General features: G+C 53.6%; 188 protein-coding genes, 5 tRNA genes, 3 rRNA genes and 1 riboswitch (2 of these 197 running past the window's edge). Of the genes, 78 read left to right on the forward strand and 118 right to left on the reverse strand.

What is annotated here, in order from left to right; translation table 11 throughout:
• The 3 genes from metH to ACMGGR_RS20115 form a co-directional block, all read right to left on the reverse strand.
• Window positions 1-921, reverse strand: partial view of a methionine synthase gene (gene metH / locus ACMGGR_RS20105; RefSeq protein ID WP_414147712.1) — the start only. 2,760 nt of this gene lie to the left of the window's left edge; only the first 921 of its 3,681 coding nucleotides appear in the window; its start codon is at window positions 919-921; its stop codon lies beyond the left edge, outside the window.
• A 205-nt stretch (window positions 922-1,126) separates the two neighbouring features.
• Complete coding sequence (metA, locus tag ACMGGR_RS20110) at window positions 1,127-2,056, reverse strand: homoserine O-acetyltransferase MetA (protein WP_246762365.1); 930 nt, start codon at window positions 2,054-2,056, stop codon at window positions 1,127-1,129.
• Window positions 2,057-2,161: 105 nt separating this feature from the next.
• Entirely contained in the window at window positions 2,162-3,013 is an 852-nt protein-coding gene (locus ACMGGR_RS20115; protein ID WP_414147713.1) for a LysR family transcriptional regulator, read from the reverse strand.
• Window positions 3,014-3,175: 162 nt separating this feature from the next.
• Here ACMGGR_RS20115 and ACMGGR_RS20120 point away from each other — a divergent pair, with 162 nt between their 5' ends.
• Genes ACMGGR_RS20120 through ACMGGR_RS20130 form a run of 3 tightly spaced genes read left to right on the forward strand, consistent with a single transcriptional unit; the run spans window position 3,176 to window position 6,955 of the window.
• Window positions 3,176-4,381, forward strand: a complete 1,206-nt coding sequence (locus ACMGGR_RS20120; RefSeq protein ID WP_414147714.1) for a M20 family metallopeptidase — start codon at window positions 3,176-3,178, stop codon at window positions 4,379-4,381.
• Entirely contained in the window at window positions 4,381-5,181 is an 801-nt protein-coding gene (locus ACMGGR_RS20125) for a transporter substrate-binding domain-containing protein (RefSeq protein WP_414147715.1), read from the forward strand. The genes ACMGGR_RS20120 and ACMGGR_RS20125 overlap by 1 nt, the downstream gene beginning before the upstream one ends.
• A gap of 46 nt (window positions 5,182-5,227) precedes the next feature.
• A complete protein-coding gene (locus ACMGGR_RS20130; RefSeq protein ID WP_414147716.1) occupies window positions 5,228-6,955 on the forward strand; it encodes a M28 family peptidase in 1,728 nt (575 codons plus the stop codon).
• A 112-nt stretch (window positions 6,956-7,067) separates the two neighbouring features.
• Here the strand turns inward: ACMGGR_RS20130 and rrf are convergent.
• From rrf to ACMGGR_RS20150, 4 genes are all read right to left on the reverse strand, one after another.
• Window positions 7,068-7,183, reverse strand: a 5S ribosomal RNA gene (gene rrf / locus ACMGGR_RS20135).
• Window positions 7,184-7,286: 103 nt separating this feature from the next.
• A 23S ribosomal RNA gene (locus ACMGGR_RS20140) occupies window positions 7,287-10,188 on the reverse strand.
• Between the two features lie 218 nt (window positions 10,189-10,406).
• A tRNA-Glu gene (locus ACMGGR_RS20145) sits at window positions 10,407-10,481 on the reverse strand.
• 174 nt (window positions 10,482-10,655) lie between these two features.
• Window positions 10,656-12,197: ribosomal RNA gene (locus ACMGGR_RS20150) — 16S ribosomal RNA — on the reverse strand.
• The 16S, 23S and 5S rRNA genes sit together here with 1 tRNA gene alongside, the layout of an rRNA operon.
• A gap of 629 nt (window positions 12,198-12,826) precedes the next feature.
• Between ACMGGR_RS20150 and purH the strand changes: the two genes are divergently transcribed.
• Both purH and purD read left to right on the forward strand, forming a co-directional pair.
• Window positions 12,827-14,416 (forward strand): bifunctional phosphoribosylaminoimidazolecarboxamide formyltransferase/IMP cyclohydrolase, encoded by a 1,590-nt coding sequence (purH, locus tag ACMGGR_RS20155; protein ID WP_414147717.1) that lies wholly within the window; start codon window positions 12,827-12,829, stop codon window positions 14,414-14,416.
• A gap of 15 nt (window positions 14,417-14,431) precedes the next feature.
• Entirely contained in the window at window positions 14,432-15,712 is a 1,281-nt protein-coding gene (gene purD, locus ACMGGR_RS20160) for a phosphoribosylamine--glycine ligase (RefSeq protein ID WP_246760133.1), read from the forward strand.
• 82 nt (window positions 15,713-15,794) lie between these two features.
• On the opposite strand, the gene ACMGGR_RS20165 is transcribed toward purD, so the two are convergent.
• The 6 genes from ACMGGR_RS20165 to nudC all read right to left on the reverse strand — a co-directional run bounded on the left by ACMGGR_RS20165 (window position 15,795) and on the right by nudC (window position 20,209).
• A complete protein-coding gene (locus tag ACMGGR_RS20165) occupies window positions 15,795-16,448 on the reverse strand; it encodes a DUF1481 domain-containing protein (protein WP_414147718.1) in 654 nt (217 codons plus the stop codon).
• A gap of 92 nt (window positions 16,449-16,540) precedes the next feature.
• Window positions 16,541-16,813 carry a nucleoid-associated protein HU-alpha gene (gene hupA / locus ACMGGR_RS20170; protein WP_017803060.1) on the reverse strand — a complete coding sequence of 91 codons (273 nt, stop codon included), beginning with the start codon at window positions 16,811-16,813 and terminating at the stop codon, window positions 16,541-16,543.
• Between the two features lie 188 nt (window positions 16,814-17,001).
• Window positions 17,002-17,592, reverse strand: a complete 591-nt coding sequence (locus tag ACMGGR_RS20175; protein WP_414147719.1) for a YjaG family protein — start codon at window positions 17,590-17,592, stop codon at window positions 17,002-17,004.
• 65 nt (window positions 17,593-17,657) lie between these two features.
• Window positions 17,658-18,326, reverse strand: a complete 669-nt coding sequence (nfi, locus tag ACMGGR_RS20180) for a deoxyribonuclease V (protein ID WP_246760136.1) — start codon at window positions 18,324-18,326, stop codon at window positions 17,658-17,660.
• A 2-nt stretch (window positions 18,327-18,328) separates the two neighbouring features.
• Complete coding sequence (gene hemE / locus ACMGGR_RS20185; RefSeq protein ID WP_246760137.1) at window positions 18,329-19,396, reverse strand: uroporphyrinogen decarboxylase; 1,068 nt, start codon at window positions 19,394-19,396, stop codon at window positions 18,329-18,331.
• A gap of 39 nt (window positions 19,397-19,435) precedes the next feature.
• Window positions 19,436-20,209, reverse strand: coding sequence for an NAD(+) diphosphatase (nudC, locus tag ACMGGR_RS20190; protein ID WP_246760138.1), 774 nt, complete (start codon window positions 20,207-20,209; stop codon window positions 19,436-19,438).
• Window positions 20,210-20,282: 73 nt separating this feature from the next.
• Between nudC and rsd the strand changes: the two genes are divergently transcribed.
• From rsd to thiH, 7 genes are all read left to right on the forward strand, one after another.
• Window positions 20,283-20,786, forward strand: a complete 504-nt coding sequence (rsd, locus tag ACMGGR_RS20195) for a sigma D regulator (RefSeq protein ID WP_246760139.1) — start codon at window positions 20,283-20,285, stop codon at window positions 20,784-20,786.
• Between the two features lie 93 nt (window positions 20,787-20,879).
• Window positions 20,880-20,980: riboswitch (TPP riboswitch) on the forward strand.
• A 76-nt stretch (window positions 20,981-21,056) separates the two neighbouring features.
• Window positions 21,057-22,982, forward strand: a complete 1,926-nt coding sequence (gene thiC / locus ACMGGR_RS20200; RefSeq protein ID WP_414147720.1) for a phosphomethylpyrimidine synthase ThiC — start codon at window positions 21,057-21,059, stop codon at window positions 22,980-22,982.
• Entirely contained in the window at window positions 22,979-23,620 is a 642-nt protein-coding gene (gene thiE, locus ACMGGR_RS20205) for a thiamine phosphate synthase (protein WP_414147721.1), read from the forward strand. Before thiC ends, thiE begins: the two co-directional genes overlap by 4 nt.
• A complete protein-coding gene (locus tag ACMGGR_RS20210; RefSeq protein WP_414147722.1) occupies window positions 23,613-24,374 on the forward strand; it encodes a HesA/MoeB/ThiF family protein in 762 nt (253 codons plus the stop codon). Before thiE ends, ACMGGR_RS20210 begins: the two co-directional genes overlap by 8 nt.
• On the forward strand, window positions 24,358-24,558 hold the full coding sequence (thiS, locus tag ACMGGR_RS20215) for a sulfur carrier protein ThiS (RefSeq protein WP_414147723.1): 201 nt from the start codon (window positions 24,358-24,360) through the stop codon (window positions 24,556-24,558). Before ACMGGR_RS20210 ends, thiS begins: the two co-directional genes overlap by 17 nt.
• A 2-nt stretch (window positions 24,559-24,560) precedes the next feature.
• The gene (locus ACMGGR_RS20220; protein WP_414147724.1) at window positions 24,561-25,337 is read left to right on the forward strand and encodes a thiazole synthase; all 777 of its coding nucleotides are present in this window, start codon (window positions 24,561-24,563) and stop codon (window positions 25,335-25,337) included.
• Entirely contained in the window at window positions 25,334-26,464 is a 1,131-nt protein-coding gene (gene thiH / locus ACMGGR_RS20225; RefSeq protein WP_246760145.1) for a 2-iminoacetate synthase ThiH, read from the forward strand. Before ACMGGR_RS20220 ends, thiH begins: the two co-directional genes overlap by 4 nt.
• On the opposite strand, the gene ACMGGR_RS20230 is transcribed toward thiH, so the two are convergent.
• Window positions 26,457-27,485, reverse strand: a complete 1,029-nt coding sequence (locus tag ACMGGR_RS20230) for a glycosyltransferase family 32 protein (RefSeq protein ID WP_246760146.1) — start codon at window positions 27,483-27,485, stop codon at window positions 26,457-26,459. The genes thiH and ACMGGR_RS20230 overlap by 8 nt on opposite strands.
• Before the next feature lie 423 nt (window positions 27,486-27,908).
• Window positions 27,909-29,348 carry a PLP-dependent aminotransferase family protein gene (locus ACMGGR_RS20235; protein WP_414147725.1) on the reverse strand — a complete coding sequence of 480 codons (1,440 nt, stop codon included), beginning with the start codon at window positions 29,346-29,348 and terminating at the stop codon, window positions 27,909-27,911.
• A 167-nt stretch (window positions 29,349-29,515) separates the two neighbouring features.
• On the opposite strand from ACMGGR_RS20235, the gene ACMGGR_RS20240 reads away from it, so the two are divergent.
• Entirely contained in the window at window positions 29,516-29,707 is a 192-nt protein-coding gene (locus ACMGGR_RS20240; RefSeq protein WP_246760148.1) for a DUF1127 domain-containing protein, read from the forward strand.
• A 474-nt stretch (window positions 29,708-30,181) separates the two neighbouring features.
• Window positions 30,182-30,307, forward strand: coding sequence for a hypothetical protein (locus ACMGGR_RS20245; RefSeq protein WP_281434603.1), 126 nt, complete (start codon window positions 30,182-30,184; stop codon window positions 30,305-30,307).
• 143 nt (window positions 30,308-30,450) lie between these two features.
• Here ACMGGR_RS20245 and rpoC read toward each other — a convergent pair whose 3' ends face one another.
• From rpoC to ACMGGR_RS20310, 13 genes are all read right to left on the reverse strand, one after another.
• Window positions 30,451-34,671 carry a DNA-directed RNA polymerase subunit beta' gene (gene rpoC / locus ACMGGR_RS20250; RefSeq protein ID WP_414147726.1) on the reverse strand — a complete coding sequence of 1,407 codons (4,221 nt, stop codon included), beginning with the start codon at window positions 34,669-34,671 and terminating at the stop codon, window positions 30,451-30,453.
• Window positions 34,672-34,807: 136 nt separating this feature from the next.
• On the reverse strand, window positions 34,808-38,836 hold the full coding sequence (gene rpoB / locus ACMGGR_RS20255) for a DNA-directed RNA polymerase subunit beta (RefSeq protein ID WP_246760150.1): 4,029 nt from the start codon (window positions 38,834-38,836) through the stop codon (window positions 34,808-34,810).
• A gap of 321 nt (window positions 38,837-39,157) precedes the next feature.
• The gene (gene rplL / locus ACMGGR_RS20260) at window positions 39,158-39,523 is read right to left on the reverse strand and encodes a 50S ribosomal protein L7/L12 (RefSeq protein WP_034898574.1); all 366 of its coding nucleotides are present in this window, start codon (window positions 39,521-39,523) and stop codon (window positions 39,158-39,160) included.
• Between the two features lie 60 nt (window positions 39,524-39,583).
• A complete protein-coding gene (gene rplJ, locus ACMGGR_RS20265; RefSeq protein WP_246760152.1) occupies window positions 39,584-40,081 on the reverse strand; it encodes a 50S ribosomal protein L10 in 498 nt (165 codons plus the stop codon).
• 297 nt (window positions 40,082-40,378) lie between these two features.
• Window positions 40,379-41,083: a 50S ribosomal protein L1 gene (rplA, locus tag ACMGGR_RS20270; RefSeq protein WP_246760153.1), complete on the reverse strand. Its 705-nt coding sequence runs from the start codon at window positions 41,081-41,083 to the stop codon at window positions 40,379-40,381.
• Window positions 41,084-41,086: 3 nt separating this feature from the next.
• Window positions 41,087-41,515 carry a 50S ribosomal protein L11 gene (gene rplK, locus ACMGGR_RS20275; RefSeq protein ID WP_034828899.1) on the reverse strand — a complete coding sequence of 143 codons (429 nt, stop codon included), beginning with the start codon at window positions 41,513-41,515 and terminating at the stop codon, window positions 41,087-41,089.
• Between the two features lie 170 nt (window positions 41,516-41,685).
• Entirely contained in the window at window positions 41,686-42,231 is a 546-nt protein-coding gene (gene nusG / locus ACMGGR_RS20280; protein WP_024966040.1) for a transcription termination/antitermination protein NusG, read from the reverse strand.
• Between the two features lies 1 nt (window position 42,232).
• Window positions 42,233-42,616 carry a preprotein translocase subunit SecE gene (gene secE, locus ACMGGR_RS20285; protein ID WP_246760154.1) on the reverse strand — a complete coding sequence of 128 codons (384 nt, stop codon included), beginning with the start codon at window positions 42,614-42,616 and terminating at the stop codon, window positions 42,233-42,235.
• Between the two features lie 229 nt (window positions 42,617-42,845).
• Complete coding sequence (gene tuf / locus ACMGGR_RS20290) at window positions 42,846-44,030, reverse strand: elongation factor Tu (protein ID WP_147193965.1); 1,185 nt, start codon at window positions 44,028-44,030, stop codon at window positions 42,846-42,848.
• A 113-nt stretch (window positions 44,031-44,143) separates the two neighbouring features.
• Window positions 44,144-44,219 (reverse strand) — tRNA-Thr (locus tag ACMGGR_RS20295).
• Between the two features lie 6 nt (window positions 44,220-44,225).
• Window positions 44,226-44,300 (reverse strand) — tRNA-Gly (locus ACMGGR_RS20300).
• A 288-nt stretch (window positions 44,301-44,588) separates the two neighbouring features.
• Window positions 44,589-44,673, reverse strand: a tRNA-Tyr gene (locus ACMGGR_RS20305).
• Window positions 44,674-44,685: 12 nt separating this feature from the next.
• Window positions 44,686-44,761: transfer RNA gene (locus ACMGGR_RS20310), tRNA-Thr, on the reverse strand.
• A gap of 452 nt (window positions 44,762-45,213) precedes the next feature.
• Here ACMGGR_RS20310 and coaA point away from each other — a divergent pair.
• Complete coding sequence (gene coaA / locus ACMGGR_RS20315; protein WP_246760155.1) at window positions 45,214-46,167, forward strand: type I pantothenate kinase; 954 nt, start codon at window positions 45,214-45,216, stop codon at window positions 46,165-46,167.
• Window positions 46,168-46,231: 64 nt separating this feature from the next.
• On the opposite strand, the gene ACMGGR_RS20320 is transcribed toward coaA, so the two are convergent.
• Complete coding sequence (locus ACMGGR_RS20320) at window positions 46,232-47,128, reverse strand: alpha/beta hydrolase (RefSeq protein WP_246760156.1); 897 nt, start codon at window positions 47,126-47,128, stop codon at window positions 46,232-46,234.
• Between the two features lie 76 nt (window positions 47,129-47,204).
• On the opposite strand from ACMGGR_RS20320, the gene ACMGGR_RS20325 reads away from it, so the two are divergent.
• Window positions 47,205-47,378 (forward strand): hypothetical protein, encoded by a 174-nt coding sequence (locus ACMGGR_RS20325; RefSeq protein ID WP_246760157.1) that lies wholly within the window; start codon window positions 47,205-47,207, stop codon window positions 47,376-47,378.
• On the opposite strand, the gene ACMGGR_RS20330 is transcribed toward ACMGGR_RS20325, so the two are convergent.
• From ACMGGR_RS20330 to ACMGGR_RS20340, 3 genes are all read right to left on the reverse strand, one after another.
• Complete coding sequence (locus ACMGGR_RS20330) at window positions 47,372-47,878, reverse strand: TIGR00645 family protein (protein WP_246760158.1); 507 nt, start codon at window positions 47,876-47,878, stop codon at window positions 47,372-47,374. The two genes, ACMGGR_RS20325 and ACMGGR_RS20330, sit on opposite strands and share 7 nt — an antisense overlap.
• A 95-nt stretch (window positions 47,879-47,973) precedes the next feature.
• Complete coding sequence (locus ACMGGR_RS20335; protein ID WP_246760159.1) at window positions 47,974-48,201, reverse strand: hypothetical protein; 228 nt, start codon at window positions 48,199-48,201, stop codon at window positions 47,974-47,976.
• A gap of 29 nt (window positions 48,202-48,230) precedes the next feature.
• Window positions 48,231-48,563, reverse strand: coding sequence for a helix-turn-helix domain-containing protein (locus ACMGGR_RS20340; RefSeq protein WP_246760160.1), 333 nt, complete (start codon window positions 48,561-48,563; stop codon window positions 48,231-48,233).
• Window positions 48,564-48,773: 210 nt separating this feature from the next.
• Here ACMGGR_RS20340 and ACMGGR_RS20345 point away from each other — a divergent pair, with 210 nt between their 5' ends.
• From ACMGGR_RS20345 to ACMGGR_RS20355, 3 genes are all read left to right on the forward strand, one after another.
• Window positions 48,774-49,673 carry a LysR family transcriptional regulator gene (locus tag ACMGGR_RS20345; RefSeq protein ID WP_414147727.1) on the forward strand — a complete coding sequence of 300 codons (900 nt, stop codon included), beginning with the start codon at window positions 48,774-48,776 and terminating at the stop codon, window positions 49,671-49,673.
• A gap of 316 nt (window positions 49,674-49,989) precedes the next feature.
• A complete protein-coding gene (locus ACMGGR_RS20350) occupies window positions 49,990-51,363 on the forward strand; it encodes an MFS transporter (protein WP_246760162.1) in 1,374 nt (457 codons plus the stop codon).
• Window positions 51,364-51,461: 98 nt separating this feature from the next.
• Complete coding sequence (locus tag ACMGGR_RS20355) at window positions 51,462-52,589, forward strand: GNAT family N-acetyltransferase (protein ID WP_414147728.1); 1,128 nt, start codon at window positions 51,462-51,464, stop codon at window positions 52,587-52,589.
• Between the two features lie 67 nt (window positions 52,590-52,656).
• On the opposite strand, the gene ACMGGR_RS20360 is transcribed toward ACMGGR_RS20355, so the two are convergent.
• Window positions 52,657-54,489 carry an ABC transporter ATP-binding protein gene (locus tag ACMGGR_RS20360; RefSeq protein ID WP_246760164.1) on the reverse strand — a complete coding sequence of 611 codons (1,833 nt, stop codon included), beginning with the start codon at window positions 54,487-54,489 and terminating at the stop codon, window positions 52,657-52,659.
• Between the two features lie 223 nt (window positions 54,490-54,712).
• Here ACMGGR_RS20360 and ACMGGR_RS20365 point away from each other — a divergent pair, with 223 nt between their 5' ends.
• Both ACMGGR_RS20365 and ACMGGR_RS20370 read left to right on the forward strand, forming a co-directional pair.
• Entirely contained in the window at window positions 54,713-55,624 is a 912-nt protein-coding gene (locus tag ACMGGR_RS20365; protein ID WP_246760165.1) for a LysR family transcriptional regulator, read from the forward strand.
• Window positions 55,625-55,743: 119 nt separating this feature from the next.
• Window positions 55,744-56,349 carry an alpha/beta hydrolase gene (locus ACMGGR_RS20370; protein WP_414147729.1) on the forward strand — a complete coding sequence of 202 codons (606 nt, stop codon included), beginning with the start codon at window positions 55,744-55,746 and terminating at the stop codon, window positions 56,347-56,349.
• On the opposite strand, the gene ACMGGR_RS20375 is transcribed toward ACMGGR_RS20370, so the two are convergent.
• From ACMGGR_RS20375 to tssH, 21 genes are all read right to left on the reverse strand, one after another.
• On the reverse strand, window positions 56,324-56,851 hold the full coding sequence (locus ACMGGR_RS20375) for a GNAT family N-acetyltransferase (RefSeq protein ID WP_246760167.1): 528 nt from the start codon (window positions 56,849-56,851) through the stop codon (window positions 56,324-56,326). The two genes, ACMGGR_RS20370 and ACMGGR_RS20375, sit on opposite strands and share 26 nt — an antisense overlap.
• 166 nt (window positions 56,852-57,017) lie before the next feature.
• On the reverse strand, window positions 57,018-57,413 hold the full coding sequence (locus ACMGGR_RS20380; protein ID WP_246760168.1) for a polyketide cyclase: 396 nt from the start codon (window positions 57,411-57,413) through the stop codon (window positions 57,018-57,020).
• A gap of 74 nt (window positions 57,414-57,487) precedes the next feature.
• Window positions 57,488-57,985: a type VI secretion system baseplate subunit TssE gene (locus ACMGGR_RS20385; RefSeq protein ID WP_414147730.1), complete on the reverse strand. Its 498-nt coding sequence runs from the start codon at window positions 57,983-57,985 to the stop codon at window positions 57,488-57,490.
• A gap of 2 nt (window positions 57,986-57,987) precedes the next feature.
• Window positions 57,988-58,785, reverse strand: a complete 798-nt coding sequence (locus tag ACMGGR_RS20390) for a type VI secretion system accessory protein TagJ (RefSeq protein WP_414147731.1) — start codon at window positions 58,783-58,785, stop codon at window positions 57,988-57,990.
• Between the two features lie 19 nt (window positions 58,786-58,804).
• The gene (locus tag ACMGGR_RS20395) at window positions 58,805-59,644 is read right to left on the reverse strand and encodes a TagK domain-containing protein (protein WP_414147732.1); all 840 of its coding nucleotides are present in this window, start codon (window positions 59,642-59,644) and stop codon (window positions 58,805-58,807) included.
• Window positions 59,645-59,647: 3 nt separating this feature from the next.
• On the reverse strand, window positions 59,648-59,914 hold the full coding sequence (locus ACMGGR_RS20400) for a PAAR domain-containing protein (RefSeq protein WP_246760172.1): 267 nt from the start codon (window positions 59,912-59,914) through the stop codon (window positions 59,648-59,650).
• Between the two features lie 53 nt (window positions 59,915-59,967).
• A complete protein-coding gene (locus ACMGGR_RS20405) occupies window positions 59,968-62,280 on the reverse strand; it encodes a type VI secretion system Vgr family protein (protein ID WP_414149005.1) in 2,313 nt (770 codons plus the stop codon).
• Window positions 62,281-62,367: 87 nt separating this feature from the next.
• Window positions 62,368-63,006 carry a hypothetical protein gene (locus ACMGGR_RS20410; protein WP_414147733.1) on the reverse strand — a complete coding sequence of 213 codons (639 nt, stop codon included), beginning with the start codon at window positions 63,004-63,006 and terminating at the stop codon, window positions 62,368-62,370.
• Window positions 63,007-63,030: 24 nt separating this feature from the next.
• Window positions 63,031-64,005 carry a type VI secretion IcmF C-terminal domain-containing protein gene (locus ACMGGR_RS20415; protein WP_414147734.1) on the reverse strand — a complete coding sequence of 325 codons (975 nt, stop codon included), beginning with the start codon at window positions 64,003-64,005 and terminating at the stop codon, window positions 63,031-63,033.
• Window positions 63,915-66,848, reverse strand: coding sequence for a type VI secretion system membrane subunit TssM (gene tssM, locus ACMGGR_RS20420; RefSeq protein WP_414147735.1), 2,934 nt, complete (start codon window positions 66,846-66,848; stop codon window positions 63,915-63,917). Before tssM ends, ACMGGR_RS20415 begins: the two co-directional genes overlap by 91 nt.
• A 10-nt stretch (window positions 66,849-66,858) precedes the next feature.
• Window positions 66,859-68,211, reverse strand: a complete 1,353-nt coding sequence (gene tssL, locus ACMGGR_RS20425; protein ID WP_414147736.1) for a type VI secretion system protein TssL, long form — start codon at window positions 68,209-68,211, stop codon at window positions 66,859-66,861.
• Window positions 68,211-69,557, reverse strand: coding sequence for a type VI secretion system baseplate subunit TssK (tssK, locus tag ACMGGR_RS20430; RefSeq protein ID WP_246760175.1), 1,347 nt, complete (start codon window positions 69,555-69,557; stop codon window positions 68,211-68,213). The genes tssL and tssK overlap by 1 nt, the downstream gene beginning before the upstream one ends.
• A 3-nt stretch (window positions 69,558-69,560) precedes the next feature.
• Entirely contained in the window at window positions 69,561-70,085 is a 525-nt protein-coding gene (gene tssJ / locus ACMGGR_RS20435) for a type VI secretion system lipoprotein TssJ (RefSeq protein ID WP_246760176.1), read from the reverse strand.
• Between the two features lie 112 nt (window positions 70,086-70,197).
• Complete coding sequence (locus ACMGGR_RS20440; protein WP_246760177.1) at window positions 70,198-70,683, reverse strand: Hcp family type VI secretion system effector; 486 nt, start codon at window positions 70,681-70,683, stop codon at window positions 70,198-70,200.
• 148 nt (window positions 70,684-70,831) lie between these two features.
• Window positions 70,832-72,319: a type VI secretion system contractile sheath large subunit gene (tssC, locus tag ACMGGR_RS20445; protein ID WP_414147737.1), complete on the reverse strand. Its 1,488-nt coding sequence runs from the start codon at window positions 72,317-72,319 to the stop codon at window positions 70,832-70,834.
• Between the two features lie 17 nt (window positions 72,320-72,336).
• Window positions 72,337-72,870, reverse strand: a complete 534-nt coding sequence (gene tssB / locus ACMGGR_RS20450) for a type VI secretion system contractile sheath small subunit (protein ID WP_414147738.1) — start codon at window positions 72,868-72,870, stop codon at window positions 72,337-72,339.
• 118 nt (window positions 72,871-72,988) lie between these two features.
• The gene (locus ACMGGR_RS20455) at window positions 72,989-73,549 is read right to left on the reverse strand and encodes a fimbrial protein (RefSeq protein WP_414147739.1); all 561 of its coding nucleotides are present in this window, start codon (window positions 73,547-73,549) and stop codon (window positions 72,989-72,991) included.
• Window positions 73,537-76,059 (reverse strand): fimbria/pilus outer membrane usher protein, encoded by a 2,523-nt coding sequence (locus ACMGGR_RS20460; RefSeq protein WP_414147740.1) that lies wholly within the window; start codon window positions 76,057-76,059, stop codon window positions 73,537-73,539. Before ACMGGR_RS20460 ends, ACMGGR_RS20455 begins: the two co-directional genes overlap by 13 nt.
• A 167-nt stretch (window positions 76,060-76,226) precedes the next feature.
• Complete coding sequence (locus ACMGGR_RS20465) at window positions 76,227-76,970, reverse strand: fimbria/pilus periplasmic chaperone (RefSeq protein ID WP_246760182.1); 744 nt, start codon at window positions 76,968-76,970, stop codon at window positions 76,227-76,229.
• Window positions 76,971-77,102: 132 nt separating this feature from the next.
• Window positions 77,103-77,645 (reverse strand): fimbrial protein, encoded by a 543-nt coding sequence (locus tag ACMGGR_RS20470; protein WP_414147741.1) that lies wholly within the window; start codon window positions 77,643-77,645, stop codon window positions 77,103-77,105.
• An 88-nt stretch (window positions 77,646-77,733) separates the two neighbouring features.
• Complete coding sequence (gene tssH, locus ACMGGR_RS20475) at window positions 77,734-80,499, reverse strand: type VI secretion system ATPase TssH (RefSeq protein WP_414149006.1); 2,766 nt, start codon at window positions 80,497-80,499, stop codon at window positions 77,734-77,736.
• 397 nt (window positions 80,500-80,896) lie between these two features.
• Here tssH and tssF point away from each other — a divergent pair, with 397 nt between their 5' ends.
• From tssF to ACMGGR_RS20505, 6 genes are read left to right on the forward strand one after another with little or no spacing between them, the layout of a single operon-like run.
• Window positions 80,897-82,774, forward strand: a complete 1,878-nt coding sequence (tssF, locus tag ACMGGR_RS20480) for a type VI secretion system baseplate subunit TssF (RefSeq protein ID WP_414147742.1) — start codon at window positions 80,897-80,899, stop codon at window positions 82,772-82,774.
• Window positions 82,771-83,793 (forward strand): type VI secretion system baseplate subunit TssG, encoded by a 1,023-nt coding sequence (tssG, locus tag ACMGGR_RS20485; protein WP_246760356.1) that lies wholly within the window; start codon window positions 82,771-82,773, stop codon window positions 83,791-83,793. The genes tssF and tssG overlap by 4 nt, the downstream gene beginning before the upstream one ends.
• 56 nt (window positions 83,794-83,849) lie before the next feature.
• Window positions 83,850-84,872 (forward strand): ImpA family type VI secretion system protein, encoded by a 1,023-nt coding sequence (locus ACMGGR_RS20490; protein ID WP_414149007.1) that lies wholly within the window; start codon window positions 83,850-83,852, stop codon window positions 84,870-84,872.
• A 2-nt stretch (window positions 84,873-84,874) separates the two neighbouring features.
• Window positions 84,875-85,864, forward strand: a complete 990-nt coding sequence (locus ACMGGR_RS20495) for a fimbrial protein (protein WP_246760187.1) — start codon at window positions 84,875-84,877, stop codon at window positions 85,862-85,864.
• An 18-nt stretch (window positions 85,865-85,882) separates the two neighbouring features.
• Window positions 85,883-87,205 (forward strand): GlcNAc-transferase family protein, encoded by a 1,323-nt coding sequence (locus tag ACMGGR_RS20500; protein WP_414147743.1) that lies wholly within the window; start codon window positions 85,883-85,885, stop codon window positions 87,203-87,205.
• On the forward strand, window positions 87,175-87,819 hold the full coding sequence (locus ACMGGR_RS20505; RefSeq protein ID WP_246760188.1) for a hypothetical protein: 645 nt from the start codon (window positions 87,175-87,177) through the stop codon (window positions 87,817-87,819). Before ACMGGR_RS20500 ends, ACMGGR_RS20505 begins: the two co-directional genes overlap by 31 nt.
• Window positions 87,820-87,981: 162 nt before the next feature.
• On the opposite strand, the gene ACMGGR_RS20510 is transcribed toward ACMGGR_RS20505, so the two are convergent.
• A complete protein-coding gene (locus tag ACMGGR_RS20510) occupies window positions 87,982-88,296 on the reverse strand; it encodes a hypothetical protein (protein WP_414147744.1) in 315 nt (104 codons plus the stop codon).
• A 21-nt stretch (window positions 88,297-88,317) separates the two neighbouring features.
• Here ACMGGR_RS20510 and ACMGGR_RS20515 point away from each other — a divergent pair, with 21 nt between their 5' ends.
• A complete protein-coding gene (locus ACMGGR_RS20515; protein ID WP_414147745.1) occupies window positions 88,318-89,232 on the forward strand; it encodes an OmpA family protein in 915 nt (304 codons plus the stop codon).
• 17 nt (window positions 89,233-89,249) lie between these two features.
• The gene (locus ACMGGR_RS20520; protein ID WP_246760190.1) at window positions 89,250-89,726 is read left to right on the forward strand and encodes a DcrB-related protein; all 477 of its coding nucleotides are present in this window, start codon (window positions 89,250-89,252) and stop codon (window positions 89,724-89,726) included.
• A gap of 197 nt (window positions 89,727-89,923) precedes the next feature.
• On the opposite strand, the gene ACMGGR_RS20525 is transcribed toward ACMGGR_RS20520, so the two are convergent.
• On the reverse strand, window positions 89,924-90,520 hold the full coding sequence (locus ACMGGR_RS20525) for a helix-turn-helix transcriptional regulator (RefSeq protein WP_414147746.1): 597 nt from the start codon (window positions 90,518-90,520) through the stop codon (window positions 89,924-89,926).
• Window positions 90,521-91,500: 980 nt separating this feature from the next.
• Here ACMGGR_RS20525 and ACMGGR_RS20530 point away from each other — a divergent pair.
• Together ACMGGR_RS20530 and ACMGGR_RS20535 are read left to right on the forward strand one after the other, a co-directional pair.
• Window positions 91,501-93,609, forward strand: coding sequence for a TonB-dependent receptor (locus ACMGGR_RS20530; protein WP_414147747.1), 2,109 nt, complete (start codon window positions 91,501-91,503; stop codon window positions 93,607-93,609).
• Window positions 93,610-93,619: 10 nt separating this feature from the next.
• Window positions 93,620-94,633 carry an ABC transporter substrate-binding protein gene (locus ACMGGR_RS20535; RefSeq protein WP_414147748.1) on the forward strand — a complete coding sequence of 338 codons (1,014 nt, stop codon included), beginning with the start codon at window positions 93,620-93,622 and terminating at the stop codon, window positions 94,631-94,633.
• A gap of 545 nt (window positions 94,634-95,178) precedes the next feature.
• On the opposite strand, the gene ACMGGR_RS20540 is transcribed toward ACMGGR_RS20535, so the two are convergent.
• Window positions 95,179-96,183 (reverse strand): alpha/beta fold hydrolase, encoded by a 1,005-nt coding sequence (locus tag ACMGGR_RS20540; protein WP_414147749.1) that lies wholly within the window; start codon window positions 96,181-96,183, stop codon window positions 95,179-95,181.
• A gap of 370 nt (window positions 96,184-96,553) precedes the next feature.
• Window positions 96,554-97,570 carry an alcohol dehydrogenase AdhP gene (gene adhP / locus ACMGGR_RS20545; protein ID WP_246760194.1) on the reverse strand — a complete coding sequence of 339 codons (1,017 nt, stop codon included), beginning with the start codon at window positions 97,568-97,570 and terminating at the stop codon, window positions 96,554-96,556.
• Between the two features lie 311 nt (window positions 97,571-97,881).
• Between adhP and ACMGGR_RS20550 the strand changes: the two genes are divergently transcribed.
• The 7 genes from ACMGGR_RS20550 to ACMGGR_RS20580 all read left to right on the forward strand — a co-directional run bounded on the left by ACMGGR_RS20550 (window position 97,882) and on the right by ACMGGR_RS20580 (window position 104,515).
• A complete protein-coding gene (locus ACMGGR_RS20550; RefSeq protein WP_414147750.1) occupies window positions 97,882-99,474 on the forward strand; it encodes an MFS transporter in 1,593 nt (530 codons plus the stop codon).
• 28 nt (window positions 99,475-99,502) lie between these two features.
• Window positions 99,503-100,642, forward strand: coding sequence for a glycoside hydrolase family 88/105 protein (locus ACMGGR_RS20555; RefSeq protein ID WP_414147751.1), 1,140 nt, complete (start codon window positions 99,503-99,505; stop codon window positions 100,640-100,642).
• A 14-nt stretch (window positions 100,643-100,656) separates the two neighbouring features.
• Window positions 100,657-101,418: a 2-dehydro-3-deoxy-D-gluconate 5-dehydrogenase KduD gene (gene kduD, locus ACMGGR_RS20560; RefSeq protein ID WP_246760197.1), complete on the forward strand. Its 762-nt coding sequence runs from the start codon at window positions 100,657-100,659 to the stop codon at window positions 101,416-101,418.
• 41 nt (window positions 101,419-101,459) lie between these two features.
• A complete protein-coding gene (locus ACMGGR_RS20565; RefSeq protein ID WP_414147752.1) occupies window positions 101,460-102,101 on the forward strand; it encodes an RpiB/LacA/LacB family sugar-phosphate isomerase in 642 nt (213 codons plus the stop codon).
• A 360-nt stretch (window positions 102,102-102,461) separates the two neighbouring features.
• A complete protein-coding gene (locus tag ACMGGR_RS20570; protein ID WP_246760199.1) occupies window positions 102,462-102,917 on the forward strand; it encodes an SgcJ/EcaC family oxidoreductase in 456 nt (151 codons plus the stop codon).
• 241 nt (window positions 102,918-103,158) lie between these two features.
• Window positions 103,159-104,010 (forward strand): UilS family quorum-quenching N-acyl-homoserine lactonase, encoded by an 852-nt coding sequence (gene uilS / locus ACMGGR_RS20575; protein WP_414147753.1) that lies wholly within the window; start codon window positions 103,159-103,161, stop codon window positions 104,008-104,010.
• Window positions 104,011-104,161: 151 nt separating this feature from the next.
• Window positions 104,162-104,515, forward strand: coding sequence for a hypothetical protein (locus ACMGGR_RS20580; protein ID WP_246760201.1), 354 nt, complete (start codon window positions 104,162-104,164; stop codon window positions 104,513-104,515).
• 317 nt (window positions 104,516-104,832) lie between these two features.
• Here ACMGGR_RS20580 and azuC read toward each other — a convergent pair whose 3' ends face one another.
• Window positions 104,833-104,910, reverse strand: a complete 78-nt coding sequence (gene azuC / locus ACMGGR_RS20585; protein WP_414149008.1) for a stress response protein AzuC — start codon at window positions 104,908-104,910, stop codon at window positions 104,833-104,835.
• A gap of 151 nt (window positions 104,911-105,061) precedes the next feature.
• The gene (gene mntP / locus ACMGGR_RS20590; protein WP_246760202.1) at window positions 105,062-105,628 is read right to left on the reverse strand and encodes a manganese efflux pump MntP; all 567 of its coding nucleotides are present in this window, start codon (window positions 105,626-105,628) and stop codon (window positions 105,062-105,064) included.
• A gap of 338 nt (window positions 105,629-105,966) precedes the next feature.
• On the opposite strand from mntP, the gene ACMGGR_RS20595 reads away from it, so the two are divergent.
• Complete coding sequence (locus ACMGGR_RS20595; RefSeq protein ID WP_414147754.1) at window positions 105,967-106,209, forward strand: DUF1158 family protein; 243 nt, start codon at window positions 105,967-105,969, stop codon at window positions 106,207-106,209.
• A gap of 48 nt (window positions 106,210-106,257) precedes the next feature.
• Here ACMGGR_RS20595 and mgtA read toward each other — a convergent pair whose 3' ends face one another.
• Window positions 106,258-108,951 (reverse strand): magnesium-translocating P-type ATPase, encoded by a 2,694-nt coding sequence (mgtA, locus tag ACMGGR_RS20600; RefSeq protein ID WP_414149009.1) that lies wholly within the window; start codon window positions 108,949-108,951, stop codon window positions 106,258-106,260.
• A gap of 567 nt (window positions 108,952-109,518) precedes the next feature.
• Between mgtA and ACMGGR_RS20605 the strand changes: the two genes are divergently transcribed.
• Window positions 109,519-110,967: an alpha/beta hydrolase gene (locus tag ACMGGR_RS20605; protein ID WP_246760205.1), complete on the forward strand. Its 1,449-nt coding sequence runs from the start codon at window positions 109,519-109,521 to the stop codon at window positions 110,965-110,967.
• Window positions 110,968-111,114: 147 nt separating this feature from the next.
• On the opposite strand, the gene ACMGGR_RS20610 is transcribed toward ACMGGR_RS20605, so the two are convergent.
• Together ACMGGR_RS20610 and ACMGGR_RS20615 are read right to left on the reverse strand one after the other, a co-directional pair.
• Window positions 111,115-111,474, reverse strand: coding sequence for an efflux RND transporter permease subunit (locus ACMGGR_RS20610; RefSeq protein WP_414147755.1), 360 nt, complete (start codon window positions 111,472-111,474; stop codon window positions 111,115-111,117).
• Between the two features lie 109 nt (window positions 111,475-111,583).
• On the reverse strand, window positions 111,584-111,742 hold the full coding sequence (locus ACMGGR_RS20615; RefSeq protein ID WP_246760207.1) for a hypothetical protein: 159 nt from the start codon (window positions 111,740-111,742) through the stop codon (window positions 111,584-111,586).
• 160 nt (window positions 111,743-111,902) lie between these two features.
• On the opposite strand from ACMGGR_RS20615, the gene ACMGGR_RS20620 reads away from it, so the two are divergent.
• A complete protein-coding gene (locus tag ACMGGR_RS20620) occupies window positions 111,903-113,231 on the forward strand; it encodes an MFS transporter (RefSeq protein WP_246760208.1) in 1,329 nt (442 codons plus the stop codon).
• Window positions 113,232-113,556: 325 nt separating this feature from the next.
• Here the strand turns inward: ACMGGR_RS20620 and ACMGGR_RS20625 are convergent, their stop codons facing one another.
• Both ACMGGR_RS20625 and pdeH read right to left on the reverse strand, forming a co-directional pair.
• Window positions 113,557-115,617 (reverse strand): AsmA family protein, encoded by a 2,061-nt coding sequence (locus tag ACMGGR_RS20625; RefSeq protein WP_246760209.1) that lies wholly within the window; start codon window positions 115,615-115,617, stop codon window positions 113,557-113,559.
• A gap of 60 nt (window positions 115,618-115,677) precedes the next feature.
• On the reverse strand, window positions 115,678-116,451 hold the full coding sequence (gene pdeH / locus ACMGGR_RS20630; protein WP_246760210.1) for a cyclic-guanylate-specific phosphodiesterase: 774 nt from the start codon (window positions 116,449-116,451) through the stop codon (window positions 115,678-115,680).
• 206 nt (window positions 116,452-116,657) lie between these two features.
• On the opposite strand from pdeH, the gene ACMGGR_RS20635 reads away from it, so the two are divergent.
• On the forward strand, window positions 116,658-117,584 hold the full coding sequence (locus ACMGGR_RS20635) for a sugar kinase (RefSeq protein WP_246760211.1): 927 nt from the start codon (window positions 116,658-116,660) through the stop codon (window positions 117,582-117,584).
• Between the two features lie 128 nt (window positions 117,585-117,712).
• On the opposite strand, the gene ACMGGR_RS20640 is transcribed toward ACMGGR_RS20635, so the two are convergent.
• Window positions 117,713-118,642 carry an Rpn family recombination-promoting nuclease/putative transposase gene (locus tag ACMGGR_RS20640; protein WP_246760212.1) on the reverse strand — a complete coding sequence of 310 codons (930 nt, stop codon included), beginning with the start codon at window positions 118,640-118,642 and terminating at the stop codon, window positions 117,713-117,715.
• A gap of 671 nt (window positions 118,643-119,313) precedes the next feature.
• On the opposite strand from ACMGGR_RS20640, the gene ACMGGR_RS20645 reads away from it, so the two are divergent.
• Window positions 119,314-120,189: an alpha/beta hydrolase gene (locus tag ACMGGR_RS20645; protein WP_246760213.1), complete on the forward strand. Its 876-nt coding sequence runs from the start codon at window positions 119,314-119,316 to the stop codon at window positions 120,187-120,189.
• 89 nt (window positions 120,190-120,278) lie between these two features.
• Here the strand turns inward: ACMGGR_RS20645 and ACMGGR_RS20650 are convergent, their stop codons facing one another.
• The 8 genes from ACMGGR_RS20650 to bcsR form a co-directional block, all read right to left on the reverse strand.
• Window positions 120,279-121,772, reverse strand: a complete 1,494-nt coding sequence (locus ACMGGR_RS20650; protein ID WP_246760214.1) for a M16 family metallopeptidase — start codon at window positions 121,770-121,772, stop codon at window positions 120,279-120,281.
• A gap of 233 nt (window positions 121,773-122,005) precedes the next feature.
• On the reverse strand, window positions 122,006-123,292 hold the full coding sequence (locus ACMGGR_RS20655; RefSeq protein WP_246760215.1) for a dicarboxylate/amino acid:cation symporter: 1,287 nt from the start codon (window positions 123,290-123,292) through the stop codon (window positions 122,006-122,008).
• A 555-nt stretch (window positions 123,293-123,847) separates the two neighbouring features.
• Window positions 123,848-125,836 (reverse strand): biofilm formation regulator HmsP, encoded by a 1,989-nt coding sequence (gene hmsP / locus ACMGGR_RS20660; RefSeq protein ID WP_414147756.1) that lies wholly within the window; start codon window positions 125,834-125,836, stop codon window positions 123,848-123,850.
• Between the two features lie 154 nt (window positions 125,837-125,990).
• Window positions 125,991-129,440, reverse strand: coding sequence for a cellulose synthase complex outer membrane protein BcsC (gene bcsC, locus ACMGGR_RS20665; RefSeq protein ID WP_414149010.1), 3,450 nt, complete (start codon window positions 129,438-129,440; stop codon window positions 125,991-125,993).
• A gap of 17 nt (window positions 129,441-129,457) precedes the next feature.
• On the reverse strand, window positions 129,458-131,803 hold the full coding sequence (gene bcsB, locus ACMGGR_RS20670) for a cellulose biosynthesis cyclic di-GMP-binding regulatory protein BcsB (RefSeq protein ID WP_414149011.1): 2,346 nt from the start codon (window positions 131,801-131,803) through the stop codon (window positions 129,458-129,460).
• A 287-nt stretch (window positions 131,804-132,090) separates the two neighbouring features.
• Entirely contained in the window at window positions 132,091-134,685 is a 2,595-nt protein-coding gene (bcsA, locus tag ACMGGR_RS20675) for a UDP-forming cellulose synthase catalytic subunit (protein WP_246760218.1), read from the reverse strand.
• Entirely contained in the window at window positions 134,682-135,410 is a 729-nt protein-coding gene (gene bcsQ, locus ACMGGR_RS20680; RefSeq protein ID WP_246760219.1) for a cellulose biosynthesis protein BcsQ, read from the reverse strand. The genes bcsA (ACMGGR_RS20675) and bcsQ (ACMGGR_RS20680) overlap by 4 nt, the downstream gene beginning before the upstream one ends.
• Window positions 135,410-135,604, reverse strand: coding sequence for a cellulose biosynthesis protein BcsR (gene bcsR / locus ACMGGR_RS20685; RefSeq protein WP_246760220.1), 195 nt, complete (start codon window positions 135,602-135,604; stop codon window positions 135,410-135,412). The genes bcsQ (ACMGGR_RS20680) and bcsR overlap by 1 nt, the downstream gene beginning before the upstream one ends.
• A 175-nt stretch (window positions 135,605-135,779) precedes the next feature.
• Between bcsR and bcsE the strand changes: the two genes are divergently transcribed.
• Genes bcsE through bcsG form a run of 3 tightly spaced genes read left to right on the forward strand, consistent with a single transcriptional unit; the run spans window position 135,780 to window position 139,146 of the window.
• Window positions 135,780-137,318: a cellulose biosynthesis protein BcsE gene (gene bcsE, locus ACMGGR_RS20690; protein WP_246760221.1), complete on the forward strand. Its 1,539-nt coding sequence runs from the start codon at window positions 135,780-135,782 to the stop codon at window positions 137,316-137,318.
• A complete protein-coding gene (gene bcsF, locus ACMGGR_RS20695) occupies window positions 137,315-137,500 on the forward strand; it encodes a cellulose biosynthesis protein BcsF (RefSeq protein WP_246760222.1) in 186 nt (61 codons plus the stop codon). The genes bcsE and bcsF overlap by 4 nt, the downstream gene beginning before the upstream one ends.
• Window positions 137,497-139,146 carry a cellulose biosynthesis protein BcsG gene (bcsG, locus tag ACMGGR_RS20700; protein WP_414147757.1) on the forward strand — a complete coding sequence of 550 codons (1,650 nt, stop codon included), beginning with the start codon at window positions 137,497-137,499 and terminating at the stop codon, window positions 139,144-139,146. Before bcsF ends, bcsG begins: the two co-directional genes overlap by 4 nt.
• Window positions 139,147-139,323: 177 nt before the next feature.
• Here bcsG and ACMGGR_RS20705 read toward each other — a convergent pair whose 3' ends face one another.
• From ACMGGR_RS20705 to ACMGGR_RS20785, 17 genes are all read right to left on the reverse strand, one after another.
• Window positions 139,324-140,835, reverse strand: coding sequence for a phospholipase effector Tle1 domain-containing protein (locus ACMGGR_RS20705; RefSeq protein WP_414147758.1), 1,512 nt, complete (start codon window positions 140,833-140,835; stop codon window positions 139,324-139,326).
• 239 nt (window positions 140,836-141,074) lie between these two features.
• A complete protein-coding gene (locus ACMGGR_RS20710) occupies window positions 141,075-142,073 on the reverse strand; it encodes a glycosyl hydrolase family 8 (RefSeq protein ID WP_414147759.1) in 999 nt (332 codons plus the stop codon).
• Between the two features lie 11 nt (window positions 142,074-142,084).
• Window positions 142,085-142,552 carry a cellulose biosynthesis protein BcsD gene (gene bcsD / locus ACMGGR_RS20715; protein WP_246760226.1) on the reverse strand — a complete coding sequence of 156 codons (468 nt, stop codon included), beginning with the start codon at window positions 142,550-142,552 and terminating at the stop codon, window positions 142,085-142,087.
• On the reverse strand, window positions 142,552-146,337 hold the full coding sequence (locus ACMGGR_RS20720; protein WP_414147760.1) for a cellulose synthase subunit BcsC-related outer membrane protein: 3,786 nt from the start codon (window positions 146,335-146,337) through the stop codon (window positions 142,552-142,554). The genes bcsD and ACMGGR_RS20720 overlap by 1 nt, the downstream gene beginning before the upstream one ends.
• 2 nt (window positions 146,338-146,339) lie before the next feature.
• Entirely contained in the window at window positions 146,340-148,688 is a 2,349-nt protein-coding gene (gene bcsB / locus ACMGGR_RS20725; RefSeq protein ID WP_414147761.1) for a cellulose biosynthesis cyclic di-GMP-binding regulatory protein BcsB, read from the reverse strand.
• A complete protein-coding gene (gene bcsA / locus ACMGGR_RS20730; RefSeq protein WP_246760229.1) occupies window positions 148,685-150,781 on the reverse strand; it encodes a UDP-forming cellulose synthase catalytic subunit in 2,097 nt (698 codons plus the stop codon). Before bcsA (ACMGGR_RS20730) ends, bcsB (ACMGGR_RS20725) begins: the two co-directional genes overlap by 4 nt.
• An 86-nt stretch (window positions 150,782-150,867) precedes the next feature.
• A complete protein-coding gene (gene bcsQ / locus ACMGGR_RS20735) occupies window positions 150,868-151,662 on the reverse strand; it encodes a cellulose biosynthesis protein BcsQ (RefSeq protein WP_246760230.1) in 795 nt (264 codons plus the stop codon).
• Window positions 151,653-152,597: a cellulose biosynthesis protein BcsO gene (gene bcsO, locus ACMGGR_RS20740; protein WP_414147762.1), complete on the reverse strand. Its 945-nt coding sequence runs from the start codon at window positions 152,595-152,597 to the stop codon at window positions 151,653-151,655. Before bcsO ends, bcsQ (ACMGGR_RS20735) begins: the two co-directional genes overlap by 10 nt.
• A gap of 758 nt (window positions 152,598-153,355) precedes the next feature.
• On the reverse strand, window positions 153,356-154,357 hold the full coding sequence (gene dppF / locus ACMGGR_RS20745; RefSeq protein ID WP_246760232.1) for a dipeptide ABC transporter ATP-binding subunit DppF: 1,002 nt from the start codon (window positions 154,355-154,357) through the stop codon (window positions 153,356-153,358).
• Window positions 154,344-155,333 (reverse strand): dipeptide ABC transporter ATP-binding protein, encoded by a 990-nt coding sequence (dppD, locus tag ACMGGR_RS20750; protein WP_414147763.1) that lies wholly within the window; start codon window positions 155,331-155,333, stop codon window positions 154,344-154,346. Before dppD ends, dppF begins: the two co-directional genes overlap by 14 nt.
• A gap of 9 nt (window positions 155,334-155,342) precedes the next feature.
• Window positions 155,343-156,245: a dipeptide ABC transporter permease DppC gene (gene dppC, locus ACMGGR_RS20755; protein WP_246760234.1), complete on the reverse strand. Its 903-nt coding sequence runs from the start codon at window positions 156,243-156,245 to the stop codon at window positions 155,343-155,345.
• 8 nt (window positions 156,246-156,253) lie between these two features.
• A complete protein-coding gene (gene dppB, locus ACMGGR_RS20760) occupies window positions 156,254-157,273 on the reverse strand; it encodes a dipeptide ABC transporter permease DppB (RefSeq protein ID WP_246760235.1) in 1,020 nt (339 codons plus the stop codon).
• Between the two features lie 186 nt (window positions 157,274-157,459).
• Complete coding sequence (gene dppA / locus ACMGGR_RS20765) at window positions 157,460-159,067, reverse strand: dipeptide ABC transporter periplasmic-binding protein DppA (protein WP_246760236.1); 1,608 nt, start codon at window positions 159,065-159,067, stop codon at window positions 157,460-157,462.
• 731 nt (window positions 159,068-159,798) lie between these two features.
• The gene (locus tag ACMGGR_RS20770; RefSeq protein WP_246760237.1) at window positions 159,799-160,128 is read right to left on the reverse strand and encodes an SMR family transporter; all 330 of its coding nucleotides are present in this window, start codon (window positions 160,126-160,128) and stop codon (window positions 159,799-159,801) included.
• A 186-nt stretch (window positions 160,129-160,314) separates the two neighbouring features.
• Window positions 160,315-162,012, reverse strand: coding sequence for a kdo(2)-lipid A phosphoethanolamine 7''-transferase (eptB, locus tag ACMGGR_RS20775; protein WP_246760238.1), 1,698 nt, complete (start codon window positions 162,010-162,012; stop codon window positions 160,315-160,317).
• Window positions 162,013-162,363: 351 nt separating this feature from the next.
• Window positions 162,364-162,792, reverse strand: a complete 429-nt coding sequence (locus ACMGGR_RS20780) for an organic hydroperoxide resistance protein (RefSeq protein WP_414147764.1) — start codon at window positions 162,790-162,792, stop codon at window positions 162,364-162,366.
• Window positions 162,793-162,909: 117 nt separating this feature from the next.
• Entirely contained in the window at window positions 162,910-163,368 is a 459-nt protein-coding gene (locus ACMGGR_RS20785) for a MarR family winged helix-turn-helix transcriptional regulator (protein WP_246760240.1), read from the reverse strand.
• A gap of 63 nt (window positions 163,369-163,431) precedes the next feature.
• Here ACMGGR_RS20785 and ACMGGR_RS20790 point away from each other — a divergent pair, with 63 nt between their 5' ends.
• Entirely contained in the window at window positions 163,432-164,022 is a 591-nt protein-coding gene (locus tag ACMGGR_RS20790; RefSeq protein ID WP_414147765.1) for an HD domain-containing protein, read from the forward strand.
• 134 nt (window positions 164,023-164,156) lie between these two features.
• Entirely contained in the window at window positions 164,157-164,783 is a 627-nt protein-coding gene (locus ACMGGR_RS20795; protein ID WP_246760242.1) for a hypothetical protein, read from the forward strand.
• 84 nt (window positions 164,784-164,867) lie between these two features.
• On the opposite strand, the gene ACMGGR_RS20800 is transcribed toward ACMGGR_RS20795, so the two are convergent.
• Both ACMGGR_RS20800 and ACMGGR_RS20805 read right to left on the reverse strand, forming a co-directional pair.
• A complete protein-coding gene (locus ACMGGR_RS20800; protein WP_246760243.1) occupies window positions 164,868-165,380 on the reverse strand; it encodes an RcnB family protein in 513 nt (170 codons plus the stop codon).
• A 132-nt stretch (window positions 165,381-165,512) separates the two neighbouring features.
• Window positions 165,513-165,983, reverse strand: coding sequence for an Lrp/AsnC family transcriptional regulator (locus tag ACMGGR_RS20805; protein WP_246760244.1), 471 nt, complete (start codon window positions 165,981-165,983; stop codon window positions 165,513-165,515).
• A 272-nt stretch (window positions 165,984-166,255) separates the two neighbouring features.
• On the opposite strand from ACMGGR_RS20805, the gene ACMGGR_RS20810 reads away from it, so the two are divergent.
• Window positions 166,256-166,675: a DUF2000 domain-containing protein gene (locus ACMGGR_RS20810; protein WP_414147766.1), complete on the forward strand. Its 420-nt coding sequence runs from the start codon at window positions 166,256-166,258 to the stop codon at window positions 166,673-166,675.
• Between the two features lie 116 nt (window positions 166,676-166,791).
• Here ACMGGR_RS20810 and ACMGGR_RS20815 read toward each other — a convergent pair whose 3' ends face one another.
• The 4 genes from ACMGGR_RS20815 to ACMGGR_RS20830 form a co-directional block, all read right to left on the reverse strand.
• The gene (locus ACMGGR_RS20815; RefSeq protein WP_414147767.1) at window positions 166,792-168,021 is read right to left on the reverse strand and encodes a hypothetical protein; all 1,230 of its coding nucleotides are present in this window, start codon (window positions 168,019-168,021) and stop codon (window positions 166,792-166,794) included.
• Window positions 168,021-170,447, reverse strand: coding sequence for a TcfC E-set like domain-containing protein (locus ACMGGR_RS20820; RefSeq protein ID WP_414147768.1), 2,427 nt, complete (start codon window positions 170,445-170,447; stop codon window positions 168,021-168,023). The genes ACMGGR_RS20815 and ACMGGR_RS20820 overlap by 1 nt, the downstream gene beginning before the upstream one ends.
• A gap of 58 nt (window positions 170,448-170,505) precedes the next feature.
• On the reverse strand, window positions 170,506-171,033 hold the full coding sequence (locus ACMGGR_RS20825; RefSeq protein ID WP_246760248.1) for a CS1 type fimbrial major subunit: 528 nt from the start codon (window positions 171,031-171,033) through the stop codon (window positions 170,506-170,508).
• A 65-nt stretch (window positions 171,034-171,098) separates the two neighbouring features.
• Window positions 171,099-171,806, reverse strand: coding sequence for a hypothetical protein (locus ACMGGR_RS20830; RefSeq protein WP_414147769.1), 708 nt, complete (start codon window positions 171,804-171,806; stop codon window positions 171,099-171,101).
• A gap of 843 nt (window positions 171,807-172,649) precedes the next feature.
• Between ACMGGR_RS20830 and ACMGGR_RS20835 the strand changes: the two genes are divergently transcribed.
• Entirely contained in the window at window positions 172,650-173,192 is a 543-nt protein-coding gene (locus ACMGGR_RS20835; protein ID WP_414147770.1) for an isochorismatase family protein, read from the forward strand.
• A 26-nt stretch (window positions 173,193-173,218) separates the two neighbouring features.
• Window positions 173,219-174,139, forward strand: coding sequence for a GlxA family transcriptional regulator (locus ACMGGR_RS20840; protein WP_414147771.1), 921 nt, complete (start codon window positions 173,219-173,221; stop codon window positions 174,137-174,139).
• A gap of 113 nt (window positions 174,140-174,252) precedes the next feature.
• Here the strand turns inward: ACMGGR_RS20840 and ACMGGR_RS20845 are convergent, their stop codons facing one another.
• On the reverse strand, window positions 174,253-175,248 hold the full coding sequence (locus ACMGGR_RS20845; protein WP_414147772.1) for an acyltransferase: 996 nt from the start codon (window positions 175,246-175,248) through the stop codon (window positions 174,253-174,255).
• A 254-nt stretch (window positions 175,249-175,502) separates the two neighbouring features.
• Here ACMGGR_RS20845 and glyQ point away from each other — a divergent pair, with 254 nt between their 5' ends.
• Together glyQ and glyS are read left to right on the forward strand one after the other, a co-directional pair.
• Complete coding sequence (gene glyQ, locus ACMGGR_RS20850) at window positions 175,503-176,411, forward strand: glycine--tRNA ligase subunit alpha (protein WP_246760253.1); 909 nt, start codon at window positions 175,503-175,505, stop codon at window positions 176,409-176,411.
• A gap of 9 nt (window positions 176,412-176,420) precedes the next feature.
• On the forward strand, window positions 176,421-178,490 hold the full coding sequence (glyS, locus tag ACMGGR_RS20855; protein WP_414147773.1) for a glycine--tRNA ligase subunit beta: 2,070 nt from the start codon (window positions 176,421-176,423) through the stop codon (window positions 178,488-178,490).
• 128 nt (window positions 178,491-178,618) lie between these two features.
• Here glyS and ACMGGR_RS20860 read toward each other — a convergent pair whose 3' ends face one another.
• From ACMGGR_RS20860 to ACMGGR_RS20870, 3 genes are all read right to left on the reverse strand, one after another.
• A complete protein-coding gene (locus ACMGGR_RS20860; protein WP_414147774.1) occupies window positions 178,619-179,197 on the reverse strand; it encodes a hypothetical protein in 579 nt (192 codons plus the stop codon).
• Between the two features lie 273 nt (window positions 179,198-179,470).
• Window positions 179,471-180,517 carry an NAD(P)-dependent alcohol dehydrogenase gene (locus tag ACMGGR_RS20865; protein ID WP_414147775.1) on the reverse strand — a complete coding sequence of 349 codons (1,047 nt, stop codon included), beginning with the start codon at window positions 180,515-180,517 and terminating at the stop codon, window positions 179,471-179,473.
• A gap of 131 nt (window positions 180,518-180,648) precedes the next feature.
• Window positions 180,649-180,942, reverse strand: a complete 294-nt coding sequence (locus ACMGGR_RS20870) for an HTH-type transcriptional regulator (protein ID WP_246760257.1) — start codon at window positions 180,940-180,942, stop codon at window positions 180,649-180,651.
• Window positions 180,943-181,073: 131 nt separating this feature from the next.
• Here ACMGGR_RS20870 and ACMGGR_RS20875 point away from each other — a divergent pair, with 131 nt between their 5' ends.
• Window positions 181,074-181,286: a hypothetical protein gene (locus tag ACMGGR_RS20875; RefSeq protein ID WP_246760258.1), complete on the forward strand. Its 213-nt coding sequence runs from the start codon at window positions 181,074-181,076 to the stop codon at window positions 181,284-181,286.
• 9 nt (window positions 181,287-181,295) lie between these two features.
• Here the strand turns inward: ACMGGR_RS20875 and ACMGGR_RS20880 are convergent, their stop codons facing one another.
• The 6 genes from ACMGGR_RS20880 to ACMGGR_RS20905 all read right to left on the reverse strand — a co-directional run bounded on the left by ACMGGR_RS20880 (window position 181,296) and on the right by ACMGGR_RS20905 (window position 187,198).
• Window positions 181,296-182,066 (reverse strand): hypothetical protein, encoded by a 771-nt coding sequence (locus ACMGGR_RS20880; RefSeq protein ID WP_414147776.1) that lies wholly within the window; start codon window positions 182,064-182,066, stop codon window positions 181,296-181,298.
• Window positions 182,067-182,189: 123 nt separating this feature from the next.
• Complete coding sequence (locus tag ACMGGR_RS20885) at window positions 182,190-182,699, reverse strand: hypothetical protein (protein ID WP_414147777.1); 510 nt, start codon at window positions 182,697-182,699, stop codon at window positions 182,190-182,192.
• Window positions 182,700-182,752: 53 nt separating this feature from the next.
• The gene (locus ACMGGR_RS20890) at window positions 182,753-182,965 is read right to left on the reverse strand and encodes a hypothetical protein (protein WP_246760261.1); all 213 of its coding nucleotides are present in this window, start codon (window positions 182,963-182,965) and stop codon (window positions 182,753-182,755) included.
• Between the two features lie 314 nt (window positions 182,966-183,279).
• On the reverse strand, window positions 183,280-185,865 hold the full coding sequence (locus ACMGGR_RS20895; protein WP_414147778.1) for a fimbria/pilus outer membrane usher protein: 2,586 nt from the start codon (window positions 185,863-185,865) through the stop codon (window positions 183,280-183,282).
• A 29-nt stretch (window positions 185,866-185,894) separates the two neighbouring features.
• Window positions 185,895-186,593, reverse strand: coding sequence for a fimbria/pilus periplasmic chaperone (locus tag ACMGGR_RS20900; protein WP_414147779.1), 699 nt, complete (start codon window positions 186,591-186,593; stop codon window positions 185,895-185,897).
• 53 nt (window positions 186,594-186,646) lie between these two features.
• Window positions 186,647-187,198 (reverse strand): fimbrial protein, encoded by a 552-nt coding sequence (locus ACMGGR_RS20905; RefSeq protein WP_246760264.1) that lies wholly within the window; start codon window positions 187,196-187,198, stop codon window positions 186,647-186,649.
• A gap of 912 nt (window positions 187,199-188,110) precedes the next feature.
• On the opposite strand from ACMGGR_RS20905, the gene ACMGGR_RS20910 reads away from it, so the two are divergent.
• The 5 genes from ACMGGR_RS20910 to ACMGGR_RS20930 all read left to right on the forward strand — a co-directional run bounded on the left by ACMGGR_RS20910 (window position 188,111) and on the right by ACMGGR_RS20930 (window position 193,483).
• Window positions 188,111-188,827, forward strand: coding sequence for a DUF3053 domain-containing protein (locus ACMGGR_RS20910; RefSeq protein ID WP_246760265.1), 717 nt, complete (start codon window positions 188,111-188,113; stop codon window positions 188,825-188,827).
• Window positions 188,828-189,247: 420 nt separating this feature from the next.
• A complete protein-coding gene (locus tag ACMGGR_RS20915; protein WP_414147780.1) occupies window positions 189,248-191,173 on the forward strand; it encodes a PTS mannitol transporter subunit IICBA in 1,926 nt (641 codons plus the stop codon).
• A 92-nt stretch (window positions 191,174-191,265) separates the two neighbouring features.
• Entirely contained in the window at window positions 191,266-192,417 is a 1,152-nt protein-coding gene (gene mtlD, locus ACMGGR_RS20920; RefSeq protein ID WP_414147781.1) for a mannitol-1-phosphate 5-dehydrogenase, read from the forward strand.
• Window positions 192,418-192,509: 92 nt separating this feature from the next.
• Window positions 192,510-193,049: an MltR family transcriptional regulator gene (locus ACMGGR_RS20925; RefSeq protein ID WP_281434605.1), complete on the forward strand. Its 540-nt coding sequence runs from the start codon at window positions 192,510-192,512 to the stop codon at window positions 193,047-193,049.
• Between the two features lie 71 nt (window positions 193,050-193,120).
• Window positions 193,121-193,483 (forward strand): YibL family ribosome-associated protein, encoded by a 363-nt coding sequence (locus tag ACMGGR_RS20930; RefSeq protein WP_246760268.1) that lies wholly within the window; start codon window positions 193,121-193,123, stop codon window positions 193,481-193,483.
• Window positions 193,484-193,770: 287 nt separating this feature from the next.
• On the opposite strand, the gene ACMGGR_RS20935 is transcribed toward ACMGGR_RS20930, so the two are convergent.
• From ACMGGR_RS20935 to ACMGGR_RS20960, 6 genes are all read right to left on the reverse strand, one after another.
• Entirely contained in the window at window positions 193,771-196,230 is a 2,460-nt protein-coding gene (locus tag ACMGGR_RS20935) for an autotransporter outer membrane beta-barrel domain-containing protein (protein WP_414147782.1), read from the reverse strand.
• A 496-nt stretch (window positions 196,231-196,726) separates the two neighbouring features.
• Window positions 196,727-197,788, reverse strand: a complete 1,062-nt coding sequence (locus tag ACMGGR_RS20940; RefSeq protein WP_414147783.1) for a sugar ABC transporter substrate-binding protein — start codon at window positions 197,786-197,788, stop codon at window positions 196,727-196,729.
• A gap of 8 nt (window positions 197,789-197,796) precedes the next feature.
• Entirely contained in the window at window positions 197,797-198,792 is a 996-nt protein-coding gene (locus ACMGGR_RS20945) for an ABC transporter permease (RefSeq protein WP_246760271.1), read from the reverse strand.
• Complete coding sequence (locus ACMGGR_RS20950) at window positions 198,789-200,294, reverse strand: sugar ABC transporter ATP-binding protein (RefSeq protein WP_414147784.1); 1,506 nt, start codon at window positions 200,292-200,294, stop codon at window positions 198,789-198,791. Before ACMGGR_RS20950 ends, ACMGGR_RS20945 begins: the two co-directional genes overlap by 4 nt.
• A 344-nt stretch (window positions 200,295-200,638) precedes the next feature.
• Window positions 200,639-201,256 carry a superoxide dismutase [Mn] gene (gene sodA / locus ACMGGR_RS20955; protein WP_246760273.1) on the reverse strand — a complete coding sequence of 206 codons (618 nt, stop codon included), beginning with the start codon at window positions 201,254-201,256 and terminating at the stop codon, window positions 200,639-200,641.
• 240 nt (window positions 201,257-201,496) lie between these two features.
• The gene (locus tag ACMGGR_RS20960; RefSeq protein WP_414147785.1) at window positions 201,497-202,522 is read right to left on the reverse strand and encodes a LacI family DNA-binding transcriptional regulator; all 1,026 of its coding nucleotides are present in this window, start codon (window positions 202,520-202,522) and stop codon (window positions 201,497-201,499) included.
• 225 nt (window positions 202,523-202,747) lie between these two features.
• On the opposite strand from ACMGGR_RS20960, the gene ACMGGR_RS20965 reads away from it, so the two are divergent.
• The 4 genes from ACMGGR_RS20965 to alsE are packed head-to-tail and all read left to right on the forward strand — an operon-like array spanning window position 202,748 to window position 205,469.
• Window positions 202,748-203,209 (forward strand): PTS sugar transporter subunit IIA, encoded by a 462-nt coding sequence (locus tag ACMGGR_RS20965; protein WP_414147786.1) that lies wholly within the window; start codon window positions 202,748-202,750, stop codon window positions 203,207-203,209.
• Window positions 203,206-203,472 carry a PTS sugar transporter subunit IIB gene (locus ACMGGR_RS20970; protein ID WP_246760276.1) on the forward strand — a complete coding sequence of 89 codons (267 nt, stop codon included), beginning with the start codon at window positions 203,206-203,208 and terminating at the stop codon, window positions 203,470-203,472. The genes ACMGGR_RS20965 and ACMGGR_RS20970 overlap by 4 nt, the downstream gene beginning before the upstream one ends.
• 30 nt (window positions 203,473-203,502) lie before the next feature.
• Window positions 203,503-204,765, forward strand: a complete 1,263-nt coding sequence (locus ACMGGR_RS20975) for a PTS ascorbate transporter subunit IIC (RefSeq protein WP_246760277.1) — start codon at window positions 203,503-203,505, stop codon at window positions 204,763-204,765.
• Window positions 204,766-204,788: 23 nt separating this feature from the next.
• A complete protein-coding gene (alsE, locus tag ACMGGR_RS20980) occupies window positions 204,789-205,469 on the forward strand; it encodes a D-allulose 6-phosphate 3-epimerase (protein WP_414147787.1) in 681 nt (226 codons plus the stop codon).
• Window positions 205,470-205,499: 30 nt separating this feature from the next.
• Here alsE and ACMGGR_RS20985 read toward each other — a convergent pair whose 3' ends face one another.
• The gene (locus tag ACMGGR_RS20985) at window positions 205,500-206,840 is read right to left on the reverse strand and encodes an aspartate aminotransferase family protein (RefSeq protein WP_414147788.1); all 1,341 of its coding nucleotides are present in this window, start codon (window positions 206,838-206,840) and stop codon (window positions 205,500-205,502) included.
• Between the two features lie 197 nt (window positions 206,841-207,037).
• Here ACMGGR_RS20985 and ACMGGR_RS20990 point away from each other — a divergent pair, with 197 nt between their 5' ends.
• Window positions 207,038-207,814 (forward strand): DeoR/GlpR family DNA-binding transcription regulator, encoded by a 777-nt coding sequence (locus ACMGGR_RS20990; RefSeq protein ID WP_414147789.1) that lies wholly within the window; start codon window positions 207,038-207,040, stop codon window positions 207,812-207,814.
• Here the strand turns inward: ACMGGR_RS20990 and fdhD are convergent.
• The gene (fdhD, locus tag ACMGGR_RS20995; protein WP_246760281.1) at window positions 207,811-208,623 is read right to left on the reverse strand and encodes a formate dehydrogenase accessory sulfurtransferase FdhD; all 813 of its coding nucleotides are present in this window, start codon (window positions 208,621-208,623) and stop codon (window positions 207,811-207,813) included. The two genes, ACMGGR_RS20990 and fdhD, sit on opposite strands and share 4 nt — an antisense overlap.
• Before the next feature lie 242 nt (window positions 208,624-208,865).
• On the opposite strand from fdhD, the gene fdhE reads away from it, so the two are divergent.
• From fdhE to torA, 4 genes are all read left to right on the forward strand, one after another.
• Window positions 208,866-209,789, forward strand: coding sequence for a formate dehydrogenase accessory protein FdhE (gene fdhE / locus ACMGGR_RS21000; protein ID WP_414147790.1), 924 nt, complete (start codon window positions 208,866-208,868; stop codon window positions 209,787-209,789).
• Between the two features lie 51 nt (window positions 209,790-209,840).
• A complete protein-coding gene (locus ACMGGR_RS21005) occupies window positions 209,841-210,449 on the forward strand; it encodes a glutathione S-transferase (RefSeq protein WP_246760283.1) in 609 nt (202 codons plus the stop codon).
• 168 nt (window positions 210,450-210,617) lie between these two features.
• Window positions 210,618-211,772 (forward strand): NapC/NirT family cytochrome c, encoded by a 1,155-nt coding sequence (locus tag ACMGGR_RS21010; protein WP_414147791.1) that lies wholly within the window; start codon window positions 210,618-210,620, stop codon window positions 211,770-211,772.
• On the forward strand, window positions 211,762-214,230 hold the full coding sequence (gene torA / locus ACMGGR_RS21015) for a trimethylamine-N-oxide reductase TorA (RefSeq protein ID WP_414147792.1): 2,469 nt from the start codon (window positions 211,762-211,764) through the stop codon (window positions 214,228-214,230). Before ACMGGR_RS21010 ends, torA begins: the two co-directional genes overlap by 11 nt.
• 42 nt (window positions 214,231-214,272) lie before the next feature.
• Here torA and ACMGGR_RS21020 read toward each other — a convergent pair whose 3' ends face one another.
• Window positions 214,273-216,213, reverse strand: coding sequence for an autotransporter outer membrane beta-barrel domain-containing protein (locus ACMGGR_RS21020; protein WP_414149012.1), 1,941 nt, complete (start codon window positions 216,211-216,213; stop codon window positions 214,273-214,275).
• Between the two features lie 199 nt (window positions 216,214-216,412).
• Here ACMGGR_RS21020 and ACMGGR_RS21025 point away from each other — a divergent pair, with 199 nt between their 5' ends.
• From ACMGGR_RS21025 to ACMGGR_RS21060, 8 genes are all read left to right on the forward strand, one after another.
• Window positions 216,413-216,976 (forward strand): DNA-3-methyladenine glycosylase I, encoded by a 564-nt coding sequence (locus ACMGGR_RS21025; protein ID WP_414147793.1) that lies wholly within the window; start codon window positions 216,413-216,415, stop codon window positions 216,974-216,976.
• A 107-nt stretch (window positions 216,977-217,083) separates the two neighbouring features.
• Entirely contained in the window at window positions 217,084-217,746 is a 663-nt protein-coding gene (locus ACMGGR_RS21030; protein ID WP_246760288.1) for an OmpA family lipoprotein, read from the forward strand.
• A 311-nt stretch (window positions 217,747-218,057) separates the two neighbouring features.
• A complete protein-coding gene (locus tag ACMGGR_RS21035; RefSeq protein WP_414147794.1) occupies window positions 218,058-219,080 on the forward strand; it encodes a LacI family DNA-binding transcriptional regulator in 1,023 nt (340 codons plus the stop codon).
• A gap of 176 nt (window positions 219,081-219,256) precedes the next feature.
• Window positions 219,257-220,006: a sugar phosphate isomerase/epimerase family protein gene (locus ACMGGR_RS21040; protein ID WP_414147795.1), complete on the forward strand. Its 750-nt coding sequence runs from the start codon at window positions 219,257-219,259 to the stop codon at window positions 220,004-220,006.
• A gap of 3 nt (window positions 220,007-220,009) precedes the next feature.
• A complete protein-coding gene (locus ACMGGR_RS21045) occupies window positions 220,010-220,963 on the forward strand; it encodes a sugar kinase (RefSeq protein ID WP_246760291.1) in 954 nt (317 codons plus the stop codon).
• Between the two features lie 137 nt (window positions 220,964-221,100).
• On the forward strand, window positions 221,101-222,384 hold the full coding sequence (locus tag ACMGGR_RS21050; protein ID WP_246760292.1) for an MFS transporter: 1,284 nt from the start codon (window positions 221,101-221,103) through the stop codon (window positions 222,382-222,384).
• Window positions 222,385-222,431: 47 nt separating this feature from the next.
• Entirely contained in the window at window positions 222,432-223,406 is a 975-nt protein-coding gene (ghrB, locus tag ACMGGR_RS21055) for a glyoxylate/hydroxypyruvate reductase GhrB (protein WP_246760293.1), read from the forward strand.
• 592 nt (window positions 223,407-223,998) lie between these two features.
• Entirely contained in the window at window positions 223,999-226,758 is a 2,760-nt protein-coding gene (locus ACMGGR_RS21060; RefSeq protein ID WP_414147796.1) for an inverse autotransporter beta domain-containing protein, read from the forward strand.
• A 151-nt stretch (window positions 226,759-226,909) separates the two neighbouring features.
• Here the strand turns inward: ACMGGR_RS21060 and ACMGGR_RS21065 are convergent, their stop codons facing one another.
• Window positions 226,910-228,109: an aldose 1-epimerase family protein gene (locus ACMGGR_RS21065; RefSeq protein WP_246760295.1), complete on the reverse strand. Its 1,200-nt coding sequence runs from the start codon at window positions 228,107-228,109 to the stop codon at window positions 226,910-226,912.
• Window positions 228,110-228,458: 349 nt separating this feature from the next.
• Here ACMGGR_RS21065 and ACMGGR_RS21070 point away from each other — a divergent pair, with 349 nt between their 5' ends.
• Window positions 228,459-229,709: a valine--pyruvate transaminase gene (locus tag ACMGGR_RS21070; RefSeq protein ID WP_246760296.1), complete on the forward strand. Its 1,251-nt coding sequence runs from the start codon at window positions 228,459-228,461 to the stop codon at window positions 229,707-229,709.
• 48 nt (window positions 229,710-229,757) lie between these two features.
• On the opposite strand, the gene ibpA is transcribed toward ACMGGR_RS21070, so the two are convergent.
• Window positions 229,758-230,174 (reverse strand): small heat shock chaperone IbpA, encoded by a 417-nt coding sequence (gene ibpA, locus ACMGGR_RS21075; protein WP_246760297.1) that lies wholly within the window; start codon window positions 230,172-230,174, stop codon window positions 229,758-229,760.
• 271 nt (window positions 230,175-230,445) lie between these two features.
• Here ibpA and ACMGGR_RS21080 point away from each other — a divergent pair, with 271 nt between their 5' ends.
• Window positions 230,446-230,686: the 5' portion of a YceK/YidQ family lipoprotein gene (locus ACMGGR_RS21080; protein ID WP_246760298.1), read on the forward strand. The gene runs 137 nt beyond the window's last position; the window shows 241 of its 378 coding nt (coding positions 1-241); it begins with the start codon at window positions 230,446-230,448; the stop codon falls past the right edge of the window.

Here is a 230,686-nt window from a genome sequence, read left to right on the forward strand (position 1 = left end):
AACGATATTCAGGAAGCCGGACCGTGCCCATTCGCCAATCTGTTCCGCCATGATTTGCGCATCCAGATCGTATTCGCCAAAGGCATTTGGCAGGCCCGCATTGGGATGTGCGGTAACGTAGCTTTCCGCAATACGCGACAGCTCAGCGACATACTGACGCAGCTCGTCCGGCCCCAGCGCGCAGTTAAGGCCAAACGATAACGGCCGGGCGTGACGCAGCGAGTGATAGAAAGCTTCCGTGGTCTGGCCGGAAAGCGTGCGGCCAGATGCGTCGGTAATGGTGCCGGATATCATTAGCGGTAGCGTGATGCCCTGCGCGTCGAACTCGCTCTGTACGGCGAAGATAGCCGCTTTGGCATTCAGCGTGTCGAAAACCGTCTCGATCATAATAATGTCGACACCGCCCGCCATCAGCGCGCGCGTGGATCCCCGATAGGCTTCCACCAGCTGATTAAAAGTGACGTTGCGGAAAGCGGGATCGTTAACGTCCGGGGAGATAGAACAGGTACGGTTAGTTGGCCCTAATACACCGGCGACATAGCGCGGTTTGTCCGGCGTTCGCGCCGTCCACGCGTCGGCACACTCGCGCGCCAGCTTCGCCGCCGCGTAGTTAATTTCTGCCGACAGCGATTCCATCTGGTAATCGGCCATTGCGACAGGGGTGGCGTTAAAAGTGTTCGTTTCCAGAATGTCCGCGCCCGCCTGGAGATAGGCGTGATGAATTTCACCTATGACATCGGGCCGCGTCAGCACCAGCAGATCGTTGTTGCCCTTCAGGTCGCTTTGCCAGTCAGCAAACCGTGCGCCGCGAAAATCTTCTTCGCTCAGCCGATAGCTTTGGATCATTGTGCCCATGCCGCCATCCAGCACCATGATGCGCTGTGCCAGCTGCTGATGCAGCGCTTGCGTTCTGTTACTCACTCCGGCCTCTTCGTCACTTAGCGGTATGGTGTCTGCGTTTCATACTGGCATAATTTTTGAGCAGGTCAAAGCAGGCAATATTCTCCGGAGAGAGTGATATTGATAACGCCGTTAACGCTTAATTTTATGGAATATCCGTGAAGCTCTATCTGCGAAGCATTACGAGGAAATAAAAAGGCCAGCGTAGTAGCTGGCCCCCTTTCTGCTATTCCAGCGTAGGATTCATATGGCGCAAATCGAACGGCGTAATCTGGTAGACGTAGTAATTCAGCCAGTTAGAAAACAGTAGGTTGCCGTGGCTGCGCCAGCTGGCACGCGGCGGCAGCTCCGGATTGTCCTGCGGGAAATAGTTATAGGGTACTTCCGGATTTAATCCGGCTTCGTAATCGCGGTGGTATTCGCCAGACAGCGTTAACGCATCATATTCCGGATGACCCGTGACAAACGCCAGCCGCTTATCTTTGCTGGCAAACAGGTAGGCGCCCGTTTCTTCAGATTCAGCAAAGATTTCCAGATCCGTATAGTCGCGCAGCAGATGCGTCGGGAAATCTGCATAGCGAGAATGCGGTGCCAGGAAAGTATCATCAAAGCCGCGGGTTAATAGCGCGTGCGGATGCAGTATACGGTGGTCATAAACGCCCGACAGTTTCTTTTCGCGCGTCTGCTTAGGGATACCATAAAGAATATTCAGCGCAGCCTGCACGGCCCAGCAAACGAAAAGCGTGGAGGTAACGTGCTCTTTTGCCCAGTGCAGCACGCGCTGGATCTGCGGCCAGTAGGCCACGTCATCAAAATCGACCAGCCCCAGCGGCGCGCCGGTAACGATAAGGCCATCATAGTTATTGTTCTGAATATCCTCAAAATTACAGTAGAAGTTATTCAGATGTTCCATCGGGGTATTGCGCGATTCACGGCTGTCGATACGCAGCAGCTGAATATCAATCTGCAACGGCGAATTGGAAAGCAGACGCAAAAACTGGTTTTCCGTCTCAATCTTCTTTGGCATCAGATTCAAAACCAGCACTTTTAACGGACGGATTTCCTGATTGCTGGCACGCGAAGAGGTCATAACAAAGACATTTTCGTTGCGCAGAAAATTCACGGCTGGTAATTCATCGGGTACCCTAATCGGCATAGCCTGTTTCCTCAACTAACCATTTATACGTTTAGACATCCAGACAGCCAAAGATAGCGGGTTGCCCGGTAAATGTCGAGAGCTCATGCAGTAGTTGAAAATGTTTCATCTGTACTCGCTAAATAGCTCGACAAAAGGCAGCGTCACGGCTGCGTCCGCGCTGGCATGGCGGTACAGCAGCCACGTCCGGCTCTTTACCGGTTCATCGCCCACGAAAAGCGGCACGCGAAACAACGACTCCGCCAGCGGCTGGTAGCTGGAGACAATTGCGTAGCCCATTCCCCGCTCCACCATCGCCAGGCAGACTTCCAGCTTGTCTACGTTCATGGTTATATGCGGCGCGGTGGAATAGCTGGCGTTCCACCACCTTTCAATCAGACGCGTAATATGGCCACCGTGATTAATTTTTATTTGCGGCAGATGCGGCAACTGCGCTAAATCCAGTGGCTGGCGGCTGATCAGGTAATAGTTATCTTCATTCACCAGCCGTTTCCCCTCTTTCCAGCCGTAGTCATCCTTAACCAGCGCCAGATGCACATCGCTACGCTGTAGCCTGATATACATTTCCTCGCTAAGGCCGCTGACCAGCCTGACGCTGATCCCGGGATGCTGCTGGCTAAACTGATGCAGTAAATCGGGCAGGCAATAGGCGGCAAAGTTACTGGAGACGCCAATACGTAATTCTCCCTGCTGCGGGCCGTTCAGGTTTTGCAGCGTCGTTTTGAGCAGCTGTAGCTCAGCAAGCACGGTTTCAGCATGCTGCGCCAGGTAGCGACCCTGAGCGGAAAATGTCAGGCCACGCCCGTTTTCTTCAAATAGCTGCACAGACAGTTTGCGCTCAATCTGCTTTAGCCTGTAGCTCAGAGCGGGCTGTGAAGTAAAAAGCTGCTCCGCCGCGCGAGTAATGTTTTTGTACTGCCATACGGTCCGGATGATTAACCAGTCTTTTTCGTTCATCGCGCCCTCTGCATCGTCAGGAATCGTACTACCATAAAATATTTTTTGCTCAGGCGGTGCAAGCCATAAAAAAGCTCAATTGGGAATTGAGCAGGAAAAAGCCTATATCTGGTTAACGTATTAATTTCACAGAAATTAACTGCACCGAATCAGGGAAAAATTATGCCTGTATGCACCAAAAACGCGCAGAAAGATAAAATTATTTATGCCGTCGACGCTATTGCGCCAGCAATACGAGCGCTGGCGCTGGATCTGCATCAACACCCGGAACTCAGCTTTGAGGAACACCGTTCGGCTGCGGCACTGATCGCGCCACTGCGTGAAGCAGGCTTTACCATTGAAACAGGTACGGCAGGACTGGAAACGGCTTTTCGCGCCAGCTGGCGAACGGGCCAGGGCGGCCCGACCATCGCCTTTTTAGCCGAGTATGATGCACTGCCAGATCTGGGCCACGCCTGTGGTCACAATCTGATTGGCAGCGCCTCGGTAGCGGCTGCGCTGGCTTTAAAAGCGGCAGAGCTGGACTTTAATGGCTGTATTGAGGTCATCGGGACGCCAGCAGAGGAAGACGGCGGCGGTAAAATCATCATGGTAGAAAAAGGCGTTTTTAAGGATACGGACGCCGTAATGATGTTTCACCCACGAGAGAAAAATATGGTCGTGCGCGGCGCTCTGGCCTGCCACGATTCAACGTTTAAATTTTACGGTAAAGCTTCTCATGCTGCATCCGCACCTCAGCTGGGGATCAGCGCGCTGGATGCAGTTATCCATACCTTTAACGGCATCAACGCCCTGCGTCAGTTTTTTACCGATGATGTGCGCGTGCATGGCGTAATCACCAACGGCGGCAGCGCCGCTAACATCGTTCCCGCCTATGCAGAAGCTAAATTTATCCTGCGCGCGGCTACCGTGGGCGGCCTGAGCGAGGTACGCCGCAAGGTTTACGCTGCGGTAAAAAGTGCAGCGGAGATGACCGGTGCCCGAGTGGAAATCGAAGAAGGCCTGATCTACGCCGAGCGCAACAATAACCTGGCTCTGGCGGCCAGCTTTACCCGCAATCTGGCGATGCTGGGTGAGGAAAACCACGCTACACCGCAAAGCGGCGGCGTCGGCTCATCCGATATTGGCAATGTCAGTCAGGTGACGGCGGCTATTCATCCCTATTTGCGCATCGGCGACGTTACGCCGCATACGCCAGAGTTCGCTGCTGCGGCAGGTTCGCCAGCAGGGCTGGACGCTATGCTGACCGCCGCAAAGGCGCTGGCCATGACGGCTTACGATTTATGCCACGATGAGGCTCAGCTAATAGTCGTCAGAAATGAGTTTATCGAGTGGCAATCACAAACGGTACGGGCAGGAGAAAAATAATGAAAACTTCTATTTTGACGCTGGCGACGCTGGCTCTGTGTTGTTCTTCGGCACTGGCAGCAGGCGAAACCCTGCGAGTGGGGGCGGATTTGAGCTATCCGCCTTTCCAGTACCGCGATGTTAACGGCACGCCCACGGGCTTTGAAGTGGATATCACTAATGCCGTTTGCAAAGCCGTAGCGGTGAAATGTGTTTATGTTGTTAGCAGCTTTGATGCCGAAATCCCGTCTTTAATGGCCAAAAAGGTCGATTTCATCTCACCGCTGGGCGCCACGACGCGGCGTAAAGAATCGATAGATTTCAGTAACTTTATCTATCACGTTCCCTCGCAGCTGGTAGCTCGTAAAGGTTCAGCTTTGCAGCCAACAGCAGAATCTCTGCAGGGCAAAAATATCGCTGTGCAGCAAGGTTCTATCCAGGAGATGTACGCCAATAAATATTGGGCACCTAAAGGCGTTAGCGTAAAAACCTATCCCGATCAGGACGTTATTTACCAGGACCTGGCAGCGGGTCGTCTTGATGGTGCGCTTAGCCCGTCGGTGGCCGTTACCTTTGGCTTTTTGCAAAAGCCAGAAGGTAAAGAGTTTGCGCTGACCGGTCCGGAAGTGCGTGATGAAGTGCTATTCAGCATCGGTTCAGCCTACGGCGTGCGTAAAGGGGATGAGAAAACGCGGGCGTTGCTGAATGAAGGGCTGGCGAAGATTATGGCCGATGGTAGCTGGCAGAAGATTAAGCAGCACTACTTTGGCGATATTGAAATGAAGGTGACCAGAACGGGCGCGCAGGAAGCGGTGAAATAAATCTTATGCCACGGGAAGGCGGTACGACGAACAAGATGGGGGCTGTATGCAGCTAAGTGAACCAATCCAGGCAGAACTTGTTCCTCTGATGAACCGGGTCCTGGACCAGTTTCAACACCTTAACCGCCTTTCCGGCAGCGAAGGTGCCGAACGTGCAGTCGATTTCCTTATGCAGCAGCTTAGCGCTACAGGCCTCTCTCCGATACGTGAAACCTGTGAGCTTTATCTCAGCGATCCGCTTGCAGGCTCGCTGATTTTGCCTGACTTTCCACACTGGCAGGGAGAAGCAAAAACTCGCTCGTTTTCGGCAAACTGTCCGGCCGGGGTAACGGGAGCGCTGGTTTACGATCGACAATCTCTTCACCCAATTAGCGACCTGGAGCGGACAGCCTGGGAAACATCGGTACGTGGAAAAATCGTTATCGCCGACCAGGCTTTTGAAGATTACGTTCAGCGTCTGTGCCAGGCGGGGGCTGTAGGTCTGGTGCATATCTGGGGATCGCCCGAATCAGTCCTGCACGAAGAAACGGTGGGGCCGGTTTGGGGAACGCCGGTACCCGACGATATGGCGCTATACCCCACTCTTCCCGTTATTTCTGTTAACCATCAACAAGGCAGAGAATTACTGGAAATAATAAATATGCAGCAAGAGGTGTTAGCCTGTCTTTCCACCAGGCTGGATGAGCATGTTGCCTGCTGTAGCCTGCCTGTTGTTACTATCCGTGGCGAACTTGATGAGTTTGTTTTACTTTCCAGCCATTACGATTCCTGGCATGAAGGCGTAACCGATAATGCAACGGGTAACGCACTCTGTGTCGCCGTAGCGGCGTATTTTCATCAGCACCAACCTCTTTTAAAGCGCGGACTACGCATTGCATGGTGGCCGGGCCACTCCAATGCCCGCTACGGAGGATCTACCTGGTATGCCGATCGCTATCGTCATGAGTTACAGCAGCAGTGCGTGGCTCATATCAATGTGGATTCTCCCGGCTGTAAGGATGCAACGGAAGTTATTGTGAATGCCAGTGGCGCAGAAAATCCTGACTTTTTACAGCGAATTGTCGGTCAGATAACGGGCAAGCCTGCCCGACGAATTACCCCTCCGGGAAAGGGAAGCGATCACTCTTTTTGGGGATGTGGTATTCCATTGCATTTTGCTTTTCGTGAAGAGCCGGAAATCGCTGGCAGCCAGTCGCCTGGTAGCGGCGGTGGATGGTGGTGGCATACTGAATATGATACGCGCGACAAAGTTGATGATGCGATTCTCTGGCGCGATTGCCAGATCCATATCGGCTGGCTGGCGCAGCTACTCGGTGACGAAGCGCTACCTGTAGATCCTTCAGGCTATTTGGTCTTGCTGTTGCAGGAGCTGGAGCAGTTGCAAATTTCACTGGATGTGCAGTTTGATCTTGCGCCGATCGGAGACGAAATTCGGCGATTACAGCAGAAAATTGCAGATATCGGTGACAGGTATAAAAATCCAGAAACAGGTCAAATTATCTGTCGAGCCGTCTCTTTATGGCATCGCGTTCGCTATAGCTCAACCGATGATTTTCATTATGACCGAAGTTATCGCGGCGGCGCTTTTGCTGGCCTACAGATTCTACGCGGGCAACGGCAACACAATACAGCTCCGCTCACGTTCCTTACCATGACGACCCAGTTTGTACGTCAGCGCAACAGAGCTATAAGTTTGCTACAGCAAAGTGGCGAGTTACTGGAAAGTATTCCGGTTTCCGACATCAGGCAGGATTTTATCAATGCAGAAATGTAAATAAAGGGAGTTTCCTGACGCGCAAATGCAGAGTACTGCCATCAGACGCGGGTTTTCCGGCGCGCAAATGCAAAAAACCCTGACCGTGAGGTCAGGGTTATCGCAGTTTGATGCCTGGCAGTTCCCTACTCTCGCATGGGGAGACCCCACACTACCATCGGCGCTACGGCGTTTCACTTCTGAGTTCGGCATGGGGTCAGGTGGGACCACCGCGCTAAAGCCGCCAGGCAAATTCTGTTCTTCACGCCGCCACAGGCCGCGCAAAGTTATCCGGGAACAAAGCTGAAAATTCTGTGTCTCTCAACACGCGCCAGAACGCTTCTGGCGTTGTAAGGTTAAGCCTCACGGGTCATTAGTACCGGTTAGCTCAACGCATCGCTGCGCTTACACATCCGGCCTATCAACGTCGTCGTCTTCAACGTCCCTTCAGGTGGCGTAAAGCCACAGGGAGAACTCATCTCGAGGCAAGTTTCGCGCTTAGATGCTTTCAGCGCTTATCTTTTCCGCACTTAGCTACCGGGCAATGCCACTGGCGTGACAACCCGAACACCAGCGGTGCGTTCACTCCGGTCCTCTCGTACTAGGAGCAACCCCTCTCAATTCTCCAGCGCCCACGGCAGATAGGGACCGAACTGTCTCACGACGTTCTAAACCCAGCTCGCGTACCACTTTAAACGGCGAACAGCCGTACCCTTGGGACCTACTTCAGCCCCAGGATGTGATGAGCCGACATCGAGGTGCCAAACACCGCCGTCGATATGAACTCTTGGGCGGTATCAGCCTGTTATCCCCGGAGTACCTTTTATCCGTTGAGCGATGGCCCTTCCATACAGAACCACCGGATCACTATGACCTGCTTTCGCACCTGCTCGAGCCGTCACTCTCGCAGTCAAGCCAGCTTATGCCATTGCACTAACCTCACGATGTCCGACCGTGATTAGCTGACCTTCGTGCTCCTCCGTTACTCTTTGGGAGGAGACCGCCCCAGTCAAACTACCCACCAGACACTGTCCCCACGCCAGATTATGGCGCCAGGTTAGAACATCAAACGTTAAAGGGTGGTATTTCAAGGATGGCTCCACGCAGACTGGCGTCCACGCTTCAAAGCCTCCCACCTATCCTACACATCAAGGCTCAATGTTCAGTGTCAAGCTGTAGTAAAGGTTCACGGGGTCTTTCCGTCTTGCCGCGGGTACACTGCATCTTCACAGCGAGTTCAATTTCACTGAGTCTCGGGTGGAGACAGCCTGGCCATCATTACGCCATTCGTGCAGGTCGGAACTTACCCGACAAGGAATTTCGCTACCTTAGGACCGTTATAGTTACGGCCGCCGTTTACCGGGGCTTCGATCAAGAGCTTCTCCTTGCGGATAACCCCATCAATTAACCTTCCGGCACCGGGCAGGCGTCACACCGTATACGTCCACTTTCGTGTTTGCACAGTGCTGTGTTTTTAATAAACAGTTGCAGCCAGCTGGTATCTTCGACTGGCTTCGGCTCGGGGAGCAAGTCCCTCCACCTACGCGCCAGCGTGCCTTCTCCCGAAGTTACGGCACCATTTTGCCTAGTTCCTTCACCCGAGTTCTCTCAAGCGCCTTGGTATTCTCTACCTGACCACCTGTGTCGGTTTGGGGTACGATTCTGTGTTACCTGGAGCTTAGAGGCTTTTCCTGGAAGCAGGGCATCTGTTACTTCAGCACCGTAGTGCCTCGTCATCACGCCTCAGCCTTAAGCATCCGGATTTGCCTGGATGCTCAGCCTACACGCTTAAACCGGGACAACCGTCGCCCGGCCAACATAGCCTTCTCCGTCCCCCCTTCGCAGTAACACCGAGTACAGGAATATTAACCTGTTTCCCATCGACTACGCCTTTCGGCCTCGCCTTAGGGGTCGACTCACCCTGCCCCGATTAACGTTGGACAGGAACCCTTGGTCTTCCGGCGAGCGGGCTTTTCACCCGCTTTATCGTTACTTATGTCAGCATTCGCACTTCTGATACCTCCAGCAGCCCTCACAGGCCACCTTCGACGGCTTACAGAACGCTCCCCTACCCAACAACACATAGTGTCGCTGCCGCAGCTTCGGTGCATGGTTTAGCCCCGTTACATCTTCCGCGCAGGCCGACTCGACCAGTGAGCTATTACGCTTTCTTTAAATGATGGCTGCTTCTAAGCCAACATCCTGGCTGTCTGTGCCTTCCCACATCGTTTCCCACTTAACCATGACTTTGGGACCTTAGCTGGCGGTCTGGGTTGTTTCCCTCTTCACGACGGACGTTAGCACCCGCCGTGTGTCTCCCGTGATAACATTCTCCGGTATTCGCAGTTTGCATCGGGTTGGTAAGCCGGGATGGCCCCCTAGCCGAAACAGTGCTCTACCCCCGGAGATGAATTCACGAGGCGCTACCTAAATAGCTTTCGGGGAGAACCAGCTATCTCCCGGTTTGATTGGCCTTTCACCCCCAGCCACAGGTCATCCGCTAATTTTTCAACATTAGTCGGTTCGGTCCTCCAGTTAGTGTTACCCAACCTTCAACCTGCCCATGGCTAGATCACCGGGTTTCGGGTCTATACCCTGCAACTTAACGCCCAGTTAAGACTCGGTTTCCCTGCGGCTCCCCTATACGGTTAACCTTGCTACAGAATATAAGTCGCTGACCCATTATACAAAAGGTACGCAGTCACACCACAAGGGTGCTCCCACTGCTTGTACGTACACGGTTTCAGGTTCTGTTTCACTCCCCTCGCCGGGGTTCTTTTCGCCTTTCCCTCACGGTACTGGTTCACTATCGGTCAGTCAGGAGTATTTAGCCTTGGAGGATGGTCCCCCCATCTTCAGACAGGATATCACGTGTCCCGCCCTACTCTTCGAACTCACAATAAGTGTATCTTCGTGTACGGGAGTATCACCCTGTACCCTGCGACTTTCCAGACGCTTCCACTGACACACAAACTGATGATGGTTCCGGGCTGTTCCCCGTTCGCTCGCCGCTACTGGGGGAATCTCGGTTGATTTCTTTTCCTCTGGGTACTTAGATGTTTCAGTTCCCCAGGTTCGCCTTGCAGCACTATGTATTCATGCTGCAATGATGCACAAGTGCACCGGGTTTCCCCATTCGGGTATCGTCGGTTGTAACGGTTCATATCACCTTACCGATGCTTATCGCAGATTAGCACGCCCTTCATCGCCTCTGACTGCCAGGGCATCCACCGTGTACGCTTAGTCACTTAACCTCACAACCCACAAGCGTCCCGAAAGACACGTTGCTGTTGCAGGCATTGAGAGACTCGACCGCATCGCTCCGTTCATTCTTATTACGGAGAATGAACGCGACGCGTCGTTTCAATTTTCAGCTTGTTCCGGATTGTTAAAGAGCAAATATCTCAAACGTGGCTCGTAAGCCAGTTTTGAGATACTTCGTGGAGACACCTTTCACCTGTCACCAAGCAAGTGGCGTCCCCTAGGGGATTCGAACCCCTGTTGCCGCCGTGAAAGGGCGGAGTCCTAACCGCTAGACGAAGGGGACGTGAAATTTGCTTTGCGAATCACCGATTCGCTAATTTCACGTAAAGGCAAGATTTTCTTAAGAAAATCGCGCGACAACTTCACTTGTCACTTTACCCCCAACGCGTTAACGCCTTGCTCATTACTTTTCTATCAGACAATCTGTGTGAGCACTACGCGGGAAAGTATCTTCAGGTAAGGAGGTGATCCAACCGCAGGTTCCCCTACGGTTACCTTGTTACGACTTCACCCCAGTCATGAATCACAAAGTGGTAAGCGCCCTCCCGAAGGTTAAGCTACCTACTTCTTTTGCAACCCACTCCCATGGTGTGACGGGCGGTGTGTACAAGGCCCGGGAACGTATTCACCGTGGCATTCTGATCCACGATTACTAGCGATTCCGACTTCACGGAGTCGAGTTGCAGACTCCGATCCGGACTACGACGCACTTTATGAGGTCCGCTTGCTCTCGCGAGGTCGCTTCTCTTTGTATGCGCCATTGTAGCACGTGTGTAGCCCTGGCCGTAAGGGCCATGATGACTTGACGTCATCCCCACCTTCCTCCGGTTTATCACCGGCAGTCTCCTTTGAGTTCCCGACCGAATCGCTGGCAACAAAGGATAAGGGTTGCGCTCGTTGCGGGACTTAACCCAACATTTCACAACACGAGCTGACGACAGCCATGCAGCACCTGTCTCACGGTTCCCGAAGGCACTAAGGCATCTCTGCCGAATTCCGTGGATGTCAAGGCCAGGTAAGGTTCTTCGCGTTGCATCGAATTAAACCACATGCTCCACCGCTTGTGCGGGCCCCCGTCAATTCATTTGAGTTTTAACCTTGCGGCCGTACTCCCCAGGCGGTCGACTTAACGCGTTAGCTCCGGAAGCCACGCCTCAAGGGCACAACCTCCAAGTCGACATCGTTTACGGCGTGGACTACCAGGGTATCTAATCCTGTTTGCTCCCCACGCTTTCGCACCTGAGCGTCAGTCTTCGTCCAGGGGGCCGCCTTCGCCACCGGTATTCCTCCAGATCTCTACGCATTTCACCGCTACACCTGGAATTCTACCCCCCTCTACGAGACTCTAGCCTGCCAGTTTCGAATGCAGTTCCCGGGTTGAGCCCGGGGATTTCACATCCGACTTGACAGACCGCCTGCGTGCGCTTTACGCCCAGTAATTCCGATTAACGCTTGCACCCTCCGTATTACCGCGGCTGCTGGCACGGAGTTAGCCGGTGCTTCTTCTGCGGGTAACGTCAATGACAAAGCGTATTAAGCTCCATCCCTTCCTCCCCGCTGAAAGTACTTTACAACCCGAAGGCCTTCTTCATACACGCGGCATGGCTGCATCAGGCTTGCGCCCATTGTGCAATATTCCCCACTGCTGCCTCCCGTAGGAGTCTGGACCGTGTCTCAGTTCCAGTGTGGCTGGTCATCCTCTCAGACCAGCTAGGGATCGTCGCCTAGGTGAGCCGTTACCCCACCTACTAGCTAATCCCATCTGGGTTCATCCGATAGTGAGAGGCCCGAAGGTCCCCCTCTTTGGTCTTGCGACGTTATGCGGTATTAGCCACCGTTTCCAGTGGTTATCCCCCTCTATCGGGCAGATCCCCAGACATTACTCACCCGTCCGCCACTCGTCACCCGAAGAGCAAGCTCTTCTGTGCTACCGTTCGACTTGCATGTGTTAGGCCTGCCGCCAGCGTTCAATCTGAGCCATGATCAAACTCTTCAATTTAAGTTTGATTTGCTGCAACAAGTGCAGCGATGCTCAAGTGTAAAACGTCATAATGAATTTTCATTATGTGTTCACTCTTAAGACTTGATATTTTTTTGCGTCCGGAGACGCTGATATCAATCCTGCGAGTGCCCACACAGATTGTCTGATAAATTGTTAAAGAGCGTTGCGGTAAGCGCCGTGGCGACTTACTGCGAGGTGGCGTATCTTACGCTTTCCTCCTTCAGAGTCAACTTCTTTTTCAGAAGTTTTTCTCCGGCGGTTCAGCTTCCTGACCCTCTCAACCCGGCGGCCGGTAAGCCGTTGTTCCGTGTCGATGGAGGCGCATTATAGGGAGTTCTCGACGGCTGACAACCCCTAATTTTAGAAAAATAGCGCGTTCGCTGCATTCCACAGCAAAAGGGGTATTTATACGCATTTACCCACAAACTTATCCACATTCGTCGGCGCACTTAAATTTAGACGAGCATCACGCAAACGTTTTCGCTACAATGCCCCCGAAAAATCCCGGCCCCCATTTGGGGGCGTTACCTGAATCTTCGCGTGCTTCTTTCTCTATATAGAAGCGAAAAGCTAAGATTGATGTAACGCTCTTATCTATGCGAACCAAAGCCAAGGGATAAAACCTCATGCAACAACCTCGTCCTGTACGCCGCGCTCTGCTCAGCGTGTCCGACAAAGCCGGTATCCTCGAATTTGCTCAGGCGCTGTCAGCGCGCGGTGTTGAGCTGCTTTCCACTGGCGGCACCGCCCGCCTGCTGGCAGAAGCGGGCCTGCCCGTTACTGAAGTGTCTGACTACACCGGTTTTCCGGAAATGATGGATGGACGCGTCAAAACACTGCATCCAAAAGTACACGGCGGCATTCTGGGACGCCGTGGCCAGGATGACGACATTATGCAGCAGCACAGTATCGCGCCTATCGACATGGTTGTCGTAAACCTTTATCCCTTTGCCCAAACGGTCGCCCGCGAAGGCTGCTCGCTGGAAGATGCGGTAGAAAATATTGATATCGGCGGCCCAACGATGGTGCGCTCGGCGGCCAAGAATCATAAAGACGTGGCTATCGTAGTAAAGAGCAGCGACTACGCGGCTATTATTGCGGAGATGGATGCCAACGATAACTCGCTGCAGCTGGCCACCCGTTTCGATCTGGCTATTAAAGCTTTTGAGCATACCGCAGCCTACGACAGCATGATCGCCAATTACTTCGGTAGTATGGTTCCTGCTTATCATGGTGAAACCACCGAGCCTGCCGGACGTTTCCCGCGTACGCTTAACCTGAACTTTATTAAGAAGCAGGATATGCGCTACGGCGAGAACAGCCATCAGGATGCTGCCTTCTATATAGAAGAGAACGTCACCGAAGCTTCCGTTGCCACCGCGCAGCAGGTTCAGGGTAAAGCGCTTTCCTATAACAACATCGCGGATACCGACGCCGCGCTGGAGTGCGTGAAGGAATTCAGCGAACCGGCCTGCGTGATCGTCAAGCATGCTAACCCTTGCGGCGTTGCGGTCAGCGATTCCATTCTGGGCGCTTACGAGCTGGCTTACAAAACTGACCCAACTTCTGCTTTTGGCGGCATCATCGCTTTCAACCGCGAGCTGGATGAAGCCACCGCGCAAGCCATCGTTAGCCGCCAGTTTGTTGAGGTGATTATTGCGCCTTCAGCAAGCGAAGCTGCATTAAAGGTTACCTCGGCCAAGCAGAACGTTCGCGTCCTGATTTGCGGTCAGTGGCAGCAGCGTCAGGCTGGTTTAGATTTCAAACGCGTTAACGGCGGCCTGCTGGTACAGGATCGCGACCTGGGCATGGTTGAAGAAAGCCAGCTGCGCGTGGTCAGCAAGCGTCAGCCAACCGAGCAGGAATTGCGTGATGCGCTGTTCTGCTGGAAAGTCGCCAAGTTTGTGAAGTCAAACGCCATCGTTTATGCACGCGATAACATGACCGTAGGTATTGGCGCGGGCCAGATGAGCCGCGTTTACTCCGCTAAAATTGCCGGCATCAAAGCAAAAGACGAAGGTCTGGTGGTGGAAGGCTGCGCGCTGGCCTCGGATGCCTTTTTCCCGTTCCGTGATGGCATTGACGCCGCCGCCGCTGCTGGCGTGCGCTGCGTTATCCAGCCTGGCGGTTCCATTCGTGATGAAGAAGTTATCGCTGCCGCTGACGAACACGACATCGCGATGATCTTTACTAACATGCGCCACTTCCGCCATTAATTAAGGAACCAGACTATGAAAATTTTAGTAATCGGCAATGGCGGCCGCGAGCATGCGCTGGCATGGAAAGCTTCTCAGTCGCCGCTGGCGGAAACCGTTTTTGTCGCGCCCGGCAATGCCGGTACCGCACTTGAGCCTGCTTTGCAGAACGTGGCTATCAGCGCCACCGATATCCCGGCTCTGCTGGACTTTGCACAGCGTGAAAATATTGACCTGACCATCGTTGGCCCGGAAGCCCCACTGGTGATTGGCGTCGTGGATGCTTTCCAGGCTGCCGGACTGAAAATTTTTGGCCCAACCCAGGCTGCCGCGCAGCTGGAAGGATCTAAAGCTTTCACCAAAGATTTCCTGGCCCGTCATAAGATCCCAACCGCGGAATACCAGAACTTTACCGATGTAGACGCCGCGCTGGCCTACACGCGCAGTAAAGGCGCACCGATCGTTATTAAGGCCGATGGCCTGGCGGCGGGTAAAGGCGTGATTGTGGCGATGACGCTACAGGAAGCAGAAGAAGCGATTAAAGATATGCTGGCCGGCAACGCGTTTGGCGACGCCGGACACCGCATCGTGGTGGAAGAGTTTCTGGACGGTGAAGAAGCCAGCTTTATCGTGATGGTTGATGGTGAAAACGTTCTGCCGATGGCAACCAGCCAGGATCATAAACGCGTAGGCGATGGCGACACCGGCCCGAACACCGGCGGCATGGGCGCGTACTCTCCTGCTCCGGTGGTCACCGATGAGATCCACCAGCGCGTAATGGACGAAGTTATCTGGCCAACCGTTCGCGGCATGGCGGCCGAAGGTAACGTTTATACCGGTTTTCTGTATGCCGGCCTGATGATTGATAAAAGCGGCCAGCCGAAGGTGATTGAATTTAACTGCCGCTTTGGCGACCCGGAAACGCAGCCGATCATGCTGCGTTTGCAGTCGGATCTGATCGAGCTTTGCCTGGCGGCCGTTGACGGCAAGCTGAACACGAAAGATTCGGTCTGGGATCCTCGTCCTGCGCTGGGCGTGGTTCTGGCGGCTGGCGGCTATCCTGGCGACTACAGCACCGGTGACCAGATCCACGGTTTACCGCTGGAAGAGACGCCAGACGGCAAAATCTTCCATGCCGGCACCAGAATGCAGGATGATTTAGTGGTGACTAACGGCGGCCGCGTCCTGTGCGTAACGGCGCTGGGTGAAGACGTTGCGGCAGCACAGCGCCATGCCTACGAACTGGCTAAGCCTGTTTCGTGGAACGGTAGCTTCTGCCGTAAAGATATCGGCTATCGCGCCATCGGCCGTAAATAAGACAGACCAGCAGGGGATGAAGCTTTTCGTCCCCTGACCTCCCCCCTTTCCGCTAACTCCCTGGCAGAACGTTAACACGCGGCTAGAAACTGTCGGCCTGCGGCTCCTCAGGGCAAATGTCTTTGGGCGTTGCCAGCAGCAGCTGTGTGCCACCCGGCGCTTTCAGCCATGCGATGCTGAGCGGCTGACCTGACTCCTGCTGATGCTGAGTAATATAGCGAGCGTCGTTACTTTCGAAGTCTGGCGTGGTTTTCCCGCCATGGCAAAGCATAACCGTGCCTGAAGGCGTCCAGTGCCCCTGGAGAAGCGTAACCCGGCCTTTCAGCAGATCGTCGCTGATGGCCCGCATACGGCCTGCATCAAACTGATAGAGCGCTATCGCATCGGCGGAGAGCGATTCTCGTCGACCCGCCAGCTGGCGCTGCATAAAGTTCAGGCTACCATCGCGATCGAAGCGGAGAGTGACGCTTTCCTGCTGTTCCCCGGCAATATGTCGCGCAATCGAAATCAGCTTATCCTGTTGCCAGTAATAGTCGGTTGTTTCTTCGCCCTGCCCGGTAAACGGGGTATAGACGGTTTGCAGATGGGTAGTATGAGAAGGTGCTTTGCGCCAGATACGGACCGCGCCGCGATCGGCCAGATAACCGCTGGCGGTAAAATCAGGCGTGTGCTGAGAGCTACAGCCTGCTAACAGCAGGAGCGGCAAAAACAGTAAGGTACGGGAGGAAAGGTTCACGAGCCCCTCAAAGCGAGAAGAACGTCGTCACAGCTTGCAAGGTTTAACAAAAGGGGCTTAACGCCCCCCTGTTTAAAACTTTTCACTGTCGATTATTTAACAGCGTCTTTCAGAGCTTTACCAGAAACGAATGCCGGTACGTTAGCAGCTGCAATTTTGATTTCGTTGCCAGTCTGCGGGTTGCGGCCAGTACGCTCAGCACGGTGGTTAACTTTAAAAGTACCAAAACCAACCAGTTGTACAGCATCACCTTCTTTCAGAGACTCAGTAATCGCAGCCAGGGTGGATTCCAGAGCAGCTTTAGCCTGGGTCTTAGACAGGTCCGCTTTGTCCGCAATTACATCAATCAGTTGAGTCTTGTTCATAAGTTATCCTTACAGTGTATTTATCGCTTGCTAAGCATCGAGTGCGAGGGAAAAACCAGTTTCTGGCACTCTCCTGCATACACGCACCGATAGCCACATTTTTCAGCCCCCCAAATGTAGACCAGACTGGGGGCGAATGTGAAGCCTTAAGGCGCTACAAATCAGGCCTGAAGTCACGTTTTATCGTCTTACTGCTGAAAATTTATACCGATATTGCTGATCCCCGATTCCCGCAGGTCAGAACGCAGTCCTTTTATCAGTTCGAGATCCCTTTCCTCACAGGCGCTGAGCAGGCGAAAAATTTCCCACTGGATGTCCCATTCCTCTTCGACGGCGGGATTCGCTTTTAGCTCTTCATCGGTCATTTCGCGTTCGGCCTGGGTCATTTCCAGCATCGCAACGCTGGTGATAGATGCCTCGCTAACGGCAATTGCGTGCGCCAGCGTTTCGCCACTCAGGCGAGAGTGCAGCAGTTCGCTTAATGCCACACAGGCATCGATAGCAGGATAAACGCCGTAAAGGTCGTAATCCTCAGCGACCGGAATCGCCTCTTCCAGCTTTTCCAGCTGCGAGTCGAAATTAACTTTGGCATCCTTCACGACCAGCGTTTCCCATATCAGATCGAGAATACGGCGATAAAGCTGGCCGTCGCCAAAGCCGGTCTGCTGGCAAAACGCCCAGTAATTGGGATACATGCGCTCACACAGGCAGGCCATAAAAGTAACGTGCTGCCAGCTTTCCAGCTTTTCGAGCCGCAGGTGAATCGGATTACGTAACATGTTGGGATCTCATAAACAAAATTGCGCGGCCTGCAGTGTAACCGAAAAGCGGACGCCTCACACCGTTATAGCGGGATGCCAAGCCGCGCAAAAGCGGGCCGGTTTGATGCCACTGCGTCGGCCCAGCGCGTCGGTTCGGGTAGACGATAGCCTTGCAGACAGGTTTCGACCCACTGCAACGCCGTATCGACGCTGACGCGATGGCCCGGCGAGATAAAGAGTGGGTTACAACGCTTCTTACTGCGCAGTACCCAGCCAATCTGCTCACCTTTATCGATCAAAGGTTGCCGGGAACCCGGCTCCTCGTCCAGAGGCTCAAACTTGCCGCACAGGCGCCGCTTGGCCACGCCGATGGTTGGCACGTCCACCAGCATACCAAAATGGCTGGCAACACCCAGGCGGCGTGGATGCGCAATGCCCTGGCCGTCAACGAACAGCAGATCGGGCTTTTGTTCCAGCAGCTCCCACGCGGCCAGCAAGGCGGGATATTCACGAAACGACAGGAAGCCGGGTATATAGGGCATGGTTGTGGCTATTCGCGCAACGCGATGTTCAATCATCTTTAGCGACGGATATTCCAGAACCACCAGCGCGGCGCGTGTTACCTCGCCGCCCTGTTCAAATCCTACGTCCGCCCCTGCAATGTAGCGCGGCGGCATTACGTCAAAATCATCAGCGCGTACCACTTCTGCCGCACGCGTTGTCTGTTCCTGCTTTAATGCCTGTATATCCATAACTAATCCTGGTGATACTGTGGTGACAGTTTGTGAACGGCCTCCACAAAAGCACCCGCGTGTTCTGGCGGCACATCCTGATGAATGCCGTGGCCCAGGTTGAACACGTGGCCCGTGCCGTTGCCGAAGCCCTGAAGTATGCCCGCAACTTCTTGCTCAATACGGGCAGGAGAAGCATAAAGCATAGAAGGATCCATATTGCCCTGCAGCGCCACTTTATGACCAACGCGACGGCGCGCTTCGCCGATATCGGTGGTCCAGTCCAGACCCAGCGCGTCACAGCCGGTTTCCGCCATCGCTTCCAGCCACTGCCCGCCGCCCTTGGTAAACAGCGTCACGGGAACGCGGCGACCGTCGTTTTCACGCAGCAGGCCGTCAACGATTTTGTGCATGTAGTGCAGCGAGAATTCCAGGTAATCGCGCCCGGTCAGCACGCCACCCCAGGTATCGAAAATCATCACCGACTGCGCGCCAGCGCGGATCTGCGCGTTCAGGTAGAGCGTGACGCTGTCCGCCAGCTTGTCCAGCATCAGATGCAGCGTTGCCGGCTCGGCGTACATCATCTTTTTCAGTTTGGTAAAGGCTTTGCTGCTGCCGCCTTCCACCATATAGGTTGCCAGCGTCCACGGACTACCGGAGAAGCCAATCAGCGGCACCTGGCCCTGCAGATTCTTGCGGATAGTGCGCACCGCGTTCATCACGTAGCCCAGCTCCTGTTCGGGATCGAACACGGGCAGCTTTTCTACGTCGGCGCGGCAGGTAACCGGCGAGGAGAAGCGCGGGCCTTCGCCAGCTTCAAAATAGAGTCCCAGCCCCATCGCATCAGGGATGGTCAAAATATCGGAGAAGAGGATCGCCGCATCCAGCGCATAGCGCCGCAGCGGTTGCAGCGTAACTTCACAGGCCAGCTCGGCATTTTTACACAGCGACATAAAGTCGCCAGCCTGCGCGCGCGTGGCTTTATACTCTGGCAAATAGCGTCCGGCCTGGCGCATCATCCATACGGGCGTAACGTCTACCGGCTGACGCAGCAGAGCACGCAAATAACGATCGTTCTTCAGTTCACTCATCTTCAGGACTCTTTTTCATTCAGACGCACAGTATATCAGTTATTCCGCCTCGGCGCGGCAGAGCGCAACCGTGTCTTCAATCAGCCGACGGGCCACGGTTCCGGCTGGCGGCAGCTGCGGCAGGGCGTCAAAGCGATACCAGTTAGCGTCCAGCAGCTCTTTAGGATCGATAACGATTTCGCCGCTCTCAAAGTCGGCCATAAAAGCCATCATCAGCGACTGCGGGAAAGGCCAGGGCTGCGAGGTAACGTAGCGCAGATTTTTGACTTTAATACCGCTCTCTTCCATCACTTCCCGTGCAACGGTCTGCTCCAGCGTTTCGCCCACTTCAACAAAGCCCGCCAGCACCGTATAAATGCCGTTGCGATGGCGAGTATGCTGAGCAAGCAAAATTTCATCACCGCGACGAATGGCCACGATGATGCAAGGAGAAATTTGCGGATAATAGCGCTGGCGGCAGTGGCTGCACAGGCAGGCCCATTCCGTTTTGCTACGGTGCATGGTATGCCCGCAGTAGCCGCACCACTTGTGCGCACGATAGAATTCCGCCAGCTGGACGCCGCGTCCCGCAAGCTGAAACAGAACGGCATCCTGATCAAGAAGTTGTCGTAACGAGGCCATTCCCTCGGGGCGATTTTCACACACCAGCCGTACCGGTTCGCCTTGCCATTCTCCGATAAGCGATGCGGTTCGGCCCGTCAGGTCTAAATCTTGTGCAGTACCGTACGGTAATTGACCTTTCGGCAACCAAAGTTTCTGTTCATGGCTGACAACCCACCAGCCAGCGTCTACGCTTGAAATCTCAAGTTCCATAAATTGCTCATCCTCACTTCACGTACTACCGGATCGGGATAGACAGTTAAAAATAACACTTTTGGAGTCACTCATGCTTGACCAGCTGGAAGTTCTGACCTCACGCGTAGGCGGATGTAGCGAACTCGTAGATTTTTGTCTTCACTCACGCAAGCAGTTATTAGTTGCTTATTATCAAATGGTTGGCATTAAGCCTAACAAGGAATCGCTGACCACGCTCGACGAAAATGCGCTGGATAACTTTTGTCAAAGCCTGGTAGATTATTTGTCAACCGGCCACTTTACGGCGTATGAACGTTTTATTCAGGAGATGGAAGGCACTGAGCAGCTGGCGAAAGCCGCGCTAATCTATCCGTCTTTGCAGGGAAATACCGAGCACATTATGAGTATTTATGATGCTCATCTGGAAAATGCTATCGACCACGATAACTACCTGGAGTTTCAACAGGCGCTCTCCATGGTCGGCGAAGCGCTGGAAGCCCGTTTTACGCTTGAAGATAAGTTTATCCAGCTGGCGCTGGAGAAGTTTGCAACCACCCCGGCCGCCAACGATGCCGCGATGGCTCGTCCTGCCTGAAAAGTTATAAACTTGTAAAATCCTTGAGCTTTCCATAAAGCCCCTTTATGCTGAATGGGCAATCACCTAGCGATTGCCTGGCAACAGCCAGAATTCTTCTTGTCGGAGTGCCCTTTGGGGCTGAGACCGTTTATTCGGGATCCGCGGAACCTGACCAGGTTAGTACCTGCGTAGGGAACAAGAGTAAAGATTCAAGTCGGGGCTTTGACTGCCCGCGCTTACTCCTCCGAACTCCGGACAAGCAAATTTCCCTTATATCAGGAACTTGCTATGTCTACCCATACCAAACCCACTCGCCGCGAACAGCGTGCCGAAGCCCAGCAGTTTATCGACTCTTTACAGGGCGCCGCTTTTCCCAATTCAAAACGCATTTACCTGACCGGCTCGCGGCCCGATTTACGTGTGCCAATGCGCGAGATCCAGCTCAGCCCCACGATGACCGGCAGCAAAGATAATCCGCAGTTCACCGAGAACGAGCCGGTGCCGGTTTACGATACGGCTGGCCCTTATGGCGATCCTGAAGCCACCATTGACGTTCACGCCGGACTCGCCAGGCTGCGAGAAGCGTGGATAACCGAGCGCGGCGATACGCAGCCGATAGAAAAACTCAGCTCGGTTTATACCCAGCAGCGACTGGCTGACGAAGGGCTGGATCATCTGCGTTTCGATAACCTGCCTTGCCCGAGGCGCGCGCTGGCCGGACGCTGCGTTACCCAGCTGCACTATGCCCGCCTTGGCGTCATTACGCCGGAAATGGAATTTATCGCACTGCGTGAAAATATGGGTCGCGAACGTATCCGCAGCGAAGTGCTGTTACAGCAGCACCCGGGAGAAGCTTTTGGTGCCCATCTGCCGGAAAATATCACCGCTGAGTTTGTCCGTCAGGAAGTGGCCGCCGGACGTGCCATTATTCCGGCCAATATTAATCACCCTGAATCGGAGCCAATGATCATTGGCCGCAATTTTCTGGTGAAGATTAACGCCAACATCGGCAACTCTGCGGTCAGCTCCTCCATCGAAGAAGAAGTTGAAAAACTGGTCTGGTCGGCACGCTGGGGTGCAGATACGGTAATGGACCTCTCCACCGGCCGTAATATCCATGAAACGCGCGAGTGGATTTTGCGTAATAGTCCGGTGCCGATCGGCACGGTTCCTATCTATCAGGCGCTGGAGAAGGTAAACGGCGTAGCGGAAAATCTTAACTGGGATGTCTTCCGCGACACGCTGCTGGAGCAGGCTGAGCAAGGCGTGGATTACTTTACTATCCATGCTGGCGTTCTGCTGCGCTACGTGCCAATGACCGCCAAACGCCTGACCGGCATCGTCTCGCGCGGCGGTTCGATTATGGCGAAATGGTGCCTCTCCCATCATCGTGAAAGCTTCCTGTACGAACACTTCCGCGAAATCTGTGAAATCTGTGCCGCTTACGACGTCTCGCTGTCGCTGGGCGACGGCCTGCGCCCCGGCTCGATTCAGGATGCCAATGACGAAGCCCAGTTTGCCGAGCTAAGAACGCTGGGCGAGCTGACAAAAATCGCCTGGGAATATGACGTCCAGGTGATGATTGAAGGGCCAGGCCATGTGCCGATGCAGATGATCCGTCGCAACATGACCGAACAGCTGGAACACTGTCACGAAGCGCCTTTTTATACGCTTGGCCCGCTAACCACGGATATCGCGCCGGGTTATGACCATTTTACCTCCGGGATTGGCGCGGCGATGATCGGCTGGTTTGGCTGCGCCATGCTCTGCTACGTCACGCCAAAAGAGCATCTTGGTTTGCCTGACAAAGAAGACGTTAAGCAGGGGTTAATCACCTATAAAATTGCGGCGCATGCGGCTGACCTGGCGAAAGGCCATCCTGGCGCGCAAATCCGCGATAACGCCATGTCGAAAGCGCGGTTTGAATTCCGCTGGGAAGATCAGTTTAACCTGGCGCTCGACCCCCATACCGCTCGCGCCTATCACGACGAAACGCTACCGCAGGAATCCGGCAAGGTTGCCCATTTCTGCTCAATGTGTGGCCCTAAATTCTGCTCGATGAAGATCTCTCAGGAGGTGCGCGAATACGCGGCCAAACAGGAAGAAGCCCAGCCCATCGAAATTGGCATGAAGGAGATGTCGCGGGCGTTCCGCAGCCGCGGCGGTGAGCTTTATCATTCCGCCGATAGCCTGAACACAGAGGAGAACGTATGAGTCGCGGTGCCTTTCCCCTGACTAAGGAAAAACTGGGCCTTTATCCGGTAGTGGATACGGTGGAATGGATTGAGCGCCTGTTAGAAGCGGGTGTACGTACCCTTCAGCTGCGTATTAAGGATCTGCCGGAGAAAGCTGTCGAGCAGGATATCGCCGCCGCTATCGCGCTGGGCAAACGTTATAACGCCCGGCTGTTCATCAATGACTACTGGCGTCTGGCGATCAAACACCAGGCTTATGGCGTGCATCTCGGTCAGGAAGATCTGGATATTGCCGATCTGGATGCGATTTATCATGCCGGACTGCGTCTGGGCCTTTCCACGCATGACGACGCAGAGCTGGATCGCGCGCTGGCCGAACGCCCTTCCTACATTGCGCTCGGCCACGTTTTTCCTACCCAAACCAAAGAGATGCCTTCTTCACCTCAGGGACTCCATGAGCTGAAGCGGCACGTTGCGCGCCTGGCGGGCGTTTCTACCGTCGCCATTGGCGGAATTTCTCTGGAAAAAGCGTCTGACGTGCTGGCAACCGGCGTCGGCAGCATCGCCGTGGTCAGCGCTATTACCAAAGCCGCAGACTGGCGCGCGGCCACGGCACAGCTGCTGGCGCTGGCCGGGACAGGAGATGCCCATGCTTAACGACAGCGAATTTATGCGCTACAGCCGCCAGCTGCTGCTGGAAGAGTTTGGCGTAGAGGGTCAGGAAAAGCTCCGGGCAGCCAGCGTGCTGCTTGTTGGCCTGGGAGGGTTAGGCTCACCCGCCGCGGCTTACCTTGCCGCAGCGGGCGTGGGAAAACTGCTGCTGGCCGATGACGATAAGCTTCATATCAGTAACTTACACCGGCAGACCCTGTATGACAGCACCAAGATCGGACAGCCAAAAGCCGACCTGGCGAAAGAGCGTTTACAGGCGCTCAATCCGCAGGTTGAGTTTATTGCGCTTAAGCAACGTATGGATGCCAGCGCCTTACGGGAAGCGGTGCAGTGGGTCGATTTGGTACTGGATTGCAGCGATAACATGCAAACGCGTCATGCCGTTAACGCTGCCTGCGTAGCAAGTAATACGCCGTTGATCAGCGCCAGCGCCGTGGGTCTGGGCGGTCAGCTGCTGGTGATTACGCCGCCGTTCCACCATGGTTGTTATTGCTGTCTGTGGCCGGATGAGATCGAACCGCAGCGCAATTGCCGCACGGCGGGCGTACTTGGGCCAGTGGTAGGCATTATGGGAACGCTTCAGGCGCTGGAAGCGTTGAAAATGCTGGCGGGTCAGCCGTCGACGCTTGATGGCAAGCTCCGACTGTTTGATGGTAAGCAGCAAACATGGCGCACGCTTAATCTTGAACGTAGTCCGGGCTGTCCGATTTGCGGAGGCGACCGTGAACGTCATCATTAATGATGAAGCGCATACGCTTGTCCCGCCCCTGACGCTGGCCGACCTGCTGACGCAGCTTTCCTGTCAGCAGGCCGGTACGGCGCTGGCCGTCAACCAACAGATTGTGTCGCGCGATCGCTGGCCCACTTACCCCTTACAGGAAGGCGATGAACTGGTGATTTTCCAGGCTATCGCCGGAGGCTGAGTATGTTGCAGATTGCTGATAAAACCTTTTCTTCCCGGCTGTTTACCGGCACGGGCAAATTTTCCAGCCCGTCCATCATGCTCGCGGCGTTAAAAGAATCCGGCACGCAGCTGGTTACCATGGCCATGAAGCGCGTGGACTTACGCGGTGGCGATGACGGTATCCTGCGGCCTCTCCAGCAGCTGGGCGTACAGCTTTTGCCTAACACTTCAGGTGCCAAAACGGCGGAAGAAGCCGTGTTTGCTGCACGTCTGGCACGCGAAGCGCTGGGAACCCACTGGGTTAAGCTGGAAATTCATCCCGACGTTCGCTATCTGCTGCCCGATGGTATCGAAACGCTGAAGGCAGCCGAAACGCTGGTCAGAGAGGGCTTCACCGTGCTTCCCTATTGCCACGCTGACCCGGTGCTGTGTAAAAGGCTGGAGGAAGTTGGCTGCGCCGCCGTCATGCCGCTTGGTGCGCCTATCGGCAGCAATCAGGGCCTGAAAACCCGCGATCTGCTGGCGATAATCATTGAGCAGTCTGGCGTACCTGTGGTGATCGATGCCGGTATCGGCGCGCCCAGCCATGCCAGCGAAGCGTTAGAAATGGGCGCTGACGCGGTGCTGGTTAATACCGCTATGGCTTCAGCACGCGATCCGGTGCAGATGGCACGCGCTTTTCGTCTGGCGGTTGAGGCGGGTAGCCTGGCCTGCGAAAGCGGACTCGGCAGTCAACAGCAGCAGGCTATTGCCACCAGCCCGTTAACCAGTTTTCTGCAAAGCGGAGCAACAGCATGAAGAGTTTTGTAGCGCAATGGGAAACGCTGGAGTGGGACGACATTCGGCTACGGATCAACAGCAAAACCTCTGCTGACGTGGAACGGGCGCTTAATGCCCCTAAGGTTGGCCGCGAAGAGCTGATGGCGCTGCTTTCCCCGGCCGCGCAGGCATGGCTTGAACCGATGGCGCGCAAAGCGCAGCTGCTGACGCGACAGCGCTTTGGCCACGCCGTTAACCTTTTCGTCCCGCTTTATCTTTCTAATCTGTGCGCCAATGACTGCACCTACTGCGGCTTTTCTATGAGCAATCGTATTAAGCGTAAGACGCTGGACGCGCAGGAAATTGAGCGTGAGTGCCGGGCGATACGGGCAATGGGCTTCGATCAGCTGCTGCTGGTCACCGGCGAGCATCAGAGTAAGGTTGGGATGAACTATTTTCGTCAGCACCTTCCCGCGATCCGTTCTCACTTTAGCTCGCTAATGATGGAAGTTCAGCCACTGGGTGAAGAAGAGTATGCCGAGCTGAAGACGCTGGGGCTGGACGGCGTGCTGGTCTATCAGGAAACCTATCATTCTGCGGTTTACGGCCAGCATCACTTAAAGGGTAACAAGCAGGATTTCTTTTTCCGCCTGGAAACGCCGGACAGGCTGGGGCGCGCGGGTATCGATAAAATTGGTCTTGGTGCGCTGATTGGCCTCTCGGACAGCTGGCGCACCGACTGCTATATGATGGCAGAACACCTGCTCTGGCTGCAAAAAACGTACTGGCAAAGCCGCTATTCCGTTGCTTTCCCGCGGCTGCGTCCCTGTGCTGGCGGCATCCAGCCGGCTTCGCTGATGGATGAAGCCCAGCTGGTGCAGGTTATCTGCGCGTTTCGGCTTTTTGCACCAGAAGTAGAGCAGTCATTATCAACACGTGAATCACCGCAGTTCCGTGACAAAGTGGTGCCGCTGGCGATCAATACGGTTAGCGCCTTTTCAAAAACGCAGCCGGGCGGCTATGCTGACGGACAAAGCGAGCTGGAACAGTTTTCTCCGCACGATAACCGTCGTCCACAGCAGGTCGCCGAGGCGCTTATCCAGGCCGGCATGCAGCCGGTCTGGAAAGACTGGGACAGCTGGCTGGGCAGAGCACCGGCTACTTAAGCGTTACCGGCGCGCGGCCAGGCATCTCGGCTATCGATGTGTCTGGCTGCTTTTGCGGCACGTCGGCAAACAGGACCTCGCCCAGCAGACTGTCTTTATTGATTACGCCATACTTCAGGTTAGTGCTGAGATATTTACGATCGAGCCCGGTCAGCTTGATAATCGGCGGCAATACCTCAGGTAATTTATCGACCATTATCATTCGACTTAGCTGAACCGCGTCCCAACTGACCAGCCGCTGATAGTAGATAGCGTTCGCCTCGCATTTCCTTAAGTAAAAATTATACTGATTATATTCACGCAGTGCCTGCTGCTGAGTAATATTCAAAATAAGATATTGTGGATTGGTGATCTTCTGGGCAATCTCTTTGTAATTCGGCAGCTGTTGTAATCGATTGAACATGGCTGCCGCGCCTTCCTCAATAATAGGTTTAAAATAGCGCAGCCAATTTTCAATAAAATGGTTCTTTTCAGGTACCGCCATAAACCACGTTTCAATAACTGGATAACGTTGATCAACGGTTGATACTTCACGATAAAAGGCGATCATGTCATAGCGGTTATCTTCGTTAACCGCTAAAAATGCATCCAGCGGCTGATTGAGTATGATGCTGGCGTCCATCCAGACGCCACCGTATTTGTACAGCAGCTCAAGACGAATAACGTCGCTACGGTGTGCCACCAGCAGATCCTGACGTGTAAACGTTAGCTCCGGCAGATACTGTGACAGGTTGCTGTCGTTCACTACGTTCACCGTCCAGGCTGGATTTTCACGTGCCACCTTATTGACGAAACTCTGAATTTCAACGGGTACCAGGGTTCCAGCCCAAAACATCCAGACTTTTTTTGGAATAGCATTTAATTGCTTATTATGAATAACGATATTCAGATCGTGTTCAAGAGCTGGATTATATTCCGCCATTTTTCTGCGCCTGGCTAACGCTTTTTCAATACGTAAACGCAGCGACACCGCATTTTTTAAAACGGGAAGCGCAAGCGCTTTTAGCTTGTTTTTATTCATAATTACCTCAAAAAGCGGCTGGCATAATTGAATAAAAAGCAGCGCGCCATTTACCGCAGAGTGGCAGAAGGTTTTTATAAAATTAGCAGGAGAGTGAAATAACCACAACAGCCAAAATGCCTGGCAAATAAGTTTAAGATAAAGCTCAAGGAGATATTTAAATTTATAAGGCGTTTTATATCCAGCTTACTCCAGTTGGAACTATTACTATTTAATAATATTCGGACCATCTGAAAATCAATGTAGCGATATCGACACTTTTTAATTTATTGAGATAAGCGGCAAGATTATAAAAAATCTTCGGCACGGCTTCCACAAACGGTCTCTTTTTCTGACCGGATCTGTTAACAGGCGTAGAGTTGGTGCTGGCGTTATCAGCTAGCGCCCAGGCCCGGAACCGCCTTCCCTTTTCCCGGGCCTGCCTCACCTTACCGCTTGCTCAGAAAGGCTTGCTTCCATCGCCTCCTCTATCATCTTGCCCAGCAGCTTCAGCGCTTCTTCTGTTTGTTCTGTAAAGGGTAACCCGTAGTTCAGCCGTAAGCAGTTGTCATACTTGCCGGAAGCGGAAAACATTGAGCCTACGGCAATCTGAATTCGATGCTTACGCATTTGCTTATCCAGCCATGTCGTGTCCACGGTTTCCGGTAGCTCTATCCACAGCAGGTAACCCCCCTGTGGACGAGTCACACAGACGCCACAAGGGAAATGCTGTAATACACAGGCGGTAAAAACGTCCAGGCTGCGCTGGTAACACTGCCTCATTCGCCGAAGATGCGCGTGGTAAAATCCCTGACGGACAAATTCTGCTACGGCAAGTTGCGTGTGCTGGACGGTGGCCCCCGTGACGATGTATTTCATGTGCAGTACGCGGTCCAGATAACGCCCGGGACTAACCCAGCCTACGCGAAGGCCCGGGGCCAGCGTTTTGGAAAAAGAGCTGCAAAGCAGGACGCGACCTTCCTGATCGAATGATTTTATGGTGCAGGGCCGTGGATATTGCCACGCCAGCTCGCCATAAACATCATCTTCAATAATGGCGATATTAAAGCGTTGCGCCAGCAACAGTAGTGCGCGCTTGCGCGCTTCCGGCATAATAAACCCCAGTGGATTATTACAGTTGGGCACCACAATAGCCGCCTTAATCGGCCACTGCTCCAGCGCCAGCTCCAGCGCTTCAAGGCTGATACCCGTTTGTGAGTCTGTCGGAATTTCAATAACCTTAACGCCAAAGCCGCGAAGGGTCTGCATGATGCCGTGATAGGCTGGCGACTCGACCGCTACGATATCGCCAGGCTGGCAAACCGCACGTACAGAGACCGAGAGCGCTTCCTGGCAGCCGTTAGTGATAACAATTTCTTCCGGCATCAGCTGGCAGCCGCTGTCGATAGCCAGACGCGCTATCTGTTCCCTCAGCTCATACACGCCATAAATGTCGTCGTAATCCAGCATTGCTGCATCCTGCTGCTGCCCGATGCGGGTGATAATTTTCCATAGCGGCTTGAGGGTAGGCTGCGTCAAATCAGGTCTGCCGTAGCCAAGCCGAAAAAGACCTTTCTCCTGTCGCGTGCTCAGCATCGCCAGGACTTCGTCCCACTGGGTGACATCCACCGGCTGTTGAACCGGGCGCGTTAAAGCAGGTAAAGGATGCCCCAGCTTATGCGGCGTCACAAAATAGCCAGAACGAGGCTGGGGCGTAATCAGCCGCTGCTCTTCCAGCAGATAATAAGCCTGCTGTACCGTACTGATACTGACGCCATGCTCTTTGCTTAGCGCTCTGACTGATGGCAGCCGTTCGCCACAGAGATAAAGCCCCTGGTTGATTCTCTCCGCCAATAACTTAGCCAGATGCTCGTAACGTGTCATCGCTTCCTGTCTCTTTCAGGTAGAAAACCAGTACAGATCCTAAGGTAGATCGCCATTCAGAACTACTATCGCGCAGACTGTATGTTAAATAAAAGTGATTATTGCATCTGTCTCACTGATTTCTTTCCGCGCAGAATAAACCTACGGCGGAACAGTGGGAGGCAGGCATGGAATTCAATGAAAACAAGGGCGGAAAACCTTTTAGCGCATCACCTTTTGTATTGATGTTCAGGTTACCGCGGCGATTGTGGCTGGCCTGGCGGCACCGGGTGCAGAGCCAAAAAGTATTAGCACGACTGAGCGATGCACAGCTAAAAGATATTGGGCTGACCAGCGAAGACGTAAAGAGGTTCAGATAATCAGGACCAGTAATACCCGGATAATGCAGGGCAGACAGAAATAAAAAACCCCGTCAGAACGGGGTTTTTTATTTCAAAACAGAATTGCCGTCCCGTTTTGAACTGTACAACTTAAAGTGCAAAAGCAAGCCAGTCGATGGTTAATATATAGACAGCAAGAGTAAAAGACCAGCTATTTTTTGTGGTGAAGTCTTTAGAGGTTATTAACGCTACTAAGATCACGAAATTGCCGTGATATTCTAATAAATACAATAATTTAATGCGTAAAATATCGCATATTGTTGATGAAGATATGCCGCTCGGTCTTACAGTTGTTATTGTGGCGGCGGGACCATCTCACCTGTTGCCGCAGGCCACCGGAGTAAGGAGAAGGGTTCTGCTATACCGTGAACGCAAGCCAGTCAATGTGCTTGTTTCGTTTGTAGCGTTCCGGTGGGCCATAAACGATAGCGGTTCCTGAGAAAGGAATCTCCCATGCAAAGACGCTATTTTTTTCTGTTGGTTGCGTTATTCATGGTACTGATGCTGAGCGGGAAAGGAAGCTGGCAGGTACACGTGTCAGATATCCATATCTTGTTCAACGTGCATCAGAACAGGTAAGGCCGTAAGCCGCTCTTCGGAGCGGCTTTTTTAATATCTGCGGCCAGCAATAAACGTAGCGTATTTTTTGCTCTGTATCCTTAAATTGCAGGTATAAAAAAACCCCACCGAGGTGGGGTTTTTACGGTCAGCAAAAACGGCGATTAATCGTCGTTTCCACCCAGACCCGCGTTCAGCAGTTCCGCCAGGCTGGCAGAAGCTTCGTCTGCGGTCACCTGAGGCACAACCGGCGCTTCGCCTGCCGCTTTACGACGCATACGATCCTGGTGATAGGCGTAACCGGTACCGGCTGGGATCAGACGGCCAACGATAACGTTCTCTTTCAGGCCGCGCAGTTCGTCGCGTTTGCCCGCAACGGCTGCTTCGGTCAGTACGCGCGTCGTTTCCTGGAAGGATGCAGCCGAGATAAAGGACTCGGTTGCCAGCGACGCTTTGGTGATACCCAGCAGATCGCGCATATAGGTTGCCGCGATTTTGCCGTTGGCTTCCAGTTCACGGTTAGAAATCTTAACGCGTGAAACTTCAACCTGCTCGCCGTCCAGGAAGTCGGAGCTGCCTGCGCTTTCGATGGTTGCTTTACGCAGCATCTGACGAACGATGACTTCGATGTGCTTATCGTTAATCTTAACGCCCTGCAGGCGGTAAACTTCCTGCACTTCGTTAGTGATATAACGGGTCACCGCATGCACGCCACGCAGACGCAGAATGTCATGTGGAGACTCTGGGCCATCGGAAACCACGTCACCACGCTCCACGCGCTCACCTTCGAACACGTTCAGCTGACGCCATTTCGGAATCATCTCTTCGTACGGATCGCTACCGTCAACCGGCGTAATGACCAGACGACGTTTGCCTTTGGTCTCTTTACCGAAGGAGATAATACCGCTGATCTCCGCCAGGATTGCTGGCTCTTTCGGACGACGCGCTTCGAACAGGTCAGCAACGCGTGGCAGACCACCGGTGATGTCCTTGGTACCGCCAGATTCCTGCGGAACACGAGCCAGGGTATCACCCGAGCTGATCTTCACGCCATCTTCCAGCTGCACAATCGCTTTACCCGGCAGGAAGTACTGAGCAGGCATATCGGAGCCTGGGATCATTACATCGTTACCGTTAGCATCAACGATTTTCAGCGCAGGACGCAGATCTTTACCGCCGGAAGTACGTTCTGCACTGTCCAGGATCACCAGAGAAGAAAGACCGGTCAGGTCATCCGTCTGGCGGGTAATGGTCTGGCCGTCAATCATGTCGGTGAAGCGAATGAAACCGCTCACTTCGGTGATTACCGGCATGGTGTGCGGATCCCAGTTTGCTACGGTTTCGCCCGCTGCAACCTGCTCGCCGTCGCCTTTCGCCATGGTAGAACCGTAAGGAACCTTATAGCTCTCTTTGGTACGACCGAATTCATCGATCATTTTCAGCTCGGTGTTACGCGAGGTGACAACCAGTTTGCCAGCGGAGTTGGTAACCGACTTGGCGTTAGAGAGTTTAATGGTACCTTTGTTCTTCACCTGAATGCTGGATTCGGCTGCCGCACGCGATGCCGCACCACCGATGTGGAACGTACGCATGGTCAGCTGAGTACCCGGCTCACCGATGGACTGTGCTGCGATAACGCCGATGGCCTCACCTTTGTTGATGATGTGACCACGCGCCAGATCGCGTCCATAACAGTGGGCGCACACGCCGAAGTCAGTTTCACAACTAACAACGGAGCGGACTTTCAGGCTGTCGACAGAGTGCTCTTCCAACAGGTCACACTGCTGTTCGTGCAGCAGGGTGTTGCGTGGCAGCAGGATGTCGGCCGTACCCGGCTTCAGCACGTCTTCTGCGGTTACACGACCCAGTACGCGTTCGCGCAGCGGCTCTTTCACGTCGCCACCTTCGATAACCGGAGTCATCATGATGCCTTCGTGCGTACCACAGTCGTCCTCGGTCACCACCAGATCCTGCGCAACGTCTACCAGACGACGAGTCAGGTAACCGGAGTTCGCGGTTTTCAGTGCGGTATCCGCAAGACCTTTACGAGCACCGTGGGTCGAGATGAAGTACTGCAGTACGTTCAGACCTTCACGGAAGTTCGCGGTAATTGGCGTTTCGATGATGGAGCCGTCTGGCTTCGCCATCAGGCCACGCATACCGGCCAGCTGACGGATCTGCGCAGCAGAACCACGAGCACCGGAGTCGGCCATCATAAAGATGCTGTTGAAGGAAACCTGACGCTCTTCTTCGCCGTCGCGGTTGATCACGACTTCGGTAGAGAGGTTTTCCATCATCGCTTTCGCAACGCGTTCGTTGGCCGCAGCCCAGATATCGATCACTTTGTTATAGCGTTCGCCAGCGGTTACCAGACCAGACTGGAACTGCTCCTGGATTTCGGCAACTTCGGTTTCCGCTTCGCTGATGATCTCGACTTTCTTCTCCGGGATCACCATGTCGTCGATACCCACAGACGCGCCAGAGCGTGCTGCATAGGCAAAGCCGGTGTACATGGTCTGGTCAGCAAAGATAACCGTCGGCTTCAGGCCCAGGATGCGGTAACAGGTGTTCAGCATCTTAGAGATCGCTTTCTTACCCAGCGCCTGGTTGACGATAGAGTAAGGCAGACCTTTCGGCACGATCATCCACAGGATCGCACGGCCTACGGTCGTATCGATCAGGCTGGTTTTCGACGTCCACTCGCCCTGCTCGCTTTTCTCGTGTTCGGTGATACGCACCTTAACGCGAGCGTGCAGAGAGGCCAGGCCAGCACGGTAAATGCGCTCGGCTTCTTTTGGACCAGTCAGCACCATGCCTTCGCCTTTGGCGTTAACACAGTCGCGGGTCATGTAGTACAGACCCAGTACAACGTCCTGAGAAGGAACGATGATTGGCTCACCGTTCGCTGGCGACAGGATGTTGTTGGTAGACATCATCAGCGCACGCGCTTCCAGCTGGGCTTCCAGCGTCAGCGGTACGTGAACAGCCATCTGGTCACCATCGAAGTCGGCGTTATAGGCCGCACAAACCAGCGGGTGCAGCTGGATAGCTTTACCTTCGATCAGGACTGGCTCAAATGCCTGGATACCCAAACGGTGCAGCGTTGGTGCACGGTTCAGCAGTACCGGGTGTTCGCGGATCACTTCATCCAGGATATCCCAGACGACAGCTTCTTCACGCTCAACCATTTTCTTGGCGGCTTTGATGGTGGTAGCAAGACCACGCAGCTCCAGCTTGCCGTAGATGAACGGTTTGAACAGCTCCAGTGCCATTTTCTTCGGCAGACCACACTGGTGCAGACGCAGGTATGGACCAACGGTGATAACGGAACGACCAGAGTAGTCAACACGTTTACCCAGCAGGTTCTGACGGAAACGACCCTGCTTACCTTTGATCATATCGGCCAAAGATTTCAGCGGACGCTTGTTAGAACCGGTAATCGCACGACCGCGACGGCCGTTATCCAGCAGCGCATCGACCGCTTCCTGCAGCATACGTTTTTCGTTACGTACGATGATGTCAGGTGCAGCCAGATCCAGCAGGCGCTTCAGACGGTTGTTACGGTTGATCACGCGACGGTACAGATCGTTCAGATCGCTTGTCGCGAAACGACCGCCGTCCAGCGGCACCAGCGGACGCAGATCCGGTGGCAACACAGGCAGCACGGTCAGGATCATCCACTCTGGCTTGTTGCCAGACTGTACGAACGCTTCCAGCAGCTTGATGCGCTTGGTCAGCTTTTTACGCTTGGTTTCAGAGTTGGTTTCGTTCAGCTCTTCACGCAGCTGCTCGCACTCCTGCCCCAGATCCATGTTTTTCAACAGGGCCTGAACCGCTTCCGCACCCATCTTGGCGTCAAATTCGTCACCGAACTCTTCCAGCGCGTCCAGATACTGCTCTTCAGTCAGGATCTGACGGCGCTCAAGGTTGGTCATGCCGCCTTCAACAACCACATAAGATTCGAAGTACAGCACGCGTTCGATGTCGCGCAGTGGCATATCCAGCAGCAAACCGATGCGTGATGGCAGCGATTTCAGGAACCAGATGTGCGCAGTAGGCGAAGCCAGCTCGATGTGGCCCATACGCTCACGACGAACCTTGGTCTGTGTAACTTCAACGCCACACTTCTCACAGATCACGCCGCGATGTTTTAAACGCTTGTACTTACCGCACAGGCATTCGTAATCTTTTACCGGCCCGAAAATACGCGCACAGAAAAGCCCGTCACGTTCTGGTTTGAACGTACGGTAGTTAATGGTTTCTGGCTTTTTAACTTCACCAAAAGACCAGGAACGGATCATGTCTGGCGAGGCCAGAGCAATTTTGATCGCATCAAACTCTTCGGTCTTAGTTTGCGCTTTCAGAAACTTAAGTAAGTCTTTCACGGATTAGCTCCCGTCGGAGTGAGACTTCTCAAGATGGCCCGGCAAGCCGGGCCATCCTGTAACCAGTACGAACTCGAGATATTCCCGACTATCTTTCAGGCCGCGGCGGTATCGACCGCAGCCCGAAATCAGGGAGTTACTCGTCTTCCAGCTCGATGTTAATGCCCAGCGAGCGGATCTCTTTCAACAGTACGTTGAAGGATTCCGGCATGCCCGGCTCCATCTGATGGTTGCCGTCAACGATGTTTTTATACATCTTGGTACGGCCGTTTACGTCATCAGACTTCACGGTCAGCATTTCCTGCAGGGTATAAGCGGCACCGTATGCTTCCAGTGCCCACACTTCCATCTCACCAAAGCGCTGTCCACCGAACTGCGCCTTACCACCCAGCGGCTGCTGAGTAACCAGGCTATAAGAACCGGTAGAACGTGCATGCATTTTGTCATCCACTAAGTGGTTGAGTTTCAGCATGTACATGTAGCCAACGGTAACCTGACGCTCAAACTGCTCGCCGGTACGGCCATCAAACAGCGTAATCTGACCGGAAGAAGGCAGGCCGCCGAGCTGCAGCAGCTCTTTAATCTCGCTCTCTTTCGCACCATCAAACACCGGAGTGGCAATCGGCATACCTTTTTTCAGGTTCTCAGCCAGACGCAGCACTTCATCGTCGGTGAAGGTATTCAGGTCAACTTTCTGACGCACGTCGGTGCCCAGATCGTAGGCGCGCTGAATAAACTCACGCAGCTTGCTCACTTCTTCCTGCTTTTTCAGCATGGCGTTAATTTTCTCGCCGATGCCTTTTGCAGCCATACCCAGGTGGGTTTCAAGAATCTGACCAATGTTCATACGTGACGGTACGCCCAGCGGGTTCAGTACGATGTCGACCGGCGTGCCGTTCTCATCGTATGGCATATCTTCGATCGGGTTGATCTTGGAGATAACACCTTTGTTCCCGTGACGACCTGCCATTTTGTCACCAGGCTGAATCTGACGCTTAACGGCCAGATACACTTTAACGATTTTCAGCACGCCAGGTGCCAGGTCATCGCCCTGAGTGATTTTGCGGCGTTTCGCTTCGAGTTTCTTCTCAAACTCGTGCTTCAGCTCGTCGTACTGCTCCGCCAGCTGTTCCAGCTGACTCTGTTTTTCTTCGTCGGTCAGGCCGAGTTCCAGCCAGCGCTCGCGCGGCAGCTTGTCCAGTTTTTCCGCTTCAACGCCGCCGGAAACCAGCAGGTAGTTGATACGGCTGAACAGGCCAGCTTCGAGGATCTGCAGTTCTTCAGACAGGTCTTTCTTCGCCTGCTTCAGCTGCATCTCTTCGATTTCCAGCGCGCGCTTGTCTTTTTCCACGCCATCGCGGGTAAAGACCTGCACGTCGATAACGGTACCGGACACGCCGTTTGGTACACGCAGAGAAGAGTCTTTAACGTCAGACGCTTTCTCACCGAAGATCGCACGCAGCAGTTTTTCTTCTGGCGTCAGCTGGGTTTCGCCTTTAGGCGTTACCTTACCGACCAGAATGTCACCGCCGGTCACTTCAGCACCGATATAGACGATACCGGATTCATCCAGCTTGGAGAGCGCTGCTTCACCCACGTTAGGGATGTCGGCGGTGATCTCTTCTGGCCCCAGCTTGGTGTCACGAGACACGCACGCCAGTTCCTGAATGTGGATGGTGGTGAAGCGATCTTCCTGTACCACGCGCTCGGAGACCAGAATGGAGTCTTCGAAGTTGTAGCCGTTCCACGGCATGAACGCGACGCGCATGTTCTGACCCAGCGCCAGCTCACCCAGATCCGTTGAAGGACCATCGGCCAGCACGTCACCACGTTCAATTGGTTCGCCCAGGTTGACACACGGCATCTGGTTGATACAGGTGTTCTGGTTAGAACGGGTGTACTTGGTCAGGTTGTAAATGTCGATACCGGCTTCGCCCGGATACATTTCGTCTTCGTTAACTTTAATAACGATACGGGATGCATCCACGTACTGAACGGTACCACCACGTTTCGCTACGGCTGTTACACCGGAGTCAACCGCTACCGCGCGTTCCATACCGGTACCAACCAGCGGCTTATCAGCACGCAGAGTAGGAACCGCCTGACGTTGCATGTTTGCACCCATCAATGCGCGGTTGGCGTCATCGTGCTCCAGGAACGGGATCAGTGACGCACCGACGGAAACCACCTGCTGGGTGGAAACGTCCATGTAGTCAACCTGATCGCGGCTGAACAGGCTCGATTCGCCTTTGCTACGGCAGGTCACCAGGTCGTCTACGAAGTGACCTTCGTCGTCGAGGTTGGTGTTCGCCTGAGCGATAACGTAGTTACCCTCTTCAATTGCAGAGAGGTAATGAATTTCGTCGGTCACCACGCCTTCGCGTACGCGACGGTATGGGGTTTCCAGGAAACCGTACTCGTTGGTCTGTGCGTACACGGACAGCGAGTTAATCAGACCGATGTTTGGACCTTCAGGCGTTTCGATTGGGCACACGCGACCGTAGTGAGTCGGGTGAACGTCTCGAACTTCAAAGCCTGCGCGCTCACGCGTCAGACCGCCCGGGCCAAGTGCCGAGATACGACGCTTGTGCGTAATCTCAGACAGCGGGTTGTTCTGGTCCATAAACTGTGACAGCTGGCTGGAACCAAAGAACTCTTTCACTGCTGCAGAAATCGGCTTGGCGTTGATCATGTCCTGCGGCATCAGGGTATCCAGATCGCCCAGAGACAGACGCTCTTTCACCGCACGCTCAACGCGCACCAGACCTACACGGAACTGGTTTTCAGCCATTTCGCCGACGGAACGGATACGACGGTTGCCGAGGTGGTCGATATCATCCACTTCGCCAATACCGTTACGGATACCGATGAGCTTCTTCATCACTTCAATGATGTCGTCTTTGCTCAGGATACCGGAACCTTCGATCTCGTCACGCAGCAGAGAACGGTTGAACTTCATACGGCCAACCGCAGAAAGATCGTAGCGGTCTTCAGAGAAGAACAGGTTCTCGAACAGGTTTTCAGCCGCTTCACGCGTTGGCGGTTCGCCAGGACGCATCATGCGGTAGATCTCAACCAGCGCGCTCAGGCGATCGGTGGTTGGGTCGACGCGTACGGTCTCAGAGATGTACGGGCCGTGATCCAGATCGTTGGTAAACAGCGTTTCAATGCGCTTGTGGCCGGACTGGCTCAGTTTGGCCAGCAGATCCAGCGACAGCTCCATGTTCGCGGCAACGATCAGTTCGCCGGTGCTTTCGTCGATGTAATCTTTAGCGACGACTTTACCTGCGATGTATTCAACCGGAACTTCGATGTGCTCAACGCCATCTTTTTCCAGCTGACGAATATGACGTGCAGTAATGCGACGGCCTTTCTCAACGTAGGTCGTACCGTTGGCTTCGATATCGAAGGAGGCAGTTTCACCGCGCAGGCGCTCTGGCACCAGTTCCATCTGCAGCTTGTTGTTGCGGATTTCATACACGACTTTTTCGAAGAACAGGTCAAGGATCTGCTCAGTGGTGTAGTTCAGCGCGCGCAGAATGATGGTCGCAGGCAGCTTACGGCGACGGTCAATACGAACAAACAGGTTGTCTTTCGGGTCAAACTCGAAGTCTAACCAGGAACCACGGTAAGGGATGATACGTGCGTTATACAGCACTTTACCCGATGAGTGGGTTTTACCCTTATCGCTGTCAAAAAAGACGCCAGGACTACGATGCAGCTGAGAAACGATAACCCTTTCCGTACCGTTAATGACAAAGGTACCGTTATCGGTCATGAGCGGAATTTCGCCCATGTAAACTTCCTGCTCTTTGATGTCTTTGACGGTGCCTTCCGGCGCTTCACGCTCGTAGATCACCAGGCGCAGCTTAACGCGCAGAGGCGCAGAATACGTGACGCCACGAATCTGACACTCTTTCACATCAAATACAGGTTCGCCTAAACGGTAGCTGACATACTGCAGCTCGGAATTACCGCTATAGCTTTGGATAGGGAACACGGAACGGAAGGCAGCTTCCAGACCATATTGACCTTCCGGATCTTGCTCGATGAACTTCTGGAACGAGTCAAGCTGGATAGAAAGGAGATAAGGAATGTCCAGAACTTGTGGACGCTTTCCAAAATCCTTACGAATACGTTTTTTCTCGGTATAGGAGTAAACCATAGGGTTCCTCAGCTCGCTGAAAAGTAGAACCTCTCTGTCCGTCCAGGGGGGACAGTTCATGCAACACTATTTTGTTGGCCCGGAATGACTATCTTCCGTAATACCTCTTTCTATCACTCTTAAATCATTTCATCGCCGTTGCCCGGCAGGGAACCGTGCAGGAAGGCAGTATATTAAGGCGTCGATAGAGAAAGATATTAAGCAAATCAACAGCTAAACAGTGTGAAAGGCCGTTGACGCTGTAGAGCGCAAAAAGGCTGGTGACCGAAAAGTCACCAGCCATCAGCCTGATTAACTCAGGCTGCAACCTGAAAGGTTGGCTTATTTAACTTCAACTTCTGCGCCAGCTTCTTCCAGTGCTTTCTTCAGAGCTTCTGCGTCGTCTTTGCTGATGCCTTCTTTCAGGGCAGCAGGTGCAGACTCAACCAGGTCTTTAGCTTCTTTCAGGCCCAGACCAGTTGCGCCACGTACTGCTTTGATCACGGCAACTTTGTTAGCGCCGATAGCTTTCAGTACAACGTCGAACTCAGTTTTTTCTTCAGCAGCTTCAGCAGGGCCAGCAGCAACAGCTACAGCGGCAGCAGCAGAAACACCGAATTTTTCTTCCATAGCGGAAACCAGCTCAACAACGTCCATTACAGACATAGCCGCTACTGCTTCCAGAATTTGATCTTTAGTGATAGACATGACAATTGTTCCTGTGAATCAGAAATAGTTTATACGTTAAAGTGCAACAGGCAAAAAAGCTTATGCAGCTTCTTTTGCGTCGCGTACGGCAGCCAGAGTGCGGACCAGTTTGCCTGCAGCGGCTTCTTTCATGGTCGACATCAGACGTGCCAGTGCTTCTTCGTAAGTTGGCAGAGTTGCCAGACGGTCGATATTCGCCGCCGTGATCAGCTCACCTTCAAAGGCCGCAGCTTTGACCTCAAATTTTGCATTCGCTTTCGCGAACTCTTTGAACAGACGAGCAGCAGCGCCCGGGTGTTCCATAGAGTATGCAATCAGGGTCGGACCAACAAACGTGTCTTTCAGGATCTCAAACTGAGTTCCTTCAACGACGCGGCGCAGCAGGGTGTTACGAACAACACGCATGTAAACGCCAGCTTCACGACCTGCTTTACGCAGTTCAGTCATTTTGCCTACTGGTACGCCGCGAGAATCCGCAACTACCGCAGACAGCGCGCCTTTGGCTACTTCGGTGACTTCAGCAACAATCGCTTGTTTGTCTTGAAGATTTAATGCCATTAGCTTTTGCTCCTGGATTTTTACCGGAGAAGGATTCCTCCGGAACTCACATCACCTGCCGACATCACTGAAGGCAGGCGCTCAAACACGGTGAGCAGAATCCAGCAAAGACTATAAAAATATTCTTCAGGTTCTGTCACCGTCTACGCAGGAAATTAAGTCTCTCGCGAAACACCTGCGGTCTTGGACGGAGGCCTGGATAAGGCCAGGCTCCAACCGAAAATTCTTTCTGCTCTGTATAAATACAGGACAACGGGCGTAAGATTCTAGACGAAACTTTCGCCCGCGTAAAGCAGATTAGTTAGCAGCAGCGTTCAGGCCAGCCTGATCAACCGCCACACCTGCACCCATAGTGGTGGAGATGCTAACTTTCTTAATGAAAACGCCTTTCGCCTGAGACGGTTTCGCTTTTTTCAGCGCAACCAGCAGGGATTCCAGGTTTTCTTTCAGTTTGTCCGTATCGAAATCAACCTTACCGATAGTGGTATGGATGATGCCGTTTTTGTCGTTACGGTAACGAACCTGGCCCGCTTTAGCGTTTTTAACCGCTTCAGCAACGTTAGGAGTAACGGTGCCTACTTTCGGGTTTGGCATCAGACCGCGTGGGCCCAGAACCTGGCCCAGCTGGCCAACAACGCGCATTGCATCAGGAGATGCGATAACCACGTCAAAGTTCATTTCGCCTTTTTTGATCTGGTCAGCCAGATCTTCCATACCTACCAGCTCTGCGCCAGCAGCTTTAGCTGCTTCGGCGTTTGCGCCCTGGGTAAATACGGCAACGCGTACTGAACGACCGGTACCGTGTGGCAGTACGGTTGCACCGCGCACGTTCTGGTCAGATTTACGAGCATCAATGCCCAGGTTTACCGCTACATCAACGCTTTCTACGAACTTAGCAGTTGCCAGTTCCTTCAGCAGAGCGACAGCTTCGTTGATGTCATACTGTTTAGTTGCATCAACTTTGTCACGGATCACGCGCATGCGCTTGGTCAGCTTAGCCATTTCTTAGTCCTCTACCACCAGGCCCATGGAACGAGCAGTACCTTCGATTGAGCGAGTCATCGCTTCAACGTCAGCACCAGTCATGTCCGCAGCTTTAGTTTCTGCGATTTCACGTACCTGAGCACGTGATACTTTACCTACTTTGTCTTTGTTCGGCTTGCCGGAACCAGACTTGATACCAGCCGCTTTCTTCAGCAGTACTGCTGCCGGAGGCGTTTTGGTAACGAAGGTGAAAGAACGGTCGGAATAAACGGTAATAACAACCGGAGTAGGCAGGCCTTTTTCCAGGGATTCTGTTTTGGCGTTAAACGCTTTACAGAATTCCATGATGTTAACGCCCTGCTGACCCAGTGCTGGACCAACTGGTGGACTCGGGTTTGCCATACCGGCTGCAACCTGCAGCTTAACGTAGGCTTGTACTTTCTTAGCCATGATAATTCCTCTATTGGGTGCGAACGCTCCGTAAAGAGCTCCCCGTGATTAATATTCACGCGCTGAACCAGCGCATAAAAACAAAAGGCGCGAAATTGTAGGGCAATTTCGCGCCTCTCGCAACTGATATCTGTATTCCGGCCTACATTTTGCGCAAGCCGGACCCAGCGTCAGCCTTTCTCAACCTGTCCAAAATCCAGCTCTACCGGCGTTGCACGGCCAAAGATGGAAACGGAAACTTTCAGGCGGCTTTTCTCATAGTCCACTTCTTCAACCACACCGTTAAAGTCGGCAAACGGGCCGTCGTTAACGCGAACCATTTCACCTGGTTCAAACAGGGTTTTCGGACGTGGCTTATCACCCGCAGACTGCAGGCGATTCATAATCGCGTCGACTTCTTTATCGCTAATAGGTGCCGGACGATCGGAGGTACCACCAATGAATCCCATGACGCGGGGCACGCTGCGCACCAGGTGCCAGCTTGCATCGTTCATGACCATTTGTACCAGAACATAACCGGGGAAGAACTTGCGTTCGCTTTTACGACGCTGCCCGCCACGGATCTCAACCACTTCTTCGGTTGGAACCATGACGTCGCCAAAAAGCTCTTCCATGTTATGTAATTTGATATGCTCGCGCAGCGACTGGGCTACACGGCCTTCAAAGCCGGAAAACGCCTGAACGACGTACCAGCGCTTTTTTGGAGCTTCAGACATCTCAGAACCTCAGGCCAGTGATAAACGATACGAGACGAACCAGAATACCATCCAGTCCCCACAAAATCAGTGACATCACGGCAGTAACCGCGGCAACGATTAACGTGGTATGCAACGTTTCCTGACGAGTCGGCCAAATAACCTTGCGAACTTCCGTGCGCGCTTCACGGGCAAATGCCAGCGTTGCTTTGCCTTTCGTCGTCAGCAGCGCAATGCCACCTGCTGCTGCGATCAGGATTACAACGGCCAGCGCGCGCAGTGGGAGGGTAACTTCACGGTAATAGTAGTTGCCGACAACGGCCACAAGCAGCAGCACAGCTACCGCTAACCATTTTACCGTTTCCAGTCCGCGCCCGCTCCCTTGAGCTTCGGTATTAGCACTCATAAACCAACCTGCCACAATAGATCAGAAACTATTTTGCCGCGTCATACGCGGCAACCGAACCGAATGATGCTGTCAGGCGAAACTCGGCATATAACGCCGTGCTACAGAGCCTGCCTCAGCAATGATTATGGTTGAAAATCACTGATGAGCCAGGTTCTATGTTACAGCGTGCAAAAAGGGCATCAAATGATGCCCTCTTCTTGTGCGTTGCGTCAAATATTATCAGCGATTAAGCGATAACTTTAGCAACAACGCCCGCACCAACAGTACGGCCGCCTTCACGGATTGCGAAACGCAGACCGTCGTCCATCGCGATTGGGTGGATCAGGGTAACGACCATCTGAATGTTGTCGCCTGGCATTACCATCTCAACGCCTTCTGGCAGTTCGATGGTACCGGTCACGTCAGTTGTACGGAAGTAGAACTGTGGACGGTAGCCTTTGAAGAACGGAGTATGACGGCCGCCTTCGTCTTTGGACAGGATGTACACTTCAGATTCGAACTTGGTGTGTGGCTTGATTGAGCCTGGCTTAGCCAGAACCTGACCACGCTGGATATCTTCGCGCTTGATACCGCGCAGCAGGATACCACAGTTCTCACCCGCACGGCCTTCGTCCAGCAGCTTACGGAACATTTCAACGCCGGTACAGGTTGATTTCACGGTATCTTTGATACCAACGATTTCAACTTCTTCACCAACTTTAACGATACCGCGCTCTACACGACCGGTAACAACGGTACCACGGCCGGAGATAGAGAACACGTCTTCGATTGGCAGCAGGAACGGCTTGTCGATTGCGCGCTCTGGCTCTGGGATGTAGGTATCCAGGTGACCAGCCAGCTCAATGATCTTAGCTTCCCACTCTGCTTCGCCCTGCAGTGCTTTCAGTGCAGAACCGCGAACGATTGGCAGGTCGTCGCCAGGGAAATCATAAGCAGACAGCAGCTCACGCACTTCCATTTCAACCAGTTCCAGCAGCTCTTCATCATCAACCATGTCGCACTTGTTCATGAACACGATGATGAATGGAACGCCAACCTGACGACCCAGCAGGATGTGCTCACGGGTCTGCGGCATTGGGCCGTCAGTCGCAGCAACAACCAGGATCGCGCCGTCCATCTGCGCAGCACCGGTGATCATGTTTTTCACATAGTCGGCGTGGCCTGGGCAGTCAACGTGCGCGTAGTGGCGAGTCGGGGTGTCATATTCAACGTGAGAGGTGTTGATGGTGATACCACGAGCTTTTTCTTCTGGTGCGTTATCGATCTGGTCGAATGCACGAGCAGAACCGCCGTAGGTTTTAGCCAGAACGGTGGTGATAGCAGCAGTCAGGGTAGTTTTACCGTGGTCAACGTGGCCGATAGTACCAACGTTGACGTGCGGTTTGGAACGTTCAAATTTTTCTTTAGACATCGCTTGTCCCTCTAAGACACGGATAAATCGGTGATATCACCACATCAACCAGGCAGTGCCTGAACTGTTGAATTTTAACGTACAGAGAAGAATCAGGGAGGGAGATTTAGAAGTGGTGCTGATACCCAGAGTCGAACTGGGGACCTCACCCTTACCAAGGGTGCGCTCTACCAACTGAGCCATATCAGCACGGCTTGGAGCGGGCAGCGGGAATCGAACCCGCATCATCAGCTTGGAAGGCTGAGGTAATAGCCATTATACGATGCCCGCATCCTGGAACTCGGCTACCTGTTCTGTCTGTAGCTTATGAATAACAGAAATGCTTTCCTGCTACTCGAGTCAACCCGCATTTGCTTGATGACTCTGACTGTGCTTGTGCTCAGCCTGAAATCTGTATTTGCAGCCTGATGGTGCAAGGCTGAAATGGTGGTGGGAGAAGGATGAAGTCGCGCTGCTCCTTGCCCTACCGGGTCAAACCTTCGAGGTCGAAGCTTCTCGTCCTTCCCCGTGGGGAAGCTGGAGAACTTTGCCTCTTATTAACACTGCGAACAATGTTAATGGTGGTGGGAGAAGGATTCGAACCTTCGAAGTCGATGACGGCAGATTTACAGTCTGCTCCCTTTGGCCGCTCGGGAATCCCACCTGGGGTACTTGATGGTGCCGGCTACCGGAATCGAACTGGTGACCTACTGATTACAAGTCAGTTGCTCTACCAACTGAGCTAAGCCGGCATCAAGTGGTGCGCATTCTAGGAAGACTGGAGGCGGGATGCAACAAAAAAATTGCGATAAAAGTTCTTATGCCTGTTATTTGTGCAATTCTTCGCAAAATCCTGCTTTGCATCAATGGAAATGCGCAAAGAAACAGCGATGGCGTTATTTTTTAACCAGCACGAAGGCGCGGGTTTCGGCGGTTTACCCATGAACTATCGTCGCGTTTTTTCTAAATGTCCGAAGAATCGCGGCTTGTTTCAGAGAATCGTAGCGCTAATTTTTCAATAAATGCGGCGGCCGTTGCGTTTGCACCCGCAAATTTTATTTTTCCTTCTGGTTACGCCCCGTCTGGTGTTAACCTCCTGCCCATTGTTTTCTGAAATTTACCTTAGTTACGCGTTTAGAAAGAGCCGATACGTTCGCTCTGTCTATCCTGGCGTCACCACAGGCGAGTTCTTGCTGGCAGAAGCATGCATATGAAAAAAGAGTCCTTGTTGACCACACCCTATCTGCAATTTAATCGTTCGCAATGGGCCGCGCTGCGTGATTCCGTGCCGATGACCCTGAGTAAAGAAGAAATTGCGCAGCTGGAAGGGATAAACGAAGATCTCTCTCTGAATGAAGTCGCAGAGATTTATCTGCCGTTGTCCAGACTTCTTAACTTCTATATCAATTCTGATTTACGTCGTCAGGCGGTACTTGAACAGTTTCTTGGCACTAACGGCCAGAAGGTTCCTTATATTATAAGTATCGCTGGCAGCGTGGCCGTAGGAAAAAGCACGACCGCACGCGTTTTGCAGGCGCTGCTGAGCCGCTGGCCGGAACATCGCCGCGTTGAGCTGATTACCACCGACGGCTTTTTGCATCCAAACCAGATATTAAAAGAACGCGGGCTGATGAAGAAAAAAGGCTTCCCGCAGTCTTACGATATGCATCGCTTAGTGAATTTTGTATCCGACCTTAAATCAGGCGCGGCGCAGGTCACGGCCCCCGTTTATTCGCATTTAATTTACGACGTCATTCCCGATGGCGATAAAGTCGTACAGCAGCCGGATATTTTGATTCTGGAAGGATTAAATGTTCTGCAAAGCGGCATGGATTATCCACACGATCCCCATCACGTGTTTGTCTCGGACTTTGTGGACTTTTCCATTTATGTCGATGCGCCAGAAGATCTGCTGCGCCACTGGTATATCAATCGCTTCCTGAAGTTCCGCAAAGGCGCTTTTACCGATCCGGATTCTTATTTTCATAACTATGCGCAGCTGCCTGAAGATGAAGCCGTGGGCATCGCTACTCAGCTGTGGGAAGAAATTAATCTGATGAACCTGAAAGAGAATATTTTGCCGACGCGTGAAAGAGCCAGTCTGATTATGACCAAGAGCACCGATCACGCGGTGGATCTGGTCAGGCTCAGAAAGTAGCGCCTACCGGTTACGCCACGGATGGCGTGTAAACCCCTACCGCTGCCGGGAAATCTTTCTCTGCTTAACGGCGCGAGGCCAGCCAGACGGCATAGGCTTCGTCCCAGATAGCCGCAGGCGTTCCTGCCCTGCCCAGTCCGAACCCGTGCCCACCCCGCGTAATTTTAATCTGCTCAACCGGTACGCCCATGCGGCGACAGGCATCGTGCATAATCTGCGTATTGTGCGGATTAGAGGTATGGTCATCTTCCGCCTGCGCTAAAAACGTCGGCGGAAACCTGCGCGTAACGTAATTTTCTACCGACCAGCCGGCTTCGTCAGCCGGTGAAGCATTTTTCCCTACAAGCTCAATATGCGTATGCGTGTGGGTATAAGGTGCTTCCAGCGTAATCACCGGATAAATCAGCCCGACGCTGTCCGCAACTGGCGCGACGTTGTCCAGGGCATCCCGTGGAGAGTAGGTGACAAAATCTGGCCGCGCGGCCGTCATCCCCATCAGGTGGCCGCCAGCAGAAAAGCCCAGTAAGTGCACTTTTCTTTCCATAGACCGTACCAGCCTGATAGCGCGCTGCGCATCCTGGAAAGGCGCCAGCCTGCCCGCGTGCCATTTTTCGTGTGGCAGACGATAGCTCAGCACATAAGCCGTATAGCCGCGAGCGTTCAGCCAGCGCGCCACGGGCCACGCTTCGCCGCCCATCCCTATCCAGCGATAGCCGCCGCCCGCCGCGATCAGCACGGCCGAACCGTTCGGCTCCTGCGGCTGAAAGCGCTGGATGGCCGGACTGACAATGTTTGACCAGGAACCGTTCGAGGAAATATGCAGGTCGCCGCTGGGGCCGCCGCCGCCCGGCGGTTCATCCTGCCATAAAGGAATGATGTCCTCTCTGGCAAACAATTTCCCGGCCGTCATGGCAAGCATCGCTGCGCCTGTTCCCATTATTAACCGACGTCGACTAATCATCTGACAGAGTTTTCCTCAGTAACCTAACTATGCTGTCCCGTTTCGGGCACGGTTCGTCCGCTCATTGATGCGCCAGATGCCAGAAAGTAACGGCAGTGCAGAAGATAATGGCCGGGCTTTTTATTTATCGGTCAGAAAAACCGTTTTTTTATGCGATTTTGCCCTGTACAAGCAAGCAAAATTAACGATGCGGGGAAAAACAGGTGAATATGCCCGGAACAGGCCGGGCAGAAGACAAAACGATCAGTGAATGCTGCCTTTTTCCCTACGTGACATGGCGTCCAGGTAACCCATGACGAAAGCGGAAAGAACAAAGGCCAGATGGATAATCACATACCACATCAGCTTATTGTCGGGAATGTTTCTCGCGTCCATAAATACGCGCAGCAGGTGAATAGAAGAAATCGCCACAATAGAAGCGGCTACCTTGTTTTTCAGCGAGCCGGAGTCCATTTTTCCCAGCCAGCTCAGCTTTTCCTTGTGCTCGGAAATATCCAGCCTGGAGACAAAGTTTTCATAACCGGACAGCATCACCATAACCAGCAGGCCGCCAACCAGCGTGAGATCGATCATCGACAACAGAACCAGCACCAGATCGTTCTCCGCCATGCTCAAAATGTTTGGCAACAGATGAAAAACTTCCTGGAAGAATTTGATCGCCAGCGCCAGCAGGCCTAATGACAGGCCAAGGTAGATGGGCGCCAGCAGCCAACGCGAGGCATAAATAAGGTTTTCAGTGAAACGTTCCATAGCATTCCGTCAACAAATTAACACGGGCGTTAGTATACCTGATGGAATGTTAAAATTTTCACGCTTGCAGCGCGACCGGCCGCAATTCTCCGGGTTTATTCTGTCACGGCATCCGCAGCTCCGGTGGAGGCAGGTTCAAGGACGCGGCGTATCTGGCGATCGAGACCGCGTATTCCCTGCACCAGCTCATTCCCCGCTTTCACTGAAGTGAAGCAAAAGCCCGGATCGCATTGAGCAGCTTCAGCCAGCGTCGGCGGGTTACCGACGGCAGCAAAGCTGGCATTGTTGATAACCAGCAACATAAGAAGACAATATTTTTTCATGGGATGCTTCTGCCTGCGCGAGTGGAAAATCAGTGCAGCTCGCGATGCTGATTGCGATAGTCTCTTGGCGTCACGTTAAAATGCTTTTTAAATACGCGCTGGAAACACTGTTGTGAAGAAAACCCCAGATCCATTGAGATGGTCATAATGGTTTTATGCGATGTTACCAGGCTTCTGGCCGCTTCATCCAGGCGACGGCAGCGGATAAAACTGCCCAGCGTCATACCTTTTTTCTCTTTAAAGGCGCGCTGTAAGTGCCATTTAGAATAACCAGAGCGAGCCGCTACGGCCTCAATATTTAAACCATCGTCCAGATGCGCCTCGATCCAGTCGATAATGACGTCTACGATTTCACCTTTCACTTGCTTTCTCCTGCGACAGCACGCTGCAAACCGCGCCGCCCGCCCACGATGTAATTTTATATCTATATGTTTTTATTAGTTAAATTAAGATATGCAAAAAAGTACGTAACATATCAAAATTTGATGGCAGGAAGGATATAAAGAAGCATAAAATAGTTCAAATAGATAATTTTAATCTTCGTTTATAGATATCATCTATAGAGGCAGGAAATGTTAGATCTCAACCTGGTGCGCGTTTTCACCGCTATCTATGAAACCCGCAGCGTCAGCGGTGCCGCCGATCGTCTTTTTATCACTCAGCCTTCCGCCAGCTACGCGCTGGCCCGCTTGCGCAGTGAAACAAATGATGAACTGTTTAAGCGCAGCCGCAAAGGGATGGAGCCTACGCCAACGGCTACCCAGCTGTATAAAGTGTTTAAAAAATCGCTAACCGGCATTGAAAAAGCCGTAGCGGAAACGCGGGTCTTTTCGCCGGAGACCTCGCGCTATAAGTTTCGCCTCGCGCTTTCCGATTTGGGCGAACTGTTATTGCTGCCAAAACTGATCGCGCTTTTTCGCAATGTCGCGCCGCATATCCAGCTGGAAGTGGTGCCGGTAGATGTGCACAGGCTGGATGAATGGCTGCTCACGGGAAAAATCGATGCGGCGCTTTGTAGCCGCAACGAATCCGTTTCTTCCGCTCAGCGCGAGCTTATGGTGTATGAACGTTACGTCTGCCTGTTGAACGTCGATCATCCCCGCATTGGCGAAACCCTGTCGCTGAATGAATATATGCAGGAGCGTCATGTGGTGGTTGCCGCCACCAGCGGCCATCATATTGTGGAAGACAGGCTGAAAGAGTTTGAGCTGGAAAGGGAAATTGCGCTGGAGGTTCCGCATTTTGCCGCGCTTGGCGAACTGATCGCTTCCAGCGAACTGCTGGTCACGCTGCCTTCCAGCGCCGCCAGAATTTACGCTCGCCGTGGCAATGGCCGCATGCTGGAGCTGCCTTTCCACGTTCCCAATCAGGAGGTTTTTCTCTACGCGCATACGGAAATTGGCGACATCACCGCAAAAACCTGGTTTTACAACGTCTTAAGAATTGCCGGCCCGACCATGATCGATCCCTGACGGCCCGCCGTCATAGATGAGTTTTTCTACAGAAAAGCAGACGGAGACCACATTCCCCACGGCCCCTTTCGCTGGTAAAGCGAATAACTCACGGAATGTGAACCGCTTCAAGCCGCCTTGTGCATTCCTCCTGATTTACCGCTTTTTCGAGGTACCAATTCCGGCAATCGCATAATGACCCGCCGTAAAGCCTCTTCCTATAGTTGATCCAACCCTCATCAGCGGCGGTTTTCTTCGCTGCCTGCCGCTGTGACCAGTGTCGAATTCCGCTATCTGTGCGCGCGGTTGTAGCACGATCAATAAAAGGTTTATCACTATGATTGCCAAAAACGGATCGCACGTACGCGTGTGGATACTCATGCTGATACTGTTTCTCTCCGTCATCGCCTACGCGGATCGCTCAATTCTTTCTATTGCGGGCGGCGCTATTAAAGATGAATTTGGCCTGTCGCCAGTGCAGCTCGGTTTTATTCTGTCGGCTTTTAGCTGGGCCTACGTGATTGGCCAAATCCCTGGCGGCCTGTTTCTCGATCGTTACGGCACGAAAAGGGTGTATGGCGTCACGCTGGTGCTCTGGTCGCTTGCCACGCTGGCCATGGGGTTTATCGGCGAATTCTCTTCGGGCGTGACCGGCGCGCTGATACTGATGTTTACGCTGCGCTTTCTGCTGGGATTGATCGAAGCGCCCAGCTTTCCCGCCAACGCCCGCGTCGCCATTATGTGGTTTCCCAAAGCCGAGCGCGGCCGTGCCTCGTCTCTGTTTGCCTCTTCACAATATTTCGCCGTCGCGATTTTCTCACCGTTGTCGGGCTGGCTGGTTTCGCGGTTCGGCTGGCCGTGGCCGTTCTTTGTTCTGGGAACAATCGGCATCGCCGCTTTCTTTGTCTGGCTCTGGTATATGCAGGAGCCGCGCACGCATCGCAGCGTTTCCTCACAAGAGCTGGACTATATTGCAGCAGGCGGCGGACTGGTTGATATCGACTCCGTTGCGCAGCGTAAAGAGAAAGCGCCCGTTTCACGCGATATGTTCCGCAAGCTATTAACCAATCGCATGTTGTGGTGCGCCTATATTGGTCAGTACTGCATTATCGCGCTGAGCTACTTCTTTATTACCTGGTTCCCCATTTATCTGGTGCAGGATCGCGGGATGGATATCCTGCACGCCGGATTTGCGACCGTAGCCCCTGCCCTGTTTGGTTTTGCGGGCGGTATTTCCGGCGGCATTATCTCTGACTATCTGATCCGTACGGGCTGGTCGGTTTCCTGGGCACGAAAAACGCCCTATATCGTCGGCATGCTGATGGCGGCCACGCTGATTGCCGCAGCGGGCGTTAACAGCAACTTCTGGGTAATTGCCATTATGTCTTTTGCCTTTTACGGCAAAGGCGTGGCGGCGGGAGCGGGGACCTGGGCAGTGATTAGCGATACGGCTCCTAAAGAGGCGGTCGGCCTCGCCGGTGCCATTTTTAACTGCGTCGGCAATATCGCCGGGATCGTTACGCCGGTTATCTTCGGTTATCTGGTTGCGCTAACCGGCAGCTATAGCGTGGGCCTGTTCTTTGTCGGCGCTCACTGTGTAGTGGCGGCGTGCTGTTTTCTGTTTGTTATGGGGCCAATTGAGCGCGTCGGCGGCGAAACGCGGGAAGATAAGCCGCTGCCCGGCGGGATTTCCGTACCGCGCCAGCTTTAACGGCCCGTGCGGTAATGGCGGAAGAGATTGATCCCGGCTCGCAAAATCGTCACTTTAGCGTCATGGTTATCGGATACGCATAAAGATGGAGTCTCCCGATGTCGCTAACCCTCCTGACGCAGTTGGCCTCACTTCCCGCCAGTCAGTGGGATGCCTTGCTCCCTGACGATCAGCCTTTTCTCCGCCACGCCTTTCTCAGCACGCTGGAGGAGAGCGGCTGCGTGGGCCGGGGAACCGGCTGGCAGCCCGAGCATCTGCTGTGGGAAGAACAAGGCGAAGTCCGCGCCGCGCTGCCGGGCTATCGGAAAAGCCATTCGATGGGTGAATACGTTTTCGACCATGCCTGGGCAGATGCCTGCCAGCGTGCAGGCTTGCCCTACTACCCTAAATGGCTGGCCGCCGTACCGTTTAGCCCCGTTACCGGCGCACGCCTGCTGGGCGAGGCCGGGATGGCAGCAAAGTTGCTGCATCACGTGCCGGATTTTTTACAGCAGCGCCAGCTGCACAGCGCCCATATCAATTTTGGCAATGCGCAAACCCGCGAGCTGCTGGCGGGCGAGAAGCACTGGCTGTCGCGTTTCGGCTGCCAGTATCACTGGCACAACCCTGGCTACCGTGATTTTCAGGATTTCCTGGATACGCTGATGTCGCGCAAGCGCAAGCAGATGCGCAAAGAGCGTGAGCTGGTCGCCAGCCAGGGCTTTGAATTTGAGTGGCTGGCTGGCCATCAGCTTAGTGAAGCGCACTGGGATTTTGTCTACGCCTGCTATGCCAACACCTATGCGGTTCGCGGCCAGCGCCCTTACCTGACGCGCGAATTTTTTAGTCTGTTAGCGCAAAGAATGCCGCAGGCTATTCGCGTAGTACTGGCAACGCAAAACGGCCTGGCGGTGGCAATGGCGTTTAGCCTGGTTGATGGCGAGACGCTTTATGGCCGCTACTGGGGCTGCCTGGAGGAATTTAACCGGCTGCATTTTGAAACCTGCTTTTATCAGGGCATGGACTATGCCATTGCGCACGGTTTGAAGCGGTTCGATGCGGGCGCGCAGGGCGAGCACAAGCTGGTGCGAGGCTTTGAACCGGTGATCACTGAATCCTGGCACTATCTGCGCCACGAAGGTTTATACGAGGCGGTAGCCGATTATCTGCAACAGGAGCGACCCGGCGTGCAGGCCTGGGCAGAAGAGGCCCGTGAATCGTTGCCTTATCGCAGGGAAGAGAAATAGAAAGGCCGTTTACGGTGTTTAAAGCGTGCCGCGCGATAAACTGCGCGGCACGAGTTACAACAGGCAGTCAGGATTCACCCACAAAGCCGCCGGTCTGATGACGCCACAGTCGGGCATACAGTCCGTTGTGCGCCAGCAGTTCGCTGTGGCTGCCCATCTCGGCGATGCGGCCATTTTCCAGCACCACCAGCCGGTCCATTTTGGCGATGGTGGAGAGGCGGTGCGCGATGGCAATGACCGTTTTACCGCCCATCAGCGTTTCCAGGCTCTCCTGAATGGCCGCTTCTACCTCGGAATCCAGCGCGGAAGTCGCCTCATCCATAATCAGAATCGGCGCATCTTTCAGCAGCACCCTGGCGATAGCGATACGCTGACGCTGGCCACCGGACAGCTTCACGCCGCGCTCACCGACGTGCGCGTCCAGCCCCAGGCGGCCCTGCGGATCGGAAAGCAGCGGGATAAACTCGTCGGCTTTCGCCCGATGAATCGCCTGCTGTAGTTCCTCTTCCGTGGCGTTGGGACGACCGTACAGCAGGTTGTCGCGAATGGAACGATGCAGTAGCGAAGTATCCTGCGTAATCATCCCAATCTGCGCGCGCAGGCTTTCCTGGCTGACCTGAGCGATGTCCTGGCCATCAATCACGATGCGCCCGCCATCAAGGTCATACAGCCGCAGCAGCAGATTAACCAGCGTCGATTTACCCGCGCCCGAAGGCCCGATCAGGCCAATTTTTTCGCCGGGACGGATAGTCAGCTGGAAATCTTCGATTACCCGACGCTCTTTGCCGTAGTTAAAGTTAACGTGGTCATAACGGATTTCCCCGCTGTGTACCTTCAGCGCAGGCGCCTGTGGCTTATCCGCCACGCTGACCGGCTGAGCAATAGTCTGTAAACCATCCTGCACCATGCCGATATTTTCAAAAATGCCGTTAACCACCCACATAATCCAGCCGGACATATTGACGATGCGGATAACCAGACCGGTGGCCAGCGCGATAGCGCCTACGCTGATCAAGGATTGCGTCCACAGCCACAGCGAGAGGCCGGTTGTCCCGACAATCAGCAGACCGTTCAGCGTGGTGATGGCCACATCCATATTGGTGACCATGCGGCCCTGCTGGCGGGTTTTATCCGTTTGATCGCCAATCGCTTCCCGCGCATAGGCGCGTTCCAGATCGCTGTGCGCAAACAGTTTGAGCGTGGTGATGTTGGTATAGCCATCCACGATGGTTCCCATCAGCTTTGAGCGCGCATCGGAAGAGGCTACCGAGCGAGCTTTTACCCGCGGCACAAAATACTTCAGGCTAATAATGTAACCGGCGATCCAAAGCAGCAGCGGGATCATTAGCCGCCAGTCGGCTTCGGCAAACAGCACCAGCGAGGTGATGGCGTAGATCAGTACGTGCCAGAGTGCATCCACGGCCTGCACTGCGGAATCACGCAGCGCGTTGCCGGTTTGCATGATGCGCTGCGCGATGCGGCCGGAAAAATCACTTTGAAAAAAATTCAGGCTCTGGCGCAGTACGTAGTTATGGTTCTGCCAGCGGATCATACTGGTCATGCCGGGGTTGATCGTTTGATGCACCAGCAGATCGTGCAGCCCGATAAAGATCGGCCGCATGACCAGCGCGACGACCACCATCCAGATTAGCTCGCCGGCATGCTCGCTGAAAAAGCTGGCGGCTGGCGTCGTGTTAACCATATCAATAATGGTGCTGAGAAAACGGAACAGCGCGACCTCAATCAGCGAGGCGATTAGCCCTATCACCAGCAGCAGGGCAAAGCTTGGCCAAACCTGGCGTAGATAGTAGACGTAAAAGGCCCAGACGCTGTTTGGCGGCGTGTCGCTGGGGGCGTCCTGAAAAATGTCGATCAGTTTCTCGAAGCGGCGATACAGCATAGTCAACTCACTTTCCCAACCAAAAGAACTGATAGTAGTGCATATTTTTATTTCCTGAAGGCAGAGGCACGCTGCCTGCAACAAGGCGGCGGCAACGTTGGCTGGCTTGCCGACGCTTTTTTTTATACTCTCGGACGGCCCGGTAAACGAGGCGACGGCTGGCGCGGGGAAGTGCTGGCGATACCTTTCAGGGAAGAAAAACGACGGACAGAGAGGGAAAAAGATGGAACGGCTTGATTGCGATCGCATGCTGGTGGCGGTAATGGAGCTGGGCAGCTTTGCCGCCGCGGCCGAACGCCTTGGTACCAGCAGCGGCCAGGCGTCTAAACTGATCTCCCGGCTGGAGAGCCAGCTGGGCGTACAGCTGCTGAAGCGCAGTACCCGCGCACTTTTCCCTACCGAAATCGGCCAGGCTTATTTTGAACGGATCAAAAGCATTCTGGATGAATTTGACGCGCTGGACGCCTCCGTGCGCCAGGCTTCCGGTAAACCTTCCGGCCGGTTGAAGCTGACTGCGCCCCTTACTTTTGGTACGCATAACCTGGCGCCCGTGCTGATTGCGTTTGCCAAAGAGTATCCAGAGATAGAACTGGACGTCAGCTTTTCCGATCGTACGGTAAATATCGTCGACGAAGGCTTCGATCTGGCGCTGCGCATCGGCAAGCTAAACGACAGCAGCCTGATTGCCCGTCGGCTTAGCGATATTCGCATTATTGTCGCGGCCAGCAAAGCGTGGCTGGACAAGCACGGCGCGCCTGACGATCTGCACCAGCTGGCGGAGCATGACTGTATTATTGATACGAACTTCCGTGACCCTTTTAACTGGCAGTTTCAGGATGAAAATAGCCGTATCCTCTCTGTCGCCGTTACGGGCAGGCTTCGTTTTGCCAATGCCGAAGCCTGCCTGAAGGCGGCGCAGGCGGGCCTGGGCGTGGTGCGGCTGCCCACTTTTATTGCCGGAGATCATCTGCGTAGCGGCGCTATCATCCCGCTGTTTCGCGAGTATGAAATGCCGCCGCTGGGTCTTTATGCCGTTTATCCGCCTGCACGGCACCTGGCGCATAAAGTTCGTACGCTGACGGATTTTCTGGAAGCGCACTTCTCTGGCGAAGCAGAATGGGATCGCGGCTGGTGATTCATTCCAGAACGGAAATAATATCGGTTTTATAACGGGTATTATCATCATAATGGAATCAGTGTAGCCTTGTCGGCGACCGTTTCCGTGGGGGAAAGCGGCCGAACCGGAGAATGAAGATGACAAAGGGACTGATCGTTTTGCTGCATGGCGTAGGGAGCAATGGCCGGGACCTGGCCGATTTGGGTGAATATTGGGCCAGTACGCTACCGCAGATTGCCTTTGCCAGTCCTGATGCCCCAGACCTTTTTGAACACGGCGAGGGCTATCAATGGTTTAGCCTGAGCGGCGTCACGCCCGCCAATCGTGCGCAGCGGGTTTTTAACGCGCGGCAAGCGTTTGACCAAAAGCTGGCTGCCATTCTGATGCAGCATCAGATGCAGGATCGGCTGGACAGAGTGGTGCTGGTTGGCTTTTCTCAGGGAACCATCATGGGGCTGGATGCCGTCGTGTCCGGACGCTGGCCGGTCGCCGGACTGGTAGCCTTTTCAGGTCGGCTGGCCTCGCCTGCCCCTTACCAGCCCGCAAAAAACACGCCCGTCATGGTGGTTCACGGCATGGCCGACAGCGTTATCCCGTATGCGGAAAGCGAAGCGGCGGCGGCGCAGCTGCGCGAGCTGGGTATGATCGTTAGTACGCAGTTTGAGCCGTCGGTTGGCCATACTATCTCTGCCCGGTCTGTTCGCAGCGCAGGCGAGTTTATCGGGCAATGCCTGGCGCAGTAGCCTCGTCGTTCAGCCGCTTTTGATAAAACGCGAGGTTCAGCCAGCGATCGAATTTCCAGGCAACCTCGTGTAGCGTTCCGGCCAGCGTGAAACCCTTTTTCTCATGCAGCGCAATACTGGCGCGGTTATCCGCATCAATACTGCCAATCATCAGATGCATCCCTTTCTCACGCCCTTGCTGAATAATTTCATCTAGCAGCAGATTGCCGAGGCCCTGGCCGCGAAAATCGGGATGGATATAGATAGAGTGCTCCACCGTAAACTGGCAGGCCGCATGCGTGCGAAAAGTGCCGTAGCTGGCAAATCCCATCAGCCTGCCTTCGTCATTCTCAACGCCGATAACCGGAAAATCATTCTGCCGTTTGCTGGCGAACCAGCTCTGCATACTTTCCGGTGGACGCGGCTGATAGTCATAAAGCGCGGTGGAGTTGACGATAGCATCGTTAAATATGGCCAGAATCCCGGCGCTGTGTCGGTCTTCATCACAAATAATAAGCTTCATTGCAGGCTACTGTCCTCAGAAACGAGATAAAGGCGGCGGCTGGCATACGAACACACCCAGGCGGCGCTCGCCCCGCGCCGTTCGGGGCATTAATCGTGTTTTGTGCCAGCCATACCGTAAATTTTTCCGCATATTGCTACGATCCGAAAGCCGTTTCGGCGTGGCGTCAGGTTGTTAATAACGTATGTAGCGCCTGCAGATTACGCTTAACTACAGCGGCATCTTCCGCAAACTTTTCATCAGAGGTAAACGGCTGGCGGAAAAGCGTAATCAGCACTTCTGCCCCTTCTTCATTCCCAACCACCCGCATGGGTACGTAGATCTCCTTGCCAAAACCGGTATCCACATAGTGATCCATTACGCCGAAGGGATTGTGCTCGGTAAACCGAATTTTTACTTCGCCTTCCGGCCCGACAGCTTTCCAGTAGCTGCCGTCCTGTTCCAGCGCCGACTGGCTAAGGCCGCTGGCCCATTTGGGAAAATAGTCGGGTTTCCAGATGGTTTCGTACAGATCAACCCAGTTACGGGGGATGGTGAGACTGATGGTTTGCGATGGCAGCACAGGACCTCCTGAATTTTTATCGTTCGGAGATTTAACCATTCGCACGTGAGGATGGAAAGGGCGGCGCGCCGCCCTTAGTCAGATTTTAACGCCACTTTTGCCGTTTCTGCGTCATAGCTCCCATTGAGGCTGAGATCGATGGGGTGCGGCTGCCAGCGGATCAGGCCGCGGATTTCAAACAGGATCTGGCTGTTTTTTCCGGCATGCTCTTTATCCGGCCAGGGACGAACCAGCAACGTCTCCGGGATAATGCGTGGTTCGAAACGCAGCAGGGCATTCCTGATATTTTTCTCAATAATCGACCAGTTGTGATGATGGGAATACTTTCCCACCAGTGGCGCAACGCCATAATTGATTACCGAAGCCATCACCAGACCATGCTTATCTTCATCGAGTAGCTCTTCAAGATTGGCGCTGTTAAGCAAGCAGGCGATATCCTTTTGCACCAAAGCGCGCATTTGCCTGGCGTCGATATAGACAGCATCGTAACTTTCATGCTGTTTTTTTGGCTCGTAGTCCAGCAAACGTTCCAGCAGCGTTGGGGTAAATCCTTGTTTTTTTTCTGTTATCATAATTATGCAAAGCTGATTTCTGCAATTTCCAGCAGAGAAAACTCACCGCTGTCGGTAATCAGTACTTTCCTGCCTGCGCCTGTCGATAAGCTTGCCGAAACCTCCTGCCATTCACTGCGCCACCCCAGCTTTTCACTTTGTGCCGCATTGGCAGAAAGCGGATAGCGAGACGGTACATAACCGTAGTAAAACTGTCCGCCTGCTTGGATATGGGCGGGTGCCCAGACCAGATCCAGTAAATCGCCGGGCCGTTTAACGTGCAGCAGCTGCAAGGAAGCAAACGGCACCTGCCGATAGCCGCCCGCGCTGATAAATTCGCACGCTGGCCCAATACGACCGTCGCTATCTGCGATCCAGGCAAAGTCTCCCGTTATCCGACCGCCGCCAGCGCTTTCCGGGGCAAGCTGAAAGGCCTTCTGGCGTAGGGTTTCAGCACGCTGGTGCTCGTTTTGCATATGGGCGCGGTTTGCCTGCTGTGTAAGCGACATCCATTCGGGAAAGTTTTCTTCCAGTAATCCGGGGCTGCGCGCGCCGGTCAGCACCTCTTCTCTGATCAGTTCGCTGAACACCAGGTTTTTATACAGCTCGCACTGCTTCTGCGCGGCGTCATCCAGCAGCGCTATTGTTTGCAGCTGCATTAACGCCTTTTCCCATTCTCCTTCAATGCAGTAAAGTCGAAACAGCGTATTCCTTAACATCAGATTGTCCGGCTTCGCTTTTACCTGGCTCAATACATCGGCCAGGACCTCATCCAGCCGCGAAGTCTTCAGCTGTTCGCTTAACGAATTAGCATCACGCATTTTGTCTACCTCTCCCTGGTTAATAAGGGCTGTCCAGCCCCGGTTTATAAAGATCGTGGAACACCAGTTCTGGAACCGGCTTTTTCTCTCTGGATGAGATATTTTCCGGGGCCAGCAGTTTTAAAATATCGGTTTTTTCTTCTGCAAAAAGCAGCTCGTCTGAGCCGCTGTCTACGTTGAGTTCATCCCAGACCTTATCGATAAGCGAAGGCGTCTGGATAATGCACTCCGTCAGCGTCTTAGCTTTCATCTCTTCACGCACGGCCTCAAAGTAATCGTCACTGCCGGGCAATCTACTGTTTAAAATGGCGTTATCGGCCGAACTGGTTCTGGACTGCTCGCCCCAGATAAGGAATTTTTTATATTCAATTTCCAGATTTTTGAGCACGTCGCGCTCCGTTTCTGCCACGTCCGCATCGCTAAGATAGCGGTAGTCGCCGGTAAAATGGCCGCCGTTTGGCAAGATATCTTCGACTTCCGGTACGATAAGATTGGCCTGTTGCTGCTCAGAACGAGTATCAAACAGGTCGTGAATAATATCCTGATGCACTTCTTCGCTGTCGCCTGCGTGGAGTTCAAACGCATAGTGGCCAACCTGCACGATTGAATTAAAGCGCAAAGCATAATGCTGCCCGGCTTCAACCGTCGTTTCGTCAACCCGGCAAATGCTCTCCCTGCAGGTATTGAAAATGACCGGCCCACCAGCCGTATGGTAGAACCACACGACCTCTTCCTGTTCAGCGGGCCTGGCTTCACTAAATTGCCCACTCTTCAGGCTAAAACAGGCCGGGTTTTCCTTGTTAAAACGCTCAAGCGAGAAAGCGGGCTGGTTAGCGGGCCAGATCGTTAGCAATTGCATCGTTTAGCCACCAATAAAAACATCACCCGAGCCGCTGACGACGGGGGCGCCGCAGCCGGTTATATCTCCCATCCGCGCCGCGTTACAGCCGTTGATAAATACGCTACCTGAACCGGTGACGACGGGAGCCGCCCCGTGAAACGGGCAAGGCGCGACGCTCATCCCTACTGCGGCGGCAGAACAGTTATTGGTATTTACATCTCCGGAACCACTTACCAACGCTCCACCGTGCCCTGTAGCATCCCCTACTCTCGCAGCCGCTTGCGACATAACGCTCTCCTTTAAAAGTCCTTTAAAATCAGTTTATTAAAACATTCATCCCGTTAACTCTGCGGATCGCCTTTTTCATCCTCTGCGGATGGGTTGTCAGGAATAACGTCATCTTCGTCATTGCTCAGCACAAGGTGCCTTAATAACCAGGTGGTGGTGGTGGTGGGCGTAGCCGTTGGCATGTTTGTTATGGTTGGCGTAACGGTAATTGTTGGCGTAACGGTAATTGTTGGCGTAATGGTGATGGTGACCGTTTTCGTTACCGTCGGGAGAGGCGGCAACGGCAGGATCACGCCAATAAAGCAGAAAGGTTTCAGGCTGGGTACGCCGCAAACTGCACCGCCGCCACCGCCGCCACCGCCGCCACCGCCGCAACTGCAGCAGCAGCTGTCACCAGGGTTCAAATCAACCTGACCGCCCTGAAGCACAATGTGGTTAGCCACCAGCTTGATCTTACCGGCACAAATGCAAAGTTCACCGCCAGCTGAAATCATAAAAGCACCGCCAGCTGCCATTGCAGCCGCACCGCCCACGGCCAGAGAATAATAACCGCCAACGGCCAGAGAGTAATAACCGCCGACGTTGTTCATAAAGGCACCGCCGACGTTAATCCCTTTTGCGCCACCGACATTGTCAGCCTGTAGCCCGGCAACGTTGATGGTATAGGCTCCCCCGATGGCCAGCGTACTGGCCCCGCCGATGGTCACGGCCTGCAAGCCGCCTACGGTTCGCGTATTGACGCCCACTACGCTAACGGAACGATCGGCCCCGACTAAAATGTCGGAGTTGACCCCTATCGTTTGCGACTCATTGCGCTTGGTCAGCCGCGACATATCCCGCTCGGCCTGTTCCCAGTACTGTTCCCGCCCCGGTTTATCCTCAAACTGGATACCGTTAAAGTTGGTGCGGCCCCCGCCCACCGTTCGGCTCACCAGCCCGCTTTGCGTAGCGTTTGCGGGAAGATCCCAGGGCGGCATCGTTACATTGTTATAAAGGTTACCCAGCACCATCGGACGATCCGGATCGCCGTTAATAAAATCGACGATCACTTCATGTCCAACGCGGGGAATATAAATGGCGCCAAAATTATTGCCGGCCCAGGCCTGATTAACGCGTATCCAGCAGGAATCCGTTTCGCGATTTTTACCATAACGATCCCACAGAAAGCGGACTTTGATGCGGCCATAGGTGTCAGTCCAGATATCTTCGCCGGGCGGCCCCACCACGACAGCGGTTTGCGGGCCGCAGGTTTTTGGACGTTGCGCCAGCTGAGGATGGCGATAGATTTTGGTGGTGGGCTGCACCACAAAGTTGCATTTGTAGTTAAACTCGCCCAGCCCCGTAACCTGGCTGACCTCTGTAATGATTAACTCGCTGGTTAACACCATATATTCGCGGTTGGCCTTGTCCAGCGGGCAGCCCTGCAACTTAAAATTGGTTCCGCAGACGATGCCTCTTAACTCACCCGAGCCTGCCGCGCGAGAGCCCAGCGCGCCCCGCTCTTCAATGCGGATCTTCGCCAGCTGCTCCCCCGTTCCCGGCTGGTCGTAGTCTCCCGGCCAGTGATAAAGCTCCATATCGTTAAAGCTGGTATGGCGAGGCTTGCTGTCGGCGGCCGAGATATCCGCGCGCGATTTGGTAAAGTCATAATCGTTTGTATACCATCTGCCGGAAGCGATCGTTTCCTGGTGCTCAAAGCTGCTGATATATTCCCGATCGGCCTTGGGTTCACTCGGCATATAGTGGATAACGTGATAAGCCTCGCTGGAAAAGCGTTTGTGCGCGCCAACGTGATCCACTAATACCAGCTTGTGCTTTTGATCCTGGTGTTCAAAAAACCAGTAGATCCCCCACTCTTCCATCAGGCGCTCAATAAAATTGAAATCCGTTTCGCCATACTGCACCTGAAAATCCAGCGAAGGGTAGATTGCGGTTAAGCGCTTTTCGAGCGGGAAATTATAATCGGCCAGCACTTCGTCAATAATCTCGACTACCGTTTTCTGCTGGAAAATTTTAAAGTCGGAAGTGAGTTCAGCCAGGTAAAGCCACGGCCTGATAATAATTTCAAAGATGGCCTGGTTGGCGTCCTGGCCTAAAAATCGCGCTCGCTGCACCAGACCAGAAATTTCTCGCGTGCCGCCGCCAGTACCGATTAATTCATCCAGACCATTGCCGTCCAGCTCAATGGCAACCGTCATCTCTTTTCCGATCAGTGCCTTAATATCGACATTTGAGGCGGTCTGCCACGGGATGAGATCGTTGGCAGGCGTCTTAACGGTCAGCGTGTAGGTATAGAGGGTAGAAAAAGATTCCTCACCTTCGAGCTTTGTTAACAATAACGCCGCCTCACCCAGCAGCTGAGGCATGGCGGGGCTGATTAGAGTAATGGTTCTTGACATAGAAATACCCGATCCTTGGTTTATTTTATGACGAGGGAAAAATCGCTTTCTCGCTCACAGTAGAAACTTTTGCGAATCAATAATCTTTCCATAACGGCTCTGCCGCCAGAGCCAGGCTTGTTTATCTGCCTGAATACAGTCAGGCCATCCTTGCCATGGCATTACGCTAACCCCTTCTTTTTCAGTTAACTTTTCATCATACCTACACAGACCAGAAAGCAGCAGATCTGTGTTATTGGCAAATTTATAGCGGTCGTTCAGCAAGAATTTTTTTATCGGTGCATAAGAACACTGCAAGGCATTGAGCCACTTTCTCAGCGTCATTTCCGCGTGGATAACGCCGCTTTTATTTTGTAAAGCGAGGGTTATACGGGCCAGCCAGAAAGCCAGATGAAAATCAGACCGCAGGTTTTTACTAAGCCACTGTTGGTTGACCTGTGCATAAAAAGCAAAAACCTGGCAGCTTTCCTCCTGCTTTTCACAGGCGTTCAATGCGCCAAGCAGATAATCTTTCCGGTTAGCGGCTGGCAGTACGAAACACCAGGGATAATCCGCAGGAATATCCTCTCCGGGTAAAGTGACGCCTATCCGTGCAATCACTTCTTCTTTTAACCGCACGGCCGTTTTTTTACGTTCTGCCCGGCCGGGTAAGAAATAAGACCTTTCTTCCAGCGCAACAATTTTTATAGCCATATCTCTTCCCTGAAAAACGAGCTGTTAAAATGCACCGGGACAATGAAAGTTTTTTAATAGATCGACGATCAGCTCCTCGCCCGACGTTAAGCCTGATACCTCTATTTTAATATTTCGCTTGTCCAGGTGAAAAATCAGTATCGGCTGGCCGGTGTCCGAGGTAGCAATATCTTCTACCGTGTCCAGCCATCTCATTAGTGACCAGGGCCCGGTTAGCGTCATCCCATTAGGTTGGGCAATAGCGCGCGGTTTGGTACTCATATTGACAACGGATTCGGCGCGGTTTCCCGGCCAGTGGAATAATCTGGGCGTTACCGGGCCGTGGGTATAGGTCATGCTGCTGCCGTCAAAGTTCAGATTGAGCTGGGTGATAGCCGGATCCATATAAGGAATGGCAACGGAAAAATTTATCCCCAGCTGCGTGCCGTTGTTCTGGAAAAAAGCCGCACGGATCGCTTCGGCACGTTCAAAAACATCCAGCGCTTCCGAATCCTGCGTATCAATGTCGCCACGGTAACGCCAGGGACTGGTCGACGTATCTACTTTGTCGGCCAGATTCTTTTTAAAGTAATTATCCGCCAGGCCGCCAGTAGCAAAGAAGCGCTCAAAATCCCGCATGCTGACTTCTTCGCTATTATCCGCAAAGGGATAACGTCCCTGTAAGGTATTGCGGCATATCTCACCTAATCCTGCTGCAATCGTCTTGTTGCTGCTGTAAACAACCTGATGATTAACGCGCCGGTACGCGCCGTTCAGCAGCGGGGCAATAATATATTTAAACGGATCGGGCCAGACGGCGGATTCCGCACTCAGTCGCTGGCCGGCATCCGAGACGGCAGGCTGATTGCCGTTTTTTATGGCGCTGTCGGAAATCACCAGCAGCGTATACTGATCGTTTAATACGCCCATCACCTGATGCAGTTTGGTGCCGGTGGCCGCTCCCGTTCCCATTTCGCCGCCGCCGACAAATTCCCGCAGCGGCAGGAAATAGTTATCCACCCCCTGCCGCAGGATCTTTTTTCGTGCGCCGCCAGCGCCAGGTTGAGTTTTGATGCTGCGTCCAGCAGCTGGCTGTTTGCCAGACCAGTTCCGCTAAGACCTTGCCCTTTGAGCAGGCCTTCAGGGCGATCTTCCGCTAACGTCGTTTCTCTTACCGCTCTTCTGGCGAGATTGATCAGAGGTGAATTAACAGACACCAGCGTGCGCATCATATAGATGTCAAAAGAGAGCCCCACGTTGTTATGATCCAGGCCTTCGGTTTTCAGCCGGATATTTTGCAAAAACGCCTGCCAGCGCCGGGTATAGTCTTTTAAATAAAGCTTCATCAGCGCGTCACGAACGGGATCGACAAACCCGGCTTCACGATCGATCCCGATCGTCTTTAACGGCTGCGGATCGCCCATTATCCAGCGATCTTCCGCCTGGAGCGCCCTGACCATTTCACCCAACTTTTTTTTAAAAACCTGATGATACCCTTCATAAGTGAAGAGGCCGGAAATGCCTTTTTCCGCCAGCTCCGGATCGATAACGGTAAAGATTTGCCCCGCTTCCTCGTCGGTCATCTTGCCCAACGTAAGGTTTTCCGGGGCCTCCGTTTGTAGCTGGCTCATCACGCGTTCGTACAGACGGCTACCAATCTGTTTACGGCCCAGAAGATAACGCGCCTCCTCGACCAGTTCCTTATCGAGCGGCTGGCCATACTGGCGCCAGTCCGCCAGGCCGAACAGCGTATTCAGATGGGCGATAAACAGGCTTCTTTCTTCGTAGGGCTGGAGTTTGCCGGCGCTATCCCAGGATTTGGCAATTTCGCCAGTCAGATATTGCTGATTCAGTTTCCCCTGGCCGGAAAGCATCAGATAGATTTTAAGACTGTTATAAATATCGCTATTGTCGCGTCCGTAAACCGCGTTGCGTAACGTCGTCAGCGCCTGGCTTTCAATCAGCGGAAACAGGATCCGCCGCAGGAAATAGTGATATAGACCGTCGGCATTTCTGGCCAGCTCTTTTCCCGTATACAGTCCATAGCGGAAAGCAAGTTCGGGATGAAGCACGTCCAGGCCGCGAAATTCCGGCAGATACTGCGCCATATTGAGCAACAGAGGCAGCCGGTTGGGGTTGGCGTTCTTTTGATAGGTTTTGACTTCGCCTTCCAGCGTGAGAAGCCTGGTTTCTACCGCGTGCAGATAGTCGCCGTTATTGTGGTAACTTTGATAAAATCCCTTTAATAACAGTACACTGATGCCAATACAAAGAGCGTGCCCAAAGAAGTTCTGGAACCGGTATTTTGATTCCACCCGCAGGTTATGACGAACCAGATCGACATCCTTCAGGATAATTTCTGAAAACAGCTGCTTGAGAAAATATTGCCTCCCCCATGAAACATCCGTTACCAGCGCATTATCCTGCTGCTGTAAGGTAGCGGGACAGGCCTGTGCGGCCGGATGGTGGTTGCCGATAAAATTACGCCATTTCTGTACGAGCGTGCTGTTATTGACCATCACCACCTCTTCAGGCTGATGGCTGCTGACAAAATAGATGCCGCGCAACGAGGTGTAGCCCTGATTTTCGTCATAGCGAGAAGCCAGGAAGGTGTTTTTCATCACCTCTGTAACGCCTTCCAACAGCATCCTGAAATCCTGCGGCAGGGCGTACATCCGTTTCCTGTCCGCATTGTCATACTCCTCCTGCTGGCGCACGGTCATGTATCTTTCCAGTCGTTTTTCCAGCAGCAAAAGCTCTGTTTCGACACGTTCGTGAAGATCGCCATGCGCTGTTTTTATCTCTTCACCATAGGGGAAGGTTACCCCCCAGAGCTGTTCCCGCTCCTGCTCCGTCAGGCTTCTGAAATATTCGGCAAACCCCGACAGCTGGTCCAGCCGGGTGATCAGTACATAAACCGGAAAGCGCACGCCTAACATTTTGCGTATGTCATCAAGCCGGGCGCGGATTTTAGCGGACAGATCGTAAAGCTCCGTTTTTCCGCGGCCCATAATGTCCGTCATACTTAAGGTGACGATAGCGCCATTTATCGGCTGGATAGCCCGGTATTTACCTATCGCTTTTAAGATGCCGTTCCATTCCGGCAGGTGGCTGTGCGCCTGCTCAACATACTTTCCTGCGGTATCGATAAACAGCGCTTCGTTAGCAAACCAGCACTCACAGTTGCGGGTTGGCGTACTTTCTTTGCAGACGCGGTTTAGCTGTTCCGGCAGCGGAAAATATTGTCCCGAAGACAGGATGGCGGTGGTTTTTCCTGCGCCTGCCGTACCGATAACCAGATACCAGGGAAGTTCACCGTCTGGTTTCCCCGGCAAAAAAAAGCGCCGGATAAAAGAAGCGTTTTTACGAATCTTTCTGATATAAGCCGCGGCGTCGCGGATGGTCGCGTTGACTTCTGAAGCGTCATCATCGGGTTTAGCTTCTTTACTGCCGAACAGGGTGTCGAGCAGCCTGGGATTATTTTTTAACGCCAGCAGAAGCTTCCAGATACCGTAGAGCAGCGTAAAAAACAAAATAATGCCGATAAGGGTCAGCCGGTTCGTGATATTTCCCAGCGGGTAGCCATTACCAATAAGAATATAAGGGCCGATGACCCAGACAACGACGCAGGCGGTTGCTGCCATCAGGACAAAAATCGGTACGTTGAACCACAGCCCGGTCAGACAGAGCAAGGCCAGGCAGATAAAAATAATGCGGGCTTCCATGCCTTCCAGCGGCCGCGTTTCGCCAAATCCCAGTAAAGGTCCAAGAAACCAGATTGCCGCAACGATCAGCGCAAACAACACGATGACCATTAAAATCTTCATGGAGCGACGCGAGAACATCCTGTTCAGATTAACCATGTTTTACCCATCAATAAGTCACAAAAAATTCCACACGCCGATTTTGCGCACGCCCTTGTTTATCGTTATTACTGCCTACTGGCTGGCTGTCTCCGGCTCCCTGAATCTGGATTTTACCAGGCGTAAGGCCGGCTTCGGTAAAATAGTGAGCCACCTCAGCGGCGCGTTTTTCTGATAACACCTGGTTATTGGGGAAAGTTTTTGACCTGACCGGTGTGGAGTCGGTATGGCCAACAATAAGCACCTGACCTTTTACGCGGTGCACCTCTTTCGCTACACGCCTGATAATCGGCTCCATTTCCGGAATGACCTTGTCCGATCCGGATAAGAAAACGGAATCGCCGCGAAAGACCACCTTGCTCTGGGTCTGCGTTTCATCCACGCTGACCAGGCGCTTTTTTATCTCCTCTTTCAGCAGGATGGCCAGCCTTAAGCGTGCGGCGATAACCGGCTTATTAATCGTAAGGTGCTGCATGGCGTAAATTCGCTGCTGCAGATTGAGCTGCTGCGTGGACAGCCAGTATTTGCACCAGATGTAGGTCATCCCGACCAGCAGCAGCGCCAGCAAAAAGGTGATGCGTACCGGCAGGATTAGCCGCTCTCGCTTTTTCTTGCCGCGCGTTACCAGACCATGAGGCGAGAGCGCCGTTGGCATAGAGTCGCGCGTACTCTGAATAAGCGTCAGCAGGCGCTGACGAATTTTAGTGAGCTGGCGGTCGCCGTCTTCAAGGATGCTGTAGCGCCCTTCAAAGCCCAGCCCAAGGATGCGCAGCAAGACTTCCAGCACATCCACATACTCGTGGGGATTCATCGACAGGCGGCCGACCAGCAGGAAAAACTTATTCCCCCCGTCGTTGTCGCCCTCAAAGTGGTTGAGAATATTGCTTTGCGACCATCCTGTTTGCAGGCCCCACGGCGTCGTGTGCGCTGCCTCATCCAGCGCCGTACAAATGCAATAGCGTACGATCGCCATTTTTTTCCAGGATATGTTTACTTCATCGCAAACTACGCTGAACAGATTGATCTCATTTTTCAGGCTGCGTTTAAGAAGTTCGACATGTTCAGGCGCGGAGACGGATTCTGGCATATCGCTCAACGCGCGTAACAGCGGCTGCGCCGCCTCCAGCAGCGGATTGTCCGCCATTTTCACCTTACGCACGCGCTGCTGCACACCTTCGCTTTTCAGCGTGCTCTCATTTTTCTGGTAATGATCGATAAGGATAAATTCGTCCGGACCGGCCTGGACGCTGTCAGCCTCTGCCCCCTCATCAAGCAGAAATTTACCCAGAGCCTGGGGCGTCAGCTCCTCTTTTTCCGCCGGGTCGGGCATAGCCTGTGCCCGTGCCAGGTTTTCCTCGCTCATCAGCTTCTGACTCCCCAAAGCTCCATTTTCAAATCAGGGAAGTCGCCCGCAACGTGTAAGGCCAGCGCGCCGGTGGCGGCAATTTTCTCCCAGAAAGGGCCGCTTTTTAGCAGATCGAAATAGACATAACCGGAGCTGTAAGGGATCTGCCGAGGTGGCACGGGCAGTCCCTGCAATACCAGGCCAGGCAAATGCGAACGAACCAGCTCGTGCAGCTGCTGCGGCGCGCTAATTTTGGCCTGTGCCGAAAACTGCTGTTGCAGGACATCCATCGGTAGCTGGGCATGAACAGCCAGCACCAGGTTGGAGAAATCGCGAAGCTCTCCCGGCAGCATGGCGGCGGTCCAGACGCCGTTGCCTTTCGGATGAAGGTCTATCAGCTGACCTGCACGAATAAGAATTTGGTTCAGCAGATAGTGAAGCTCTTCCACCAGAGGACGAATTGAGTGATAAAGCCTGGCGTGATCGTATCCCGGCGCAGCGACTGGCCGACGGGTTTTGGTACGGATAAAGGTCGACAGCTCGCCCGAGAACTTAGCCAGCTCCTGGTAAAGCATAATTGGCGGCAGCTCAGGAATATGGCGCAGATGATCCAGGATCGGCTCGTATTTGTTGAAGATCTGCAATAGCAGATAGTCCACGACCTCTGCGCTGGCGCTCGCTTTGCCGTCGCTGTTGGATAAACGCGCCGCCAGCATTTCGGCCCGCATTTTCACCAGGCCATTCAGATGAGTGAGCCACTCGACCAGCAGCGTATTAGCGGCGTAGCTGGTCACGGGCGGAATATAATCCTCTGTATGCAGCAATACGCTGCCGTCCGGCTGGATGGCCCTGACCTTTGCCAGCGGCAGACCAATCCAGGACTCCGTCATTTCGCTTTCAGACACCAGATTTAGCCGCAGCCGTGCCAGCTGCACGGGCTTTGGCCCCTGACGGATAGCGTTGGTGTCGCTTAGCTCCGTTTCAAAAGCCGCAAACCGCGCCAGCGAGCCGCGTTCGCTAAGGTCGAAGATAGTCTCATCGCTGTTATCCAGCCGTAGCGGAACCGCCAGCCAGATAGTTTTCCCCAGGTGTTCTGCGGCAATCGTCAGCGGCTCGGGCAGTTCGGCATGGCCAGGAATATCAAAAGGCGTGCCGTCCGGCAGAACGCCGCGCCCGGTGCGTAAAACCAGCTTGCCGTAGGAAAGCGCCTCGCGATCGATTTCATAGTGGGCGAATCCCCAGAAGAAAGGCGTAATCGTTGCCGCTCGCTTGTGAGCATAATATTCAAAATAGCGTTCCTGCTGCTGGAATAATTGCGGGCGCAGGAAGAGTCCTTCGCTCCAAATCACTTTATTTGTTCTCATTGGCTAGTCCATTTTATCCGTTGAGATGGCTAATTCGTCAAAATGCACCGTCAATGCAACTGATTGACCAGGGATAACTTTTCTCCACCAGGATTGCTTCTTATGTTTTTTGTACATTTCCCATATGTCGCTCCAGCCAGCCCGGTCGATTTCGCGATAGGCGGCGACAATACCCAGCGCGACGGTTTCGCTGGCTGGTGACAGGCTGATTATTCTGTTTTCACCAGGTTGTAATATGCCTTCATAAACCTTTCTGGCTTCCGCCTTTAACGTCTGGCTGCTGCCATCGCTGATAGTAAAAAAGTCGCTGTTTACAAAATTATCTGCCGACTTAAGCTCATAGAGAGAAACAGCAAGCGGTGCGGGCTTTCCCTTTTCATTGGGATTAATATTATCTGCTGCGACAAGGCGCACCTGAAACTCTGGCGGCTTGCTGGTAGAAAAAGGGGAGCGGCAGCCCGCTAATAATAAAATAACGATAATAATAATTCCGCTTGCGTAGCTGTTTTTTTGTTTTAATTTCTGCATATTTTTACCTCGGATAGCAGAACCAGCACACGTCCATATTAATAATAACTATGCTACCAACACGCCGGTAAAAGCTTGCCCTCTACAGGGCAAGCTTTTATTTAAAGGCCAGTCAGCTACTCTGGTTAGCCTTGACGTCATAGCTTGCAGAGATTACGCCAGACTTCGTACCTTCAGAATTTTGCATGACATAATCCTGAGTGACCTTAGTGAAGGAGAATTTAATCTGCTCGCGAGGACGGCTTTCATCTTCAGAACTTCCACACATATCTACGCGAGTAATAATCGTATCGGTAAAAGTAATCGTCAGATATTCAAGCGGATCGCCTCCCGCTTTACGTATAACAAAGACAATCTTTTTAATGTGCTTACCCGTCAGGCAATAGCTCAACAGGTTTGGACTTGCTTTGTCGGTATAATGCGTAAAGCAAAAATCATCGACCGTCGCTTTGCCCGACCCGCCGCCTGAACCCGCGTGCATATTAGAATGCTGAGCCACATCCCAATGCCAGTCCAGCACCTCTATTTCGTTGGTATGTGCAGCATCCAGTGATTCACCTTCGATGCCGTCAATCTTAATAAACATATCTTGTGCCATGATATTTCCCTTATTCAGCACTGATAGAATTGTTGCATTACCATGCAACACGCGCAGTTAACGACAGCGGTAACAAAAAAGAGTTACCTGTTTTATCCGCTGCCGATAACACTACTTCCTGGGTACCACTCTCTTGTTAATACGTTATTCAGGCTGCGCCTTTTAGCGAAGGCAGTTTTGCCACCATCCGCAGTGAAACGGTCAGGCCCTCCAGCTGGAAATGCGGACGCAGGAAAAATTTTGCCTGGTAATAGCCGGGGTTGCCTTCAACGTCTTCCACTATCACTTCTGCCGCAGCCAGCGGACGACGAGCCTTGGTTTCAAACGTAGAGTTTGCCGGATCGCCATCGACATAGTTCATGATCCAGTTATTTAGCCACTTTTGCATTTCGTCACGCTCTTTAAAGGTGCCGATTTTGTCGCGGACAATACACTTGAGATAATGAGCGAAACGCGAGCAGGCAAACATATAGGGCAGACGCGCAGAAAGATTGGCGTTAGCGGTAGCGTCGGCATCGTAATATTCCGCAGGCTTTTGCAGCGACTGTGCGCCGATAAAAGCGGCATAATCCGTATTTTTACGGTGGATTAACGGGATAAAACCGTTTTTTGCCAGCTCCGCTTCGCGGCGGTCGGAAATAGCAATTTCCGTTGGGCATTTCATATCGATGCCGCCATCATCCGTCGGGAAAGTATGGCACGGCAATCCTTCGACTACGCCACCGCTTTCCACACCACGGATCAGCGTACACCAGCCGTAATGCTTGAATGAGCGATTAATATTAACGGCCATCGCATAGGCCGCGTTTGACCAGGCGTATTTGCTGTGGTCCGCGCCATCGGTGGTTTCTTCAAAATTGAAATCATCAACGGGATTAGTGCGAATACCATAAGGCAGACGCGACAGGAATCGCGGCATCGCCAGGCCGATGTAGCGTGAATCTTCCGACTGGCGCAGCGAATTCCAGGCGGCATATTCCAGATTCTGCGTAAAGATTTTGGTCAGATCGCGCGGGTTTGCCAGTTCCTGCCAGGAATCCATCTGCAGCACGGACGGCGCCGCGCCGGTAATAAACGGCACGTGGGCAGAGGCGGCCACTTTACCAATGGAAGCCAGCAGGTCAACATCCGGCGCAGTATGGTCAAAATAGTAATCGGCAACCAGACAGCCATAAGGTTCGCCGCCCAGCTGACCATATTCTTCCTCATAAATTTGCTTGAAGAGCGGGCTTTGATCCCAGGCAATACCCTTGTAGCGCCGCATATTGCGCCGTAGTTCATCCTTTGAGATATCCATAAAGCGTAGCTTCAGTTTCTCATCGGTTTCGGTGTTATGAACCAGGTAATGCAACCCGCGCCAGGCGCTCTCCAGAGCCTGAAACTGAGGGTGATGTAAGATCAGGTTAATCTGTACGGAGAGCTTACTGTCTATCTCGGCAATAATCGCCGCAATGTTTTTATAGGCATCGTCTGCCATAGTAACCGAGCTGGAAAGCGCCTGTTCGGCCAGCGTTTTTACCGCGCTCTCTACGGCCGACTTTGCCTGCTCGGATTTGGGTTTAAATTCTTTGCTCAGCAGCGATGCAAAATCGCTATGGCTAACCGCAGGCTTAGTTTTCTCAATTTGCAGTGACATGATATCCCTCTCACGTATCAATCTTTTAATGGTGCGCTACGGTTCGGCGTTTCGGGTTTAGGTGCCGATGCCAGGGTATTAAGCAGCGTTTTATCCTGCAGCACTTTCATTACCAGCCCCTCGGCGCCTGCCTTTCCATCCATATAGGTTTGCAGGTTGGCCAGCTGGGTCCGCGCCTCCAGCAGTTGCGCCAGCGAATCCACTTTTTTTGCTATTTCGTCCGGAGAAAAGTCGTGAATACTCTCAAACGTCATATCAATCATCAGTTGCCCTTCACCGGTTAAGGTATTGGGAACAGCAAAGGCAACGCGTGGCTTCATAGCTTTCATACGTTCGTCGAAATTATCGATATCAATGCTCAAAAATTTTCTGTCCGCCACGGGCGGCAAAGGTTCCAGCGCCTTACCCGATAAGTCAGCTAATACCCCCATAACAAAGGGCAGCTCAATTTTCTTTTCGCTACCGTAAATTTCGACGTCATATTCTATCTGCACGCGTGGTGCCCTGTTGCGGGCAATAAATTTTTGCGAACTGCTTTTATTTACACTCATGATTTCCCTTTCACCGAGTAGAATTAACTGTCAGACAGAGCATCTGGCCCCGCTCTGCTGCTTTGATTAAAAATAATTTTCATTCAGTATGTTAATAGCAATATTTCCCTGACCTCTCCTATTTGTAAACCAATTCAACGCCAGCTATTGCTCTTATATTTCCCGCCGTTACGGCAGAACCTTTGGCATAATAGCTTGCCCGATAATAGTGATTAACATCTGAACCTGATGAAGGAATCTGGTAATCTTGCCCGCTACTGGCGTTATCGATAATGATCCGCGAGCCATTTTCTTTACGAATCCTTATCTGCACATGCTGACTGTAACCTTCTCCCACCGTATTCAAAAGATTACCCGTTGTGGTATCTGCGGAAGATAAATTGCTAATGAAGGTTACCGCAACCGTACGATCGGCCGGGCATTGTTTTAACGCAATAGCAAATTGCCTGCTGCCCGCTTCGTTGCCGTCTTTATCTAATGAAGCAACGGAAACAGGGGGTAAAGATACGGTTTCCGTGTAGGTTCCACCATTAATACTGATAATGCAGGTTTCGTCTGTGTAGGTCCCCTGGAATAAAACACTTATGCTACAGGATGTGCAGTTAGTATCGGCGCTCACGTAAAATACGGGCAGCAGAAAGACAATCAAAATATGCCACTTCCTTTTCAGCGCACGCATATAACCTCCAGCCTGGCAATACTATTTTGGGGCGTTATTTCGACGCGGCTTTCCGGCACTGCCTGGCATTTTACAGACTTATCGTCCGCTACAAACAATGCCCCGCTTGCTGCCGTCCAGCCACGGATAAAGGCCTGGCCTTGTTGGCCTACAACGGTCTGGCTGATGGCCTGAGCATCGATCAGTTCCGTCCCGATGGGCATATAGGCATGGTTTGCATCTCTGACGGTCAATATCATCGGTTTACCGACCAGCGTTTTCATCGTAATAAAAAGCGCGGAACCCGCTCGCGGTACGACGATATCCTCATTCTCTAAAATATCGAGCGTGTCGGGTAATCCTTTGGCATCAACCGAAACGGTGTTTTTTCTGTAAGCCGTTAGCGCAGGCATTATGGCGTAGCCGTGGCTATCGACAACCGAGCCGTAGCCGTTCAGCAGCTTCGCCCCTTCGCCGCCAGGCACATTAACGATAGCAAAAGCAGAGTCGCCCAGCTGCGGCCCCAGCGTTACGCCGCCCTGATGTATTACCGCGCTGCCGCTCGCCAGCAGGGAGAACTGTTTAGCCGAATTATTAGTAGCGGAACCGGTCAGGCCAAACTGGCCATAAGAGGATCGGTAACGCATATTGCCCGTTACCCTCTTCCTGTCTGAAGCGGAACGGTAGCGTCCCACAGATGTCCCCATGCCATAGGTCAATTCATTCCGCTCCCCCTGAGAGCCGTTAGCACTGGCCTGCAGTGAAGCGTTACCCGCGTTATCGCGCGAATAAGAGCTATAAAGCGAGCTGAACAGCGGTTTTTCGTTAACATTAGCGGCCCCGAGCGGCACATTGACGGAAAACATTACGTTATTCAGGTTTTCACCGTTACCGCGCCGCGAGCGCGTTGCCGACAGAGACCAGGAAAAATAGCGCTGCGACTGGCTGTACCCTAGCGCATATTGCTTAGCCGAAGTGCGGTTATCCCAGTAGCGATACAGGCTGCCGGAAAGGTTAAGATAAGCACCGTTCCACAGGCGCTGCCCCATCGTTATCGCCAGGCGCTGGCGCGTACGGTAATCGGACTCATAGCGATCATAGTGAGAACCGTAGCGAGCTATATTCGCTTCCCGCAAAGAATAAAAACCCTGGGTAGAATAACGCCAGGCGGCTAGCGTGACGTTGGTGTCGGTTGGTTCCAGATATTTGCTGTAGGCAAGCCGAAAACTGTTCCCGCTGGCGGTTGTGTTATTCGCCAGATCGCTGGTGGCGTGGGTAGCCTCTACAGAAATCCCACCAGCCGGCGTGTTAAAAGCGTTACCCGCAGCCAGTGCCCGATAGTGCTCAGCTACCTGCGCACCGCCATAGAGCGTGTACATATTAGCCAGACCATACTGCCAGATACCCTGCATGATTTTCGGATGCTTGTTCAGCGCAGCATCTTTCACCTGGCCAATAGAGAAGCCGAATCGGGAAGTCCCCTGGTGCAACAGCATCGGCGGCGCAGAAAAGGGAATAGTTTGACTACGTTCGCTACCGCTGGCCTCGGTAATGGTCATCGTTAAATCACCGCCATAGCCCATTGCGCCCACGTCCATCAGCTCAAAAGGCCCCGGCGGCACGGTAGCTTCATAAATGGTTTGCCCGCGCTGCGTCACTTTTACTCTGGCATTGGTCTCTGCCGTACCGCGCAGTACCGGTACATAATTACGCAATCCTTCCGGCAACATACGTTCGTCAGACTGTAGCTGTATGCCACGCAGCGTAAAGCTATCGAATATTTCACCACGCGTGCTGCTGTCGCCAATGGTTAGCTGGCTACTTAATGCGGTGATATCCGTCTGACCGTAGCCATAAAGACTACTGGTGCTCATCCCTTCGCGGTTTGACCATCCTGTATTGAGCCGTTTTCTTAAACGCCACTGGCCAATATTGGCTGCCATCGTTAAATTAAGATTATTACTGTATGTCTCTTTCTGCTTGCCCGAGCCTGAATAAAAGCTGTAAAGGTTATCGCTATAATCAAAGAAAAGAGCAGGTACGCCAGCATCCCAACTGTTTGGATCAATATAGCCGCGTGGTAAATTTCTCAGATAAATTTGCGGAATAACCAGCGACAGGCGTAGATTGCCACTGTCGTAATTTTCACTGCTGCCATTAATAATTTTTCCTATAGGCAGGCACTGATTGGTTTGCAGTGCTTTTTCCGCAAAGTTTTGCTTTATTTCCTTACTGATTTCTACGCCCAGTTTTTGCAGATCGTCCAGTAAAAAACAGGGCGACGCGCTGGTCTGTCCCGCCTGGAGGCCAAAGTTCAGATTATGCTGTCCACGGCTTTCATTATTCACCAGCACGGTTACGCGATAATTACCTGGCGCAATAAAATTCCCTGCAGAAAAGCGGGAAACATCGACAACCGTGCCGTGAATAAAAACAGGATTATATTCAACGAAAGCAGAATTCGGCACCACTTCGCTATCTTCAGAGACGGCAAGCGTTGGCGAAGCCCAGCCTGCGGGGCAAACTATCATGGCATATACCATCCCTGTTGTGATGAGAGTCCTGTTCGCACAAGGGCATAGCTGCTTTTTGTGGAATATCTTTTCTGCATGCCGCACCTGATAAACTCCTTTTCCAGCGGACTATCTGCCAGCATCTTGCTGGCCTGGCCGCTTTCCCTGTTCGGCTTTTATACGTTTCAGCGGAAGGATCCCTGTAGCACTAACTCTTTGCCATTCTTCGGGATCAGCTTTCCTTCATAAGCAGAGCCATAATCATTAATAAGACGAAACGAGGCTCCCGTGACGCCCGATATCGTTCCTTTCTTTAACGGGAAAAACTTACGGCTAAAAGGTGCGATCATATCTGTTTCCAGTTCGCTAACGCGGGTAGCGTTTTGTAAAGTAGCGCTATCGAAAGACAGGTAGTACGCCGTTGGGTTAGTGACATTAATCCCTTTATTTTCTGCCAGCTCCCACTGAACTTTTCCTACCTGCGCCGTACCTGAACTTAAAAGCGAGGCAGGCCGATAAAACAATTTAATCCGTGTTCTGAAAGCCAGTTCCAGGCGATCGACGTTAGTCATTTCTTTATGCAAAGGGGGAACTTCCAGCATGTTAAACCAGAAAACAGACTCCCGATCGGCGGGCAACGCCGCCCCGTTATAGATCAGGCGGACGCTTTGTCCTTTGCCTGGCTCAACCCGGAAAACGGGCGGCGTAATGACAAAAGGTAGATTGACAGCATTAAGATCGGCTTTGAGATCGCCATCATCTATCCATACCTGCACCAGAGCCGGTTTTTTACCTTTATTATTCATGCGGACGCTTTGCTCTTTCTGATTGCCCGGAAAAATAATACGCGTGCCGCCGATCGTCATGGCTGCCGATACTTCAGTAATAAAAAACAGGAAAATAATGAAAGAGATTATTCTGACAAGCATGCCGTCACCCGTTCGGATAAAATTATATTGCTAATAATAAAACCAGGCTAAGGATTCGCGTTTTATAATATGCAGAATCAAGAGCGGCCGTTTTATTATCTTCTGGCCGCTCTTCTCAAACCTGCTCTTTTATTATGGGTAGCTTAACGTATATCGCGCTTTAGCATGAACGAGACCGGCAGTGGTTTTCCCTGTCGCGTAATAGCCACCGTAATAGCGCATTGATGCTTTACCCGTGGAATCGACCGCCGCTGCACTGCCTGTAGCGCCTAACGCCAGCGGTTTTTCATCTGAATTGTACAGGCATATCTGTACGTTAGTGGCCGCCACATCATCTCCTGATGCCTTAGCATCATTCGTTAAGTTACCGGTAGACGCATCAGAGCCTGAACCACCGATAGCTTCAAAATGCGCGGCAACTTTAGTAATAGAAGCGGGACATGAATTTACGCTGATATCAAAAAGCCTGGAGCCGCCGGTATCGCCTGCTGCGGTTAAAGTTTGTGTAGAAAGCGTAGGCAGCTGAACAACAATATCAACGCTGTCGTCGTCAATTTTACAGGTTTCATTAATCAGTTTGCCGTTGAATTCAACGGTACCCTGGGTTGCTGCATGTGTAAAACCAGATACCAAACCCAGCGATAAAACGCACAGAGCCAGTTTAAAATTACGCATATAAGACCTTTTGAGATATGAATTAATTGCATTGGCCTACACGCAACGCGTGTGCCTTCCCTTGCTACTCATATTTTTTTTGGGACGTTCACTCCTCTGTTTGAAAAATAATTTCTATATTTTCTTTATTGTCGATGGTTATATAAATGCTGTGCCCCTGAAGGCTTTCTTCGCTACTTAATAAGCGACGGCTGGTTTCCGGGACAATATTTTGCTCAATAAAACGTATCAACATTCTTGCGCCGGTTTCAGCTACGGGACAGCTATCGACAATATGCCGGACCAGCTGGTCACTGTAGCGCAGCGCAGCACCGTGCTGTTCCCGTAGCCGCTGGCCGATTCTGTCGAGATGCAGGCGTACAATACGTATCAGCGACTCCTGCTGGAGCGGCAGATAAGGCACCACCGCGAGGCGCCCTAAAAATGCCGCAGGGAAGGTCTTCAGCAATTCCGGCTGCAGCATTTTCCTGACGCTTTCGGCTTCGGGCGCGGTATCCGCATCGGCAAACAGCGTACTCATCATTTCGCTGCCCACGTTGCTGGTCAGCAACAGAACGGTATTTTTAAAATCGATATGCCGCCCTTCGCCGTCTTCCATGCTGCCTTTATCAAATACCTGGAAAAACAGCTCGTGCACGTCCGGATGCGCCTTTTCGATTTCATCCAGCAGTACGACGCTGTAAGGCTTACGGCGTACGGCTTCCGTTAACACACCACCTTCACCATAGCCGACATAACCCGGCGGCGATCCTTTCAGCGACGAGACGGTGTGCGCCTCCTGATACTCGCTCATGTTAATGGTGATTAAGTTTTGTTCGCCACCGTAAAGCTGCTCGGCAAGCGCCAGCGCCGTTTCGGTTTTACCTACGCCAGATGGTCCCACCAGCATAAAGACACCGACAGGCTTGCGGGGATCTGCCAGCCCAGCCCTGGCGGTCTGGATACTTTCGCTAACCTGATGAAGCGCATAGTCCTGGCCGGTAACCCTTTCCGCCAGTCGCTGCGGCAGTTCCAGTACGGCGCGAATATCGTCTTTAAGCATCTGCCCGACGGGAATACCCGTCCAGTCGGACACGATAGCGCCGATAACTTCAGCATTCACCTCTGCCTGTACCAGCGGCTGCTCCTGACGAACTTCCCGTAAACGGTTTTCCAGTTCCGCAAGCTCAGTTTGCAATTCCGATGCGGATTTCATCCCTCGCGTCGCCGGTGCCTGTGCCTGTGCCTGTGCCTGTGCCTGTGCCTGTGCCTGTGCCTGTGCCTGTGCCTGTGCCTGTGCCTGTGCCTGTGCCTGTGCCTGTAGCTCATTACGAACCGCCACAATGGCGTTGACCAGCTCTTTTTCCTGCTCCCAGCGGCGCTCAAGCTGCCCGGCGGCGTCTGCCTGCTCACCAATCTGCTGCTGAAGCTGGTCAGCATATGACCGTTCGCCTCTGCCAAAATGCAGCGCTTTTTCAACCAGCGTCAATTCCGTACGAGCGGTTTCGGTTTGAAACTGGAGGATCTGTAGCGCTGTCGGCGGCGCATGCTGTGCGACGGCCACGCGTGCGCAGGCCGTATCCAGCAGGCTTATGGCTTTGTCCGGCAGCTGGCGAGCCGGAATATAGCGATGTGAAAGCCGGACGGCTGCCTGCAAAGCCTCGTCCATTATCCAGACGCCGTGGTGCTTCTCCAGCACGGGAAGCAGGCCACGCAGCATGCAAACTGCCGTCGCTTCATCAGGCTCGGCCACCTGCAATACCTGAAAACGGCGGGTTAGCGCCGGATCTTTTTCGATATGGCGTTTAAACTCGCGCCAGGTCGTAGCACCAATAGTACGCAGCTGACCGCGAGCCAGCGCTGGCTTTAGCAGATTCGCCGCATCGCCTGTTCCGGCGTTACCGCCCGCACCGACCAGCGTATGGACTTCATCGATAAAGAGAATCACCGGCTCGGGAGAAGCGATGGCCTCATCCAGAACGGCTTTTAGCCTGGCTTCAAATTCGCCTTTCATGCTGGCCCCGGCAGCAAGCGCCACAACGTCCAGCGCCAGCAATCGCACTTTCGCCAGCGCTGGCGGCACGTTGCCGGCCACAATCGCCTGCGCCAGTCCCTCTACTACGGCCGTCTTGCCTACTCCTGCTTCGCCAGTCAGCAAAGGATTGTTCTGTCGCCGACGCAGTAAGATATCCGTTATGGTGCCAATTTCACGGTCGCGGCCCAGCACGGGGTCGATTTTTCCTTCGCGTGCCAGAGCGGTCAGGTCTGTGGAATAGTGCACCAGGCCACCGCTACTCTTTTGACCGGCCAGCGCGTTATTTACCTCACCCGGCAGAATACCGTCCTGAGGGATGCTGCCGTCGTTAGCGGCCTCTGAAACTTCAGGAGAAGATTGCGTGATATAACCAAAATCGCTGGTCAGGTGTTCCAGAGAAATACGCTCAAAAGCCGGAGAGATGGCGAACAAAGCGCGACGCAGTTCCATTGTGGTCAGCATTGCAATCAACAAATGGCCACTGCGAATACGGCTATCAAAGCATTCCAGGCTGGCATAAATCCAGGCCCGCTCAATAGCCAGTTCGATATGGTATGAAAAATCGGAGATCGTACTGGCTCCGGCAGGCAACCGCGTTAATGCCTGAGAAAAACCTCTTTCCAGTGCTTCCGTATCGACTTCAAAATGACGGGCAATAAGACGTAAATCATTTTGCTCTTGCTGCCAGAGCTGATTGATCCAGTGAACTAATTCAACATAAGGATTTCCGCGCAATTTACAAAGCGTAGTTGCACTTTCAATACTTCTGAACAAGGTTTCGTCCAGCTTGCCAAATAAGTTCTTCCTTGTTACCGCCACTTTTGATCCCTCTCTTATAATAGCCTTACTCTAAAACCGAGCCGACACCGGATTTATCCTACCCATAAAAATAAAAACAAAAAGCTTTGTTTAAAGCAATTTTCCTATTTAGGAATTTCGCCCGAAAATTATTCCTGGAATAAATAAAACCTCAAGAAGATAGTTACATAACTGGTTGATTGTTTTTATAAAAAAACAAAAGGCACTGGCAACGCGCTAAGTCATAAAGATAATAGTATTGAGCGAGCATGGTTCGCATGTTATAAACCAAGCCAAATAAAAAGGGGAGGATCCCTTTATTAAAACCAAGTTTCCAGATAGCAAAAAATATATTGAATATTTCTAAAGCGGTGATTATATGGTGCGAAATCGTTTTACAGCCATCTAAATATAAGAACATTTACTATGGGGAAGGTCAGTGGATCATAAATTTCTTGATTATTATAATCAGGAACTCACCTTTATGAGAGAAATGGCGCGTGAGTTTGCTGAAAAACATCCTAAAATAGCGGCGCGCTTAGGTATGCACGGCATTGATACCGCCGATCCGTACGTTGAAAGATTAATTGAATCTTTTTGCTTTTTATCCGCGAGAACGCAAATAAAGCTGGACGCGGAATTCCCAAAATTCACGCAAAGATTACTGGATATCGTTTACCCCAATTATAATTCACCCACTCCCTCCATCGGCGTGGTTCAGCTTACGCCTGATGCTAAAGAAGGCGATTTGAGTCAAGGCTATCGGGTTCCTCGCGACAGCGCTTTTTATTCCAGGATCTTGCCTGGCGAAAACAGCCGCTGTGAGTTTCGCAGCAGCCAGGATGTCAGACTATGGCCGGTAGAAATAGCAGAAGTGCGCTTGACCTCTGTCCCACCCGATATACCGAGCCTGGAAAAATACCATATCCCTTATGCCAGCTTAAAGGGCGCATTGCGCATCAGGCTACGTGTCCAGGACGATAAGGTTTTTTCGCAGCTGTCAGGTTTCGACCAGCTGCCTGTCTATATCAACGGGGATGAAAGAATCGTTTCGCACATCTTTGAACTGCTGCATACCAGTAGCGTAGCGATGATTATTCGCACCGGCGATACAAAAAAGAATGATGAGGTTATCAGCAAAAAGCCGTTAATTTTTGAAGGAATTAATCCCGATCAAACGCTGCTTCCCCTTGCCTGGAATATGTTCCACGGCCATAACCTGATTCACGAATACTTTGCTTGCCGCCAGCGCTTCTACTTTTTTACTCTTACTCAGTTGGCCGCTGGTTTTCAACACAATCATACCGGTGAGGCCGAACTAATTATTCTGCTGGATCGCCTCCCGCCAGAGCTAACGGGCCATATCAACCCCTCTAAATTTCTGCTGTTTTGTACGCCAGTAATCAATCTCTTTCCTAAGGTTGTCGACAGGATTGAGGTCAACAGAGCCCTGAACTTTTTTCATGTAGTACCGGATCGCAGCCGCCCGCTGGATTTTGAAATTTTTTCCATTCACAAGGTATTAGGCCAGCAGGCAGAAAGCAGCCAGGAGGTAGTGTTTAACCCGCTTTACCAGACGCGCCACTGTGATTATGGCAATTTTGGCCGTTATTTTTCGCTTACCCGTGAAATCAGGGCAAAAGGCGAAGGAAAAAGAAAATATGACACCAGAACGCCTTATCTGGGTACCGAAGTCTTTGTTTCTTTGGTCGATCAGCAGGAAGCACCCTACGCCGACGCTATTCGTTATCTGACGGTGGAAGCGATGGTCACCAACCGGGACTTGCCTCGCCTGATAGCCAGAAGCGGTAGCTTTGATCTTACGATGTCTGATGCCGTTCCCGTCACGGGCGCGGCCTTTATCTGCGAGCCCAGCACGCCGCGTGAGCCTTTTGCCCGAGGCGAATCGGCCTGGCGTCTTATTCGCCAGCTTAGCTTTAACTATTTACCGCTTTCAGACATGGATCATGGGTCAGGTGGCGAATCTTTACGCAATATGCTGCGCCTGTTTTTAAACAGTGCCGACCGGGAATCTAACGCGCAGGTAGATAGCCTGATTGGCTGTAAAACGGAGTCGGTCACGCGTCGTCTGCCGGGTGACGGTTTATTGGTTTATGGCCGGGGCGTCCGCTGTATGTTAACGGTGGATGAAGAAGGCTTTTCCGGCATTAGCCCCTATTTATTTGGGCTGATTATGGAAAATTACCTTTCACGTCATGCCGCCATCAATATTTTTACCGAAACAGAGCTGCATTCAATGCAGAGAGGAAAAGTGGCCTCGTGGCAGGCTCGCCCGGGAAAAAGAGGGGCGTTCTGATGAAGGAGAAAAGCCCGCAACGCGATACGGCATCGCTGCTGTCAGTCTGGTTCGACGAAGCAAAGCCCTGGAAGGCAGGGTTTATCAGCATGATGCGCGCTATCGCGGCTAAAAATGCCGAAATGTCTTTGCCCGGTACCGCCACCCTGCCCAATCAGGAACCGTTTCGCATTGGGCAGATCCCTGTGATGGCCTTTCCTCCACGTGAAATAGCTTATATAGAGAGGGAACAGGGTCTGCTCAGGCTACAGCTTTTTGGCCTGGGCGTCTGGGGTCCGCAAGGCGCTCTGCCGCTGCATCTGTCGGAGCTGGCGCTTTCTCGCTCAGCAGCACAAGATGAGACGTTAACGGATTTCCTCAACATTTTTCATCATCGCGCTTTAGCCCTCTTCTACCGTGCCTGGTTCACCGCTCAGGATACCGCTTCGCTGGACAGACCCGACGATGAAAAATTCTCTTTCTATATTGCCAGCCTTATTGGCATGGATCCGCAGGAGCTGAACGGTGAACGCCTGCCCACGCATGCCCGCCTGGCCTCTTCTGCCCATCTGGTTCGTGAAGCCCGTAATCCTGAAGGCCTGCTTGGCGCGATTCGCTACTACTTTCAGGTGCAGGCAAGCCTGGAAGAGTTTGCCAGTCAGTGGATTGTACTCGACGTGCATGACCAGTCCATTTTGGGCGAGGTCAATGCGGCCATGTCGCTGGGCGATGGCGCGATTCTGGGCAATACGGTCAGAGACAGGCAGCACAAATTTAAGCTCGTTCTCGGCCCATTGACGCTGAATCAATATATGCGTTTTAGCCCCTGGGGCAGGGATCTACCCGTCTTAAAAGAGTGGGTACGCAACTTTGTCGGCTTTGAATATGCCTGGGATACGCAGCTGGTGCTGGCCGCCAGTGAAGTGCCGCAGGCGACGCTCGACGGCGGTCACCAGCTTGGCTATGCCACCTGGCTGGAAAGAGCAGACGACCAAACGCCGGTATACGGCATGAGCTTCGAGCCAGAACGCTATCACTAACAGGTAATCACCGCGCCTGACGGCAAGCCGTGCGCGGCAAAGCAAACAAGGACACTATTGTGGCGGAAAAAAACAGAACGGGCGCGTGGTATCAGGAACTGCTACAGCCGATCTCAGACGAGATGCCCTGTGGAGAAAATCTGGAATATGACGCCGGGTTTATCATGTTGCAGTCAAAGTTACAGCCCAGGCTGGATGCCGAATATGGCAGCTTTGTTGAAGCAGCGGAGCCGATAAACTGGGCGGAAACGGAGCGTGACTGCCTGGCGCTGTTGCAAAGAAGCCGGGATATTCGGCTCATCATCATCCTCATACGCTGTCGTATCAGGCAGATTGGCCTTGGTGCCCTGACGGAGGGCTTACGGGCTTTACGTGATTTACTGATCGCCTTTCCAGCCGCTATTTATCCGCAGCTATCGGAAGAAGGCGTATACGATCCTGTTATGCGAGCGAACGCTTTATCTGAACTGGAAGACATCAACGGTTTGCTGGCTGATATCAGAAACCAGCCCCTGCCGAAAGCCGCCGGTTTACACATCACTATCAAAGAATTTGAGAAAGCGCATGCCTTTCCGCGAGAAGAAGGCGCTTTGCCAGAAGGCACCATTACCGCTTTGCTTCACGAGTGGGCCATGCAGGAAGAGCCGACCATTTCGTTGCTGCAGGAAGCATGGCACAACTTAACGGAACTCAGGCGGTTACTGGCCGAGCCGTTAGGCAACGAAACGCCCGACTTTGCCCATCTGGAACGTCTTCTGCATTTATTTGTTATTAATGCCGAAAACGATGAGGCTGTACTTCCCTGCCCCGCACAGCAGCCGACTGAACAACAGCGGCCACAGAATGAGGAGCCGCAGCCGCAGGATCTTCCGGTCGTTACGCCAAAAGAGATGGGGAACCGCTCAGATGCGCTGCATAAATTAAGAGAGCTACGGTTATGGTTTATGAAAATGGAGCCCAGCAGCCCGGTTATTCAGCTGCTCAAATTTGCTGAAGCAACCGTGGGGAAAAGCTTTGCTGAACTGCTGAAAATGCTGCCGGCCGAAATCATCGAAAAACTGGATGTCGAGAAGGAATAACCATGTTAAGGATAATTTTGTTCCTGATAGTACAGGCGCTGCTGGCCGAAGCGGCTCACGCGCTCTGTCAGCTTGCTCCTGACTCTGCCTCGCCGCAAACGCTCACCATTGCTGCACAAACCATCATAATCAGAGCGGATGCGCCCGGCGATACCACCACGCCAATCGCCAGCTATGACTCTTCTGCTACCGCAGGAACGATCAGATACATCAACTGCAGTCAGGGCAACGTACACGGCAAAGATGTTACCTATCTGACCGGTCAGGATACCTCGACAAAAATTTATCCGACACGATTGCCCGGCATTGGCATAAAAATAAAAGATTATAATGGCTTCGCCATGAGCGATCTGCCCTCGTCCGGAACCATCGCCGAATTTGGATCGGCAGCCTTTGCATCAGGTTCTTTCTTCCGTATAGAATTTTATAAAACTAAAGAGACGTTAACTTTAACTCAGGCCACGGGTGATGAGCTGCTACCCGGTGGCGATCTTGCCTATAGCTATATCAACTCAAAAGACGTGGCCTATTACGCTAAAAAACTTAATACCGGTGTTTTTAAAATAATCAGCACACCCGTTTGCTCGACCGATAATGCCAGGACGATTGATTTTGGCACCGTTACGCCAGCAATAATGAAGGCGGGTGGCGTTGAGCGCAACCTTGATTTTTCTTTAAGCTGTAAAACTGATTACGGCAGCTGGTCTGCTATCGCCGGCATTATCACTACTACGCCTTCTTCTAATGGTAAATACATAAAAGTAACGGATGCGGCCAAAAATAGTGACGCATTGGGAATAGAAATATACGACAGCACTAACAGATTACTTACCGTCGACGGATCTACAACGGAGCAATCGGCGGCCACGGTTAGTAACGCCTCAGTACAGTTTAACTGGAAAGCTAAACTTATCGATACGCTCACCCGAAACGCCCGCCCGCAAAATGGACAGTTCACCGCGCGCGCCGAAATAGTGATACAGATTAAATAAGATTAAAAAGGTGATTATATGGAAATAAAGCCTGAAATTTTTATCAGTATCGCCAGCTATCGTGATACCGAACTGATACCGACGCTGCGCGATATGATCCAACAATCGTCAGGGAAATATGCTCTTTCTGTTGCCGTTTGCTGGCAGGATGAAGAAGATACCACCCTGTTTAATCAGGCCGGTATGAAGCTGTGTGAAAAGAAAAACTTTGAAGGAAATGTTTTATATATTTACCACTATGAAGGGGCCAGGATTCAGATAATTAGCCTGCACTATTTTCAAAGCCAGGGCGCGTGCTGGGCAAGACACCAGAGCGAAAAGCTTTACCAGCAAGAAGACTATTTTCTCCAGATAGATGCCCATTGCCGTTTTATTGACAACTGGGACTGTGAAATCGTCACTATGCTACAGCAGCTCAAACAGCACAGTGAAAAGCCCGTCCTCTCGACTTATCCGCCAGGCTACGAGCCTGATAAAGAAGAAAGAACGCACTCTGTCTTCAGGCTAGGTCTACGTGGCTTCACCAGTGAAGGCATTCCTCAGTTAAGCAACGCTATGGTAGAGGGAGATTCGCCGGTACGTGGAAGCTATCTGGCGGGTGGGTTTATCTTTGCCGATGGCTCCTTTGTTAATGAAGTCCCCAACGATCCGCATATCTTTTTTGAAGGCGAAGAAATCTCCATGGCTATACGCGCCTTTACGCATGGCTACGATGTCTGGCACCCGCATAAAATTCTTCTGTGGCATTATTACGGCAGAGAGGAAAGCGCCCGCATCTGGAGCGATCATACCGATAAAGCAAAAAGCGCCGGCTCCGTCTCGCAAACATGGTATGAAAGGGATAAAAAATCCAAAAGGAAAGTCAGAACGCTTCTTGGCCTGGAAGAAGGCAATGATTATTTACAGGGTATTTATAAAACAGGAACCGTACGGACGGTTGAACAGTTTGAAGAGATAACCGGGGTTGATTTTAAAAAACGTCTTGCGCTTCCTGAGGCAACAGATAGCCGGGCTATTGCATGGGTCCCTCTTCCACGTGAAAAGAGCTGGCGTCGCAGGTTGACCAATACAGTAAAAAAACAGATTTCTGTTTCTCAAAGCGAACTGGATATCACCTGGGATAACGTAACGACTTTATATGTGGGCGTTTACAGCAGCAATAATGATTTAATGTACAAAAAAAACCTTACCAAAAAGGATATTGCTACAGCCCTTGTCGGTGAAGATCTTAATCTTTTTCTCACTCTTTCTTTTGCCGCAATGCTTACGCCAGACGTTATTCGCTTCAGCTCTTACGATACCAACGAGGGTTGGGGAAAAACAGTGGAGAAGCCCTGGTGAACAGTGAAGCTATTTTTAAGCGACTGCTGTGTATAGATGCGCTGATTTTTTTTGATGGTGTTATTCCATCGCTGCCAGACTTTCAGCTAAAGATGGTAAATCTCATTGAGCTGTTCAGTAAAGCATTGATATCTGAAGGCGAAGATGAACAGCTTAGCGACAGGTTGTGTAACAGCATTTGCTGCTATTTCGACGGCCAGATTTCCTTATGCCTTAGCGAACCCAACCTCTCCTGGCAGCGCTATTCCCTACAGCAATATTTTTATGGGCCTGAAAATATTCGAGAAAACCTCGCCGATAAAATCACCCCGCTATTACTAAATGAAGTAGGTAAAATCTTTAGCTATGCCTGTAAGCTCCTTACGCTGATCAACGCCTCGGCTGTCTCGGACGATAAAACAGGCGTTCTTATAAAAAAATATCTTTCAGTGAATAACAGCAGCGAAAAAGTACAGGAAGAAGACGCGAAGAAAGAGTCTACCGAAAAAGTTTTTTTACCCACGGCGCGACGCCGTATGGCCAGCAGCAGGCTTTTCCTGGAACTCGCTATCCTGACAACAGGATTATCGATCGTTTGGCTCTTCTGCTTCATTTATCTGATGGGCTTATATTGAATGCTGACAGCTACGATACCAAAGGCACAGCAAAATGCTGTTGAAGAGGCAAAGCCAGTCATTTTCGTTATTGGCCCGTGGGCCAGGAAATGGTTTACCAATGTACAGTCAGCGCAAGCGCGCTGGATAGTCGTGCCGGAAGATGAAGATCTACAAAAAACGCTAAGCCGTCTGCGAAGAGAAAACCAGTGCGTCAAGGTCAATACGTTTTTCCCCTTCCTTCCGGACGGCCAGGAGGATGACGAACTTACGCTGGCACAACTGGCTAAATGGCAGCGAAAATTTCAGCAGGCAGAAGCTTTTCCCTGCGTTTTTGCTGTTTATGCCCGCCTGAGCAAGAAACCTTCCGCTCATCATCTTCACCACAACTGGTGGTCGGGTCGGTATGAAACAAACAAACGCGTGGCCACGACCATGGAAAGCGAAGCTCGCCAGCTGCTTACCGTGCTCAAACAGGATGCTGCCGGTAACGAACATGCTGCCATACATCGCTACGTTATGGCCGACGCGCTGTTCCTCTGGATGAAAAAGTCAGGCGTAATGGCAGCGCTGCAATCGCTTTTTTCTACCACTTCGTTACGTCTCTCGGCGGTTCTGCTGGCCGACTATGGCGATGGCTTTGTCCGTCACGGCGCATGGGCCCGCTGGATAAATAAAACGTTTCAACTTTACCCTGGCCTCTCATCCGCCGTTGTTCGCCCGCCTTTGCCGTCCGTAGTGGCCGGGTGCCCGAAAGTGAAAGCTTCTACTTTTCCTGCAAAAGCGTCCCCTTTTTGGCGCTGGTTGCCGGTAAGCCTGGCATTATTAATCGCTTTCTATTTAACGAGTGCGGCCTGGTTACAAAGCCAGCATATAAAAGAAGCCAGGCTAGCCCTTGCTGCTTTTACGCAAGCGGATGTTATACGCCCGGAAACGAGGCGCGAGGCTTTTGAAAGGTTATCGCGACAAGGCCAGAAGCTATCAGGTACCTGTAAAAACAGCCTTATTAATTTATGGGGAGAGAAAAACTGCCAAAACATGCTGGATAAGATAGAAACCGCGCTTCGCCACTATAAAAGTTTACCTGCCCTTTTTGCTTCGGTTCCCGCCGCTCTTTTCGCTCCGGGAAGCGCAGTTATCCAGCCAGGCAGTGAGGAAAAATTACTTATGCTATTGCCTTTGCTAAGCAGCGCACGGCAAACAACTTTTATGGTGACGGGCCATTCAGATAATACCGGGACAGACCAACTCAACCGGCAAATCTCTATTCAGAGGGCGACAGCAGTAAGGGACTGGCTTGTCCGGCATACTCGCCTCCCGGCAGAAAACTTTATCATTAAAGGCATGGGCGACGCTGTGCCAGTAGCCAGTAACGAGACCGAAGCGGGCCGTAGAAAGAACAGACGCGTGGAGTTAATACCTTTATCACAGTAAACAGGGATGAAAAAAGGATGAGTAAGAAACAGCCATACATTATCTATGAAGGGAATTTTTTGACAGAGGCCCCAAACTACGACCAGAGCATCAACGTCTTACGTTTTCTGGAGCCTGACGGTGAAGAGTATTCAATTATGGTTAATCGTTCTTTCAAGGTGCAGGATCAGACGCTGGAAGCCTTTTGCGAAAACCAGATGAATTTTTTGGCTAATACATTGCCCGGTTATGAAAACGAAGGAAAAATGCTACATAATCAGCTGGGCCCGGAAAAGCTCCCGGTTATTCAGATAGCAAATAGTTTTCTGGATAACGGACAAAGGATCAGGCAGGTACAATCTTTTGTTGAGCTACCTTATCACCCTGTTATCAATCCATCGCGGTTAAATCTGATTATTTTTAGTTTGATAGCGCAAAAAGAGTTTACCGAGTATCAGCGAAAACATTACGTGCAAATTATCAATAGCTTTACGCCGGAAACTAAGGCGTTATAAAAAATCCATACTGAGTTGTTAAAAGAAAAGCGGCCCGTAATAAATGGGCCGCAAATGAATGATAAAGTTAAAACGGGCTTAACGGCTTATGGGCTTACATGCTTACATGCTTACATGCTTACATGCTTACATGCTTACATGCTTACATGCTTACATGCTTATATGCTTATATGCTTATATGCTTATATGCTGCGCGCTTACAGGCACAGCGTATTCCATTCTTTATTTGCACAGCTGGCAACAAAGGAAGCATACTTATAAAACTCGACCCGATTGATCATACCCAGCTTACGAATCGCATTGCGACAATGCGTATTAATGGTTTTTTCAGAGCGGTTAAGCATTCTGGAGATGCACTCTGGGCGATATCCCTTCCCTATTAAAAATATAATTTTATTTTCGGTAGCGGATAGCTGCATAAAATTTTTTAAACCTATTGACCTGTAGTTTCTCTGTCGGGAAAACTGCGTACACTCTGTTTCAGAAATTGTCAGTATTTTCCTTATTTTCCCTGTAATTGCGGGCAGGTTCTCGTTACGGCAAATAAAAGGGATATGCAAAACCACCGTTTTTCCTTCCCCCTCATGCCTGTACCAAAGCTTTTCTTTCTTGTATAAAAATATACTTACCATCATATCTCTGAAGACAATATTCGTTACGCCGGGGGCTTGTTCGTTTTTCGCAGCGACAAAAGAAAACTTTTCCCGCTCATGAGCGTCCATCACATCTTTTATTAATGACTCCAGCCCGCTTATATAATAGATATTATCGCTTGCGATACGGATAGTAGACATAATACAGGCCCCTAAAAAGTAGATAGCGTGATGAAATGAAAAGATTCAGTTTGGCACAGGTTTAAAACCAATAATTTCCCGTAAAAACCATTCAATAATAGCTATACATGCCGAAAAAAACGGTAAAAAATAAATTTTAACTTAAGCGAAACGATGTTATTTACTAAATTAACTAACACTCGTCAAAAATAACCCCCCTTTCTCCCATGACCACCCAACAGGTTATAGCCTGCCAGCAGGCACAAAATGCCGTGACAAGGAGAAACATGACGAAAGAGGGAGTTATTTTCACTGTATAAGGGGAGGGATGCCCTGAGTATTTAATGTCTTTTTGCATAAACTCACCTGTCGGTTACAATCCTTGTATCCATATCACTTAATTAATATCACCAAATAGCCTTAATGTATACCCTGGATTTTATATAGATTAATAAACCGAGAATCATCTGAACAGAAGCTAACAGGGTAAGGACATAAATAGTCTACCCCCGAATTGAAGTGAATACGCAAAAAATATAACAATTTTTATTGTGTAGAAACCTTTCCAGAAACTGTATTTCCTGCCTTAATGTTTAGCGGGTTACTGCCTGCCGCCATCTTTATGGTCGTTTACAGGAAATAAATAAGCAGTAGCGCTTTAACTTAAAAGCGCCAATTAAATCCTGCTCTGGATATCTTACTTTTACCGATTTTTAACGCCGCGCAGAAGGTTTGACGCCTGTCGGACTATGCCTGGTACCCGCGTGAACGACAGGAACACGCGAAGTAGAAAGGCAAAATAATGTGACGTTAATCACGTTCTGGCCGTTAACATCCCTCGTCCGATAAGGCTTTGTCAGTAGCAAGTGCTGAACTTTACCCTTGCGCACTCGTTATATACTTTACAACATAGCGTTATGCTACCCTTTGCGCGTTCTTTACTTTTACTTTCATTCTGACAGCACTTTACTGCTGCAATACGGGCAAGGCATTACAATAAAATGAGCATTATTCAATCACCGCGAGCGGTTAAAAGCACGCTATGCGTACTGATTTTTATGGCAATCCAGGCACAGGCACAGGATAAGACACTTACCGTTAGCGCCGCACCATCAACGGAAGTCGCAGCGCCGGATAAACAGGCCACGCTGGGTAACCTTGGCAAGCAAGACATTCGTAATACCCCTTATTCCGTGCAGGTCGTTTCCCCTTCGCTAATGAAGCGCCAGCAGCTAAAAAGCATCACCGATATTTATCGCTATATGCCTTCCGTTCAGGGCGATGGCGCGCGCCCGCAAACGCGCGGTATGCAGGGCAGCGTCGTGCAGAACTCGATGATTGACGGCCTGAATGTCGTCTCGACTACCGATTACGCCGCCGAGCAGTTTGATCATATAGAAGTATTAAATGGCCTGGGCGGCTCACTATACGGTCCGGCTAATCCCGCTGGACTGTTTAACTTTGTGGCAAAACGTCCGGCCGATATTGCTCAGCACAGTCTGACCTTTGGTGCAGGCACTGGCCTTAGCCATCTTGTTTCCGGCGACTTTAGCGGCCCGCTGGACGATAACGATCGCCTGCGCTATCGCGCTAATTTTCTGGATGATGAGGGCAACGGCTACGTCAGCGGCAGTAAAAAACGTCGCCAGCTGTTTAGCCTGGGGCTGGATGCAAACCTGACCGACCGCACCGTACTGGAAAGCAACTTCAGCTATTACCACTATTACGAGAAAGGCCTGCCGGGCAAATTTGCCTTAGGCAACGGGCTTTCTTTTCCCTCTGCGCCCAACCCTAAAACGGCGCATCTGGGGCAATATTATGCCGGAAGCGATAACCATACGCTGACTGCCAGCCTGCATCTGAAACACGATTTTGATGGCAACTGGCAGGGCGAGCTGGGCGTCCTGCGGCAGATTGCCGACCGGGAATCGACGGCGGTGACCAATACGTTTACCGATCGCGCAGGTGATTACAAAACGACAACTTCATCTTCTACTGCCAGCCGCTTTACTATTAACAGCTATATGGCGAACCTGAATGGCGAAGTTGAAACCGGCTGGCTACATCACCAGATTTCCACCGGCGTGCGCGGCTTTGTCTGGAAAAACTATAATCCGCTTAACGGCGGCACCACTACGCTGGGCAGCGCTTCGCTTGACGATCCGCAATCTTTTGCCGAGCCGGATTATCCTGATTTTAGCCATCGCTACCATTCCGCCACCGCCACGCAGCAGGCATTTCTGTTAAGCGATACGCTGACCTTCTCGCCACAGTGGAGCCTGCTGCTGGCAGGCAGTGAAAGCTTCCTGACCTCTGCCAACTATGCCAAAACCGGCAGTCGCAGCAGCCATTCCGACGACAGCGGCTTTAGCGGTTCGGCCAGCCTGATGTATAAGCCTGTTGACCCGTTAACGCTATACGTCACCTGGGCTGACAGCCTGCAACAGGGCGATACGGCCCCGTCAGGTTCAAACAACGCCGGTTCCATTTTGTCGCCTTATCGCAGTAAGCAGGTAGAAGTGGGCAGCAAGCTGGCGGTAGATAAAGTGCTGCTGACCGCCGCACTGTTTCAGATCGACCGTCCTTTTGCCTATACCACGACCAGCGGCGACTATGCGGTAGATGGCAACCAGCGTAACCGTGGACTGGAGCTAATGGCCGATGGAGATGTGACCGACAACCTGCATCTGTACGGCGGCATGACCTGGCTCGATCCACGCCTGCGCGATACCGCCAGCGCGGCGACAACCGACAAGCAGATTGTGGGACTGGCTCGCTACACCGCCAGCCTGTTTGCGGCCTACGACCTGCCTTTCCTTAGCGGCACAGATGTGCATGGCGGCATGCATTACGTAGGACGCCGCAGCACGGACAACGCCAATGACAGCTGGGTCGGCAGCTACGCTACTTTCGATATTGGCAGCAGCTATAAAACGCGCCTGTTCAACACCGATACCACCTTCCGACTGGATATGACCAACCTGACCAATCGCCACTACTGGACAAATATTGTGCCAGGCGGCCTGAACGGTTATAGCGGTGCCGGTTATGCCAGCGCCCAGCTGGGTGAGCCGCGCATGGTGCAGGTGTCAATGCAACTGAATTTCTGAGGAGATTTTTATGAAGATGCGCCTGATTATGCCGCTGCTGGCATTGAGCCTGGCTTTTGGCCCATCAGCCTTTGCCCGCACGGTGACCGATGACGCCGGTAATAAAGTAACGGTAAAAGCGCAGGCCCATCGTATTGCCGACGGCTGGTATGCGCATCACTCGCTGTTAATGACGTTAGGCGCAGGCGATCGCATCGTGGCCACGGTTAACCATGCCAGCGATCGCCCCTGGATGTTTAAAATCCAGCCGTCGCTGAATCAGGCGTTGTCCGTTCATGGCCGCAGCTTCAATAGCGAAGCGCTGCTGGCCGCGAAGGTAGATACGGTATTTGTGGCAGCAGAGGATGCGGATGCCGACGCCTACCGTCGTGCCGGACTGCCTACGCTGGTTATGCGTTTTGACGATTTTCCGTCAATGGAGCACTCTTTGCTGACCACGGCTGACGTGGTCGGCACACCACAGGCCCGGCAGCGTGCTGACGCCTATAACGCTTATCTTGAGCAGCAGATTGCGGCTATTCAGGCAAAAACCGCCGGGCTTAGCGATAGCCAGCGCCCGCGCGTGTTACATATTCAGTCGCTACATCCGCTGAAAGTCGACGGGCGCAACACGCTGATCGATACCTGGATAAAACTGGCTGGAGGCCGCAACGCCGCGGCGGAAGTTAATGGCAATATGAAGGAAACGTCGCCAGAAAATATCCTTTTCTGGCAGCCGGACATAATCATTATTGGCGCTGGCGCCGGTTCGCTTGCCGATTCTGATTACGCGACGCTGTTCAGTAACCTGAAAGCGGTTAAGAATCATCAGGTATGGCAAAATCCAGCGGGTGTCTTTCCATGGGATCGCTACGGTACGGAAGCCGCGCTGCAGATCCAGTGGGCGGCTAAACTGCTGCATCCGCAGCTTTTTCCGGCGCTGGATATGGTAAAAACGACGCAGGATTTTTACCGTCGCTTTTTTGATTACCCGCTGACGGCCGTCCAGGCCCAGCGAATATTGCAGGCTAAAGGGCCGGAGTAAGCTTAAGCGGCTAGCCGATCCCTGTTTTTTCCCCATCAGGTTACCAATATAAAGCCATTATGGGTTACCCGGTACGTTCCAGTCGCAGTCAATCTCATCACTGTGGCTGGAACATTCGGCCATACTGGCCTGGCTATCTCTAAAGCCAGCCGTTTTATTCTGTCCCATGCAGCCGCACAGACAAAAAAAGCAGCTTATAATCAGAATCATTTTTTTCATAGCTATCGCGTCAACGGAAACCCCTGTTTAATCCGTAGCGATAATAAAAAGTGATGATTCAATATTACATCAATCGACCTTGCGAATAATTAATTTCCCTTTTTAAATTACAACGAAGCAACAAAACTTATAAATAACAAACACAATCACTCTTCATAAAGTAATAGGGCTAACTTGTTATTGCAGATGGGAAATTTATTATAAATAAAGTATGCGACGCTCGTTTAACAAGAGTTAATAAGAATAAATTTGTTTGTCATGCTCTGAGCATGCAACCCGCGACCGGCGCGGGTCATCCATTTACGGCGAGATCTGGCCCGCTTCCGTCATTGACGCAAATTTTTAATCAATGCCTGGTTAAACATAACCGGATCTTCCATTTGTGGCGCATGTCCCATGCCTTTAAATTCTATGAGCGTGGCGTGCGGGATGGTGTTTGCGGTTTCTTTGCCTAAACGATCGTAATGGCCAATTTTTGCTTTCACTTCCGGTGGTGCAATATCGCTGCCAATCGCGGTCGTGTCCGCTGTTCCAATCATCAGCGTGGTGGGAACGGTCAAATTTTTGAATTCATAATAAACAGGCTGGGTAAAAATCATGTCGTACAGCAGCGCAGAATTCCATGCCACCTCTTTTTTCCCCGGACCGTTATTAAGACCAGCCAGCATAGTTACCCAGCGATCGTATTCAGGTTTCCAGCTGCCGCCGTAATAGGTTTTCTGCTCATACTTTTTAATGCTCTCTGCGCTGGTTTTTAATTCACGCTGATACCAGTCATCAACGCTGCGCCACGGTACGCCTTTCGCCTTCCAGTCCTCCAGCCCAATAGGATTAACCAGCACCATCTTTTCTACCTGATCGGGATACATCAGCGCGTAACGCGTAGCCAGCATGCCGCCGGTGGAGTGGCCGACCAGCGTGATTTTATCAATATGTAAGCTGGCAAGCAGCTGATGGGTATTCAGAGCCAGCTGCTGAAAACTATATTGATAGCGCCCGGGTTTGCTGGACGTACAGAAACCAATTTGATCCGGTGCAATAACCCGATAACCCGCGCGTTTCAGCGCCTCAATCGAATCCTGCCAGGTTACGCCACAAAAATTTTTGCCGTGCAGCAGCACAACCGTGCGGCCATTCGCCTGATGTTCAGGTTTGACGTCAATGTAGCCCATCGACAGCGTCTGCTGCTGAGAGGAAAAGGAGTAGCGGGCAATGTGATAAGGAAAATCAAAGCCTTGTAATTCGATACCGTACTGCGGCGTAGGCTGCGCCCCAGCGCTAAAAGCAACCAGCATACCGGCAGCCATAAAAATTCGGGTTCTTTTTAACACGTTAATTATCCTCAATATTATGCTGAAACTATTGGGCTTACGCGTTTAACCTTAGCGGATAAAATGAATAATAATGACTATTTTGCTGCGTTGCAGAACGGTTTACCCCTTCTCTGTCACGTTAGCAAAAAGAGCTACAGGTGTGGCGGATTTTAATCTGGCGATTAAAGTTAATTTGTTAAGGCGTGTTAAAAAGGAAAGGAAATGTTAAACAATACGGCCTGGATGATGTCGCTGCTGTGGCTAAGCCTTTGCTGCCGCCTGGAACCACAGGCGCCAGAACGATCAAGCTTCTTTATGAGCGCATAGCCATGCGGCTAAAAACTTGCCTGTAGAAGACGACTGCCTGACGCTTCTACAGGCAAGTTATTTACTGACCCTGTGAAAAATCGATAACCATACGGCCCTTAATTTTCCCTGCAATCATCTCCTCAAAGATATCATTAATATCCTCTACGGGACGCCTGGTCACTTTAGGCACGACTTTTCCTTCCGCTGCAAACTGGAAAGCCTCAGCCAGATCCTCACGTGTGCCAACCAGCGATCCCACAACCTGAATGCCGTCCAGCACCAGCCGTGGAATATTCAGGCTCATCGACTCCGGCGGCAGGCCTACGGCCACAATGCGGCCGCCTGCACGCATGGCGTCTACGGCAGAATTAAAGGCGGCTTTCGCGACGGCCGTGACTACCGCAGCATGCGCGCCCCCCGTTTTCTCCTGAATGACCTTAGCCGCATCTTCTTTAGCGGAGTTAACCACCAGATCGGCACCCATTTCCGTCGCGAACTGGAGCTGAGCATCATTAACATCAACGGCAATCACTTTGGCATTAAAAACGTTTTTTGCGTACTGCAACGCCAGATTGCCCAGACCGCCTAAGCCATAGATAGCTATCCACTTGCCGGGCTGAATGCCGGAAACCTTAACGGCTTTATAGGTTGTCACTCCGGCACAGGTTACGCTGCTAGCGGCCGCCGAATCCAGACCGTCCGGCACCTTCACCGCATAGTCGGCTACCACGATGCACTCTTCCGCCATACCGCCGTCTGCGGTAAAACCGGCGTTCAACACATCACGGCACAGCGTCTCATTGCCCGTGGTGCAATACTCGCAGTGCCCACAGCCTTTATAAAACCATGCCACGCTGGCGCGATCGCCCGGCTTGAGCGACGTGACGCCCGGACCGATTTCCTTTACCACGCCCACGCCTTCATGACCGAGCACAATGCCGGTACGGTCACCAAAGTCGCCATTTTTAACATGCAGATCGGTATGGCACACGCCACAGCAATCCATTTTCAGCAGTGCCTCACCGTAGGCCAATGCTCGCAATTTTTTATCAACGATATCAACAGAATGATCTTTATTCACCACGGCAGCTTTCATTGTTATTTCCTCCTGAAGGTTGTTTGCCTTTTAACTATAGGAATATTTACGAACGCAACTTTGATTTAACACGACATAGTCTGCTTTATCTGTCTTCTGCCGCACAGAAAAAGAAATGGCCCTGCGATTCAATAAAAATGAAACGCTATTTTATTAAACGGTGATCCTGGCCATCAGCATCTTCTTTTCTCCGCCATTTCCACCTGCCCGTTGGCAAAATCGCAAAGGTTTTCCGTCCGCCTTAAAACTAACTTAGCTCATCCCCCGACATACAGCCGGGCTGTGCAGGTTGGCTAATCAGGACGGAAACTATGACAACACGTAAACCAGGAACGCTTAATTACCTTGCCTATGGATCAGGAGATTTTCTCGGTGCCGGAACAATGGCCCTGACGTCAGCCTGGCTGCTGTATTTTTACACCACGTTTTGCGGCCTCAGTCCGATTGAGGCGACCTCGATTTTTGCCATGGCCCGTATCGTCGACGGCGTGGTCAGCCCGCTGATGGGCTATCTGACCGACCACTTTGGTTCGACACGGCTCGGTAAACGGTTTGGCCGTCGTAAGTTCTTTATTCTTATTGGTATTCCGCTGGTCTTTAGCTATAGCCTGATGTGGGTCGGTGAGATGACTTACCTCTATTACCTGCTGACTTACCTTGTTTTCGAAGTGGTCTATACCTCTATCCTGGTGCCGTATGAAACGCTGGTGCCGGAAATGACCGACGACTTCAAAGAAAAAACGAAGTTCTCCGGTGCGCGCATCGCGCTGGCTCAGCTTTCCGCTATCCTGGCGGCCTTTTTGCCGGGGATCTTGCTGAGCTGGTTCGGCAAAGATAATCCGCTCTCCTTTTTCTACTCCAGCCTGGTGTTTTCCGTACTCTGCGCGGTAGTGCTGACGCTGGTTTATCTTTATACGTGGGAACGCCCGGCAGAAAAAAAATCTGCGGCTGCGCTGGCGGCGGAGCAGCAAAAGCTCACGCTGGGACAGAGCCTCAACCGCCTGAAAATCGAGCTTCTTTCTACGCTGCGCATCCGTATTTTCCGCCAGCATTTGGGAATGTACCTGGGCGGCTATATCGCGCAGGACGTTTTCAACGCCGTCTTTACCTATTACGTCGTCTTCGTGTTAATGCAGGAGGCAACCGTCGCTTCCAGCCTGATGGGCACCATGGCCACCCTGCAGTTTGTAGCCGTCATCGGCATGATCCCACTCTGTATCCGCATTGGGCCCGCGCCTTCTTACCGTATCGTCGTCGCACTGTTTGCCCTCAGTACGCTTTCTTATGGCGTGCTCTACTACAGCGGCATGAGCGACGTCTTCTCTCTGTTACTGCTGATTTCTGCGGTGGCGGGACTGGGACGCGGCGGCATTAACTATGTTCCCTGGAATATTTATACCTATATCGCCGATGTGGACGAAATCATCACCGGCCAGCGCCGGGAAGGTATCTTTGCCGGCATTATGACGCTGACGCGCAAGGCTTCCCAGGCGGGTGCCGTCATGCTGGTCGGTATCCTGATGCAGCTTTCCGGCTTCGTGGCGGGCAGCGCGGAGCAAACGCCCGAGGTCGGCCACGCCATCCTGCTGATTATGTGCGGCGGTACCCTTATCGTCCTTTGCCTGGGCTTTCTGATCTCCCTGCGCTTCAGGCTGAATCTGGCTACTCACCGGGTGCTGCGTGAAGAAACAGAAAAAATGCGCCAGGCCGGCAACATTGTGCCTACAAACGTAACGCCAGAGGCACGCGCCACCGTCGAAATGCTGGCCGGAATGCCCTACGAATCGCTCTGGGGCAACAACAATATCGGTTACCTGAACCGTAACAAGCCCGCCGCTGGCCCACTGCCCGTCAACGCCGCCAGCCCGAGAGATAACCCGAGCGACAACCTGACCCATTTATAAACCCTGGAGCCACGAGGACAGCGCAATTATGGTCGTATACCCAGTAAAACAGAGTCCGCTTCTGTGCCAGCCGGAAAGATTTATCGCCGGCCACGAACTTCATCAGCTGATCAATAAGCTGGTAGATAACCTGGTGAATATTACCGACGAAACCGGCGAATTTTTACTGAGGCTGGATGATGGTCGGGTAATAGACACCAAGGGCTGGGCAGGATGGGAATGGACGCACGGCATCGGCCTGTACGGCATCCATCAATATTATCGCCAGACGGGTGATGACCGCCTGCGAGCCATCATTGATAACTGGTTCAGCGATCGTTTTGCGGAAGGGTCAACCACCCGCAACGTTAATACGGTCTGCCCGTTTCTGACGCTGGCTTACCGTTATGAAGAAACACGAGATCCCCGCTGGCTACCTTATCTCGAAAGCTGGGCGGACTGGATCATGCATAGCATGCCGCGCACGCGGATGGGCGGCCTGCAGCATATTACGCTGGCGGAAGAAAACCATCAGCAGCTGTGGGATGACACGCTGATGATGACCGTGATGCCCCTGGCAAAAATCGGCAGGCTGCTCAATCGTCCGGCCTATGTCGAAGAAGCCAAATATCAGTTCCTGCTGCATACCCAGCACCTGATGGATAAGGAAACCGGACTGTGGTTTCACGGCTGGACTTTCGAGGGTAATCACAATTTTGCCAACGCTCGCTGGGCGCGCGGTAACAGCTGGCTGACGATTGTTATCCCGGAATTTCTGGAACTGCTCGATTTGCCGGAAACGGATGCGACTCGCCGCTATTTACAGGAAATCCTGGCATGCCAGCTGGCCGCACTCGAAAAATGCCAGCACGAAAGCGGCCTGTGGCACACGCTGCTTGACGATCCGACCTCTTATCTTGAAGCCTCTGCTACCGCTGGTTTTGCTTTCGGCATGCTGAAAGCGGCCCGTCGCCACTACGCTGACGCTCGCTACGTCGCCGTGGCGGAAAAAGCCATTAAAGGAATAATTTCCCGCATCAATAAGGAAGGAGAACTGACTCAGGTCTCCTTTGGCACAGGGATGGGTAAAGACCTCGACTTCTACCGCCAGATACCGCTTACCTCCATGCCTTACGGGCAGGCGATGGCGATCCTGTGCCTGGTGGAATACCTGCATGTCTATTTATAAAAAAGGAAAGCCGCATGATTCTTGAAGATTTCTCTCTGCAAGGGAAGGTGGCCGTGGTCACCGGTTGCAATACAGGCCTGGGGAAAAGTATGGCCGTGGGTCTGGCCCAGGCGGGCTGTGACATTGTGGCCATTAACCGCAGTGAACCAGACGAAACCGCTGGCGAGGTACTGTCGCTGGGCCGCCGTTTTCTTAGCCTTAACGCCGACCTTGGCCGTCAGGAGGAACTCTCCTCGCTGTTGGAACGTGCAGTTCAGGAAATGGGACACATCGACATTCTGGTCAATAACGCGGGCCTGATACGCCGTGAAGACGCGCTGAACTTCAGCGAAAAGGACTGGGATGACGTAATGAATGTGAATCTCAAAACGCTGTTCTTTCTTTCGCAGCTGGCGGCTCGTCAGTTTATCCAACAGGGCCACGGCGGCAAAATTATTAATATCGCCTCCATGCTCTCTTTTCAGGGCGGCGTGCGCGTCCCCTCTTACACCGCATCTAAAAGCGCGGTCATGGGCCTGACGCGCCAGCTGGCGAACGAATGGGCCAGATATGGCATCAATGTGAACGCGCTAGCGCCGGGTTATATGGAAACCAATAACACAAAGCAATTGCGTGATGATGAGGCGCGCAGTGGAGAAATCCTGGCGCGTATTCCTGCCGGACGCTGGGGCATACCGCAAGATCTTATGGGGCCAGTGGTTTTTCTGGCGTCACCGGCAGCAGATTACATTAACGGCTACACCCTGGCAGTCGATGGCGGCTGGCTGGCGCGCTAGTGCGCCGTTCCCCAAACAACCAATGAACAGCGGAGATAAAAATGAATATTGCCCTGATGATGGAAAACAGCCAGGCGGCGAAAAACGCCATGGTGCTGGAACAGCTACAGGCCGTGGCCGCAGAGAATAAAGATACGGTATTTAACGTTGGTATGAGTGATGAAAACGATCATCATCTGACCTATATCCACCTGGGTATTATGGCCAGCATCCTGCTAAACGCCAAAGCGGTAGATTTTGTCATAACGGGCTGCGGTACGGGTCAGGGCGCAATGATGTCGCTGAATATCCATCCGGGCGTGCTTTGCGGCTATTGCCTGGATCCGGCGGATGCCTTTCTGTTTTCGCAGATTAACAACGGCAACGCGCTTTCTCTGGCTTTCGCCAAAGGTTTTGGCTGGGGTGCAGAACTGAACGTCCGCTATATGTTTGAAAAGGCGTTTACCGGCCGCCGTGGCGAAGGGTATCCCGTTGAGCGTAAAGAGCCACAGGTACGCAATGCCGGCATCCTCAATCAGGTGAAAAGTGCAGTCATGAAGGACAATTATCTGGATACGCTGCGTGCCATCGATCCTGAGCTTATTAAAACGGCTATCAGCGGCGAACGTTTGCAAAAGTGTTTGTTTACGCAAGGTAAAGATGCAGAAATTATCGCCTGGGTTAAGCAGCAGCTGCTGAAATAAGCGCTTCGCAGTGGTCACCCGACGGTGGCCACACTTTCATATAACGCACAGATAAAAGGTCAATGAGCGCCTCTGCCTGACATTATTTCCGCATACTTCTACTTTTTTATAAAATATATCTTTTTATTTTAATAAATAAATATTCCCCGGACGCATCCTTACAAAAAACAACGCTCAATCACTTATTTATGTTTTTACAAAATTAATAACCCTGGCAACTATTAGGGCGCACTTAAATAATAATGATCCTAATCAACCTCTGCCACGCAATATTAATCATTAATAATGGCGTTTAATTATCATTTAGCTTTCTCTGCTATTTTGGTTTTTATTATAGACACAACACCACGGAGAGAATGAATGAAAACGGGATTAATAGGTTTGATGATTGCTGGCGTGCTGACCAGCTCTGCGGCTTTTGCCCACGAAAAAACAGCCTGTGTTAAAATGACGGAGCAGGAAGTTGCCGCCATGTTCGACCGCTGGAATGATTCGCTGAAAACAGGCGATGCGGAGAAAGTCTCGCAGAATTATCTTTCTGATGCCGTACTGCTACCCACGCTGTCGAACAAGGTTCGATTGACGGACGAAGAACGTATTGATTATTTTAATAAGTTTCTGGCGAAAAAGCCGACGGGCCATATTGATAGCCGTACCATTCGCACCGGCTGTAATAAAGCTATCGATACCGGCACCTACACGTTTACCTTTGGCGACGGTTCTAAAGCCGCTGCACGTTACACCTTTACCTATAGCTGGGACGGTCAGAAGTGGTTAATTTCAAGCCATCACTCTTCTGCCATGCCTGAAGGTTAACGATAACGAGTCGAAAAAAGGTTATACATCATTATTTATTATCTTTTTTGACATTATAGTTACTTCTGCATATTGCTTTTTTTCTCGTCTGTTGAGAAAAAGTCGGGCTGGCAGGGAAAATTTAGCCAGCCCGAATTATTATTATTTTGATTCAGCTTCCGGCAACGCATGCTCTCATTATATAAAATCTACGGGTTTCGATCGCTTTGTCTTTTAACCCGGATAAATACAGGGAGTTTTTATGCAGCTATCCACCCATAAATTGTCTGGCGATATCGCCGTCACTATGCGTACCCCCGCCAGCAAGTCTGCACCCGCTATTATTCTTTGCCACGGATTTTGCGGCATCCAGGAAATTTTGTTACCCGCTTTTGCCGAGGAGTTTACCCGAGCGGGCTTTATTACTCTTACTTTTGACTATCGTGGTTTTGGTGCCAGCGGCGGCGAACGTGGTCGTCTGGTGCCTGCCATGCAAATCGACGATATCCTGACCGTCGTTGACTGGGCCAGCGCGCTACCCAACGTGCAGCATGTTGGCCTGTGGGGCACGTCGTTTGGCGGATGCCACGTTATGGGCGCGGCCGCGCAAAGCCCTGCCGTAAAATGCGTGGTCAGCCAGCTGGCCTTTGCCGACGGCGAAACAGTGGTCACGGGCAAAATGACGGCGGACGAAAAAGCCGGTTTTGTCGCCGCGCTGGATAAAATGGCGGAGAAAAAGGCGGCAACCGGTAAAGAGATGTTCGTTGCCATTACGCGCGTGCTGAATGACGATGAGTCAAAGACCTTTTTCGACAGTCATAAAGCGCAGTTTCCGGCGATGGATATTAAAATCCCCTTCCTGACAATACGTGAAACGCTGCATTACCAGCCGGCGGAAAATGCCCGTCAGGTTTGCTGTCCAGCGCTGGTAGTCGTCGCGGGCGCTGACAGCGTAAACCCACCGGAACAGGGTATTGCCCTGTTTGAGGCGCTAGGATCGCCCGAGAAAAAGCTGCACGTTGAGAAAAATGCAAAGCATTACGATATGTATAGCGGCAGCCACTTTGACAATATCATCGGACAGCAGATCGACTGGTTCAGGAACTGGCTGTAAATTAAGATTTTCTGTAGCCTTGCCATGCTGAGATATCGGCCGGATAAACGGAAACAATGCGGTTATCCGCTACCCTTAACGGGTAACGCAGAAAAAACTTACCGTACGACGGTACGAATTGCTGAACGACAATCCTTTAGAAGGAGCAGGTATGAAAAAAGTTATGCTGCTGCTTGCCGCTCTGGCGGCGACCAGCGCAGCGCAGGCTGCGGACTCAGACTCAGATGCAAACGATCCAGCTCAGGGTTACATCGCTAATCTTTGTACGCTGGTCACGCAGGAGAAAACCACGGGTTCGGCGGACAGCTACATTGCGAAACTGAAAGCGCTAAACGTACGTGGCCAGTCGCCTTCCGCGCAGGAGAAACCAGATTTTGATGAAGACGAAGCCAGAACCGTCGTTGCCGCCTGGCTAAACCTGAACGAAGATCAGAAAAAGCAGGCTCGCCAGAGCACGGAAGCCTGCCAGAGCGCGACGCTCGACGAGTATCAGAGCCAGGATTAATCTCTCTTTTTCCGCCCTGTTGTTTGCCAGACAAGCAACAGCGGCGGCTTTCCCGTCCTGTATAACGGCAAAATAAAGGTGCGCAGAAGAAAACAGAACGCCCGGTGAAACGGTCAGCGCAAGCGTATGACGACAAAACCGATAGCAGGCGAGAATAAATCAGGCAGACAGGGAGTAAGCATTACCAGCCAAGCAGAGAAAACATTATCAGTCAGACAGAGAGCGGGATACGAAGCGAGACGATCTACAGCGAAGCGGGAGTGATAACCATCGGTCTTTCCCTGACCGCGGCTATCGAGGGTTTCTGGCCAGCACCATTAATACATGGCGCCTGGCGGTACGTGTTTGAAGGTTTCAACATAGCTACGGAACACGTACTTAAAAATCTTTTTCATCACTTCACCTGGTTAAACTTTTATTGAAAAACGCAAAAAAATTATACAAGAAGAGCAAATTCCAGGCAAATAATTTTGAAACAGATCACAAAATCAGCGCAATTATGGCGAAAGAAACGTAAACAGAAGCTAAACGACCTGCCCACAAAAGTTACAGCAGACCCAGATGCTCTACCAGGATGCTGGTGCCAATACCAATCAGCACGACACCACCGAAAATCTCGGCCCATTTCCCCATCACCGGTCCCAGAAAGCGGCCCAGTAAAATGCCGGCTGAAGCCATAATCATGGTAGAAGCACCGATCGCCAGCGCGGTCGTTACAATATTAACCTGCAAGAAGGCCAGACCCACGCCAACCGCCATAGCATCCAGGCTGGTTGCTACCGCCGTCGTGGCCAGTACCCAAAAACCATGACGTTCCGGCGCTTCACAAACTTCATCTTTTTTACGGAAGCCCTCAACGATCATGCGCGCGCCAAGAACAAACAGCAGCGTAAAAGCAACCCAGTGATCCCATGCCATCACATAGCGGCTGGCGGCAATGCCTACGGCCCAGCCAATCAGCGGCGTCAGCGCCTCAATGACGCCAAAGATTAAGCCCGTACGCAGCGCTTCTTTCAGGCCGGGACGCTGCAGGCTTGCGCCTTTACCGATCGCGGCGGCAAAAGCGTCCATCGACATACCAAAGGCCAGGATAAGGGTTGCATATAGATTCATTGTGGTTATACCCATCTGACGGTTATCTCACCGCTCAGACATCAAAAGAGCTGTTTTAGTCGAAAAAATAAGCGCGACAGGCGCAATGTGGGTGCATCCTACCACGACATTTGAAAATAAAAAAGACAATAAAATCATGTGTTTAAGTATAGCCTTGGCTATACTTTTTAACGAATGCTAATTTCGCCTTAAAAACAGACTGAAAAACTCTAAAGGAATTACTGGTTTATCTTATTCATCCTTTCAGCTACCAGGGGATTAAGCGGCGCTATGGCTTAAGGTTGAACCCGTCAGCGGTTTACCGGAAAATGGCGGCTCCTGAGCTAAATGGAACCGCCATGAACAATCCTTTTGTGACCTTTTTAATGCCGATGAGCACGCTGATGCTGGGTTTCCTTTCCGCACTGCTGCTGCCCGCGCCCTGGTTCGGCCTTGCCCTGACCTACAAACTTATGGCGATGTTCCATCTACATGACGTCAACCAGCTTTATACGCTGGTCTTCTGCCTGTGGTTTTTGCTGCTGGGCGCGGTTGAATACTTTGTTATCCGTCTTGTTTACGTGCGCTTTTTCAAGGTGTAAAAAAGGCGGACCTGTTGTCCGCCTGAATTTATTGCCCGTTTTGCCTTTTTAAAACCACTGACCAAAACGGCGGATATAGATGTGCTTCATTCCCTGAGCCACGACGCAATAGCCAAACAGCGTTGCCACCAGCCATGGGAAGTAAGACCACGGCAGCGGCACCAGTCCGACAGTACTGCCCAACGGTGAAAACGGAATGTAGATCCCCAGCGCCATCACCAGGCCGGTCATTACCATCACCGGCAGGGCTGCGCGGCTTTGAATAAACGGAATCTTTTGCGTACGCAGCAGATGCACGACCAACGTTTGCGACAGCAGCCCTTCAACAAACCAGCCGGACTGAAACAGCGCCTGATGCTCGACGCTGTTAGCAGCGAAAACGTGCCACATCACTAAAAAAGTCGTGATATCAAACAGCGAAGAGGTTGGCCCCATCCACAGCATAAAGCGGCCGATATTTTTTGCGTCCCACTTACGCGGCTTGCGCAAAAACTCTTTATCCATTTTGTCCCAGGGCAACGCCAGCTGGGAAAGGTCATACATCAGGTTCTGAATCAGCAAATGAATAGCCAGCATCGGTAAAAAAGGAATAAAAGCGCTGGCGACCAGCACGGAAAAAACGTTACCGAAGTTGGAGCTGGCGGTCATATTTAAATATTTGATGATATTACCGAAGGTCTCGCGGCCTTTAATAACCCCCTGCTCCAGCACCAGCAGATTTTTTTCGAGCAGAATAATATCGGCAGACTCTTTGGCGATATCCGTGGCGCTATCAACAGAAATGCCGATATCCGCGTCCCGCAGCGCGGGCGCGTCGTTAATGCCGTCGCCCAAAAATCCTACGGTGTGGCCGTTCTGCTGCAATATCTGTAGCACGCGCGATTTTTGCTGTGGCGTCAGGCGGCAAAAAATCGTGCGCGACTCGACCAGCCCGGCCAGCTCCTTATCATCCAGCCGCTCAATATCGCTGCCGCACAGCGGTTCGCCAGGCGCCAGCCCCACGTCACGGCAGATCTTGCTGGTAATAGTGGCGTTATCACCGGTCAGTACTTTCACCGTGACGCCATGCTCGTGCAGCGCGGCAATTGCTTCTCTGGCGCTCTCTTTAGGCGGATCGAGAAAAGTTAGCAGGCCGCAAAGCGTCAGATCCCGCTCGTCGTCTTTATGCAGCGGCAGCGACAAAGGCGTATCGCCCAGCTCTCTTTCGCCTACCATCAATACGCGGAAACCTTGCTGATTCCAGCCTTCAGCCTGCGCAAGCCACTGCTGACGCGCGGCTTCATCCAGCGGACGCCGTTCGTTACCGTCCAGCCAGTGAGTCGCGACCGACAGCATCTCTTCTACCGCACCTTTGCAAATTAACTTTTGCTGGTTATTGCCATCGGCAACCACCACAGAGAGGCGGCGGCGCTCAAAATCAAACGGCAGCTCGTCGATTTTCCGATAGCGCCACAGGCCGCTGACCGCTTTACTCCCGTGGCTGAAGCTGAGGATCGCTTTATCCATCAGATTTTTGACGCCGGTTTGATGGCGGCTGTTCAGCCAGGCGAGCTGTAAAACATGTTCGTTGTCCTGACCGTGCACGTCCAGATGATGCTCCAGAATAATGCGGTCCTGCGTCAGGGTGCCGGTTTTATCGGTACAAAGTACATCCATCGCGCCAAAGTTCTGAATGGCATTCAAGCGCTTAACCACGACTTTACGCTTTGCCATGGCAATAGCGCCTTTTGCAAGGTTAGAGCTGACAATCATCGGCAGCATTTCCGGCGTCAGGCCAACCGCAACGGCCAGCGCAAACATCAGCGCGTCCGTCCAGTCGCCCTTGGTAAAGCCGTTAATAAACAGCACCACGGGCACCATCACCAGCATAAAACGGATTAGCAGCCAGCTGACGCTGTTCACACCGCGATCGAAAGCCGTCTGTGGTCGACTACCGACCAGGGATTTGGCCAGCGAGCCAAACCAGGTATGGCTACCGGTTGCCACCACCACCGCCGTGGCTGTGCCGCTGGCGACGTTGGTGCCCATCAGGCAAATATCAGGCTTATTCAGTAACTCTTCTTCGTCCGTCGCCGCTCTCCCCTCCGCCTGCGGATCGTATTTTTCAACAGGAACCGCTTCACCGCTGAGCGAGGCCTGGCTGACAAACAGATCGCGTGAAGAGAGAAGACGAACATCCGCCGGGATCATATCGCCGGCTGACAGGAAGATAACGTCGCCCGGGACCACTTCCTGCAGGGCAATTTCCATTTTGACCGGCTGACTACTTTCGCTGCCGCGACGCATCACCGTAGCGGTCGTGCGCACCAGAGATTTCAACGCTTCCGCAGCTTTATTAGTACGATACTCTTGCCAGAAACGCAGCACGCCGCTCAGCGTCACCATCACCACCATGATAATAACGCCGGTCAGATCGGTCTCTTCGCCATGGCGCAACGGCAGCAGGTAGTCAGTAAAAAAGCTAATGGTCGCCAGCGCCATCAGTACCCAGATAAAGGGATTATTAAAAGCCTGTGCCAGCTGGACCAACGCATGCGGCGCTTTTTCAGTGGCTACCTGATTTTTGCCATATTCTTCCAGCCGCCCGGCGGCCTCGTTGAGGGTTAGCCCGTTGCGCTGTACGTTAAGGCGGGCCAGGGTGCTGTCCAGACTCTGCCTGGCTTCGCGAGCGATAGCCAGATCGCAGGCGTGTTTGATGTTGGCGTTTTTCATTTGCCGAATCCTTAATTTATTTTTATTCAGGCGCGGGGAAAGAGTCCTGCGCGCTGGAAAATTGTTTATTTCGGGATTGGGCGAGGCGGGGAAGAAGAAAAGAGAAAGATTACGGGAAGCTTGCGCTCCTTACTCTGCCTGTTTGCCATCGCCCGTCGCTGGTCGGAGGTTCTTTCATTGTTAATCCTTGCCCGGCGGCTGCGCGGGGAGAAAATGAAATACGGGGAGGTCATTCAGGACACTGCCCGCCGGGTTTCGGCAAGCAGACTGCGGAGTTAGCTTGCCTTGTTTAATTGTTTAAAACGTAAAGGGTGACTGTCCAATTTTTGGCTCCGTAGGAAAAATCGCCGTCACTATAATCCCGGCAGGTGGGGAAGTAAACGCAAAATAAGCCGCTTAGAATAGTCAGGTAAATTAATAATAAATGTTAATAATCAATATATTAGAAGTACCACCTGCCATTTTTCATCCTAAACCGTTTCTCAACGTTTTGTATTTAGCGCGCTTGTCGACGAACGGACGCGAAATAATGTCGTTTAATGCTAACTGCCTGATCCACTCTATACTCTCAGCGAACCGGGCCGGAAAGGATTGATCATGTTACAACGCACCAGATTTTGGCTGCGGCGCATAGCGATACTGTTGACGATAGTCTTGCTGGTATTGCTAACGCTGCGTGTTGCCATGACCGAACGTGGGCCGGCACTTCAGCTGTGGCATACGTGGCTGCCCGATGAGCTTAGCGACAGCGAGATGGATAACACCGACTGGGCTGGTTATCTGCAAAACGAACAGCAAATTTTCGTGCAGATGAAGCGCAACGTCAGCGACAAAATTCAGGACAGCAGCGGGGAAACCTACAACCGCTACGCGGAGAACAGTCCGGTCTATCCGGGCCATTTTGCTACCGACTGGAACCGTTCTTATCAGCTTCTGCCAAAAGGAAAACCACGCGGTGCGGTTGTCCTGCTGCACGGCCTGACGGATTCGCCCTATAGCCTGCGCCATTTTGCCGTCGACTATCAGCAAAAAGGTTATGTGGTGGTGGCAATACGCTTGCCGGGTCACGGCACCGTACCCGCCGCGCTGACGCAGACGGAATGGGAAGACTGGATGGCGGCGACAAGACTGGCCGTACGTGAAGCGCATCGACGCATTCCTGCTGGCGCACCGCTGCAAATCATGGGCTTTTCCAATGGCGGCGCGCTGGCGATGAAATATGCGCTGGATGCGCTGGAAGACCCGGCACTGCCTGCGCCCGGTCGCCTGATTTTGATTTCGCCGATGATCGGCGTCAGCAGCTATGCCCGTTATGCAGGACTGGCCGGGCTGCCCTCGCTGCTGCCTGCGTTTGCACAATCGGCGTGGCTAAGTATTTTGCCGGAGTTTAATCCCTTTAAATACAACTCCTTTCCGGTAAAAGCCGCTCGCCAGTCGTGGCTATTAACCCGCGCATTACAAAGCCAGCTGCATCGGGAACAGGATAGTCATTTACTCAATAAGTTACCGCCGGTGCTGACGTTCCAGTCGGTGGCCGACGCGACGGTCAGCACGCCCGCAGTCGTGCGTGGACTCTATAATTTACTGCCTGCTAACGGCAGCGAACTGGTGCTGTTTGACGTCAACAAATCCGTGCGTCTTTCTCCACTAATGCGTCCCGGGGCTCTGCACGCGGCGGACAATCTGTTGCCGCCCCCGCCCCGCAACTACAGGGTCACGCTGGTGACGGATGCCACCCCAGGTAGCAGCGCCGCCGTCGCGCAAACCACGCCTTCAGGTTCGACTATCACCACCAGCGTGCCGCTGGGACTAAGCTATCCGCCAGACGTTTATTCCCTTTCACACGTTGCGCTGCCCTTTCCGCCTGATGATTCGCTCTATGGCCGCCAGCCTGAGCATCCTGGTGAATTTGGCGTTAGCTTTGGCATGCTGACGCCACGCGGCGAACGTTCGGTGCTGATGGTCAGTCTGGATATGCTGATGCGCCAGTCTTCCAACCCTTTCTGGCCGTGGATGCGGCAGCGCGTTGATCAGACGCTGCAATAAGCCCGTCGTCGGAGCAGCGCCGGTTTTTATTTCTCTGGCGTTTCTCCGGCATTTCTCCGGCGTTTCTCCGGCGTTTCTCCGGCGCAATCTTATCTCTGTCCCAGGCCGCCGATGCTAGAAAGATAGCAATTAGCCTTCGCATGTTGTTTAGCGGCCATAATCACCTATTTTCATCACGTCTTCGAACGCCGGATTCTTATTGATGACCTTGTACATCTGCTCCATCACCTGCTGCGTGATGGGTAAGACCGCGCTATCCGGGAGCTGAACGCTAATCAGCAGATAGCCTTCCTCTTCCTGAGCCACAAAACCGCCGGTTAACTGCTGATAGCCAAACCAGGTAACGGCCCCTGCGGCCAGCATAACGATCGCAGTAGTAGCCGCATAGCGATTGATTTTTGTGCTCACCCACCCGTAGCCGTCACGCCATCGCCTGACAAGCAACAAAGGTAAATAGCGCGTTAGCGCACGAGGACTTATTGATAGCATCCGGACGACACCTTGCATTCAGGAAACGTAAACAGAACAAGTTTAATTACCGTTGCCTGTTGCGGGCTGTTTTCGATCACGGAAAGGTTACATGGCGTCAGGAAAAACGTCTTGATTTAAGGATGATTTAGTCTGCACTGCGATGATGGGTAATCGCTTCTGGCAACTGGGAAAAAGCGATATGGATAGCGTAAAATCTGGCACCCTGCGCAAATAACAGACAAAACCAGGCATTTTTACCTGAGACGATACTTTTTATTAGCCCTTTCTTAGTGAATATTGCCATAAAAAGCCCTTTTCCCCTCGCTATCAGCCAGCAATGACGACATCTCACGAACGATCCTCTTTTCCGGCGCCAGGGCACGCCGCTGCTGGCTTTTCGGCATTGAACGTGCGGGATCCAATGCGTAAGATTATTTTTCACGTATTACAAATAAGAAACAATTATGCAAGCCTCCATCGCACCAACGCTCGACGCCGACAACGATACCCAGCCCGTAAATTCACGCGGTAAAGTGCTGGTCGCTTCGCTGGTCGGCACCGCTATCGAATTTTTTGATTTCTATATCTACGCCACTGCGGCAGTGATCGTTTTTCCGCATATTTTCTTTCCACAGGGAGACGCCACCGTTGCCACCCTACAGTCGCTGGCCACTTTTGCCATCGCCTTCGTTGCGCGGCCGATCGGCTCGGCGCTGTTTGGCCATTTTGGCGATCGCGCTGGCCGCAAAGTCACGCTGGTGGCTTCGCTGCTGACGATGGGAATCTCTACCGTAGTCATTGGCCTGCTGCCGGGATATAGCACTATCGGCGTTTTTGCCCCGATGCTGCTTGCGCTGGCGCGTTTTGGCCAGGGGCTGGGACTGGGTGGTGAATGGGGCGGCGCGGCGCTGCTGGCTACCGAAAATGCACCGGCAAAAAAACGCGCGCTTTATGGCTCCTTCCCGCAGCTTGGCGCACCCATCGGTTTCTTTTTCGCTAACGGGACTTTTCTGCTGCTTTCCTGGCTGCTGACCGACGAGCAGTTTATGCAGTGGGGCTGGCGCGTGCCTTTTATTCTCTCTGCGGTGCTGGTGCTGATTGGCCTGTACGTTCGTGTTTCACTGAACGAATCGCCGGTTTTCGCGAAGGTAAAAAAAGAGAAGAAACAGGTAAAAGTGCCTATCGGCACGCTGCTGTCAAAGCATCTGAAAGCCACCATTCTGGGGACGTTCATCATGCTGGCAACCTATACGCTGTTTTACATCATGACCGTTTACTCAATGAGTTATGGCACCGCGCCTGCACCAGACGGCCTTGGATTCCCACGTAATACCATGCTGTGGATGCTGATGCTGGCGGTGCTGGGCTTTGGCGTTATGGTGCCGATTGCCGGGCTGCTGGCGGATCGCTTCGGCCGTCGTAAGACTATGATAGTTATTACGCTGATGATTATCGTTTTTGCGCTGGTTTTCCCTTTCATGCTCGGATCCGGTAATGAGCTGCTGGTGATGGCGTTTCTGCTGTGCGGACTAAGCGTGATGGGACTGACCTTTGGCCCTATGGGCGCGCTGCTGCCGGAGCTGTTTCCAACCGAGGTCCGCTATACCGGCGCGTCGTTCTCTTATAATCTGTCGTCGATTCTTGGGGCTTCCGTTGCGCCCTATATCGCGGCCTGGCTGGCACATACCTACGGGCTGTTTTACGTTGGCGTTTACCTTGCGGCAATGGCTTGCCTGACGCTGTTTGCTCTGCTTGCCAGCCGGGAAACCCAACACGAATCGCTGTTCGACTGATAGCGCAAAAATATTAAAGGCGCACTGGCTGGTAACCGGAGCGCCTTAATTACGTTTTACCGACTATTTTTTCTCGTAATCACTCGCATCACTGCGACGATGATTTCGACGACCAGCCTGATAATGGTCAGGATCGTTATCATCCGCTTTTCTTTTCGGAAAAAGGAAGCGGCGGGTTTTACTTGCACACTGCAATTTTGCAAGTAACCTTGCCTTTGTTGGGGATTGCTTGCCTTCCTTTCAGGAACGTAGCGTTAAGCGATGCAAAAAAAATCCGGCACGATGGCCGGATTTTTACGTCAGCAGTAAAGTGCCTGCCTCATTTTTACTTTTTCATTTCCCGCAGTACGTTAACGCACTCATTTTTTTCATTGTCGCTGGGTGAAATCAGCGCCAGCAGCGCGGCGGCAGGTGCAACTACCGTTCCCAGCGCGGCCGCGGCAACGCCACGAGCAATCAACGGCCCGGCTTTTACGCCTGCATCCGGATTTTTAAATGTGCCTTTCACATAAAGCGGCGAACGCAACGTGACGATTCGCATACCTTTGCTGTCAGGATCGATCGACAGATCCATACGCTCATTAGCAAAGTTGGTGGTTCCGCTGATGTTGATTACCGCGTTTTCCGTATCGAACACGAAGAGTTTGGTTGAAGCCAGCCCGTTTTCGATATTTAAATCGGCGGCCGCACAGTTGATACGCACCTCGTCGTCACCAAACAGCTTGCCGACTACATAGTTACCGACGTTAAGCCCAACGATTTCCATCAGGTTGCGGCTAATCACGCCGTCGTTCATTAACAACTTCAGGCTACCGTTGCTGGTTGCCAGAATATCGGCAACGGAATTCCCTGTTCCGCTTAGCGTGGCGTCGCCGTTGATCTGCCCCATGCTGCTTTGCATCGACTGCACGCCAGGGAAAAGCTGTTTAAGCTTGAGATTACGTGCATGAAGATCGGCCCGAGCGCGCATAGGCGTATGGTCGCCTTCCATATGAATAGTAGAGTTAAGGTTGCCGCCAGCTACACCAAAACGTAGCGGATCGAGCAGCAAATCACCGTTTTTCAGTACCAGATGCGTATAAAGATCGCTGACAGGTAAAGAATCACTGTGTTCGATACGTTTGCCGCTAAACTTCACGTCGGCATCCATCACGTCCCAGCTTTTGGTATCAAACTTATCGTGCGGCAGGACGCGGTCGGCAGGCTGGCTGGCCGAATCGCCTCTTTCCGACTTCGCTTTCGCCGTTTTTGCGCTGCCCTTGCCGGAATTAACGCCAATCAGCGGCCCAAGATCGGCCATACGCAGCTGCCGGGATTCCAGCGAACCTTCCAGCTTCGGACGCGGTTTGCTCTGACTGTAGGTTAGTGAGCCGCGAATATCGCTGTCGCCAATATGCCCGTTAAAATCGTTATAGTGGAAAACCGGGCCGCCTTTCTGCTGAAAGCGCGCAATCAGGTGCCCATCGGTTTCGTAGGGAGGTGTATCCGGCAGCAGGATACCGGTCAGACCGTACAGATTGGCCAGCGTATCGCCGGAAAAGCGCAGCCGGATATCCAGCCCGCCCAGGTTCATAGGATCCTGTAAACTACCGGCCACCTGCACCCGGGTCGTGCCGTTATGTACGTCCGCCTGAACAGGGAAAGGATTGGTTTTACTACGCAGCGACAGCATGCCGCCAATTTTACCGTCTCCGGTTAGCTTCTCGCCGTTGTAAGTGCCCACGGCTTTCCAGCCAAAGACAAAATCGGACGCGCCTTTCTGCCCCGCTTTATCCTTGCCGCCAGCAACCTGCTCATAGGGAACCGGTTTGCCCAGCGGATCGACCGTAACCTGTACATCCGCTTTATTGATGGCGTCGCGATAGCCAATTTTGCCCTGGTCGAAGAGGACGTTATCAAGGCGAAAGCTCCAGGCCGAAGGCTGCTGGTTTGCCGCAGCGTTATCGCTGGCAGCCAGATCGAACGTCCAGTTGTTTTTACCTTCGGCAGTTTGAATCAGGCGCGCGTTCGGCTGCTGTAGTTTGATCCACGGTAAAAAAACTTCTTTATGCAGCAGCGCCAGCGGCGACAGGGTCGCATCCACGCGCTGCAGATGTACCATCGTGACATCGGCAATAGCCGGAGGATTCCCCAGCATAATATCTTCAGCATGCACATGCGGCCACGGTACCCAGCTGCGCCAGCCCGGCTCGTCGCGGTTACGTTCCCAGGCAACGCCCAGATCGCCACGAATGGCAAAAGGACGATTCAGCTCCGCTGAAACTTTCTGATTAATAGTCGGCTTGAGGCGATTCCAGTTAAATGTGGCGATAATGATGACTAATGCCACGATCAGCAACAAAAAAACCCCGATAATCCAACTAATTACTTTTCCCGTGCGCGACACTTGTTATCTCCTTACTCGCTTCGTCTTCTGTAAAGATAGACGAGGGGAAGGAAAAGGGGATCACGCCAGCGTCAACGGCAGTGCCTCCAGCTGATCAAAAGGCAAAGGCCTGGCAAAATAGTAGCCCTGAGCTGCGCAGGCAAAAGAGTTCTGCACCTGGGTCCACTCTTCAAGCGTTTCCACGCCTTCCACGATGACGCCTTTGCAGTAGCGATTGATCAATGCCAGCAGCATATTAAACAGGCTGCGGCCTTCTTCCGATTTCCTTAACAGGATAAACAGCTCGCGCGCCAGCTTAATGTAATCGTACTTAAGCTCGGAAAGCGCTGAAAAATTAGCCAGACCCGAACCGAAATCGTCCAGCCACAGCGGCCCCAATTCCGGCATCTGTGCAACCAGCTCTTCCTGCGGTAAGACATGATGTTCCACCAGCTCAAAACGTACCCACGGAGAACGGGCGATTAGCTGGCGTACCGCCGGGTTGTGTTGTACAGCCTGAAGCGTCGGTCCATCAATATTGACCGAGGCGACGACGTCGCTATCGATAAATTTTGTTTTCCACGTTTCCAACAGCTCCAGCTGTTCACGAATAATCAGCATCCGCTCCGTGGTATCAAGCGCAGCAAAATAGGACTCCGGCGATAATCTTTGGCCCGGCGCGGCAGGATGAAAAACCGCAGTGAGCAACTCAATTGCCATCAGGCTGCCGGTTACCCGGTAGATAGGCTGAAACGTATAGGTGCGCTGGCACTCTCGCCAGTAAGAATGCTCCTCTTGCTGCTGTTTCACGACAATTGAAGGAGAAAGCCGGTGTCTGATGTTCTTCAGCACCATGTTGAAATCCTTAATTCAATGGGGGACCGCGTTGGATAAGGTCTCTGCATGGGTTATCGGCATGCGGCTGCATAACTTTAAAACGTTCTTTACCACGGGCTCTGTTGCTGGCGTCACCTCTACAAAATTAAAACAGTGTTTTAAAAACATTGACTGCGGCTGACGGCACAGCGAAACTGGGGTCAAAACGTAGCGAGCGGATAATCATGAACAGAATAAATATCGCCGTTATTGGCGAATGTATGATTGAACTTTCTCAGAAAGAAAACGGACTGAACCGGGGTTTTGGCGGCGACACGCTGAATACGGCAGTATACCTTGCGCGGCAGAACAGCAGCCTGTCGGTAAATTACGTGACCGCCCTGGGTACGGATAGCTTCAGCGATGAAATGATCGCGGCCTGGCAGCAGGAAAATATCCATACATCGCTGATCCAGCAAATGGAAAACAAATTACCGGGTCTGTATGTCATAGAAACCGACGCGCAGGGCGAACGTACATTTTACTACTGGCGCAATGACGCTGCCGCGCGCTACTGGCTGGAAAGCGACAGGGCAGATGAAATCTGCCAGCAGCTGGCCCATTTTGACTATCTCTACCTGAGCGGCATCAGTCTGGCAATCCTGACGCCATCGGGTCGGGATAAGCTCATGGCACTGCTGGTTGCCTGTCGCCGTAACGGCGGCAAAATCATATTCGACAATAACTATCGTCCACGCCTCTGGCCTTCTATAACGGATGCGCAGGCTGCTTATGCCGCCATGCTGGCCTGTACGGATATTGCTTTTCTGACGCTGGACGACGAACAGCTGCTGTGGGGAGAAAACCCCGTGGATAAGGTGATTGCCAGAACGCATGCGGCGGGCGTAGCGGAAGTGGTTATCAAACGCGGCGCGGAATCCTGCCTGGTATCGCTGGCCGACCAGCCGGTAATTGAAGTTCCTGCTATGCGTTTACCGCCCAACCGCATTGTGGACACGACCGCAGCCGGTGACTCTTTTAGCGCGGGTTATCTGGCCGTTCGCCTTGGCGGCGGCAACGTGCAGGAAGCCGCCAGACGAGGCCACCTGACGGCCAGCACGGTTATTCAGCATCGCGGCGCAATTATTCCTCTTTCTGCCATGCCTGATTAACTTTCACAGGCAACTGTTTCTCTTCTCGCCATGCCTGATTAACTTTCAGCAGCAGTTATTTCATCCGGCCTGGTGAACCTTCAGGCAAGCCGCAGCACCGTCAGAGCGCTGCGGTTTTTTAAGGCAGATTAATGCGCGATTTGCGTGAGCTTTTCTGCTGAAATCCCTGTGATCTGTTGCACGATGGCAAAGTTCAACCCCTCTTCCAGCATCCGGGCAGCGATTCTGGCCGCTTCTTCCTCGCGACCACGCTGGGCACCCAGCAGAATGCCTTTTTCTATGCCTTTTTTTATGCCTGTTTGTTCCAGTTGTTCTGCAATAGTCATCAGCTTCTCTCCATGTTGCGGTACTTTTTGCACAAGTTGGCGTATTAAGGCGGCGGCGTCTGCCGTTTCGCCGGCTTGGACGATATAGTTTACCAGCGATACTACCTGCTCTTTTGTCAGATGACCAGCCAGCAGCAAAGTTGCCAGCCTGTCGGTTAATTCGGCCAGATCGCGCTGGTGAATATGCTTTTGCAGCAGCGTCAGCGCGGCCATACTGCGATGCTGCATAATCTCGTCATCGGGAATAGCGGTCACATCAACCAGGGGAAAATCGCGGCTGTATACCTGTTTCGCCAGATCGGGGCGCGAAAAATTTTCTAACCAGTTGGTTGAGTAAGGATAAGGCCTGCGTTTTCCGGCATAAAACAGCACGGGGATCACCAGCGGCAGTTTTGTGTGGCCGGCATCAAGATGGCGCTGCATAGCGGCAATCGCATAGCGCATAAGCCTGAACGCCATCTGCTTGTCCGGGCTGCTCTGATGTTCAATCAACACATGGATATAGCCTTCGCCTGCTGACGTCTTCAGGCTATAAAGCACATCGCTGTAGTAAGGACGCAGATCGTCCTCAATAAAGCTGCCTGACATTAGCCTGAGCGTGTTCAAATCGCAGAGCGCCCGCAGGTCGGCAGGCAGATGCAGCAGGATAAAATCCCTGGCCGTAGCCGTCGTGGTTAAAAACTGTTTGAAAGCGGCATCGTGCGGCGTCGGTACACTATTTTTCTTTTTCATCAACCCTGACCCAGAAAAATTTGGCATAGTGCCGTGAGTAATCAACTTCCTCCCTGAACAAGTCCGGACTCTACAACAGGCGACGTTAATAACGAACAGGCAAAACTGGATTGCCCAGCACTGCTCGAAAAAATTAATGGTTCCATGAGGGTGGCTTACATAAAAGTGTGAGAAAGGCAGGAAAAGCCGACCATTAGCTGCTCCAGCCGGAGGAAATTATAAAAGCAGAGGCGTTCAACCAGTCTATTTACAATGCGCGGTGTCGTGATTGACTTCGATAAATTTGCCTAAAGGCAGAATATAAATCTGTGCAAAAAAACTTTAAGCGCTATGTAAAATAAAAACCTAATCAATGCACTTAATTTGCATTAAGAGAAAGCCTCAAGACAGATGAATATCTTTCCCTTTACTGTTAAAGAAATCAGACAGATAACAACATGAGGACTTATTTTAAAACAATCAAATAAACAGCTTAAAGTAAAATTAAAGCTCTCAGTGCGAAGATACAAACATAATTATAATAGTGGCAAAATTCTGAAATCCTTTAAATCCATTTTAAACTCTGGACGTTACGTTTATAAATCGGCGATCCTGTATTCTTACAAAAAGATAAAACCTGATATTTTTTCAGGCTTACCTATACTTTTATAAAATGTTGCTCAGGAGCGCTTATGAACACCGAAATAATTAATATCTGGCCTCAAGGCGACGCTCCTGGCGCCAGTGATTCTCGCGTCCGTCCACAAATTGTCGATCTGGCAAAAGAGTATGAGCCTTTCGACCGCGCCGCTTCCGGCGTACGCTGCCCGGAACTCGCTTTCTGGTATCCGGAAACGTCTAACGGCGTTACGCTGCTGGTTGCGCCCGGCGGCGGTTTTGAACGCATTATGATCGATAAAGAAGGCAGCGCGCTGGCGATGTTTTTTACCGCTATGGGCTACACGCTGGCGGTGATGACCTATCGTTTTCCTCAGGACGGCCACCATGAAGCGGCCGATGCACCGCTGGCGGATGCCCAGCGCGCCGTACGTGTTCTGCGCCACCGCGCTGCACGCGGTCTGAACGGTAAGCGCATCGTGATGATGGGCTTCTCCGCTGGCGGTTACGTAGCGGCCAGCGCAGGAACGCGCTTTGCCGAAAAACTTTATCCCGTGCAGGATATCGCCGATTCTCTCGCCGCCAAACCGGATGCTCTGGTACTGCTTTATCCGGTCATCAGCATGCGTGAAGGTCTGGCGCACGCCGGTTCGCGGCTGCGACTGCTGGGCGAATGCCCAACCCAGCGCGAAATCGATGCTTATTCGCTGGAAACCCGCGTTACGGAGCAGACGCCGCAAACGCTGTTAATTCATGCGGTAAACGATGAGTCAGTGCCCATTAACAACAGCATGATGATGTTCAGCGCGCTGCGGGAACATGGCGTCCCCAGCGAGCTGCACTTCTATGAGAAAGGCGGTCACGGCTTTGGCATCCGCAACGTCGCCGATCTGCCGCTCGCCAGCTGGCCGATGCTGGTCAACGAATGGTTACGCGCGCGCAAATGGTAACACGAGCGGCGCGCTTTTCGTCTTAGCAACAGGCGCATAACCTTTTCGTTAAGCTGTCGGGCAGGCGTAAAAACCTGCCCGACTGGCCACTAGTTTTGCGAAGCGGGAATATCTGACACTTCAGGTTTGGTTTCGTCAATTACGGCAGGCGTCGCTTCCGTGGCAGGTTTCATCACCTTATCCCAGCTGTCATAAAGCGTCTGCACGTTGGTTTCTGCTTCACCCTGCGGCTGCATCAGCATCATGGTCAGCGGCTGCGACAGCTGTTGGCGCAGCTCCTGATTCATCATTTGCAGCGTCAGCTCTGAAAGGAATTTTTGCCGCAGTTTCTGATATTGTTCTGGCGCAATATCGACGACCGCGTTCTGCTGTGAACGCAGACGCTGGCTCATCAGCACGTCTGTGTTGGTACGCGCGTAGGTAGCAAAGAGTTTATTCAGCTCGGCGGTTTTCTGCGCCATCAGCGCGTCGAATTCTTCCTGCGGCAGGCCGTTATCGCGAATATTGGCCATTTCGTGTGCGACCAGGCTCAGGTTACTGTTTAACGAATCGTTATTAGCATCCATATTAATGGCGCACTGCGCACGCTGGTAAAGCACCCGGCAATCGAATCCCACCTGAACTTTCTGCGCTTTATTGTCGCTTAACACGCGCTGCACGTGCCAGAACAGCGCTTCGCGTGCCAGGTCGCTCTGCCAGTAACGTAACAAACTTTGCGAATCGCGGATTGGCTGCCAGGGATTATCCCAGACCAGCGACAGGCGATCCTGACTCAGATTGCTGTTAACCAGGTTAACGGGCTGCTGCGGTAAAGGCGAAAGCGTTGGCACTGGCGCAGGCGTCTGCCGTTTTCCCTGTAACGGGGAAAACGTCTTGTTGATCTGCTCAGCAAGGCTACGGCTTTCAACGTTGCCCACCACAAACAGCGTCATGGCATCCGGCGTGTACCACTGCTTATAAAATTCGTTCAGCTTTGCCATATCAACAGGCACGCTAACCGGCGAGGCGGGATCGTGTCCCAGCAGCGCCGACCCTTTCAGACGGTAGCGCCACCACGGATCCTGCGGACTGGCGGGCCAGGTGGCAATGGGATCGTCCGCATTTAGCGCGGTATTGACCGTTTGCTCATTGACCGTCATATCGCCAATGGTCGCCGCCAGCCAGTTCATCGCTTCTTTCAGCACTTCAGGACGGTTATTCGGCAGGCTGAGGGAATAGAGCGTAAAGTCATAAGAGGTCACTGCCGGCGGCTGCGGCCGATCCGGGTTGATGCTTTGCTGCCACAGCGAGCGCTGCTGCGCCGTATCCAGCCTGGCATTGTGTACCAGCGCCAGGCGAGGCAAAAGATGGCTGTAGCCAGCCTGTTGAGTATTCTCTACCAGCGATCCGGCATCGACCATCAGGCGAACTTCAATGCGGTCACTGGGGCGTTGCGGCGTTGTTAACACCTGCCAGCGAAAACCATTATCCAGTTTTCCCTGCTGCCAGGCAGGATCGGGTTGGAGTGTTTCCGCCTGCACCGTACTGCTGGCGAAGGCCAGCACTATCCCACCGATTAAAAGACGAATTCTGGTGCCCTGCATGTGAACCCCTACTCAATCACAAACCAAAAAAATCACTGGCGATCTACGGCCTGCGGCTATCAGGATGAAGGATAACTCAGGAGGCCAACGGACAGTTTGTTAGACCACGCGTCGGCGGGGATGTCCCAGCGAAAAGTAAAAAATGTTCAAACAATGGGGGTTATTATGCAAATGCCCGTCGCGAGGGCAAGTCGCGATGGGCATTCAGGGGGAATATTTACGCCGTTGGCGGCTTAGCGATGGGTTTCTGACAGATTTTTCGCCTTTTTCGAGGCATTAAGCGTCTCATTTAGCTGTTTCTTATCCAGCTGATCGACCCACTTCGCCACGAATACCGTTGCCACGCCGTTGCCGACCAGGTTAGTCAGCGCGCGCGCTTCGGACATAAAGCGATCGATACCTAAAATCAGCGCCAGGCCCGCCACCGGCAAATGCCCGACGGCGGACAGCGTGGCGGCCAGCACGATAAAGCCGCTTCCCGTTACGCCAGCCGCGCCTTTTGACGACAGCAGCAGCACCACCAGCAGCGTAATCTGATGCACAATATCCATATGCGCATTGGTTGCCTGGGCGATAAATACGGCTGCCATCGTCAGATAAATAGAGGTGCCGTCGAGGTTGAATGAATAACCAGTCGGGATAACCAGTCCGACCACCGACTTCTTACAGCCCAGCTTTTCCATCTTGTCGAGCATGCGCGGCAGCGCCGATTCTGACGAAGAAGTACCCAGTACGATCAGCAATTCTTCTTTGATATAGGCGATAAATTTGAAGATATTAAAGCCCGTGATGCGGGCAATCAGCCCCAGCACCACCACCACAAACAGGACGCAGGTGATATAGAAGCAGATAATCAGCTGGCCGAGCTGTACCAGCGAACCGACGCCATATTTACCAATCGTAAAGGCCATTGCGCCAAAAGCCCCGATCGGTGCCAGGCGCATGATCATATTGATAATGCCGAAAATGACCTTCGAAAAGCTGTCGATAAAGTTAAACACCAGCGTGCCTTTATCGCCCATACGGTGCAGCGCGAAGCCAAACAGGATGGCGAACAGCAGCACCTGTAAAATATTACCGCTGGCAAAAGCGCCAATCACGCTGCCGGGAATAATATCCAGCAGAAAAGCGACGATGCCCTGCTGCTCGGCCTGCTGCGCATAAACGGCAACGGCCTTCGCGTCCAGCGTGGCGGGATCGACATTCATTCCCGCGCCCGGCTGCAGCACGTTAACCACCACCAGACCGATAATCAGCGCAATAGTACTGACTACTTCGAAATAAAGCAGCGCTACCGCACCGGTACGGCCAACGGCTTTCATACTCTCCATGCCGGCAATCCCTGTCACTACCGTACAGAAGATGACCGGCGCGATAATCATTTTAATCAGCTTAACAAAAGCATCGCCCAGCGGTTTCATCTGTGCGCCTAACTCTGGATAAAAATGGCCCAGTACTACACCGAGAGCGATCGCGGTTAGCACCTGAAAATAAAGGCTTTTGAACAGGGAAGTTTTCATAAAGTATCCGTTAACACCTGGGGAAGGCGACATTGCTATAGTTATAATGGGCTACAGGCCAAAAATAACACTACGTTAACCGGATTGATATAAATTGACACATATAGCCAGATCGGACATGTAATTTTATGAGCTGAATCACTTCAGCTAGCAAAACATGTCCAAAGCGGGGCGAAGAGACAGAGTGAAAAAGCAGCGTTAACGGTTATCAGGCCACGCCCGGGGGCTGAGCAGTCTGATGCCAGAGGTCTGAAAATGACGTTATCGCGCTCTGGTTCGAATTCGATATCCGCCACACCCGGCATGGCAGGCGCGTCCTGAATATTACGACGCGAGCCGGTCAGCCTTTTATACTCTGCAAAAGTAAGCATACGCGCGCAGGTTTACCTGACGCCGGTTATCAACGCGTGACGGCTCATGCAAAGTAAGCATACGCGCGCGGGTTTACCTCGTTCCGTAATATAAACAGGCCCGGTTTCCGCTGCCTGCCTGGCCGTAGAGTAGCCAGCGGGGTTCCTTTGTTACGCGTCTGACGCTTGCCTGATACGCACGCCGTCAAAAATAGCGCTGCTCGAACTGCGCAACCGGCAGCGCTTCAGAGTAGAGATAGCCCTGGCCGATTTGAATACCCCGTGCCAGCAGCCAGTCGCGCTGATCGCAGGTTTCTACCCCTTCAGCAATCACGTCCAGCTTGATGATATCCGCGATAGCCGCAACGATGCGCACCATCGTATCGTCTTCCGGCAGGATGCAGACAAAACTGCGATCCATCTTCAGCTTGCTGACCGGCAGTGACTTAAACTGGCTTAGCCAGTTCAGGTTAGCGTAGCCCATGCCGAAATCATCCAGCGCCACGGAAACGCCCGCCTGCTGTAAGTCGTTCAGCAGCCGCAGCACCAGCTCCGGTTCTCCCGGCTGCGCCGTTTCGGTAATTTCCAGCATCAGGCTGCCCGGCTTGATTTGATACTGCTGGATCAGCTCGCGCAGATGCGCCACCCGATCCGCCTCGCGCAGCTGTACGGCAGAAATATTGACGCTGAGCGGCAGGGTAATTCCGCGCTTTTGCCAGTCAGCCAGCACGCGGCAGGCTTCCTCAAAGACCCAGCGTCCCAGCGCGGTGATCACGCCAGACTCTTCTGCGTTAACAATCAAATCTTCCGGCAGGCTCCAGCTTCCGTCCGGCTGACGCATCCGCAGCAGCGCTTCTGCTCCGACGGGCTGGCCGCTGCGCATATCAATCTGCGGCTGTAAAAACAGCGCAAACTGACCGTCGCTCAAACCTTGCAGAATATCGTGCTCCTGCGTCAGCCGTCTGTGGGCTCGTTCAGTCATCAACGGATTGAAAAACAGAATCTGGTTTTTGCCTTCCAGGCGCGCCGACATCATCGCCGAAGCGGCGCGGTTTAAGAGATCCTGTGCGTTAAGATGGCTATCTTCACGTGCCGCCATGCCAATGCTGATAGTGGGCCGCACCTGCATCTGCTGTAGCGCTACCGCCTGGGTCAGGCGTATCTGCAACAAACGCGCCATGCGCATCGCGCGTTCGGGCGTGCTGGCTCGCTTCATTAACAGCACAAAGTCGCTGTCGGACAGCTGGCCGATAACCGTCTGGCTGTCGATACAGTTGCGAATTTTATCCAGCAGCGCCAGCGCCAGCACGTCACGCTGCTCGTCCGTCACGACGCCGTTGGCTTCCTGTAGGGTTTCAATACGCAGTACCAGCAGCGTAAAAATATCTTTTTCCGCAACGGCGTTTAAATGCTGCTCCAGCAGCGCCAGAAACAGCGTTTGGTTGGGCAGGTTGGTTAACGCAAAGCGCGTAGTCAGACGGCTCATTTCGTCATGGACCGTTTCGATAATCTGCTGGTTATGGTTATAGCTGCGGATCATCATACCCAGCTCATCGTCGCGATGGCGGTCGGGCAGCTTCAGCTGATGAGCAATGGTTGCCTGCGGCGGCAGGTCGCGCAGCTCAACCGCGATCCTGCGCAGCGGCCGGACGATCAGCCGGTTGATACACCAGCTGATAGCGACTGACAGGATCAGCGCCAGCAGCAGATAGGTGGTGACCATGGTAGAGAGCGCGCTAAGAATAAACTGGTAAACGCGCCATGAATCCGCCTGCAATACCAGCAGCGCCAGCGGTTTGGGATTGGAAGGCTCTACCGAATAGAGCGGCACGGTGATCTGCACGGGCAGCTCGAAGATTTTAGCAATCAGCTTTGGCACCGGTTTTGTTGGGGCAAAGTCAGCGTGCAGCGCCTGTAAACCACCCGGCAGAACGACGTCGGCACGCGCCAGGATCCCGGCGGGCTTAAGCGAATTCAGAATGCGTTCGGCCTGGCCGATGTCCGCCTTGAGTACCGCCTGCGACAGCGGTTGACGCACGGTATGCGCGACGTTTTCCATCTGCTGGGCATAGTCAATCCTGCGCTGCTGCACAAAATGAAAAAGTTGAATGACGATAAAGACAGAAATGGTGACTACCGCAACGCCCGATACCGTCGCCATCTGTTTTATCGTTAATGAACGACTAACGCGCAAGCCTGTTCTCCGCAAAGCTGAATGCCGCCGGGGACGGCGGCAAAAACAGCCCTGAGTATATCCTATGAGAGGCGCTTGTTAAGGTATCCCTTTTCGGCTGGCGAGCGATTAAGCCTTTTCCGAGGGAAAATTCCCGCAAGAACGACGCAAAACGCTACTTAAAGTCTGCATAAGGCGTTAGCGGCTGAAGCGGCATATCTAAATCCCCTTCCCAACCGGCCATCGAGTAACGCAGATAAATCATGCCGTGGCTTGGCGTATAATCTTTCGCCTGCTGGATATCCATACCCAGCCCCAGCGTCCAGTGTGCGCTCAGCCTGCGTTCCACCGCCGCCTGTAGCGTATAGCCAAAACCGCTGCTGCTGCTGCTACTACTTGATGGGTTATCGCTGGTCAGCGTGCCGAAGCTCAACGGATAGCGCGGCTCGCCGCTAGTGCGGGAATGGGACCAGGAAACGGAGCCGCCCAGATCGAAAGACCAGTTGTCCGTGCGCTGACGCCAGGTTAAGGGAACAGACAGCGAGTTATAGGTTTGCGGACTGTAGTAACCCCCCTGGCCCAGCGAATAATCGCTTAAATCACGCGCGTAGTGCCACAGCATGCCGTTCAGGCCGATAGTCGCCCGACGGTTGTTTTCGTTAAGCAGCTTATAGTAGTAGCCCACCATCAGCCGCTCGCGGGAGTTATCCTTGACGTTCTCGCCGGTAATCTGGTGCGCGCTGATGTCGGCCCAGACGCCGTGCGGGCCGCCTTTGTCATAGCTCAGGCCAACCGCGCCGCCGGTCGCGACCACGCCGCCCCAGGTTTTACCGCTGGCGGTATTGGGATCGCGCGCGCCAGCATAGGCCAGCAGCGAACTGGAAATCGGACGGCGTGAAGCGGTCAGAGAGACACCAAGATCTTTTACGCTGGTGTTCCAGGTAAAGCCGCCGACCCAGTTAGTCACCTCAAAGCCCAGCGGCGTGGTACCGATATCCGCTGACCATTTATCACTGTTGTAGCCAATGCCAACGCTGGTGCCGTTCTGATGCTGGCGGAAATCGCGGTTACAGGTTGCGTCGCCGTTAGCGCAGGTGCCGAAGGTTTCGTTGATATTGCCAAGGCTGTTCGGCGAAAAAGTGCCTGCCGACAGATCTACGTTATCCAGCCGCAGCCAGCCCTTGCCCTGCGCCAGCGGCGTTTCCGCCTGCACCATAGTGGTATGCGCGGTAAAATCAGAGACGCCGCCGGTGCCTTTATTCCTGGCGTAATCTTCTGCCAGCGTTAGCGTCGTGTCCTGCTGACGCGCCAGGTCGGCCGCTTCGCTGCGGATGCCGCGTTTCAGCCAGTCGTCCTGCTCATTGTTACGCGTTAGCCGCGTGTAATCTTCCGTGCTTTGCGGCGGCGTAGCCGTAATGCCGCTGGCGACCATCGCCTGGCGATAGTCATACTGCGCGGCGGCAGGCTGGTTTTGTGCGGCCTCCAGGCGAGCCGCGTCGCGGAATACCAGCGCGCTGCTTTGCGAAGGCATCTCTTTGGCCGCCTTTGGTTTGAGCAAGCCATACAGCATGGCGGCACGATCGGCATCGCCAACGCTTTGCGCCGCATTGGCCACGCGGCGGCCGGTATTAACGCTCTCTTCCGCCACGGTTGCGGGCAATGCCTGTAGCCGTGCCTTCGCGGCCGGCAAATCTTTTAACGCTACCAGCGCTTCGATTTCCCCCAGGCGGGCGTCGTTGTTTTGCGGCTCTTTTGCGCTGACTTCACGATAGCGTGCCAGCGCCTGCTGCGCGTCGCCTCGCTCCAGTGCCCAGTCCGCTTCGGTCAGCGTAATACGGCTGGAAGGCGGAAGCTGATTGAGTAACGCCACGGCCTGGCTCTCCTGCCCGCTGGCGCGAAGCTGTCCGGCGCGGGCCACTACCGTATCCGTTTCCAGGCGGCTGTTGAGATCTTTGATGTTTTGATCCCATTTATCCGCAGGCAACGCATGCAGCTGCCGCAACGCGTCACTGGCGCGATCGCTGCCGGAAAGATACAGCGCATAGGCATAAACCTGCGTCGGCACGCCCGGCTGCCGCTGTGCCATCGCGGCCATCTGCCGGTCTGCTTCCTGCCGCTGGTCCGCCTGGCGTAGCGCGCCAGCCAGCCGGTAGTTCAGCCAGATATCATCCGGCGCGCCCTGCTGCGCCTGGCGATAGAGTTCCGCCGCCTGCGCCCAGCGTCCTGTCGCCGCCTGCTTATCGCCTTCCGCGCTTAGCGTACTGCTGCGCAGGCTGGCGAGCGTTGTACCGAGCGAACGTTTTTGCGCAGCCGGTAGCCCGTTGATAAAGGCCAGCGCTTTCTCTGGCGACTGCTGCTGGTAAAGGTTAACCAGCCGCTGCACCGCCGTGGTGTTGCCGGGATCGAGTTGCCGCGCCCGACGGAAAAGTCCTTCCGCCGCCTGCGCATTTTTTTGCGCCAGCGCCACGTCGCCCAGACCGATTAGCGCATAGCCGTCGGTACTGTCCAGGCTTTGTGCCTGCTGATAGCTACGCGTCGCCCCGCGAATGTCGCCCGCAGCTAATGCCTTATCACCTGCGGCGATAGCCAGCCAGTAGCGGTTAGACTGCAACAGGCTTTTCCATTTGCCGATATCTGTCCCTTCAGCGTCTGCCGCGATGGCACGCTGAAAATAGCCGTCTGCCTCTTCGCGATTGTTGGCGCGCGCCAGTGCCTGGCCCATCGCGCCAAGCAGCGCCGGATCGTTCGGGCTGGCCTGCAGGGCCACGCGCAGCGCCGGAATGGCCGCATTGCTTTCACCTTTATCAATCAATGCCAGCCCACGAAGCCGCTGTTGATAAGCGGGATCGGCCAACATTTTCTGCTGCCGTGCCAGCTCAAGCTGGCCGTCGGCCTGCGGTTTGTCGCTGGTAAAAGTAGCCAGATAGGTTTGCAGCTGCGCCACGGTTTGCGGCGTAACCGGCTGTGATTTGATGTCGCTTAGCCATAGCTCCGCGGCCTGGTCGCGACCAGCCGGTTCGTTAGCCACTTCCTGCAGCTGCTTAATCGCCGCCGCGCGGTTGTCCTGGCTTAGCTGCATCTGCGCAATGGCCATTTCGACATTAATATTGCCCGGCGCATCGCGATCCAGTGCCTGTAACTGCGTCAGAGCCTGCCCCTGTTGGTCAGGCAGACGCGCCACCAGCCGCCAGTATTCCAGCGCCAGGTCGCTGGAAGGAAAAACGCCGTGAAAAAGCTTGTCCCAGGCCGCGCGCGCCTCCGGCAGATGTCCGGAAGCGGACAGCAGCCTTGCCTGTTGCAGCTGCTGTCGGCCTTCGTCGGTGATCAGCAGCAGGTTTGCTTCCGCCTGGCGAGTCGCTGGCGAGTCCGGCGCGATCTTTTTCAGCCTCGCCAGCCTCTCCCGCGCCCGATCCTGCTGCCCCATGCGCAGATCCTGCCGGATCTGCGCCGCCAGTACCTGCGGGTTGTCCGGCGCAATCTTCTCCAGGCGATAAAGCGACTGGCTCACCAGATCGAACTTGTTGCTCGCTTCACCGACCCGCACCTGTTGCAGCAGCCAGTCAAGGGGCGAAACTTCCGCCGCCTGGGCCGACATGCAGCCCAGCGGCAGCAGCAACGCTGGCATTATCCAACGCGAGTTCACTATAGATCGTCCTCATCGCCCAAACGGCGGCGGCTTATGCTGCGCATTAAACGCCACAACAGCAGCGCGAACAGAATCACGACGACGGCGGCAAACAGCGCCAGCAGTACCGGATGCGTTGCCAGCGTGTTCCAGACGCGTTCCCACCATGGCAAATGGCCGACGTACCAGGTATCGCCCACGCGCAGGCTGTTTACGCCGGATTCACGGATAATCGATGCTGAACCAAAAATCGCCGCGCGTTTACCGCTGTCGATCAGCGCGCCGTTCAGCAACTGCCATGCACGCGGACTGTCGGCTAACAGCGCTACGACGCTGCGCTGGTCAAAGAAAGGCGATTTAAAGCTGACGATTGCCGCCATCGGGCCTGCCGAACTAATGGCGGTCTGGCTTTCTGCATGCATGTCGTCATTCGACAAAGGCTGGGTAGAGAAATCGTTCTGGCGGTTAGGCTTGTTAACCTGGCTTTTCGTCGCCTCTACCAGCAGGTTGATTTTGCTGTCGTCCTTTAGCTCCTGCGGAATTTCGCCAATCATCAGCAGATCGTCATCCTGCCCTTTGGCTTTGCTCCAGTCGTCGGTCATTTGCACTTTCAGCGCCGGATAACCGGTTTGCGCGGAAATGTTGCCCAACGCGTTCAGCAGCGCGCTGACCTTGTCCGCTTCAGGATGGCTGTTAACCAGCACCAGCGTCTGCGCCAGATCGGCGTTGCGGCTGAACGGGAAGCCCGCATTAGCAAAGGCGCGCAGCGACGGCATTTCCATATAGTGACGATAGCCGGAGAAATCGATTGTGGAATTGTCGTCAATCACCACATGGTTTGGCACCGCACTGACGGTTTCGCAGCGTCCTTCGTTGGTGGCATTGTTATAAGTGCCACCGATAAAGATACTGGCGTAATCAAAGTCGAAACGCAGCTGGTTAACGACTCCCAGACGCAGCGCCGGAATAGTCAGCTGTGTACTGCCGTCGGTAAGTCCCTGAATCAGTGGGATACGCAGCAGCTGCTTGCCGTTATCCTTTTTGCCCGGCAGCGGGTAATCCTGCACAAACTGGTTATTCAGATTAACCGCCAGCCTTGAGCCATCGTCCTGAAGCGGCGTGGTGTAGCGATAGTTAATCTTCATATCGATGCCGCGCGCGCGGACGAGGAAAAGATCCGGCGGCAGTTTCAGCGTCACCGCGATCGGGTTCGGCTGTAACCCATCGCTTTGTAGCTGATTGGCATATTGCTGTAGTTCGCCAAAGGTGGTCGGTCTGTCGGTACGTACCCAGTTTGGGGCGTCATACAGTTTGCGAGGCGCCAGCTCTTTAACTTCATCTACCGTCGCGCTTTGGCCGCGCAGCAGTACGTCGCCCTGGGCAATGCCCTGTACCGCTTTCAGCAAATCGTTATCATCACGGCCTAAAACCAGCAGCATTTTCTCATAAGGATTCTGCGGCTGATTGACGATGGCGATAGTCGGCTTGTCTACCGGCGGCATCGCTTTTAAAAAGTCCGGGCGTTTATCGTTGGTGGCAAACACCACGGCATGCTGCTGATCCGGCAGCTTGTTATAAAGCACCGGGAAGGACTGACCGCGCCAGTCTGCTTTAGTGCCAAACCATGAAGCCAGCACGGCGGCGGCTTTCTGCTGTCCCAGATCGGGCGAGTCGGCGAACACCATCGGCAGGACCAGTGGACGATTATCGCGGGTATCGAAAAACGGTTCCGGGAAGTGAGAGAGGTCGTCCTGTACCGGCAGCTTTTGTAGCGTCAGCGCCAGCGAGCTGTCTTTGCCGATATCCATCCAGATAGTGCTGTTAGCCGGGTTTTCACACAGGTTGGTATAGTGGCCGACCAGCTCCAGACGGATGCGGTTAAAGTCGCCGATAAAACGTGGGTCGAGCGGCAGCTGGATCTGGTTGGACTTGCCCAGTTGCTCTTGAGTAACTGGCACCAGGCCAATCATCTCATCGTTCAGATAGACTTTCAGATGCGAGAGGGAAGGCAGCAGCGAAGGCGAAGGGCGGTAGCTCAAATTTAGCACCGCTTTGGTCACCACTTCGTCACTGCGCACGCCAAATTCAATCTGGCCCTGAGTGCGCGTTCCCGTCAGGTTGAACACGCCTGGCGGCGGCGCAATCTGCGCGAAGGTTTGCGTCACGTCGCGAACCGGCGCAGCAGGAGCAATATTAACAGGTGCGGCAGATGCAGAATCTTCGGTAGTAGCGGACGTGGAAGATGCGGCAGGCGCAGACTCTCCGGTAGCCACCGGCATAGCCGATGCGGCAGATGCAGAATCCTCGACGGCCACCGGCATAGCCGATGCGGCAGATGCAGCATCCTCGACGGCAACTGGCATAGCCGATGCGGCAGATGCAGCATCCTCGACGGCAACCGGCATAGCCGATGCGGCAGAGGCAGCATCCTCGGCAACAACCGGCATAGCCGATGCGGCAGGCACAGGATTTTCAGCGACCGGCATAGCCGATGAAGCCATCGGTGTAGCAGGCGTGGAAAGCCCGGCGTCGGCAGGCGCGTCCAGATGGATTATCGGCTGCGGCACCGCATGCGCCAGCGGCATAGCACCCATTAATAAAGCGGTAAACCAGGGTAATTTTCTCGTCATCGTTTCATCATCAACTTGAGTCAGAGGAGTGTGGGATCGTTGCGACCCACGCCCTTCGGGAAAAATGAAGCCAACCAGGCGGTTAAACGCGTCAGTACGGCAAACAGCCCGCGCAGCGGCTGCGGCCCATACTCTGCCAGACGCAGATAGCCCTTAAAGCCCAGCACCATAATGTCGGCAAAACTTTGCATCGGTTTATCTTCGGGAAAGCTGTCCTGCCACAGCGCCCAGGTGTCGGCGCGCGCGAAAGTACACTGGATAAATTCAACATGCTGTTCGGTGGTCAGCTCATGCAGGCGGATACCGGCACGGCGACCAAAGGTTCGCTGCACAAAACAGGGAAAACTGAACTCCTGCTGCCCACGGCGCAGCAAAAGCCAGACTTTTTCATTCTCTTTCAGCAGGTTTTCTTCCCGTAGCTCCAGGCCCACGCCACCGTCCGAGTAGTCACGCAGCGTACAGGGCAGCATGTGACCATCTTCACGCGCCAGCGCCGCAGGCATGGCAATCTCCACCCTGTGCGCCTCGCGGAGCTGACGCGCTTCAACGGAAACCGCTACCGCGCCACCCAGGATAATCATGTTGTAAATTACCCAGATCACGCTGACGAACACCGTCAGAATTTCGTTCGGCGGACCATAGTTAAGGCGCCAGACCGCAGCGATAAGACCGGCCACGTTAATCAGTACCAAAAACATATAAGGCCGCGTGATCACCCAGTCGAGATGCTGCTGCTCGACCAGGCCGCCTTTCGCCGTCACGTTAAACTTTCCTTTGTGCGGATTGAACAGCGCCACGGTGGTGGGCCGCGCGATATACCATGCCAGCACGGTTTCGTACACTTCACTCCAGAACGAATGTCGCCAGCGCCCCTGAATGCGTGAGTTGGTCAGGCTGGTATGCAACATGTGCGGCAGCACGAAAATGGCAATGGCCAGCGCGGGCGCAAAAATGATGTAGGCGTGACACAACAGGAAAGCCAGCGGCGCCAGCAGGAAGATAAGCCTCGGAATACCCGATAAAAAGTGCAGCATGGCGTTGGCGTAGCAAAGGCGCTGTACCAGTTTTAATCCTTTGCCAAACAGCGGGTTATCCAGCCGGAAAATCTGCACCATGCCGCGTGCCCAGCGAATACGCTGTCCGATATGCGCCGACAGGCTTTCGGTCGCCAGACCCGCCGCCTGCGGAATACGGATATAGGCCGAGGTATAGCCCTTTCGATGCAGACGCAGCGAGGTGTGCGCATCTTCGGTAACGGTATCTACCGCAATGCCGCCAATTTCATCCAGCGCGGTACGCCGAATCACCGCACAGGAACCGCAGAAAAAGGCTGCGTCCCAAACGTCGTTGCCATCCTGTACCAGGCCATAAAAAAGCGTACCTTCATTTGGCGTACGGCGAAAACGGCCCAGGTTGCGCTCAAAAGGATCGGGCGAGAAGAAGTGGTGCGGCGTTTGCAGCATTGCCAGCTTCGGATCTTTCACAAACCAGCCCAGCGCCATCTGTAAGAACGAGCGTGTTGGCACGTGGTCGCAGTCAAAAATCGACACAAACTCGCTGCGGCATGCGGTACGCAAAGCATGGTTGATGTTGCCCGCTTTGGCATGCTCGTGCGTCGGCCGCGCAATATAGTGCACGCCGATCTCTTCGGCAAAGGCACGAAACTCTGCCCTGTTACCGTCGTCCAGCACGTAAACGTTAAGCTTATCCTTTGGCCAGTCGATGCCCAGCGCGGCATACAGCGTAGGCTTCACCACGCTCAGCGGTTCGTTATAGGTCGGCACCAGCAGATCCACCGTCGGCCAGGTCGTAATATCTTCCGGCATCGAAACGGGTGGACGGTTCAGCGGCCACAGCGTCTGGAAATAACCCAGGATCAGCACGACCCAGGAGTAGGTTTCCGCCGCAATCAGCAGGACGCCGAAGGTCAGGCTTAGCGGATCGTCCCAGTTCAGCGTCGAGGTATAGCGCCACCACAGATAGCGGCAGGAGATAGTCAGCGACAGCACGATCAGCATCATGGTCGATAAACGGCCGGGAATGCGCCGCACCACCATCGCCACGCCCCACAGCAGCAGCACAAAAATAAACTGCGTGAAAAGATCGAACGGCTGGGAAATACAGAGGATCGCCAGCGCCGTGGCCATGACGATAGCCACACCGAACAGCGTTTTCCGCAGCCAGCCGGGCAGGCGCCGCAGCTGCCGCTCGGCTTTACTTTCTACATTGCGCGCTTCGGCCCGTTCCGGCAGCTTATCCAGCCAGTTGTAAAAGCGCTGGCGCCGCGTCCTTAACGTATAGCGGCCCGCGCGGTCGCTGAGCGATACGCCGTTGAACGGGATCACCAGCAGCAGCCAGAGCGTTTGCAGCAGATAGCGCAGAATATCCGCCGGATGCGGCCTTTCCGGCGAAATATGCGGATAAAGACGCCGACGCTGCGCCTGTACGCGCTGCCAGGCAGGCGTTTCAAAACGCAGCAAAGTCCAGCCGAGCGCAACCCAAAAGCACTGGATAGCTGCCGTGACGGAAGCCGCGCCGTGCTGACGATAGCCTGCATAGCGCCGATGAAGCGCCGCGGTGATATCCGGCATTAGTAGCCAGCGCAGCAGCCTCATGATTTTTCCCGCAGATTGATTAGCGCCCAGTTGGCGAAGGTCGTCATACCTTCTGCCGCCAGGCAGTGTGGCCGATATTCGCCCAGCGGCTGCTTATTCAGCAATGCTTCCGCCATGGCTTCATCACGATGAATGGTTAAAGGGATAAAATTTCTCAGGCTGTTAACCCAAAGCTGATGCAGATCCTGCTGCGCCTTGCTGACCGGCGAAAACTGGTTAAGCAAAAACAGCGAGTTGTGCGGAAATGTTTGCTGATGCAGACGAATATGGCAGTTGGCATCCGGTACGACGATGGCCAGCACGCGATCGGCCAGCGCCAGCATGGCTCGCGTCCAGGGCGTATCACCAGCCGGGACATCCAGCAAAATCCAGGGATAGAGCTTCTTTAACTCTGCAATCTGCGTCGCCCAGCTGCGGCTATAGCGTTCCGGATCGCGAATGAAGGTCATCCGCTCATCGTCATTCACTCTGCCCGCAGGAATAAAATCCAGGCCGGGCGCGTAGCGCAATGCGCTTTGCTGCCAGGGCAGGCCGTCGAAGGCGGCACGCAGCCAGCCACGGGATTGTCCAACGGGCATATTAAAGTGCATTCGCAGCAGATTATCGGCGGATAAATCGACGGTGATGACCTGTTCGCCAAGGCGATTGAGCGCCCAGGCAAGGGCTGCGGTCAATGAAGTCGCGCCTGCTCCGCCTCTGACGCCCTGTAGCGCAATAACCGCCATCACTGCCCCTTATGCTGCGATGCGCCGGACAATTCCGCCAGCAGCGGCCAGCGGTTCATAATTCCGGCCAGTCTTTCCTGGCGATCGATATCGATATAGCGCCAGTTTTGTAGTGAAAAAGCGCGCTCCAGCGCCAGAATATCATCCTGAGATTCGCGCGCTGACGGCAGCGCGGTATCCGATAATTGACTCATAGTGATAGCCCCAAGCGGCAGAATAAAAATTATCCGCACCAGAAAATTCTTAGGTCTAGTTTATGTCGGTTTGCTATAAGTTGTAATGTATATTAGCCAGAATACAATGATGCCCCTTCATTTTTTAACTGGGCTACACTCTAGCCGTGGAACAAGCCGGGTTGCGAAATATCTTATGACACCTCCATTTACGTTAGGATTTGCCCAGGTCAGAGATGAGTTGATGCTGATGCAGCCGTCGGGATGCTACTGGCTGACCGCCAACCGGCAGGAAGATGCCCGCGTTTTAGCGCGTCAGTGTATTGCCGCCCAACGCTCGGTAACGCTGATTAGCGCAGGCCTGACGCCCGAATCGCTACTGACGCCAGCCCCTACTGGCGGGCCGGCCTCTATCCCACTTTTTTCTCTGCCGGAAACCCGGAAAGCGTTGCTGGCTTTTACTGACGATTTAGCGCGCGTGCTGCCGGAAAAACCTCGTCTGGTCCTGTTTTTTGCCCCGGCTTCCCTGTGGGAAAAGTTAAGCCCGGAAGAGTTGCGGCTGTGGACAAAACGGCTACAAAACTTTCTTAGCGCTAAACCCATCACGCTGCTAATCATTAGCTTTTCTTCAGTAATCAACGGACTGCGTACGCAGCTACAGACCCTTTATCGCCACGTTGATGGCCTGGCGCAGCTGGACTGGCAGCAGGACAGCTGGGACTACCGCATTAACTGGTGGGCAAACGGCGGCGGTATGCTGGCCGATCGTGCATTACGTCTGGTACTGAATGCGGACCAGTTTACGCTGTTGGAGCAGGCGCAAAGTACGCCGCTGACGCTGAACGACGAAACGCTATATCTGGCGGAAAAATCGGTGCTGGAAGGCGCGCCGCCGCTTTCGAGCCAGTGGACGCTGTTTGATAATAATGGTGAGCTGTATAACCGCGCGCAGCAGGCGAACGCCTCGACGATCATCTTTACTTTGCAGCATAACGACCAGATCCCCGCGCTGGCGGAACAGATCCACGCTCTGCGCCGCACGCGCGGTAGCGGCCTGAAGATTGTCGTGCGTGAAATGCGTCCGTCACTGCGCTACAGCGATGAGCGCCTGCTGCTGGCCTGCGGCGTCAACAGTATTGTGCCGGTTAACGCTTCTATGTCCCGCTTTCTGACCATGCTGGAAGGTATTCAGGGACAGTCGTATAACCGTCACGTGCCTGCCGATCTGCAAGCGCTGATGAAATCAATGCAGCCTTTGCAGGAGCGCGGTTATCTGCCGCTAACGGAGTTTTGCCAGTCGGTGACGCTGCTGGTCAACAACACGCTGCTACCGGAAAATGGTAAAGGGCTGCTGGTGGCGCTGCGCCCGGTACCCGAACTAAAAACCGAACAGGCGCTGACCCTTTGCAAACCGCGTCGCTACGGCGATCTGGTCACGCTGCTGGATGACAGGCTTTACCTGTTTCTCTCTTCCTGCCGCTTTAGCGATCTGGATACCGCGCTGAAATTCATTTTCCAGCTGCCGCACGACGAAATCTTCACTAACCGGCTGGTCTGGTATGAAGATTTGCAGATTTTGTCGGAAGTCCGGCAGATGACAACGCAGGTGCCGACCGCCTGGCGCGATGCGCCAGCGCCGCAGCAGGAAACGACGACGCCCGCGCCCGTTACGGCAGAGCGTCGCCAGCCGCACAATATCACTCTGGGCCAGGACCTGGCGGACAATACACCATGACATTAACAGATGACGTGCAGATCCTGATCCTGCTGGTTCTGCTGCTGATTTTATTAAAACCTGTTTACGCTCGCTGGCTGCCCCGGCAGTGGCGAGGGCTGGTGCTGCGGGTCACGCCGCCTCGCGCACTGAAATATGAAGGCATCTGGCGGCGTAACTCTTCAGAATCGGATAAGACATGAGTCAACCAACAAGCCAACCGGCTGTTCTGCTGCGCTGGCGCGGTCTCGGCGGCTGGAATTTTTATTTCCTGATTAAATTTGCGCTGTTGTGGTTCGGTTATCTGAACTTCCACGCGCTGACTAACCTGGTGTTTCTCGCCTGGCTGCTTTTTCCGCTGCCTTCCGCAAGATTGCATCGCTGGCGCAACTGGATCTCTGTTCCGATTGGGCTGGGTCTGTTCTGGCACGACACCTGGCTGCCCGGCCCGCAAAGTATCGCCAGCGAAGGGAGCCAGCTGGTCGGCTTCTCCGGCGCTTATCTGCTGGACCTGGTTAATCGCTTTGTGAACTGGCAAATGGTCGGCGTCGGTTTTGTGATGCTGGTGATCTACCTGTTTATTTCGCACTGGGTGCGCGTGTCGGTGCTGGTTTCGCTGATGCTGCTGTGGATCAACGTGGTGAATATGGCGGGGCCTTCCTTTGCGCTTCTTCCCAGTAAAGAAGCGACGCCGCCGGTCGCCTTGAATACCGCAGCGCAGCCCAACAAGGCCGCCGCCAGCGCCAACGCGATGGATCAATCCGCGCCGCCCACCAGCGCCAATCTGACCGCCTATCTTAATAAGTTTTACGAGAGCGAAAAGCAGCGTACAACGCGTTTCCCGGATTCGCTGCCTGCCGATTCCGCGCCTTTCGATATTCTGGTCATCAACATCTGTTCGCTCTCCTGGTCCGATCTGGACGTGGCGCAGCTACGCGATCATCCGCTGTGGAAGCACTTTGATATCGTGCTGAACAACTACAACTCCGCGACCGGCTACAGCGGCCCGGCGGGTATCCGTCTGCTGCGCGCCAGCTGCGGCCAGACCTCGCACAGCGATCTGTATAAGCCTGCCGATCAGCGCTGCTATCTGTTCGATAATCTGGCGAAGCTGGGCTTTAAAGAGCAGCTGATGATGGACCATACTGGCGTATTCGGTAACTATCTGCAGGAACTGCGCGACGATGGCGATCTGCAAGCGCCGCTGATGTCGCAGGCGGGTATCAATCCGTCGTGGACCTCGTTTGACAGCACGCCGGTCTTTAACGATGGCGAGCTGATGCAGCGCTGGCTGGATAATCGCCAGAAAAGCGCGGATGCCCGTACCGCTACCTTCTATAACCTGATCCCGCTGCACGACGGCACGCGAGAACTGGGCAGCACCAAAACCGCTGCCTGGCAGCCGCGCGCCAAACTGTTGTTCGATCAGCTTGATACCTTTCTGACTAACCTGGAGAAATCAGGCCGTCGCGTGATGGTTCTGGTGGTGCCGGAGCACGGCGCAGCGTTGCAAGGTGACAAAATGCAGATGTCAGGCCTGCGCGATATCCCAAGCCCGAGCATCACGCACGTGCCCGTTGGCATTAAGTTCGTTGGCATGAAAGCGCCGCATCAGGGACAGCCGCTGGTGGTAGATGCGCCAACCAGCCTGCTGGCGATTTCCGACCTGGTCTCCCGCGTGGTGGACGGACAGGTGTTTAACGCCGCTAACGTCAATATGTCGGTGCTGACCGAAAACCTGCCGCAAAGCCAGGTGGTATCGGAAAACGACAACGCCATCGTGATGATGTATCAGGGAAAACCCTGGATAAGGCTGAACGGCGGCGACTGGGTCGCTTATCCACAGTAAGAAAGCAGGCTGGCTGTGCAGTCGGCCATAAGGTTCAAACCGTTGTGGACTGTTAAAAGCCTGAGCAGCGCTAAGCCGCTCAGGCTTTTTTATGCGGTCATTAAAGCAGCCGGCATTCGCCTGTGCTCATCATCCTGTCCTACAGGCGGCGGCACATTTCAGCGTGCGGCACCGCACTCAGCTCATCTTTTTACCGTTCAGATTATAAACCGTGCGCCGCCACTGTGCGTCGGGCCGGTTAACAAAGGAAGCAAGCTCGACCGCTTTTACCGCGCCGGTAACTTTGCCGTCAGCATCCGTCGTCACCGTGTTCCAGTTTGCGGAACAGTGCAGATAGTCTGCCGCCAGCCTGTTAATTTCCGCTTCGGTAAAGCCGACAGTTTCCCGACCATGACGCACGGCGTGGCTCAACGCGATGGCCTTGTCACAGAGATGCTGGAGTTGCGACGGCAAAGCCAGCGCTTCCCCCGCGTCATCAATAGCGTTAAACGCCACGCCCGCCGCCGTAGCGGCATCGATCATCACTCTGAGCGCTATCTTCGCCCAGTCATTGTGCGCCTTGCGCCGCAGCACCACTGCCGCCCCGCTGCGTTTTTGCAGCATCCCGTAACGATCGGCGGGTATACAATCATCAGACCAGGTACAGATTTCTACCTCACCGCTCTCCAGGTAAGGGGCAATGGCCGGATAGCGGCGCAGCGCTTTCAGCTCTTCGCTGGCAGCACGGTAAACTCTGGTTGCATCGTCAGCCGTGGTTAGCGGCACGGTTTCAAACCGTGGGCGGGTTAAAAAGCAGACTTCCTCTTCTACCGCATGATAGCCGCCGCCGATATCCGAGTGCACGCCGGGCAGCGCCACTTCCGGCCAGGCTGGCTGTACGCTGTTTAGCGCAAAGTTAAAACGGCATTCGTGCTGTGCGGTAAGATGAAAAACTTTCTCCGCCACGCCGGGACGCAGTTCCAGCATGACATCGCCATTGTCTGCGCTGTTGGGATCCATGCCGTTTTCCAGCGTGGCGACGGCGGCTACCGTATCGAAAAGCCCCAGAAAGCGCGTTTTTCCGGCGGCCGTCCCGCGATACTCCACGCCCTCCAGTCCTCTTTTAATCGCAGCAATAATTTCATCGTCCCGGTAGAAAACCCGGTTGGCAAAATGACGGGCGGCGGCGGCGCCACGGCTAAAGCCAAAGATATCGAACTGAAGTTCATTAATAATCAGGTTCGGTTGCCGGATAACGAAGCCGCGCAGAACCTCGACTATAGCGGCAACGGCTTTATCAGTTTTAGCCACGATGCCCCTTTCGCCCGTACCAAACGCCATGCCTAGCGCCGTATCCGCCTCGCCTTCTGCCGTACCGATGCCTTCAATGTAAAGGTTCTGCTGGATCTGCCCCTCGGTAAGGTCGGTGGCGTACAGCATGTTAAGCCAGTGAATGTTGGTGTAATAGCCGATATGGCTGGTGATGGCCCGACCGCCAAGCCCTAAGTCTGCGCTGGCTGCTTCTGTCCAGGCCGCCAGCGCATCGCTGTCTTCCAGCCGGAGATCGTCCAGCGCGCTGGCTTCCAGCCGACGGCGAATATTCAGCGCATTATTGGTTGTGCCGTCAAAGAAAATGCCAAGGGTAAAAGTGACGGCAGCTTTTTCTGATGCGCTCTGGCCGTCCGCAGAGGCGCGCAAAAACAGGCTCATCTGGGTGTCCGGTGGTTGGTGAAGCGCCCAGTAAGCCCGCCGCTGCGGTGATACACAATGGCCTGGCCCTTGCGAAATTTACGGGCTTTAGCCCAAAAATTGGTAATTTATTCAGAAGGTTGGCTTTTATGGTAAAAAGCTTTTATTAACGGAGGGTCAATGGAGAGTGCGCAGGACAGGACGCATACGACAGTTAAAACACCGCGCAACGATAGCTACCGTTGCGCGGTATAAATCAGCTACTGATTTTTATAAGCCAGCCAGGAAAGCAGCTGCAGGCTGGCGGAATAGTAATCCTGTTTATCCGTCAGCTGGTCGTTGAGATAGCCAGTCTGGTTCATCACCAGGTCGCGCACCGCCAGCAGGCCGCCCGCCATATTGTAAGGCGCCTTATTGTTGTTGGTGACGTCGATCCACGCCGGGGTTTTATCGCGGTCGAAGCCCATCCAGAAATGCTGGAAAGGCACCAGCTGTAAGCTTTGCGCGTCATACCAGTAAAGGTAAAGCGGGACGCGAATAGCATCGTAGCTAAAGCGCGGCGGCCAGCCAATGGCCGGCGCGACGCTGCCGTCGGCGTTTAGCGCTACCCAGTCCGTCGGCAGATTTGTTTCGCCAAAGCGCATTTTCGTCAGCAGATCCATACTGCTGTCGATCAGGTTGGTCCAGACTTTCAAATGGCTACGCGCGGCAAAATCACGCCATGCCGGGAACAGGAAATAGGACGGATTGACCACCACGTAGCTGGTTTTATTAAAGCCCTGATCGCCAGGCAGGATCACCGTATGGCCAGCGTAAGTCGTGACTTCTTTATCGACAATAGCCCGCTGAATACGGTCAGATGCCTGCAAATAAGCGTTATTTTGCCATTTCTGGCCCGCTTTCAGCAGCGCCCAGGCAATCAGCAGGTCGCCATCCGACGCGCTGTTTTTATCCGCCACCGGATCGGCGGCGTCAGGAATATATTTCCAGTAAAACAGCCCGTTTTTCTGATTCTTCAGGTGCTTCTGCGTCCAGTTCCACAGGCTGTCAAAACTGCTGCGGTCGTTGGCCGCAACCGCCAGCAACATCCCATAGCCCTGCCCTTCGGTATGGCTGATATTTTTATTGCCGGTGTCCTGAATGCGGCCTTCGCTGGTCATAAAACGGCTTTTAAAGCTGCTCCAGCCGTCGGCGGCGCTGGCCTGCATGCAGCCCAGCATCATTGCAATCATCAACACGCTCGCCCTGAGCAGAATCATAATTATGTTCCTTACATCTGATAGCGGAAAGTAAGCGAAGCCGCGCTGCCGACATCGGAGCAGGTCAGCGCAACGGCGGGACTGCCGCCCTGATCGCTCAGCCAGCGGGCATAAAGTCCGGTCAATACCGCGCCCAGTGCCTGACGCCACTGGCGGGCGTCCATCTGTCCGTCGCCCGGTGGCAGTGCCATATGGCAAATCACCAGCGCGGTTTCATGCGGCTGCACGTCGACAAATCCCCAGTTAAAGCGCGCCAGCACCTGGTTAATCTGCTTTTCCAGCTCGCCCACGGTCAGCGCGGCGCTAAGCGGATAACGGCTGGCCAGGTTGTCGCCCATCTGCTGTAAAAAAGCATGGCTTTCGCTTTCGCCAGCGTTGCGCAACATGCCGCCAATCATCACGCTCAGCAGATCAAACCAGCCGGGCTGGTACTGCTGCTGGCGATAGTAGCTCAGGGTTTGTTCCTGAATGTCACTCATTATTTGTCTCCGAGCATGTAGCGGAAGTAGAGTTGAGCAGTGCTCTCGTTGTAGTCGCCAAAGGTGTCATAACCCAGCTGGCCCCCAACGGTGACATCTTTACTCACCTTATAATCCGCGCCCGCATGCAGATTATAGCCAATGCCGTTTTTACTGCCGCCCGCATAGTAAGCTTCGGTGGCGTATCCGGCGTCATAATAGCTTTGCAGCTGCGCCTGTTTTGCCGGATCGGTCGGGAAGTACGCGCTGCGATCCTGGGAGTAAGACTGATAACCCACGGAACCGCCGACTTTTACCTTCAGATCGTCGTAGTTTTTGCTCCAGTCCACCGGGAAAGAAACGGCGACAAAATCTTGCGGGCTGAAGTAGCCGCCCTGACCGTAGCTGTAGTAGCTCAGGTTTTTCGAGAAATCCATCCAGCTCATGCTGATGCCGGTTTTCAGCTCGCTGTTGTCGTCGTGATAAGGACGTACGTAAGCGCCCGCCGTGCCGTTCAGGCTCTGGTTGCTGGCCACGTTTTCGCCGATATAGCTGTAGCCGCCTGCGCCAATATAGAAACCGGCATCGCCGTTATCGTAGCTCAACAGCGCGTCGCCGCCGTTTTTGGTCACGCGGCCCCATTTTTTGCCGCTCAGCTTGTCTTCGGTACCGACGTAGGAAAGCAGGCTGTCGGTCACGGCGCGGCGTTCGCCGGTCAGGATCAGCGTCAGATAGTCGGTCAGCTTAGGCGACCACTGAATGCCGCCCACCAGCGTGCTGAGATCCTGGCCCAGCGGCGTGGAACCCAGGTCAACCTTGAAGCTGTCGTTGGTCAGGCCCAGATTGACTTCCACACCGGAAGCGGTTTGCGCACCCGGTGAGTCCAGCAGCACGCTGGATGGCGTAATTTTATTCGCCTGCGCGATGCGGCCCTGCTCCAGCGCCTGCGTTCCTGAACGGGCAATAGCGGTGTCCGACGCGCTGCCTGCACTCAGCGTGACCGGCGTCAGCGTAAAGTTAAAGCGCGTGTTGCCATAAGGCACGCTTGACCAGGTCAGCGGCGCTTTGGCTTCGGTCAGCTTGCTCAGGCCGGATTCGCCGTCGCGCCCTCTGACCTGTACGCCACCCTGCGCCCAGGTGCCGGTACGTTCCTGTAAATCGTCCATCATGGTATCGATTTGATGCAGCGTCTGCGCCTGCTGCGAGACGACTTTTGTTCCGTCAGGTACAGAGCCGTCTTCGGCCTGGCCCTGCTGCCACGGCATCACGCCGCCGTAGGCGGACGGCGATTTCCTGGCATTCAGCGTGGTGCGGTTGACGAAAGGATTGTCCGCCAGCGCCAGGCCACCAATAGTTGGCGTCGAGCCGCTTTCAGCCCCCTGCAGGCCAATCATCTTGCCGCGTGCGGTGCGCAGGTAAGCCAGCGCCTGCTGGTGATCGCCCTCGGCTTCGGCCACGCGCGCCATCAGCAGCAGCCTTTGCGGCGTCTGTTCGCCATGCAGCCCGGCCATCAGCGCTTTTGCTTTCGGCAAATCGTGCATGGCCAGCGCCACATCGATAGCGCCGACGCGCGCATCCTGGTCCGGCGTATCGCGCGTCATCAGATAGTCGTAAACCACGCCCGCTTCTTTGTTCATTTTACCGGACTGATAGAGCCGGCCCATCGCGAACATCAGATCGCTGTTTTGCGGATCGTGTTGCAGCGCGCCGATCAGCTTGTCATAGGCCGACGCATATTTACCCTGGCTACGCAGACGATCGGCTTCGTTGATCAGATAGCCGTTCTGAATACCGGCCAGCTGCTCTGGCGTACTTTTTGCCTGAAGTTCAGGATTATTGAGGAAGCTTTGCGCTTCGCTGCTTAGCCCGGCCTGATTAAGTACGGCGACCTGGGCCGCGTAATCGCCCGCGTTGCCCTGTACGCCGCGCTGCATATTATTGCGCACTACGGCGACGGCGCTATTAAGATCGCCAGCGGCGGCCAGCCCTTTCGCCAGCTTCCCTGCATCCGCCGGATTGGCAGGTGGCGTGAGTGCCAGCGCCTTCAGCGTGTTGGCGGCAGCGACGGTAGAACCCTGCGCCAGATACTGCTGCGCTACCGCCATTTGCAGGTTGAAGTTAACGCGGCGCGACAGCTCGCGCATTTCACCGTTCTGGTTGTGCAGCCGCGACAGCAGCATTTGCGCCTGCTGCCAGGCACCGCTTTCGCTGGCGAACAGCGCGGCGGCATAGATGTCGTTGCTGCTGGCCGAGGGGCGGAAAGCGGGCTGCATGACGCCAGCCGCCTGCGCGCTATCGCCTTGCTGTTGATAGAGACGCGCCAGATCGAGCCGTAGCCATGGGTCATTCGGAAAGCGCTGGATACCGGTGGTCAACAGCGTAATGGCGCGCTGTGGGTTACCTGCCGCAAGCGCCTGCTTCGCTTCACGTCGCAGCGGATCGCTGGTGGTGCCCGGACGTGGCGCGACGCTTGCACGCACGCTTTCCGGCAGGGAAGAGAGCAGCGCGTTGGCCTCGCTACCGCGATTTTGCTGGCGCAGAACGTAAAACAGCCCTTCTTTCGCCGCGCGGTTATCCGCATCGCTTTGTAAAATTGCGCGATAGGTTTGCTCGGCGGCGTCCAGCTGGTTATTGCGGCGCTGCACGTCGGCCCGGAACAGCTTCGCCGCCACGCCTTTTTCGCCTTCGGCCTGCGTCAGCGGTTCGCTCAGGCTTAGCGCCTGCGCCGTATCGCCCGTTTTCAGCGCCTGCTGCGCGCTGGCCAGTTGGCCATAAAAACGCGCGTCGGCGGCCTGTTTCTGGCGCTGCTCGCTGTTATCGCCGCCCAGCTTCGCCGCGCGTTCCAGATAATCTGCGGCGGCGGCATAGTTCCCGCTGCGCTGCGCCACGTAGCCCAGACCCGCCAGCGCATCGGCATCTTCCGGGTTAGCCTGCAAAACGTGAGCGAAAGCGGTCTGCGCGCCGGAAACGTTGCCGCTGTTCAGCTCGGTAAAGCCTTCGCCTTTTTCTGCCCCGCCCGCGTTTTTACGGAAATAGTCCATCACCGCGCGATCTTGCGGATGGCGCTGTTGATAAGTCTGGTAAAGCGGCGCGTCTTCCGGTTTCGGGCCAAGCCACAGCAGCGCCTGACGCAGCGAACGATCGGCATCCTCGTTGCCGTCCGCCATGCCGCTCAGAATTTGTATGCCCTCACGACGCGTCGATTCCTGATAGGTCAGCGCCTTACCCAGCGCCAGCTTTGCGCCGGTATCCTGCGGATGCGCGGTGGCGAACTGCTGTAGGGCATCGATAGCCTGCGGCAGCAACGTACGATCGCCCGCCATCGTCAGATAATATTCAGCGGCCACGCTGGCTGGCGGCTCGTTACCGCTAAAAGTGTTGCGCCAGGTTTGCAGCGAAGCAGCAATGTTGCCGCCGCGCGCCTGCTGGCGCGCCAGCGCGAGCTGCGCCGTTGGAATAGACTGCAGCTGGCGTGCGTTATCCAGCTCGCTGAGCTTCGCATTGCCGGGAGAAACCTGGCTCAGCCGCTCGCGCCATTGGGTCGAGGCCGCGCTGTCGCCGCTCTGCTGCGCCCACAGCGCCATCAGATAAAGCGCCTGAACGTTGTTGCCGTCCACCATTAACACTTTGTTTAGCGCGTCGCGCGCCAGCTCGTCATGTGCCTTCTGGTGCCAGTAGTTGGCCTGATCAAACAGCGCCTGGATGGCCGGGTTTTCAGCCGCCAGTACCGGAAATGCGCTTGCCGTCAGCACCAGGCCCGGCAGCCACAGCTGACGAAGGGCGATCAGCGTTTTATTTACATTCATCTTCATTTCTTCTCGCCGGAATGGTCATGCTGCGGATTGAGACGCTTCCAGGCATGATGCTTCAACAGAACAAAAGTGCTCAGGCCAACAATAACGGAGATCAGCAGCGCTATCAGCGCCAGCACGACCGCATGCTGATTGGCATACCACACCACCATCATGTACCACGGCATTTCGCCGTTCGGGAACTGCGCGCCCACGCGGAAGCTGCGAATGCCGTTTTCATCGGTGATGATAGCGGTATCGCCGCGAATGCCGGCGTTAATGCGTTGCAGTTTCAAATCGTCATGCAGGCGTGCAAGCTGCGCGTCGTCGGTAGCGATAGTCATTACCACCACGCGCGAGCTGCTCCACGGTGAGCGATAGCTGACAAAGCCGCGCCAGTCTTCATTAGAAGAGAAGTAGCGATCTGCATCCATCACCTGGCGATTCCAGTCGCCGGAAAGCCAGCCGCGCAGGTTGTCCAGCAGCGTTGGTTCTTTCACGCCCAGCGTGCGGCCGTTAACGTCAAAAGGAGAGTGTTGCAGCAGCGCCTGGTTAAACTCGCCCTGTGCCAGCGTGGAGATGGCCAGCACGTCGCTGTTGCGTAAACGTTCCAGCTGCGCGCCGCTTTGCGGTACGCCAAACATTACGCTGTTGTGGCTCAGCGCGACGCCGGTTGCGTTACCAGAGCGTCCGGCCATATCCAGCAGCGCGCCGATTTCAGCATTGCTGGGGGCGGCGGGCAGCATCAGCACAGTTTGTGAATAGTCCGCAAAGCGGCTGAACGGGAACGACGCGCCGACGAAATAGGAAAGATTCGGCAGCAGGCTAAAGTGACGCGTATGGCTCAGGTCGATCCACGAGTCATCCTCAATGCGGCTTTTAATATTGTTGTTAGTCAACACGCTGCACGGCGCGCTGGCCTTGGGTTTGATATTGAAATAGAGCTGCAGCTGGTTGTCACCGTAAATCAGATACGGATCGAACTTCAGCGTATATTTCTCCTGGCGCGCGTCGCCGCCCAGCCGATGCCAGATGTTTTCCAGCAGGCCGACTTTATTGACCGTCAGATTACGCAAAAAGGTGCCGTTCAGGCCCACGTTCAGGAAGGATTTTTCTTCGTCGATCCAGCTTTCCGCGGGAAAGCGGTAGTTCAGCTGCACCGGCACCGTTTCGCCATCCCACAGAAACAGATCGGGCGCGGCGCGGAAGTTAACTCTCAGCGCATCGTGCCAGATCCCTGTAGTCGTCAGGCTTTGATCTTTGCGCAGCAGATCGCTGAGGCGTACCGGACGATCGGTATTGATCCAGCGCGGCGCGTCGTAAGCCTTACTCATCGGAATGCTTTGCGAGGCCACAGACAAGGAATCACTGTCCACGCTCAACGGCTGCGTTAGCCGCCATGCAGCCTGGCGCAGTTCGTCGTCGCTGTTGCCAATCACCAGCATTAGCTTGTAAACCGGATTGACCGGATTATCGACCATTTGCAGCGTCGGCCCCTTCACCTGCGGCACGGTTAAGCCTGCAATGATTTCGCCCGGTCGGGCAAAGACGATGCCATTTTTCTCGGGCATCTCATTACGCAATACCGGGAAATTGATGCCGCGATAGTCGGTCTGAATGCCCATCCACGAAGAAAGGGTGGCCGCCGCGCTGACTTCGCCCGGCGTCACTTCTGAGCCAAACACCATCGCTACGCTGGACGGCGTCATCCGCTGCCGATCGATAAACGGACGCGGAAAGTTGCGCAGCTTATTGCCTGTATTCAGCTGCTGGCCTTCCAGCGCCAGCGTGGTTTCCGGCAGGATGGTGACCTGGTACTGGCTGTCGCTATCGCGCTCGCACAGTAGCTGGTCTGCATCATTGATTTTAAAACTCAGGTTATTGCTGGAAACCACCATCGCGGCCGGAATATCCAGCTGATACTCTTCGCTGGCGCTGTCGGAAGCGCTCAGCGGCAGCGTTCCCAGCGGCTGGCCGTTAAGCATCAGCTGCATAGAAGTGTTGCGTGCCGCCAGCGCTTTAGAGACTTTCAGCGACAGGTTCAGATGTGCATTCGTAATCACTTCATCCGCAGGCAGCGTAAAAACGATACCGGACTGTAGCTGGCCGCCGGTTAACAGAATGCCGTTGGTCTGGCCCATCTGCGCGACGGAAATGGTGCTGGCAAGCGGCTGGTTCAGCAAAATAGTGGCCGTGGGCTGCGCATCGCCGATGGGCGGCAGCGGCGGCAAATCGCCTGCCTGACCGGTTCCGGCCGGCGGCGGGATCTGCGACAGCGCGCTGCTGTCCTGGGTAACGTTGTCGGCAGCATGGGCATGACCCAGCGTAACAATGCCAAAACAGAGAACGGCTAAAAGCTTTTTCATACAGCGCCGTCCTCTTTCGCTTTCATCGCCTGGCGTTTTGCGCGCCGGTCTTTCCAGGTCAGCCAGAACAGATCAAAAACGGTACGGATAATGGTGACCAGCGAGCGCAGCGGATTATCCTTTGGCCCTTCCGGCTTAAGCCAGGCGTCGGCGCGCGACAGCACCACGCGCACCAGTTCACGACGGCGCGACAGCGGGATTTCAGTAAACATCAAACGGATAACGCCGTTTTCTGCGCCGATAGTGCTGACAGGGAAGGAGATGGTGCCGGACTGCAACATCAGATCGACCGCTTCAATAACGTCCGTTTCATGGCGATTATCCGGTGCCGTTACCTGCGCGCCGCCCATCGACAGGTTCACCGTGGTTGAACGCGAGGAAATGCCGCTGGCGTAGTGAATAATCACCGGAATTTTCACGTCAATACGGATGGTTTTACGCGTTTGCTTAGTTTCGCGCGCCACGGCAATCGCCGCCATCAGAATCACCAGGCTAAACAGCGCCCAGCCAACGTTAAGCGCGATAACGTAAGGGTCAACGCCAAAATAGTTATGCGCCACGGCGCGAATAATGCCGCTCGTGACACCCGCAATCAGCAGCGCGGCACAGATAATATGTGGACGCACGATATTAAGATCAAAGAAGCCGGTATTCAGCAGGCCGCCTTTGTCCGTAACGTTAAATTTGCCGTGCTTTGGCGAAATCATGGTTAGCAGCGTGGGAATAACCAGATGGAAAGCCATCACCGTTTCGTAAATCTCGCCCCAGAAGGTGGCGCGGAAGCGGCCATTCATACGCGAGTTAACGTACAGCGACATCACCAGATGCGGCAGCACGTAAGCAAAAATCAGGCTGGCGGAAGAGTGGATAATATTCAGGTCGAACAACAGATAAGCCAGTGGCGCGGTCAGGAAGATCACGCGCGGCAGGCCGAACTGGAAGTGCAGCATGGCGTTAAGGTAGCAAAGGCGCTGTTGCCATTTCAGACCACGGCCCAGCAGCGGGTTATCGACGCGGAAAATCTGCGTCATGCCGCGCGCCCAGCGGGTACGCTGGATAATATGCAGGCCCAGACGCTCGGTTGCCAGGCCAGCCGCCAGCGGCAGGGCCAGAAAGGCAGACTTCCAGCCGCGACGCTGCATTTTCAGCGCGGTGTGCGCATCTTCCGTCACGGTTTCAGTAGCAAAGCCGCCAATCTCTTCCAGCGCGCTACGGCGGATTACCGCACAGGAGCCGCAGAAGAAGGTCGCGTTCCAGTTATCGTTGCCCTGCTGAACCGGGCCATAAAACAGTGCGCCTTCGTTCGGGATTTCCCGCGCGCCTTGCAGGTTGCGTTCAAAAGGATCGGGCGAATAGAAATAGTGTGGCGTCTGTAATAGCGCCAGCTTTGGATCTTTCAGGAAAGGCGCAACGGTAGCCTGCAGGAAAGTACGCGTCGCCACATGATCGCAGTCAAAAACGGTAATCAGTTCGCCTTTAGTGATGCGCATGGCATGGTTCAGGTTGCCCGCTTTAGCGTGGCGGTTGTCGTCACGCGTGATATAGCCAACGCCAACGTCGGCGGCGAAAACCGCAAATTCGCTGCGCTTGCCGTCATCCAGCAGATAGATTTTAATCTTGTCGCGCGGATAGTCGATGCACTGGGCAGCCAGCACGGTATCTCGTACCACGTCCAGGCTCTCGTTATAGCTCGGTACGTAGATATCGACGGTTGGCCACAGGCTGACGTCATCCGGCATGGGTTCAATCGTTCTTTTTAACGGCCAGGACGTTTGCAGATAGCCTAAAAGTAAAATAACCCAAACGTAAACCTCGGCGATAAATAAGCCGACGCCAAGGATCGCTTCGATTTCGGAATTAAAAGCCAGGGTCTCAGTCGCGCGCCAGTATATATAACGCGTTGACATCAGTGCTGAAAGAAACACCATCACCATAGAGATTTTATGGCTTTTGCTCAGCCCCAGCACAAAAAGAATGGCGATGCCGATCAGGCCGAAAATATATTGTTTCTGGCTGTCCATGGGCGTGATAACAATCACTGCGGCCAGCGGAAATAATATCAGCAGCTGCAGGTAATACAGGACTTTTTTCATAAGTCATCCTGAAAACAAAACGAGAGTTAACGGGGCGCAACAGCGCCCCGGAATGACAGGTATCCATTCCGTACGGCGAAGCCGCGTTACCGCGAGGTCAGCGGCGCCTGCATCTCGCCATCGCCCACTTTGATATCCAGTAGCGCGGCAACTCTTTTGCCGACCAGCTCAATATCGAAAGCGGCGGCGGAAACCGGGCTGAAATCAAATACGGACTGCTGTGAAGCGTTGGCTTCCGCGACGCTTTCGTCACGATTGACCACGCCCAGCAACCGGTCGCCCAGGCGCTGCTGCATAAAAGCCGTCACGTCACGGCTGATATTACGGCGGCTGTCGCTCTGGTTGAGCACGAAGAAGTGACCGGCCCGCTGATTCAGCGCGCCACCGATCATTTTGTCGTTTTCAATCTGCGGCAGCAGCGACAGCGAAGCGGTATCCGCCAGCATCACTACAAGATGTAAATCGGCAAGATCGGTCATGGCCTTTAGGGCTGGACCCGGTCCGGGCGGAAAATCAGCAACAATAACCAGGCCGGGATAGTTGAGGACGGTTTGTAAACCGCGGGCAAGAAAATGGGGGTCGGACAAATTACTTTCAAATTCAACGCGCTGCTCTTCCGACACGTCGCCGTAGGGCAACACAAAGATATTGCCGCCGGTGGTTAAGATCGACTGGCTCCAGTCCGGCGATTCCGCCGACTTCGCCACAAAACCACGGCCATCAGAAAGCGGCACGCCAAAGTGCAGGCGCAGCGCGTTCTGCACGTCAAAATCAATTGCCAGTACTTTACTGCCGCCACGCGCCAGGGTATAGGCCAGGTTGGCAGCCAGCGTGGTTTTACCCACGCCGCCCTTCGGAGAACAAACACAAACTAACGGCATGAGGCAATTCGCTCCAGCAGGGGTTGTAGCAGAGTTTCTTTCGGTAACAGGGTAGCATCCCGCGGGCCGGAAGCGCTGAACAGCTGCTTAAAGCGTTCCGGTTCGGCAGGCCGGGCAGCGCCCAGCGGTGAAGCTGGCTGCTGCGAACGCACGGCTGTATCCAGCGGCGAAGCTGGCTGCGGCGAACGCGCGGCTGTATCCAGCGGCGAAGCTGGCTGTTGCGAAGGCGCGGCGGTATTTACCGGTGAAGCTGGCTGTTGCGAACGTACGGCATCCAGCAACGAAGAAGTTGGCGATACGCGCGCTGCTTCTGTCCGTGAAGCGGTTTGCGGTGCGAGCATAGTATCCAGCGGTGAAGCTGGCTGCTGCGAATGCGCGGCGGTATTTATCGATGAAGCTGGCTGTTGCGAACGTACGGCATCCAGCAATGAAGAAGTTGGCGATACGCGCGCTGCTTCTGTCCGTGAAGCGGTTTGCGGTGCGAGCATAGTATCCAGCTGCGTTGATTTTTCGAATGGCGTCGCCTGCAATACTTCAGCAGCCCTTAATGACTCTGGCAGCACGGACTGTGCCTGTGCAGTCGGCTTGAGCGAGGCGGCAATGCTGTCCAGCAGCGAACCGCCCTGCGCGACCGGTTTGGCCGTAACAAAAGCAGCCACGCCTGTGGCAGGCGACGCAGAAATTTTCGTCACGCTTTTTTGCGGTAGCGCCGGTATAGCCGACTGATTAAAGAGATCGGCAGCAGGCTGTGGCGCGGTAATATCGGTTCGCTGGCCGTTCCCTAAGGCCGACGCTGCACCCTCGTTCATCAACTGTCTGATGATGGCCCAGTCCGTATTATCGGCATTCCGTGTCTGTTCAGACATATCTTTGAATTCGATATGGTTTGTTTGCGTTTTTTCTTTAAAACGCTGCAGGTCGTCATAACTTTTCATGGGAACGATCGCGGAGAGTGAGGAAACAAGCGGCAATATATCATACAATTTTTATTTACATCAGAATATTCTTACCGCTCACAAAAAAAGCTGAACTGATTAATTATATTAACAAACCATGATGCGGCGATAATTACGCAGGCTATCAATCAGCCCTGTTATTATTTGCCTTAATTAAATAATTTCTCTCAGTTAATTAATCAGCATGCTGCTTTAATAACGGGCAGCGGCGGGCAGAATTACACACATTTTTTTAATCGCGCAATGCGTTAGCAGAATTTAATAAATAATATGCTGATACAGGCATTAATTTGACATAAAACACTTTTAACCGGCCCTGGTACCCGGCTTTATGCCACAGCCCGAGCGCATCGTTAAGTGATTATAAAACGAACAAACTAAGTCAAATTGATCACAACCTCTGCTGGTTGCGCGTTTTTGCTAATCGATGGTACAGAAAAGAGAGGAAGTTAAGGCATCTGGCCGCAAGGTCTGCGGCCTGAAATGCATTACTCTCGCTGGGCTACCGTTATTTTTAAATATAAACGACCACCGCTCAGCAAAGGCCTGTAGCCATCCTGGCAGATACGATGATCTGCCTACGTGGTCATAATTTTGTAAAAATCCTCTCCGGTCAGGTTCAGTATTTAGACTGACGGCACAGGTTGCAGCCAGTCTTTGAGGCGGGTTCCAGAAATGTTCTACACGTCATGAACAGGAAAAATTGCAGGCCGCTTTTCGACAATAGCGGCCTGCGGTTAGTTTGGCACCGGCTGTCCTTCATCCTGGTCGACGGCAAAGCAGGCAATCTGCTGGTCGCCATACTGCTTCAGGCGTGGCTGGATACTGGTGCAGGGGCCAAATCGGCGGCGGCAGCGGGCGTTAAAAGCGCAGCCCGCTGGCGGATTAAGCGGGCTTGGCAGTTCACCGGTCAGCTTAATGCGTTCGCGGCGCTCGTCCGGATTCAGCCGTGGCGTGGCGGAGAGCAGCGCCTGAGTATAGGGATGGCGCGGGTTGGCAAAAATCGCCTCTTTACTGCCGCGCTCTACGCAACGTCCCAGATACATCACCATCACCTCGTCTGCAATATGCTCTACCACCGACAGATCGTGCGAGATAAAGACGTACGAAAGGCCCAGCTCCTGCTGTAAGTCCATCATCAGATTCAGCACCTGGGCGCGCACCGAGACGTCGAGCGCAGAAACCGGCTCATCGGCGATCAGCACGTCCGGATCGAGCATCAGCCCGCGCGCAATCGCAATACGCTGGCGCTGGCCGCCGGAAAACATGTGCGGATAGCGATCGTAGTGTTCCGGCTTCAGCCCTACTTTCGCCATCATCGCCAGCGTCTTTTCACGACGTTCCGCTTTGCTAAGCCCGGTATTAATCAGCAGCGGCTCTTCCAGTATCTGACTGACTTTTTTACGCGGGTTCAGCGAGCCATAAGGGTTTTGAAAAACGATCTGAATCTTCTGGCGACGCAGCTTTTGCGCTGACGGATCGTGTTTCAACAGATCCTGTCCCTGATAAAACAGCTGCCCTTCCGTCGGGGTTTCGATCATCGTTAACAGCCGACCCAGCGTCGATTTTCCACAGCCGGATTCACCTACTACCGCCAGCGTCTTACCGCGCTCCAGATTAAAAGAGACGCCGTCCAGCGCTTTTACCAGCCGTTCCTGACCAAATAAGCCTTTTTTTACCGGGTAGTGTTTTTTTAAATCAATCGCCTGCATCAGCAGGGTGGAATCAGATGGTTGCATAAGTCGGTCTCCCGGCATCATCCAGAGGGTAATGACATTTGGACTGGCGTCCCGGAATATCACGGAGTTCAGGCTCTTCAACGCGGCAGCGATCGTTAGCGTACGGACAGCGCGGATTAAGCAGGCAGCCGTTGGGCCGATCGTATTTGCCCGGCACCACGCCCGGCAGCGAAGCCAGCCGCGCTTTGTCGACGGCAAACTCCGGCAGCGCGCGCAGCAATGCCTGCGTATAAGGGTGGCGCGGCGCTTTGAAGATATCGGCCGCCTTACCGGTCTCTACCACCTGTCCCGCGTACATCACGATAATATGCTGTGCCGCTTCAGCCACCAGCGCCAGATCGTGGGTGATCAGGATCAGCGCCATATTTTCCTGCCGCTGAAGATCGAGCAACAGCTCAATGATCTGCGCCTGGATGGTGACATCAAGTGCCGTGGTCGGCTCATCCGCAATCAGCAGCTTTGGCCGACAGGCGATAGCCATGGCAATCATCACGCGCTGGCTCATACCGCCGGAAAGCTGGTGTGGATAAACGTCCAGCCGCGAGGCCGGATCGGGAATGCCTACCTGGTTCAACAGATCGATAGCCCGCTGGCGGCGCGTGCTTTTATTGCCGCCCTGATGCACCTTGATCGCTTCCATAATCTGGTAGCCTACGGTATAGCAAGGATTCAGGCTGGTCATCGGGTCCTGAAAGATCATCGCCACTTCGGAACCCACCAGCTGGCGGCGCTCTTTTTCTGAAATGCGCTTCAGGTCGCGCTGGTTGAACTCCAGCTTGTCGGCCATCACCTTGCCGGGGTAGTCAATCAGCCCCATGATCGCCAGCGAGCTGACCGATTTACCGGAGCCGGACTCGCCGACAATACCAACGACCTGGCCCTGCTCAACCTGATAGCTGATGCGGTCTACCGCACGAAACGGTGCCTTCTCGTCGCCGAAATGCACCGACAGTTTGTCTACATTTAATAACGCCATCGCTGCCTCTTACTGCTTGAGTTTCGGGTCAAGGGCATCGCGTAAGCCATCGCCCATCAGGTTAAATGCCAGTACGGTCAGCAGAATAGCCAGACCCGGAAAGGTCACGACCCACCAGGCACTTTGCGCATACTGCAGCACGTCGGAGAGCATGGTGCCCCACTCCGGCGTCGGCGGCTGCGCGCCCATTCCCAGAAAACCCAGCGCGGCCATATCAAGGATGGCGTTAGAGAAGCCCAGCGAGGCCTGCACGATTAACGGCGCCAGGCAGTTGGGCAAAATATTCACGAACATCTGACGAACCGCGCCCGCGCCCGCCACGCTGGAAGCGGTCACGTAGTCGCGATTGACTTCGACCAGCACCGCCGCGCGCGTCAGGCGAATATAGTGCGGGAGCGCCACAAAGGTCAGCGCGATGGAGGCGTTAACGATGGACGGCCCGAAAATCGCCACCAGCACCAGCGCCAGCAGCAGGCTCGGCAGCGCCAGCATAATATCCACCAGCCGCATGATGACCGCATCGGTGGCGCCGCCGACGTAGCCCGCGATCAGCCCAAAAATCACGCCAAAGATCAGCGACAGCACCACCACCAGGCAGCCGACCAGCAGCGACAGCCGCGCGCCGTACATCAGACGCGACAGCACATCGCGGCCAACGTCGTCGGTGCCCAGGATATAGTGCCAGCTCCCGCCATCCTGCCAGACCGGCGGATGCAGCAGCGCGTCACGGAACTGCTCGGCAGGCGAATGCGGCGCGATAAAGTTGGCGAAAATGGCGATAACAAACACCAGGACCACGTAAGCCAGGCCAATTACCGCGCCTTTGTTACGTTTAAAGTAGTGCCAGAACTCCTGGAAAGGGGTCATGGGTTTGGGTGCGGCAGGTACGCTGCCCGGATCGACTAAAGACATGCAGCCCCCTATTTTCTGTGGCGAATGCGCGGGTTGACCACGCCGTAAAGCACGTCAACCAGCAGGTTGACCAGAATGATCAATATCGCCACCATCAGCACGCCGCCCTGCACCACAGGGTAGTCGCGCCGCTGCAGCGCATCGATCAGCCAGCGGCCAAGGCCGGGCCACGAAAAGATAGTTTCGGTCAGAATGGCACCGGCCAGCATGGTGCCGACCTGCAGGCCAATCACCGTTACCACCGGCAGCATGGCGTTACGTAACGCATGCACCACTATGACGCGCATCCGCGTCAGCCCTTTGGCGCGCGCGGTGCGAATGTAGTCTTCGCCCAGCACTTCCAGCATGGCTGAACGGGTCATACGCACAATCACCGCCAGCGGAATCGTCCCCAGCACGATGGCGGGCAGAAGCATATGCATAACGGCATCTTTAAAGTCGCCCGCTTCGCCCCACAGCAAGGTGTCTATCAACATAAAGCCGGTCAGCGGCTTGCTGTCATCCAGAAACACCGTGTCGCCAATACGCCCCGAAACGGGCGTCAGGTTAAGCTGCACCGATACCAGCATAATCAGCATCATGCCCCACCAGAAAATCGGCATAGAGTAGCCGGTCAGCGAGATGCCGACGGCGGTGTGGTCGAAGATGGATCCGCGCTTGACCGCTGCCAGCACGCCAACCGGAATGCCAACCGCGACGGCAAAAATCATCGCGCAGATGCCCAGCTCCAGCGTAGCCTTAAAGCGCGGTACAAACTCCTGCCAGACGGGAAGACGGCTTTTCAGCGAGATGCCAAGATCGCCATGCAGCACGCCCCAGACGTAAGAAACGTATTGTTGCCACAGCGGTTTATCCAGCCCCATCTGGGCCAGCAGCTGGGCGTGGCGCTCGGCGGACATACCGCGCTCACCGGCCATAATCAGTACCGGATCGCCGGGTATCATGTGTACAAAAGCGAAGGTTAACAGGGTGATGCCAATAAACGTCGGGATGACAAGTCCCAGACGTCGGAGTATGAACTGCAGCATAATCCGGATTCTCTGTAGGTTCCCGCAGGCCGTAACCCGGGGGATTATTATTGCTCACATCTTGCGGTCGGGTAATCCCGTCCGCGACGCCGTTATCGCGTCTTGACCATTTTTGCTTCCGGACGACGGGCTGACGAACGCAGCCCACAGGGACGGATAAAGCGGCCAGCAAGCTGGCCGCTCCGGTTATTCCTGAATATCGACGTTCTCGAAGTGGTGCTTGCCTAAAGGATCGACCACGTAGCCAGTGACTTTTTTACTGACCGGCTCATACACGGTGGAGTGAGCGATAATCAGCGCAGGTGCCTGGTCATGCATCACGACCTGAGCCTGCTTATAATATTCAATACGCTTGTTGTGATCGGCTTCGGCACGCGCCGGCTGGATCTGATCCTCAAACGGCTTGTAGCACCAGCGAGAGTAGTTAGAACCGTCTTTCGCGGCGGCGCAGCTAAACAGCGTGGCGAAGAAGTTGTCCGGATCGCCATTGTCGCCCGTCCAGCCCATCATCACGGTCTGATGCTCACCCGCTTTGGCGCGCTTCAGGTATTCGCCCCACTCATAGGTGACGATTTTGGCTTTGACGCCGATTTTTGCCCAGTCGGCCTGGATCATTTCCGCCATGCGGCGAGCGTTCGGGTTATAAGGACGCTGCACCGGCATCGCCCACAGATCGATAGAGAAACCGTCCGCCATACCGGCCTCTTTCAGCAATTCTTTCGCTTTAGCCGGGTCGTACGGATAGTCCTGCACCGAATCGTTATAGCCCCACATGGTCGGCGGGATCAGGTTTTTCGCTGGCTGCCCTGCGCCCTGGTAAACCGCATCAATAATCGCTTTTTTATTGACGGCCAGGGTTAGCGCCTGACGCACCTTGACGTTATCCAGCGGCTTTTTCTCGACGTTAAACGACAGATAGCCGACGTTTAAGCCCGGCATCTGCATCAGGTTGATATTTTTATCTTCCTTCATGCGCGCGATATCGGCCGGATTAGGGAACGGCATGACCTGGCACTCGCCTTTTTGCAGCTTGGCGTAGCGCACGGAAGCGTCTGGCGTAATGGAGAAGACCAGGCGATCGATTTTTGGTTTGGTGCCCCAGAACTGATCGAACGCCTTGTACAAAATGCGGGAATCTTTCTGGTATTGCAGCAGCTGGAACGGCCCGGTGCCGACCGGATTGAGATCGACTTTTTCCGGCGTGCCCGCTTTCAGCATGTTGTCGGCATATTCAGACGACAGGATCGAGGCGAAATCCATCCCCAAATCGGCCAGGAACGGTGCTTCCGGACGCGTCAGCACGAAGCGCACCGTGTAGTCGTCTACCTTCTCAACTTTGCTAATCAGCTTTGGCATATCCATGCCTTCAAAGTACTCGTAGCTGCCGCCGGAAACGCCGTGATACTTGTTGTTTTTATCCAGCTGGCGCTCAAAAGAGAAGACGACGTCATCAGCATTGAAGTCGCGGCTCGGTTTGAAATCTTTGGTGGTTTGCCACTTCACGCCTTTGCGCAGATGGAAGGTATAGGTTTTGCCATCGTCGCTGACATCCCATTTTTCTGCCAGGCCTGGCTGAATCTCCGTGGTGCCGATTTTGAATTCTACCAGCCGGTTATAAATTGGCACGGAACTGGCATCGTAAGTGGTGCCGGAGGTAAACAGCTGTGGGTTAAAGCCTTCCGGCGAGCCTTCGGAACAATAGACGAGGGTTTTGGCCTGGACGCCGGCGGCCACGGTCATGGCAATCAGGCTCAGACCCGCCAACAGCGTTTTTTTAGCCAGGGAGTTACGCATGCTTCTGCTCCAGTTGTGATGGTGTGTTGTACCTGACGGGCCTGTATTTTTTTATGTTGGCCCGTGCATGTCGCAGACGGTGGCAGCGAGTAAGTTGGCCCGTGCAGGCCGTCTGGCGACAGTAGCGAGTAGGAAGCGACGGCGCTGAGTGCTATCAGACAAATCCGTATCCTTTCTCGGCTTAGCGATCAATTTGTCAACAGTTGCAGAAAACGTCAATACGGTCGTTGGCTATTTACACAGAGTATGCGAGGCAGCAGGCAAATATAAAAAATAACCTAAAGCAGGCAATTGCAGCGCATATAATGCGCCATTAACGTCATATGCCGCTTAAAATGTCGCCGTGGAATTTTTAACCAGTGAAACGCGTTGTAAAAAAACGGCCAAAAAAATTTTCCGTAAGGCTCTTTTTTTAACGATACGCTTTGCTTATACCTGCCATCGCAGGCAAAAATTCTGCAATGGCAGAATAAAAAACGTACAGAGGCGGACTAAAGCGGCAAAGCGAAACGCGACGCGAATTAACGGAGCGATACAGGACAGACAAGGCTTTTTTACCGCTTTTATCTGTAAAAAAAGGGCAAGGCGAAAAGGCTTAAAAGGTCAGCAACAGCATAATATACTGAAAAAAATAGCGATGCCGTTGTGGCCACGTCAGAGGCGCTGAAAAAGGCTGGCTCAGCGCGGCACGCCTGTCGCGCCGTCACACAAACGGTAAAGGCGACCTGCTTTTAATGCGAGACCGAGCGGGAAAGCGTATTGATAACGATCACCCCGATAATGATAAACGCCAGGCCAATCAGGGCGGGCAGATCCAGCCGCTGGCCTTGCCATAGCCAGGCGACCAGCGAAATCAGCACGATACCGACGCCGGACCAGATAGCATAAGCGATGCCGGTAGGTATATGTTGCAGCGTCAGAGAAAGGCAGTAAAAAGCAATTCCGTAGCAGAGCAAGGTGCCGAGGCTTGGCCAGAGCCGGGTAAAGCTCTCGGATGTTTTTAATAACGTGGTGCCAATCACCTCCGCCACGATGGCGATAAAAAGCATGATGTAGTGCATGTTGACCGCTCCCCTGCTCATTCGGCTAAAAGGCTGATACGCGCGGCATATCTTGCAAGAAAATGCCGAAGGATTATTGATCCCGCACATAGCTCCTTCTTTTTCTCTGGAAATCGCTGACGCCTGCGGACAATAAAAAACCCCCGGCCTGAAGGCTTCGGGGGTTTTTATCACGCAGCGACAGCGTTAAATTTTGCCGCCTGGCGCCGGCGTCTGAGCCGGATCTGCGCACCAGTTATTTGCCTGTTTGATCCCACCGTCAGGAGAAGTGTAGCCCAGGCAGCCCAGGATAGAATCGAACAGCTCCACGTGGCGATGCGTTGTGCCTACGCGCTGCTGCGCCTGTAAACGTTCAAAACGGCTTTTGTTTGCCGCATCGGCCAGATACTTATCCGAAGCCCAGACGATCATCGGCACGCGAAACTGCTCCGGCGGTGCCATCTGTCGCGGCGTGCCGTGCAGGTGCATATTCTCGCTGATCGATTCGCCATGATCGGCGGCATAAAAGACGATGGCTTTTTTGTCGCGCAGCCGGTCGAAGACGCTTTCCAGCACCGTATCCGTATAGAGCACCGAATTATCAAACGCGTTAATCAGCATCGCCTTGCTGCATTTGTCATCGACGCCCATACATTCAGGCTGATAGCGCGCAAATTCTCGCGGATAGCGCTGTGAATAAAGGTAGTGAGAACCTTTGGTGTGCAGCACAACCAGATGTTTACCGTTCGGATGGCGATCCAGCGACTTTTGCAGCTCCGGCACCAGCAGCATATCATCCACCGATTTGCCCTGGTTTTGCTTCTCGGAACCAATCTGTTCGCGAAACGCGAAGTTATCCGCATTGGTATTGTTATAGAACCAGACTTCGCTCTGCATAGCGAAAAGCTCTGAACTGAAGCCCAGCTCTTTCAGTACGGCAAAGACGTTTTGTTCCTTCAGCGTGCGGCCTGGCCCTTCATCGGTGCCGCCTTCACGGACGAACATACAGCGCAGTGAAAGCTTGGTCGCGGTGTCGCAGGACTCGCCGCGAAACGCCACCAGGTTTTTCTCGTGGGAAAGTTTTGGCGTGGTGTCGCGGTTATAGCCCAGCAGGCCCATATGGTCCCAGCGGGTAGTTTCGCCAATCACAAACACGACATAGGTATCATCCAGCCCGGCCGGTGCGGTATAGGTAAATTTCTTTGCCGGATCGAACAGGTCTTTACTGTCCATGGTTTCGTCGTAGCTGGTATAGGCAAACAGCCCCAGCGCCGTCAGCCAGTTCGAGGGCAGATAAGAGTGGGCCACCACGCCGCCGTAGCTTGGCAGATCGATATTAGTCAGCTTTTCATTGATGTTCTGCTGCTTGTCAAAATAGCGAATCGGCAGCCAGACCAGCGCGACGGCCAGTAGCAGAATGCCTACCGGCTGTAGTCGATGGCCGGGTGTTTTCAGCTGTTCAATCAGCGTCAGGCGCAGCGAGTTGCGCCAGATCAGCAGCAGCGGCAGCGCGCTGACCAGCACCATCCACAGCAGAAAATGGTAGCCAATCACCTCTTTCGACAGATCGGTATCGGTGGTCATGACCGACGCAACGATGCCGTAGCCGATCACCACGTTAAAGAAGCTCATATAATAGCTGGCCGCGACGGAAATCAGCACCAGCGCGGTGGCGGCGATACGCCAGAAAACCTTGCCGCCGAGCGACAGCAAGCGCATCAGAAAGAAGGTCAGCAGGACAATAGCGACCACTTCCGCCACGGCGGAAAGCCATTCAGAGATATTGAAATGAGCAAGAAAAGGATCAAAACGGCGGTAAAAAACTGGAATATTCAGGAAGATACCGATGTAAAACGCCAGCAAAAACGACAGTTTTTGCTGCGTCAGTGATTTTATATAGTTCATTAAACCTTTATCCCGGCGTAACTAAAAACAGAGATGAAACGCTAATCAGACCGTACCGTTGCGCCAGAGTTCGGAAAGCAGAGCGATTATCACCCGGAGAAACTTTTCCCGGACGATTCTGAAGGACGGAAGCGCCCTCATGCGTAAGCGGCGTAGTTAACCATAACGGCGAAAAAATAGCAGTTCAATTGCGCGGGATAAGGTGAAGTAAGGCCAGAAGTGGTGACAGAACCGCAACAGATTTATGCAGGCGTAGAGAGGCAGTTAGCCGGTTTTATAAAGTAGTGGCGTGGGCCAGCGGTGAGTGAGAGAAAAGCGTCCCGCGCCAGCAAGGGCACGGGACGAACGGGCTTAGTTAATGATATTCAGCGTCACGTCGATGTTGCCGCGAGTGGCGTTAGAATAGGGGCAAACGATATGCGCAGCGTCGACCAGCTTTTTCGCTTCCGCCGCGTCCATGCCTTCCAGATGAATATTCAGCTGGGCTTCAATACCAAAACCGTTCGGAATTGGGCCGATGCCTACTTCACCTTCGATAAAAGCGTCTTTCGGCATAGTGATTTTGTCGCGACCGGCCACAAATTTCATTGCGCCCAGGAAGCAAGCAGAATAACCGGCAGCAAACAGCTGCTCAGGGTTGGTTGCTTCGCCGCCTGCACCGCCCATCTCTTTTGGCACGCCCAGCTTCACGTCCAGCACGTTATCAGAAGATGTAGCGCGGCCGTCACGACCACCGGTAGCTTTTGCTTTGGCGCGGTAAACAACTTTTTCTAAAGACATCAGGTGACTCCTTTTAAGGATTTATAGTGCCCGCGATTAAATCGCGAACGATTTAAAATGGTATCAGTAGCTTTAACGATTCCTGTTTGGTGGGCATTGCCGCCCACCTGCCCCACGCTAGCCGTTAAGGCTATCGCGTAAGGCTTCTAACTCTTTTTTCAGCGCCTGCATCCTGTCGACGTCGCAGGCTGCGGCACAGCTGACCGCCTGCGGCAGTCCAACCGCTTTATGACGAAGCTCGCGGCCCTGGTCCGTCAGCGTCACTGCGACCTGCCGCTCATCCTTGCGCGAACGCTGCCGATTGACCAGGCCAGCGGCTTCCAGCCTTTTCAGCAGCGGCGTTAGCGTGGCCGAATCCAGAAACAGACGTTCACCAATATCGGAAACCGTAACGTCATCGCGTTCCCACAGCACCAGCATCACCAGATATTGCGGATAGGTGAGATCGAGCTGCGCCAGCAGCTGTCGATAGAGCTTGTGCAGCGCCAGGTTAGCGGAATAGAGCGCGAAGCAGAGCTGCTGGTCAAGCAGCAGTGGCGATGCCTGCGCTTTTTTGTCATCTTTATCTGTGGTCATGTCAAAAATATAGATAGCGCACTACATAATTGCAAGCAAATTTTAACTCTCGGGAGGGGAACGATGTACTCACTGGAAGAACAGGCCCGGCGTTACGCAACCAAAGCGCATGCTGAAGCGGGCCAGCGCCGCAAATATACCGATGAGCCTTATATTGTTCACCCGGCCGCCGTCGTGGAGCTGGTCAGAAGCGTGACGGATAATGAAACCATGCTGGCCGCCGCATGGCTGCACGATACGGTGGAAGATACGCCCAGCACGCTGGCGGATATCGAAAGCCATTTTGGTGCAGAAGTTGCCGAACTGGTGGCAATGCTGACGGACAGTAAACAGCCCCAGGCAAAAAACCGTGCAGCACGAAAGGTCGCCCATTTTCAGCACACCGCGCGGGCCTCAAAGGATGCGCAAACCATTAAGCTGGCCGACATTATTGATAATACGCGCTCTATTATTCACTTCGATCCGCATTTTGCCCGCGTTTATCTGGTCGAAAAGCGCGTACAGATCGATTTGCTGCGGGCAGGAAACGCTGACCTTTGGCAGCAGGCTTCCACCATTATCGAACGGGGAATTGAACAGTTAACGCTGGCGCCGCATCATGTGCCGCCGGTCTGGTTTACGCGCCAGCAGGAGAAATACGTATTGCAGGAATAAGCGGTACTTTCGTCCTGACGCCCACTGCTTTTTATAATATCTCTGCCGCCGCTGCGCTATCCGCAGCGGCATTTATTGGTAAACCCTTGCCAGGTAGCTACTTATAATCGTCCCCGACAAGAATAAGGGACATTATGCAAACTGATTTACTTTTTATCCGCCGTAAGGCGCTGGCTTTTATTGGCTGCGCGTTGTTTCTCGCTGCCATGATGGGCATGATTTTCATCGACGTTAGCTGGATGAATGACGGCGTCCATGAAACCTCATTTACCGAAGTTTCCCAGGAATTAATCCTGCTGGTTATTGCGCTGCTGTTTTTTCACCGTGCATATCGCCAGCCTGCGATGCGATCGACACTGGTATTAGTCGGCGGCTTTTTCAGCTGCATGTTAATCCGTGAACTGGACTTTCTGTTCGATGAAATTTCACACGGTAGCTGGGTCTGGTTTGCCCTGGCCGTTACCGCCATCTGCCTCGTTATCGCCATGCTGCACCCTAAACGAGCGATTGTCGGACTTGCTACTCTTCTGCGGCATCCGGGCTGGGGAATGATGAGTGCAGGGCTGCTGACCATACTGGTCTTTTCCCGCCTGTTTGGTATGGGGGTTCTCTGGCGGCATCTGATGCTGGATGGCTATAACCATACGGTGAAAAATATGGTGGAGGAAGGCTGTGAACTGCTGGGCTATAGCCTCTGCCTGCTGGCTTCGCTGAGCTATTTGTACAGCGACCGTATTACCCCGAAGGAAGAACTTTCCTGACGCGAGAGCCTGGCGAGCCTGTTTACCCGCCGGACTTACCAGAACGCTGCAAGCCCGGCCTGATATTGCCGGGCTTTTTATCGCTTACTGCTTATAGAAAATATCGCCGGACTCGGCCTTAAGGATCTTGCCATCCGCTTTGGAAATCAGCACGTAGTTGCCGCCCATATAGGTCCAGTTGGTACCCTGCTCGGGCGCGGGCAGATTACGGGTTTTCCAGTCGACAATTTCATATTTTTTAGTGCGGTAACGATCCGGCACCACGCTGCCGATGGCAAAGCGCTGGAAATCTGCAAAGAAATACTGAATCTCATAAGGATGAGCCGGATCGCGCTGAGGCGCGGCCGTTTCGCCCGACGGCGTTTGCGCCTGTGAAGGCGTCTGCGCTTCTGGCGCAACCGGAGCCTGTGCTGCCGGACTCTGCGGCGCTGTTGCTGCCGGGTCTTGCGAAGCTGGCGCATCCGTTGCTGGCGCTTGTGCATCCGGCGCGGCGACGGCTGAATCCTGCGCGGCTGGCTGGCTATCTTCGGCGAAAGCCGTTGACACTAACGGCATTGCAGCAAATAAAAGGGCTGAAAACAGAACGTGCTTACTCATGAGTTTCTCCGCTGAGAAAATTGATTATCAGGTGGCACCAGTCAGCGAGGAAGCGCCACTTCGTCACGCGCACATTATCTCTTCTTTCCGGGCAAGGGAAGCAGGAAAGCGGCTCTTCTTTCGCCAGGCTGTTTAAATCGACTTTTTAATCGGCAGGCTTGCCAGCGGCTTGATCTCTTTCAGCACAAACATGCTTTGCATCTCTTTAATACCGGGCAAGCGGCGAACCACCGACATGGCAAAATCGGCGTAGGCGTCAAGATCCTGCGCCACGACCTGCAGTAAGAAATCCGCATCGCCGCCAATGCTATAACAGGAAACCACCTCCTCCAGCGCGGTTACCTCCTCTTCGAACTTGCGTGCTTCGGCCTCGCTGTGGCTGTCGATAACAACCCGCACGAATACCATCACGCCCAGCCCAATCTTTTTGCGGTTCAGTACCGCTCGGTAGCCCTGAATCACATCATCCTCTTCCAGCTTGCGTACTTTACGCCAGCAGGGTGAGGCCGACATACCGCTCTTTTCCGCTAAAACCTGATTAGTGATGCGAGCGTCATCCTGCAACAGCTTCAGGATTTTGATTTCTGCCGCGCCAAGCGTCATAACGAGTCATTCCTTTCTTTTTTCAGCCTTTGTCAGGTTATTTTTTCCTGATACTGCTGGTTAAGCAAGCAATAAAGGCAGCACTTTCCCGCTTTTATCAGGCAAAATAGCTTCACTTAATTAATCACGTTATTTCAAAAGGTTACGCACAGCCTCACCCTCCGTTAAAAGTACGGAAAAACGGGATGCAACAATTTAAAAAGAAATGCCATCACCAGGGAATGCCTTAAAAGTAAATAAAGCGATTACTATCCCCTCAGTAAGGAGTAAAGATGAAATTCGACGCCAGCCAGCATCGCTGCACGATTATTATTGATAAAGATTTGCCAGCCGGACTGGCCATTAACGCCGCCAGCGTTATCGGCATCAGTTTTGGTCGTACCACGGAAAATCTGGTTGGGCCAGACAGGCAAAGTATGGATGCCGTTAACTACCCCGGCGTCATCTATAGTCCCCTGCCTGTCCTGCTGGCCTCTGGCGAATATATTCAGGAATTGCAGCGTATTGCTAAAGAGGAAGCGATTTATGCCATGCCTTTTAGCGCGCTGGCGCAATCCTGTAAAACCTATGATGAATATGGCGCAAGGATTTCTTCTATTAGTAGTGAAAAGATAGAACTGGTCGCAATAGGGCTGATTGGCCCTAAAAAGAGCATAACCAAACTGACCGGTAACCTGGCTCTTTTTAAATAGTTATCCTGTGCCTGCAACGTTCAGCCTGACGTTATATTGCTGAACGCCGCAGGTATGCCAGCACCAACCTTGTAGCCCTCAGCTTTGGCAGCGAAACGGATGCGATCTTGTCTTGATCAGTAGATTTGAGGATCAAAGATTACCGTTACGGCACCTCGATACGTGTCCGGCCGGGTTTTCAGCATGGTATCCACGTCCCGCTGCTCCACCAGAAAATCGATGCTGCCGCTTTTGTTCTCACCATAGGATTTGGTAATAAAAGTGTTTCTGGTTAAATCTCTACCCAACGCAAGCGGCCTTCGGGAGACGGTGGAACCGGTTGTGCTGTCCACGATATTGTCAGGCAGCGTCAGCAGTGTTTGTACCGGCACCAGCTGCGCCGAGTTGTCGCTTTTCAGCGCGCAGTTTGTGCCGCTCTGCTGTTCACACGCCAGATAAACGGTAAAAGCTCCGGAGCTGGAAAGAGTAAAATTGCTGCGGCCGGTTAGCTGCGGCGTGATGCGGGTAACCATCCAGCGCTCCCAGTTTGCTTTCCCCTCTTCCTCCGTACAGGTTCTTCCCTGTGCACAGGGTTCAAGGGTGACCTTCTGAGCTTCTGCGGTGGTGGTTAATTTCAGTTCATGGTTAACAGAAAGGGTGAAATTGATCGTAAGCTGGCTATCTGACGCCTGATAGTTATCGCCAAAGTCAAAATCGCCACCGGGACCAACGGTTAAATGCAGCGCACCTTTATAAATACCAGAACTCATCCGAAGTGGATCTGGCGATACCAGCTCATATGCCACGCTCATATTAAAAAAGCTTGAGGGTTCAGTTCTGTCTATAGTGCTTATTTTATAGCATGCACCGCTGTCAGAAGTAACTGACCATAAAAAGTGATACCAATTCCCTACCCCCCAACTTGCCCCACTATATTTACAAGGTAGATTAGGAAACATAAAGCTAGAATTTACCCAGTCATATTGGCCGATGTTATTAGTATAACGAGAACTAAATCCACTCACACGAAAGGAAACTTTCGCAATATCACCAGCCTCATTTGTTACATTTAATGTTACGAGTTTATTTGGAAAGGCGAAATAGGGATTATTTCTTGGAGTATCATTTGCTTTTATTGGATTTATTATAGCCAGGGTTAAAGGTAATGCAATGCTGAAAACATTGCTCGAACATGAGTCTGGCCATGTCGCACAATACCCACTCTGTGGCGTAGTGTTGATAAACTGATTATGCTCCGGTTGACTCATGGATGGCGTAAAAGCGGCAGTGATTTCCATGGTCGCCGCATTAGCAGCCAGCCCTAAGATAAGTAATCCTGCCCCCGCCAGAGCCGATAGCATCTTCATTATTTGTCTGCTCCCGTATTTACTGTCCGGCAGCGGACAGCATTAATAAACTGCACTTTTTTGGCGCGATCGAGACCTGACGGCAGCGTGCAGGTCAGCGCTGGCTGGCCAGGTTCCGCCCTGACCGTCAGCACGCTGTTTGCCACGCCGGAATCCAGCGTCAGCACCCCTTCGGCATTAATCACGCCGCTGGAAACATCACTGCTGACAAAACGATTTTTCAGCACGTTACCCTGTTCATCGTGCAGCATGCCGACCAGCGTAAAGGTTTTTACCGCCTTCACTTTTATGTACTGCACGCTGCCCCGGTTCATCTGCACGCTCTGGTTCTGTGGAAAGAGCTGTACGCTTTCACCGCCGCGTGCCGCGAACTGAATGTTGTTCTGTTTCCACAGCCCGGTTGGCACGATATTGCGTCCTGCCGACAGCCGCGTTTCCGCCATCGTGCCGGAAGCGATAACACCGGTATCGTCATCCGCGTCCACGTCGACAATCAGCGCCGACTCCATGCTGCGACTGTTGCTGTTTACCGACGCCACTTTGCCGCCGCCCACCACCAGCACCTGGCTCAGGTTTCCACCCAGCGTAGTCGTATCGCCCTGCGTATTGTGCTGCGCATACGCATCGCCGCTGGCATAAGGCGTGTCCACCGAAGCGTTGCTGCTGATAACCGTGTTATGCGGGCTATAAGAAACGCCGCCGCCAAGCGTGCGGATAACGCTCCCTTCGCCCGGCTGCCACTGATAGTTCAGGCTGGAGTATCCCTGATTTTGGTTGATGCCGGTTTCGGCTGAAACAAGATGGCGGGCTGCCGGGGCCAGCGACACGCTGACGCCAAAGGAGACGCCACGGTCTCGGCTATTATTGTTAAAGCCGGGCCGGTCATAAGCGCTGAACCGGAAGTTCATATCGCGTCCTGACAGGTTCGCCAGCGTGGTGACCGATGCGTCGGTGCCAAAGCCTTGCCGCCAGGCGGTATCCATATACTGGCCGTTCAGCATCAGCTGCGTAGAGTGAGGCAGGCGCAGCGACAGCGAGGTGCCCCAGGTATCGCCCTGCTGACGAGACGTGGTGCGCTGACTGGACAGGCCGTGACCATATACGTCAGTGGTGGTGGAACGCCAGAACAGACTGGCCGAGCCGCCGCCGGGAATGTTGCGGTAGTAGCGGATGTCGGTGTCCTGGTTTGTGCGGTATTCCGAATTGCCCAGCGTGTACTGGGCAAACAGCGAATCATCTGGCGAAAGCGTAACGTTGGCACGGGTTCTGAGCCGATGCTCTTTCTCCGTCGCCGCGCCGCTAAAACCTAATACGGCGCGCGGATGCACCAGAATATCCACGCCGCCGCCCGCCGCAAAAGGGTTATCCTCACGCACGCGGCCATCACCGGAGGCCAGCGTTCTGCGCTGTCCGCTCCAGAGATTCATGCGCCAGCGCCTGTCCGGATTGGCCCAGCCCTGCGGCTTGTAAATCTGCGCCTGCTGCGTGTCCACCACCTGGCCATTTTCGATAATTTTTATCGTAATATCGTAAATGCCGCCGGGCAGCTGGCGAGTGTTCAGCGCCTGGACACCGGCCTGCAGCTGCTGGGTATGGATAAGCCTGCCGTCGCGCCAGACCTCGGCAATGGACTGATTGCGCCCGGTCACGTAAACCGGCCAGGCGCTGACGCTCTCCGTGCTGGCCAGCAGCGCGTCGGAGGTGGCCCACATGGCCCCCGCCACCGTGTCAAAGCCAAACCCGGCCGTCTGTACGTTGCCGGTATCGCCGTCGGGCGTAAAAAACCCCAACCGCAAAAAACTGCCCTGTAGCTCTTTCTGTGAGTAAAGCTCATACAGGCTCGAACTGCTGTAACGGTAGCGCCCATCCGTGCCGGACGACTGAAAAGACACCTTCTGGCTCCATCCTGCAAAAGATGAAGTCAGGGAAGAGTTAATGCCCCAGCTGCGCATTGTGCCGCTGTTGGTAGCAGACACGTCGTTATACATAATTACGCCGCCGGGCGTTTCAGGTAGCGAGAGAAACGCGCTTTGCGATCGGCTTGTTTCATACTGTGAGGTGTATAGCTTTAATATCGAGTTATCCAGTCGGTATTCCACTGCCATCAAGCCGGACGGGCAAGCTGCTGTGCATTTTCCGACGGTGACACCCTGTTGCAGAATGCCGAACCATAGCGCCCTGACGGCCGGGTCTACCTCCTGCGCATCGCTAACGGTACGCAACAGTCGGATATCGCCGTTCTCCTTCAGGGAAACTGCCGCGTCAAATAGCGGCATGTCGTTCAGATATACCTGAACCATCACTTCAGAGTCATAAAAATAACGCCTGAAATCTTCAGGTAGCCCCCGCGTGTTGACCGCCAGTGACATATCGGCTGCCGACGCAAACAGAGGAGCCATAGCAAGAACAAGCAGAGTTTTTTTCATTAATAAAGCCGCCGCATCCTGCGGCGGCCTCCAGTCAGTTAGCATCAGGACAATGCGGTTACGGCGCAGGGGTGTCGACCACCGGTTCAAAAATCATCGCTACGCTACCGGTAAAGTATCCGTTTACCTCCAGCGCTGTATCGGCAGCCTGAGTAATGCGCAGAGCCGTACGGCCTCCGGCTTTCGCAGCCTCTGCAGCTACTACCGGAACTGCCGTTTTTGTAATGGCGATATTATTAAACGTTACGGCCAGGGGGATGACAGCGGTGCCGTTAGAGAGCTGCGGCTTACCGTCACTGTTCAGGTTACCCGTTAGCTTGGCCTGAATTGCACCGGCAGTATTTTTATACTGGAACTGTTTTTCAAACGGCTGCAGTTTGCTGCTGGCGATGTCGTATCCCATGGTTTGGGTCTGATCAATCCAGCCCGTATCGACTGGAAGAACCTGGAAGTTGTCTGAAGGTACCGTCGCGGTCAGGTTGATGGTATAGCTCTGGCTTTCCGCCGCATGGGCAACGGATGCACCCAGGGCTGCACAGGACAGCAGCGCTACGGCCAGCGTGTTTTTAAATGTTTTCTTTTTCATAACTTGTTCCTTAAGGTTTCAATCTTCCCCAACTATGCGCATTGCCACGCATGGCTCATGTGACGTTAAAACGTTAACGTCCGTTTATTATTTCCCTCAATCAGAGTGAAATTCGTTTTATAACCGATTTTTTTATCAAGGCTGACACTTCTTCCCGGCAAGATAAATTCACGCGTAACGGGGCTACAGTCCGTGTCGATTGATTTACAATGGCGGATATCTTCCAGAGAAATAGTCGTATCGCCGTTATTTTTTACGGTCAACACACCTGCTGAACTGTTATCCATTACGGTTTTAAAAGTGGGGCTATCCGGTTGAACAATCACCACTGTGCCATAGCCTGTCAGCACGTTTAATCCGGCATGCAGACTATTTTTACGATATTCATCTATCGCCTGCTTATTCAGGCCAAAGCTATCATCCACTTCAGGCATAACAGGCGTAAACCTGACGCGAAAATAACGTTCCTTTTCTCGCTCCCCGGGCCACATAATACGTACAGACTGAAAACCAGCGGGCGGAATAATCAGGCGCAGCGGCGTAACTATCAGCCGATTTTTTTCAAGCTGGTTATTAATAGTTTCTTTTTGTGGCGTTTCCTGCGCCTCTTTTTTACCGGGATGAATCTCCAGCAGCTCCACGCGTATAAATGCCGTAGAGTCACCAGTATTGTAAATCCGCTTGGTTATGCTCTGCATTCCGGGCGTCAGCACATCGTACATGCTGCCAATACCGATAACCGGCGTGGCTGGTACCACTGGAGAGAAGGTCAAAAGAGACGCTCCTGCAATCAATAAAAATCTTTTAAACAGATTCATCATATTTTATTCCAGGCTCGTATTCAGGACAATAAAGAAGCCAGCTTGTAAAAATAGTGATATATAATTATCAATCCTGAAAGATTCGTTAACTTAAAAACACACCCTACGTTTACTATGTCACCCACTGATTTATACGGATTACTCCGCCGGGATAGGTTTAATCTGAAAACATTATTTGAAAATATCCATCGCTCGTCAATAGCGGACACAAACCCTATTAACAGCAATATTGGCTATAGGAAAAAACTTAATCTCCTGGTTAAGGCTATCGACTATTTTCATAAAAACGAGATAACTCCAAGTTTTCAAAAGGAAAAACAATCCTGGTATACGGCAATGAGAAAATTGAAATGAAAAAATTCAATAAATCATTAACAGAATCAACAGAGGGGATTTAAAAAATAAAAGGCAGACTCGTTTAGGTTACGTTTTTACAGGAGACAATCCTGAGACCTTTAAATTACAAATAATTAATTATTAATACTTGCGCAATTTCGGTAAATGTACGCATTCATCACTACCTGTTGTGATTTTTTTAAAAAAAATAAACCGCAATAATAAACCCATATCTTTATATCTACTTTCTATTGTAATTTATTCTTCCTGAGGAACCGGCAAGATGTTGTCTTTTCCTTATCTAAAGCAGGCCGCTGCTAATATCTGCTAAAAGAACCGGCGCCTCCGCCAGCACTACAGGTTGTCCTGACACAACGTCATCCTGTCCGTTTTTGGCCTTACGCCAGCCTGCACTCCGCGTCATGATTGTGTTCCCGCTATCCCCTGCCGGAGTTGAAAATGACCAGTACCGCCCTTTTAGTAATTGACGCTCAGCAATCCTTCTATCATCGTGGCTATCAGGAAACGGCGGAAACACCTGCCTTTGAGCAGCAGATCCGCAAGCTGATTGCGGGCTGCCAGCGCCGGAAAATTCCAGTTATAGATGTGTTTCATCTCGAAGAGGACGGGCCGTTTTCGCTGGCTTCAGGTTTGGTAAAGCGCCTGCCCTTCCTCGATCATCACCCTACGCTAAGGGTACAAAAGAAAGTGCACAACGCGCTGACCGATTCCGGGCTGGCGGCATGGTTGCAGGAACATCAGATAAAAAACCTGATCGTTAGCGGATTACGTACCGAGCAGTGTTGTGAAACAACGGCACGTGTTGCCTCCGATCTGGGCTATCACGTCACCTTTGTAACCGAAGCGACGCTGACCTTTCCGATTACGCATAATGGCATCACGCTTGGTATTGCAGATTTACGCCATCGCACCGAAAGCGTGCTGATAAACCGCTTTGCCACTATTGCTACCGTTGAGCAGTGCTTACACGCCCTGGCATAAGGCTATTGCTAAAAAGGATCGAAAACATGGCTATTCCCGTTTGGTTTTTGACGCTGCCGGGCGTCATGACGCTCGATATGACCGGCCCGGCAGAAACGCTACAGCTGGCCGGTGACGCGTTCGAACTGCGCTACATCGGGCCAGAGGAGAGCGTGATGACCTCAACCAGAATGACCGTCAGCCAGCTTGAGCCATTGCCGGAAAGCTTACCGGAAGGAAGCTTGCTGATTATTCCGGGCATGGCGGATTCCAGCGTCGATTTCGATACGCCAGCCAGCGTCAAAGCACGTAACTGGCTGACGCGCATGCAGCCAATAATCCATGCCGGACGGATTACGCTGGTTTGCATCTGTTCAGGATCTATCCTGGCGGCGCGCAGCGGTCTGCTTTATAACGTGCAGTGCACCACGCATCATGAAGTGATCGAGCGGCTAAGAAGCGCCGAACCGACCGCCATCGTGAAGGAAAATCGCATTTTTGTGGAAGATAACGGCATCTGGACCAGCGCAGGTATTACTGCGGGAATCGATCTGGCGCTGCATCTTATCCAGCGTCTTTGCGGTTCGCAGGCTGCCCTTAACGTAGCGCGCGAAATGGTTGTCTGGTTTCGCCGTTCGGATGACGATCCACAGCTTTCGCCGTGGTTGCGCCATCGCAATCATATTAATCCAGCCATCCACCGCACCCAGGATTTGCTGATTGCCCAGCCGGAGCGCGTTTGGCCGCTGGAAGAGATCGCCAACCGCGTTCACGTCAGCGCACGCCATCTGACGCGCCTGTTCAGACAACATTTAGGCATAAGCGTGCGGGAATATCATGAGCAACTAAAACTGGCGATGGCGAAGCAGCGGCTGCAGCAGGGCGAAGGCACAGAGAAAGCGGCCCTGGCGGCAGGATTTACCTCATCGCGTCAGTTAAGGCGTGCCATTCAGCGCTGGGCGAACTAGCACGGCCTTCTTTATGTGGCGCGGCCCTGTCTGCATACGGCGTTTCAACAGGGAGTTGCGCTATATTTTTTCGCCGCGTTGACCGGATGACGGCAGGGCAGTCACCCTTCCCGCTAACTCACAAAGTGGCGCTTATCAAGCTTGCGTAATCCCATCGCCAGCAGCAGACTGCCCAGCAGCGTGCTGGCAAAGACCAGCGGGATATCCAACAGCGGATGACTGGTATGGTCAAAATGATGGGTACGGATAAAGTGAATGAACAGCGCGTGAAAACCGTAAATTGGCAGCGAATAACGCGAGATAGTGCCCAGAACCGGTAAAATTCGCTCATTTAAGGTGTTTTTAAACAGCACCAGCAAACTCACCGCGGCGATAAAGACCACCGGGCCGCAATAGAGATACCAGGTATCGGCAAACGCGCCGTTAATCGCCGTCTGCTGTTTAGTGCCCATCGCAATCCCCGCCACGCAGGCAATAAAAATCACGCCAGCAGCCCAGCTAACACCGCGACCACGGGTATCCATGGTGCCAATCGCCCTGCCAAACAGCGCATACAGCACGTAATAGAAGCTGTCGCCGTTGATATAGAGATTGAGCGGCAGCCAGTGAAAATTGCCGATGGATTGATCGACCGTATTAGGATTGGCCAGCACCGCCAGTATAAGCGTCACCACGGCAAGGTAGCCCGCACGCACGTTTTTTACCTGAATCAGGGGTGAAAGCAGATAAACAGCGATAATGGCGAAGAAGAACCACAAATGATAGAAAACGGGCTTTTGCAAAAGCATGCGAACAGAAATGCCCTGGCTGATTGGCGTTAGCCAGGTGATATAAAGCAGCGCTACCGCGCTGTAGAACACCAGGCAAAGGACAATACGCAGAAAATGGCGGCCCTGAGCGCTGCGTTCGCCAAAAAACAGATAGCCTGAAATCATAAAAAAGACAGGTACGCAGACGCGCGAGGCGGAATTCAGCAGATTAGAAAGATCCCATGTATGTTCTCCCACTACCGGCGCGTTGGTGATGTACCAGGTCGTGGTGTGGATCATGATTACCATCAGGCAGGCCACCGCGCGCAGGTTATCTATCCAGGCAATCTTCTGCTTCATTTTGTTCCTCGTTTCGCATTAATGCGTATCAGAGGGTAGCCGGACGGTGCATATTCAACAACTTGCGGCAGATGAATTCAGACCAGGCCGTAAAAAAACGGATAGAAAAACATCAGGCCTTCTGATTTTTTTGCGGTTTTCCCTTTCCGGCGTCATCTTTCTTCGCCATCACGTCAGGCACTTTTACTGACTAACCGACGGTCAAAGGGTATACTGACGCCCACTTTTAAAACCGTCTCGCGTGCGAAAACAACATGCAAAAGTTTGATACCAAGACATTTCAGGGTCTGATCCTGACCTTACAGGATTACTGGGCACGCCAGGGCTGCACTATTGTGCAACCGCTGGATATGGAAGTCGGCGCGGGTACCTCTCACCCGATGACCTGCCTGCGCGCGCTGGGGCCAGAGCCGATTGCCGCCGCCTACGTGCAGCCTTCACGTCGTCCTACCGATGGCCGCTACGGCGAAAACCCAAACCGCCTGCAGCACTATTATCAGTTCCAGGTGATTATCAAGCCTTCACCGGACAATATTCAGGAGCTCTATCTCGGCTCGCTGAAAGAGCTGGGGATGGATCCGACCATCCATGACATTCGCTTTGTGGAAGATAACTGGGAAAACCCAACGCTGGGCGCGTGGGGCCTGGGCTGGGAAGTCTGGCTGAACGGCATGGAAGTGACGCAGTTCACCTATTTCCAGCAGGTTGGCGGCCTGGAGTGTAAGCCGGTCACTGGCGAAATCACCTACGGCCTGGAGCGCCTGGCGATGTACATCCAGGGCGTGGATAGCGTTTACGATCTGGTCTGGAGCGACGGCCCGCTGGGCAAAACGACCTACGGCGACGTGTTCCACCAGAACGAAGTAGAGCAGTCCACCTATAACTTCGAATATGCCGACGTTGATTTCCTGTTCACCTGCTTCGAGCAGTACGAGAAAGAGGCGCAAAGCCTGCTGGCGCTGGAAAAACCGCTGCCGCTGCCGGCCTATGAACGCATTCTGAAAGCGGGCCACACGTTTAACCTGCTGGACGCGCGTAAGGCCATCTCCGTGACCGAACGCCAGCGCTATATTCTGCGTATTCGCACCCTGACCAAAGCCGTGGCTGAAGCGTACTATGCGTCTCGTGAGGCGCTGGGCTTCCCGATGTGCAATAAAAAATAAGAGGCAGCCATGACTGAAAAAACGTTTCTGGTGGAGATCGGCACCGAAGAGCTGCCGCCGAAGGCGCTGCGTAATCTCGCCGAATCTTTTGCCGCCAATTTGACCGCCGAGCTGGATGCCGCAGGCTTAACGCACGGCGAAGTAAACTGGTATGCCGCGCCGCGCCGTCTGGCGGTAAAGGTTGCCAGCCTGAGCGCCGCGCAACCCGACCGCGAAGTTGAAAAGCGCGGCCCGGCTATTGCCGCCGCGTTTGATGCCAACGGCATCGCCACTAAAGCCGCAGAAGGCTGGGCACGCGGCTGTGGCATTACGGTAGATCAGGCCGAGCGCCTTAGCACTGACAAAGGTGAATGGCTGCTGTATCGCGCACACGTGAAAGGCGAAAGCGCGCAGTCGCTGCTGCCAAACATGGTCGCTACCTCGCTGGCGAAGCTGCCGATCCCTAAGCTGATGCGCTGGGGCGATTCCGACGTGCAGTTTGTCCGTCCGGTGCATACCGTTACGCTGCTGCTGGGCGAAGAGAGCATTCCGGCCACTATTCTGGGCGTTGATTCTGCACGCACCATCCGCGGCCACCGCTTTATGGGCGAGCCGGAATTCACTATCGACAACGCCGATAGCTATCCGCAGATCCTGCTGGAGCGCGGCAAAGTTCAGGCTGATTTCGAAGCGCGTAAAGCGCAGATCAAAGCCGATGCCGAAGCCGCCGCGCGCAAAATTGGCGGCCACGCCGATCTGAGCGACAGCCTGCTGGAAGAGGTAACCTCACTGGTTGAATGGCCGGTGGTGCTGACCGCGAAGTTTGAAGAAAAATTCCTGGCCGTGCCTGCCGAAGCGCTGGTTTACACCATGAAGGGCGACCAGAAGTACTTCCCGGTCTACGATGACGCGGGCAAGCTGCTGCCAAACTTTATCTTTGTGACCAATATTGAATCGAAAGATCCTGCGCAGATTATTGCCGGTAACGAAAAAGTGGTGCGTCCACGCCTGGCCGATGCGGAGTTCTTCTTTAATACCGACCGCAAAAAGCGTCTGGAAGATAATCTGCCGCGTCTGGAAACGGTACTGTTCCAGAAAGAGCTGGGCACGCTGCGCGACAAAACCGATCGTATTCAGGCGCTGGCGGGATGGATTGCCGGGCAGATCGGGGCTGATGTCAATCACGCCACTCGCGCTGGCCTGCTGTCCAAGTGCGATCTGATGACCAACATGGTGTTTGAGTTTACCGACACGCAAGGCGTGATGGGCATGCACTATGCGCGTCATGACGGCGAAGCGGAAGACGTGGCGGTAGCGCTGAACGAGCAGTATCAGCCGCGTTTTGCGGGTGACGATCTGCCGTCCAGCCCGGTTGCCTGCGCGCTGGCGATTGCCGATAAGATGGATACGCTGGCGGGCATTTTCGGCATTGGCCAGCATCCAAAAGGCGATAAAGATCCGTTTGCGCTGCGTCGTGCCGCGCTGGGCGTGCTGCGCATCATCGTTGAAAAAAACCTGCCGCTGGATCTGCAAACGCTGACCGAAGAAGCGGTGCGCCTGTATGGCAGCAAACTGAGCAACGCGAAAGTGGTTGATGACGTGATCGACTTTATGCTGGGCCGTTTCCGTACCTGGTATCAGGAAGAAGGTCACAGCGTTGACACTATTCAGGCCGTGCTGGCCCGTCGTCCTACTCGTCCGGCAGACTTTAACGCGCGCATGAAGGCCGTTTCCCACTTCCGTACTCTGGAAGAGGCGGCGGCGCTGGCCGCGGCTAACAAACGCGTTTCAAATATTCTGGCGAAATCGAGCGAGCCGCTGAACGACAACGTGCAGGCTGCACTGCTGAAGGAAAACGAAGAGATCCAGCTGGCGACCTACGTTTCTGCCTTAAGCAGCAAGCTGGCGCCTTATTTTGCCGAAGGCCGCTACCAGGATGCGCTGATCGAGCTGGCGCAGCTGCGTACCGCCGTGGATAACTTCTTTGAGAAGGTAATGGTAAACGCAGAAGAGAGCGAGGTGCGGATTAATCGCCTGACGCTGCTGACCAAACTGCGCGAGCTGTTCCTGCAGGTTGCGGATATTTCGCTGCTGCAATAAGTCACACCATGCCCGCCTTTATGGCGGGTTTAGCGGGGAATAATAGATCCAACTAAGTCTGTTATTCCCCGCACCTGACTATGGCTTAATTAATATATACTTTTTTATCCGGCCAAAGCGGGCTGGCGTTAATAATGAACAGGGCCGGTTACAAATGTTCTAATGGGATTATTTCTGACAGGAAATTGCTCGTTTCTCGTTACTGCAATCGCCCATATCCTTTTGACAGGAAAAACGTTTTTTAAAAAACTGATAAGTTCACCTATCCCTTTTTCAAAAACCCAGGCGCCAAAAGCGGGATTGAAACAGACCCAGAACTCTCTTTTCACCAGAACAATCCCATGTCCGGTTCCATCAAGCAGGCTCATATTAACAAGGTAAACACCGGGGTGTAAATCCAGCAATTTTTCCCAGTGTGGGGTCACTCTGCTTAATCTGGCATTTAAACCGTCTTCCGGCATTATACTTTGCCAGCGTTTAATTCTGTCATACTGGTAATCATACATGTACTTTAACTGTCTTGCTATAAACTTTGCCGATCCAGAATAATAAATAACATATTCAAGAGGCACCAGTGGACGGTGGAATCCTGATAGCTCATTATAACAAAATTCTATTGATGCAGCACTACATACGCCGAGAGAAGCTTCAGTTCCATGAAGCTGAGATATTAATACTCTACGATTTATCTCAAATAACTTTATCATAAAGATCCTTTTCAGAAAGAAGATAATAAGTTCGGATAAAATATTAATTGAATTAAACGGCCTCAAAGAGAAAAGAAGACTCATGCGCAGAATAATTTAACCCTTCGTGCAATGCAATATCTTCTCTATTAAGTATGACTGCAATACACGCTACCAGGTTTATTAACTTATAAAAAAATAGCGGCATCGCTACCGCTATTTAGATTAACAAACATAGTAGTGCGGGCTGGTACAGAATGGTGCTATTTATGCCTCTACCAGCCGTTACATATTTTAACTTTCGGCTTTCATATCAATGACGAAACGATACTTCACGTCACCTTTCAACATCCGCTCAAACGCCGCTTCAACGTCATGCAGACGAATCACCTCTACATCCGACACGATATTGTGCTCGCCGCAGAAATCGAGCATCTGCTGCGTTTCCTGAATACTACCAATCGACGTTCCGGAAATGCTCAGGCGCTTAAATACCACTGGCGTCACGTTTGGTGACTTGTGCGGCGCATCGGGAATACCAACCAGCACCAGATGGCCGTTGGTTTTCAGCGTATTAAGGTACGGATCGAGATCGTGCGGCGCGGCTACGCAGTCGAGAATAAAGTCCAGGCTGTTGGCTTCTGCCGCCATTTGATCGGTATCTTTAGAGATCACTACCTTACTGGCACCCAGGCGCAGCGCATCTTCACCTTTCGCAGGCGAGGTGGTAAACAGCACCACTTCCGCACCCAGCGCGCGGGCAAGTTTTACCGCCATGTGGCCCAGGCCGCCCAGACCAATAACGCCTACGCGCTGACCCGGCTGGATGTTCCAGTGCTTTAGCGGTGACCAGGTTGTGACGCCCGCGCACAACAGCGGTGCGACCGCGCTTAACTCCAGGTTTTCCGGTACGTTAACCACAAACTTGCTGTCGACAACGATGCTTTCGGAATAGCCGCCGAAGGTTTTGCCGCCGATAACTTTCTCTTCGCCGTTGTAGGTAGCGGTAAAGCCCGCTTCGCAATACTGTTCTTCGCCCTGGCTGCACTGCGAACAGTGGCCGCAGGAGTCAACCATCACGCCAACGCCAACCAGATCGCCTGTTTTAAACGCGGTGACATCGCTGCCGGTGCTAATGACACGGCCGACAATTTCATGGCCCGGCACCAGCGGAAAAGTACTGACGCCCCATTCGTTGCGTGCCATGTGCAGATCGGAATGGCATACGCCGCAGTAATGAATATCAATGTGTACATCGCCAGACTGTAGTTCGCGGCGCTGGAATTCGAAGGGTTCGAGAGAAGTGGTGGCAGATTTTGCTGCCAGGCCTTTAACCTGCATGTGGCTGTCCCCTGTTGGGCAAAGCGGCCCAGGATAAAGAAATGTGCAGGCGTTGGCAAGGCGGAATTGCAGTGATGAAGAGAACCAGTCGTGCTAATCATAAAACCCGCCGGGCGGCGGGTTTTTTCTGACTATCCCAGCAGCTCACGGCTGAGACAAGGATTAGACTGAATCAGTAGCATTAATTTTTGAGCACTGCGCGAAGGTTTGCTGCGCTTCGCTTCCCAGCTCTTAACCGATGAAACGCTGACGCCCATTGCCAGGGCAAATTCGTCTACTTCCATGCCGGTAATTTCCCTGATGCGTTTTGGTTCGGGCATGGATACTTCACCCTTTAATGCGGGAGCGGCCTGGATAACTTCACGCGTAAGCACGATGTGCTCAAGACTGGACAACAACTCACTCATTGGGTCTTTTACTTCCATAGAGCACTCCTCATAAAAATCACTAATGTGAACAACCAGAGGGAGGATCTGAGACCCAGATCCCGAATGCTGGCGAACAACAGCCTGAGAAGCTCAGTGAGACCGCGCAGGAAAACGCCAGGATTTTTAGTATGGGCGCAAAAGCAGAAATTTGCGCTCAAATTTTTGACTATTTTTTGCACCTGCTTGCTGAAAAAATATACGGGGAGAAGAGGCGCGTCAGGCCAGGCCAGACGCGGCCTGAAGTGGTAGCGATTACAGCGTGGATCTGGCAAGAACAAGGGCAAAAGCCGGTGGCGGAAAACCGGCTGGCAGAAAATTTTTGGCAAGCGTTAAACCAGTAGTAAAAAGCTTTACAGCAGATTAAGCGTGACCGTTATCGCAGTAGTTTTGGTTCCGGTAGTGGGTGCTGTGCCATACAACCTGATATCGATAACCTGACGCTGTTCCACTGCAAAAGGTTCGCCGCTGGCAATCAGGTCGGCGCCGTAATTATAAGAGAGTCGCATATAGACATCGTCGCCCAGAAGAAAATCATTGAGAAGATGCGGGCCTGAAAAAGTCAGAGTAAATTTAGAATTGCCTGCTGCGATGACAGTTATCTTGTGGTCGACGTCCACACCTTTTTTTATCTGATCGGCAGTAAAGTTTCCTAAATCTATATTATTAGGTAAACTTACAGAACAGACTTTCGCTGCCGGGGCAGTTATAGTTGTGGATTGGCCATTTTCCCACGATTCGGAAACATGCTTTGCAGAAAACGTTACCGACCTTGAATCTGCTGAACTATTTTTCATAATTAAAGTGACGCTGACATCTGCATCTAAATAAGCATGCTCATAATTATAACTATAATCTCTCAAGTCACATATTGCAGCGTGCGTTATATGTTCTCCGGTTTTATTATTTGTTATGGAAAAAGTGAAGTCACCAGAGGAATCAATACTTTGGCAACGGTAATTTATAAAACTATTAGCGATGGGATTAAAATCAGATTTTTTTACTCTAAGCGTTCCTTGCTGTTCTGAAGGATTAACAGCTGAGATAATGTCAGCTAAAGAGTAACTGGTCGGCAACAGGATAACCGCGGTAAAAAATAAAAATTTCCCTGTGAAATTTCGCACTTTCACTCCTGATAAAAGAGCCAGTGATAAAAAGGGCAGCTATCGCTAAATTTTTTGCGGATAAGCGCCCTTTACATCGTTAAAAACGCCCGTGCAATGGCCAAAATTTATCACCGCGCAGCATTACAAAGGCGCGATAGTTACCGTCATAGATCCGCTATAATCGCCCGCCGTCGGGGCTTTTGACCCACGTGCCGGGACAACTTTAATCGTCTCGGAGGTAACGGTCGTTTCTCTTTCCAGCGTCGTTCCTGCCGCAGCCAGGTTTATTTTGGCTGAGCCGCTATACAGGCAAAATGCCAGCTCTTCGCTGCTGGCGGCCAGACAGCCATTGCTGGTTTTCGCGGGGGTAAGGGTCAAAGAATATTTACTTGCCCCGGCGCAGGATGTCTTGATAGCAAAAGTTTTATCGTATCCGCTAATTTCTTCATTTGCACTTTTTTCGTTAAATGCCGTAGCCGGAATATTACCTAATGCGATCAATGGATCTACGGATATATCGCACACTGCCTTGATAGTGGCAGTAATGTTAACTTGCTGCTCCGCCGCTGCGTTTTTAATACCCATACCAGGCAATGCCGCCAATAAAAGCGCAGCTACGCCAGCAGACAGAGAATTCTTTTTTGTTTTCACAGGACACCTTTAATTATGATTAATAATCCGTTGATAGAAAAGTCAGGGACAGGCTATAAAGGAGAAATGGTCACCGTCATTGTCCCGGTTCCCTTGCCTGCCGCCAGTGAAGAAAGACGCATCGGTGTCGCCTTAATAGTGATGCTGCTTCCCTCTGCTTTTACTACTCTTTCCGTCGAGCTGGCCAGGTTAATCCGGCGATCTTCATTGCCCACTACGTCAAGACAAAAGGCGACATTCCCCCCTGACAGGCAACCGTAGTTCACTACCGCCCCGTTAAACGTCAGGTTATAACTGTTTGTGCCAGTGCATGACGTCGATATCGTGAAAGTTTTGCTGTATGCCGGCAGTTCATCCCTGACGGCCAGTGCTGAAAGAGCACTATAGGGTATTTCACCTAAATCGACGTTTCCCGGCGCAGAGATTGAACATACCGCCGTTACCGTTGCGGAAAAATTTATTGTTGTTGACGAAGCTGCATCAGAAGCGCCGGGTAAACAGGCAAGCATACTGGCTCCTGTCAGCAATATTTTTCTGTATGAAAATATCATTTCTTTCCTTTTAACTTTAAGTCACCGTATTAACGGCATTCTGCCTCATGCCGCACCAGTACACTTTTGCTTTCCTTATCGGTAACCCTGTAGACCGCCGTACAGTGCTGCGCCTGGCCTGTCCCCCAGCGCGCTTCCAGCTTGCCTTCGGCTTGCAGGCCGGAAAGAAATACCTGGCCCTCGTCACCGACAATGCTGCTGTTTTCACCTGTGCTGACAGTGGTACCAAACGGTAGCGGTTTTCCTTTATATGTCAGCGTCATCAGCACGCGCAGTCCGCTGTGGGTAACGAAATCGGCCCGGCTTATCGCTCCGCGCGTCGGCACCACGCGTCTGACCGCGTTTTCAATCTCCGTTCTGTCATCCAGCCGGCTGGTATCCAGCGCGACGCGGTTTTCACGATAGCTGATGGCAAAAGGCCGAATCGTATAGCCGCGCCAGTCAGTGGCGATCCCCGTACCGTTCTCCAGCGGAATACCTGCCGCGCCGGGTGCGGCTACCAATACGCTGGTGTCACCCAGCGGCTGCCCCAGCGTCAGCCCGTCGCGATGTAATAGCGCGCCGCCTGATATTCCATAGCTGGTTTGCTGATGGTTATTGCTGTAGCTGTAACCCAGGTTGGCGTTGCCGTAGGTTCCCTGATAACCCAGGCTCGCATTGCCGCTACTGCCGCCGGAACGGGAATAGCCCTGCATCACGTTCCAGTTCAAATTATGCTGTGCCAGCAGAGTGCCGCTCAGCCCGGCCTGCTGCATCACGTCGCCCTGATTGTTCTGGCTGAGGGTTGCCGTGGCAAAAACGTTTTGGTCTCTGCTTTCAGATAACGGCACGGATAAGCTTATAAACAGCGATTTATCAGTACGCGCCAGCCCGGCCGTGCGATTCTGGCTTAGCGACAGGCTGTAGCTAACCGACCGCCACGAACTGCTAAAGCCAGCCTGTAGCGATTCGCTGATGCCGCGACGATTCCAGAAAGTCTCGCGGCTGCCGGTCAGATAAAGCGACCCAACATCGCCGAGACGTTGTGAAACGTTAGCCTGTAGCTTTTGTCTTTTATTGTCATAGAGGTTGTAGTAATCCGTTACCGGACGCGGAACTCTGCGCCCTTCGGCATCGACCGTATCTGACTCATAACGCCAGCCGCTCATGCCCTTAAGCGCCGTTTCATCCAGCGTATAGAATCCCTGCGTGGAATAACGCCAGCCGGTCAGCTGAAAGGTGGTGCCGAAATCATTCAGCGAGCGGCCATATAAAAAGCGCAGCGACTGGCCTTCATGGCGGCTTTCATCCGCCAGTTTGCTGTTGGCATGCGTTACGTCCGCTGAGAAAGCCCCCCATCCGCCCAGGTTAATCCCGAATCCCAGCGTACTCGCCTGATAGTTGTCGGCGTATTGCATGCCACCATAGGCGGTCAGGCCATGCGGTAAACCCCAGACCAGCGTGGACTGGACGAAAGAAGGGTCGCTATAGCGCTCGCTGTTATGGCGCAGCTTTCCGGCGGTGATGGCATATTTGATGCGGCCCTCGCGCAGCAGCAGCGGCACAGAGGAATAAGGAACGGTAAACGTCCGCACCGTGCCGTCGGCTTCCGTTACGGTGACTTCCAGATCGCCGCTGTCATACATGGGGAACAGATCGTCAATAACAAAATTACCCGGAGCAACGTTCAGCCGATAAACTTCATAGCCGTTTTGCCGGATGCTAATCTGCGCGTTTGACATGGCGGTGCCGCGAATAACAGGCGCAAAGCCGCGCTGGCTGTCGGGAAGCATGCTGTCATCGGTCATTAACCGCACGCCACGAAACCCCACTGAATCAAAAATGTCGCCGTCGGTCGTTGCTTCGCCCAGCGTCAGGCGACTACGCCACGGAACAATGGCTCTTTCCAGCCAGGTACTGCCATGCTGCCAGTACCGATGACGATACTGCCTGTTGCGGTATTCGTTCCAGGTACGATCGTCGCGTAGCCGCCACGGGCCCAGGTTAAAACCACTGGTCAGCCGCAAAAAATGGCTGCTGCTGTTGCCATAGCGACTCCGGTTTTCGCTACCGCTAAAACTATAGTTGAGTAGTCCGGCCGTAATGCCGTCGTCCCAACGTTCTGGCGCAATCCAGCCGCGCGGCCGGTTAAGCAGAAAAGCCTGCGGGATGCTGAGCATCAGCCGCATCTTTTCAAAATCGAAGCGTGTTGTAGCCTGCGGAATAAAATGTTCCAGCGGCTGGCAGCCCTCGTCTTCATCCACGCCTGCTTTATTTATTACTTCAGGCCGAACGCCCAGCTTCAGTAACCCTTTTTTTGTCAGGCACGCCATCAGACCGCTACTGTCCGCTTTATAGAGATCGCCATCCTTTATTGGCAAAGCAAACCGCACGTTCCTTGTATCTACCTGATTTTCATTTAAAAAGAGTTCAACCTGATAGGTTCCCGGAAGCTGGCCACCTTTTGCGAACTGCGTAAGGTCGGCGACGTTCTGGCTATCTTCAGCAATCAACGAGGGCGGAAACCAGAATTCCGGCTGTTCAGCCGTCGCGTTTTTTATGCCCAGCAAGACCATTAGCGCCAGAAAAGGACAGCGATAAATAAACTGAGAAAATAAACTCCTTTTTATTATCATTCCGCAGCTTTCCTTAAAATACGCTTTGCTTACTGCATTACGCCTTTTTGTGCGGGTGTCACACCACCAAAATCATTAACGGTACTGAAATAAACATCTCCACGGCTTCCTGGCGGTAATGGAACAGAATCGCTGGCCATCGGCGCAACCATAATGTCCTTTAACTCTTTATTGCCTGCTTTTAAATTAGTTACCGTCAGGTAATAGGGCGTTGGATTATATATTTCCAGTTTCTCGCCAGCTCTTTTAAAACGCAACGCTGAAGGCGCGTCATCCGATGAGGGCTTTAACCCTGCCGGGCGAACAAAGAGTTTAATACGGGTAACAGCGGCAAGGATCAGCGTGTTTTTCCCTTCCAGCGCCGCTTTATCTACTGAAGGAATGGCCTTTGTATTAAGAAAATAGAGGCTCTCCCTGTCGCGTGGCAGCTCGCTGCCGCTGTAGATTACGCGCAGGATATTTTCGCTGCCTGGCCTGCTGGTATATAAAGGCGGTGTAATAACAAAGTCTTTTGTTTTGCTGCCATCTTTATTTTCAACCCAGGACTGCACCAGGAAATTCCCTTTCTCTGATGTATTTCTCACCGAAACGCTGCTCTGTTTCGCATCCTGAGGATAAATAACTCTGGTAGTGTTAAGCGTAATTCCGCCAGAAGCGGATGCGCAAAATGGCAGAAGCGTCATCAGGCAGAGAATGACGCCACCCGCTTTACGAGAAAACTTTTTCATTATTATTCACCGGATTTATTGCGGTGCCACAGAAGATGGCACCTTTTTTCACACTATAAATAGGTTACGGTAAAGTTCGCGGTGGCATTAGCTGCACCTGGCGTTACTTTACTGTTCAGAGCAATATATTGTGCCTGGAATGCCAGTGTGTTGTCGCCTACGTTTAAATTAAAGGCAGAGGAGGCGGTAGTTCCGTCTACCTTCAGCGCCTTGTCATTTTGCAGGATTTGAATGCCCACCCCGGTTGCGCCGCCGTTTACTGCCAGTGCTTCACTGTTTCCGCCAACCGTCGCGCCATTAAAGGTGATGGACGCTTTCGAGTAGGTTTCCGTAGCGCAGTTGTCCAGTTTGATATTGAACAGGCGAGCCGCAGAGACATCGCCAGCGGCCTTGAAATCCGCCACGCGATACTGGCCCAACTCAACGCTATGACCTCCGGCACCGATATTAATGGCACAAGGCGCATTAACAATAGAACCGGAGAACTGAACTGTACCGCCGTTAACCGTGACGGGAACAACATCGTCGGTGTCTTCTGCAAATACAGAATGTGAAGCAATGAGGGTCAAAGGTAACAAAGCAGCAATAATGTTTTTTTTCATCATGAAAGTATAACTCCTGGTTAAATTATAAATATTATTCAGCTACCGAGAGCACGCTCCTTTTCGGCAAGCTCTTTATACTTATATTTCCAGAAAATGCAAACAAGCGTATAAGGGTCAATTTGCGTTGACGGACAGTTAAAAATTATTATTTTCCCGTAAATGAATATCTCGCCCGATCATTGCCATAACAGGAGAGCAACGACATATATTTAGCATCAAGGGTTTATCTGATTTACAAAACGTCTGGGAGAGCGAAAATGAACAGGAGAAAAATAAATAACTAACACCTCTTAAACAAGGCGCATACCCTGCAATAAGAAATATCTGTAGCATGTTTAGCTGATGTTTAACGATTGCAAATAAAACCTCTCGGTAAAGCTTTTTTTTCACCTCGTTTTTATGAATGTTCAAATCAATACCTTTTAATATTTCCGATTATAACCACAATGGGCGCAACCAACGACAAGGCTTTTTCCTGTTTTTATCAACCTACGGTTGAAGCAGGAAAATAAAGATGCAGGGTGTTATTTCTTTCTGTAAAACGCCATTTAATTTCCACTTCAATAAACTAAATTTTAAAATAAACCTGGCCAGATAGTAATTTGAGTATCGAAATCTTTTTTCATTAACTTACTTTTGAATTATCCCCTTTTACAACAGGCAGGCTGCCATTATCGCTACGGAGGCTGGTGATAAAATGCAGGCGCAGCGAGCTGATGTTTTTCACAAAGGCCTCCTCGCCGCAGCCGTTCAGCACCGGCCTGATAAATGGTTTTAACCAAAAAGGTGAAATTTCTTCACGCTAAAGACGCGCTTTACCGTATCCTCACCTGGCGAGTTGAACTATTCTTCAAAGGCGACCCGTGTCGCCCTTATTGCTTGTAAGCCTTTCTATTACAGGAGTTACTTCTGATGACGACAGGAATTATCCGCGGCTGGATGCGGCTGCTGTCCCCTTTTATCGCACTGTTGCTGGTATTCCAGTTAACGGGTTGTGGCGATAAAGAAGCGGACCAGCGCAAAGCCTTTATCGACTTTTTGCAGAATACGGCGATGCGCAGCGGCGAGCATCTTCCCGCGCTCAGCGAAGATCAAAAGCAGCGTTTTGGCAATTATGCCAGCGATTACGCGATTGTTTACGGTTTCTCCCGGCAGGTTAACCAGGCGGTAGACAGCGGTATGAAGCCGGTCGTGGACGAGCTGGCGGCTATCCGTACCCCGCAGGATTATCTGACGCGCCGCGATTCTCTCCGTCAGGCCAGCGGTTCGCTGAACGTGCTGGCCCAGCAAATTCAAACGGCGAAAACGCAGGCGGACAGCAGCAAAGCCGGACTGAAGCAGCCGTCCGAACTGAAAACGGTTTACGATAATCTTTATAATAAAGTCGTGACGCAGCCAGCTAATTCGCTGCTGCCGCTGCTGCCTTCTTTACAGAAGCTAAGCCAGGATGCGGTGCAAACGGGTGACTTCCTGCAACAGCAAGGTTCACAGGTGACCTTTAACGGCCAGACGGTTCAGTTCCCCAGCCAGCAACAGGCAACGCAATACAATACGCTGATGAGCAATATCTCTGCCAATGTTCAGGCGTTAAACCAGGCGCAAAGCGCGCTACGTGGTGGCTTCCAGTAATCACACTCTCTATTGTTATGCAGTGACTTTAAGGCGGGCCGCTTTTTCTTCCGGCCCGCTTTTCACAGCAACCTCAGGTTTTAGCGCGTAAATGACTAAATAAGCGCGGGCCGAAAATAAATTGTGATTACTGTCACGCATTGAGCATAAAGTTCGCTGAACAAAGCGTGATATCAATCACATACCACCCTACCTTTTGCGCATTTATTGAGCGCACCAGCACCGCTTTCCGGCTTTAATGTGATCTTGATCACTTAAATAAACCCCTGATGCGTACGCATCTCGTGACATGGATCACACTTATTGCCGTGACTACGCAGCGTCATATTCGCGTGCTAGAGTCCGCCTGCACAGGGCAACGTTTTAAACAAAATTCAGCGCGCTCTCTTGTCGGCGCGTACCAATAAGGGGTGTGCTTTTATGTCCTCATCAGATATCAAGATCAAGGTACAAAACTTTGGTCGCTTTCTGAGCAACATGGTAATGCCAAATATCGGGGCTTTTATCGCCTGGGGTATTATCACGGCGCTGTTTATTCCAACCGGCTGGCTGCCAAACGAAACGATGGCCAAACTGGTTGGCCCAATGATTACCTATCTGCTGCCGTTACTGATCGGCTATACGGGCGGACGCCTGGTTGGCGGCGATCGCGGTGGCGTGGTGGGTGCAATTACCACGATGGGCGTAATCGTCGGCGCGGATATGCCGATGTTTCTTGGCTCAATGATTGCTGGTCCATTAGGCGGCTGGGCAATCAAGAAATTTGACCAGGCTATCGACGGTAAAATCAAAAGCGGCTTTGAGATGCTGGTTAACAACTTCTCTGCCGGTATTATCGGTATGCTGCTGGCGATTCTGGCTTTCCTGGCCATCGGGCCGCTGGTAGAAGGTCTGTCGCATATTCTGGCCGCTGGCGTCAACCTGATGGTACAGCACAACCTGCTGCCGCTGACCTCCATCTTTGTTGAACCGGCAAAAATCCTGTTCCTGAATAACGCCATCAACCACGGCATCTTCTCGCCACTGGGTATTCAGCAGGCCAGCGAAGCCGGTAAATCAATTTTCTTCCTGATTGAAGCTAACCCCGGCCCGGGTATGGGCGTGCTGATGGCTTACATGTTCTTTGGCCGCGGCAATGCTAAACAGTCCGCTGGCGGCGCAGCCATCATCCACTTCCTGGGCGGGATTCACGAAATCTACTTCCCTTATGTGCTGATGAATCCACGTCTGATTATCGCCGTCATTCTGGGCGGTATGACCGGCGTCTTTACCCTGACGCTGCTGAACGGCGGTCTGGTTTCTCCGGCCTCGCCTGGTTCGATTCTGGCCGTGCTGGCTATGACGCCAAAAGGTACCTACTTCGCCAATATTGCCGCCATCGTGGCTGCTTTTGCGGTTTCCTTCGTGGTTTCCGCTGTGCTGCTGAAAACCAGCAAAGCGAAAGAAGAAGATGATATCGAGGCAGCAGCGCGCCGCGTGAGCGAGATGAAAGCGCAGTCTAAAGGCCAGACCGTTGCCGGTGCTACCAGCGGCGCGAACGGCGACCTGAGCCACGTACGTAAGATCATCGTTGCCTGCGATGCCGGCATGGGCTCCAGTGCGATGGGCGCGGGCGTGCTGCGTAAAAAGGTCAATGACGCTGGCCTGAGCATGATTTCCGTTACCAATACCGCGATTAACAACCTGCCGGGCGATGTGGATCTGGTGATTACCCACCGCGATCTGACCGAACGCGCGATGCGCCAGGCACCGCATGCTCAGCATATTTCCCTGACCAATTTCCTGGACAGCGGCCTTTATACCGACCTGACTTCGCGCCTGGTCGAGGCAAACCGCAGCGCGGGCCATCGTGAAAAAGTGACGGCAGCGCTGAGCGACAGCTATGACGATGGTCAACAGCACCTGTTTAAGCTGGGCGCGGGCAACATTTTCCTTGGCAACCGCGCCGACAACAAAGAGCAGGCAATCCGCTTTGCCGGTGAGCAACTGGTGAAAGGCGGCTACGTGGAGCCGGAATATGTTGAAGCGATGCTGGATCGTGAAAAGCTGACGCCAACCTATCTGGGCGAATCTATTGCCGTACCGCACGGCACCATTGAAGCGAAAGATCGCGTGCTGAAAACCGGTATCGTGTTCTGTCAGTATCCGCAAGGCGTGCGCTTTGGTGAAGAAGATGACGAAATCGCTAAGCTGGTGATTGGTATTGCGGCGCGCAATAATGAGCATATCCAGGTGATTACCAGCCTGACCAATGCGCTGGATGACGACAGCGTCATCGCACGGCTCGCGACGACCAGCAGCGTGCAGGAAGTGCTGGATCTGCTTTCAGGTAAACAGCCAGCGTAGTTCGCAACGGTTAACAAAATACCCCAGGGCCGGGCATGCCCGGCTCTTTTTCGGGTCGGACTGTCCGGCCTTTCATCAATATGGGAAAAATTATGAAAGCTCTTCATTTCGGTGCCGGTAATATCGGCCGTGGTTTTATTGGCAAGCTGCTGGCGGATGCCGGTGTGCAGCTCACTTTCGCGGACGTTAACCAGACGGTACTGGACGCGCTTAACGCCAGGCACGAATATTCGGTACACGTTGTTGGCGAACAGGCGCAGGTCGACGTCGTTAAAGGCGTCAACGCCGTTAACAGCGCCAGCGACGAGATTATTCCGCTGATTGCCGAAGTGGATCTGGTTACCACGGCGGTCGGCCCGCAAATTCTGGAGCGTATCGCTGGCGGTATTGCCAGGGGGCTGATCCAGCGTAGCGAAAGCGGCAACGAGCGCCCGCTGAATATTATCGCCTGTGAAAACATGGTGCGCGGCACCACGCAGCTGAAAGGCCACGTGTTAAAGGCGCTGCCGGAACAGTATCATGCCTGGCTCGAAGCCAACGTTGGCTTTGTAGATTCCGCCGTAGACCGCATCGTGCCCCCTTCCGCCGCCGGAACAACCGATCCGCTGGAAGTAACGGTAGAAACGTTCAGCGAGTGGATCGTTGATAAAACCCAGTTTAAGGGCGATCTGCGTGCCATTCCGGGCATGGAACCAACCGATAACCTGATGGCTTTTGTCGAGCGCAAGCTGTTTACCCTGAACACCGGCCACGCGATTACCGCCTATCTTGGCCAGCTGGCCGGTCACGCCACCATTCGTGACGCGATTCTGGATGAGAAAGTCCGCGCGGTAGTAAAAGGCGCAATGGAAGAGAGCGGCGCGGTGCTGATTGCCCGTTACGGCTTTGAAGCGGATAAGCACGCGGCCTATATCCAGAAAATTTTGGGTCGTTTTGAAAACCCTTATTTGCAGGACGATGTGGAACGCGTGGGCCGCCAGCCGCTGCGTAAGCTGAGCGCGGGCGACCGCCTGATTAAACCAACGCTGGGTACGATAGAGTATCAGCTGCCGCATACGAATCTGGTCAAAGGTATTGCGGCGGCGCTGCACTATCACAGCGATCAGGATCCTCAGGCGCAGGAGCTGGCCGAACTGATTAACCGCCTGGGCGTGCAGGCCGCGCTGGCGCAGGTTTCCGGTCTGGAAGCCGACGGTGAAGTGGTCAGGGCAGCCGTTGCCGCCTGGCACGCCATGGCGAAATAAAACGCGTTCAGGGATGGAAACGGGCGCAATCACCTTGCGCCCGCAGGCGGAAACCGAAAAGGAGCACGGGCGCACCCCGCGCCAGGGTTAAGATGATGCAGGCTCTTATGGAAAAACCACAGGCTTTCGAAAATCGGGTGCTGGAGCGCCTGAATGCCGAACGAACGGCCAGACGTTTTTTTGCTACGGCCGTCGAACTGCTGAGCGAAGCGATTGATATGCTGGTGGTACAGGTATTCCGTAAGGATGATTACGCGGTGAAATACGCGGTTGAGCCTTTGCTGCTGGGCAACGGCCCGCTTGGCGAACTTTCGGTCAGGCTTAAGCTGGTTTACGGCCTTGGCGTGATTGGTCGAGACGAATATGAAGATGCCGAACTGCTGCTGGCACTACGCGAAGCGCTGTTCGATGAGGGTAGCGAATACCGATTTACGGATGATGAACTGCTTGGCCCCTTTGGCGAGCTACACTGTGTGGTATCTTTGCCCCCCGGCCCGGACGTCAACAGTGCCGATGAAGAGCTGCGCGCTATGCTGCAACAGCGCTATCAGCAGATGGTGCGTTCCACGCTGGTCCTGTCGCTGACGGAACTGATTTCCCGCCTTGGTGCTCGCCAGGCTTTTAAAAAGTAGCGGGCGCTTCCTGCGCTGAATGACGCTTTCGTGTATCCTTGCCTCAATGAATCACTCAATGGTTAATGACAATGAAAGAACAAATCCAGGCAGAAATTAAAACGCTCAGCGACAAGCTGGATGCCTTGACGCGTAAAGAACCGCTGCTGCTGGAGTCCGGCGATGCGGAAAAGCTGGGCGAGCTGATGAAGGAAAAAGAGAAGCTGGTGGTTGAGCTGGAACGCCTGCGCGGCGTTCGCGAGCAGAAGCTCAGCAAAGAGGCGCAGAAGCTAAAACAGCTGCCTTTCAGCCGCGCCATCACTAAAAAAGAGCAGGCCAACATGGGTGCGCTGAAGAAAAGCGTGCGCGGTATCGTGGTCGTACATCCGATGACCGCGCTGGGCCGCGAGATGGGACTACAGGAAGTGACTGGTTTCGCCAGAACCACGTTTTAAGCCCGCTAAGGCAGGCACAGAAAACGCTTCCGTGCCTGCTTTTAAAAATTACCGAATAAAGCCGTTGCAAAGGGCACCGGGCAAAGCCGTTTCAACATTACCGGCCGAAGCCGTTGCAAATGGCGCCGGGCAGAGCCGTTTCAACATTACCGGCCGAAGCCGTTGCAAATAGCGCCGGGCAGAGCCGTTTCAACATTACCGGCCGCAGCCGTTGCAAATGGCGCCGGGCAGAGCCGTTTCAACATTACCGGCCGAAGCCGTTGCAAATGGCGCCGGTTAAAGCCACCTCAAAACCGCCAGCTCGCGCCTGCCGTGACGTTCCACGGCGACTCAACGTGTTTTCCCTTCATGTAGCCAGCGCCAACGTGCGTGGAGAACGTGGGGCTTAGCTGCGCCCGAATGCCCGCCTGATAATGCCCCCGCCTGCCGCTCAGGTCATTTTTAAACCAGTCGTGATTTACTTTCACCCGATTTTTCCTGATGTTTTCCTGTTCCAGACTGATGCTGGCCCACGGGCGCAGCTCCGCCTGACTAACCTTAACCGCGTATTCTGCCCGGATGCCTGCCGCCGTCAGCAGTGAACGCTGCGGTCCAATATGGGCTTTCATACCGTTATTTAAGGTCAGGTGACTGCTTTTTCCGGTAAATCCGGTTAGCGACACAAAAGGCGTGACGGCTACTGCCCCCAGGCGAAACGCTTTTCCCGCGTTAACATTACTCCCTACGCCCAGGGTATTAAAACGGCCATTCGCCGCGCCCCCGCCGGTCATCCTGCCGTGAACGTCGTGTACAAAGCGGTTAAGCTTCAGCGTGCCGTCCAGCCAGTAGCCGCTATCGTGCTGCCACAGGCCATACCCTCCCCCTGACCAGCTTTCTATATTGGCCTTGCCGAGCCCTTTACCGCGGAAACCCATATCGCTATGGCTATAGCTGAAGAACACGCCCTGTACGGCCAGGCTTTCTTCATTACGCTGCGCGCGATCGGCACCAATGGTCAGCGCGTTAACCTTCATTCGATAACTGGCGCCCGCTTCGTTACTGACGTTCAGCCGACTATCGCGGAACGTTCCCCAAACGTTGCGTTCGTGGTTGCGGAACGCCATACCAGCCAGACGCTCGCTAAGGATTTCCAGTTCCTGTCTGAAAATTAAAGGATCGGCCGTGGCCACCGAGAGCACGGCGGCGGTTGCAGGCGTGATGGAATAGTCAGTGGCGGGCGCAGGCACCGGCGTAACATCTGTCGGCGTATCGGTGCCGTTATCTGTGTCGATATCTGCGTCAGTATCTGTATCGGTTGGGCCATCCGTTTCCTCAGCGTCGGCCTGGGGATTATCCTGCGGCTCGTCCGGATTGGTCTGAGGTTCATCTGGTTTGGGCTGAGGATTGTCGGGTTCGATTGCTGGCTGTTCGGGTTCAGTCCCTGGCTCGTCTGGTTCAGGCTGCGGCTCGTCCGACTCGCTATTGTCATCCGGCAGCGGTGCCGGTTCAACGCGCTGCGGCGTTAAGGACCAGCCTCCCTGCCCGTCGGCTATCAGATAATATTGATAAGTTCCCAGATCCACCACGTTGCCGCTATTCGCCAGGGTAAAAGAAGCGTCACCCTTCCCGATCTGGATAATTTGCAGGCTCTCTTCGCGTTCAGGGCTGGTGCCCTTGTCTTCAACATAGACAGCAAAATTGCCGGTCGCGCTGCCTGTTACGCTAAGGAAATCCCCTTTCAGCTGATTGAGCATAGTATTCATGTAAAAAGAACCGCTACCGGCAAGGCTCTTCATCGTTAGCGTGGAATAGCCCACTTTGTCGTAATTAATCGTGCCGCCAGCCAGCGTCACGTCGCCCAGCGAAAAATGGTAGGAACCAGATTGAGATTCGTTAGTTGCCAGCCAAATATAGCCAGAGCCGGAAACGGTATAAACAGCGTTTCCCGTGTCTGAACCAACATTAATACACAGTCGCCCACCATCGTTTATCGCAATATTTCCCCGCAGCGAAGAAAGAATACTCCAGTCGAAATAATTAGGCGCAACGTTCAAAGAGCCGTTGATGGTGGCATCGGTAATAGTACCGGAATTAAGGTTCCCATAACCGTTTTTATTAATAGTGAGATTTTGCGACCAGGCCTGCGTTTTGCCGCCCAAAATATAGAGATCCTTATTAATCACGGTATCAATATCCGTACCCGCGATATTAACAAAGTTACCGCTATTCAGCGTCGTGCCGACCATTGTTCCGGTTTTTAACCAGACGTAACCAGAATTAATCCGGGTATTATTCATCACGGCGCTGGAACCTTCCAGGAAAACATAATTCCTTGGCTCTATTTCAATGGTCCAGTTATTGGTCTGCGCATAGTCATTAACAGTGGCGGTTGCACCCGTAGCTATAAAAGCATTATCAGAGACGGCGATAGCGCCAGCCTGACCGCCCACCGTAAAGATTCCGCCTGAATTTACGGTGGTATTACTATCTCGCCCGCCCTGATTGAGTAAAGTGCCGCCAGAATTAATCACCGAACTTTCCGTTATACCGCCAGGGTTGAGGATCTGTACGCCACCGGAGTTGATAGTCGTGCCGGTTGCCGTACCGTAAACCTGCTGTGTGTTACTGCTACCGCTATCATCAAGCGTCTCGCCCGCTACCGAACGACCGGCAGCAACTTCTTCAGTGAACGCGAGTGCCACATCGGGCAGCATAAAAGGGATAAGCGAAGCCGCTATACTTGTTAGTATCGATCCTGCTGTTTTCATGAATTGCTGTCATCCATTAGAAATAAATTAATGAGGCAACCGATAGGGATTAATGCCATACCGCCATCTGCCCGCACTTTTAACAGAAATAAATTACCATTCCTTTTCATTTTAATAACACATTTAAAGGTTTTACCAATTATTTTTTATCACCTCCTTTTAAAGGATATTTTACATTGCCATTAACAACCACAACACAACTGTTATTAACAATTATTTCCTGAACTCACTTAATAATAAAAAATAACATTTTAAAAGCCCCTCTGTTACACTCGTTGATATAGCATAGCGGGGTAAAATAATTTGGCGAGAAAAAGAAAGTTTTTTGCCTTTAGTTAAGACGTTTTATCTTGAAGAGTGGCGTGATGGCGTAGAAAAGACGGGAGGGTATTAGAATTTTTTTAGCAAAAAACTCACATAAAACGGCCGATAAAATACGCCGCACCTTACTCAGTCAATAACACAACCTTTCGGGCGCGGCGGCCGGGACAAGCAATTATTTTTTAGCGTACTTAGCGCTAAGCGTGGCGAACCACGGCGCCACGAAATCCTGTGACTCCCCCCAACCCGGAATAATACGGTTCAGAGTAGCGACATTAACGGCCTGGCCTTCCAGCTGTGACTGGGCGATTGCAGAGGCTTTAAACTGGTAGGTTGCCGGCGTAGCTTCCCCTGCCAGCTTCTTCGCGACCAGGCGCATATTTATCGCGCCAATCAGCTTGCTGTCTACCGCCACGGTCTGCTTCCACGGGCTGTTTTTTTCACGCATCAGCTGCAAATCCTGATTGGACGCATCAATGCTGTAGAGTTTTATTTCGGTGCGCCCGTTTTCCTGCAGTGCCTTATAAGCTCCCTGAGCAAAAGCATCCCATGAGGCCCAGATGGCATCGATTTTCCCTTTTGGGTATTTGGCAAGAATAGCGCCGATTTTATTGGCGGTATCACCCTGTACGTCAGAAGAAACCGCGCCGATAGATTCCAGTTGATGAATGCCCGGATTCGCTTTCAGCACTTTTTCGTAAACTACCTGGCGACGCTCCATTGCCGGAAAACCTGCTACCCACAGCTTGACGATATTGGCTTTGCCGCCGGTATCCTTAATCAGCTTGTCGAGAGAAAGCTGCGCGAGGGAAGCATCATCCTGCGCGGTAACGGTAACGCCTTCCACAGGCTGGTTCACTGGCGTATCAAAGACCGACACTTTTATCCCGGCGTCGGCAATACGTTTTACCAGCGCCGTTGAGTAAGGATCTTTTCCGTGGGAAAGAATAATGCCGTCATATTTCTGGCTGATTGCCTGGTTAACAAAATCCTGAAAACGCGCGTCGTCGCCGTTGCTCAGAAAAGTACTGACCTTAAAACCCAGCTGGCGTCCCTGCTGGATAGCGCCCGCAACAAACTGCGTCGTGTTATCGTCGGAACCCAAATTGCGGATTACCGCAATGCGGACTGGCCCCTGATGGCTGGTAAACGCGGCAGGAATATCGGCAGGTGCGGCAAAGGTCGGCAGCGCCGTTAACAGGCTTACGGCCAGCAGTGATACGTTAAGTTTTTTCATTGTTGTCCCTACGCCTGACGGCGCTGAATGTAGGTAATTGCCAGTGCCACAGCCAGCACCAGACCTTTGATAATATCCATGGCGTAATAAGGCACGGAAAGCATGACCAGCCCGTTTTGTAATACGCCAAGGATCACCGCGCCAAGCAGCGTGCCCAGCGCGTTAGGCTTCCCGGAACCGGCCAGAGAGAGGCCAATCCAGGCCGCCGCGACCGCATCCATCAAATAACCGCTGCCCGCGTTAACCTGCGAGGAACCAATACGGGAAGCCAGCAGTATGCCGCCCAGTCCGGCCAGCAAGGAGGCCAGCACGTAAGCCAGCACGCGATAGCGATGAGTACGAATACCGGAAAGGCGCGCCGCCTCCGGGTTGCCACCAATTGCATACATACGGCGGCCATGCTTGGTTAGCGACAGCCCGAGCTGCGCCACAACCGTGACCACCACCATCACGATAACAATGGTCGGCACCTGGCCCAGCAGCGAAAAATTAGCGGGGATTGCGCCTTCCGCCATATCTCCATTCGGCATCACCATATTTTCAGTAATGGAGCCGCCAAAGCTGTAGGTCATCGCCACGCCCTGCACGATAAACAAGCTGGCCAGCGTGGCTAACATATCGGGAATTTTCAGGACGACGATCAGAAAGGCGTTAAACAAACCAACCAGCGTACACAGCAGCAGGGTGAGCGCAATCGCCTCGGCTGAACCAAAGCCGTACCAGACGAATAGCGAGATAACCAGCGAGTTGGCCAGCGATGCCGTAGAGCCGACAGAGAGATCGAAACCGCCGATAGTTAACGAAATGGACACGCCGGTCGCGATGACCGTGACGATAGCGATGGCGCGCAAGATATTGATAATGTTGGTTGGTTCCAGAAAACTGTCCGAAGCCAGGCCAAAAGCGGCGATCAGGATCGCCACCGTCAGCAGCATTCCCCATTTATAAAGAAATTCAAACAGCTGATGTCGCGTCGCCTTCAGGGTTAGTTCTTTGCTGCTCACGCAGGCGCTCCTCCGGTGGAATAAAGTAAAAGAGTTTCTTCATCGGCCTCGCTGGCATCCATTTCCGCCACGATTTTGCCGTCCCAGAGCACGCAGATACGGTCGCACAGGCCGACCAGCTCGGCAAATTCGCCCGAGGCATAAATCACCCCTTTTCCCTGGCGGGCCAGCGTGTCGATTAAAGAAAAAAGATCGGTTTTAGCTTTGATATCAACGCCTTTTGTCGGCTCGTCAAAAATCAGCACGTCCGCGTCGTTGCGCAGCCATTTGCCAATAGCTACTTTTTGCTGATTGCCGCCGGACAGGCGGCGCAGCGTTTGTTGCGGGCCGGTGGTGCGAATACCCAGCTTTTGAATGACTTCCTCGGCCCAGCGCCACGCCTGGCGATGCCCGAAGATGCCCCATTGTGAAAAGCTGTTATCGGCGCTGACGCTCAGGTTCATCGTCACCGGCTCATCGATGAAAATGCCTTCTTTGCGTCGCTCTTCCGGAATGAGCGCCATGCCCTGCGCCACTGAAGCGGAGGGCGAAGCGGGCTTCCAGGCTTTGCCGTGCAGTTCACCACGCGCAATACGGCTACGGCTGGCACCAAACAACGCTTTGCACAGTTCAGTTTTCCCTGCGCCAGCCAGACCGGCAATGCCCAGGATTTCGCCTTTGCGCAGCGTCAGCGAGATATTTTTCAGCAAGGTGTCATCGTGCAGCGCCTCAACGCTCAACAGCGTTTCGCCGTGGTTGTCCTTACGGCGCGGCGGATAGATATCTGCCAGCTGATGGCCCAGCATTTTCTCAACGATCTGTTCGCCGCTGAGCGAGGCCATTGGCACCGCTTCAATCAAACGACCGTCGCGTAATACCGTCAGCCGATCGCATATAGCGCGCAGTTCGTGAACGCGATGGGAAATAAAAACCACGCCGATCCCGCTGTTTTGCAAACGGCGAACAACCGCAAACAGCCGTTCGCTTTCGTGCCGATCCAGCGGCGCGGTCGGTTCATCCAGGATCAGAAAGCGGCAGTGATGGGAAAGCGCGCGGGCCAGCAAAATCTGCTGTTTTTCCGCCAGCGTGCACTGGTCAATACGACGCCTGACATCCAGAGAAACATCCAGCTGCGCCAGCAGCGCGCGTGCCTGGCGACGAATTTCGCGCCAGCGGTACAGCTGACCGCCTTCGGCCAATCTGTCCAGCATAATGTTTTCCGCCACGCTAAGCGTTGGCACCAGCGCCACGTCCACTTCCTGCTGCACAAGATGAATGCCCAACTGCTTTGCATCGCGTGGAGAACGGATGGAGACGGGCTGACCGTCCAGCAGAATTTCGCCACGATAGTGATCATATGCGCCGGAAAGCACGGCCATTAGCGTCGATTTCCCCGCGCCGTTAGCGCCGGTTAACGCATGTACGCTATGGCCTGCAAGCGTGAAATCCACGCCGCTAAGCGCGCTAAACCCGCCAAATTCGATAGAGATTTGCCGCATTTCAAGACGGTTAACTGCGCTCATAAAAATGACTCTCTGGCTGGAAGCTGCCTTATTTTTCAGGGCTTAGTCACGGCAGGCAACGAACGAAAGCGCATAAGCTAACACAAAATATTATTAGCCATCCAGACGCCCGGACATTTAAGCATCTAAATTCAGCAGCAGCGTATAAATCAACACAAACCAGCGCAATACCTTGCTTTAACAATATTTAACTCGGGGGCCAGGATTTTTTAACATGCGGCGGAGAGAACATTTTCAGTAAAGAAAATCAGAGTGATAGCAGGGGGGAAACAGCAGATGAGCAGTTAACAGGCAAAAAAAAACCGACGAGCCAGGCTCATCGGTTTCGTCATCAGGTGATGGCATTATTTCGCAGCGGCGAAATTCTGTGCTGCCACGTCCCAGTTTACTACGTCCCAGAACGCCTTGATGTAGTCAGGGCGTTTGTTCTGGTATTTCAGGTAGTAAGCGTGTTCCCACACGTCCAGGCCGATAACTGGCGTACCGGAAGCGCCGGAAATCGCTTCACCCATCAGCGGGCTATCCTGGTTAGCAGTTGAAACAACCGCCAGCTTGCCGTCTTTCTTAACCAGCCATGCCCAGCCGGAACCGAAACGGGTTGCTGCCGCTTTTTCAAATGCTTCTTTGAACGCTTCAACGCTGCCGAAATCTTTTTCGATAGCCGCTTTCAGCTCGCCGCTCAGGGTGGTGCCGGTTTTCAGGCCTTTCCAGAAGAAGCTGTGGTTAGCGTGGCCGCCCGCGTTATTACGCAGCACGGTTTTTTTGTCGGCAGGAACCTGATCCAGTTTGGTAATCAGTTCTTCAACCGGCAGATCAGCAAACTCGGTGCCTTCCAGCGCGGCGTTCGCGTTGTTCACGTAAGTCTGGTGGTGTTTGGTATGATGGATTTCCATCGTCTGCTTGTCGAAATGCGGTTCCAGTGCGTCGTATGCGTAAGGCAGGGATGGCAGTGAATAACTCATGTTCATCATCTCCATTGGTTTTTTGTGCAGCACATCTCAAGGGCGTGCCGCGTAAGCAGTCGGATCATTATAGTTAAATTAATGATCCGGAAAAGGGTTATCAATGCCCCGTCCTTTATAAGGTTATTGCCTCTGGCCTGCCTGTGGCACGCCTTAGATGCTTAACCTGGCTCTACAGAGCAAAAAGGTATAAGCCGCCAGGGGTAAAAGGCGCGGATAACGGCGGCTTTCCCGGATCGCTCAGCTTTTACCGGTGCTGGCACGCGGTTGTAGCGTAACGGGTAGCTCATTCCAGCCCGGCGGCTCTTCCCCCCGTAGTGCCGCCAGCAGCCGTTTCCCGGCCAGCTTGCCCATTTCCGCATAGGGTAAAACCACCGTAGTCAGCGGCGGCGAACAGACAGCGGCCAGATGACCGCCGCCGATACTGGCGACGGCCAGCTGGCTGGGAATAGCAATGCCGGAAGCGTGACAGGCCATAATGACGCCGCAGGCAACCTCGTCGCTGGTACAAATCAGCACGTCGATTTCAGGCCAGGTCAGCTGGATTTCCGGTAGCAACGCATGCCCGGCCGCAAATCCCGCAGGCTGGGGTGACGTAACCACGCGATGAGGCGACAAATTATGCGCCAGCATGCCGCTGTGCCAGCCGTTCAACAGCTGGCTGAAAATGGTATTACTGGTTTGCGTACACAGCAGGCCCGGATGCCGAAAACCCTTCTCTATCAGCGCCTGAATCAGCTGCCGAATAGCTTTAGCATAATCGACACCGATGCTGATCCCGGCGGAATCGTGATGCACGCCGCCGATATCCATCACCGGTAAGCCAGAATGGCTTAACTGCCGGTGGGCCGCTTCCGGATTATCAAAATTAAAATGCACCATCGCTGCCGGATTGTAAGAAAGCAGCATTTCGATCAGTTCGTTTTCGCCAGCTGCCGAGTGCCTGGCTTCCGCCAGCATCACGTTGTATCCCTCAGGCCGCAATACCGCCTGTAGCGCCTCCGACACGGCCGCGCAGCCTGGCGTGGCGAAAGAAGGAACCACCATAGTAATCAGCTTTGAGGAAGCCGAAGCCAGGTTGCGCGCCTGAAGATTGGGGACATAGCCCAGCTCGGCTACCGCCGCGTCAATCTTTTCCCGGATATCGGAAGAGACCTTTTCCGGCATTCGCAACGCGCGTGAGGCCGTCATAGTGCTTACGCCAACCAGTCGGGCGACATCGGCCAGCGTACTTTTCCCGGTATTGCGCCGCCGTTTTTCTGCCATGAATTCTCCTGCAGCCAGCTGTTTCAACTGGACGCAGCTTAAAACCAAACGCCCTGCCGCGCCATGTTAAAAAAGCGGCATTGTCCCCGCCAGGCGTAAATGTTAGCGATAACACAAAAATTAACATTTCTGATGTTAGCGCTAACTTTTGCGACAACAATCACGGAAAAGCGGGCAGAAAAGCGCCTAAAGTGCAGGCTATCGGGCAACAACGGGAGAAGCACAATGCTGGCAAACTGGCTTACGGCTGGAAATATTCAACTTACTGAACGGGTCGATGACTGGCAGGATGCGGTTCGGCTGGCCGCCGCGCCGTTGCTGGCACAGCAGGCGATCGCGCCTGATTATCTCCAGGCCATTTTCCATTCCCATGCTCAGCTTGGCCCTTATTACGTGCTGGCTCCCGGTCTTGCCATGCCGCATGCGCGGCCTGAAGAAGGCGCGTTAAAAAACGGGCTGTCGCTGTTACGCATCAATCAGGGCGTCAGTTTTAACAGTGCGGAAAACGATCCCGTTTACGTGGTCATCATGCTTTGCGCCGTGTCGGGCGAAGAGCATCTCAACATGATCGGCGAGCTGGCCGATCTGTTTAGCGACGAGTCGCGCCTGCAACAGCTGTTGTCGGCCACTACTCTGGCAGCCATTCAGGCCGCCATTAGCCAGCCATCCGTGGAGAAAACACCATGAAAAAAGTACTGATCGTTTGTGGAAATGGGTTAGGCAGCAGCTTTATTGTCGAAATGAACGTTAAAAAAATTCTTGCTGAATTAGGTAAGACCGCCGAGGTCAGCCACACCGATTTGACCACCGCGCGCTCAGAAACTGCCGATCTGATATTAAGCGCGCAGGATATTGCCGACCGCCTCACCGATCACAGCGCGCAGGTATTTGGCCTGAGCAACCTGCTGGATAACGCCAGAATAAAAGCGATCCTCGCTGAACATCTGTAAACCAGGCCCTTCAAACGCACGGAGTCGTTTATGCTGCAGTTTATTATTAAGGATGTTCTCGGAACACCGGCAATACTGGTCGGCATTTTTTCACTCATCGGCTTACTATTGCAGAAAAAAGCGTTTTCAGAAGTTATTTCCGGCACGCTGAAAACCATTATGGGCTTTTTAATTCTGATTGCAGGAGCAAATTTAATTGCGGCCACGCTGACCATATTCAGCCAGCTTTTTGAACACTCATTTAATATTCAGGGCGTCGTACCCAATACCGATGCCATGGCCGCGCTGGCGCAAAAGAATTACGGCACGGCCACGGCTATGATTATGGTGTTCGGGATGCTGATTAATATTTTACTGGCGAGAATTACGCCGCTGAAATATATCTTCCTGACCGGCCACCATACGCTTTATATGTCGGCCATGCTCGCCGTCATCCTGTCCGTGGGCGGCTTTAGCGGCTTCTGGCTGGTGGCGACCGGCGCGCTGATTTTGGGCGCAATGATGGTGGTTTCCCCGGCCATTTTGCAGCCTTTTACCCGTAAAATTACGCGTTCTGACGATCTGGCGCTCGGCCATTTTGGTTCTACCGGCTATCTGCTGGCCGCGCTGGTCGGTAAGGTGGTGGGCAAAGGCAGCCCCTCAACGGAAGAGCTAAAGGTGCCGAAGTCGCTGAACTTTCTGCGCGACTCTTCGGTAGCCATTTCCCTGACCATGATGATTTTGTTTGTGGCGCTGGTGCTGATTGCCGGTAAAACCTTTACCGAAAGCCAGGTCAGCGACGGCCAGAACTTCCTGGTTTTCGCCATTATCCAGTCCATTACCTTTGCCGCTGGCGTTTACATTATCCTGGCCGGCGTGCGCATGGTAATAGCGGAAATTGTTCCGGCTTTTAAGGGCATTGCCGACAAGCTGGTAAAAGACGCCAAACCGGCGCTCGACTGCCCGACGGTTTTCCCCTTCGCGCCGAACGCGGTTATTATCGGATTTCTGTGTAGCTTTGCCGCGGGTCTGATCAGCATGTTTCTCTGTCCGCTGTTTGGCCTGAGCGTGATCGTTCCCGGCCTGGTGCCCCACTTCTTCTGCGGCGCAACCGCTGGCGTCTATGGCAACATCACCGGCGGCCGACGCGGCGCGATAATAGGTGCTTTTGTCCAGGGCCTGCTGATCTCTTTCCTGCCCGCTATTTTACTGCCGCTGATGGGCGATCTGGGCTTTGCCTCCACCACCTTCGGCGACGCCGACTTTGGCGTGATGGGCATTATTCTCGGCAAGCTGATTGCTTTCTTTCATTAACGCTCTGACGACAGGAAGAACGTATGAACGCAAAATTTTCACCTTCATTAATGTGTATGGACTTAACCCGTTTTCGTGAGCAGATTGAAGCAATGAACGACAAGGCCGCTTTCTATCACGTGGATATTATGGACGGCAGCTATGTAAAAAATATTACGCTGTCGCCATTTTTTATTGAGAACCTGCGCAAGATTACCACTGTGCCCATTGACGTGCATTTAATGGTTAACCATCCGGAAGATATTATTCCGATGTGCCTGGCGGCGGGCGCGGATATTATCAGCTTTCATCCGGAGACGGCGAATAACAAAATATTCCGTCTGCTGACGCAAATAAAAGAGGCGGGGAAACGCTGCGGCGTGGTTTTAAATCCGGCTACGCCTGCCGAGGCTATTAATGAATATGCGCATTTGCTGGATAAAGTTACGGTAATGTCGGTCGATCCTGGTTTCGCCGGACAGCAATTTATTCCGCAGACGCTGGATAAGATCCGCCAACTGATCCGCATGCGAGAACAGCGCGGCTGGCACTATCTGACGGAAATTGACGGCTCCTGTAACGCGCGTACGTTTAAACAGGTCGCCGCTTCCGGCGTGGAGGTATTTATTGTCGGCACGTCCGGTCTCTTCAGCCTGGCGGAAGATATGAATGAGGCCTGGGCATGCATGGAGGCCAGCTTCTGTCAGGAAACCGCCGTGGCGTAGAAAAGCTGGCGGCCAGCGCCGCCCGCTTTTTTAACGTAGCGCGGCGCTCAGCGATTTATCCAGCGCGCCCACCAGCCAGTCGATATCGCTTTCCTGAAACGCCAACGGTGGACGCAGCTTCAGCACGTTACCGTACGGGCCAGCCACCGAGGTCAGCACGCGGTTTTCCCGTAGTTTTTCAGTCACGTCCAGCGCCAGCTGCTTGTCCGGCGTTTTGCTGGCTTTATCTTTCACCAGCTCAAAGCCGATAAACAGGCCTGCGCCACGCACGTCGCCCACACACTCATACTTCTCTTTTAGCGTTAACAGCTCTTTAAGCAGTTTTTCCCCCACGACGCGGCTGTGCTGCTGGAGCTGCTCTTCTTTAATCACTTTCAGCACGGCCTGCGCCGCCGCCATCGCCACCGGATTGCCGCCAAAGGTATTAAAGTAAGGAATATCATCGCTGAAGGCGGCCAGCACGTCGCTTTTCGCCAGCAGCGCGGAAACCGGGATGCCGTTACCCATTGGCTTGCCGGTCGTCACGATGTCCGGCACCACGTCATGGCGCGCAAAGCCCCAGAACGCCTCGCCGGTGCGGGCGAAACCAGGCTGCACCTCATCGGCAATAAAGATGCCGCCGTTTTTATGCACTACCTCAACCGCCTTTTGCAGAAAGCCTTTCGGGCCGGGCAGCACGCCGTCGGAAGAGAAAATCGAATCCGCCAGAAAACCAGCAAACTTAATGCCGTGCGCGGCCATATCGTCAATCTGCCGCTGGATTTCACTGGCGAACCAGTCGCCCAAATCCGGCGCGTTAACGCGATAACGGTCGGGCGGCGACACCAGGCGGGTGGTAGCCGCCAGCGGCTGGCCGGAGCCTAACGCAGGCGATACGCCGGACGTCAGATCGCTGGTGCCGTGATAGGCTTCCTGGCTGACGATAATCCCCGTTCCGCCGCTGTATGCGCGTGCCACGCGAATAGCTAGATCGTTTGCTTCTGAGCCGGTACACATATACATAGCGCGATCGATTGCGCCGGGCATCGTTGCCAACAGATCTTCTGAATAATCCAGAATACGCTCGTGCAGATAGCGCGTGTGGGTGTTCAGCTGCTGCATCTGCTGGTACACCGCATCAATCACCGCAGGATGACAGTGGCCAATACTCGCCACGTTATTGTAGGCATCCAGATACTTCTCTCCGGCCGCATCCCACAAGTATTGCCCTTCGCCCCGCACCAGATGAACCGGCTTGCGGTAAAACAGACGATAGGATTCGCCCAGAATTTTGCTGCGCTTATCGGTTAGTTTACGCACGTCGGCATCCAGACCGGCGGCGTGTTCTGCGCGAAAGCTGTTGGTATCCATTATGGTCGAACGTGTAGCCATGATAACTCCCGTTGCGAAGCGAAAGGTGAGAAGGCCAGGCGGCCGGTCTGCTTTCATCATGCCAACATTTGGCACAAATGCAACCAAATACACAAAAGCAATAAAATACACATGCGGCGGCGGGGATTATCGGTTAGGCTACAGGTATTGTCTCTGCTGGCCCTTGCCCGTCGGCCAGGCTTTTAAGGAAATTATCCATGCTTCAGGAAACGCGCCTGCATCGGATCCGCGCGCTGCTGTCTACGCTGGGTCACGTCAGTACCGAGCGCATTATCAAAGAGTTAGGCATCTCACGCGAAACAGCGAGAAGAGACATTATCGAGCTGGAAGCGTCAGGTGCTGCACGTCGCGTGCACGGCGGCCTGATGGCAATGGATGCAGAACCGGAACCGCCGCTGACCGTGCGTAGCGCAGTCCGCGCCAGGGAAAAACGCGCTATCGCTCGCGCTGCTACCCGGCTGTTAAAAGCGCGGCAAACGCTGTTTATTGATGCGGGCAGTACGACAACTATGCTGGCAGAAGAGCTGCGCACCATGTCGGGCCTGACCATTATTACCAATAGCCTGAACGCCGCGCTGACGCTTTCTGCCGCTGACGAAGGCGAAAAACTCAATAACGACATTATCCTGCTGGGCGGCAGCATGCTGGCCGGGGCGCAGGAAACGCGCGGCGAACTCACCGTAGAAGAGATTCATCGTTACCGGGCGGAGGTGGCGATGCTGTCGCCGACGGGCATCGACAGCCGCCAGGGTGCCAGCAGCTTTCATCCGCACGAAGCGGCGATTGCCCGCGCGATGGTACGCCAGGCCAGCCAGTCAATTTTGCTGGCCGACCACAGCAAACTGGGCCTTGCCAGCCGCGTCTCTTATGCCAGCGTGCAGCAGATCGCCACCCTGGTAACGGATAGCGGTGCGGCAGACTCGCCGGCCTTTGCCGAGCTGGAAAGCGTTTTGCCGCAGATAATCGTGGCTTAAACCAGCCGCTGCGGATGCGTGTAGACCGTGGCGCGGCCTGGTTTGCTAAAGCCCACCAGCGTCAGGTTGCTGCGTTGGGCAACCTCAACCGCCAGCCGGGTAGCGGCGGAAACGGCAAACAAAATTTCTACGCCGCACATTGCGGACTTCTGCACCATCTCGTAGCTGGCACGGCTGGAAACCAGCACCGCGCCGGACTGCCACCCAGGTTGCTGGCTGCGCAAACCAAGCAGCTTATCCAGCGCCACGTGGCGGCCAACATCTTCGCAGCCACCGGCCAGATTACCGTCCGGCATCATCCAGGCCGCCGCGTGCGTACAGCCCGTCAGCTGGCCTACGGGCTGATAGCTTTTTAGCTGCGCCAGCGCGACATCCAGCCGATCCAGCGCGAATGTCTGGGTGAAAGGCAGCGGCTGCACGGGTTTGCCGATTTCCGCCAGCTGCTCCACGCCGCACACGCCGCAGCCGGTACGCCCCGCCATGGCCCGCCGCTGCTCTTTTAGCCCCATAAAACGACGGCTCGACAGCTCTACCTGAACCTCAAGGCCGCCGCAGGAAGGCTGGATATCGATACCGTAAATATCGCCAGGCGCCGCGATAATCCCTTCCGACAGCGAGAAACCAATGGCAAACGCCTCCAGATCTTTTGGTGTCGCCATCATCACCACATGCGAAATCCCGTTGTAGACCAGCGCAACCGGCACTTCATCCGCCAGCCAGTCTTCTTTTGCCGTCTGCAGCGAATCGCGCTGCCAGACCTGCACCTGGCCTGCGCCAGCCGTTGCACTGCTTATGTCATCTTTAACCATTGTGCCCACCTGAAAAACGCTCTCTGACGATAGCATCGCCTATGATAACGCCGTCGTCACGTTCAGGGTTTAACCTTTCTCTGCATAGCCGCAGGTAAAAAATTCATAAAATTGCCCAAAACAGGGAAGCGTTAGCCGGGGGACGCTATAATTTCTTACAGGGGAACCCTTATTATTCGCGCAGGTGATAAAGCCCTGCTTTGCCGTCAGCGGCCGGATTTGCCAGTAAACAGGAAAATTTCATGAGTATTCGCATTCTTCCGCAGGGGCAGTTGGCAAAAGGCGAGGCAATAACGGCGGAGCGAGTCCCGCCGTTGCTTTTCCCCCGTCTGAAAAATTTATATTCTCGTCGCGCGGCGCGGTTGTATCAACTGGCGGAGAAAAACCCGCTGGGCGACTACCTGCGTTTTGCAGCCGTTATCGCCAGCGCGCAGGAAATTGTGCTTTACGATCATCCTTTGCAAATGGATCTGCACGCGAGGCTGAGCGAGTCCGCCGCCCTGGACAAGCCGCCGCTGGACAGCAAGACGCTGCCGCGCGACGCGCACTGGCGGCGCTTGCTGCAGTCGCTGATTGCAGAAATGAAACCGGAAATGACCGGTCAGGCGCTGGCCGTGCTGGAAAATCTGGAAAAGGCGTCCGCGAACGAGCTGGAAACCATGGCGTCTGCCCTGCTGGCTGGCGACTTTGCTCTGGTCAGCAGCGATAAATCGCCTTTTATCTGGGCGGCGCTTTCGCTGTACTGGGCGCAGATGGCGGCGCTGATCCCCGGCAAAGCCTATACGGAATCTCACGGCCAGCGGCCGTTTTGCCCGGTATGCGGCAGTGTGCCGGTGGCGGGCATGGTGCATATCGGCGCACGGCAGGATGACGAGCGCTACCTGCACTGCAATCTTTGCGAAAGCGAATGGCTTGCGGCGAGAGGAAAATGCAGCAACTGTCAGCAGAGCGACAATCTGCATGACTGGTCGCAGAATGCGGTTTCACCCGTTAAGGTAGAAAGCTGCGGCGACTGCGGCACCTATATGAAGATGCTGTCTCAGGAAAAAGACCCGGCCGTTGAACCGGTTGCCGACGATCTCGCGTCGCTGGTGTTCGACGCCCGGATGGAACAGGAAGGTTTTTCACGCAGCAGCCTGAATCCTTTTCTGTTTCCAGGAGAATAATTTTATAAACAGAGGCTGACCAGAAAAGCGGTCATAACGGGGAAGCGCGTAATGAAACTTATCGGCAGTTACACCAGTCCTTTTGTACGAAAAATTTCGGTCATCCTGCTGGAAAAAGGCATTACGTTTGAATTTATCAACGAATCGCCCTGGACCGATGAGAGCCACGTACCGCATTACAATCCGCTGGGGAAAGTGCCCGCGCTGGTCGCCGGACAGGAAACCTGGTACGACTCGCATATCATTGCGGCCTATCTGGAACAGCTGGATATTGCGCCCGCGCTGATGCCGCGCGACAGGCTGGCGGCATTGAAAGTGCAGCAGCTGGAGGCGCTGGCAGACGGTATTGGCGATGCGGCGGTGATCCTGCTGCGCGAACAAATGCGGCCGCCGGAACAACAGATGGAAGGCCAGCTGCTACGCCAGCGCGAAAAAATTCTGCGTGGTCTGGACGCGCTGGAAAAAGAAGCGGTTAAAGGCATCACGCTAAACAGCGGTAAGCTGAACGTGGCGGATATTGCCACCGCCTGCCTGATTGGCTTTTTAAATTTCCGCCGCATTGTCCCTAACTGGTGCGTGGATCGGCCAGCGCTGGTTAAGCTGGCGGAAAACATGTTCCAGCGTGAAAGCTTTGCCCGCACGGTGCCGCCAACGGCCTGAGTAAACTCACTTCCCTTCGGCCAGGCTCTCGCCTGGCTGCTGCCTTTCTCTTTTTCTCTTCGCGTAACGCTGTACTTCTTGATTAGCCACAAACTTAGCCCACGGATTTTGTGGGATAAGTAGCTGCGTTTTTTTATGTAGCGATATCCATAGATTACAGGAGTTTATATGGAAGTTTTCAGCAAGGTCGGCTGGCGGTTTGGCCTGCTTGTTATCCTTGCCGTGGCGGGCGTTCTGCTGGTCATTGCGGGCGGCGTCACCGTGCTGCACAAAACCAGCGACACGGCTTTTTGCGTCTCTTGCCACAGTATGGAGAGGCCGCTGGCGGAGTATCAGGGCAGCATTCACTTCCAGAATCACGCCGGTATCCGTGCCGAATGCGCCGACTGCCACATTCCCGAACAGCCGATCGGCTGGATGACGACCAAGCTGGCCGCGACAAAAGATCTGCTGGGCGAACTGACCGGCAAGCTGGACAGCGAAGAAAAATATAACGCGCACAAGCTGGCCATGGCGGAATCGGTGTGGAAGAAAATGAAGGCCGACGATTCCGCTACCTGCCGCAGCTGCCATAGCTTTGCGGCGATGGATATCCTCGCGCAGCAGCCTGAAGCGCGGAAAGCGCATCCCGTTGCGATGAAAGAAGGGCAAACCTGCATCGACTGCCACCGGGGCGTGGCGCATATTCTGCCCGATATGCGCGACAGCAATGCTTCCGGCGCGGCGCAGCTGGTTGCGCTGGCCTCGGCCACCAAAACCGGTAACGGCCCGCTTTACCCCATCAGCACGCAGCCTTTTACCCTTTCGCCTGAAAGCGGCCCGGCGGCAGGCACGCTGTTTCCGGCCACCAGGCTCACGGCTTATCAACAAAAGAACGGCCGCACCGAGGCGGAACTTCAGGGCTGGCAGCAGGACGGCGCGCCCGGCGTGATTTACGCCGCAATGGGCAAGCGCATAATCAGCGCGCTGGTCACGGACGACGCCGCGCCGCAGATAAAAATCCTCTCTTCGCAGCAGGACCAACAAACGGAAACCCTGTGGCATCGGGTTTCATTACGTCTGTGGACGGCAACGGACGTGCTGGTTGAGGACAGGGAAAAAATCTGGCAATACGCCGCTGGCCTGATGAGCGCTAACTGCACGGGCTGCCACGGACTGACCGCGCCCGATCACTATACGGCGAACCAGTGGACGGGGGTAATCAAAGGAATGGCGTCGCGAACCTCGCTGGATAAGGAACAGCTACGCCTGCTGACGCGCTATGCCCAGCAGCACGCCAGCGATATGGCCCAGCATGCGCAAGGAGAGAAAAATGGACAATAAAGCAATTACCCGCCGCTATTTTCTGCAGGCCAGCGGTACTTTACTGGCGGCAGGCTCGCTCGATCTTGTTTACAGCAAATCGGTACTGGCGCAGGCCATCGATAAAGCGCTACCGCTGTTTAAGGCGCTACGCCCGGCGCAACAGGGCATCCTGACCGCCGCACACTGGGGCGCCTTTGAAGCGCTGACGGAAAACGGAAAAATGGTCGGGGTGCGCGCCGTGCAGGATGACCCGGCGGCCAACGAGCTGATCGAAATGGCTCCTTACCAGGTTCACGCCAGCAACCGCATCACCGCGCCGATGGTGCGCCAGAGCTGGCTGGAGAACGGGCCGGGCAGCCGCCCCGATCTGCGCGGGCGCGATCGGTGGGTAAAAGTGAGCTGGGACAAGGCTATTGAGCTGGTCAGCGACCAGATCCGCAGGCTACAAAAAGAGCACGGCCCTTCGGCTATCTATGCCGGATCCTACGGCTGGAAAAGCACCGGCATGCTGCATAACTGTCGCGCGCTGCTGCATCGGCTGATGAACCTGTCCGGGGGGTTTCTGGGCTACAGCGGCGACTACTCTACCGGAGCCGCACAGGTGATCATGTCGCATGTCGTTGGCTCAATGGAGGTGTACGAACAGCAGACCAGCTGGCCGGTAGTGATTGAACACAGCGAGCTGGTGGTGCTGTGGGGCTGCAATCCTTCGGTGACGCTGAAAAACAGCTGGAACGTGCCGGATCACGTCGGGCTGGAAGGGTTTGCCGCGCTGGCGGCCAAAGGCACGCCGGTTATCTGCATCGATCCCATTTTTAACGCCAGCGCCCGAGAGCTGAACGCCGAATGGATAGCGCCGAAAGCCTATACCGACGCCGCGATGATCCTCGGTCTGGCGCATACGCTGCTGGTGGAGAAGCGCCACGATGAAGCTTTTTTACAGCGTTATACGACGGGCTTCGATAAGTTTCGTGCTTATCTGCTGGGCGAAAGCGACGGCACGGTGAAAAGCGCGGAATGGGCCAGCGAAATTTGCGGCATTGCGCCGGAACAGCTGCGCCAGCTGGCAAGAAGAATGGCCAGCCAGCGCACCATGATCATGGCCGGATGGGGTATTCAGCGCCAGCACCACGGCGAGCAGCCGCACTGGCTGCTGGTCACCCTGGCCGCCATGCTCGGCCAGATTGGCCTGCCCGGCGGCGGTTTCGGCTTTAGCTATCACTACTCGTCCGGGGGCAGCCCGACGGCAAAAGGCGGCATCCTTTCCGGCATCAGCGCAGGCAACGCGCCAGCCGGCTCGCCGCCCCCCATCCCCGTTGCCCGCATCGCCGACTGTCTGGCCAATCCGGGCAAAAAGCTGGCGTTTAACGGCAAAGAGGTGACCTATCCTGACGTCAAAATGGTTTACGTGGCGGGCGGTAATCCTTTCCATCATCACCAGGACACCAATAATTTACGCCAGGCCTGGCAACGGCCGGAAACCATTGTGGTGCACGAGCCGTACTGGACGGCGACCGCCAGATACGCTGACATCGTGCTGCCCTGCACCACCAGCTTTGAGCGCAACGATATGGATATGGGCGGCGACTATTCGCAGCTTTATCTTTTCCCGATGCGTCAGTGCGTGCCGCCGCAGCATCAGGCGCGTAACGACTTCGACATTTTTCAGGCGATAGCGGCGCGGCTGGGCGTGGAGCAGGCTTTTACCGAAGGCCGGGACGAGATGCTGTGGCTGAAAACGATGTATGACGGGATGAAGCAGCAGGCAAGAAACGCCGGGGTCGCGCTGCCGCCGTTTGACATGTTCTGGCAGTCTGACAGCTACATTCGCTTTCCTGTTCCGCCGGAGAACAAACGGTGGGTACGCTTTGCCGATTACCGCGAAGATCCGCTGCTTAATCCTCTGGGAACGCCCAGCGGGAAAATTGAAATCTACTCGAAAACCATCGCCAGTATGCGCTACGACGACTGCGCCGGGCTGCCGGGCTGGCAACCGCCTTATGAGTGGCACGGCAGCCCGATAGCGCAGCGTTATCCGCTGTCGTTAAACACCGCCCATCCGGTGAACCGCCTGCATTCCCAGCTGGATAACACGCCGCTGCGCGAAAAATATGCCGTCAGCAATCGTGAGGCGATCCTGATTAATCCGCAGGATGCCGCGGCCAGAGATATCCGCTCGGGGGATCTGGTCAGGGCCTTTAACGATCGCGGCCAGATTCTGGTTGGCGCGGTGGTCACCAGCGATATCCGCGCTGGCGTGGTGCGCATCAGCGAAGGCGCCTGGTACGATCCTGCCGATCCCGCTGAACCGATGGCGCTGTGCAAAAATGGCAACGTTAACTGCCTGACTTTTGATCTCGGCAGCTCGCGGCTGGCGCAGGGAAACTGCGGTCAGATGGCACAGCTGGAAATAGAAAAATTCACCGCCGCCGCGCCGGTCAATACCGCTCATGCGGTGCCGGAAAGCGCTGTGTAGGTGGCAGGCTCAGGCGCGACAGGCCGTCGCGCCCCTTTTCTTTCAAAAGCGCGCGCTCACGCCCAGGTTATACATAAACTGTTCGCCAGAGCTAAGGCCACCGGTCTGCGACACCGAAGCAAAAGCCGCCACGCTGTCGCCCAGCGGCAGATGCGCGCCAACCGTTACGTCTACCCAGTTAGTGTCCTGCTGTGCCGAATCGCGCACGAAGGACGTCTGCGTCGATTTCAAACCGCCACCGGCACGCCAGACGTTATCGCCAAACTGGTGGTTATAGCTGACTTCCGCCCACGGATTGATCCAGCCCAGCTCGGAATCTACTCGCCAGCCCAGTGCGCCCGTTTGCGAATGGTAGTTTTGATCGGCAAAACGCATTGCGGTGCTGCTGGCTCCCCTTTCGCTATAGCCGTCGACCGAACTGTAATCGAGCGCGTACTGCGCCACCGGCCCGGTAGTCAGCCAGTTTGCCAGCGGGAAATCCCAGCCTGTCGTTACCCGCGCGCCCAGCTGTTTACCGTCCGTGTCACCTTTTTCTGTACGGCTCGCCGGGCCGATCGTCATGCTGCGGTTGATATCGTCATAGCTGGCGAAAGCGTAGTGCGCATCTGCATTGATCCAGCCGTGGTCAAAAAAGGCCAGCTCACTGTAGGCCGACAGCAGCCAGCCGCGCATTTTGTAGTCATAGCGCGACGAGGGATGCTGCGTATCGTCAGAGCCGGAGACCAGCGCCCCTACCAGCAGATTATCGGTCAGCTTATAATCCAGGCCCAGCGTCAGATTATGGCTGGTGGCGTTGCCGTCGCCCGCCGCCTGGTTCGCTGCATAGTCATAGTGCTGCCCGGCGTAGCCGCCAAAAAGCGTTAGCGAGCCTTGCGGATTGTCACCGTGGCGCTGCTGCTGCAAGCGGCTGTCGAGCGTGGACCGCGCATCGCGGGACATTGCCAGCGTGGCCTGATTCAGCGCCACAACCTGAGCGGGCCCGTCGAGTATGGACTGAATATAATCGGCAATCAGCTGATGCGTGCCGGGGCCGGGATGCAAATGGTCGGCAAACAGAAACGCCTGCTCGCTGGAAAAACCAGGCGTAGAGGTACCGCAAACCGCAGCTGAAACGCCGGGCGGACAGGCCATGCCGACGGTATTGGTCAGCCCATAGCTGGCCGGATCGCTGAGAATTTCTTTAAACAGGCCGTTGATATCCACGCGCACAATGTTGCCCTTAAGCTGCGCCAGCTGGCTCTCTTCCTGCTGGTTATAGCTGTCGGTCAGCGCGCTGGCCTGTTCGCTCAGGCTTTGCCAGGCGGCATAGAGCTGGTTGGCTATCGTTTGCCGCACCGCCGCCACGCTGCTGACCTGCCCGGCAGCGGCGTATAAAGCCTGCTGAATTGCCTGGTTACGGCTGTCGGACGTCAGCGTTGGCTGGCTGTTTAACGAGGCAAACGCGGCGGTAAGCGCCGCGCTGGCGACGGGTGCCAGCGTGGCCTGAATAAGGGTCTCAAGCAGCACGGGCGCCGCACCGATATTGGGCACGGTGGGCACGATAACCGTATCGGCTCCGGCCGCCAGCAGCGTCTGTACCTGGCTGGCGGCGGCAGAGGCGCTGCCGCTGATAATGCTTTGCGCCTGCACAGGATTCAGGGCGGCGGCGGCGAGATCGTTGCCGCCAACCCAGTGAATATAAAGGCCGTCGCTGTCCGCTGCGCCGCCGTTCGCGGCAAGATAGGCGGCAACCTGGCTGGCCGTATTGTTTTCGGCATTGAGCGAAGCCGAAGCCACGGCATCACCGGCAGCATAGTTGGTGCCGCCCGTAGAGGAGGGCTGAAGCGACTGATTGATTTTCGCCGACAGGATCTCATCGTACAAAGGATGGCGGCTGCTATCCCACGTATAGCGGCCGTTATTGCCGCCATCGCTTAAGCTGTCGCCGAACACATAAACCTGGTCCCAGCCAAACAGCGGTGACGTTGAAAACAGGTACAGCATGCCTGCGCTCCCAACAGCGCACAGATTTAAGCTTTTCTTTAACATGAAAGTGACTCCAGAAAAGAGCCCAAAGACGCAGAGCCGCGCCGGTTATTTTGTTGCTATCATCATCAACCCGTCAGATAACTATTGCCCGATCCGCGATTACGTCAAGCGATTTCAGGCTAATTTTTAATCACATTTAATAAGGGACTTTACTATGCAGCGCTGCGGCTGGGTGACTCAGGATCCCCTTTATCTTGCCTATCACGATACGGAATGGGGCATTCCGCTGACCGACACGCAAAGTTTGTTTGAGATGCTGTGCCTGGAGGGACAAATGGCTGGCCTGTCCTGGCTGACGGTTCTGAAAAAACGCGAGAACTACCGCCGGGCGTTTTTTCATTTCGATCCGCAAAGGCTGGCGCTGATGGAGGAGTCGGACGTGGATAGGTTGATGCTCGACAGTGGCTTAATTCGCCATCGCGGCAAGCTCTCCGCCATTATCGCCAACGCGCGTGCGCTGCTGGCCATGGAAGCAAAAGGCGAGGCTTTTAATACTTTTGTCTGGCAGTTTGTCGACGGGAGGCCGCTAGTTCAGCGCTACAGCAATTATCGTGACGCGCCGACCTGTAGCGATGCTTCCCTTGCTATGTCTAAAGCATTAAAAAAACGGGGTTTTAAATTTGTTGGCACGACCACCTGTTATTCGTTTATGCAGGCCTGCGGTCTGATCAGCGACCATATTACCGGCTGTTTTTGCCATCCGGATAATCTTAAGTAGTCTCTCTTTACAATTTAAGAAGATAACACGGTTTTTTTTCTGCACGGCGACGGCATAATCGTTTTTTTCGGGCAATTTTGCCTGCCGCTGTTCAGGAATAGCTACTTATGAAAAAACGTTTAATTACGCTCGCTCTGGTTTTGAGCGGCACGCTTGCGGTGTCCGGCTGTACCACTAATCCTTATACTGGCGAACGCCAGGCGGGCAAAGCCGGCATCGGCGCGGGCCTGGGCGCGGCGCTGGGCGCTGGCGTGGGCGTGCTCTCTTCGTCGAAAAAAGACCGTGGCAAAGGCGCGCTGATTGGCGCAGCGGCGGGCGCGGCGCTCGGCGGCGGCGCGGGCTACTATATGGATGTTCAGGAAGCCAAACTGCGCGATAAAATGCGCGGCACCGGCGTCAGCGTGACCCGCTCGGGCGACAATATCATCCTGAATATGCCAAACAATGTAACTTTTGACAGCAGCAGCAGCACGCTGAAACCAGCAGGTGCCAATACGCTCAGCGGCGTGGCGATGGTGCTGAAAGAGTATCCGAAAACCGCCGTCAACATTGTGGGCTATACCGACAGCACCGGCAGCCGCCAGCTCAATATGACGCTGTCACAGCAGCGCGCCGACAGCGTAGGCAGCTCGCTGATTACCCAGGGCGTTGCGGCAGGCCGCATTCGCACCAGCGGTATGGGCCCGGCAAATCCTGTCGCTTCCAACAGTACAGCAGAAGGCAAAGCGCAGAACCGTCGCGTAGAAATTACGCTTAGCCCGCTACAGTAAGCATTTACGGCCTCACCTCACCAGGCGTACTGCTGAGGCTGTTGCTCCCGGGCGCAGAAAACGCCCGCTCAGCCCGGACCGTTCATGGTCCGGGCTGCTTTATACCGCGCTCGTCTGATTTTGCCTTTCTGCTGATTTGATTTCTCCCCTCTTTTTAGCTTTCTGCTCTGTTAACCCCGGCTGGCGGTGTGCGGACCTGTACTTATGCTTTATGATGGCGCGATCCGCTGTCGATCATGACAACCGGCCTGACCATCGGGCCCGCTAATGATCAAAGCCACGCTTATTTTTTTACTCGTTCAAGGATCGCCATGAACCGCCAGGCCGCACGCGCGACTATCAGCGACGTTGCCAAAGCAGCAAAAACCGGTAAAACCAGCGTTTCTCGTTACCTCAACGGCGAGCAACATCTTTTGTCCGCTGATTTAAAACAGCGCATTGAAACGGCTATCGCGGCGCTGAACTATCGTCCCAGCCAGATGGCGCGCGGGCTGAAACGCGGACGCACAAGGTTGATTGGGCTGATCATTGCGGATATCACCAACCCCTATTCCGTTGACGTGATGTGCGGCATTGAAGCGGCGTGCCGTGCGCGGGGCTTTACGCTGCTAATGTGTAACACCAATAACGAGGTGGATCAGGAGCAGCACTACCTGAATTTATTAAGCAGCTATCAGGTAGAGGGCATCGTGGTCAATGCCGTGGGCATGCGTGAAGAAGCGCTAAGCCACCTGCAGCAATCTCTGCTGCCAATGGTGTTGATTGACCGTAAAATTCCCGATTTCGCCTGCGATGTGGTAGGGCTGAACAACAAGGAAGCGGCAAGCCTGGTTACGCGTCATCTGATGGATCAGGGCTTTGAGTCGGTGCTGTTTGTTACCGAGCCGCTCGGCACCGTTAATACTCGCCACGAGCGTCTACAGGCGTTTAAAGAGATCATGACGGCTTATCCGCAGCGGCACGCTGAACAGGCTGAAGTGAAGCTGAACGACGTGCAGCGGCTGGATGAACTGCTCCAGGATTTTTATCAGCGCCAGCGCGATCGGCGTGCGGCGGTGCTGGTGGTAAACGGTGCGCTAACGCTTCAGGTTACGCGCGCCATGAAGCGCCTTGGCCTCGACTGGGGCAAAGAGCTGGGCCTGCTGGGGTTTGATGAGCTGGAATGGGCAGAGCTGGCTGGCGGCGGTATTACCACGCTGAAGCAGCCTACCCGCCAGATCGGCTATGCCGCGCTGGAGCAGGTTATTCGCCGTATTGAAGGCGACGAAGCGCCGCCGCTCGAGCAGGTTTTCTCTGGTGAACTGATTGTGCGGGGATCGACGAAATTCGCCTGATTTAAGCCTGTAATCAGTAAAAAAAGCCCGTTTTCTCTCCCTTTCTCTTTTTCCAGTCACGGACAAAATAATTGTCCACACCGTGAGCGCGATCATAAAACCGCGCTCTCCCCCTTCCTATTGGAACCGGTTCCATTTAACGTTTTTATAACGTCAGGGCGTCGCCCGGAGGAAAAGTGAAACCTGAAATAATTGTAGTGACGGCCGCCTATGGCCGCGACCGCCTTGATGAGCTGGGTGGACAGCAGGCCGTTGTGCCGATGATTGCCGCCGCAGGCGCGGACGGCGTGGAGATTCGCCGTGAACTGTTTAACGATGCGGAACTCAGCGATCTTGCCGCCTTGGGCAAAGTGATTGCCGATCACCGTCTTACCGCGTTTTATTCCGTACCGGAAGCGCTGTTCGCGCCCGACGGCACGCTGAATCCCAATCTGGATCGCCATTTTGCGGAAGCGGCGCAATTAAATGCCCAGCTACTAAAATATTCATTAGGCCATTATCAACAAGGTAGCAACTGGTCGGCGCTGCGTGAAAAGCTGGCCGCACGGACGCTTTGTCTGGTGGTAGAAAACGATCAGACGGCATGCGGTCGCCTGACCGCGCTGGAAAACTATTTTCATCAGCATAGCGAAACGCGCGTCGGCAACGGCATGACTTTCGATATGGGCAACTGGCTGTGGACGGGCGACAGTCCAACGGCGGCGGCGGCGCGGCTGGCCGATTTTGTCAGTTATATCCACGTAAAAGCGGTAGCGCCGATGGGCGATAGCTGGCGGGCAGTGGCGCTGGATGATGCCGACAGCCTGTGGCGCGAAACCCTGGCGCTGTTGCCCGCTGGCGTACCGCGCGGCATCGAGTTCCCGCTGGAAGGCGAAGATCTTGTCGCCGTTACGCGCCACTATGTCGAACTGCTTTCAGAGGTATAAACCATGACCATCCATGAAAACGGCACGCTGGATGCGGTCACCATCGGCGAAGCAATGGCGATGTTTATTGCCAGCGATACGGGTGACCTGGCGGCGGCAGAGCACTTTACCAAACGCATTGCCGGAGCCGAGCTAAACGTGGCTATCGGCCTGGCGCGGCTCGGGCTAAAAGTGGGCTGGGTCAGCCGGGTAGGCAATGACTCTTTTGGCCGCTTTACTCGCCAGCAGCTGGAAAAAGAGGGCGTCGATAGCCGTCAGGTGACGACCGACCCGCAATACCCTACTGGTTTTCAACTGAAATCCCGCGTGGAGGACGGTTCCGATCCGCTGGTGGAGTACTTTCGCAAAGGCTCGGCGGCAAGCCATCTTTCCATTGAAGATTTTAATCGCGACTATTTTGGCGCGGCGCGGCACCTGCATTTAAGCGGCGTTGCGGCCGCGATCTCCGACAGCTCGCTGGCGTTAGCAAAACATGCGGCGCAGGAGATGAAGCGGATGGGTAAAACTCTCTCTTTCGATCCTAATCTGCGCCCGGTGCTCTGGTCGAGCGAACGGGAAATGGTCACGCAGCTGAATACGCTGGCAGGCTTTGCCGACTGGGTATTGCCGGGCATCAGCGAGGGCAAAATACTCACGGGCCATAGCCAGCCGGAAGCGATCGCCGATTTTTATCTGGCGATGGGTGTTAAAGCGGTAATTATTAAAACGGGCTGCGAAGGCGCCTGGTTTAAAACCGCCGAGGGTGAAAAAGGTCTGGTGGCCGCGATCCAGACTGCCAACGTGGTGGATACCGTCGGCGCGGGCGATGGCTTTGCCGTAGGCGTGATCAGCGCTCTACTGGAAGGTAAAACGCTGCCGCAGGCGATTAAGCGCGGCAATAAAATCGGCTCGCTGGCTATTCAGGTGAGCGGCGACAGCGAAGGCTTACCCACGCGCGAAAAGCTGGGTGATTTCTGACGCTGAGCCAGCAATGGGGCACGCCCCGCAACGTTTTTAACAAGAAGCGCCAGGTATTTCCGTTCCTGACCCAACCATAACGAGCCGCAACGTACCCTACAGTAAGAGTGCGGCCGCCGCCAACAGAGGAAGAGATGATGAACGAGCAAAAAATCGCGCCTAAACGCTGGTGGTATATCATGCCCATCGTGTTTATCACCTATAGCCTGGCGTACCTTGACCGGGCCAATTTTAGCTTCGCCTCCGCCGCCGGTATCAATACTGATTTAGGCATCACGCACGGCATGTCGTCGCTGCTGGGCGCCCTGTTCTTTCTCGGCTACTTCTTTTTTCAGATCCCCGGCGCGATTTATGCCGAACGCCGTAGCGTAAAAAAACTGGTTTTCGTCTGCCTGGTGCTGTGGGGCGTTTGTGCTTCGCTGACCGGCATGGTCAGCAATGTTGCCATGCTGGCGGTTATCCGCTTTGTGCTTGGCGTGGTGGAAGCGGCGGTGATGCCTGCCATGCTGATCTATATCAGCAACTGGTTTACCAAATCAGAACGTTCGCGCGCCAATACCTTCCTGATTTTAGGCAACCCGGTGACGGTGCTGTGGATGTCCGTGGTGTCTGGCTATCTGATTAACGCCTTCGGCTGGCGAGAAATGTTTATTTTCGAAGGGATTCCGGCGGTAATCTGGGCCGTGGCCTGGTGGTTTATGGTGCAGGATAAGCCCGCCCAGGCCAAATGGCTGAGCGAAGATGAAAAAGCCGCGCTGCAGGCGCAGTTACAGAAAGAGCAGGAAAATATCAAAGCGGTACGCAACTACAGTGAAGCCTTCCGTTCGCGCAACGTGATTATTCTTTGCATCCAGTTCTTTACCTGGAGTATTGGCGTATACGGCTTTGTGCTCTGGCTGCCGTCTATCCTGCGTAACAGCATGCAGATGGGCATGGTAGAAGCGGGCTGGCTCTCTGCCGTACCCTATCTGGCCGCGACCGTGGCGATGATCCTCGCTTCCTGGGCTTCCGATAAGTTACAGAACCGCAAACTCTTTGTCTGGCCGCTGCTGTTAATTGGCGCGCTGGCATTTTTAGGCTCTTATCTGGTGGGCGCGCACAGCTTCTGGCTGTCGTTCAGCCTGCTGGTGCTGGCCGGTGCGGCAATGTATGCGCCCTATGGCCCGTTCTTTGCCATTATTCCAGAGATGCTGCCGCGTAACGTGGCGGGCGGCGCGATGGCGCTTATCAACGCGATGGGCGCGCTGGGCTCTTTCCTCGGCTCCTGGGTAGTGGGTTATTTGAACGGCGCCACCGGCAGTCCTTCAGCTTCGTATATCTTTATGGGGGCATCGCTGCTTATTTCGGCCTGGCTAACGCTGATTGTAAAGCCCGCAGCCAATGAGCAGCCTCCGATGCCGCATGGCGCTAAACACGCTTAATACGACGGGCCAGCCGGCCCGTTTTTTAACGAAACAGGGAGACAAGAATGAAACCATCTGTGGTGCTGTATAAATCGCTGCCGCAAGATCTGCGTTCGCAACTGGATGAGCATTTCAACGTCACCGAAATCAAAGGGCTGACGCCGGAAACCCTGAGCGAACACGCTGAGGCTTTCCAGCAGGCCGAAGGCATTTTAGGTTCTGGCGGCAAAGTCGATGCCGAATTTCTGCAAAAAGCGCCAAAGCTGCGCGTCGCCTCTTCCGTGTCGGTAGGCGTCGATAATTTTGATATCAAGGCGCTGAGCGAACGCGGCGTGCTGCTGATGCATACGCCTACCGTGCTGACCGAAACCGTTGCCGATACCATGATGGCGCTGGTACTGACCAGCGCCCGTCGCGTGGTGGAATCTGCTGAACGCGTGAAGCAAGGCGAATGGCAAGGCAGTATTGGCGCGGACTGGTTTGGGACGGACGTGCACCATAAGAAAATGGGTATCCTCGGCATGGGCCGCATCGGCCTGGCGCTGGCGCAGCGCGCGCATCTTGGCTTTAGCATGCCTATTCTCTACAACGCCCGCTCGCAGCATAAAGAAGCGGAGCAGCGTTTTGACGCGCAGTACTGCGATCTGGATACGCTGCTGAAAGAATCTGACTTTTTATGTATCAGCCTGCCGCTGACCGAGCAGACGCATCACCTGATTGGCCGTGAAGAGCTGGCGAAAATGAAAAAGTCGGCGGTGCTGATTAACGCAGGACGCGGCCCGGTGGTTGACGAACAGGCGCTGATTGCGGCACTCAAAGAAGGCACTATTCACGCTGCCGGTCTGGACGTCTTTGAAAAAGAGCCTCTGCCAAAAGATTCACCGCTGCTGACCATGCCTAACGTGGTGGCGCTGCCGCATATTGGTTCTGCCACGCATGAAACCCGTTACGGTATGGCGAAAGACGCCGTAGAAAACCTGATTGCCGCCCTGAACGGTAACGTAGAGAAAAACTGCGTTAATCCGGAAATAGCGAAGTAACGTTTTGGCCTGGTTTTGTTCAAGGAACCGGGCCGTTTTATGTCTCAACCCCGACCGCAGTTTCCCGTAAAAATTCCCTTCCCTGCCTCAACAGGCGCTAAACAAACCCAAATAACTCCAGATAATGCCAAATGGATAATGTTATAGCGATTATATTCCGCTGTGAAATTATCCTCGCAGTTTACTTAAACGAAAAATAAACAGCGATCTGAATATTAACCCTCATAAAGATAAATTAACTTCATTGTAAATAAATTGTTTACTTCAAAAAAAGAAAAATAACCTTACTGATATATTACTGTTATTTACAGAGCCAGCACAATTTTGACGCCACATTGTATCAACTTAAGATTGTGATATAACTACGCCCCATTCAGAAACCTCTTTATCGGCATAGCCAGCGCCGAGGGGTTCATATTGCCAGTTAAAAATAACTCGTTGATAAAAGGAGATAAACCTTCAAGAAACCGAAGCATTGTTTTCTATTTCAAGGTCAGCAGATCGGAGTGAAAGTTTACTATTCACGGTAATCAACCTGAATAAAGACAGCACGCTCGCGCTGGCTACATTCACCCTTAATTAACCTGAAAAAATGAATAGCAAACACAATAACAAACCGCAATGGTTATATCGCCTGACCTGGCTGACTATTGCCGTGCAAAGCGTTTTTCCCGTGACCTGTGCTTTAACTCCGGCGATGGCTGCCGCGCAACAGCATTTTTTAAACCGCTCTGACGATATTAATGCGCTGCAAACGCGGGTTTATACGCTCGCTCAGGGCGAAACCGTCAGTGACGTTGCCAAAAAATATCATATAAGCGTCGACGCGCTGCGTCAGCTAAATCAGCTGAGAACCTTTGCCCACGGCTTTGAGCGTTTGCAGGCCGGCGACGAGCTGGATATTCCTCTCTCTCCTTTACCAAAAGTACAGTGGCGCGACGCTGAGGCTACTGATGCGCTTCAGCTAAAAACCGCGGGCCTGGCCGCACAGGCTGGCGCTTCGCTGGATAACCGTTCCGGTAATAACAATGCCGCCGCTGCCGCGACCAATATCGCCGCTGGCGAAGCGGGCGCGCAGGCGCAACAGTGGCTGAGCCAGTTTGGTACGGCTCAGGTGCAGCTGGACAGCGACAAAAACTTTTCGCTCAAAAACTCCCGCTTCGATCTGCTGCTGCCTTTAAGCGATCGCAAAGACCGCCTTATTTTTACCCAGGGAAGCTTTCATCGTACGGACGATCGTAATCAGGCCAATCTGGGCCTGGGTATGCGCCATTTCGCCGATAACTTTATGACCGGCGCGAATGCTTTTCTGGATTATGACCTTTCCCGCGATCATGCCCGTTCAGGGCTGGGCGTTGAATACTGGCGTGATTTTGTCAGGCTGGCGGCCAATGGCTATATCCGTCTGACCAGCTGGAAGGATTCTAAAGATTTCTCGGGCTATGAAGAGCGCCCGGCTAACGGCTGGGATATTCGTAGCGAAGCGTTTCTGCCTGCCTGGCCACAGCTGGGTGCAAAGCTCAACTATGAACAATATTACGGTAACGAAGTCGCCCTGTTCGGCACCAACGACCGGCAGAAAAATCCCCACGCTATCACCGCCGGCATTACTTTTACCCCTTTCCCGCTGGTGACGCTGGAAGCCGAGCAGCGCCAGGGTAAAGCGGGCGAAAACGATACCCGGCTGGGTCTGACGCTTAACTATCAAATCGGTATGCCGTGGCAGAAACAGCTGGACAGCGATGCCGTCGCGACGCTGCGCAGCCTGGCCGGTAATCGCTACGATCTGGTTAATCGTAATAACGATATTATTCTGGATTACCGTAAAAACGAGGTCATCACGCTTCATGACGCGCGGCTTATCACCGGCTTTACCGGCGAGCAGAAAACGCTGAACGTTTCCGTAAACAGCAAATATGGTCTGGATCGTATTGAGTGGTCTGCCGCCTCGCTGCTGGCCAACGGCGGCAAGATTGTCGCCAACGGCCCGACCGACTTTAGCGTGGTGCTACCGAGCTGGCATAACGACGCCAGCGGCGTGAACACTTACACTATCAGCGGCGTCGCCATTGATAAAAGAGGCAACGTCTCGCGCCGGACGGAAACGCAGGTAACGGTGGCCGAAGCGACCATTAACGTCAGTAATAGCCTGTTGCTGCCTGCAAACAGCGAGCTGCCTGCCGACAATCATTCACAGCAAACGCTGACCCTGACGTTGAAAGATAACCAGGGAAATCCTGTTGATATTAATGACAAAGAGATTAGCGTGGCGAAAAGCACGCGAGATGCTGATGACGCAAAAATCACCGCCTTTACGCGTCAGCGCGTGGGAGTCTATAGTCTTGTGGTTACCGCAGGCACGCACCCGGAAACCTTAACGATTACGCCGACCGCACGGAACATGACTTTCCCTTCCGCTACGGTGACGATTGGTGCCGACACGACCACGGCGCGTCTGGCCAGCCTGACCGTCGTTAATGATAACGTGGTAGCGGATGGCAAAGACAAGGATCGGGTAACCGCGACGGTAACCGACGCGCAGGGTAATCCGCTGGCGGGGCAAACCGTCAACTTTAGTGCCGATCATAGCGCTGCAGTAGTGCATTCAGCGGTAACCAATGCTAAAGGCGAAGCGCAAGCAACAATTACCGACCTGAAATCTGGTGAAAGCACGGTAACGGCACGGCTGGGCAGCCAGCAAACGCAAAGCGCCAAAGTGCATTTTGTCGCGGGCAAGGTTACGCAGTTTGATCTGGAAGCCGTGGCCAGACTTAGCCACGTTGATACCAGCGCACCGCTTAATTTGTATGTCAGCGCGAAAGACGCTAACGGTAATCCCGTTACTGGCCGAGCGGTAACGATAAAGGCAAACGACGCCCATCTGCAGTTGCCGTCATCCGTCATGCTGAGGGATGGGGGCAACGCGATGTTCAGAGCTGGCAGCACCTATGCCGCGCCTTTTTATGTGACGGGCTCAATTGATGGCCATTCCCGCACCGTTGAACTCGACTTTATTCCCGGCGAGGAAGTACTGAGCAATACCAGCTTTACTGCCGAGAACAAGAACGTTCCCGCAGATGGCGTGAGCGAAATGAAGATAACATTTACCCCAAGGGATAAATTTAACAATCTGCTCAGCAATTCGAATTACGCTAACCACGCTAACGATGTGCATTTCGATCTGAGCGGCCTGCCCGGCAGTAAAATTGTCCGCTCCGCCTACGACAAAGGCGTCTATATCATCAAGCTGAGCTCAACACAGGCGGGTTCCGGCACCATTAAGGCGCAATATAAAAACGCTAAAGTCATTAAGTCATTAGACGTTTCGTTTACCCGGGCAGTAAAAAGGTAGCAGCGCGAAAAAACAGAGAGGCTCTCTCCTCTCTGTTCAGATCGCTGACAAGTTTAAACGGTCCATACGTTCCGGCATTTTTTTAGCCATACCGCCAGCGGAGGGCAACCGGATAAGCGGACCGTTCTGGCGCATGGACGCGCCCACAAGCTTATTCGACCGCTATCGGCTTCTCGTCCACGGCGATTTTGGTTTCGCCCTGAATCGTTTTGATCCGCTGCTCAACTTTCTGCACCGCGCTGGCGTCCTTAAGCAAAGAATAGGTCAGCGTAAACTCCGTGCTTTGGCCCGGCTGAAGCTGCTTCACTCTGCCCTGCTCTTTTTCGATCGTCACCGGATAGGCGTAGTTGGTGCCCGGTTCGATACCGGTGACGTAGCCCTGTTTCACGGTGTCAGTGTTTTTCCACATCGTCAGCAGCGGTAGCTGGCGGGTATCAAATTCAATTGACGCACCCTTATCACCCTTACTGTTAACCACGGCGGCCACGGTTTTGCCATTGCTGTCAGCAATCGGCTGGAGGTTAAAGACCATTTCATCAAAGTCTTTGGTTGGCGCGCCGTAGGTTTGCCAGTTTTGCAGCCCTTTCTTCGCGTAGTCGTTAAATGGCGAAACGGATTTTACCGCGGCCAGGAAACGGGCATTCTCTTCCAGAATTGGCGTGCTGAAGTTGCTGTGGTAGATAATTTCGTAGTCGTGCGGATAGTCAGCCTTATTGGTCAGCACATCATGCAGGGTAAAAGAGTCCGAGCCGGGCACGTACCGCAGCTCGGTCCAGGTTTCCAGCGCCGCCTTTTTAAAGGTGTGCTCTTTCAGCAGGCCGCGAATACGAATTTCATGCGGCGCCTTATCGTCCACGATAACTTCTACCTGTGACGCTGGCGTATTGCCCGCTTTGCCGTGCAGCGTATAAATGCGGCCCTCTTTGGTGACCGGGTGGCCCGTCCACTCATAGCCGCAGCGCACCATCATTTCGTTAAAGCCTTCCAGCCAGCCCAGGCCGTTGCGGCTTTCCAGATTGATATAGGCCGGGTTAACCACCTCATCAACCGGCGAATCCCAGCCAAGACGCACGCCGTGACCGTTAACATGCAGCAGATCCATGCCGCGCGTTGGGCTGAGCGCAATGGTCAGGCCGTTTTTACTGGTCAGCGTCAGCACTTTAGAGCCTTCCTGCTTGCCGCCGTGCAGCACCTGCTGCTGAATGCTGAACGGTTCGCCGCCCATTTTCAGCTGCTCGCTGCTTATCTGCCAGTTACCTTTTTCCGTGTTGGCATCAGTCAGTACAAAGCTTTGCGCTGCCGCCTGCCCGCTCACTATCGCCATTACCGCGCCTGCTAATAAGGTTTTCATCTGTGCTCGCCCTTGCTGAAATGATTTAGCTAAAGAGCGGTCAGCCTACAAAGAGCGGCTCAGCGCGACTGTGATTCACATCACTTCACGGATTTTTAAGAGATTTTTATCAATAAGTCGTGCTATTCGTCACAAAATATTAACGCCGCGCGCTGTCGGCAACAAAATAACCGTGACGTGGCGTCGCAAAAAGCGCTCGCCAGTTGAAACGATTCAACCAAGAGGCCGTCATGTTTTTACCCTGCTCGCTTTTTTGGAGGCTTTTACCCGCAGCCCGCTAACGTTGCATCGCGCCGGGCCTGGCGTTAAGGTTAACCCTCACTTGCCTATAATAAGCAGTTAATACGCTATGAGCTTTTCCGCTTTCGGTAATAAATTTACGCGCCATACAGGCATTGCCCGCCTGATGGAAGATATGGGCGAAGGCCTGCGCAAGCCCGGTTCGGTGATGCTGGGCGGCGGTAATCCGGCCCAGATCCCGGCGATGAACGACTATTTTCAGCAGCTGCTGCAAGAGATGCACAACGAAGGCAAACTAGCCGAGGCGCTCTGCAACTATGATGGCCCAAGAGGCAAAAGCACGCTGCTGGAATCCCTTGCCGCTCTGCTGAGCGAGCAGCACGGCTGGCAGATTGGCCCGCAGAATATCGCCCTGACCAACGGCAGCCAAAGCGCCTTCTTTTATCTGTTTAACCTGTATGCCGGACGCCGTGAAGATGGCCGCAAAAAGCGCGTGCTGTTCCCGCTGGCCCCGGAATATCTCGGCTATGCCGATGCCGGTCTGGATGAAGATCTGTTTGTTTCTGCGCGCCCCGATATCGAGATGCTGCCCGAAGGACAGTTCAAATATCACGTCAACTTCGAGCAGCTGCACGTGACAGAGGATACCGGCCTGATCTGCGTTTCGCGGCCGACCAACCCAACCGGCAACGTCATTACTGATGAAGAGCTAATGAGGCTGGACGCGCTGGCGCAGCAGCATGACATTCCGCTGCTGATCGATAACGCCTATGGCGTGCCTTTCCCCGGCATTATCTTTAGCGACGTTCGCCCGCTGTGGAATCCCAATATTATTCTGTGCATGAGCCTGTCCAAGCTGGGCCTGCCGGGTTCGCGCTGCGGCATTATTATTGCGGATGAGAAAGTGATTTCCGCTATCGGTAACATGAACGGCATTATCAGCCTTGCGCCCGGCGGTATCGGGCCAGCCATTGCCCACGAGATGATCCAGCGAGGCGACCTGCTGCGCCTGTCGCAAGAGGTCATCAAGCCTTTCTATCAGGAGCGCGTTAAGCAGACGATTGCGGTTATTCGCCGCTATTTGTCGGAAGATCGCTGTCTGATCCATAAACCCGAGGGCGCGATATTTCTTTGGTTATGGTTTAAAGATCTGCCCATTTCTACAGAAATTTTGTACCAGCGCCTGAAGGCGCGTGGCGTGCTGATGGTGCCTGGCCACTTTTTCTTTCCGGGGCTGGAGCATGAATGGCCGCATACGCACCAGTGTATGCGCATGAACTACGTGCCGGACAGCGACAAGATTGAGAAAGGCATCGCCATTCTGGCGGAAGAGATCGAGCGAGCGCACAGCGAGCTATAAACAAAAAAGGCCGCACGATGTGCGGCCTTAATTTTACGCGGCTGACTCTTATTTCAAGATTTCAATGCGGCGTGGCTTGTTCGCTTCAGGAACGATGCGTTCCAGATCGATATAGAGCAGGCCGTTTTCCAGCCGCGCATCGCGCACGTTGACGTGCTCGGCCAGCTGGAACTTGCGCTCAAAGTTGCGCTCGGCGATACCCTGATACAGATAGGTTTTTTCCTGCTGCTCTTCAGGATGGGCACCGCGAACGGTCAGCAAATTGTCGTGAGCGGTGATCTCCAGTTCGCTCTGGGCAAACCCTGCTACGGCAATAGTAATTCGGTACTGGTTTTCCGCCACCAGCTCCACGTTATAAGGAGGGTAGCCGCCGTTGCTCTGGCCCTGATTGGATTCCAGCAGGTTGATCAGACGATCGAAACCAATAGATGAACGGTACAGTGGGGCGAGATCGAAGTTACGCATGGTCATTGCTCCTGAATATCAGCGAGATTGTCATTAAAAACCTTCCACAGTGGACAGGTTGCCGGGCCAGAAGCCATACCCTGTCGGCGTACGTTTCGTGACTCTGAACATAAAATAGTGTCGTTGAGAGAGCTTTCAAGGGGTGGTTGAGGAATTTTTTTAACTACTTCGCCAGGGATGTCATAAACTCAGGAGACAATGTAGCGATGACTAAGCGCTCTGTTTTTAATGCGCGGATAATCAGAACGGCATTACCGTCACTGAAGGGATGATGATGATAGTTAAAAAAAACCAATTTGCCGGGCTGCTGGCATGCCTGTCGCTGGCGGGCACGGGCGGCTGCTCCAGCTTTATGTCTCACTCGGGGCCGGATCAGGGATATTATCCGGGCACGCGGGCAAGCGCGAAAATCGTTGCCGACAGCAACAGCGGCTGGGTAATGCGCCCGCTGGCCGCTATCGATCTGCCTTTTTCCGCCGTAATGGATACGCTGTTGTTACCCTGGGACTATT

The organism is Erwinia sp. BNK-24-b (genome assembly GCF_047456155.1).
In the GTDB taxonomy this organism is placed as follows: Bacteria; Pseudomonadota; Gammaproteobacteria; order Enterobacterales; family Enterobacteriaceae; genus Erwinia; species Erwinia phyllosphaerae.

Excerpts from the sequence above, each read along its gene's own strand:
- ghrB (WP_246760293.1), top strand. The coding sequence starts at position 222,432 with ATGAAACCATCTGTGGTGCTGTATAAATCGCTGCCGCAAGATCTGCGT.
- ACMGGR_RS20370 (WP_414147729.1), top strand. The coding sequence starts at position 55,744 with ATGACAAAGGGACTGATCGTTTTGCTGCATGGCGTAGGGAGCAATGGC.
- bcsD (WP_246760226.1), bottom strand. The coding sequence starts at position 142,552 with ATGAGTGACATTCAGGAACAAACCCTGAGCTACTATCGCCAGCAGCAG.
- ACMGGR_RS20910 (WP_246760265.1), top strand. The coding sequence starts at position 188,111 with ATGACGACAGGAATTATCCGCGGCTGGATGCGGCTGCTGTCCCCTTTT.
- rplJ (WP_246760152.1), bottom strand. The coding sequence starts at position 40,081 with ATGGCATTAAATCTTCAAGACAAACAAGCGATTGTTGCTGAAGTCACC.
- ACMGGR_RS20870 (WP_246760257.1), bottom strand. The coding sequence starts at position 180,942 with ATGGAAGTAAAAGACCCAATGAGTGAGTTGTTGTCCAGTCTTGAGCAC.
- ACMGGR_RS20865 (WP_414147775.1), bottom strand. The coding sequence starts at position 180,517 with ATGCAGGTTAAAGGCCTGGCAGCAAAATCTGCCACCACTTCTCTCGAA.
- ACMGGR_RS20365 (WP_246760165.1), top strand. The coding sequence starts at position 54,713 with ATGGAACGGCTTGATTGCGATCGCATGCTGGTGGCGGTAATGGAGCTG.
- ACMGGR_RS21030 (WP_246760288.1), top strand. The coding sequence starts at position 217,084 with ATGAAAAAACGTTTAATTACGCTCGCTCTGGTTTTGAGCGGCACGCTT.
- ACMGGR_RS20515 (WP_414147745.1), top strand. The coding sequence starts at position 88,318 with ATGGCCGACGCGCTGTTCCTCTGGATGAAAAAGTCAGGCGTAATGGCA.
- ACMGGR_RS20900 (WP_414147779.1), bottom strand. The coding sequence starts at position 186,593 with ATGAAAAAGTTTTCTCGTAAAGCGGGTGGCGTCATTCTCTGCCTGATG.
- hupA (WP_017803060.1), bottom strand. The coding sequence starts at position 16,813 with ATGAACAAGACTCAACTGATTGATGTAATTGCGGACAAAGCGGACCTG.
- ACMGGR_RS20130 (WP_414147716.1), top strand. The coding sequence starts at position 5,228 with ATGCAGCTAAGTGAACCAATCCAGGCAGAACTTGTTCCTCTGATGAAC.
- ACMGGR_RS21070 (WP_246760296.1), top strand. The coding sequence starts at position 228,459 with ATGAGCTTTTCCGCTTTCGGTAATAAATTTACGCGCCATACAGGCATT.
- ACMGGR_RS20405 (WP_414149005.1), bottom strand. The coding sequence starts at position 62,280 with ATGCCTCAGCTGCTGGGTGAGGCGGCGTTATTGTTAACAAAGCTCGAA.
- tssL (WP_414147736.1), bottom strand. The coding sequence starts at position 68,211 with ATGAGCGAGGAAAACCTGGCACGGGCACAGGCTATGCCCGACCCGGCG.
- ACMGGR_RS20530 (WP_414147747.1), top strand. The coding sequence starts at position 91,501 with ATGAGCATTATTCAATCACCGCGAGCGGTTAAAAGCACGCTATGCGTA.
- ACMGGR_RS20565 (WP_414147752.1), top strand. The coding sequence starts at position 101,460 with ATGAATATTGCCCTGATGATGGAAAACAGCCAGGCGGCGAAAAACGCC.
- ACMGGR_RS20620 (WP_246760208.1), top strand. The coding sequence starts at position 111,903 with ATGCAAGCCTCCATCGCACCAACGCTCGACGCCGACAACGATACCCAG.
- ACMGGR_RS20935 (WP_414147782.1), bottom strand. The coding sequence starts at position 196,230 with ATGAAAACAGCAGGATCGATACTAACAAGTATAGCGGCTTCGCTTATC.
- rplL (WP_034898574.1), bottom strand. The coding sequence starts at position 39,523 with ATGTCTATCACTAAAGATCAAATTCTGGAAGCAGTAGCGGCTATGTCT.
- ACMGGR_RS20825 (WP_246760248.1), bottom strand. The coding sequence starts at position 171,033 with ATGAAAAAGAAAACATTTAAAAACACGCTGGCCGTAGCGCTGCTGTCC.
- ACMGGR_RS20115 (WP_414147713.1), bottom strand. The coding sequence starts at position 3,013 with ATGAACGAAAAAGACTGGTTAATCATCCGGACCGTATGGCAGTACAAA.
- ACMGGR_RS21020 (WP_414149012.1), bottom strand. The coding sequence starts at position 216,213 with ATGCTGTACCTGTTTTCAACGTCACCGCTGTTTGGCTGGGACCAGGTT.
- ACMGGR_RS20840 (WP_414147771.1), top strand. The coding sequence starts at position 173,219 with ATGGCTATTCCCGTTTGGTTTTTGACGCTGCCGGGCGTCATGACGCTC.
- ACMGGR_RS20810 (WP_414147766.1), top strand. The coding sequence starts at position 166,256 with ATGAAATTCGACGCCAGCCAGCATCGCTGCACGATTATTATTGATAAA.
- ACMGGR_RS20965 (WP_414147786.1), top strand. The coding sequence starts at position 202,748 with ATGCTGGCAAACTGGCTTACGGCTGGAAATATTCAACTTACTGAACGG.
- ACMGGR_RS20835 (WP_414147770.1), top strand. The coding sequence starts at position 172,650 with ATGACCAGTACCGCCCTTTTAGTAATTGACGCTCAGCAATCCTTCTAT.
- fdhD (WP_246760281.1), bottom strand. The coding sequence starts at position 208,623 with ATGGTTAAAGATGACATAAGCAGTGCAACGGCTGGCGCAGGCCAGGTG.
- ibpA (WP_246760297.1), bottom strand. The coding sequence starts at position 230,174 with ATGCGTAACTTCGATCTCGCCCCACTGTACCGTTCATCTATTGGTTTC.
- ACMGGR_RS20220 (WP_414147724.1), top strand. The coding sequence starts at position 24,561 with ATGTTGCAGATTGCTGATAAAACCTTTTCTTCCCGGCTGTTTACCGGC.
- ACMGGR_RS20610 (WP_414147755.1), bottom strand. The coding sequence starts at position 111,474 with ATGCAAGGTGTCGTCCGGATGCTATCAATAAGTCCTCGTGCGCTAACG.
- ACMGGR_RS20975 (WP_246760277.1), top strand. The coding sequence starts at position 203,503 with ATGCTGCAGTTTATTATTAAGGATGTTCTCGGAACACCGGCAATACTG.
- ACMGGR_RS20335 (WP_246760159.1), bottom strand. The coding sequence starts at position 48,201 with ATGAAAAAATATTGTCTTCTTATGTTGCTGGTTATCAACAATGCCAGC.
- ACMGGR_RS20550 (WP_414147750.1), top strand. The coding sequence starts at position 97,882 with ATGACAACACGTAAACCAGGAACGCTTAATTACCTTGCCTATGGATCA.
- ACMGGR_RS21025 (WP_414147793.1), top strand. The coding sequence starts at position 216,413 with ATGCAGCGCTGCGGCTGGGTGACTCAGGATCCCCTTTATCTTGCCTAT.
- tssM (WP_414147735.1), bottom strand. The coding sequence starts at position 66,848 with ATGGTTAATCTGAACAGGATGTTCTCGCGTCGCTCCATGAAGATTTTA.
- tssK (WP_246760175.1), bottom strand. The coding sequence starts at position 69,557 with ATGAGAACAAATAAAGTGATTTGGAGCGAAGGACTCTTCCTGCGCCCG.
- ACMGGR_RS20555 (WP_414147751.1), top strand. The coding sequence starts at position 99,503 with ATGGTCGTATACCCAGTAAAACAGAGTCCGCTTCTGTGCCAGCCGGAA.
- ACMGGR_RS20815 (WP_414147767.1), bottom strand. The coding sequence starts at position 168,021 with ATGAAGATGCTATCGGCTCTGGCGGGGGCAGGATTACTTATCTTAGGG.
- thiE (WP_414147721.1), top strand. The coding sequence starts at position 22,979 with ATGAGTCGCGGTGCCTTTCCCCTGACTAAGGAAAAACTGGGCCTTTAT.
- ACMGGR_RS20495 (WP_246760187.1), top strand. The coding sequence starts at position 84,875 with ATGTTAAGGATAATTTTGTTCCTGATAGTACAGGCGCTGCTGGCCGAA.
- thiC (WP_414147720.1), top strand. The coding sequence starts at position 21,057 with ATGTCTACCCATACCAAACCCACTCGCCGCGAACAGCGTGCCGAAGCC.
- kduD (WP_246760197.1), top strand. The coding sequence starts at position 100,657 with ATGATTCTTGAAGATTTCTCTCTGCAAGGGAAGGTGGCCGTGGTCACC.
- bcsF (WP_246760222.1), top strand. The coding sequence starts at position 137,315 with ATGACATTAACAGATGACGTGCAGATCCTGATCCTGCTGGTTCTGCTG.
- bcsA (WP_246760229.1), bottom strand. The coding sequence starts at position 150,781 with ATGAAAAAAGTCCTGTATTACCTGCAGCTGCTGATATTATTTCCGCTG.
- nfi (WP_246760136.1), bottom strand. The coding sequence starts at position 18,326 with ATGGATATACAGGCATTAAAGCAGGAACAGACAACGCGTGCGGCAGAA.
- ACMGGR_RS21035 (WP_414147794.1), top strand. The coding sequence starts at position 218,058 with ATGAACCGCCAGGCCGCACGCGCGACTATCAGCGACGTTGCCAAAGCA.
- ACMGGR_RS20940 (WP_414147783.1), bottom strand. The coding sequence starts at position 197,788 with ATGAAAAAACTTAACGTATCACTGCTGGCCGTAAGCCTGTTAACGGCG.
- ACMGGR_RS20970 (WP_246760276.1), top strand. The coding sequence starts at position 203,206 with ATGAAAAAAGTACTGATCGTTTGTGGAAATGGGTTAGGCAGCAGCTTT.
- ACMGGR_RS20875 (WP_246760258.1), top strand. The coding sequence starts at position 181,074 with ATGGGCGCAAAAGCAGAAATTTGCGCTCAAATTTTTGACTATTTTTTG.
- ACMGGR_RS20595 (WP_414147754.1), top strand. The coding sequence starts at position 105,967 with ATGAACAATCCTTTTGTGACCTTTTTAATGCCGATGAGCACGCTGATG.
- ACMGGR_RS20655 (WP_246760215.1), bottom strand. The coding sequence starts at position 123,292 with ATGAAAACTTCCCTGTTCAAAAGCCTTTATTTTCAGGTGCTAACCGCG.
- ACMGGR_RS20385 (WP_414147730.1), bottom strand. The coding sequence starts at position 57,985 with ATGATAACAGAAAAAAAACAAGGATTTACCCCAACGCTGCTGGAACGT.
- ACMGGR_RS20720 (WP_414147760.1), bottom strand. The coding sequence starts at position 146,337 with ATGAATGTAAATAAAACGCTGATCGCCCTTCGTCAGCTGTGGCTGCCG.
- ACMGGR_RS20320 (WP_246760156.1), bottom strand. The coding sequence starts at position 47,128 with ATGATTAGTCGACGTCGGTTAATAATGGGAACAGGCGCAGCGATGCTT.
- nusG (WP_024966040.1), bottom strand. The coding sequence starts at position 42,231 with ATGTCTGAAGCTCCAAAAAAGCGCTGGTACGTCGTTCAGGCGTTTTCC.
- ACMGGR_RS20245 (WP_281434603.1), top strand. The coding sequence starts at position 30,182 with ATGCAAAGACGCTATTTTTTTCTGTTGGTTGCGTTATTCATGGTACTG.
- purD (WP_246760133.1), top strand. The coding sequence starts at position 14,432 with ATGAAAATTTTAGTAATCGGCAATGGCGGCCGCGAGCATGCGCTGGCA.
- ACMGGR_RS20780 (WP_414147764.1), bottom strand. The coding sequence starts at position 162,792 with ATGTCTTTAGAAAAAGTTGTTTACCGCGCCAAAGCAAAAGCTACCGGT.
- ACMGGR_RS20520 (WP_246760190.1), top strand. The coding sequence starts at position 89,250 with ATGAGTAAGAAACAGCCATACATTATCTATGAAGGGAATTTTTTGACA.
- ACMGGR_RS20640 (WP_246760212.1), bottom strand. The coding sequence starts at position 118,642 with ATGAAAAAGAAAAATAGTGTACCGACGCCGCACGATGCCGCTTTCAAA.
- ACMGGR_RS20535 (WP_414147748.1), top strand. The coding sequence starts at position 93,620 with ATGAAGATGCGCCTGATTATGCCGCTGCTGGCATTGAGCCTGGCTTTT.
- bcsB (WP_414149011.1), bottom strand. The coding sequence starts at position 131,803 with ATGCCAGTTGCCGTCGAGGATGCTGCATCTGCCGCATCGGCTATGCCG.
- mntP (WP_246760202.1), bottom strand. The coding sequence starts at position 105,628 with ATGAATCTATATGCAACCCTTATCCTGGCCTTTGGTATGTCGATGGAC.
- thiH (WP_246760145.1), top strand. The coding sequence starts at position 25,334 with ATGAAGAGTTTTGTAGCGCAATGGGAAACGCTGGAGTGGGACGACATT.
- ACMGGR_RS20790 (WP_414147765.1), top strand. The coding sequence starts at position 163,432 with ATGTACTCACTGGAAGAACAGGCCCGGCGTTACGCAACCAAAGCGCAT.
- ACMGGR_RS20950 (WP_414147784.1), bottom strand. The coding sequence starts at position 200,294 with ATGAGCGCAGTTAACCGTCTTGAAATGCGGCAAATCTCTATCGAATTT.
- alsE (WP_414147787.1), top strand. The coding sequence starts at position 204,789 with ATGAACGCAAAATTTTCACCTTCATTAATGTGTATGGACTTAACCCGT.
- ACMGGR_RS20465 (WP_246760182.1), bottom strand. The coding sequence starts at position 76,970 with ATGCTTGTCAGAATAATCTCTTTCATTATTTTCCTGTTTTTTATTACT.
- ACMGGR_RS20845 (WP_414147772.1), bottom strand. The coding sequence starts at position 175,248 with ATGAAGCAGAAGATTGCCTGGATAGATAACCTGCGCGCGGTGGCCTGC.
- ACMGGR_RS21050 (WP_246760292.1), top strand. The coding sequence starts at position 221,101 with ATGAACGAGCAAAAAATCGCGCCTAAACGCTGGTGGTATATCATGCCC.
- dppC (WP_246760234.1), bottom strand. The coding sequence starts at position 156,245 with ATGTCTTTAGTCGATCCGGGCAGCGTACCTGCCGCACCCAAACCCATG.
- rpoB (WP_246760150.1), bottom strand. The coding sequence starts at position 38,836 with ATGGTTTACTCCTATACCGAGAAAAAACGTATTCGTAAGGATTTTGGA.
- ACMGGR_RS20925 (WP_281434605.1), top strand. The coding sequence starts at position 192,510 with ATGATGCAGGCTCTTATGGAAAAACCACAGGCTTTCGAAAATCGGGTG.
- rplK (WP_034828899.1), bottom strand. The coding sequence starts at position 41,515 with ATGGCTAAGAAAGTACAAGCCTACGTTAAGCTGCAGGTTGCAGCCGGT.
- ACMGGR_RS20580 (WP_246760201.1), top strand. The coding sequence starts at position 104,162 with ATGAAAAAAGTTATGCTGCTGCTTGCCGCTCTGGCGGCGACCAGCGCA.
- ACMGGR_RS20820 (WP_414147768.1), bottom strand. The coding sequence starts at position 170,447 with ATGAAAAAAACTCTGCTTGTTCTTGCTATGGCTCCTCTGTTTGCGTCG.
- ACMGGR_RS20375 (WP_246760167.1), bottom strand. The coding sequence starts at position 56,851 with ATGAAGCTTATTATTTGTGATGAAGACCGACACAGCGCCGGGATTCTG.
- ACMGGR_RS20470 (WP_414147741.1), bottom strand. The coding sequence starts at position 77,645 with ATGCGTAATTTTAAACTGGCTCTGTGCGTTTTATCGCTGGGTTTGGTA.
- ACMGGR_RS20240 (WP_246760148.1), top strand. The coding sequence starts at position 29,516 with ATGGAATTCAATGAAAACAAGGGCGGAAAACCTTTTAGCGCATCACCT.
- bcsR (WP_246760220.1), bottom strand. The coding sequence starts at position 135,604 with ATGAGTCAATTATCGGATACCGCGCTGCCGTCAGCGCGCGAATCTCAG.
- azuC (WP_414149008.1), bottom strand. The coding sequence starts at position 104,910 with ATGAAAAAGATTTTTAAGTACGTGTTCCGTAGCTATGTTGAAACCTTC.
- ACMGGR_RS20905 (WP_246760264.1), bottom strand. The coding sequence starts at position 187,198 with ATGATGAAAAAAAACATTATTGCTGCTTTGTTACCTTTGACCCTCATT.
- ACMGGR_RS20710 (WP_414147759.1), bottom strand. The coding sequence starts at position 142,073 with ATGATTCTGCTCAGGGCGAGCGTGTTGATGATTGCAATGATGCTGGGC.
- ACMGGR_RS20785 (WP_246760240.1), bottom strand. The coding sequence starts at position 163,368 with ATGACCACAGATAAAGATGACAAAAAAGCGCAGGCATCGCCACTGCTG.
- fdhE (WP_414147790.1), top strand. The coding sequence starts at position 208,866 with ATGAGTATTCGCATTCTTCCGCAGGGGCAGTTGGCAAAAGGCGAGGCA.
- ACMGGR_RS20510 (WP_414147744.1), bottom strand. The coding sequence starts at position 88,296 with ATGTTCGTTACCGGCAGCATCCTGTTTGAGCACGGTAAGCAGCTGGCG.
- bcsG (WP_414147757.1), top strand. The coding sequence starts at position 137,497 with ATGAGTCAACCAACAAGCCAACCGGCTGTTCTGCTGCGCTGGCGCGGT.
- dppB (WP_246760235.1), bottom strand. The coding sequence starts at position 157,273 with ATGCTGCAGTTCATACTCCGACGTCTGGGACTTGTCATCCCGACGTTT.
- bcsA (WP_246760218.1), bottom strand. The coding sequence starts at position 134,685 with ATGAGGCTGCTGCGCTGGCTACTAATGCCGGATATCACCGCGGCGCTT.
- ACMGGR_RS20930 (WP_246760268.1), top strand. The coding sequence starts at position 193,121 with ATGAAAGAACAAATCCAGGCAGAAATTAAAACGCTCAGCGACAAGCTG.
- ACMGGR_RS20330 (WP_246760158.1), bottom strand. The coding sequence starts at position 47,878 with ATGGAACGTTTCACTGAAAACCTTATTTATGCCTCGCGTTGGCTGCTG.
- ACMGGR_RS20645 (WP_246760213.1), top strand. The coding sequence starts at position 119,314 with ATGAACACCGAAATAATTAATATCTGGCCTCAAGGCGACGCTCCTGGC.
- ACMGGR_RS20210 (WP_414147722.1), top strand. The coding sequence starts at position 23,613 with ATGCTTAACGACAGCGAATTTATGCGCTACAGCCGCCAGCTGCTGCTG.
- rsd (WP_246760139.1), top strand. The coding sequence starts at position 20,283 with ATGCTTGACCAGCTGGAAGTTCTGACCTCACGCGTAGGCGGATGTAGC.
- ACMGGR_RS20390 (WP_414147731.1), bottom strand. The coding sequence starts at position 58,785 with ATGCGTGATGCTAATTCGTTAAGCGAACAGCTGAAGACTTCGCGGCTG.
- ACMGGR_RS20795 (WP_246760242.1), top strand. The coding sequence starts at position 164,157 with ATGCAAACTGATTTACTTTTTATCCGCCGTAAGGCGCTGGCTTTTATT.
- bcsB (WP_414147761.1), bottom strand. The coding sequence starts at position 148,688 with ATGAAAAAGCTTTTAGCCGTTCTCTGTTTTGGCATTGTTACGCTGGGT.
- ACMGGR_RS20770 (WP_246760237.1), bottom strand. The coding sequence starts at position 160,128 with ATGCACTACATCATGCTTTTTATCGCCATCGTGGCGGAGGTGATTGGC.
- ACMGGR_RS20355 (WP_414147728.1), top strand. The coding sequence starts at position 51,462 with ATGTCGCTAACCCTCCTGACGCAGTTGGCCTCACTTCCCGCCAGTCAG.
- bcsC (WP_414149010.1), bottom strand. The coding sequence starts at position 129,440 with ATGCCAGCGTTGCTGCTGCCGCTGGGCTGCATGTCGGCCCAGGCGGCG.
- ACMGGR_RS20605 (WP_246760205.1), top strand. The coding sequence starts at position 109,519 with ATGTTACAACGCACCAGATTTTGGCTGCGGCGCATAGCGATACTGTTG.
- ACMGGR_RS21065 (WP_246760295.1), bottom strand. The coding sequence starts at position 228,109 with ATGAAAACCTTATTAGCAGGCGCGGTAATGGCGATAGTGAGCGGGCAG.
- ACMGGR_RS20800 (WP_246760243.1), bottom strand. The coding sequence starts at position 165,380 with ATGAGTAAGCACGTTCTGTTTTCAGCCCTTTTATTTGCTGCAATGCCG.
- metA (WP_246762365.1), bottom strand. The coding sequence starts at position 2,056 with ATGCCGATTAGGGTACCCGATGAATTACCAGCCGTGAATTTTCTGCGC.
- ACMGGR_RS20460 (WP_414147740.1), bottom strand. The coding sequence starts at position 76,059 with ATGATAGTTTGCCCCGCAGGCTGGGCTTCGCCAACGCTTGCCGTCTCT.
- ACMGGR_RS20500 (WP_414147743.1), top strand. The coding sequence starts at position 85,883 with ATGGAAATAAAGCCTGAAATTTTTATCAGTATCGCCAGCTATCGTGAT.
- dppF (WP_246760232.1), bottom strand. The coding sequence starts at position 154,357 with ATGCAACCATCTGATTCCACCCTGCTGATGCAGGCGATTGATTTAAAA.
- ACMGGR_RS20705 (WP_414147758.1), bottom strand. The coding sequence starts at position 140,835 with ATGAGCCTGTTTTTGCGCGCCTCTGCGGACGGCCAGAGCGCATCAGAA.
- glyQ (WP_246760253.1), top strand. The coding sequence starts at position 175,503 with ATGCAAAAGTTTGATACCAAGACATTTCAGGGTCTGATCCTGACCTTA.
- tssJ (WP_246760176.1), bottom strand. The coding sequence starts at position 70,085 with ATGCAGAAATTAAAACAAAAAAACAGCTACGCAAGCGGAATTATTATT.
- eptB (WP_246760238.1), bottom strand. The coding sequence starts at position 162,012 with ATGAACTATATAAAATCACTGACGCAGCAAAAACTGTCGTTTTTGCTG.
- ACMGGR_RS20650 (WP_246760214.1), bottom strand. The coding sequence starts at position 121,772 with ATGCAGGGCACCAGAATTCGTCTTTTAATCGGTGGGATAGTGCTGGCC.
- rplA (WP_246760153.1), bottom strand. The coding sequence starts at position 41,083 with ATGGCTAAGCTGACCAAGCGCATGCGCGTGATCCGTGACAAAGTTGAT.
- adhP (WP_246760194.1), bottom strand. The coding sequence starts at position 97,570 with ATGAAAGCTGCCGTGGTGAATAAAGATCATTCTGTTGATATCGTTGAT.
- ACMGGR_RS20325 (WP_246760157.1), top strand. The coding sequence starts at position 47,205 with ATGCCAGAAAGTAACGGCAGTGCAGAAGATAATGGCCGGGCTTTTTAT.
- ACMGGR_RS20860 (WP_414147774.1), bottom strand. The coding sequence starts at position 179,197 with ATGATAAAGTTATTTGAGATAAATCGTAGAGTATTAATATCTCAGCTT.
- bcsO (WP_414147762.1), bottom strand. The coding sequence starts at position 152,597 with ATGAAAAGTTATGACGACCTGCAGCGTTTTAAAGAAAAAACGCAAACA.
- pdeH (WP_246760210.1), bottom strand. The coding sequence starts at position 116,451 with ATGGTGCTGAAGAACATCAGACACCGGCTTTCTCCTTCAATTGTCGTG.
- uilS (WP_414147753.1), top strand. The coding sequence starts at position 103,159 with ATGCAGCTATCCACCCATAAATTGTCTGGCGATATCGCCGTCACTATG.
- ACMGGR_RS20125 (WP_414147715.1), top strand. The coding sequence starts at position 4,381 with ATGAAAACTTCTATTTTGACGCTGGCGACGCTGGCTCTGTGTTGTTCT.
- sodA (WP_246760273.1), bottom strand. The coding sequence starts at position 201,256 with ATGAGTTATTCACTGCCATCCCTGCCTTACGCATACGACGCACTGGAA.
- bcsQ (WP_246760230.1), bottom strand. The coding sequence starts at position 151,662 with ATGCCGTTAGTTTGTGTTTGTTCTCCGAAGGGCGGCGTGGGTAAAACC.
- dppA (WP_246760236.1), bottom strand. The coding sequence starts at position 159,067 with ATGCGTAACTCCCTGGCTAAAAAAACGCTGTTGGCGGGTCTGAGCCTG.
- ACMGGR_RS20350 (WP_246760162.1), top strand. The coding sequence starts at position 49,990 with ATGATTGCCAAAAACGGATCGCACGTACGCGTGTGGATACTCATGCTG.
- tssB (WP_414147738.1), bottom strand. The coding sequence starts at position 72,870 with ATGAGTGTAAATAAAAGCAGTTCGCAAAAATTTATTGCCCGCAACAGG.
- tuf (WP_147193965.1), bottom strand. The coding sequence starts at position 44,030 with ATGTCTAAAGAAAAATTTGAACGTTCCAAACCGCACGTCAACGTTGGT.
- ACMGGR_RS20410 (WP_414147733.1), bottom strand. The coding sequence starts at position 63,006 with ATGGCTATAAAAATTGTTGCGCTGGAAGAAAGGTCTTATTTCTTACCC.
- ACMGGR_RS20960 (WP_414147785.1), bottom strand. The coding sequence starts at position 202,522 with ATGGCAGAAAAACGGCGGCGCAATACCGGGAAAAGTACGCTGGCCGAT.
- ACMGGR_RS20345 (WP_414147727.1), top strand. The coding sequence starts at position 48,774 with ATGTTAGATCTCAACCTGGTGCGCGTTTTCACCGCTATCTATGAAACC.
- ACMGGR_RS21060 (WP_414147796.1), top strand. The coding sequence starts at position 223,999 with ATGAATAGCAAACACAATAACAAACCGCAATGGTTATATCGCCTGACC.
- coaA (WP_246760155.1), top strand. The coding sequence starts at position 45,214 with ATGCATATGAAAAAAGAGTCCTTGTTGACCACACCCTATCTGCAATTT.
- ACMGGR_RS21010 (WP_414147791.1), top strand. The coding sequence starts at position 210,618 with ATGGAAGTTTTCAGCAAGGTCGGCTGGCGGTTTGGCCTGCTTGTTATC.
- ACMGGR_RS20635 (WP_246760211.1), top strand. The coding sequence starts at position 116,658 with ATGAACAGAATAAATATCGCCGTTATTGGCGAATGTATGATTGAACTT.
- hemE (WP_246760137.1), bottom strand. The coding sequence starts at position 19,396 with ATGAGTGAACTGAAGAACGATCGTTATTTGCGTGCTCTGCTGCGTCAG.
- ACMGGR_RS20440 (WP_246760177.1), bottom strand. The coding sequence starts at position 70,683 with ATGGCACAAGATATGTTTATTAAGATTGACGGCATCGAAGGTGAATCA.
- ACMGGR_RS21005 (WP_246760283.1), top strand. The coding sequence starts at position 209,841 with ATGAAACTTATCGGCAGTTACACCAGTCCTTTTGTACGAAAAATTTCG.
- ACMGGR_RS20120 (WP_414147714.1), top strand. The coding sequence starts at position 3,176 with ATGCCTGTATGCACCAAAAACGCGCAGAAAGATAAAATTATTTATGCC.
- ACMGGR_RS20175 (WP_414147719.1), bottom strand. The coding sequence starts at position 17,592 with ATGTTACGTAATCCGATTCACCTGCGGCTCGAAAAGCTGGAAAGCTGG.
- ACMGGR_RS20915 (WP_414147780.1), top strand. The coding sequence starts at position 189,248 with ATGTCCTCATCAGATATCAAGATCAAGGTACAAAACTTTGGTCGCTTT.
- ACMGGR_RS21045 (WP_246760291.1), top strand. The coding sequence starts at position 220,010 with ATGACCATCCATGAAAACGGCACGCTGGATGCGGTCACCATCGGCGAA.
- tssC (WP_414147737.1), bottom strand. The coding sequence starts at position 72,319 with ATGTCACTGCAAATTGAGAAAACTAAGCCTGCGGTTAGCCATAGCGAT.
- nudC (WP_246760138.1), bottom strand. The coding sequence starts at position 20,209 with ATGGAACTTGAGATTTCAAGCGTAGACGCTGGCTGGTGGGTTGTCAGC.
- ACMGGR_RS20230 (WP_246760146.1), bottom strand. The coding sequence starts at position 27,485 with ATGAATAAAAACAAGCTAAAAGCGCTTGCGCTTCCCGTTTTAAAAAAT.
- ACMGGR_RS20990 (WP_414147789.1), top strand. The coding sequence starts at position 207,038 with ATGCTTCAGGAAACGCGCCTGCATCGGATCCGCGCGCTGCTGTCTACG.
- bcsQ (WP_246760219.1), bottom strand. The coding sequence starts at position 135,410 with ATGGCGGTTATTGCGCTACAGGGCGTCAGAGGCGGAGCAGGCGCGACT.
- secE (WP_246760154.1), bottom strand. The coding sequence starts at position 42,616 with ATGAGTGCTAATACCGAAGCTCAAGGGAGCGGGCGCGGACTGGAAACG.
- ACMGGR_RS20985 (WP_414147788.1), bottom strand. The coding sequence starts at position 206,840 with ATGGCTACACGTTCGACCATAATGGATACCAACAGCTTTCGCGCAGAA.
- bcsE (WP_246760221.1), top strand. The coding sequence starts at position 135,780 with ATGACACCTCCATTTACGTTAGGATTTGCCCAGGTCAGAGATGAGTTG.
- ACMGGR_RS20570 (WP_246760199.1), top strand. The coding sequence starts at position 102,462 with ATGAAAACGGGATTAATAGGTTTGATGATTGCTGGCGTGCTGACCAGC.
- ACMGGR_RS20805 (WP_246760244.1), bottom strand. The coding sequence starts at position 165,983 with ATGACGCTTGGCGCGGCAGAAATCAAAATCCTGAAGCTGTTGCAGGAT.
- ACMGGR_RS20235 (WP_414147725.1), bottom strand. The coding sequence starts at position 29,348 with ATGACACGTTACGAGCATCTGGCTAAGTTATTGGCGGAGAGAATCAAC.
- glyS (WP_414147773.1), top strand. The coding sequence starts at position 176,421 with ATGACTGAAAAAACGTTTCTGGTGGAGATCGGCACCGAAGAGCTGCCG.
- ACMGGR_RS20895 (WP_414147778.1), bottom strand. The coding sequence starts at position 185,865 with ATGATAATAAAAAGGAGTTTATTTTCTCAGTTTATTTATCGCTGTCCT.
- ACMGGR_RS20615 (WP_246760207.1), bottom strand. The coding sequence starts at position 111,742 with ATGGCAATATTCACTAAGAAAGGGCTAATAAAAAGTATCGTCTCAGGT.
- ACMGGR_RS20400 (WP_246760172.1), bottom strand. The coding sequence starts at position 59,914 with ATGTCGCAAGCGGCTGCGAGAGTAGGGGATGCTACAGGGCACGGTGGA.
- purH (WP_414147717.1), top strand. The coding sequence starts at position 12,827 with ATGCAACAACCTCGTCCTGTACGCCGCGCTCTGCTCAGCGTGTCCGAC.
- ACMGGR_RS20455 (WP_414147739.1), bottom strand. The coding sequence starts at position 73,549 with ATGCGTGCGCTGAAAAGGAAGTGGCATATTTTGATTGTCTTTCTGCTG.
- ACMGGR_RS20360 (WP_246760164.1), bottom strand. The coding sequence starts at position 54,489 with ATGCTGTATCGCCGCTTCGAGAAACTGATCGACATTTTTCAGGACGCC.
- ACMGGR_RS20525 (WP_414147746.1), bottom strand. The coding sequence starts at position 90,520 with ATGTCTACTATCCGTATCGCAAGCGATAATATCTATTATATAAGCGGG.
- ACMGGR_RS20395 (WP_414147732.1), bottom strand. The coding sequence starts at position 59,644 with ATGCAATTGCTAACGATCTGGCCCGCTAACCAGCCCGCTTTCTCGCTT.
- dppD (WP_414147763.1), bottom strand. The coding sequence starts at position 155,333 with ATGGCGTTATTAAATGTAGACAAACTGTCGGTGCATTTCGGCGACGAG.
- mtlD (WP_414147781.1), top strand. The coding sequence starts at position 191,266 with ATGAAAGCTCTTCATTTCGGTGCCGGTAATATCGGCCGTGGTTTTATT.
- torA (WP_414147792.1), top strand. The coding sequence starts at position 211,762 with ATGGACAATAAAGCAATTACCCGCCGCTATTTTCTGCAGGCCAGCGGT.